Origin of the sequence: Rubritalea squalenifaciens DSM 18772 (assembly GCF_900141815.1) — a bacterium.
In the GTDB taxonomy this organism is placed as follows: Bacteria; Verrucomicrobiota; Verrucomicrobiia; order Verrucomicrobiales; family Akkermansiaceae; genus Rubritalea; species Rubritalea squalenifaciens.
Window position 1 is genome coordinate 170000 of record NZ_FQYR01000005.1, and the last position, 230686, is coordinate 400685.

206 protein-coding genes, 2 tRNA genes and 3 pseudogenes (2 of these 211 cut by a window edge) are annotated in these 230686 nt (G+C 51.1%); 113 read left to right on the forward strand and 98 right to left on the reverse strand.

Annotation, left to right across the window (positions count from 1 at the left end; genetic code table 11):
- From BUB27_RS14015 to BUB27_RS14050, 8 genes are all read right to left on the reverse strand, one after another.
- On the reverse strand, nt 1-1191 hold the 5' portion of the coding sequence (locus tag BUB27_RS14015) for a chondroitinase family polysaccharide lyase (protein ID WP_143184488.1). 1806 nt of this gene lie to the left of the window's left edge; only the first 1191 of its 2997 coding nucleotides appear in the window; it begins with the start codon at nt 1189-1191; the stop codon falls past the left edge of the window.
- A 147-nt stretch (nt 1192-1338) separates the two neighbouring features.
- Nucleotides 1339-4446: a PVC-type heme-binding CxxCH protein gene (locus tag BUB27_RS14020; protein WP_143184489.1), complete on the reverse strand. Its 3108-nt coding sequence runs from the start codon at nt 4444-4446 to the stop codon at nt 1339-1341.
- Between the two features lie 28 nt (nt 4447-4474).
- On the reverse strand, nt 4475-5113 hold the full coding sequence (locus BUB27_RS14025) for a 3-keto-disaccharide hydrolase (protein WP_143184490.1): 639 nt from the start codon (nt 5111-5113) through the stop codon (nt 4475-4477).
- An 18-nt stretch (nt 5114-5131) separates the two neighbouring features.
- Nucleotides 5132-6355 (reverse strand): FG-GAP repeat domain-containing protein, encoded by a 1224-nt coding sequence (locus tag BUB27_RS14030; protein ID WP_143184491.1) that lies wholly within the window; start codon nt 6353-6355, stop codon nt 5132-5134.
- A 14-nt stretch (nt 6356-6369) separates the two neighbouring features.
- Nucleotides 6370-6666: a Dabb family protein gene (locus BUB27_RS14035; protein WP_143184492.1), complete on the reverse strand. Its 297-nt coding sequence runs from the start codon at nt 6664-6666 to the stop codon at nt 6370-6372.
- Between the two features lie 20 nt (nt 6667-6686).
- On the reverse strand, nt 6687-7052 hold the full coding sequence (locus tag BUB27_RS14040) for a Dabb family protein (protein ID WP_143184493.1): 366 nt from the start codon (nt 7050-7052) through the stop codon (nt 6687-6689).
- A 4-nt stretch (nt 7053-7056) separates the two neighbouring features.
- The gene (locus tag BUB27_RS14045; RefSeq protein WP_200797132.1) at nt 7057-8289 is read right to left on the reverse strand and encodes a Tm-1-like ATP-binding domain-containing protein; all 1233 of its coding nucleotides are present in this window, start codon (nt 8287-8289) and stop codon (nt 7057-7059) included.
- A gap of 2 nt (nt 8290-8291) precedes the next feature.
- Nucleotides 8292-9164, reverse strand: coding sequence for a phosphoenolpyruvate hydrolase family protein (locus tag BUB27_RS14050; RefSeq protein WP_143184494.1), 873 nt, complete (start codon nt 9162-9164; stop codon nt 8292-8294).
- 143 nt (nt 9165-9307) lie between these two features.
- On the opposite strand from BUB27_RS14050, the gene BUB27_RS14055 reads away from it, so the two are divergent.
- Both BUB27_RS14055 and BUB27_RS14060 read left to right on the forward strand, forming a co-directional pair.
- On the forward strand, nt 9308-10168 hold the full coding sequence (locus BUB27_RS14055) for a helix-turn-helix transcriptional regulator (RefSeq protein WP_143184495.1): 861 nt from the start codon (nt 9308-9310) through the stop codon (nt 10166-10168).
- 126 nt (nt 10169-10294) lie between these two features.
- The gene (locus BUB27_RS14060) at nt 10295-10963 is read left to right on the forward strand and encodes a PEP-CTERM sorting domain-containing protein (RefSeq protein ID WP_143184496.1); all 669 of its coding nucleotides are present in this window, start codon (nt 10295-10297) and stop codon (nt 10961-10963) included.
- Between the two features lie 85 nt (nt 10964-11048).
- On the opposite strand, the gene BUB27_RS14065 is transcribed toward BUB27_RS14060, so the two are convergent.
- From BUB27_RS14065 to BUB27_RS14080, 5 genes are all read right to left on the reverse strand, one after another.
- Nucleotides 11049-11444 (reverse strand): hypothetical protein, encoded by a 396-nt coding sequence (locus BUB27_RS14065; protein WP_159434974.1) that lies wholly within the window; start codon nt 11442-11444, stop codon nt 11049-11051.
- A 287-nt stretch (nt 11445-11731) separates the two neighbouring features.
- Complete coding sequence (locus BUB27_RS14070) at nt 11732-12928, reverse strand: L,D-transpeptidase family protein (RefSeq protein ID WP_143184498.1); 1197 nt, start codon at nt 12926-12928, stop codon at nt 11732-11734.
- Nucleotides 12929-13002: 74 nt separating this feature from the next.
- Entirely contained in the window at nt 13003-13245 is a 243-nt protein-coding gene (locus tag BUB27_RS19280; RefSeq protein WP_425500478.1) for a DUF6868 family protein, read from the reverse strand.
- Between the two features lie 47 nt (nt 13246-13292).
- Nucleotides 13293-14582, reverse strand: coding sequence for a GTPase HflX (gene hflX / locus BUB27_RS14075; RefSeq protein WP_143184499.1), 1290 nt, complete (start codon nt 14580-14582; stop codon nt 13293-13295).
- Nucleotides 14583-14718: 136 nt separating this feature from the next.
- Nucleotides 14719-15639 (reverse strand): transporter, encoded by a 921-nt coding sequence (locus tag BUB27_RS14080; protein ID WP_143184500.1) that lies wholly within the window; start codon nt 15637-15639, stop codon nt 14719-14721.
- A gap of 280 nt (nt 15640-15919) precedes the next feature.
- Here BUB27_RS14080 and BUB27_RS14085 point away from each other — a divergent pair, with 280 nt between their 5' ends.
- Both BUB27_RS14085 and BUB27_RS14090 read left to right on the forward strand, forming a co-directional pair.
- Complete coding sequence (locus tag BUB27_RS14085; protein WP_143184501.1) at nt 15920-16636, forward strand: CBM96 family carbohydrate-binding protein; 717 nt, start codon at nt 15920-15922, stop codon at nt 16634-16636.
- A gap of 45 nt (nt 16637-16681) precedes the next feature.
- Nucleotides 16682-18118 (forward strand): tetratricopeptide repeat-containing sulfotransferase family protein, encoded by a 1437-nt coding sequence (locus tag BUB27_RS14090; protein ID WP_143184502.1) that lies wholly within the window; start codon nt 16682-16684, stop codon nt 18116-18118.
- On the opposite strand, the gene hemH is transcribed toward BUB27_RS14090, so the two are convergent.
- From hemH to BUB27_RS14120, 6 genes are all read right to left on the reverse strand, one after another.
- A complete protein-coding gene (hemH, locus tag BUB27_RS14095; RefSeq protein ID WP_234991760.1) occupies nt 18115-19134 on the reverse strand; it encodes a ferrochelatase in 1020 nt (339 codons plus the stop codon). The two genes, BUB27_RS14090 and hemH, sit on opposite strands and share 4 nt — an antisense overlap.
- Before the next feature lie 69 nt (nt 19135-19203).
- Nucleotides 19204-20616: a protoporphyrinogen oxidase gene (gene hemG / locus BUB27_RS14100; protein ID WP_143184504.1), complete on the reverse strand. Its 1413-nt coding sequence runs from the start codon at nt 20614-20616 to the stop codon at nt 19204-19206.
- 176 nt (nt 20617-20792) lie between these two features.
- Nucleotides 20793-21377, reverse strand: a complete 585-nt coding sequence (locus BUB27_RS14105; protein ID WP_143184505.1) for an FKBP-type peptidyl-prolyl cis-trans isomerase — start codon at nt 21375-21377, stop codon at nt 20793-20795.
- 61 nt (nt 21378-21438) lie between these two features.
- Entirely contained in the window at nt 21439-21633 is a 195-nt protein-coding gene (locus tag BUB27_RS14110) for a hypothetical protein (protein WP_143184506.1), read from the reverse strand.
- A gap of 72 nt (nt 21634-21705) precedes the next feature.
- Nucleotides 21706-22446 carry a polyamine aminopropyltransferase gene (locus tag BUB27_RS14115; RefSeq protein ID WP_143184507.1) on the reverse strand — a complete coding sequence of 247 codons (741 nt, stop codon included), beginning with the start codon at nt 22444-22446 and terminating at the stop codon, nt 21706-21708.
- An 83-nt stretch (nt 22447-22529) separates the two neighbouring features.
- On the reverse strand, nt 22530-23294 hold the full coding sequence (locus BUB27_RS14120) for a hypothetical protein (protein ID WP_143184508.1): 765 nt from the start codon (nt 23292-23294) through the stop codon (nt 22530-22532).
- An 83-nt stretch (nt 23295-23377) separates the two neighbouring features.
- On the opposite strand from BUB27_RS14120, the gene BUB27_RS14125 reads away from it, so the two are divergent.
- The 6 genes from BUB27_RS14125 (at nt 23378) to BUB27_RS14150 (ending at nt 26340) form a co-directional block, all read left to right on the forward strand.
- On the forward strand, nt 23378-24040 hold the full coding sequence (locus tag BUB27_RS14125; RefSeq protein WP_143184509.1) for a pseudouridine synthase: 663 nt from the start codon (nt 23378-23380) through the stop codon (nt 24038-24040).
- 44 nt (nt 24041-24084) lie between these two features.
- Complete coding sequence (locus tag BUB27_RS14130) at nt 24085-24819, forward strand: DUF4328 domain-containing protein (RefSeq protein ID WP_143184510.1); 735 nt, start codon at nt 24085-24087, stop codon at nt 24817-24819.
- Nucleotides 24820-24872: 53 nt separating this feature from the next.
- Entirely contained in the window at nt 24873-25184 is a 312-nt protein-coding gene (gene ppnP, locus BUB27_RS14135; RefSeq protein ID WP_143184511.1) for a pyrimidine/purine nucleoside phosphorylase, read from the forward strand.
- A 5-nt stretch (nt 25185-25189) separates the two neighbouring features.
- Complete coding sequence (locus BUB27_RS14140) at nt 25190-25402, forward strand: DUF1653 domain-containing protein (protein WP_143184512.1); 213 nt, start codon at nt 25190-25192, stop codon at nt 25400-25402.
- A gap of 2 nt (nt 25403-25404) precedes the next feature.
- On the forward strand, nt 25405-25659 hold the full coding sequence (locus BUB27_RS14145; RefSeq protein ID WP_200797133.1) for a hypothetical protein: 255 nt from the start codon (nt 25405-25407) through the stop codon (nt 25657-25659).
- Nucleotides 25660-25746: 87 nt separating this feature from the next.
- Nucleotides 25747-26340 (forward strand): DUF4202 domain-containing protein, encoded by a 594-nt coding sequence (locus BUB27_RS14150; RefSeq protein ID WP_143184513.1) that lies wholly within the window; start codon nt 25747-25749, stop codon nt 26338-26340.
- Nucleotides 26341-26404: 64 nt separating this feature from the next.
- Here BUB27_RS14150 and BUB27_RS14155 read toward each other — a convergent pair whose 3' ends face one another.
- The gene (locus BUB27_RS14155) at nt 26405-27124 is read right to left on the reverse strand and encodes an alpha/beta hydrolase (RefSeq protein ID WP_143184514.1); all 720 of its coding nucleotides are present in this window, start codon (nt 27122-27124) and stop codon (nt 26405-26407) included.
- 54 nt (nt 27125-27178) lie between these two features.
- Between BUB27_RS14155 and BUB27_RS14160 the strand changes: the two genes are divergently transcribed.
- Nucleotides 27179-28213, forward strand: coding sequence for a M42 family metallopeptidase (locus BUB27_RS14160; protein WP_200797134.1), 1035 nt, complete (start codon nt 27179-27181; stop codon nt 28211-28213).
- On the opposite strand, the gene BUB27_RS14165 is transcribed toward BUB27_RS14160, so the two are convergent.
- On the reverse strand, nt 28210-29622 hold the full coding sequence (locus BUB27_RS14165) for a DUF481 domain-containing protein (protein WP_143184515.1): 1413 nt from the start codon (nt 29620-29622) through the stop codon (nt 28210-28212). The two genes, BUB27_RS14160 and BUB27_RS14165, sit on opposite strands and share 4 nt — an antisense overlap.
- 81 nt (nt 29623-29703) lie before the next feature.
- Here BUB27_RS14165 and BUB27_RS14170 point away from each other — a divergent pair, with 81 nt between their 5' ends.
- Nucleotides 29704-31191 (forward strand): hypothetical protein, encoded by a 1488-nt coding sequence (locus BUB27_RS14170; protein ID WP_143184516.1) that lies wholly within the window; start codon nt 29704-29706, stop codon nt 31189-31191.
- 1 nt (nt 31192) lies between these two features.
- Here the strand turns inward: BUB27_RS14170 and BUB27_RS14175 are convergent, their stop codons facing one another.
- The gene (locus BUB27_RS14175) at nt 31193-32050 is read right to left on the reverse strand and encodes a DUF1853 family protein (RefSeq protein WP_143184517.1); all 858 of its coding nucleotides are present in this window, start codon (nt 32048-32050) and stop codon (nt 31193-31195) included.
- A gap of 140 nt (nt 32051-32190) precedes the next feature.
- Here BUB27_RS14175 and yaaA point away from each other — a divergent pair, with 140 nt between their 5' ends.
- Nucleotides 32191-32967 carry a peroxide stress protein YaaA gene (gene yaaA / locus BUB27_RS14180; protein ID WP_143184518.1) on the forward strand — a complete coding sequence of 259 codons (777 nt, stop codon included), beginning with the start codon at nt 32191-32193 and terminating at the stop codon, nt 32965-32967.
- Nucleotides 32968-33046: 79 nt separating this feature from the next.
- Here the strand turns inward: yaaA and BUB27_RS14185 are convergent, their stop codons facing one another.
- Nucleotides 33047-33520, reverse strand: coding sequence for a hypothetical protein (locus tag BUB27_RS14185; protein ID WP_143184519.1), 474 nt, complete (start codon nt 33518-33520; stop codon nt 33047-33049).
- Nucleotides 33521-33601: 81 nt separating this feature from the next.
- On the opposite strand from BUB27_RS14185, the gene BUB27_RS14190 reads away from it, so the two are divergent.
- On the forward strand, nt 33602-34384 hold the full coding sequence (locus BUB27_RS14190) for a dienelactone hydrolase family protein (protein WP_143184520.1): 783 nt from the start codon (nt 33602-33604) through the stop codon (nt 34382-34384).
- Between the two features lie 6 nt (nt 34385-34390).
- Entirely contained in the window at nt 34391-35257 is an 867-nt protein-coding gene (locus BUB27_RS14195; protein WP_143184521.1) for a YihY/virulence factor BrkB family protein, read from the forward strand.
- On the opposite strand, the gene BUB27_RS14200 is transcribed toward BUB27_RS14195, so the two are convergent.
- The 5 genes from BUB27_RS14200 to BUB27_RS14220 all read right to left on the reverse strand — a co-directional run bounded on the left by BUB27_RS14200 (nt 35243) and on the right by BUB27_RS14220 (nt 42761).
- Entirely contained in the window at nt 35243-37321 is a 2079-nt protein-coding gene (locus tag BUB27_RS14200; RefSeq protein WP_143184522.1) for a beta-N-acetylhexosaminidase, read from the reverse strand. The genes BUB27_RS14195 and BUB27_RS14200 overlap by 15 nt on opposite strands.
- A 166-nt stretch (nt 37322-37487) precedes the next feature.
- Nucleotides 37488-37820, reverse strand: a complete 333-nt coding sequence (gene nirD, locus BUB27_RS14205; RefSeq protein WP_143184523.1) for a nitrite reductase small subunit NirD — start codon at nt 37818-37820, stop codon at nt 37488-37490.
- Nucleotides 37821-37829: 9 nt separating this feature from the next.
- Nucleotides 37830-40364 carry a nitrite reductase large subunit NirB gene (gene nirB, locus BUB27_RS14210; protein WP_143184524.1) on the reverse strand — a complete coding sequence of 845 codons (2535 nt, stop codon included), beginning with the start codon at nt 40362-40364 and terminating at the stop codon, nt 37830-37832.
- Nucleotides 40365-40525: 161 nt separating this feature from the next.
- Nucleotides 40526-41767 carry an alginate export family protein gene (locus tag BUB27_RS14215; RefSeq protein ID WP_143184525.1) on the reverse strand — a complete coding sequence of 414 codons (1242 nt, stop codon included), beginning with the start codon at nt 41765-41767 and terminating at the stop codon, nt 40526-40528.
- An 82-nt stretch (nt 41768-41849) separates the two neighbouring features.
- Entirely contained in the window at nt 41850-42761 is a 912-nt protein-coding gene (locus BUB27_RS14220; RefSeq protein ID WP_143184526.1) for a LysR family transcriptional regulator, read from the reverse strand.
- A 253-nt stretch (nt 42762-43014) separates the two neighbouring features.
- Between BUB27_RS14220 and BUB27_RS14225 the strand changes: the two genes are divergently transcribed.
- The 7 genes from BUB27_RS14225 (at nt 43015) to BUB27_RS14255 (ending at nt 54966) form a co-directional block, all read left to right on the forward strand.
- Nucleotides 43015-44487, forward strand: a complete 1473-nt coding sequence (locus BUB27_RS14225) for a NarK family nitrate/nitrite MFS transporter (protein WP_143184527.1) — start codon at nt 43015-43017, stop codon at nt 44485-44487.
- Nucleotides 44488-44547: 60 nt separating this feature from the next.
- Nucleotides 44548-46296 carry a bifunctional protein-serine/threonine kinase/phosphatase gene (locus BUB27_RS14230; protein ID WP_143184528.1) on the forward strand — a complete coding sequence of 583 codons (1749 nt, stop codon included), beginning with the start codon at nt 44548-44550 and terminating at the stop codon, nt 46294-46296.
- An 80-nt stretch (nt 46297-46376) separates the two neighbouring features.
- Nucleotides 46377-48068, forward strand: a complete 1692-nt coding sequence (locus BUB27_RS14235; RefSeq protein ID WP_143184529.1) for a DmsC/YnfH family molybdoenzyme membrane anchor subunit — start codon at nt 46377-46379, stop codon at nt 48066-48068.
- Between the two features lie 24 nt (nt 48069-48092).
- Nucleotides 48093-50315, forward strand: a complete 2223-nt coding sequence (locus tag BUB27_RS14240) for a molybdopterin oxidoreductase family protein (protein ID WP_143184530.1) — start codon at nt 48093-48095, stop codon at nt 50313-50315.
- 118 nt (nt 50316-50433) lie between these two features.
- Nucleotides 50434-52947, forward strand: a complete 2514-nt coding sequence (locus BUB27_RS14245) for a sulfatase-like hydrolase/transferase (protein WP_143184531.1) — start codon at nt 50434-50436, stop codon at nt 52945-52947.
- Between the two features lie 50 nt (nt 52948-52997).
- Nucleotides 52998-53540 (forward strand): carbohydrate binding domain-containing protein, encoded by a 543-nt coding sequence (locus tag BUB27_RS14250; protein ID WP_143184532.1) that lies wholly within the window; start codon nt 52998-53000, stop codon nt 53538-53540.
- A 112-nt stretch (nt 53541-53652) separates the two neighbouring features.
- Nucleotides 53653-54966, forward strand: coding sequence for an MFS transporter (locus tag BUB27_RS14255; RefSeq protein WP_143184533.1), 1314 nt, complete (start codon nt 53653-53655; stop codon nt 54964-54966).
- Here the strand turns inward: BUB27_RS14255 and BUB27_RS14260 are convergent.
- A complete protein-coding gene (locus BUB27_RS14260) occupies nt 54926-56518 on the reverse strand; it encodes a Na+/H+ antiporter NhaC family protein (RefSeq protein ID WP_143184534.1) in 1593 nt (530 codons plus the stop codon). The genes BUB27_RS14255 and BUB27_RS14260 overlap by 41 nt on opposite strands.
- Before the next feature lie 119 nt (nt 56519-56637).
- Here BUB27_RS14260 and BUB27_RS19285 point away from each other — a divergent pair.
- The 3 genes and pseudogenes from BUB27_RS19285 to BUB27_RS14275 all read left to right on the forward strand — a co-directional run.
- Nucleotides 56638-56805, forward strand: a pseudogene (locus BUB27_RS19285) (redoxin domain-containing protein); the annotation flags it as partial.
- A gap of 60 nt (nt 56806-56865) precedes the next feature.
- Entirely contained in the window at nt 56866-57126 is a 261-nt protein-coding gene (locus BUB27_RS14270) for a hypothetical protein (RefSeq protein WP_143184535.1), read from the forward strand.
- A gap of 117 nt (nt 57127-57243) precedes the next feature.
- Complete coding sequence (locus BUB27_RS14275; protein ID WP_143184536.1) at nt 57244-57981, forward strand: copper homeostasis protein CutC; 738 nt, start codon at nt 57244-57246, stop codon at nt 57979-57981.
- Here BUB27_RS14275 and BUB27_RS14280 read toward each other — a convergent pair whose 3' ends face one another.
- On the reverse strand, nt 57982-58776 hold the full coding sequence (locus BUB27_RS14280) for an MlaE family ABC transporter permease (RefSeq protein WP_234991761.1): 795 nt from the start codon (nt 58774-58776) through the stop codon (nt 57982-57984). It abuts the gene before it with no gap.
- Between the two features lie 168 nt (nt 58777-58944).
- Between BUB27_RS14280 and leuC the strand changes: the two genes are divergently transcribed.
- Nucleotides 58945-60345: a 3-isopropylmalate dehydratase large subunit gene (gene leuC / locus BUB27_RS14285; RefSeq protein WP_143184537.1), complete on the forward strand. Its 1401-nt coding sequence runs from the start codon at nt 58945-58947 to the stop codon at nt 60343-60345.
- 69 nt (nt 60346-60414) lie between these two features.
- On the opposite strand, the gene BUB27_RS14290 is transcribed toward leuC, so the two are convergent.
- The 3 genes from BUB27_RS14290 to ychF all read right to left on the reverse strand — a co-directional run bounded on the left by BUB27_RS14290 (nt 60415) and on the right by ychF (nt 63232).
- Nucleotides 60415-60909: a lactoylglutathione lyase family protein gene (locus BUB27_RS14290; RefSeq protein WP_143184538.1), complete on the reverse strand. Its 495-nt coding sequence runs from the start codon at nt 60907-60909 to the stop codon at nt 60415-60417.
- Between the two features lie 123 nt (nt 60910-61032).
- On the reverse strand, nt 61033-61995 hold the full coding sequence (locus tag BUB27_RS14295) for a glycoside hydrolase family 5 protein (protein ID WP_143184539.1): 963 nt from the start codon (nt 61993-61995) through the stop codon (nt 61033-61035).
- Nucleotides 61996-62116: 121 nt separating this feature from the next.
- A complete protein-coding gene (gene ychF, locus BUB27_RS14300; RefSeq protein WP_143184540.1) occupies nt 62117-63232 on the reverse strand; it encodes a redox-regulated ATPase YchF in 1116 nt (371 codons plus the stop codon).
- 316 nt (nt 63233-63548) lie between these two features.
- On the opposite strand from ychF, the gene BUB27_RS14305 reads away from it, so the two are divergent.
- The 7 genes from BUB27_RS14305 (at nt 63549) to BUB27_RS14335 (ending at nt 74133) form a co-directional block, all read left to right on the forward strand.
- Nucleotides 63549-64343: a PEP-CTERM sorting domain-containing protein gene (locus BUB27_RS14305; RefSeq protein WP_143184541.1), complete on the forward strand. Its 795-nt coding sequence runs from the start codon at nt 63549-63551 to the stop codon at nt 64341-64343.
- Nucleotides 64344-64429: 86 nt separating this feature from the next.
- Nucleotides 64430-65953: a tetratricopeptide repeat-containing sulfotransferase family protein gene (locus BUB27_RS14310; protein WP_159434975.1), complete on the forward strand. Its 1524-nt coding sequence runs from the start codon at nt 64430-64432 to the stop codon at nt 65951-65953.
- A 107-nt stretch (nt 65954-66060) separates the two neighbouring features.
- Nucleotides 66061-66642 carry a sigma-70 family RNA polymerase sigma factor gene (locus tag BUB27_RS14315; protein ID WP_143184543.1) on the forward strand — a complete coding sequence of 194 codons (582 nt, stop codon included), beginning with the start codon at nt 66061-66063 and terminating at the stop codon, nt 66640-66642.
- Between the two features lie 15 nt (nt 66643-66657).
- Entirely contained in the window at nt 66658-68205 is a 1548-nt protein-coding gene (locus tag BUB27_RS14320) for a FecR domain-containing protein (RefSeq protein WP_143184544.1), read from the forward strand.
- 95 nt (nt 68206-68300) lie between these two features.
- Complete coding sequence (locus BUB27_RS14325) at nt 68301-68954, forward strand: PEP-CTERM sorting domain-containing protein (RefSeq protein WP_159434976.1); 654 nt, start codon at nt 68301-68303, stop codon at nt 68952-68954.
- Nucleotides 68955-69164: 210 nt separating this feature from the next.
- Entirely contained in the window at nt 69165-71147 is a 1983-nt protein-coding gene (locus tag BUB27_RS14330; protein ID WP_143184546.1) for a c-type cytochrome, read from the forward strand.
- Nucleotides 71148-71175: 28 nt separating this feature from the next.
- Nucleotides 71176-74133: a 3-keto-disaccharide hydrolase gene (locus tag BUB27_RS14335; RefSeq protein ID WP_143184547.1), complete on the forward strand. Its 2958-nt coding sequence runs from the start codon at nt 71176-71178 to the stop codon at nt 74131-74133.
- Nucleotides 74134-74138: 5 nt separating this feature from the next.
- Here the strand turns inward: BUB27_RS14335 and BUB27_RS14340 are convergent, their stop codons facing one another.
- Nucleotides 74139-75461 (reverse strand): CCA tRNA nucleotidyltransferase, encoded by a 1323-nt coding sequence (locus tag BUB27_RS14340; RefSeq protein WP_143184548.1) that lies wholly within the window; start codon nt 75459-75461, stop codon nt 74139-74141.
- A 73-nt stretch (nt 75462-75534) separates the two neighbouring features.
- On the opposite strand from BUB27_RS14340, the gene BUB27_RS14345 reads away from it, so the two are divergent.
- A complete protein-coding gene (locus BUB27_RS14345; RefSeq protein WP_143184549.1) occupies nt 75535-76641 on the forward strand; it encodes a prepilin peptidase in 1107 nt (368 codons plus the stop codon).
- 76 nt (nt 76642-76717) lie between these two features.
- Here the strand turns inward: BUB27_RS14345 and BUB27_RS14350 are convergent, their stop codons facing one another.
- The 8 genes from BUB27_RS14350 to BUB27_RS14385 all read right to left on the reverse strand — a co-directional run bounded on the left by BUB27_RS14350 (nt 76718) and on the right by BUB27_RS14385 (nt 83208).
- On the reverse strand, nt 76718-77461 hold the full coding sequence (locus BUB27_RS14350) for a histone (protein WP_143184550.1): 744 nt from the start codon (nt 77459-77461) through the stop codon (nt 76718-76720).
- Between the two features lie 346 nt (nt 77462-77807).
- Entirely contained in the window at nt 77808-78716 is a 909-nt protein-coding gene (locus BUB27_RS14355) for a TlpA family protein disulfide reductase (RefSeq protein WP_143184551.1), read from the reverse strand.
- Nucleotides 78717-78839: 123 nt separating this feature from the next.
- Complete coding sequence (locus BUB27_RS14360) at nt 78840-79310, reverse strand: LysM peptidoglycan-binding domain-containing protein (protein WP_143184552.1); 471 nt, start codon at nt 79308-79310, stop codon at nt 78840-78842.
- Between the two features lie 62 nt (nt 79311-79372).
- A complete protein-coding gene (locus tag BUB27_RS14365; RefSeq protein ID WP_143184553.1) occupies nt 79373-80176 on the reverse strand; it encodes a TatD family hydrolase in 804 nt (267 codons plus the stop codon).
- A 14-nt stretch (nt 80177-80190) separates the two neighbouring features.
- Nucleotides 80191-80607: a SufE family protein gene (locus BUB27_RS14370; RefSeq protein WP_143184554.1), complete on the reverse strand. Its 417-nt coding sequence runs from the start codon at nt 80605-80607 to the stop codon at nt 80191-80193.
- A 15-nt stretch (nt 80608-80622) separates the two neighbouring features.
- Nucleotides 80623-81453 carry a CAF17-like 4Fe-4S cluster assembly/insertion protein YgfZ gene (gene ygfZ, locus BUB27_RS14375; protein ID WP_143184555.1) on the reverse strand — a complete coding sequence of 277 codons (831 nt, stop codon included), beginning with the start codon at nt 81451-81453 and terminating at the stop codon, nt 80623-80625.
- Nucleotides 81450-82280 (reverse strand): NAD(P)-dependent oxidoreductase, encoded by an 831-nt coding sequence (locus tag BUB27_RS14380; RefSeq protein ID WP_143184556.1) that lies wholly within the window; start codon nt 82278-82280, stop codon nt 81450-81452. Before BUB27_RS14380 ends, ygfZ begins: the two co-directional genes overlap by 4 nt.
- Nucleotides 82281-82362: 82 nt before the next feature.
- Nucleotides 82363-83208 carry a hypothetical protein gene (locus BUB27_RS14385; protein WP_143184557.1) on the reverse strand — a complete coding sequence of 282 codons (846 nt, stop codon included), beginning with the start codon at nt 83206-83208 and terminating at the stop codon, nt 82363-82365.
- Nucleotides 83209-83470: 262 nt separating this feature from the next.
- Between BUB27_RS14385 and BUB27_RS14390 the strand changes: the two genes are divergently transcribed.
- The 8 genes from BUB27_RS14390 (at nt 83471) to BUB27_RS14425 (ending at nt 89627) form a co-directional block, all read left to right on the forward strand.
- Nucleotides 83471-84904, forward strand: a complete 1434-nt coding sequence (locus BUB27_RS14390) for a cellulose synthase family protein (RefSeq protein ID WP_234991763.1) — start codon at nt 83471-83473, stop codon at nt 84902-84904.
- 24 nt (nt 84905-84928) lie between these two features.
- Nucleotides 84929-85627, forward strand: coding sequence for a L,D-transpeptidase family protein (locus BUB27_RS14395; protein ID WP_143184559.1), 699 nt, complete (start codon nt 84929-84931; stop codon nt 85625-85627).
- A gap of 168 nt (nt 85628-85795) precedes the next feature.
- On the forward strand, nt 85796-86062 hold the full coding sequence (gene rpsT / locus BUB27_RS14400) for a 30S ribosomal protein S20 (protein WP_143184560.1): 267 nt from the start codon (nt 85796-85798) through the stop codon (nt 86060-86062).
- Between the two features lie 182 nt (nt 86063-86244).
- Nucleotides 86245-86475, forward strand: a complete 231-nt coding sequence (locus tag BUB27_RS14405) for a hypothetical protein (protein WP_143184561.1) — start codon at nt 86245-86247, stop codon at nt 86473-86475.
- Between the two features lie 9 nt (nt 86476-86484).
- A complete protein-coding gene (gene pdxA / locus BUB27_RS14410; protein WP_143184562.1) occupies nt 86485-87348 on the forward strand; it encodes a 4-hydroxythreonine-4-phosphate dehydrogenase PdxA in 864 nt (287 codons plus the stop codon).
- Between the two features lie 57 nt (nt 87349-87405).
- The gene (locus BUB27_RS14415; protein WP_143184563.1) at nt 87406-87753 is read left to right on the forward strand and encodes an aspartate 1-decarboxylase; all 348 of its coding nucleotides are present in this window, start codon (nt 87406-87408) and stop codon (nt 87751-87753) included.
- Between the two features lie 103 nt (nt 87754-87856).
- On the forward strand, nt 87857-88417 hold the full coding sequence (gene secG / locus BUB27_RS14420) for a preprotein translocase subunit SecG (RefSeq protein WP_143184564.1): 561 nt from the start codon (nt 87857-87859) through the stop codon (nt 88415-88417).
- A gap of 19 nt (nt 88418-88436) precedes the next feature.
- Nucleotides 88437-89627, forward strand: a complete 1191-nt coding sequence (locus BUB27_RS14425) for a rhomboid family intramembrane serine protease (RefSeq protein WP_143184565.1) — start codon at nt 88437-88439, stop codon at nt 89625-89627.
- Here BUB27_RS14425 and BUB27_RS14430 read toward each other — a convergent pair.
- The 3 genes from BUB27_RS14430 to BUB27_RS14440 form a co-directional block, all read right to left on the reverse strand.
- Nucleotides 89624-90496, reverse strand: a complete 873-nt coding sequence (locus BUB27_RS14430; RefSeq protein ID WP_143184566.1) for an alpha/beta fold hydrolase — start codon at nt 90494-90496, stop codon at nt 89624-89626. The two genes, BUB27_RS14425 and BUB27_RS14430, sit on opposite strands and share 4 nt — an antisense overlap.
- Nucleotides 90497-90506: 10 nt before the next feature.
- Nucleotides 90507-91343 carry a transglutaminase family protein gene (locus tag BUB27_RS14435; protein WP_143184567.1) on the reverse strand — a complete coding sequence of 279 codons (837 nt, stop codon included), beginning with the start codon at nt 91341-91343 and terminating at the stop codon, nt 90507-90509.
- A 134-nt stretch (nt 91344-91477) separates the two neighbouring features.
- Nucleotides 91478-92674 carry an acyltransferase family protein gene (locus BUB27_RS14440; RefSeq protein ID WP_143184568.1) on the reverse strand — a complete coding sequence of 399 codons (1197 nt, stop codon included), beginning with the start codon at nt 92672-92674 and terminating at the stop codon, nt 91478-91480.
- A gap of 312 nt (nt 92675-92986) precedes the next feature.
- Here BUB27_RS14440 and BUB27_RS14445 point away from each other — a divergent pair, with 312 nt between their 5' ends.
- The gene (locus BUB27_RS14445) at nt 92987-94228 is read left to right on the forward strand and encodes a hypothetical protein (protein WP_143184569.1); all 1242 of its coding nucleotides are present in this window, start codon (nt 92987-92989) and stop codon (nt 94226-94228) included.
- Between the two features lie 33 nt (nt 94229-94261).
- On the forward strand, nt 94262-95629 hold the full coding sequence (locus BUB27_RS14450; protein ID WP_143184570.1) for a retropepsin-like aspartic protease: 1368 nt from the start codon (nt 94262-94264) through the stop codon (nt 95627-95629).
- Nucleotides 95630-95706: 77 nt separating this feature from the next.
- Here BUB27_RS14450 and BUB27_RS14455 read toward each other — a convergent pair whose 3' ends face one another.
- From BUB27_RS14455 to BUB27_RS18945, 10 genes are all read right to left on the reverse strand, one after another.
- Nucleotides 95707-96168, reverse strand: coding sequence for a GNAT family N-acetyltransferase (locus BUB27_RS14455; RefSeq protein WP_143184571.1), 462 nt, complete (start codon nt 96166-96168; stop codon nt 95707-95709).
- 81 nt (nt 96169-96249) lie between these two features.
- On the reverse strand, nt 96250-99969 hold the full coding sequence (locus tag BUB27_RS14460; protein ID WP_143184572.1) for a hypothetical protein: 3720 nt from the start codon (nt 99967-99969) through the stop codon (nt 96250-96252).
- Nucleotides 99970-100134: 165 nt separating this feature from the next.
- Nucleotides 100135-100716, reverse strand: coding sequence for an outer membrane protein assembly factor BamD (locus BUB27_RS14465; RefSeq protein WP_143184573.1), 582 nt, complete (start codon nt 100714-100716; stop codon nt 100135-100137).
- Between the two features lie 18 nt (nt 100717-100734).
- Nucleotides 100735-101727 (reverse strand): vWA domain-containing protein, encoded by a 993-nt coding sequence (locus BUB27_RS14470; protein WP_143184574.1) that lies wholly within the window; start codon nt 101725-101727, stop codon nt 100735-100737.
- Nucleotides 101727-102644 (reverse strand): vWA domain-containing protein, encoded by a 918-nt coding sequence (locus tag BUB27_RS14475; protein ID WP_143184575.1) that lies wholly within the window; start codon nt 102642-102644, stop codon nt 101727-101729. Before BUB27_RS14475 ends, BUB27_RS14470 begins: the two co-directional genes overlap by 1 nt.
- Before the next feature lie 7 nt (nt 102645-102651).
- Nucleotides 102652-103464 carry a hypothetical protein gene (locus BUB27_RS14480; protein WP_143184576.1) on the reverse strand — a complete coding sequence of 271 codons (813 nt, stop codon included), beginning with the start codon at nt 103462-103464 and terminating at the stop codon, nt 102652-102654.
- Between the two features lie 9 nt (nt 103465-103473).
- On the reverse strand, nt 103474-104322 hold the full coding sequence (locus BUB27_RS14485) for a DUF58 domain-containing protein (protein WP_143184577.1): 849 nt from the start codon (nt 104320-104322) through the stop codon (nt 103474-103476).
- A gap of 33 nt (nt 104323-104355) precedes the next feature.
- Nucleotides 104356-105339: an AAA family ATPase gene (locus tag BUB27_RS14490; RefSeq protein ID WP_143184578.1), complete on the reverse strand. Its 984-nt coding sequence runs from the start codon at nt 105337-105339 to the stop codon at nt 104356-104358.
- 235 nt (nt 105340-105574) lie between these two features.
- Nucleotides 105575-108472, reverse strand: a complete 2898-nt coding sequence (locus tag BUB27_RS14495; RefSeq protein ID WP_143184579.1) for a plastocyanin/azurin family copper-binding protein — start codon at nt 108470-108472, stop codon at nt 105575-105577.
- A gap of 376 nt (nt 108473-108848) precedes the next feature.
- Nucleotides 108849-108986: a hypothetical protein gene (locus tag BUB27_RS18945; protein ID WP_159434977.1), complete on the reverse strand. Its 138-nt coding sequence runs from the start codon at nt 108984-108986 to the stop codon at nt 108849-108851.
- Between the two features lie 301 nt (nt 108987-109287).
- Here BUB27_RS18945 and BUB27_RS14500 point away from each other — a divergent pair, with 301 nt between their 5' ends.
- The 3 genes from BUB27_RS14500 to BUB27_RS14510 all read left to right on the forward strand — a co-directional run bounded on the left by BUB27_RS14500 (nt 109288) and on the right by BUB27_RS14510 (nt 111448).
- Nucleotides 109288-109737, forward strand: coding sequence for an HAD domain-containing protein (locus tag BUB27_RS14500; protein ID WP_143184580.1), 450 nt, complete (start codon nt 109288-109290; stop codon nt 109735-109737).
- 629 nt (nt 109738-110366) lie between these two features.
- Complete coding sequence (locus BUB27_RS14505) at nt 110367-110810, forward strand: hypothetical protein (protein WP_143184581.1); 444 nt, start codon at nt 110367-110369, stop codon at nt 110808-110810.
- Between the two features lie 83 nt (nt 110811-110893).
- The gene (locus BUB27_RS14510) at nt 110894-111448 is read left to right on the forward strand and encodes a hypothetical protein (RefSeq protein ID WP_143184582.1); all 555 of its coding nucleotides are present in this window, start codon (nt 110894-110896) and stop codon (nt 111446-111448) included.
- Between the two features lie 568 nt (nt 111449-112016).
- On the opposite strand, the gene BUB27_RS14515 is transcribed toward BUB27_RS14510, so the two are convergent.
- Both BUB27_RS14515 and serA read right to left on the reverse strand, forming a co-directional pair.
- Nucleotides 112017-112091: transfer RNA gene (locus BUB27_RS14515), tRNA-Val, on the reverse strand.
- Between the two features lie 75 nt (nt 112092-112166).
- Nucleotides 112167-113771, reverse strand: coding sequence for a phosphoglycerate dehydrogenase (serA, locus tag BUB27_RS14520; RefSeq protein ID WP_143184583.1), 1605 nt, complete (start codon nt 113769-113771; stop codon nt 112167-112169).
- Between the two features lie 222 nt (nt 113772-113993).
- On the opposite strand from serA, the gene BUB27_RS14525 reads away from it, so the two are divergent.
- The 5 genes from BUB27_RS14525 (at nt 113994) to BUB27_RS18955 (ending at nt 117261) form a co-directional block, all read left to right on the forward strand.
- Nucleotides 113994-114731 (forward strand): YwaF family protein, encoded by a 738-nt coding sequence (locus tag BUB27_RS14525; RefSeq protein ID WP_143184584.1) that lies wholly within the window; start codon nt 113994-113996, stop codon nt 114729-114731.
- Between the two features lie 106 nt (nt 114732-114837).
- On the forward strand, nt 114838-116547 hold the full coding sequence (gene ilvD, locus BUB27_RS14530) for a dihydroxy-acid dehydratase (RefSeq protein ID WP_143184585.1): 1710 nt from the start codon (nt 114838-114840) through the stop codon (nt 116545-116547).
- Nucleotides 116548-116673: 126 nt separating this feature from the next.
- Nucleotides 116674-116841, forward strand: coding sequence for a hypothetical protein (locus BUB27_RS18950; RefSeq protein WP_159434978.1), 168 nt, complete (start codon nt 116674-116676; stop codon nt 116839-116841).
- A 27-nt stretch (nt 116842-116868) separates the two neighbouring features.
- Nucleotides 116869-117069, forward strand: coding sequence for a hypothetical protein (locus tag BUB27_RS14535; protein ID WP_143184586.1), 201 nt, complete (start codon nt 116869-116871; stop codon nt 117067-117069).
- 39 nt (nt 117070-117108) lie between these two features.
- Nucleotides 117109-117261 (forward strand): hypothetical protein, encoded by a 153-nt coding sequence (locus BUB27_RS18955; RefSeq protein ID WP_159434979.1) that lies wholly within the window; start codon nt 117109-117111, stop codon nt 117259-117261.
- Between the two features lie 94 nt (nt 117262-117355).
- Here the strand turns inward: BUB27_RS18955 and BUB27_RS14540 are convergent, their stop codons facing one another.
- Both BUB27_RS14540 and BUB27_RS14545 read right to left on the reverse strand, forming a co-directional pair.
- The gene (locus BUB27_RS14540; RefSeq protein ID WP_143184587.1) at nt 117356-118834 is read right to left on the reverse strand and encodes a sulfatase-like hydrolase/transferase; all 1479 of its coding nucleotides are present in this window, start codon (nt 118832-118834) and stop codon (nt 117356-117358) included.
- Nucleotides 118835-118998: 164 nt separating this feature from the next.
- On the reverse strand, nt 118999-119751 hold the full coding sequence (locus BUB27_RS14545) for an MBL fold metallo-hydrolase (RefSeq protein ID WP_143184588.1): 753 nt from the start codon (nt 119749-119751) through the stop codon (nt 118999-119001).
- 115 nt (nt 119752-119866) lie between these two features.
- Between BUB27_RS14545 and BUB27_RS14550 the strand changes: the two genes are divergently transcribed.
- On the forward strand, nt 119867-120337 hold the full coding sequence (locus BUB27_RS14550) for a hypothetical protein (RefSeq protein ID WP_200797135.1): 471 nt from the start codon (nt 119867-119869) through the stop codon (nt 120335-120337).
- A gap of 93 nt (nt 120338-120430) precedes the next feature.
- Here the strand turns inward: BUB27_RS14550 and BUB27_RS14555 are convergent, their stop codons facing one another.
- From BUB27_RS14555 to ruvX, 5 genes are all read right to left on the reverse strand, one after another.
- The gene (locus tag BUB27_RS14555; RefSeq protein WP_143184589.1) at nt 120431-121132 is read right to left on the reverse strand and encodes a PEP-CTERM sorting domain-containing protein; all 702 of its coding nucleotides are present in this window, start codon (nt 121130-121132) and stop codon (nt 120431-120433) included.
- A gap of 102 nt (nt 121133-121234) precedes the next feature.
- Nucleotides 121235-123709: a U32 family peptidase gene (locus BUB27_RS14560; RefSeq protein ID WP_143184590.1), complete on the reverse strand. Its 2475-nt coding sequence runs from the start codon at nt 123707-123709 to the stop codon at nt 121235-121237.
- Between the two features lie 140 nt (nt 123710-123849).
- Nucleotides 123850-124146 carry a hypothetical protein gene (locus BUB27_RS14565; RefSeq protein ID WP_143184591.1) on the reverse strand — a complete coding sequence of 99 codons (297 nt, stop codon included), beginning with the start codon at nt 124144-124146 and terminating at the stop codon, nt 123850-123852.
- Nucleotides 124147-124222: 76 nt separating this feature from the next.
- Complete coding sequence (gene truA / locus BUB27_RS14570; RefSeq protein ID WP_143184592.1) at nt 124223-124984, reverse strand: tRNA pseudouridine(38-40) synthase TruA; 762 nt, start codon at nt 124982-124984, stop codon at nt 124223-124225.
- A gap of 12 nt (nt 124985-124996) precedes the next feature.
- A complete protein-coding gene (gene ruvX, locus BUB27_RS14575; protein ID WP_143184593.1) occupies nt 124997-125440 on the reverse strand; it encodes a Holliday junction resolvase RuvX in 444 nt (147 codons plus the stop codon).
- Nucleotides 125441-125570: 130 nt separating this feature from the next.
- Between ruvX and BUB27_RS14580 the strand changes: the two genes are divergently transcribed.
- The 8 genes and pseudogenes from BUB27_RS14580 (at nt 125571) to BUB27_RS14605 (ending at nt 132947) form a co-directional block, all read left to right on the forward strand.
- A complete protein-coding gene (locus BUB27_RS14580) occupies nt 125571-126017 on the forward strand; it encodes a universal stress protein (protein WP_159434980.1) in 447 nt (148 codons plus the stop codon).
- 327 nt (nt 126018-126344) lie between these two features.
- Nucleotides 126345-129950 (forward strand): hypothetical protein, encoded by a 3606-nt coding sequence (locus tag BUB27_RS14585; RefSeq protein WP_143184595.1) that lies wholly within the window; start codon nt 126345-126347, stop codon nt 129948-129950.
- A gap of 99 nt (nt 129951-130049) precedes the next feature.
- A complete protein-coding gene (locus BUB27_RS14590; RefSeq protein ID WP_143184596.1) occupies nt 130050-130736 on the forward strand; it encodes a hypothetical protein in 687 nt (228 codons plus the stop codon).
- Nucleotides 130737-130834: 98 nt separating this feature from the next.
- Nucleotides 130835-131221: pseudogene (locus BUB27_RS19290) on the forward strand (FKBP-type peptidyl-prolyl cis-trans isomerase); the annotation flags it as partial.
- A gap of 75 nt (nt 131222-131296) precedes the next feature.
- Nucleotides 131297-131611: pseudogene (locus BUB27_RS19295) on the forward strand (FKBP-type peptidyl-prolyl cis-trans isomerase); the annotation flags it as partial.
- A gap of 81 nt (nt 131612-131692) precedes the next feature.
- Nucleotides 131693-131995 (forward strand): FKBP-type peptidyl-prolyl cis-trans isomerase, encoded by a 303-nt coding sequence (locus BUB27_RS19300; protein ID WP_425500485.1) that lies wholly within the window; start codon nt 131693-131695, stop codon nt 131993-131995.
- Between the two features lie 95 nt (nt 131996-132090).
- Nucleotides 132091-132423 (forward strand): putative signal transducing protein, encoded by a 333-nt coding sequence (locus BUB27_RS14600; protein WP_143184597.1) that lies wholly within the window; start codon nt 132091-132093, stop codon nt 132421-132423.
- Nucleotides 132420-132947: a hypothetical protein gene (locus BUB27_RS14605; RefSeq protein WP_143184598.1), complete on the forward strand. Its 528-nt coding sequence runs from the start codon at nt 132420-132422 to the stop codon at nt 132945-132947. The genes BUB27_RS14600 and BUB27_RS14605 overlap by 4 nt, the downstream gene beginning before the upstream one ends.
- 55 nt (nt 132948-133002) lie before the next feature.
- Here BUB27_RS14605 and BUB27_RS14610 read toward each other — a convergent pair whose 3' ends face one another.
- The 3 genes from BUB27_RS14610 to BUB27_RS14620 form a co-directional block, all read right to left on the reverse strand.
- Entirely contained in the window at nt 133003-135756 is a 2754-nt protein-coding gene (locus tag BUB27_RS14610; protein WP_143184599.1) for a phosphoenolpyruvate carboxylase, read from the reverse strand.
- A 147-nt stretch (nt 135757-135903) separates the two neighbouring features.
- Entirely contained in the window at nt 135904-136275 is a 372-nt protein-coding gene (locus BUB27_RS14615; protein WP_143184600.1) for an NADH-quinone oxidoreductase subunit A, read from the reverse strand.
- A 132-nt stretch (nt 136276-136407) separates the two neighbouring features.
- A complete protein-coding gene (locus tag BUB27_RS14620) occupies nt 136408-136704 on the reverse strand; it encodes a hypothetical protein (protein WP_234991765.1) in 297 nt (98 codons plus the stop codon).
- 278 nt (nt 136705-136982) lie between these two features.
- On the opposite strand from BUB27_RS14620, the gene ruvA reads away from it, so the two are divergent.
- Both ruvA and BUB27_RS14630 read left to right on the forward strand, forming a co-directional pair.
- The gene (gene ruvA, locus BUB27_RS14625) at nt 136983-137579 is read left to right on the forward strand and encodes a Holliday junction branch migration protein RuvA (RefSeq protein WP_143184601.1); all 597 of its coding nucleotides are present in this window, start codon (nt 136983-136985) and stop codon (nt 137577-137579) included.
- 41 nt (nt 137580-137620) lie between these two features.
- The gene (locus BUB27_RS14630) at nt 137621-139132 is read left to right on the forward strand and encodes a cryptochrome/photolyase family protein (RefSeq protein WP_143184602.1); all 1512 of its coding nucleotides are present in this window, start codon (nt 137621-137623) and stop codon (nt 139130-139132) included.
- Here the strand turns inward: BUB27_RS14630 and BUB27_RS14635 are convergent.
- From BUB27_RS14635 to BUB27_RS14645, 3 genes are all read right to left on the reverse strand, one after another.
- Nucleotides 139129-139803: an SDR family NAD(P)-dependent oxidoreductase gene (locus BUB27_RS14635; RefSeq protein WP_143184603.1), complete on the reverse strand. Its 675-nt coding sequence runs from the start codon at nt 139801-139803 to the stop codon at nt 139129-139131. The genes BUB27_RS14630 and BUB27_RS14635 overlap by 4 nt on opposite strands.
- The gene (locus BUB27_RS14640; RefSeq protein ID WP_143184604.1) at nt 139800-141356 is read right to left on the reverse strand and encodes an SDR family oxidoreductase; all 1557 of its coding nucleotides are present in this window, start codon (nt 141354-141356) and stop codon (nt 139800-139802) included. The genes BUB27_RS14635 and BUB27_RS14640 overlap by 4 nt, the downstream gene beginning before the upstream one ends.
- Before the next feature lie 109 nt (nt 141357-141465).
- Nucleotides 141466-142278, reverse strand: coding sequence for a CHAD domain-containing protein (locus BUB27_RS14645; protein WP_143184605.1), 813 nt, complete (start codon nt 142276-142278; stop codon nt 141466-141468).
- Nucleotides 142279-142389: 111 nt separating this feature from the next.
- Between BUB27_RS14645 and uvrA the strand changes: the two genes are divergently transcribed.
- From uvrA to BUB27_RS14665, 4 genes are all read left to right on the forward strand, one after another.
- Entirely contained in the window at nt 142390-145239 is a 2850-nt protein-coding gene (gene uvrA / locus BUB27_RS14650) for an excinuclease ABC subunit UvrA (protein ID WP_143184606.1), read from the forward strand.
- A gap of 132 nt (nt 145240-145371) precedes the next feature.
- Entirely contained in the window at nt 145372-145971 is a 600-nt protein-coding gene (locus BUB27_RS14655; protein ID WP_143184607.1) for an RNA polymerase sigma factor, read from the forward strand.
- A 13-nt stretch (nt 145972-145984) separates the two neighbouring features.
- Nucleotides 145985-146545, forward strand: a complete 561-nt coding sequence (locus BUB27_RS14660) for a hypothetical protein (RefSeq protein WP_143184608.1) — start codon at nt 145985-145987, stop codon at nt 146543-146545.
- Nucleotides 146546-146676: 131 nt separating this feature from the next.
- Nucleotides 146677-147657, forward strand: coding sequence for a S1C family serine protease (locus tag BUB27_RS14665; RefSeq protein WP_143184609.1), 981 nt, complete (start codon nt 146677-146679; stop codon nt 147655-147657).
- Between the two features lie 65 nt (nt 147658-147722).
- Here the strand turns inward: BUB27_RS14665 and BUB27_RS14670 are convergent, their stop codons facing one another.
- Both BUB27_RS14670 and BUB27_RS14675 read right to left on the reverse strand, forming a co-directional pair.
- Nucleotides 147723-148625, reverse strand: coding sequence for a hypothetical protein (locus tag BUB27_RS14670; protein ID WP_143184610.1), 903 nt, complete (start codon nt 148623-148625; stop codon nt 147723-147725).
- 27 nt (nt 148626-148652) lie between these two features.
- Entirely contained in the window at nt 148653-149399 is a 747-nt protein-coding gene (locus BUB27_RS14675) for a VC0807 family protein (protein ID WP_143184611.1), read from the reverse strand.
- Nucleotides 149400-149951: 552 nt separating this feature from the next.
- Between BUB27_RS14675 and BUB27_RS14680 the strand changes: the two genes are divergently transcribed.
- The gene (locus tag BUB27_RS14680; RefSeq protein ID WP_159434981.1) at nt 149952-150722 is read left to right on the forward strand and encodes a response regulator transcription factor; all 771 of its coding nucleotides are present in this window, start codon (nt 149952-149954) and stop codon (nt 150720-150722) included.
- A gap of 70 nt (nt 150723-150792) precedes the next feature.
- Here the strand turns inward: BUB27_RS14680 and fbaA are convergent, their stop codons facing one another.
- The 4 genes from fbaA to BUB27_RS14700 are packed head-to-tail and all read right to left on the reverse strand — an operon-like array spanning nt 150793 to nt 155718.
- Nucleotides 150793-151821, reverse strand: coding sequence for a class II fructose-bisphosphate aldolase (gene fbaA, locus BUB27_RS14685; protein ID WP_143184613.1), 1029 nt, complete (start codon nt 151819-151821; stop codon nt 150793-150795).
- 39 nt (nt 151822-151860) lie between these two features.
- Nucleotides 151861-153057, reverse strand: coding sequence for a BaiN/RdsA family NAD(P)/FAD-dependent oxidoreductase (locus tag BUB27_RS14690; RefSeq protein ID WP_143184614.1), 1197 nt, complete (start codon nt 153055-153057; stop codon nt 151861-151863).
- Nucleotides 153058-153059: 2 nt separating this feature from the next.
- Entirely contained in the window at nt 153060-154472 is a 1413-nt protein-coding gene (locus BUB27_RS14695; RefSeq protein ID WP_159434982.1) for an ATP-binding protein, read from the reverse strand.
- Nucleotides 154465-155718 carry a tetratricopeptide repeat protein gene (locus BUB27_RS14700; protein WP_159434983.1) on the reverse strand — a complete coding sequence of 418 codons (1254 nt, stop codon included), beginning with the start codon at nt 155716-155718 and terminating at the stop codon, nt 154465-154467. The genes BUB27_RS14695 and BUB27_RS14700 overlap by 8 nt, the downstream gene beginning before the upstream one ends.
- Nucleotides 155719-155785: 67 nt before the next feature.
- Here BUB27_RS14700 and BUB27_RS14705 point away from each other — a divergent pair, with 67 nt between their 5' ends.
- The 3 genes from BUB27_RS14705 (at nt 155786) to BUB27_RS14715 (ending at nt 159939) form a co-directional block, all read left to right on the forward strand.
- A complete protein-coding gene (locus BUB27_RS14705) occupies nt 155786-157147 on the forward strand; it encodes a HEAT repeat domain-containing protein (RefSeq protein WP_159434984.1) in 1362 nt (453 codons plus the stop codon).
- 128 nt (nt 157148-157275) lie between these two features.
- Nucleotides 157276-158292: an aldo/keto reductase gene (locus tag BUB27_RS14710; protein WP_143184618.1), complete on the forward strand. Its 1017-nt coding sequence runs from the start codon at nt 157276-157278 to the stop codon at nt 158290-158292.
- A gap of 51 nt (nt 158293-158343) precedes the next feature.
- On the forward strand, nt 158344-159939 hold the full coding sequence (locus BUB27_RS14715) for a bifunctional GNAT family N-acetyltransferase/carbon-nitrogen hydrolase family protein (RefSeq protein ID WP_159434985.1): 1596 nt from the start codon (nt 158344-158346) through the stop codon (nt 159937-159939).
- On the opposite strand, the gene BUB27_RS14720 is transcribed toward BUB27_RS14715, so the two are convergent.
- Complete coding sequence (locus BUB27_RS14720; protein ID WP_143184620.1) at nt 159936-160868, reverse strand: MerR family transcriptional regulator; 933 nt, start codon at nt 160866-160868, stop codon at nt 159936-159938. The two genes, BUB27_RS14715 and BUB27_RS14720, sit on opposite strands and share 4 nt — an antisense overlap.
- Before the next feature lie 148 nt (nt 160869-161016).
- On the opposite strand from BUB27_RS14720, the gene BUB27_RS14725 reads away from it, so the two are divergent.
- Nucleotides 161017-161154 carry an entericidin A/B family lipoprotein gene (locus tag BUB27_RS14725; RefSeq protein WP_143184621.1) on the forward strand — a complete coding sequence of 46 codons (138 nt, stop codon included), beginning with the start codon at nt 161017-161019 and terminating at the stop codon, nt 161152-161154.
- A 263-nt stretch (nt 161155-161417) separates the two neighbouring features.
- Nucleotides 161418-161951: a plasmid pRiA4b ORF-3 family protein gene (locus BUB27_RS14730; protein WP_143184622.1), complete on the forward strand. Its 534-nt coding sequence runs from the start codon at nt 161418-161420 to the stop codon at nt 161949-161951.
- 6 nt (nt 161952-161957) lie between these two features.
- Here the strand turns inward: BUB27_RS14730 and BUB27_RS14735 are convergent, their stop codons facing one another.
- Both BUB27_RS14735 and BUB27_RS14740 read right to left on the reverse strand, forming a co-directional pair.
- Nucleotides 161958-162974, reverse strand: coding sequence for an A/G-specific adenine glycosylase (locus tag BUB27_RS14735; protein ID WP_143184623.1), 1017 nt, complete (start codon nt 162972-162974; stop codon nt 161958-161960).
- A 6-nt stretch (nt 162975-162980) separates the two neighbouring features.
- Nucleotides 162981-163880, reverse strand: a complete 900-nt coding sequence (locus BUB27_RS14740; protein WP_143184624.1) for a D-hexose-6-phosphate mutarotase — start codon at nt 163878-163880, stop codon at nt 162981-162983.
- Nucleotides 163881-163994: 114 nt separating this feature from the next.
- Here BUB27_RS14740 and BUB27_RS14745 point away from each other — a divergent pair, with 114 nt between their 5' ends.
- Together BUB27_RS14745 and BUB27_RS14750 are read left to right on the forward strand one after the other, a co-directional pair.
- A complete protein-coding gene (locus BUB27_RS14745) occupies nt 163995-164729 on the forward strand; it encodes a M14 family metallopeptidase (protein WP_159434986.1) in 735 nt (244 codons plus the stop codon).
- An 85-nt stretch (nt 164730-164814) separates the two neighbouring features.
- On the forward strand, nt 164815-165699 hold the full coding sequence (locus tag BUB27_RS14750; protein WP_143184626.1) for a DUF4339 domain-containing protein: 885 nt from the start codon (nt 164815-164817) through the stop codon (nt 165697-165699).
- Nucleotides 165700-165735: 36 nt separating this feature from the next.
- On the opposite strand, the gene BUB27_RS14755 is transcribed toward BUB27_RS14750, so the two are convergent.
- A complete protein-coding gene (locus BUB27_RS14755; protein ID WP_143184627.1) occupies nt 165736-166029 on the reverse strand; it encodes a hypothetical protein in 294 nt (97 codons plus the stop codon).
- A 109-nt stretch (nt 166030-166138) separates the two neighbouring features.
- Between BUB27_RS14755 and BUB27_RS14760 the strand changes: the two genes are divergently transcribed.
- Entirely contained in the window at nt 166139-166483 is a 345-nt protein-coding gene (locus tag BUB27_RS14760; RefSeq protein WP_143184628.1) for a hypothetical protein, read from the forward strand.
- On the opposite strand, the gene pyrB is transcribed toward BUB27_RS14760, so the two are convergent.
- Nucleotides 166472-167371, reverse strand: coding sequence for an aspartate carbamoyltransferase (pyrB, locus tag BUB27_RS14765; protein ID WP_143184629.1), 900 nt, complete (start codon nt 167369-167371; stop codon nt 166472-166474). The two genes, BUB27_RS14760 and pyrB, sit on opposite strands and share 12 nt — an antisense overlap.
- A gap of 133 nt (nt 167372-167504) precedes the next feature.
- Between pyrB and BUB27_RS14770 the strand changes: the two genes are divergently transcribed.
- Both BUB27_RS14770 and BUB27_RS14775 read left to right on the forward strand, forming a co-directional pair.
- Nucleotides 167505-168563 carry a M42 family metallopeptidase gene (locus BUB27_RS14770; RefSeq protein ID WP_143184630.1) on the forward strand — a complete coding sequence of 353 codons (1059 nt, stop codon included), beginning with the start codon at nt 167505-167507 and terminating at the stop codon, nt 168561-168563.
- 82 nt (nt 168564-168645) lie between these two features.
- Nucleotides 168646-169578: a 2-dehydropantoate 2-reductase gene (locus tag BUB27_RS14775; protein ID WP_143184631.1), complete on the forward strand. Its 933-nt coding sequence runs from the start codon at nt 168646-168648 to the stop codon at nt 169576-169578.
- Here BUB27_RS14775 and BUB27_RS14780 read toward each other — a convergent pair.
- The 3 genes from BUB27_RS14780 to BUB27_RS14790 form a co-directional block, all read right to left on the reverse strand.
- A complete protein-coding gene (locus BUB27_RS14780) occupies nt 169575-170267 on the reverse strand; it encodes a Fe2+-dependent dioxygenase (protein WP_143184632.1) in 693 nt (230 codons plus the stop codon). The two genes, BUB27_RS14775 and BUB27_RS14780, sit on opposite strands and share 4 nt — an antisense overlap.
- 100 nt (nt 170268-170367) lie before the next feature.
- Nucleotides 170368-172506, reverse strand: a complete 2139-nt coding sequence (locus BUB27_RS14785) for a TonB-dependent receptor (protein ID WP_143184633.1) — start codon at nt 172504-172506, stop codon at nt 170368-170370.
- Nucleotides 172507-172538: 32 nt separating this feature from the next.
- A complete protein-coding gene (locus BUB27_RS14790; RefSeq protein ID WP_143184634.1) occupies nt 172539-173615 on the reverse strand; it encodes an alpha-hydroxy acid oxidase in 1077 nt (358 codons plus the stop codon).
- A gap of 289 nt (nt 173616-173904) precedes the next feature.
- Between BUB27_RS14790 and BUB27_RS14795 the strand changes: the two genes are divergently transcribed.
- The 16 genes from BUB27_RS14795 to BUB27_RS14870 all read left to right on the forward strand — a co-directional run bounded on the left by BUB27_RS14795 (nt 173905) and on the right by BUB27_RS14870 (nt 191565).
- A complete protein-coding gene (locus tag BUB27_RS14795; RefSeq protein WP_143184635.1) occupies nt 173905-174663 on the forward strand; it encodes a cytochrome c3 family protein in 759 nt (252 codons plus the stop codon).
- Nucleotides 174664-174705: 42 nt separating this feature from the next.
- Nucleotides 174706-178203 (forward strand): TAT-variant-translocated molybdopterin oxidoreductase, encoded by a 3498-nt coding sequence (locus tag BUB27_RS14800; protein WP_143184636.1) that lies wholly within the window; start codon nt 174706-174708, stop codon nt 178201-178203.
- A gap of 48 nt (nt 178204-178251) precedes the next feature.
- Nucleotides 178252-179751 (forward strand): NrfD/PsrC family molybdoenzyme membrane anchor subunit, encoded by a 1500-nt coding sequence (nrfD, locus tag BUB27_RS14805; protein ID WP_143184637.1) that lies wholly within the window; start codon nt 178252-178254, stop codon nt 179749-179751.
- A 41-nt stretch (nt 179752-179792) separates the two neighbouring features.
- On the forward strand, nt 179793-180347 hold the full coding sequence (locus tag BUB27_RS14810) for a DUF3341 domain-containing protein (protein WP_143184638.1): 555 nt from the start codon (nt 179793-179795) through the stop codon (nt 180345-180347).
- A gap of 37 nt (nt 180348-180384) precedes the next feature.
- Nucleotides 180385-181047 carry a c-type cytochrome gene (locus BUB27_RS14815; RefSeq protein WP_143184639.1) on the forward strand — a complete coding sequence of 221 codons (663 nt, stop codon included), beginning with the start codon at nt 180385-180387 and terminating at the stop codon, nt 181045-181047.
- 40 nt (nt 181048-181087) lie between these two features.
- The gene (locus tag BUB27_RS14820) at nt 181088-182536 is read left to right on the forward strand and encodes a hypothetical protein (RefSeq protein WP_143184640.1); all 1449 of its coding nucleotides are present in this window, start codon (nt 181088-181090) and stop codon (nt 182534-182536) included.
- Between the two features lie 39 nt (nt 182537-182575).
- The gene (locus tag BUB27_RS14825; RefSeq protein ID WP_143184641.1) at nt 182576-182908 is read left to right on the forward strand and encodes a hypothetical protein; all 333 of its coding nucleotides are present in this window, start codon (nt 182576-182578) and stop codon (nt 182906-182908) included.
- Nucleotides 182909-182974: 66 nt separating this feature from the next.
- Nucleotides 182975-184480, forward strand: coding sequence for a cbb3-type cytochrome c oxidase subunit I (locus BUB27_RS14830; RefSeq protein WP_143184642.1), 1506 nt, complete (start codon nt 182975-182977; stop codon nt 184478-184480).
- Nucleotides 184481-184523: 43 nt separating this feature from the next.
- Complete coding sequence (locus tag BUB27_RS14835; RefSeq protein ID WP_143184643.1) at nt 184524-185300, forward strand: cytochrome c family protein; 777 nt, start codon at nt 184524-184526, stop codon at nt 185298-185300.
- 63 nt (nt 185301-185363) lie between these two features.
- On the forward strand, nt 185364-186143 hold the full coding sequence (locus BUB27_RS14840) for a c-type cytochrome (RefSeq protein ID WP_143184644.1): 780 nt from the start codon (nt 185364-185366) through the stop codon (nt 186141-186143).
- A gap of 38 nt (nt 186144-186181) precedes the next feature.
- Complete coding sequence (locus tag BUB27_RS14845; RefSeq protein WP_143184645.1) at nt 186182-188047, forward strand: cytochrome c oxidase subunit I; 1866 nt, start codon at nt 186182-186184, stop codon at nt 188045-188047.
- A gap of 52 nt (nt 188048-188099) precedes the next feature.
- Nucleotides 188100-189821 (forward strand): cytochrome c oxidase subunit 3, encoded by a 1722-nt coding sequence (locus BUB27_RS14850; RefSeq protein WP_143184646.1) that lies wholly within the window; start codon nt 188100-188102, stop codon nt 189819-189821.
- 51 nt (nt 189822-189872) lie between these two features.
- Complete coding sequence (locus tag BUB27_RS14855) at nt 189873-190229, forward strand: cytochrome C oxidase subunit IV family protein (protein WP_143184647.1); 357 nt, start codon at nt 189873-189875, stop codon at nt 190227-190229.
- A gap of 22 nt (nt 190230-190251) precedes the next feature.
- Nucleotides 190252-190458 (forward strand): hypothetical protein, encoded by a 207-nt coding sequence (locus BUB27_RS14860; RefSeq protein ID WP_143184648.1) that lies wholly within the window; start codon nt 190252-190254, stop codon nt 190456-190458.
- A 6-nt stretch (nt 190459-190464) separates the two neighbouring features.
- Nucleotides 190465-190680, forward strand: a complete 216-nt coding sequence (locus tag BUB27_RS14865; RefSeq protein WP_143184649.1) for a hypothetical protein — start codon at nt 190465-190467, stop codon at nt 190678-190680.
- A gap of 15 nt (nt 190681-190695) precedes the next feature.
- The gene (locus tag BUB27_RS14870) at nt 190696-191565 is read left to right on the forward strand and encodes a cytochrome c oxidase subunit II (RefSeq protein WP_143184650.1); all 870 of its coding nucleotides are present in this window, start codon (nt 190696-190698) and stop codon (nt 191563-191565) included.
- A 110-nt stretch (nt 191566-191675) separates the two neighbouring features.
- On the opposite strand, the gene holA is transcribed toward BUB27_RS14870, so the two are convergent.
- From holA to clpS, 3 genes are read right to left on the reverse strand one after another with little or no spacing between them, the layout of a single operon-like run.
- Nucleotides 191676-192776 (reverse strand): DNA polymerase III subunit delta, encoded by a 1101-nt coding sequence (holA, locus tag BUB27_RS14875; RefSeq protein ID WP_143184651.1) that lies wholly within the window; start codon nt 192774-192776, stop codon nt 191676-191678.
- A 51-nt stretch (nt 192777-192827) separates the two neighbouring features.
- Nucleotides 192828-193295: a DUF2017 family protein gene (locus BUB27_RS14880; protein ID WP_143184652.1), complete on the reverse strand. Its 468-nt coding sequence runs from the start codon at nt 193293-193295 to the stop codon at nt 192828-192830.
- A 22-nt stretch (nt 193296-193317) separates the two neighbouring features.
- On the reverse strand, nt 193318-193599 hold the full coding sequence (clpS, locus tag BUB27_RS14885) for an ATP-dependent Clp protease adapter ClpS (RefSeq protein WP_143184653.1): 282 nt from the start codon (nt 193597-193599) through the stop codon (nt 193318-193320).
- 133 nt (nt 193600-193732) lie between these two features.
- Between clpS and BUB27_RS14890 the strand changes: the two genes are divergently transcribed.
- From BUB27_RS14890 to BUB27_RS14905, 4 genes are all read left to right on the forward strand, one after another.
- Nucleotides 193733-195319 (forward strand): M60 family metallopeptidase, encoded by a 1587-nt coding sequence (locus BUB27_RS14890; RefSeq protein WP_159434987.1) that lies wholly within the window; start codon nt 193733-193735, stop codon nt 195317-195319.
- Between the two features lie 74 nt (nt 195320-195393).
- Entirely contained in the window at nt 195394-196641 is a 1248-nt protein-coding gene (locus BUB27_RS14895; protein WP_143184655.1) for an NAD(P)/FAD-dependent oxidoreductase, read from the forward strand.
- Nucleotides 196642-196712: 71 nt separating this feature from the next.
- Nucleotides 196713-199400 (forward strand): MGH1-like glycoside hydrolase domain-containing protein, encoded by a 2688-nt coding sequence (locus BUB27_RS14900; RefSeq protein WP_143184656.1) that lies wholly within the window; start codon nt 196713-196715, stop codon nt 199398-199400.
- A gap of 36 nt (nt 199401-199436) precedes the next feature.
- Entirely contained in the window at nt 199437-200015 is a 579-nt protein-coding gene (locus BUB27_RS14905) for a hypothetical protein (RefSeq protein WP_143184657.1), read from the forward strand.
- Here BUB27_RS14905 and BUB27_RS14910 read toward each other — a convergent pair.
- Nucleotides 200007-200906 (reverse strand): helix-turn-helix domain-containing protein, encoded by a 900-nt coding sequence (locus BUB27_RS14910; RefSeq protein ID WP_143184658.1) that lies wholly within the window; start codon nt 200904-200906, stop codon nt 200007-200009. The genes BUB27_RS14905 and BUB27_RS14910 overlap by 9 nt on opposite strands.
- 15 nt (nt 200907-200921) lie before the next feature.
- The gene (locus BUB27_RS14915) at nt 200922-201311 is read right to left on the reverse strand and encodes a hypothetical protein (protein ID WP_143184659.1); all 390 of its coding nucleotides are present in this window, start codon (nt 201309-201311) and stop codon (nt 200922-200924) included.
- Nucleotides 201312-201796: 485 nt separating this feature from the next.
- Between BUB27_RS14915 and BUB27_RS14920 the strand changes: the two genes are divergently transcribed.
- Nucleotides 201797-204835 (forward strand): choice-of-anchor Q domain-containing protein, encoded by a 3039-nt coding sequence (locus BUB27_RS14920; RefSeq protein WP_159434988.1) that lies wholly within the window; start codon nt 201797-201799, stop codon nt 204833-204835.
- Between the two features lie 73 nt (nt 204836-204908).
- Here BUB27_RS14920 and BUB27_RS14925 read toward each other — a convergent pair whose 3' ends face one another.
- Complete coding sequence (locus BUB27_RS14925) at nt 204909-205205, reverse strand: EF-hand domain-containing protein (protein WP_143184661.1); 297 nt, start codon at nt 205203-205205, stop codon at nt 204909-204911.
- Between the two features lie 146 nt (nt 205206-205351).
- Entirely contained in the window at nt 205352-205828 is a 477-nt protein-coding gene (locus BUB27_RS14930) for an EF-hand domain-containing protein (RefSeq protein ID WP_143184662.1), read from the reverse strand.
- Nucleotides 205829-206020: 192 nt separating this feature from the next.
- Between BUB27_RS14930 and BUB27_RS14935 the strand changes: the two genes are divergently transcribed.
- Complete coding sequence (locus tag BUB27_RS14935) at nt 206021-207841, forward strand: Hsp70 family protein (RefSeq protein ID WP_143184663.1); 1821 nt, start codon at nt 206021-206023, stop codon at nt 207839-207841.
- Between the two features lie 15 nt (nt 207842-207856).
- Here the strand turns inward: BUB27_RS14935 and hisH are convergent, their stop codons facing one another.
- From hisH to BUB27_RS14960, 5 genes are all read right to left on the reverse strand, one after another.
- Complete coding sequence (gene hisH / locus BUB27_RS14940; RefSeq protein ID WP_143184664.1) at nt 207857-208474, reverse strand: imidazole glycerol phosphate synthase subunit HisH; 618 nt, start codon at nt 208472-208474, stop codon at nt 207857-207859.
- A 15-nt stretch (nt 208475-208489) separates the two neighbouring features.
- Nucleotides 208490-209074, reverse strand: a complete 585-nt coding sequence (gene hisB / locus BUB27_RS14945) for an imidazoleglycerol-phosphate dehydratase HisB (RefSeq protein WP_143184665.1) — start codon at nt 209072-209074, stop codon at nt 208490-208492.
- A 65-nt stretch (nt 209075-209139) separates the two neighbouring features.
- Nucleotides 209140-210348, reverse strand: coding sequence for a PTPDL family protein (locus tag BUB27_RS14950; protein WP_143184666.1), 1209 nt, complete (start codon nt 210346-210348; stop codon nt 209140-209142).
- A gap of 142 nt (nt 210349-210490) precedes the next feature.
- Nucleotides 210491-213388: a M16 family metallopeptidase gene (locus BUB27_RS14955; protein WP_143184667.1), complete on the reverse strand. Its 2898-nt coding sequence runs from the start codon at nt 213386-213388 to the stop codon at nt 210491-210493.
- 180 nt (nt 213389-213568) lie between these two features.
- Nucleotides 213569-214180, reverse strand: coding sequence for a prepilin-type N-terminal cleavage/methylation domain-containing protein (locus BUB27_RS14960; protein ID WP_143184668.1), 612 nt, complete (start codon nt 214178-214180; stop codon nt 213569-213571).
- A gap of 361 nt (nt 214181-214541) precedes the next feature.
- On the opposite strand from BUB27_RS14960, the gene rnr reads away from it, so the two are divergent.
- From rnr to BUB27_RS14995, 7 genes are all read left to right on the forward strand, one after another.
- On the forward strand, nt 214542-216725 hold the full coding sequence (gene rnr, locus BUB27_RS14965) for a ribonuclease R (RefSeq protein ID WP_159434989.1): 2184 nt from the start codon (nt 214542-214544) through the stop codon (nt 216723-216725).
- A 36-nt stretch (nt 216726-216761) separates the two neighbouring features.
- A complete protein-coding gene (locus tag BUB27_RS14970) occupies nt 216762-217202 on the forward strand; it encodes a hypothetical protein (protein ID WP_143184670.1) in 441 nt (146 codons plus the stop codon).
- A 189-nt stretch (nt 217203-217391) separates the two neighbouring features.
- On the forward strand, nt 217392-218924 hold the full coding sequence (zwf, locus tag BUB27_RS14975; protein ID WP_143184671.1) for a glucose-6-phosphate dehydrogenase: 1533 nt from the start codon (nt 217392-217394) through the stop codon (nt 218922-218924).
- Between the two features lie 18 nt (nt 218925-218942).
- Nucleotides 218943-220007, forward strand: a complete 1065-nt coding sequence (locus BUB27_RS14980) for a glucose-6-phosphate dehydrogenase assembly protein OpcA (protein WP_143184672.1) — start codon at nt 218943-218945, stop codon at nt 220005-220007.
- Nucleotides 220008-220209: 202 nt separating this feature from the next.
- Complete coding sequence (locus BUB27_RS14985; RefSeq protein WP_143184673.1) at nt 220210-220959, forward strand: hypothetical protein; 750 nt, start codon at nt 220210-220212, stop codon at nt 220957-220959.
- A 205-nt stretch (nt 220960-221164) separates the two neighbouring features.
- Nucleotides 221165-221482 (forward strand): thioredoxin, encoded by a 318-nt coding sequence (trxA, locus tag BUB27_RS14990; protein WP_143184674.1) that lies wholly within the window; start codon nt 221165-221167, stop codon nt 221480-221482.
- Nucleotides 221483-221599: 117 nt separating this feature from the next.
- Nucleotides 221600-222382 carry a GDSL-type esterase/lipase family protein gene (locus BUB27_RS14995; RefSeq protein WP_143184675.1) on the forward strand — a complete coding sequence of 261 codons (783 nt, stop codon included), beginning with the start codon at nt 221600-221602 and terminating at the stop codon, nt 222380-222382.
- Between the two features lie 7 nt (nt 222383-222389).
- Here the strand turns inward: BUB27_RS14995 and BUB27_RS15000 are convergent, their stop codons facing one another.
- Nucleotides 222390-223139: a LamG-like jellyroll fold domain-containing protein gene (locus BUB27_RS15000; protein ID WP_143184892.1), complete on the reverse strand. Its 750-nt coding sequence runs from the start codon at nt 223137-223139 to the stop codon at nt 222390-222392.
- 258 nt (nt 223140-223397) lie between these two features.
- Here BUB27_RS15000 and BUB27_RS15005 point away from each other — a divergent pair.
- Both BUB27_RS15005 and BUB27_RS18960 read left to right on the forward strand, forming a co-directional pair.
- Nucleotides 223398-223479: transfer RNA gene (locus BUB27_RS15005), tRNA-Leu, on the forward strand.
- A 28-nt stretch (nt 223480-223507) separates the two neighbouring features.
- A complete protein-coding gene (locus BUB27_RS18960; RefSeq protein ID WP_159434990.1) occupies nt 223508-223711 on the forward strand; it encodes a DUF2267 domain-containing protein in 204 nt (67 codons plus the stop codon).
- A 221-nt stretch (nt 223712-223932) separates the two neighbouring features.
- On the opposite strand, the gene BUB27_RS15010 is transcribed toward BUB27_RS18960, so the two are convergent.
- Nucleotides 223933-225000: a class I SAM-dependent methyltransferase gene (locus BUB27_RS15010; RefSeq protein ID WP_159434991.1), complete on the reverse strand. Its 1068-nt coding sequence runs from the start codon at nt 224998-225000 to the stop codon at nt 223933-223935.
- 142 nt (nt 225001-225142) lie between these two features.
- On the opposite strand from BUB27_RS15010, the gene BUB27_RS15015 reads away from it, so the two are divergent.
- From BUB27_RS15015 to BUB27_RS15030, 4 genes are all read left to right on the forward strand, one after another.
- The gene (locus BUB27_RS15015) at nt 225143-227575 is read left to right on the forward strand and encodes a transglycosylase domain-containing protein (RefSeq protein ID WP_143184677.1); all 2433 of its coding nucleotides are present in this window, start codon (nt 225143-225145) and stop codon (nt 227573-227575) included.
- Nucleotides 227576-227645: 70 nt separating this feature from the next.
- A complete protein-coding gene (locus BUB27_RS15020) occupies nt 227646-228788 on the forward strand; it encodes a hypothetical protein (RefSeq protein WP_159434992.1) in 1143 nt (380 codons plus the stop codon).
- 2 nt (nt 228789-228790) lie between these two features.
- Nucleotides 228791-230179 (forward strand): TonB-dependent receptor, encoded by a 1389-nt coding sequence (locus BUB27_RS15025; RefSeq protein WP_143184679.1) that lies wholly within the window; start codon nt 228791-228793, stop codon nt 230177-230179.
- A 3-nt stretch (nt 230180-230182) separates the two neighbouring features.
- Nucleotides 230183-230686, forward strand: the 5' end (the start) of a protein-coding gene (locus tag BUB27_RS15030; RefSeq protein ID WP_143184680.1) for a GNAT family N-acetyltransferase. The gene runs 564 nt beyond the window's last position; 504 of the gene's 1068 nt are visible here — the first part of the coding sequence; its start codon is at nt 230183-230185; its stop codon lies beyond the right edge, outside the window.

Here is a 230686-nt window from a genome sequence, read left to right on the forward strand (position 1 = left end):
TGGAACCCAGGATCGGGTGCGGTAACCAAAGTGATGCATCGTGCCCAATGAACTGCCTGCCGTGAACCCTTGATCTAGCATGTGCTCGGTGAGCAGGCAGAACATTTCTGCTACACGTAATGCCTTGGCTTCCGCCCGATCATTCTGTGGAACCCGGTTGTAAGTACGCGCAAGATTGAGTAGGAAGTCACAAGTTTGTTGAAGTGTATGCGCCTGGAACTGCTCCAAGTTTTCTGGAGCTCCCACCTGCTGATGCTCCATGTAGATATGCTTACCCCGGATGCCATGTTCATCTTTGATGATTCCATAGGTGGCAAATTGCTTCTCTAGGCTGACGAGTATCTTGTCATTAAGTGGCTGAGATTTCTCTTTCATCTCGAGCCGCTTGGCAATGGTGGCTAGGGCCTTCATTTCTTGCCCGGTAATGGGGTTGTCTGCTCTCTGGTTTTGACCAAGCTCGTAAAGGTGCATGATTGGATCCCAGTGCCCTGCCTTTTTGGTGTCGGCACCATGGACAAAGGGGACTTGTGGATCACCGTGCTGATGGCGGGCATCGATGAATTTGTGAATCATGGTGTCGCCAATCCAGAGCGTTCCCTTAGGGATGTTGGCTGGAGCTTGGATGGTGACATAATCCATGGGAGCACTTGGTTTTTCTCCCAGCATGTCTCGGTCATAGGAAACCCAGGCAGTGCGCCAGCCTGTGAAGTTCAGACTAAAGTAAAAATGGCAGATCTCTTTTTCGTCCGCGCCAAAGGAGAAGCGCAGCTTAGCGTCCTTGTGTGGTGTTTTGTTGTAGATCCATACGGTGAAGCAGTTCTGCACTGGGTGTGGGAACTTGTATTTTCCTCGGGCTTGCTTGGGGGGCATCCAGGGGATGGGGCGGTGGAGGGTGAGGCTTGACTGATTTTTCCAGTCCCAGCGTAGGGAATAGTCGCTCCAGACATGGTGCGTGTTGTCAGTGTTTACCGAGGAGTTTTGCCAGCTAAGCCCTGTAGGAAGTTCTGCTGAGGGAATGAGCAATTCGCTCGGGTTCTTTTCTTGGCCGGGTGCAAAAGCATCGGTATTTCCAGACGTGTAGCTGAGGCTCTCTTCTGTAGGATGCTGTGGTTCTGTGGCGCTTTTCTGACTCCGGTGACAGGAGCTAAGGAGGAATGATACCGCGAACAATGGGTAAAAATAGGAATGCATGTGAGCTTATAGAGTGGCGTAATATATTCTTTATCTATAATACAGGTAGGAGGTGTGCAAGGGAATAACGAGTCAGTAATTTGGTGGAAATAAAAAGCCCCAAGCAGAGAGAGTCACTGCTTGGGGAAGAAATAAGTGAGGAACAGGCTATTTAAGTGTTTTGATGTAGGAGAGTAGATCCAGGATAGTTTGATCCGGCAGTTTATCGAAGGTTCCCGACGGCATGAATGATTTGGAACCGACGTGCTCTTGTTTGGCAATGGTACGGTGAGGTATGAAGGTGGTAAGGCCTCCTTGGATTGCCAACATCGTGCCTCGTTCGCTTTGCTTCAGCTTGTAGCCCTCAAAGATGTGACCAGCGGAGTCAGTGACCCGGTAAAGGACGTAGGCGCCCTCTGCGGCCTCATCAGGAAGCAGGATGGCAGTCAGCAGGTGTTCCAAGTCCCGATTGGCTGAACCGTCAAGAGCGGGTGCGATTCCAACGCCGTCTTCACCCACTACATGGCAAGTAAGGCACATGCCAGTGAAGACCGCTTTGCCTGTGGTGGTATTGCCTGGTTTTTCCGCATAGAGTCGTGTGAGTTCAGGGATACGTTTAGTGACAGCATTTTTAATTGCTGCTGCTTCTTTGTCTAAGTGTTTGCTGAGCTGATCTTTGATCTCACCCTTGGGTAAGGTGTCCACGGTACGTTGGATGATAGCGCTAGGAATGTCAGTAACGAGGAGTTCATTATTATCGATGAGTGAGGCGAGGAGTTTGCAGCCCTGCACGGTGGAGCCCATCGCGCTGATAAGGGCGTGTTTGTTATTTTCGTTCTTCTTCAGGAAAGCCGTCACTTCAGGAAGAGAGTTTATACCTTTAGCCTGAGTGTAGGCAGTCAGTGCCTCGATCCGCAGGTCGCTAGATTTGCTAGTATCGTTTGCGATCTGCAGCAGGGTATTGGTGTGTGCAGCTGGAAGGTGTGAGAGGAATTTGATAACTTCTCGTTGCAGTTTGGGATCTTTTGAATTATCTAACAATCTAGAAACGTCCTGATGGATATGAGTGATCCTGTAAGCCGAGGCTAGTTGTGTGCCCATTATCTGATCCTCGACATCATTTGATTTGATGAGGGTGAGGCAGGTGGCGGCTAGAGGGAATCCTACTTGGGTGGTATAAGTGTCTTGAATATGGTCCAAGGCGAGTTGAGCAATGTGCTGCGCATGCTCTCTGTTTGCAAAATATGGCGTAACAGCATTGGAGATCTGCTTGTTCTTACAGAGGTCAGCGATGATGGTAAGTGTCTCCTTGTCCAATGGTTGCTTCTGGATGCTGGTCCACTGCTTGAGGAATGAGGCTGTGCTCTGGTGGTCGAGGGCTTGCTGGGCCCACAGGATCTTTTCTGAGGGTTGCGCTTTGGCGAGTGTGCTCTCCAAATATTCTTTGAGTTGCTCAGGATAGCGCTCAAGGGCTCTTCGTGCCAGATAGCGTTCGAAGTTTTGTTCGTAATGGCCGCCGAGAGTATTATCGGGTGCTGGAGCATGGCAGAATGAAACCAAAAGATTGATGGTGTCTGCATTTGCCGATCCCAGATTCTCAAGCGTACGGATCACTTGGGAGCGTACCATCACATGGGGATCCTTGGCCAGAGGTGACAGGAGTTGGTACGCTACTTGTGCCGTCACCTTGAGGTTCGCCAGAGAACGTACAGTTTCACGGCGAAGGTTGGCATCCTCGTCCTTGAGGAGCTGCGACCAAGTGTCTTGGTCGAATACCTGGAGGCCTTCAAGTGCCCAGAGCGCGTGAATACGGGTAGTGCTCAGTTGAGTAGTGTCAGTAGCGACCTGGATCAGCTGAGGGGTGCAGTCCTTGGCCTGTCTGTCGATGATTTCAAAGGCTGCGTAGCGTTTAATGTGCAGGGAGGGAGACTGGAGGAAAGACAGCAGCTGATCGTTAGAAGCTGCATGGAGATTAGGAATTTCGCGTGGAGTTTGTGACTGGTGGCGGATGCGCCAGATGCGGCCGTGTGATTTGTCTCGGTCAGGATGAGTGGTGGCGACTTCATTGTGCGATACGATCTTGTTGTACCAGTCTGCGATGTAGAGGCAGCCGTCTGGTCCGAACTCGATGTTTACCGGGCGGAACCAATCGTCTTCTGACTTAAGTAGGTCTGGAAGGTGCTCGGCGGTCACTGTGCCGTCTGCATTACGCACGATACGCACGCAGTTGATGGTGGAGGTGATGGGGTTAGCCAGAAATGCGACGTCTTTGTATTCTTCCGGGAAGGTATTGGTCGTGTCGTCAGCAAAGGCCAGACCAGAGATACCGGTACCACCCACGCGGAATTTATGAAGTGCAGGAAAGAAGGGTTGATACTCGCGGAGCTTTTCGTTGCCGATACCTTTATAGGCGGTGTAAGGCTCTGCGGGGGTGACGGAGAGACCCATGTCATTGGCCTCCGTCATGTACCACTGACCGTTACTGCGAAGCTGAAATCCCCAGATGTTGTTAAGGCCTGCATTGACGAGTTCGACTTTGTTGCCATCGAGTGAGAATCGCGCAATTTTGGAGTAGTCGATGCGAGTAGAGCTTCCAGACTTAGTGGCAGTGATGTTCCCTTTGTTCAGGGCTCCCTGGGAAAAATTGATCCATCCTCCAGGTGCACGCACGAGTGTGTGAGCCATGGTGTGGGTGTCGGTGAAGCCGAAACCCGTCAGGACTGGTGTGCGCTTGTCAGCTGAGCCATTCTGGTCGGTGTCTTCGAGATAGAATAATTCTGATCCTTGGGCTACGAAGGCACCGTTCTTGTAGGGGAGAATGGACTGAGGGATTGTCAGGCCGCTTGCCCATTTGGTGACCGTGGGCTGCTTGTTCTCATAAAAGTTAGATAGGATGATGATGTCATCCTGACCTTTGGTTTTTCCCTGATAAAGGTCTTTGATTCGCTTGAATTCGGGGTTCTTGTCTTGCTCCTCAGGGTTATCCATCAGGCGAAGCAAGTCATTCCATTTAATGTCTTTGACGGGGTCGAGTGGATACATCCGAGCTGTCTGAGTCCAGAGTCGACCAGAGGCGTCAAAAGTGAGGTCAATGGGGTTGACGATGCCGTCCTTTTCCGAGGCCACGAGTTCAACCACGAAGCCCTCCGGTACGGTGAAGCCGGCCAGTTCTTGCTCCGGAGTGTAGGCTTCGGTGCGTCCTGATTGCGTCTTCTTCGCCGATGTGATACTAGTGCTTGCAATGAGAGCAAGTGTAATAGCTTGTTGTGAGTTCATGCGAGTAGTGAGGTGTGTGTTAGAGAGACTAGAGTTCAGTGATGGTGAGGTCTTGGAACTCTACCTTGGCTGCTCCTCCTGAGTGGATTTGAACAGCAATCACGCCTTTGCGTGGGATGTTCTTATCCTTCTCTACGTAGTCCGCGGTTTTGACGCCGTTGATGTAGATCTCATGGTGATCGCCTTTGCAGCGGATGATGTAGGAGTTCCAGCCAGTGGGGTTGAGTACTTTCTTGAGAACAGATAGGTCAGCCTTCACGAGTGCTTTATTGCGGCGGTGTTCATCATAGATGTCACCCCAGTACCCATTGCCTATATCCGCCTGATAACCGATGATTTTCGTGCCCTTGATGATGGAACGGTATTGGATGCCTGAATTGATCAAGCCGGTTTTTGGGTCACCTTGGATACGGAAGAGACAGCGGAATTCGAAGTCTTCGTATTCCTTCGTGGTAGCCAAGTATGTGTTAGTTGGGATTTTATCCTGAAGGTTACCGGATGTAATAATGCCATCGACTACTGACCATTGTGAAGTGAACTTAGGATTGACGGTTTGCCAGCCAGTGAGGTCTTTACCGTTAAATAGAGATGTCGTTTTGGCTGGCTCTGCTGGTGTAGCGATGGTGAGGAAACTGCAAAGGAGTAGGCTAGTTGCTAAGGAGTTCATAAAGTAATACGTCTTGGATTAGTTTTGGATGAAAATAAATACGCCCTTCTTACTTGATGTGATGATGTCCATTTTACCATCTGCATTCACATCAGCGCAGGTAATTTGGCGACCAACGCCTGAGTTGGAATCAATCAAGTACGGGAGGAAGAGAACGCTTCCGTCAGGGTTGCGAGTTGTGCGAAACCAATACAGGACGGCTGGATCATGCGCTCCAGGGTCTTTGCCATTGTGAGCGAAATAGCACTTGCCTGTTACGATATCCTTGATGCCGTCTCCATCGATATCAGCGCATCCCATGGCGTGGAGTTGAGAGAAGCATACATAGAATGGGCTGCCGCTGGCCTTATCAGTCATGATGGTGTGCGCTTTAAAATCGATCTGGTCTTGTTGGTTGCGGGTTTGTTCATACCAAGAGAGGCCATATCCATGCGCATCCAGCGCGGTGACGACGTCATTGTCTCCGTCGCCGTCTATATCGTATGCATACATTTGAGAGCCTCCTTTGCCGGGGGCGAACGGGTATGGGTGGAACGTCCATGGAGTTTTCTTGTCCCAGTTCTTCGGCTGTTCCCACCAGCCGGATTTTTCTAAAATGTCGGGCAAGCTGTCTCCATTGATGTCACCACAGCCTAGACCGTGGGAATACTTGGCGAGCCTATTGTGGGGTGGAGATATCTTGAGAATATTCCAATCCGATGATTGGTGAGTGGATGGAGTCGCGAGAGAAATGGAGTTTTGATGATAAGAGAGTAATTGTGGTTTCTCAGCTTTGAGCACATTTTGAAGTTGGGGGGACTCGTTGCAGACATGAGACTGGACCGTTTCATGACTGCAGGTTTTATCTTCATTACAATGACTAAATGGTGCTCTGCCTGGATTGATATATAGTTTGGCTTCGCTTCCCGGTAATCCTACATGGAGAATTTCCGGCCATTGATCTTCGGTGATGTGAGCGGGGAAGCAGAAGAAGTTTGTGGAGTAACCCTCCAGTCCTGGACCTTCAATAGGGAAGTCCTTGATAGGGGCGTAGGAGTAGGATTGGTCAAATTGAGGGCCTTTCCACCACAGGTGTCCTGCAATGATGTCTGTATGACCGTCTGCGTCAATGTCTGCTGCGGATGCGCCCTCGCTTACATACTTGTTAGAAAGGGTGATTTTTGTAAATGTAACGCTAGTTGGAGGTAGTTCCGCAGCTTGTAAAGATGCTGAAAGCGTAATGTATGTGAGTAAGAGGCGCATCTTTTTTGCTAGGATTAAACGTCAAAATCGAAGACGACGAGGCGCTCAAGGCGAGGTTGGACTAGGTCGACTACTTTCAGATGGTCTGGGTGGGGGAGGTAAGCATCTCTGGCCTCTGGTGTTTCAAAAGTCATGATGAAGCCGTGAGTGAAGCCATCATTGAGACCTTCATCGGATTTGTAGGGGCCGTGCTCTACACTGAGCAGGCCGGGAATTTTGTTAGCTAGATCTGCAAGCGCGATGAAGGACTCATTGATCTGCTCTTGAGTGATCTCTGACTTGAATTGGAAGACTCCGAAGTGGCGTGTCATTAGGCTAAAGGGTTCTTGATTTATTTTTCCGGGACGAAGTCGACCACAGTTGCTCTATCGAGTATGGGCAGGAGTTTCTCCACGAATGCTTTGTGGGCGGGATCGACCAGATACGCTTCAAGGTCTTTCTTGTTCTTGAAAGTGACTACAAAGCAGTGTGTCAGACCCTGATTGAGATTTTCGGGGCTCACGTTTTTACCCCATTCGAAGCCGATGATGGTTTTGACTTTGCTGGGAAGAGCTGCGAAGTCTTTCTCGATTTCGGTGATTTGCTCGGCTTTGGCGGAGTCCTTGAATTTGAAGAGGACGATGTGTCTGTACATAGTTTTGTCTTGGGCGAGAGCTAGTGGTGATAGTAGCAGGGTTAAGAGAAGTAATAGGCGCATGGCGTTAGTTTGGTTGTTTGTTGATTTTGATCAGCTCAAGGAGCTTATGTGCAGCAGCCTTGGCAAATGCCGGGGAGTTGATTTTCTCATCAAAGGTAAGTACCTCGCGTCTAGCATGCTGGTTGATTGATTCAAAGAGAGCTCTGTCTGCAACGGGGTCATGGAAAGACTGTCCTTTGGCTGAGATTACTGAGATTGCTTTGCTTGGTATGAGGATGGCTGTGGGAGCAGGATTGGCGTTGGCTTTCTCAGCAATAATTTTTCCTAGCTCAGCGCATTCCTCGGCATTGGTCCGCATCAGGGTGACCTGGGGATTGTGGATATAGAAAAGGCGGTTGCTGTATTTTCCCGGAACTGTCTCTCGCTCACCAAAGTTCGCCATGTCTAGGCAGCCCGGAGCAATGACAGCAGGTACTTGTGCTCTGGTCATGGCATCCATCCGCTCAGGTCCGGCAGTCAGTGTGGCCCCTGTCAGCTCGTCGGCCCACTCAGTAGTGGTGATATCCAGAACACCTTGGACCATTCCAGAGTCGATAAGTGCTTCCATGCTTCTGCCACCAGCTCCAGTGGAATGGAATACGAGAACTTCGTAGCCAGCTTCTTCTAACACACCCTTTGCAATATTGATGCAATCTGTGGTGTTACCAAACATGGAGGCGGCAATAAGCGGCTTGTCTGTAGAGGTGTCGACCTCACTTTCAACCATGCCACAGATCGCACCAGCTGCGCGTGTGAAGATCGTTTTTGATATAGAGTTGAGTCCAGCTACATCGACAATGGCTGGAATCATGGTGATGTCCTTGGTGCCGAGATAATGAGCGGTGTTGCCACTAGCCAAGGTGGAGACCATGACTTTAGGGAAGCCGATAGGAAGTGCGCGCATGGCTGATGTGGCAAGTGAGGTGCCACCGCCTCCGCCTAGTGAGATCACGCCGTCAATTTCTCCTCTCTCTTGAAGCTGCTTGAGGAGAACGGGAGCGGCTTTTGACATGGCGACAACGCATTCGCCTCGATCCTGATTCTCAAGCAAGGGTTGAAGATCTAACCCCGCAGCTTCTGCAACTTCGTGACGGGTGATATCTGGTTTCACCTGAGGCTCTGCGCCAGTGCCGACATCTATCATCACTACGTTATGGCCTTGTTGTTTGATGAGTTCCGCTACAAAAGCATGCTCGTGCCCTTTGGTGTCAAGAGTTCCCAGGATAGCTATAGTTTTAATGTTAGGTGTAGAGGCCATGGCTATTTGATGCGCTTTACGGGAATGGATTTAAATTCGCGCGTGAGCTCAGTGATCGAGTCTTCCACGGCGAGACGTTCGATGCTTGATGCTCCAACGAACCCAACCGTATCAGTGTGCTCATTGATGTATGCAGCATCGGATGGAGTGGCGATGGGACCGCCGTGTGAGAGAATGATAATGTCTTTATTGATCGAGTGTGCAGCTTCGCAGATGGCTTGTGTGGCTTTTGCTGCGGCATCTAGTCCGATGGCGGCGTCGCTGACTCCGATTGAACCACCAACGGTGCAGCCGACATGGGCGATGATGACATCGGCGCCAGCTTTCGCCATTTTCACGGCTTCTTCTGGTGTAGCCACGTAGACGATGGAGAAGAGATCCATTTTGGAGGTCGCGAGTTGAACACAGTCGATTTCCTTCTGAACTCCCATGTTAGTCTCTTCCAGTGATTGTCGGAAATGGCCGTCGATGATGGTGTGTGTGGGGAAATTGTTGATGCCGGAGAAGCCCATGTTTTTCACTTGGAGAAGCCAGTGCCACATGCGGCGGCGGGGGTCAGAGGCATGAACCCCGCAGATGACCGGAATTTCCTGGACTACAGGGAGTACTTCATACTCACCAATTTCCATGGCGATGGCATTGGCGTCCCCATAGGCCATCATGCCTGCAATGGATCCATGGCCCATCATGCGGAAGCGACCAGAGGCATAGATGATAATGAGGTCGGCGCCGCCTTGCTCGATGAACTTCGCGGAAATCCCTGAGCCTGCTCCTGCGACAATGATCGGCTCTCCTTTGGACAAGGTGTCTCTCAGTCGCTCGTTGACTTCTGATCGGGTGTAGGGATTTCCAATTCCTGTATATGGGTTCGGCATGGTGTGTTAGTGTAACAAGGTTGTCCTCATCTGTATCGCATTAAACGAGCAAGTTGAATGTAGTCTATCCACTTGTATCTATTCAAAGTCCACATTCGTTTCATTATTTCTGGAAGGAGGTTTGCTGTTCTGGTGTACTGTTGATGGTGAAATTTAATCAGGATGCACATGTTTATGGGGCTCGGAGCACTTGGTTCTCTATCGTGGCCAAGCCAGGGAGTGAGCGTCGGCTGTTGAAAGATGCCGCCGTGTGCACTTGGTTTTCCCAGCATAGGATCATGCATGCTGGTGTGATGGATGCCTGCTATCCCTACGCTGTGATGAGAGTGAATCCCGCAGGTACTTTCTTCATGGCTTGTACTAGTGGTGAAGGTGAGGTGCTTGTGGACGGGGTGTGGAAGACTTTGAAAAAAGGTCATGCCTGTTTGCTTCCGCCCTATGTGGCCAACGCTTTTCGATGCATAGAAGGCAAGCGCTGGACATTCGCCTGGGTACGCTACGATGAAGTGAAGGGTGAAAAAACGGTGGCGACACATCAGGCTCCTGTGATCGGAAAGTATCCTGTCGAGAATATCGAACGAGTTGTGCGTGGTATCCAGAGTGAGTGTCTTCTGGACGGTCGGGAAGATTTACTGGCTCTCTGGTCTGACCTTTTACATCGGCATGTACTAGGTTTTGCTGCGCCCAAGATGGTGGATGCTAGACTGGTGCGGATATGGGCATGTGTTGGCCAGGATATATCGCATAAGTGGACTCTGGATGAGTTGGCAGATTTGGGATATTTGAGTGGTGAGCACCTACGTCGCTTGTGTAAGCGTGACCTTGGAAGAAGTCCGCTTCAGCATTTGATTTACATGCGCTTGATGAGAGCCCGTAAGTTGCTTCTTGAGACGGATGATACAGTGGAGGCTATCTCTGAACAGGTAGGCTATGAAAGCGGTTTTAGTTTTTCTAACACCTTCAAAAAATGGATGGGCTGCCGTCCAAGTGACCTCCGCTCCTGAGGTGCGTTTCGAATATATATTAGTGTGTGTGGCTTATTCCTGAAGTTTACAGGATTGACTAATACTGAATTAGTCGAGAGCTGAGTTTCTAGCAGCTCTCGTTTAATCAACTAAATAAGCAATCCCATGTATACTCTAGCTACTCGCAAGGTCTATGGCTTGACCTTCATACTCCTGTTAAGTTCTCTCGATGGTCATTCTGCCATTGTCGCCGGACAAACAATCGGTGTCGATTTCGGCACGACTGCGGCTACCAACAACTTTAATTCTACCAATGCCACGGGCTCATTTGTAATGAGTAGTTTGATTGATACAGATGGTTCCACAGTATCTGGAGTTGAACTCTCGGTGGCCGGCATCGACTTCAGTAACGCAGACCCAAACATCGGCGCGCCCAGTGGTGCTGAGCCTGTAGTCTTTAATGAGAGTAATCTCTTGGATTTTTCTGGCGGTTTTGGGTCACCAGTGAACACGCTTACCCTGAATTTTACAGGACTGGATGATGGATTGATGTACGAATTGGATCTGGTGTCGGCTTTTGATGGGCGCAATCTGGCGGTGACTGTGAGCGCAGGAGGTGATTCCATTATCATTGATACGACATCGGTCAATCCCACTGCCCGCTTTGCTGAGTTGACTTCATCTGGCGGTGAATTGCTGATGACTGTTCAGTCTAGCGATGCGGTCGTCATCAATGCTCTGGCTCTCACGGCAGCCTCTGTGCCAGAGCCAGGTTCAGTATCTTTGCTTGGACTTGGTTCTCTCCTCTTTCTTCTCAAGAGGAGAAGGAACTAACGATCTCTACAAAAAAACACTGCCGTTGCGAAGCGGCAGTGTCTCTAGACATCCTAAATAAGGTGTATGTGTGTGGTATGAAATCTTAGGAATTCTTCTCACCAAACTCTCGGCACCAGTGGCAAACGAGGAATTTCTTGGAGTTGTGTGTTTCCTCTACAAGAGGCGAGTTGCAGCAACCGCAGTGGTGAGTGACTTTCTTAGGTGTATTCACCTTCTTGTCTTTGCGGGCCAGAATGATACCTGTCACCATCAGCGCGGAGGAGGAAAAGGCGCTGATGTATGGAGGATCGATAGAAAAGATATAAGCGATGAATGCTGCAAGTGTAATCACAGAGAGTACCACGAACAGCTTGGGCAAGCTGTTGCTCTTGGCTTCGGTCTCTTGCTCGGTAACTTGAGCGACCAAGCTGGAGATCGTGCGGTTTTCTGTGTAGGTATTATCCGGGTAATTCGTTGAATTTGTCATGTGCGTGGCCATGGTTAGTTCTAGAATTGGGGCAGTGATGAAATATCTAGCCCACGATCATGGCCGTGAAAAGATAAAAATTACACAATTGTAATAAAGGTGTAATGATTGCGTAAGTCCTTTACTTTAAGTGTTTGGGTTTTCCGAGGTGTGCTTAACTTTGTTTAATTAAATATTTTTTCAGATTCACCGAGTGGGGGAGTTTCCTGTGGAATCAAGGAAAAAGGTAGGAGGGTCTTAAGCTTCTATGCTTCACGCGCTCTTTTGGGTGAACAAGAAGTCATTTTTAGCTGCGTGGCTTATTTGATAAAAACCGTGGCTCCAGGACGAATGTAGTTGGGTAGCTCAATGGCATCCCAATTGGTGAGGCGGACACATCCAGCGCTACGAGATCGGCCGATGGTCTCCGGCGAATCAGTGCCATGGATGCCAATTCCTCGACGGCTGAGGCCCATCCAGATGACGCCCACCGGGTTATTGGGGCCCGAAGGAATGGTGAGTGCGCTGTTGCTGCGCTGTCCTGTCTTAAGAAGTGAGGCATCATAGCGCCAGGTAGGAAACTCGATTGCATTCATCATCTTCCATTGGCCTCTCCGGATGAACTGAGGCTGGCCAGGTGTGATGGGGAAGGCGGCCACGATGAGAGCTCGGTGCTCGTCCCATGGGGTGAGTTTAGGCTTGGCTGAGCTATCTTCCTCGATGATGAGGGCTCTGGGCGGAGCGCCAGATTTTAGGGCTTCTCCATCAACCTGAGTCTTTACTAATGGCTGAGACTCCAGTTGTTCTGGAGGACTTGAGTCCAGGCTGCCCAGTTCATCATTCTCAGCGAGTGCATCGCTGGTTTGTTCCTCGTATGGCGGGGCGCCTTCCAGAGGCTCGTAGATGCGTATCTGGTGTTTCGTGGTGTCAATGACAGCCCAGCGCTGGCTGAGTATGGGATCTTTCTTGTGGGTGCGACCGTCTGCTACCAATTCAATACGAAAGGGAGCCACATTGGGCACGATGAGCGGGGTGCGGGTGGTCGCCTGCTTGACTTTTTCTTTGCCATTCACGATTTCCAAGAAATCCACCGTGGTATGATAACGTTCTGCCATGAACTCGGCGATGGATCGGTATGGCATGCTCTTACGTCTGGCTTGGCTTGAGCGATTCTTGTTGTTGGCAAAGCCGGGATCGACCATCTTCGTGGCAAGATCCGGTACGATTGCAACGGCGTAGATGTCTTGAACTTCCTGCACAGCCAGTTTTTGGACCGCGTCCCAATCTCCTTCGGCAAGGCCGTTGCGCTTGTTATAGGCTTCGACCGCCATTTTGGTATAGGTGCCCATTTTGCCGTCGATCACGCCGGGCCCGAAGTGGTTTTGATCAAGAAAGATCTGTAGCCTGACTACTTCCTGGCGCTCTTCCGGAACTCCTTCAGAGCCGTTCTGAGCGAAGGTCTGAGTACAGAGAGCCAGCGTGCAAAATACCGTGATGAAGTGTAGGAAATTTAGCATATAACAATGAGAGACGACTACGCTCCGAATGTTCCCATTATTTCGGGAATTTCTCAACAGGTATCTGAGGTGCCTTAGGACATTATTCTTAATGCGATATAGGGTACGAGGTTGAATACTATGACCAGTAGCTTGAACGCAGCAACATATTGCATGTAGAGCAGGGGCATAGCCTGCTCATCCACTCCGAAGAGTTTCGCGTGCAGTTTGATGATGGAGTTTTTCAGCCCAAGTACAGCCAGTGTGCTAAACACCAACAGGCCTATGTTGATTAAAGTACACCAACCCAGTAGTTCGCGTAATTCTATCATTGTCATGATAAAATATCGTACTGGATCGGTGGGGGGTCAATGGAGTGGAGTCCTTATTCTGCGGCAAATTCTTCCAAACGACCGGCAATCTTTGCTGGCACGATGGCCGTGGTCAGTACGTCATTGCCCTCATAATCAGTCGAGATGACTTTGCACTCGTTATGAAGCAGGGCTACGAGATCACCGCGGTATTGTGGAATGCGGTAGGTGCGGCGGCGTACGCGATCACCCAGCATTTCAGAGCACTTTTGCTGCAGTTCTTCAATGCCTGTGCCAACTCTGGCTGACAGGAGGATGGTGTTCGGGAAGCGGTCTTGCAGACTGGCTAGAACGGACTGGTCCTCTATTTTATCGATTTTGTTCAGGACTGTGATCGAGGGTTTGTCCTCGGCACCCAATTCGCTTAGTACTTTGACCGTGGTATTATAAAACTCTATGGCTCTCGGGTCTGAAGCGTCCAGTACGTGGATCAAGAAATCAGCGAGAACCGCTTCTTCGAGAGTTGCCTTGAAGGCCTCCACCAAACGGTGGGGGAGATTTCTGACGAAACCTACGGTGTCTGTCAAAAGCAGGGTCTGGCCATCAGGAAGTTCGATGGAGCGCGTTGTTGTGTCCAGAGTGGCAAAGAGCATGTCTTTCGCCATGATGTCGGCCCCTGAGAGAATGTTCAGCAGAGTGGATTTACCTGCGTTTGTGTAGCCAACGATAGCTGCTTGCGGGGTTTCGTTCTTCTCGCGGTCTTTACGTCTAGTGGCACGCTGGCTGCGTACGGCCTCCAGTTCACGCTTTGTCCGGTCGATACGCTTGCGGGCTAGTCGGCGGTCAACTTCGATCTGCTGTTCACCCATACCACGAGCAGCGCCACCACCGCCAGAGCCACCGCCACCTTCACGGTCGAGGTGTCCCCACATCCTGGCCATACGTGGCAAGGCATACTGCATGCGGGCAAGGTCTACCTGGAGGCGGGCTTCTTTGGTCTGAGCTCGCTGAGCAAAAATATCCAAGATGACTTCCTCTCGGTCGATTACGCAGATTCCAGCGAGTTCTTCCCACTCTCGTTGCTGTGAGGGTGCAAGCTGATTGTCAAACACAATGCAGTCGCATTCGTGGGCGCGTGCATACTCCACAACTTCAGCAGCTTTGCCGGTACCACAGAGGTATTTCTTATGCATCGAGCGGGAATGGGCGAGCATGAGATCGGCAATGCCAATCCCCAAGGTGGTGACCAACTCCTCAAGCTCGTTGAGTAGACTGATATCTTCCTCTTCTTCGCGACGGTTGAATGACATGCGCACGAGGAGTGCGCGCTCTACCATTTGTGGTTTTTCCCGGACTTCGAACATCTGCTGCGTATTGAAGCGCAGACCTCTTACGTTGACGAATCTTTTTCAAGACTATTGTTCGCCTTGCTTCCGAGTGGAAAAAGAGGTGGGGCCCGTCAACTCGACGGACCCCTGTTATTATGCGTGTGAATGGGAGTTAAAACTCCCAGACAATGTCTAAAGTGAAGCGGTCTCTCATCAAGTTATCCTCCTCATCGGTGAGGGGGATTTCATAGGCTGCGCCGATGTTGACGGAGTCGCTGATGATATAGCGTGCGCCCAAGGCGAGAGTGACGATGTCTTCGTTCACTTTGGCATTGCTTGAGCCGAGGTTGATGAGATCTCCACCTTCAAAGTCGGTCACAGAGATCGGGGTTTCGGTGCCATCCCCTTCCTCAAAGGTGTGGAACCAGTTGATCTCCGCCAAAGGAATGAATTTTTCAGTAAGGCGATAGCTGACGTGTGCAGAGGCAAAGCCTGTGAGTGATTCAGCGTCACTGTCGAAAGGGACGTGTGTCCCGATTGAGCCAGAGAACTGCCAGTTGTCATGTAACTTGAGGCCGTTGACGATCAGGTTTACTGCTCCATCTCCATAGCCTTGGAATACGTCCCGGTTACCAGTGGGTACCTCTACCACGGCGGTGCCGCTCATCGCAAACTGGTTCACAGTATCATAGATGAACGCATACTTTACGCCTGCTGCGAGGTTGGCAAAGCCTTCTTGGTCCTCGAGAGTCTTGTCAGGATTAAAATCGATATAACCGTCTTTTGTTGCGACGATGGAGAAACGCTCGTTGAAGGCGTACTCCAACTGGACGGCCAGAAGGTTGAGGTCTCCACCGAGTTCGACATCGCCTCCAGCAAGACTGATCTCGTTAGGTAGACGATGGTGCATGAACATGGCATGGATGTTCGTGCGGGGGAGTGCCAAGTCTGCCAGTGTCGGGTTGGAGATCGGATTGATTGCCTTTGCGAATGGATTGGTAGGCTCCTGCTGCGTTTCCATGACAGGTTCCCCTGCGATGGCGAGAACTGCGGTGAGCGGGAGGAGTGCTGTAGTTGCAAGTTGTGACTTCATAATTCTGTCTGTTGCTGGTGAAGGGGTTCATTTCTTCACCTGATGAGGCCAATCTAGCAGTAGCTGGAGTGTTCTACTTCGCACGCTTAGGACAAAAGTTATGCATATTTTGATCTGATAAGATAGGGGCTAGATGTGTATTATTATAAGTTCGATGTGTGTATAGGTGTAGTGTTACTCATTAATAGTTATTTATTTGTTGTGTGGTTGTGGCTATTTTGCTATGTTGATAGATAGCACAATGTCCGTTTTTTGTGCTCTAACTATTGAAAGCCTCAAAATGCAAACTAAGAAAATTATACCCTTGATTACGCTGTGTGCAGGCACGTTAAATGCTGCAACAGTTGCCGTTACTGAAGATGGTTGGATTGATAATAATGATAATGCTGTGAAAGACGGTGGCACTGGTGTTAGGCTAAATATAGCTACGCCAAACACATCAAACATTCAGCAGTATACTCGTGTAGCATATTTCGGCTTTGATGTATCAAGCATCAATCTAGCTACCGTGACATCGGCGACGTTCAGAGTGACTGGTGCTCCTGATATATCGGGGTCGTACAATGGTCAGAATGTCATAAGGTTTTATCTCGTTGATAATAACATAAATGATCTATTTGATGAAACGACGTTGACTGATACCAACGCGCCCGGTCACAGCCTAGGTGATCGCTTGTCAGAGCAGCGTACAGCAGGTGTAATTATCGGTGATGTGGCCGTCGGTGATCCTGCGTCTAACCAAGCTTTTGAAGTAAACTTTTCAGCTTCGGCCATTGCTGATTTGGCAAATGATTCAAATAGCTTTCTAACGATTGTAGCTGAGTACAGAGGTCAGAATAACACCGGATATAATCCTCCGAATATTACAGGATTAGGATTTGTCTCAAAAGAAGGAGGAACTGGTTCTGCAACGCTGGAACTCATACCTGAACCATCAACTTCCGTGATGGGATCATTAACAGCTCTGGGTTTTCTTCTAAGGCGTAAGAGAAAATAGCCTCGTCATAGTTCATTCGCTCATCAATAGTATGATGTCGGAAGAATGAATGATCAGAAATTTTTAGAACAAACAGTTAACATGGCACGGGCAGGTGAATATGCTCGTGCCATTCCTCGTTTCGAGAGGCTGATTAAATCGTACCCAGACAATGTGCCACTTCGCTTGTTGTGGGCAAAGTCGTTGGTGCTAAATTTTCAATTTGATGAAGCTGAGTTAGTGTTAGAGCATATTCTTGAGGGGACGTCTAGAGATGCTTCTGTGATGATTGAAGTGGCAAAGTGTCGAGAGCAGGTAGATCAGTATGAGGCTGCGCTCAATATCTGGCGAGAAATTGCAGAAGGTGGTAGTTCTTATTCTCAGAAAGCATGGGTTGAAGTTTCTCGGTTGAGTGAGAGGTTGAATAGGGTGGAGGAGGCTCAGGAGGCTATCTTTAAGGCAGAAGTTTCGGGAGTGAGTAGTCCGCAGTATATATATGTGCGCTCACTGATTAATGAGAGATTGGGCAATTATGACGAAGCAATTGAAGGCTATCTTAAAATAGCGCAAAAAGCGCAGAGTCTGGAGATGCGTCAGTCTGCGTTGTGCCGGTTAGGCAAAATACATGAAGCAAGAGAAGATGTGGATAGGGCTGTGAAAGTTGTTCTTGAAGCAAAGTCTCTAGGCTGTCTTGAGGCGGTGAAAATGCGCAAAACGAGTCCAGTCTATGGTCCTGAAAAGTTCAGTGCGTGTGTATCCAACCCGAGTGGGGGCAGAGAGGATCACATTATGATGCTAGGCTTCCCTCGTTCTGGAACTACTTTGGTATCCAGGAGGCTTGCTTCACATTGTCAAATTCAGCTAATGGACGAATCACTGGTGGCAAGTCATGTTTTGAACAAGTATAATGCTCACAGAGGAAAGATAAGCGCCATTAAGTCGAAGGAGGCTTCATCAGAATATTGGAGCTGTGTGAGAAGGCTCATGCGAGATACTTGCGATGACGTTATTCTAGTCGACAAGAACCCTGCTTTATCACTTTGGGTGCCATGGTTTACCTCAGTATTCCCCAAGGCAAAAACACTATGGGTGGATCGTGATCCTCGGGATATTTTCGTAAGTTGCTTTTTTACTTATTTCCCGCTGAATGGTCTGACCAGCTATTTCTGGAATGCAGATTCTCTTGTTGATGTAATTGAGAAGGCCTGGAGGCATCGCAAGTATCTCAAGGACAATTGCGATCCGCATCTCGTTAAATTCATTTCATACGAGGCATTACTGGAAAATGATGGAAAGCTAGGCGCAGATATTTGGAAGTTTTTGGGCCTTGAATGCCCAGTGGAAGACACCAGAGAGAAAGCGGGCAAATTAATCAACTCACCTACATATGCTGATTCCATTAAGCCCATCTATCGCACTAGCATTTCTCGCTGGAGGAAATACGAAAATCATTTCTCCAAGCAGTTCGAACGCTTGAATAGGCTGCGTGAAGAAATGGGCTAGGCGTTTTGCCAGGTCTCGATACGTTTGGCGAGCCAGTTGATCCATGCCGGGTGGGTATTGAGGCAAGGGATCAATTCAAAGTCTTCGCCTCCGTGCTCAAGGAATTCCTCTTTGCCTTCCATGGCAATTTCTTCGAGTGTTTCTAGGCAGTCGGTGATGAAGGCTGGGCAGATAACGCGTAGCTTCTTCACGCCTTCTTTGGCGAGGCGCTCGATCTCAAAGTCGGTGTATGGCTTGAGCCATGGATCTTTGAGTAGACGGGACTGGAAGGAAATCGTGACATCATCGTGGTGGATGCCAGCCTTGGCCATGAGGGCGTAGGAAGTGGCAAAGCACTGATGGCGGTAGCAGGTGGCGTGCGCCGGGTGAGGCGTGTCACAGCACTTGTTGGTTGTAAGGCAGTGAGCGTGAGAGGGGTCACTCTTTTTCACCTGGCGCTCAGGAATGCCGTGGTAGGACATCATGAGGTGAGCACCTGTACCCTCATAATGCGGGCGGATGGACTCCCAGAGAGCTTCGATGTAGTCGTCGTCCTTGTAGAACGGCTGGACGAGGGTAGTCTTGATCTTGGCCATGCCATGCTTGTCGAGTTGCTCCATGAGTTCCACGACAGCGGACTCATAGGAGGACATGGCATAGTGAGGGTAGAGGGGGATGATGAGAAGGTCATCGATCCCGTCTTTCTTCATCTCGGATACGATGGAGGCGGTAGAAGGATTGCCGTAGCGCATGGCCAGGTAGATCGGGAGATCAACCTTTTCCTTAACCAGTTCCTGCTGCTGGTATGAAGTCACGATCAATGGGGATCCCTCTCCAGTCCAGACTTTGGAGTAGGCTTCGGCGGATTGCTTGGGGCGAGTAGGCAGAATGAAGAGTTTGAGGATGATCGTACGTACGATTGGATTAATATCCAAGACGCGCGGGTCGGAAAGAAACTCGTCAAGATAGGTGCGAACGTCCTTGGGGTCGGTGCTGTCCGGGGAGCCTAGATTGAGTAAGATGACGCCTTTAGCCATGATAATAAAAAAGAAGTGTTAGTTGGTGATCTGTTGGGTGGGCTGGGTCCTTGGGGAATGTTTGCACGCTTATGGAGTTTGGAAAGTGATTTTTTCACTTAGTGCCATGCCATTGAGAATGCAGTCACCTACAGAGATGCCTCCCCGGTAATTTCCTGTCAGATGGAGGCCTGGATAGTCTCTTTCTGTTTGTTCAATCTGCTTGAGGATCGTGCCATAGCCTAGGTTGAGCTGAGGGATGGCTTTTTCCCAGCGGATGAAGTTAGAGAATACCGGGTTCCCCTCGATCCCTAGCAGCCTGCGCAACTCGTCCATGACGGAGGCCTGCATGGCGCTGTCACTCATGTTGGCGTGTTCCGGAGTACGGGCTCCGCCTAGCATGACATTGATGGAAACACAGTCCTGCGGTGCTCGGTCTGGGAAGATGGTGCTGGAGAAGATGGCACCGAGCATTTTAGACTTCTCGCTCAGGGAGTTGAGCATACCAAATCCATCCAGAGGGTGCTTGATCTGATCCTTCTTGAAGCCGAGCAACATGCTGGTGACCGGTGGATAGTGAATCTGAGTCACCTTGGAAATGGCGTCCTGGAGCTGGTCGCTTAGTTCCAATTCATCGAGCTTGTGAGACGGGGCAGAGATGATCAGATGGTCGAAGGTGCCCATGCCAGTGGCTCCCGCTGAGGTGCGCCAATTCAAGCTCCATCTTTTTGTTTCAGGATTCTGGGAGATACTGCCGAACTCGCATCCGTATTTGATGGTGTCTTCTTCCAGAGCCTCTTTTAAGGCGTCGGGCAAGGACTGCATGCCGTTTCTGAAGCTGCAGAGTATAGGCTTGGGTAGCCTATTTGGATCTCCCTTCCCTTGTTTCTGCAGCTTTTTCTTTTTGAGCATGCCTTTGACTAGAGAGCCATGTTCTTGCTCCAGGGCCCAGAGGCGAGGGAAAGCATAGCGGGTAGCAAGTCGGTTTGGATCACCAGCATAAATACCACTGACAAAAGGACCTGCTGCCTTTTCCAGAAATTCCGGTCCGAGCCGACGGCGAACGAAGTCGGCAAAACTCTCCGTGCCTCCCTTGGGGTCACGCTTGGAGGTAAAAGGCTCACGCAAAAGGCGCAGCTTGGCTTTGAGCGAGAAGAGTGGGTTGACGATGGCGTTGAGCGGAGACGTGGGCAGGGCTTGGAGTTTTCCTCCCTTGATAATGAATCGCTTGTTCGCTGCCGGGTTGGCGTGAACGATCTCCGAATCAATGCCTACCTCCTGGATCAGGTCCAAGAGACGCTGGTCAGAGATCATTAGGGAGTTTGGGCCGTGCTCGATCAGGTAGCCTTCTGAGGTAGAAGTTTGAATGGCTCCTCCGCATCGCTGAGATGTTTCCAATAGGAGGACAGAGTGGCCCGCTTTCTGTAAATGGTAGGCAGCACTCAGGCCTGAGATGCCTGCGCCAAGGATCGCAATTTGTTTTCTCTCCTGAGTTTGGGACATAATGGGGAGTGGTCGGGTAACCAGTGAATGGGCGATCAGAGCCTATTAGGCAAGTCAGATATGCTTATATTTTTTGAACTTAGCAGTACGCTGAGAGTTAAACCTCTGCGTTCACTGTTTCCAGAGGCTGGTTTAGAGGTTCAAGTTTCTGAGGCTTAATGATCTGTTATCAAGGCTTATGGGATGCTGAGGAGTTCCACTTCGATGATGAGTGTCGAGTAGGGTGGAATCTTAGGGTCTAAGCCGCGTTCTCCATAGGCCAGCTCATGAGGGATATAGAAACAGAAGGTAGAGCCGGGGTTCATGAGTAGTACTCCCTCACACCAGCCTTTGATCACTTTGGATAAAGAGAAGGTGGATTCTTTGCCTCTCTGATGGCTGCTGTCGAATTCGGTGCCATCAATAAGCGTCCCTCGATAATGGACAGTCACCTGGCCATCTGGCGTGGGTTTCTCTCCCTGACCTTGAGTAAGGACGTGAAACTGTAAGCCTGAGGGAGTAGTTTGAATACTTGCCTTGGTAGCATTGTCAGCCAGGAAATCCTCGTTCTCTTTTTTATAGAGAAGACTGCGGTGTTCGCGGACCAGTTTGGTGGCTAGGATGTAATCTTTAGCGCTGATACTGCGTGCATTCCCCTCGGCTTGATCGAGGATCGCTTGCTGAATAGTTTCAGGAAGTAAGACTTTATCAGCCAAAGCCTCTTCTCCTTTTTTGAGGGCTGTCTTGTAACTCACGATTTCCAGTGCCTCCTGCAGTTCCATGGCCGAGGTTAAATCACACTACTCCGGAAAAAGATAGCCCCGGATAGCCTAAAGGGATGGATTAGATCTTTTTGAGTGAGTTAACGGAGACGCCTGAGGAGGACCTGGCGACAACGGTGCTGATACCGTAGAAGTCCCGGGCACCTGAGGTGAAGGAAATATCGTTGTTTAGATCCCTTGAGTCGTAGGCTCCATTGAGTGAGTTGCCGTCGTGACCATCATTCACGTAGTGGGTTTCTTCACTGAATGGAGGCATGGAGGCCTTAAAGGGGTAAGCTGGCGCTCATGTACTATCATCGGAGCGTTGTTGCATCCAATTGTGTCGCTGCTAGCAACGGGCCAAGTAAACAGTGCCCGTGGAGTGGGTGCCATGGATGGGATTGGGGAAATCGATGACGTGGGTCTCCACATCAGGAAAGACTTGTTTGAGGTTGTTCGTGAAGTCATCTGTGGGATGGCCGTCAGCCCACATGGCAAAAATGCCGCCAGAGTGAATTTTATTCAGCATGTGACGTAAGCCATCGGGTTGGTAGAAGCCGCCGTGAGAGTCATGCAAGAGAAACTCAGGGGTGTGGTCGATATCCAAGAGGATGGCGTGGTATTTGCGATTCGGGGCTTCAGGGTCAAAAGAGGTTTCTCCAGAGGCGGCGCGAGCGGTCTTGAAGAAGTCTGCATGGATGAGGCGGCAACGCGGGTCTTCGCTGATCCCTTTGCCGAGAGGAACAAGCCCTTGCTGATGCCATTCTATGACTGGCTTGAGATAGTCTACGATGAGGAGGGATTGGATGCAGTCGTGGTCCAAAGCCGCACGTGCGGTGTAGCCAAGGCCAAGTCCGCCGATGACGATGTCGAGTGGTTGCTCTTTCCCAAAGGACTTCTGGGCCGCAGCGAGGCCGAGTTTGGAGAGTTGTTCCTCGACCTCAGTGAAAAGGGAAGACATGAGGAACTCGGTGCCAAGAATGATCTCGTAGATTTCGAGGTTGTCTAGCGTCGCCATCGTGCGGCGGCGCAGGATGAGATCCCCTAGCGGGGTGGGGCGGAAGTCGAGTTCCTGGAAGAATGGGTGCATGGTTTGTGGTGGGGAAAGTAAAAGGCCTCAAGTGGAGGAAACCACGTGAGGCCCTTTTTACTAGATTATTCATAGCCGGAAGATTATTCCTTAGTTCCAAATACAGGTAGAGGCTGGAAAATTTTAGCGACGTCTTGCTCGACGGATTTGCCAATTTTTCCGTCGTTAGCCCATACGACCTTACTAGTTTGGGGATCAATGATGGCTACTTGAACGAAGGAAATATCTGGCTCCCACATCACGAAAGTGCCCATGGTCGCGACGGCGACGATGGCAGCCTGTCCCAACTGCTTGCCTGTGTTGACGTTTCTGGAGAAACCGTGGATCAGCAATATGTACTGGTTTTGTGGTAGTCCTAGATTTTTGATTTCAGGATAATCTACATCCTTGAGTTTCTTGGACTTTGTATCATGGGAGAATACTCGGCTAAAGAGTCTGTCTGCGGTGAGCTGACGGACTTTGGTAGGTGTGGCGCCATTCTTTTTTACATAATAGGGAGTAGAGAGGAGGTCGCCTTCATACTGGCTGGGATTGTTACTAACAAAGACCTGCGTTGTGTCTGGTAGTGTGAGGCCGATGCTTTGGTAGCCGGATTGTGGGGCATAACCTTTCTCTCTAAGTTGGAGCTTAGCCGAGTTATGAACTTGATTCATTAGCTTGTGGGATTGGTCAGAGAGTAGGTTTTCCACTCTTCCTTTACCGTCCTGTAGAGCTGAAGCGTCAGCATTTACGCTGACTGATTTGTATTGCTGATTAGCATAGAAATCTGTGTAGATTTTTTGCGGAGTTGCACAGGAGGCACAGAGAAGGGCAACGGCAGCTGCCGCGAGATAAGATAGCTTTGACATACGGAGAGATAGAATTTCCATCGGCAGTCGCCTGACAAGTTTTTTATTGTTGCTTTGGATGCCTCGGGGCTTGATGGGGGCGCATGAGCGAGAAGCTGGAGATTCTGTACCGTGATGAATGGATGTGTGTGGTGGATAAGCCTGCGGGCTGGCTAGTACATCCTGCGGATGAGCCTCAAGAGGGGGACTTGGTGGCGATGAAGGTATTGCGTGACCAGATCGGAGAACGAGTGAATAGCGTCCACCGTCTGGACAGGCCGACCTGTGGGGTCTTGCTTTTTGGTATCGAGAAGGAAGCGACCCGTAAGTTACATAAGGCGCTGGAGCGGCATGAATTTGAGAAAACCTACCGTGCGATTGTCAGTGGGGTCCCTGAACAGCAGGAGTGGGAGTGCCGTGAGCCGATTCAAAAGAAAGAGGGCGCTCCAGTGCGGGATGCTTGGACGAGTTTTAGGGTGTTAGAAATCAGGGTGGTTGATGGGGAGCATTTTTCTCTGATAGAAGCTGTGCCGCACACAGGGCGCTTCCATCAGATACGCAGGCACCTGCTCCATGCCGGATTACCTATTGTAGGGGACTATCGTTACGCTGGCATGGAAAGAAGCGATCACTTATGTGATTTGTTAGGAGTCGGGACCCGGATGCTCCTGCAGGCATCTAGGTTGGAGCTGGCGCATCCTATGAATGGGAAGGTTCTTAGTATTAAAGTAAAAGGGGTCATGGGTTTTGGCTCTCTTCCTGCCTGATAGGTCTTGCTCAGTCGTCCTGAATTCAATAAGAGATCTGATAGATGGAAAACCCTTATCAAGCACCAACGGCCTCTGCTGAACCGACCTTTGTTCTGAATAATCCTACTCAGGCTAATTCACCCTATGGTCCAATGAAGGATCATACCGGAATATCTAGGGTCTGTATGGTGTTGCTAGGCTTGTTTGTATTATTAGGTGTCACTTATTGTGTTTACTCCCTCAAGTTGGCAGGTGATATGGATGCTGGAATTAATCCATTTCTTACTCCTGCAGGAATGCTGGATGAACAGGTTTATGATACTTATATGGCGATGAGTAGAGGGATCTCCCTGATGTTTATTCTTATTGTTGTCTTTTTTTGTATTTGGACAAACCGTTCGATGAAGAATGCTTGGGCTGTACCAGGGTTGTTGACTAAACCTACCGTGACACCCGGCTGGGCTGTGGGATGGTACTTCATCCCTATTATGATGCTTTTTAAACCACTGAGCGGGATGCAAGAGATATGGTCACGTACTTTCAGCGGTGCCAGTCACAAGGGCTTGCTAAATGTATGGTGGTTGACTTGGATCATTGGCGGAATTGTACAGCGCATGAATCGAGCCACCGAGAATGATAGTCTTAGTGAGATTTCAAGTGCAACATACGCAGAGGTAGTTGGCCTCATACTTGTTATAATAGCTGGGGTATGTCTGATGGCGATTGTGTATAAGGTGACCAACAAACAAGCCGAGCTTTGTCGTAGTTATGTGGGCGATGCCACGAACAGTCTTTAGCCGCTGTCAGCAATGTTCCTTGTGTATTCGTGGATTGGCTGGAGAATAGCGCCATGGATTTTAACAATGTAACAGCTCACGCCGTAGGTAATGTGTATTTCGATGGTAAAGTCGTCTCTCACAAGATCACGATGGAAGATGGATCTGCCAAGACTATGGGAGTGATTCAGCCTGGTAGCTATCACTTTGATACTGTTGCCGCAGAGCGTATGGATATTACTGCCGGTGAATGCAAGGTGACCTTGGATGGTTCTGAGGAAAGCTCTGTCTACAAAGCAGGCGAGTACTTCAATGTGGATGCAAACTCAGGCTTCACCATCGAGGTGGCCGAGGGCAATGGACAGTACGTCTGTAGCTATCTCTAATTCCTATGGATCTTAAGCCGGGTAAATATCGCCATTTCAAGGGCATGGAGTACTTGGTGCTCCATGTCGCGCGCTGTAGTGAGACCATGGAGGAATACGTGGTCTATCAGGCTCTCTATGGTGACCAGGGAATCTGGATCCGACCATTGAAGATGTTTACCGAGACTGTGGAGCGTGATGGCAAAGTGACGCCCCGTTTCGCATTCCTTGAGGAGTAGCGATGATTCCAGGTAACTGCCAGATGAACGGTTCATGTCAACCTCTCGCCCTGATTGAGCAAGTAAGTGGGATTGAACTGATTTTTTTGACAGGAACTAGTGTGATCTTGGTTATTCCACTTTGGTTTATCTGTAAGAAAGCTGGTTATTCTCCTTTGATCTCATTATTGGCATTTTTCCCGCCATTAGGGCACTTTGGATTGCTGGTTTTTCTAGCGCTTACCAAGTGGCCAATACTAAGAGGAGAGGAAGATTAAGCGGCTTTGATTGTTTATAAAAATAATAACCAGAAAGTTAGGATATAAGTTGTGGAAGATGTAAGTCAGTATTATGATAGTCAGACCATGGACGGACGAAAGTTAGCGGCCGCGTTTTGCAAGTTTGACGCAGCCAATGATCAAGACCCCCGCAAGATCACCGTGGATGGCGAAGAACAGTCTCACGAGACCTGGTATGCCCGCAGACTCACTGATTGGGTGATGCGTCTCGATCCTGACCCTTCCGAGTCACTGCTGCTTGCGTCGCGTTGCCAGCACATCTGTCGCTGGCAAATCCCAAGGAGTAACTATCCAGAGGGTCGCGCCGGTTATTTAAAATGGCGTGAAGAGCTGAAGAAATTTCATGCAGAAAAGGCGGAGGAAATCCTGCGCGAAGTAGGCTATGACGATGAGACTCTTGCTCAAGTCAGAGAGCTGAACCTGAAGAAAAATCTGAAGAACAACCCGGATTGCCAGACTCTGGAGGATTCCCTCTGCCTGATTTTCCTGATTCACCAATTCGATGCTCTCATCATGAGTACCGACGAGGAGAAGATGATCAAGATTGTCCAGAAAACCTGGGCGAAAATGAGTGAGAGAGGTCAGCAGGAAGCACTCAAGCTATCCTATTCAAGCCAAGCTAAGGATATGATTGAGAAAGCACTCGCTGCCCCCCATTAGAGGTCGATCAAACTGTGCAATTTCTCCCCCGTCTGGAATTCCGGGCGGGGGATTTTTTCTTCCCTTATTTTACTGGAAAGGTTTTTTGAGCTTCTTTGAAGCACGCTTCGGCCATCTCCAGACAGGCTTTGACCTGACGGTGTTTAGCGTTTGGAATGACTTGGGTGGTGAGATTGCTGAAGCGTTTCTTTTTCAGCTCCTCTCTGAATAGTTGAAACCACTCAAGACGTGTCATGGGAGCTTGAGGGAATGACTTCACTGTATCTTTTTCTCCACAGGACAGAGCGAATGGAATATCTTTGGCTCTGCGGTTGATTTCAGCCCATGGACCACCAGTTGCCCAAGAGCCAGCGGAATGGGCGGAGAGCCCACCTACCAATGTGGGTTCCTGAAAGGTGAAGCGGTGGGCAAATTGTGCACCAGCGGAGTATCCGTGCACGAAAATCTTGTCGTGTAGCTTGTACTGTGTGGAGAGTTCTTTGTGGAGTTGGACCACTTTACGGGCGTGCTCCCCATTTCCAGCTTGATAGCCTTTGTCAAAGGTGGGGCCGATGACGATGCAGTCGAGCCTTTTCGCCCACGAGCTTACCCCGCATGCCCTTTTACCGTTTCCATTGAGGGCATGCACTCCCACTACCAGCCAATAGGTCTTATCGGCTTTGATGGTTTCCGGCGTATAGATGTAGCAATCCTTGCCGTCAGAGTCTTTGATGATTTCTTCACCAGATAAGGCGAAGAGCGTGCTGAGGTAGAGCAGGGTCAGAGAAAATGCGAATTTCTTCATGAATATGGATGTAGGTTAAGATCGGGCTATTACCAGAATCCGTGCTTGGCGTGAATGAAAATAGCTGGCATTGCTCTGGACATGCCTGATTACACGACGCTCAAGGAACTGGTGAATATCGATTCTCCCTCTGGTTTCACCCATGATGCATGCGACTACATTTTCGACCTGCTGAAAGGAATGGGATATGCCCCAGAGATGACCAATAAAGGCGCCGTGCGTTGTGCATTTGGCAAGGAGCCTAAGCTTTCCATAGCAGCTCACGTGGATACTCTTGGGGCCATCGTGTCAGGAATCAAAGGAGATGGCACGTTGGCTTTCTCGACCATCGGAGGCTTGTCCCTCACGGGGGCAGAAGGTGAGTATGTGCGTATCTGCACCTTGGATGGGAAGGTGCATACGGGAACCATTCTCTTGAATGATCCGTCCTCTCACACCAACAGGGAAAAAGACTCTACCAAGCGTTCTTTGGAGACGATGCATATCCGCCTGGATGAGATCGTCTTTAGCAAGCAGGATGTGAAGGATCTCGGTATTAGTGTGGGTGATCTTATTTGTCTCTACCCACGTTACGAGGAGCTTGAGAATGGCTACATCAAGTCCAGATTTCTGGATAATAAGGCTGGCTGTTTTGTGCTCTTTGAACTGGCGAAACGTTTTCAAGGCAAGGATGTACCGGTAGAGATTTTCTTCTCCAACTTTGAGGAGGTTGGTCACGGTGGTACCGTGGGATACTCCGAGGGTATAGAGGAGTTGTTAGTGATTGATATGGGGGTGCTAGGCGCCGCCTGTGAAGGTACGGAGCTGAGCTGTTCTATTTGTGCGAAAGACTCTACGGGGCCTTACGACTTTGAAATGCGTCGCAAGCTAGTTGGCTTGGCGAAGGAAAAGAACATCCCATACACTCAGGATGTCTATCCTTACTATGGTTCCGATGGTTCGGCAGCATTGCGAGCTGGCCTCGATTTCCGTGTAGGACTTATCGGTCCAGGTGTCGCCGCCTCACACAGTACGGAGCGTGCCCACAAGAAAGGTATCGAAGCTACGATCGATCTCTGCGAGGCCTATATCGAGCAATTTACCGCTTAGAGTTTAAACTCAAGGCCGGTGATGAAGAGGATATCGTTGCTATCACGGCCTTCAGCCGGGGTGTTGTCATAGGTGTCAGTCAGAACGGCCTTGAGGCTGACACTGTGGTTGAGGGCGTGGTCGAGCCCGATCTTGGAGGTCAGGATGTAGTTGGAGGGGTCTTTGGCTTCACCACGCCAGCTGACTCTGGCGAACAAGCGGGTGTCCTCCGTGAAATGCTTGTCTGCCTTGAAGCTGATGTAGGGGGCGAAATAGGTATTAGTCTCATCTTCTTGCTTCTCGTAAACAACGGATGGACCGATCTCTAGAGAGGCAAAGTCCTTATCATTCTCGAACAGGTATCTGCCTAAGTAAGGTGTGAGAGCGATCCGGTAATCCAGGTCTGCCAGGTCATCATGATCTACATCGAGCCGGACACCGGCGAACCATGGCTTGTCGAAACTGTACTGGCTGTGAGCGTCGAGACCAGCTGTCTGGGCAGTAGTTTCACCCTCGGTCTGGCTGAAGTTGGCACTGAGGCCAAGAGATGTTTCCGCGAATTCAGTCTTCCGCTTGGCCAGGATGCCAGTGGCGAGAGATTTGGAGTTGGTATTCCCCGAAGCATAGGAACCACCAATGAGACCGGTGATGATCCAGTTGTCACTGTCGAAGCCCTTGTTTTTGTGTTTGGAATTCAGATTCTTGATTCCCTTGCCATCCGGGTCAAAGGAATAGCCCAGGCCTAGGATGATGAGTTGATCGTCCGATTTGGAATCCGTCTCTCCATAGTGGATGGACTTGGCGGCCAGGCGGACTGACCATGGGCCGTAGAGAGCGGACTCGACCCCGGCTTCGGCGGTGTAGATGGAGTTCGAGAAATCGCCGAGCTCACCGGTCATTTTAAGGGATTGGAAGAGACGGGTTCCTTCGTTGATTTGCCAGCTGAAGTATTGGGCGGCTTTAAAGGCGGCGTAGGAGCTGGAATCACCATCACGTTTTTCAAAGATCACACCGGGACCTACCTCGACACGAAACTTGAAGCGCTCATTGTCGATGAAATGATAGCCCAGCAGAAGGTTGGTGCCATTACGGTAATCGATTCCCGCCATAGGGTCGTAGAGAAAGTCGTTGGAGATAGCGGCATACCAAGGAGAGTTTCTGAAGTCACGGGAAGCAGTGAAGGTGTTTGTGATGGACTCATGGGATTTTACTCCTTCATCCTCGCCGTAGATGGCGTCGAACTCGTTTCTCAGCTCACAAAGTTCGAATTCGTAGGAACTATCCAGACCTAGGCTGAACCGTAGAGTGTCTGAGTTCCCCGAGCTCAAGCTGATGCCGAAGTCTCCATCATGAGTCCATGACTTTTCTGCTGCGAGAAGTGGTCCACAGGAGAGGCAGAGGCTGGTGGCTGAGAGGTAAAGCGCGCGCATGGCTTGTGAATGGAGGGTAGAGCGCTGAGATTCAAGTGGAAACAGGCTGGAATTTTTCTGTGGCTCTTGTTCACTGGCGACATGAAGTGGATGGACTCCGTGAAATGTGTGCTGCTGGGCCTGTGTGTGCTGGCGAGTTCCTGTGCACCTGTAAGGCTACAGCAATACCGTACAGATCACGATGTCCAGGAAGTAACGAGAATCTCGGATGCTCCGCGCAAAGAGTTTGCCAAGAAGTCTCAGTTTGTCCGCAAACCGCAGCAGCAAGGTAGTTTGTATTTCGGTGTGGTGGAGTATGATGACAAGGGCTTTCTGCATGACCGAGCCCAGGCGGATGCTGTGCTGGAGAGAATTCGTAAGGTGCATCAAGATATGCGCAGGAATGGAGATCAGCGGAATCATCTCATCGTGCTGTATGTGCACGGCTGGCAGCACAATGCCAAGTATGAGAATGGCAACCTACGAAGCTATGCGGAAACCATGGAGAAGTGGGTGGCGGACCACATCGCTAAGGGGCAGCATGTGACGGCTATCTACGTAGCCTGGCGAGGGAAATCGAGTGTGTCGCCTCTCGGTACGGAGTATTTGACCAGCTTTTGGAACAGGAAGTCAGCCAGTGTCAATGTGGGTATCGGCCAGCTACCTGAGTTTCTATCCAGAGTGGAGTACTTGGCGGATCGTTACAACCGCTCCACATCCAAGGTGCAAGGGAATGGCTCTGCTACAGTATTACCTAACAAGAAACAAGGGGTGAGGCTGGTTTCCATTGGCCATAGCTTTGGGGCTTCGGTGCTGCTGAATGCCATCTACCCGGTGACCATGCGCCGACTCTCAGAGGCCATGGAGAAAGACCGTGGACTCGTGAAAGCCTACGGTGACCTGGTGGTGCTCATTAATCCAGCGGTGGAGGCGAACCGCTTGGCTCCGCTGCGAATGCTGTCTGATCTCTATGGCAGAGAGAAAGGTTATCTGGGGGGAAGGAGCCCACAGCCTCCTAACATCGTCATCCTCTCGGCTAAGAATGACTGGCCAAACTTTCTGGCATTTCCGGCGGGACGCTGGATCGGAGAATTTAACATAGCCTCGAGCAACCTTACGATGAAGCGAGGCCTGAAAGACGCGCCATACTACGATCAACTCAAGATGGACCGCATCACCGCTGGCCGTTATCCACCCTTTGCCACGCATCGCTTGAGCAATCCAGAGGCGCTCCCTGGAAAGCTGGTGAAGTTTGGAGAACCAAACTGGATCAAAGCCCAACCAGGCTGGAGCCATCGTTTCACCACATCATCACGCATGACGCTGACTCATCTGGGGAATGAGCATGTGCCGGCCTATGATCCGATCTGGTTGGTGAAGGTGGATGACTACCGGATAATCAATGGGCATAATGATTTCTGGAGCGGCAACTTGTCCGCCTTTGTTGGGGATGTACTTACCTATCGTGTGGGCGGCAGTAAGAAGGGCAGCTTCATTGCTCCTACGATTACGGATACGAGAAAGGTGCCTTTGTTCTTGGATCCGTTCAGGATTCTCTTCCCTCGACCTGAGAAGCAGCGTGAGCGATAAGCTAAGGCTGAGGCCACAGGTCAGGTGCTACGAATAGCGGGCTCTCTATGCTTGGAGAGTATATCATCGTGCAGCGTTTCTGGGAGATCTCGATAATCTCTGTCAGGCTGATGTCAGGCAAGGTGTCCAACCATGTTAGGTCAGGCTCGCAGAGCCAGAGAGGTTTTGGAATCACTCTGGCGGTTGTTTCTTGAGGAAGGTAATCCTCTAGTTCTTTGCAATAAATCCATGGGCGGATACGGCAATCACTGGATGTAAACTCGGGCAAGGTTCTTTGTTCGGCATGCACATGGAAAAAGAAGATGCCATGGACGATTTGCTTAGTCGTGAAAGACTTGATGCCGAAGCGTGTAGACAAAAGCTCACGAGCTGATTCGGACTTGCCAAGTGACAATTGGTGACTGCGGAGGCGGTCCAGTTTCCGGTGGAAATTGTCACGGGCGTTTGGGCCAGGATAGGTCAGTTGACCGTTTTGTTCGAGGGCGAGGTAGAATTTGATGGCGAGTTCCAGATGAATGTTTTCCTGGGTGAGTGTATCAGTGAGAAGATAGTCCAGCTCTCCAAGGGTGATGTTCTCTGGCGATTGTATTTGGATGCTGCTAGACAGAAGTTCATAGCGCTGACTCGACTGAAGGAGTTGGCTGAGAGCGTCTTCATAGAGGTGCCCTAGTTTTTGCCGGAAGTTGAGTGAAGTCACCTGTTCGGGAACTGACAGCGTGTGGCTTGGAAATCGTGCGGCCTCGGGGAGGTCGGTCAGCATCAGAGGGCTCTCGACCAGACTGCGGAGTATATGGGCAGAGTAGAGCGACTCATGGTCACTCTGAATTTTTTCTGCGTGATGAAAGTTCTCCGGCTTCATGTGCTTGGGCAGCTTGGCACAGGAGACATGAAATGTATATAACGGTGCTTAAACAAATCCATGGGCATCCAGCTGAGATAGTTGCTTTCTTGCTACGCAGGGAGGGTTGAAATTTTTCAAAGCGCCTCTAGAGTCGACACATGATCATTCTCCTCTCACCAGCTAAGTCTCTCGATTACGATTCTCCACTGCTGACCAAGAAGTCCACCAAGCCACGTCTGCTGGATGATTCTGAGGAGCTGGTACTGCAACTCCGCAAGTTGTCTCCGGCTCAGATCGGTAAGTTGATGAGTATTTCTGACAAACTGGCCGAGTTGAATGCTGAACGCTATGCGAGTTGGGAAAAGGATTTCTCCAAGGATAACGCCCGTCAGGCAATCCTCGCGTTCACAGGTGATGTTTATCAGGGTATGGAGTTGAGCGATTGGAGTGCTGATGACTTTGCTGCTGCACAGAAACAGATCCGCATTCTATCCGGCTTGTATGGTGTATTGCGTCCACTGGACCTCATGCAGGCCTATCGTCTGGAAATGGGAACCAAGCTGGAGAACAAGAGAGGAAAGAACCTTTACGAGTTCTGGGGTAGCAAGATCACTGAGATGCTGAACAAAGATCTCAAAGCCAGCGGGTCAGACCTCGTGGTGAATCTTGCTTCTAACGAATACTTTAGTTCCGTCAAAAAGAAGGAGCTAATCGGTGAGTTGATCACTCCTGTCTTCAAGGACGAGAAGAACGGAACCTATAAGATCATTTCATTCTACGCCAAGAAAGCACGTGGAATGATGGCAGATTTTATTGTCAGGGAAGGTGTTTCTGATGTCGCCGGTCTCAAAAAATTCAAGACCGCTGGATACAAATACAGTGCGAAAGATTCCAAGGGTAATGAGCTGGTCTTCCTGCGCAAGGAGCAGAAATAGTCTTGTTCCCTCAAGAAGTCTTACCAAGAAAAAAGCGCACCTCCAACAAGGTGCGCTTTTTTACGAATGGGAACGAAGGTTATCTCGCCAAGCCGGAAGCTCCAAGCCCAATAAAAAACAAGATCATCATCAGATATACCGAAATGATGATGATCGCCATGATACTAACAAACTTCCAAAAACCTCTTTGTTTGTCCAAGGCGGTTTCCAGATCGATGCTCTCGCGCGATTGCATCAACTTGTTAATCGAAGAACCATATTGCCAGAGTAGTACACATGGGTAGATGTAGAGGGCTGACATGGCGAGATAGATCACGCCGATGCCAACACCGAATCCACCTCCGATGGTGTTTCCCATACTAAAGATGCCGATGGCTCCCAGGATCATGAAGCCAGAACCGATGAAGCCGAGTATGGAGAGGAATTTTACCCAGCCTTTGGTGCGGCGAAGCATGTCGATGGCCAGATCACTCACTCTCGTATTCTGAGTTGCAGCGGGGTCTGCGCTTGGAGTTCCGTATGGGCTGGGGCTGTAGGGCATAGTTTGATTCATGCTAGAGTTCTAGGGTGGTGAGTGCTGAGGGTCAATGTGATTTGATTTGAGGTTTCTTTGAAGAATGTGATAGAGTGCGGCATGTTTTTGTTTAAGCGTGTTCATGTGTTGTTGGGTAGCTTGTTGCTAAGCTTCAGTTTCTTGCAGGCTGGGGAGGATGTCGTCTACAAGGATGGTGATACAGAGTTGCAGGGCTATGTGGCTGTGCCGGACAAAGTAGAGGGCAAGGTCCCTCTGGTGGTGATTGTGCATCAGTGGATGGGTTTGACGGATTACGAGAAAAGCCGGGCAGAGCAGTTAGCCAAGTTAGGCTATGTCGCCTTTGCTGTAGACATCTACGGGAAGGGCGTGCGCCCCGCAAACCGAGCTGAAGCTGGTAAACAAGCAGGCTCTTATAAAGAGGATCGAGCCTTGTATCGCCAGAGATTGAACGCTGGGCTTACGGTGGCTCTCAAGCAGCCGAATGTGGATGCTAGCAGGGTGGTCGCTATCGGTTATTGTTTCGGCGGTACGGGAGTGATCGAGCTAGCCCGAAGTGGGGCAAACATTGCCGGAGTGGTTAGTTTTCACGGTGGCTTGGATTCTCCTGTGCCTGCGGATGGAGGAAATATTAAATGCAAGGTGCTGGCTTGCCACGGGGCTGACGATCCCTTCGTGAAGCCTGAGGATCTGGCTGCCTTTGAAAAAGAAATGCGTGATCATCAGGTAGACTGGCAGCTCATCAAGTATGGTGGTGCCGTGCATTCATTTACCCAGAAAATGGCGGGCGATGATCCTAGCAAAGGGGCTGCCTACAATGCGCAGGCGGATGAGAGAAGTTGGACACACATGCTGGACTTTTTTAAGGTGGCTATGGGTAAATAGAGAGACATGCACCGCTTCTATCAGATTGCTAAAGACGCTTGGATCTCATGCCGCATGGTGTGGCATGAGTTCAAGAATGAGCGTGTCAATTTCATAGCAGCTGGTGTGGCGTTCTATCTATTGGTGGCTTTGGTTCCTGGCTTGGGGGCGATCATGGCCATTTATGGATTGGTGGCTGACCCAGTGGATGTCGAGCGCCAGATACTCTCTATGCATACAGTGTTACCTGAAGATGTGATGTCTATTCTAAATAAAGAGTTGAAGAGCATCACGGGTGACAACAAAGCTGCGGGATGGGGTGTACTCGTAGGTATAGCACTGGCATTATACGGAGGTAGCAAGGCGATGTTGGCAATAATTACTGCAATGAATGTTGTCTTTCACCGTCCAGATGGGCGCAAGTTTTTTAAGAAACGCTTGGTTGCTATTGTGCTTACCATTTGTGGTATAGCCTTTTTCTCCTTGATGGTAGGTTTATTGGTTGGGGTGCCAGCAGTCGTTGCTTATCTAGATCCTGGCTGGGGGACGAAGTTTATGATCGCGGTGATGAGGTGGATGGTACTGCTAGGAGTGATGATGCTCTGGATGTCCGTGATTTTCCGTTTCGCACCCTATCAGCGAAGCGTGAAATGGAAGTGGATCAGCTGGGGGACATTTACGGGGACGATGATGTGGATGATCGCCTCCGCCGGGCTCACTTGGTACGCCGCGGCATTCAGTAATTTTAACAAGACCTACGGCTCACTAGGGGCGATTGTGCTACTCCTTTTCTGGTTTTACATGACAGGCTTCTCCCTCATGGTAGGTGCCAGAGTGGACGCGGTGAGGGAGACGGTGACAGATGCTGAGGAAGATGAATTAGGGAGTATCTGAGATATCTACAGATTCATCAATGACCCAGTGTGAACCATGGCGTTTTACAGGTGTGCAGGTGGCTTTCAGGGACTGGAACTTGTGGGTGTATGGAACGCGGATGAGGATGAGGTTTTTGCCTTTTTTGAGTTCAGCGCTCACTGGATCAGTCGTCCAGTAGAACTCCTCGTCGGTGAATGGGATTTCTTGCGGTGGCTTGTGCCAGGTTTTGTAGGTGTAGCGTTGGGTGTTAGGAGCATTCCACTTGGGAGGTGTAATCTCTTTGCCGTTGATCCATACCATTCCGCCGTTGCTATCCCACTTGCCTTGAGGAGGGATGCCACTCGACCTACGCTGCGAGCGTGCTGGAGTGTCAAATCCGATGCGTAGGTGTACCGTGCGGTCACTATCTACCTTGAAATAGGTTTTCATGTACATGGTGCTAGAAACCGGGCAATGCCAGTAGGGGAGGCCTGGTGTAGTTCCTCCGAGCGGTTTCCAGTTGAGAGTCTTGCCTGAGGTCTCATATTTTTCAGCTTCAGGTTGTGTCTCTGGTGCAAAGCTCTGGTCCCACGGAGTGTCTTTGGCGTGTGGGAAAGGACCGACTACTTGCCATTGTATGGCGGTTTGTTTTACCCATGGGAAGGGAGAGTTTGCGAAGAATCTAGACCGATGGTCAGCCATACGGTTTTCGAATTCGTGCAGGTAGTTCCACGCGCTTGTGCCACGCAGGGGAGTAGTATTCATGAACTGTTTGGCCTCTTGCTTTCTTCCTAGCCAGAGACTTTCCGAGAAAGCCAGTAGAGTCGGCCATACCGGGCTGTGCCTGAAGATATTCTTTTTATCATCGACTCTAACATCTGGCCACATGCAGAGCTCACCACCGATGTTTCGCTCTGATCCTGCGGCTACTCCGCAAGCTTGCCAGAAGAAGTATTTCTGAGGCAGCCATTGGGCGTCTCCAGAGTTCAAATAGCCAGCACCTGAATCGAGGATTGGGTTTGGAATGGCCTTCATGTCACCTTTGTAGGCGTTGTCACCCCAAGGCTGGAGAATGGTGGATGTGTCCGCAGGAGTGAGACCTGGTTTCCAGAGGATGGGGATACGCTTATGTGAGCGCACTCGGTCAGTCATGCGTTTGATGAAGCCTTTCGGATCCTTGATGTGCACTTCGTCTGCGCCAAGGTGAAGGTGCGGGCAATCTTCTGCAGGAATCTCTAAGCACCACTCATCGATGAGCTTCTCAAGGATAGGAAGGCTCTCGGGTGTGCCCATTTTGAAACCGAAGGCCTTGGTGAAGTACTCTGAGTGGCCAGGCATATCCAGTTCAGGGATGATGGTGATGTGACGTTCCTTGGCGTAGGCAATCACGTCACAGATTTGATCGTAGCTGTAAGTTGCCTCAGGATCCCTGCCCGGTCTGCGGAACTGAGGATCGTTTAGCTGAGGGTAGGATTTGCATTCAATGCGCCAGGCTGGATTGTCTGTGAGATGCCAGTGAAAGTGATTCAGCTTATATTGGGCAAAACGATCTAATTGTTCCTTGAGTGATTCCACTGTCTGGAAGTTACGGCCAGTATCATGCATGAAGGATCGGATCTTGAAGGCCGGGTAATCGGTCACCTCACATGCAGGTAGACTTAGCTTACCATTCTGATTATGCAGCATCTGGCGGAGTGTTTGTACTGCATAGAATGCCCCTGCGGCATCATGGCCAATAATGGAGCATGAGCTTGAAGTCACCTTGAGTTGGTAGCCTTCAGGCTGGGTGACGGACTTCGGATCGATTGTGATGGTGAAGTCTGCATCTGAGTTCACAGAGGGCTTGGCGCTGACTGCGAATGCTTTCAGAGCTTTCTGTAAATCCATGGAAGCTGACTGAGCGGAGACATGGCAGGCGATAGTTGGCGATGCTGGTAGATCAAATGACTGGCCATTTTCCCACGAGACTGAGACGGGATGGGGAATGAGTGAGACTGGTGCTGCTTCTAGTTGTTCCAATGTATGTGGGGAACCAGCCCACTCTTGGGCTTCGAGAGTGGGAGTAACGAGAAACAGGCTCAGAATGAGTGATAGCGATTTCATGAGTGGAGTGTAAACAGGTCTGTGCTGTGGAACTATACTTGGAGTATTTAATCTGTATTACAAGGATTGGGTTTCCCGTTGTGTCATATTGGTGTTGATGGGGGTAAAAAAAAGCCCGCCTAGTTGGCGGGCTTTTTCAGGGTTGGTGGTATGAATAAAAGGATGCTTAAGCTTCCAAATAAATGAGGCCGCCCTCTTCTTTCACCACAAAAGTCTGTAGTGAAATGGAGGGATCTGAGAGGCATTCACCTGATTCCAGGTTATAGCGGTGTTTGTGCAGCGGGCAGGCTACAAATGGAGTGCCATTTTCGTCTCCGGTGATGCCGCGTGATAGCACCATGCGCTGGTTTTGCGGGTTCAGGTTCTGGACCGCATACCAGGTCTGTAGAGTGGGCAGGCGGAAGATGGCGATCTGTTGTTCGCCAATCTTGACGCAGGTACCTAGGTGGAGAGGAAAGTCTTCGACACTACCAACTTTAATCAATGTGCTTGTCGTCATGGTTTGGAATTAAGCGTTAACAGGTTCTTGTTCGGTGGCCTCGTTGAGACGGGCAGGGCAGATCTGGCCGCGAACGTCTACGAATTTGACTGTCTCGTCTGTGTCTTCGGTATTCGAGAAGGCCTTGAAGCGTTTGAGTTTCTCTGGGTCATCGATGGCATTTTTCCATTCACACTCGTAAGTATTGATGAGGTGCTGCATCTGGGATTCAAGTTCCGTTGCGATACCCAGTGAGTCATGGATGACGACGTCCTGCAAATGCTGGAGACCACCCTCGAGCTTGGTCATCCAAGTGGACGTGCGCTCAAGTTTATCAGCCGTCTTGATATAGTACATGAGGAAGCGGTCTATGTATTTGATCAAAGTTTCACGGTCGATATCGGTAGCGAAAAGGTCAGCGTGGCGTGGGTTCATGCCGCCGTTACCGCAGACGTAGAGGTTCCAGCCTTTCTCGGTTGCGATGATCCCGAAATCTTTCGAACGGGCTTCGGCGCATTCACGGGCACAGCCGGAGACCGCCGACTTGATTTTGTGAGGAGAGCGTATGCCGCGGTAGCGTTTTTCGATATCGATGGCCAGGGTTGTGGAGTCTTGAACTCCAAATCGGCACCAGGTGGAGCCAACACAGGACTTTACTGTGCGAAGCGCCTTGCCATAGGCGTGGCCGGATTCAAAGCCAGCATCCACCAGCTCTTTCCAGATGAGTGGGAGCTGATGTACGCGTGCCCCTAACAGATCGATTCTCTGGCCACCTGTGAGCTTCATGTAAAGCTTGTACTTCTGGGCGACTTGTCCAATGACGATCAGTTTCTCCGGTGTGATCTCACCACCCGGGATTCGGGGAATGATGGAGTAGGTTCCATCCTGCTGAATGTTCGCAAGAAATGCATCGTTGGTGTCCTGAAGAGGTGTATGATTGAGTATGGGGTCATTGTGGACGGAAGCTAGTATGGATCCTACTGCTGGTTTGCAGGTCTCACAGCCAAGCTTGCCATTGCCATGCTTGGAGATCAGTTCGTCAAATGTTGTGATGCCTGTAGCGCGGACGATCTGGTAAAGGTCGGTCCGGGAATGAGCGAAGTGCTCGCAGAGATTGTTAGAAACTTCTACGCCAGACTCTTTCATTTTGGCTTTGAAAAGGTCGGTCAGCAGAGGGACACAGCCACCACAGCCTGTGCCTGCTTTCGTGCAAGCTTTCAGCTCTCCTACAGAGGAACAGCCCCCTTCTATAGCAGAGCAGATCTGACCTTTGGTGACAGCCTCACAGGAGCAGATTTGGGCTGAGTCAGGAAGGTCTGTTGGCCCCATGCCGACTGGGGCGCCATCACTTGCTGGAAGAATGAGTTGGATGGGCTCAGGCGGGAGCACGATCTCGTTCTGATACATCTGCAACAGGGAACCATAGGCTGAGGCGTCGCCTACGAGAATACCGCCGAGGAGTTTTTTGCCGTCGTTAGAAATGACGAGCTTCTTGTATAGCTTGGCGTGTGGGTCGTTGATCACGATATCACGCGCACCGGAGCCTTCTGGAGCTTCAATGCTTCCGAAGGAGGCAACGTCCGTACCGATAAGCTTGAGCTTGGTGGACATGTCAGCACCTTCAAAGCTGGCATCTTTTCCAGTCAGGAGATCGGAGACCGCATCTGCCATCTGGTATCCTGGTGCAACTAGGCCATAAATCATGCCGCCGTAGAGAGCGCATTCACCGATAGCAAAGATATTAGGATCACTTGTGAGGAGGTAGGAGTCGACCTCGATGCCGCCTCGCTCGCCCACTTTGAGTCCAGCTTCTCGCGCCAGTTCGTCTCTGGGGCGGATACCGGCGGAGACGATGATCATGTCAACGCCGAGAGAAGAATCGTCGGCAAACTCCATTTCGCGAACCCGATCTTTACCTGCGATGTTCTTAGTAGCTTTGGAAAGGTGAACCTCAATGCCGCGGTCTTCAATGATGTCCTTTAGTAGATTGCCTCCTGCGTTGTCCAGTTGGCGTGGCATGAGTCGAGGAGCAAACTCGACGACGTGCGTTTTTAAACCAAGATCCTGGGCAGCTTTGGCCGCTTCCAGTCCGAGTAGTCCTCCCCCGATCACTGCACAGGTCTTGCTTTTTTCAGCGTAGGCCTTGATGGCATCGAGGTCTTCGATCGTTCGGTAGACAAAGACGCCTTCCTTATCGATGCCTGGCACAGGGGGAACGAAAGCAGATGAGCCGGTAGCGAGCACGAGTTTATCGTAAGTAACTACTTTGCCGGTGGCTGTGATGACGCGCTTGCCTTCCCGGTCGATGTGCGTGGCTTGCTCACCGATATAGAGTTCGATTTCGTTTTGCTGATACCACTCCAGCTTGGCCATGGAGAGGTCTTCTGCTGTCTTGCCCGCAAAGTACTCGGAAAGATGGACCCTGTCATAAGCTGGACGAGGCTCCTCGCAGAAGGTGACGATTTGGAAGCGCTTGTTTGTGTCTTTGCTGATTAGACGTTCGCAGAACTTGTAGCCCACCATGCCATTGCCAATGACGACGATTCTTTCTTTCGCTTCACTCATAACTCGTTTTCCTTTCGTTGGTTCAGTGGATGTTGAGCATGCGCCGTGCCATCTCAGTAGTTCCTTGATGAATGGGATTCATGATTTTCATCGCTTGGGTTGTGATTGAGCGGCATGGAGTGCAAAAGCCCGCCAGTAGAAGCGGGCTGAGATATTTGTATTTAGAATGAATAGTCTAGCTGGATAGAGAACTGAGACACGTCATTGCTGAAGTTGCCATCAGCAGAATCATCGCCAAAGAAATAGGCCCACTTGGCGACCAGTTTAGTAGAGTCGCAAAGTTTCTTGGCAGCAACAGCATCAAGCTCCCAGCCATAGAACTGGTCGAGAGAGTCATCATAGAATGCATGGGCAGTGGTGGAGACAGCAATGTCACCAGGAGCTTTTGTGGATACTCCCAGGTAGAGGTCAGTGAGGCCATCCCATTGGCTTGGCCCTGAGGTGAGGCCCAGACGGTCATTGATGAAGACATCCGCAAAGCCATTGAAGGCGTGTACGGTGGCAAGCGGCGTGACGAAGTCCTCTGTTAGGTGCTCGGTGCCTGCGGTGATAGTGAGGCTGGAAATTTTCTTTTTGAAATTTAGGTGGCCGTAAAGGGCTGTGAAATCCTCCTGTGAACCTGCTTCCGTCTGGTAAGCAAACTCTGCGTGGTAACTGCCGTGTTTAAACTTTAGGTCAGTAAATGATCCGAATGTGTTGCTGCTGGCTCTGGCAAATTGCCTTTCAGAGAAATCCATCAGGTAGACGTATCCATGCAGTGAATGTTCCCCCAATTTGTAGCTGCCATTGAAGAGGTGAGCGTCTCCCTCAAGAGCTTCGACAGCACCTTTGCCATCGAGGCCGAAGATGCGGTTAACCCGATTCAGGTAGGCGTATTTGAACTCCAGTGAATCGAGGGAATAGCTTGCGAATGCTGCGTCGAAGCTCTGCTCATTCTGGCGCCATCCTACGTTGCCGATAAATGCGGCGTTGTCGAAAATAATACGCTGGCGACCTGCGCGAATCAGGTAATCCTCTGTCTTATACTGGAGGTAGAGCTGGTTCAGTTCGTGGTTCTCAGGGTCACCAATGGGAGTGTTTCCCGGGACATAGGGGTCAAACAGGGCTGACTGGGGGGTGCCAACTTGATAGTCCTCGATAAAGGCGAGTGTGTGCTCGGACTGCACGAAGGCCGCAAGCCCAATGTCTCGGCCTAGTTGTATACCCGGGCGTAGACGCAATGTCCCAGCGTAGGAGTTGTCGAGACCTTGTTGATTCCGTTGTTCGATGCGGGCACGGGCTTCCAGAGAGAAGGTGAACCAGTCGTGGTTCTCACTAGTTACTGGGTCTTCAGCTGTGCCAGCAAAGCAGGAGCTGGTACCCAGTAGGCTGAGGAGGAGAGGCTTATAGTTCAGGTTGGTCATGCTAGTGCATCAGCAGAGGATATGCCACTGCGTTCGCATGCATTGCATGATCATTATGAAATCTAGTCATGCCAATGTCAGCCTAGGCCTCAACAGTGGCAGTAAGGTGTTCTCTGCAGAAGTCGATGAACTCTTCCTCGGCGAGGGAGAATGTTTTATTCCCTCCGGAGAAGACGCCCCACTGGCGTTGAGGCGGCGGAGACGAAATAGCGTGCTCGATCAGGCTACCATCCTCGAGCTCTTTTTTAACCACCCAGCGAGGGATGATGCCAACGCCGAGACCTTGCTTGGTCATTTCTTTGATGGCCTCCATATTGCCAAGAGCCATTGGCTGGAAGTGTTGAACGACGTGTTCACTGAAGTGGCGGGTAATGAGGCGTTGTGTCTCGCTGCTTGCGGAGTAGGAGATGAGACGAACTTTCGAGAGGTCTTTTTTCTCCGTTGGGTCCAACTTTGTCCATGGGTGGTCTGGCGCTGTGATGAAGCAAAGGGTGTCGGCTGCCAGTGGCGTAAAGGTAAATTGAGGATCGTTCGGGGCGAGATGGATGCCAAATGCTAGATCCATTTCTCCATTCTTGATCATGCGCTGGACCTCAGCCGTGTCGCCAAGATGGATAGAGACTTCACACTTCGGATACTTTTCCCTGAAGTCTTTGATCACTTGAGGAAGAACATGCTGGCAAATGGAATCCGGCGCACCGATGCGTAACGAGGAATAACCCCAGCGCTTGAGGGTATCGAGCTTGGTGAGGCATTCTTCCAGTTCTCGGATGACTCTCTTAGCGTGATGTAGAAAGACTTCGCCATAGGGCGTGAGGATCACTCGTTTGCCCATGCGTTCGATGAGCGGGCTGCCGAGTTGTTTCTCTAGGCTCTTGAGTGAGTGGCTGACAGCAGACTGGGTGATGAAACAGCGCTTGGCTGCCGTCGTGAATGAGCGGGTTTCCTCCAGAGCGATGAAAATTTTCAGCTGTCTGATTTCAGGTAAATTCATGGAACTATCTTGTCGTGTACAGGTAGAGAGAAGCTGTGGCTGGAAGTTTGTATAGGTAGATATGAATCAAGAAGCAGTTGGCGTACCACGTTTATTCATATTACGGAGAAAAGGTTTCAGCTCCTGCTGGACTCAGGATGCAAGGCGGCACAGGGCTTTGACGGTGGTATTAGCGGGACTCATAGTTGAAATGAGCGTCATGAGGGGTGTGGTGTGCCAGGTTGGCATGTGTGGTGCTGAGAGGGGTGGTGAAATGAACAATCCTAAACTCAACCTCCTCAACGTGAAGGAGCCCAATATACGCACATTGCATATCACCTGGGTAGCCTTCTTTATTACCTTTGTGGTGTGGTTTAATCACGCCCCGATGGCGAAAGCGATTAGCGAGACATTCAATCTCACCAAAGCCCAGTGGAAGGCCCTTCTGATCCTTAACGTGGCACTGACGATTCCTGCTCGTGTGGTGATAGGCATGCTCGTGGACAAGCTGGGGCCGCGGAAGACCTACAGTTCACTCTTGGTGATTTCTGGTGTACTCTGTGCCTGGTTTGCCTCGGCGCAAAGCTACGAGCAACTGGCCATTGCCCGATTTGCCATGGGCTTTGTGGGAGCCGGTTTTGTGATTGGTATTCGCATGGTAGGTGAATGGTTTCCGGCACGTCAGGTTGGACTTGCCGAGGGGATTTATGGAGGCTGGGGAAACTTTGGTTCTGCGGCTGCGGCCCTGAGCTTACCTTCCCTGGCTTTGCTTTACGGTGGAGATAACGGCTGGCGCTACGCACTCTACACTACAGCGGTTATCGCAACCCTCTATGGTATCTACTACTACATGGTGGCTCGCGATACCCCGAAGGGCTCCACCTATTTTAAACCGAAGAAAAGTGGTGGTATGGAGGTGAGTACCCCGCGTGATTTCTACTTCCTGCTGATCATGACCGTACCAATGTACGCTGCCTTGGCCGTTTTGGCTTGGAAACTTTCCCCATCGGGAGTGGCTCTACTTGGACAATCTGCAGTGAATATCATCTACGGATCTTTGGTTGCTCTCTTCGTCTTTCAGGTTTCCCAGATTTACCGCGTCAACAAAGACATGCTGAAGAATGGGGGAGTGGAGGAAATGTTCCGCTTCAAATTCAAGCAGGTGGCGATTCTTGATGTGAACTACTTCGTCACCTTCGGCTCAGAGCTCGCCGTGGTATCCATGCTACCGATGTTTTTCATGGAGACTTTCGGACTGGATGCGGTGAAGGCTGGTATGCTGGCCTCTGGATTTGCCTTCATGAATTTGTTGGCCCGTCCAGCTGGGGGGCTGATTTCCGACAAGTTTGGCCGCCGTAAGAGCATGCTGATCTTCATGGTTGGTCTGGCAACTGGGTACTTCATGATGAGCCAGATAGACGGTACCTGGGCTCTTCCGCTGGCTGTGCTAGTGACCATGGCTTGCTCCTTCTTTGTGCAGTCAGGTGAGGGAGCCGTGTTCGCCATCGTGCCTTTGGTGCAGCGGCGCATGACCGGTCAGATTGCTGGCATGGCTGGAGCCTATGGAAATGTGGGGGCAGTCGTCTTCCTGACTATCTTCTCTTTTGTGAGCGCTCCAACATTCTTCCTCATCATTGCCTGCTCCAGTGTACTTGGATTCGTGGCTACCATGTTCCTGGAGGAGCCTGCTGGACACACTGCCGAGGTTCTTCCTGACGGGTCAGTGGAAATGATTGAGGTGGCTTAATTCAAAAAATGCTTTCTCACAGGTTTGTGAGATGGGTGAAACTATGAAAGGATTGCTGTCATGAATCCTTCTAACACTGCCTCATCGAGACTCCGGGTCACGGTGGGGCAGTCTTGTCTTGCTGGTACTAAAGACCAGAATGAGGATTGCACCGGTGTGAGAATCGGTGCGGGGGAAGATTTGTGCACTAAAGGGGTGGCTGCGGTGGTGGCGGATGGAGTTGGAGCGGCCAGTGGCAGCAAGGTGGCCTCGGAGACCTGTGTGCAGGGATTTCTCTCGGATTATTTTAGTACGCCGGATAGCTGGACGGTCAAGACATCCGCCCAGCGAGTCATGGATGGTTTGAACCGTTGGCTCTACGGACAGGGACATGCCGAAGGGTTGAGTGACGAGAAGGGTTATGTCTCTACACTCAGTGCGATGGTGCTGAGATCGCGCACGGCATTTATTTTTCATATAGGAGATACCCGTGTCTATCGCATGCGCGATGGAGTTATGGAGCAGCTCACACGTGACCATCGCTCAGTCGTTTCACGGCAGACAAGCTACTTGAACCGAGCCATGGGCTTGAATCTCAGCCTCCAAGTAGACTACAAGGAGGTGGTTCTAGAGGTGGGTGATTGCTTCCTGCTCTGTTCGGATGGTGTCCATGATTGGATGACAGATGACTTGATCAGTGAGGTTTTACTGTCGAGTAAGGGCTTGGAGCATACGGCCGCAGAGCTCACGGAGAGAGCGCTAGCGGCAGGGAGTGATGATAATGTGACGAGTCTGCTGCTCCGGGTAGATGAACTGCCTGAGAGTGACATGGAAGAGGCGGCTCGTATTTTGGGGGAGCGCCCATTTCCTCCTTTGTTAGATCCGGGGATGAAACTGGATGGTCTGGAGGTGGAAGAGATCCTGGTGGAGAGTACTCGCAGTCAGCTCTATCGGGTGACCGACTTAGAGAATGGCAGGGAGCTGGTGATGAAAACGCCATCACCAAACTATCGCGACGACAAGGACTATATTGCTCGTTTCGTGGCAGAAGAATGGATTGGCAAGCGGGTGTCTCACAAAAACCTTGTGCAAGTTGTGCAGCGTGACCGCAAGCCGACATTCTTGTACTACTTGATGGAGTCTCTGGATGGCAAGAATCTCGCGCAATGGCTTGAAGAGAAGAAAGGAAAACCGGCAGTGGAAGAGGTGGTGGGGATTGTGAAGCAGATTGTTGATGCAGTACGAGCCCTCCACCGGAAAGAAACGCTCCACCAAGATCTCAAACTGGAGAATGTCATCATCAGTGATCAGGGTAAGGTATGCGTGATTGATTATGGTTCCTGCTCTGTGGCCGGTCTGAAGGAATCTCCATCAGATAAGGATGAGGAAGTGCTGGGGACATTGGATTTCTCCGCGCCTGAGTATCGGATGCCAGACTCGGAAAAGGCGAATACACGTGCGGATCAGTTTTCCATCGCGATGATTGCTTACCATCTGCTCACCGGAGGGAAATGCCCCTATGGGGATAAATGGGAGAAGGCGGATAGTTTGCGTGATTTTCATGCGCTGGAGTACATCCCTTCGTACCGTTACCAGGCGATGGTGCCTGTCTGGATGGATGGGGCGCTGAAGAAGGCGCTTAGGGTTTCTCCATCCAGTCGCTATCCAAGTATGAGCGAATGGATGCACGATATGGGCCACCCTAATCCTGAATTTATGGAGTCGAGGCACCTTCCCATGATGGAGCGAGATCCTGTAAAGTTCTGGAAACTTATCTCAGCTCTGCTGTTTGTTCTGGTAGTTATTCTAATGGTTCTTGGGGATTTTTGATGACCCGAGATCATAGAGATTATGTGAGGTGTTCATGGTGGGAGTGTGTGCTGGCACGCTGTGTGCTGAGTGGAAGGTGAATGGCTCCTACCAACACTCTTGAGAAGAGGTCAGCTAACGCGGAAAATGCTGCGTTAGTCGGTCGGGGTGTAGAGCAGGTGAATCTGATTGATCAGCTTTTGAGGGAGCAGCAGGAGTTGAGTGCAGTGGAGCGTTTCAGCCAAAAGCATGAACAGACCGTTGGGCATCTTCAGCAGCCACACTATGAGGACCTGATTCCCATCCGTAAACCATCCACAGGTGAGCAGTATGCCTTTGAGGTGGATCTGGACAAGTGTACAGGCTGCAAGGCTTGCGTGGTGGCCTGCCATAGTATGAACGGTCTTCACGACAACGAAAGTTGGCGGGATGTCGGGTCGATTACAGGGATGATTGACGGTACACCAGTGAAACAAACAGTCACCTCAGCTTGTCATCACTGTGCTGATCCGGGTTGTTTGAGTGGCTGTCCCGTGGGTGCCTATGAAAAGGAGGATAACGGCATCGTCCGCCATCTGGACGACCAATGTATTGGTTGCCAGTATTGCTCACTAAAGTGCCCTTATGATGTGCCGAAGTACGACAAGTCTCTGGGGATCGTCAGGAAGTGCGACATGTGCCATGACCGGCTGGAAGAGGGAGAAGCTCCTGCCTGTGTGCAGTCTTGTCCAAACGGCGCGATCAAGATCCGCTTGGTGGAATTAGGTGAGATCCGTGAAGGCGCCCAAGGTGGGAGAAGTATGATTCCGGGGGCTTACCGCTCTGACTACACGCTGCCATCTACAAAATTTATTAGCCGTCGTCGCGTGTTGAACGAGCGCATGAAGGCAAGCGACGAACATGACCTGCAGCCAGCGCACGCGCACACACCTCTGGTATGGATGCTCATGCTAACCCAAGTGGCTGTGGGACTTTCCTTGGTAGATCTCATGGGACGTTTTCTTGCTCCAGAGCAGTTTGCAGGGATTCATATGCTGCTACTGATTGCTGCCGTGGTGCTGGGAAAAGTTGGTCTGGTGGCGAGTTTTCTCCACTTGGGGAGTCCGCTGGGAGCTTGGCGGTCCTTCCTTGGTCTTAAGACATCCTGGCTGAGTCGGGAGGTGGTGATGTTTGGCGTGTGGATGCCAGCCTTGATGCTGGCGACTGTTTGCTCGGCTTGGCCCAACATCGGTAAGTGGGTTCCGTTTGCTTTGCCCGAATGGGCTGGAGTTTCCAGTGCTGGGATGACGGTTTTGTTAGGTCTGGCGAGTGTCCTTTGCTCCGTCATGGTCTATGTGGATACAAAGCGTGATTTCTGGGTGATGTGGAAAACGCTCTCACGATTTGGTGGCACTCTATTAGTAGGTGGCTTTGGTGGCCTCTTCGCTGTGGAACTGATAGTGATAGGCTCAGCAGGAGCTTTTGCTGTCACCGGGTTTATCTTGTCTTTGGCTCTTAAACTGGGAGCAGAACTCAGGCTGCTGGCTCCAGCTTGGCAGAAGGAATGGAGCTATGCGAAGAAAAGTGCTTTGCTTCAGCTGAAGCCACTGAAGACTCTGTTGACCCTGCGCTGGTGTGCGCTCGTGGCCGCGATTAGTGTGGGAGTGGTTGCGTCGATGTCTCCGCTCTATTCTGGAGCATTTGGAGTGACCGCCTTCATGTTATTGCTGGTAGGCGAATGGCTGGAGCGTAGGCTATTTTTCCAGGCGGTAGTCACCCTGAAGATGCCGGGCGAAATCAATCGTGCTCACTAAACTCAACTCTTGTACTCTGAACCGATGGCAGATAAGCGCAAGTCCCTAAAAGAACTGATCCCGCCGCTGAGGCAGTGGGAGGGTGCGAAGACGGACAGACTGGTGCGCTCACCAGGGAAGTTTGGTCTGGGCCAGACCCCAAAAGACCTGATTCCAGATGCCACCACGAGCATGGTCTGCGGCTTTTGCTCTACGGGCTGCGGACTGAACATCCATTTAAAGAATGGCGAAGCTGTTAGCCTGACGCCTGATACGGAGTATCCGGTGAACATTGGCATGGCATGCCCGAAGGGCTGGGAGGCGTTGACGCCATTGCAGGCAGATGATCGTGCGACTAGTCCAATGATTCGGGATCAGCGTGGAGGTGTGCTGAGAAAGACAACCTGGCAGGAGGCGATGAATTTGTTCTGTAATAAGTTCAAAGCCATCCAGAAAAAGCACGGTAATGAGTCGGTCGCTTTTCTGAGCACGGGGCAGATTGTGGCGGAAGAGATGGCCTTTCTCGGGGCGCTCGCCAAGTTTGGTATGGGGATGAAGCATGGAGACGGTAATACCCGCCAGTGCATGGCAACGGCTGTGGTTTCTTACAAGCAGAGCTTTGGATTCGATGCTCCTCCCTATACTTATCAAGATTTCGAGGAATCTGATGTCATTGTGCTGATCGGTTCCAATCTGTGTATCGCCCATCCCATCATGTGGCAGCGGATAGAGAGAAATCCACATCAGCCGGAGATTGTCGTGATCGATCCTCGAAAGACGGAAACCGCTGTGGCGGCAACCCAGCACTATCCCATTATGCCGAAGTCTGATCTGCTGTTCTTCTATGGCATCGCGAAATTATTAATCGAGAAAGGCTATGTGGATCCAGAATTTATATCCAAGCATACCGAAGGCTATGATGCCTTCCGCGCACATCTGAGCAAGTTTAGCCTGGAAGAGGTGTGCCTTGTCAGTGGAGTTGCTCTCACCGAAATAGAAAAGTTGGTAGATACCATAGGTCAGGGGAAACGCGTTTCCTTTTGGTGGACGATGGGAGTCAATCAGGGTCATGAAGCAGTGCGAACCTCACAGGCGATTATCAACTTGGCATTGATCACTGGGAATATTGGTCGCCCGGGTACCGGAGCAAACTCGATTACTGGTCAGTGTAATGCTATGGGGTCGCGCCTTTTCAGTAATACAACAAATCTGTTAGGTGGTCATGAATTTTCGAATCCAGAGCACCGAGCCAAGGTGGCTGCTGTGTTGGGAATGGATGAGGCTCTTATACCTGAAGAGACGGGCTGGGCCTATGATCAGATCATTGAGGGTATTCACGAGGGTAAGATCAAGGGACTGTGGGTGATAGCGACCAATGGCGCGCATTCCTGGATCCATCAGGACAAGTACCGCGAGGCCATGGAGAAACTGGAGTTCCTGGTTGTTCAGGACATGTATACCACTACCGAGACTGCAGAGTGTGCGGATCTGATATTGCCTGTCGCGGCCTGGGCTGAGAAGGACGGCGTGTTCATCAACTCGGAGCGCAGGATTGGACTGGTGAAGAAAGTTTCGAAAGCGCCTGGAGAGGCACTTTCTGATTTTAGTATCTTTAGGCTTATTGCGCATCATTGGGGATGCGGGGAATTGTTCTCTCAGTGGTCGAGTCCTGAGGAAGTTTTCCGTATCCTCACAAAGCTTAGTCAGGGGCAACCTTGTGATATTTCTGGTATCGAGGGCTATCAGCTGCTCGATGAGTTGGGTGGCATCCAATGGCCTTGCAGGAAAGAGGATGTATCCATGTTGAAATTGGATAATCAGAGAAGGCTGTTTGATGACGGAAAGTTCTATCATCAAAATGGAAAAGCGAAGTTCATCTTCTCTGATCCAGTCGAGGTTGCTGAGCAGACGGATGAGAAGTTTCCGCATATTCTCCTTACTGGTCGTGGAAGTTCAGCCCAGTGGCACACCCAGACCCGAACGAAGAAGTCTGCTGTACTGAGAAAGCTTTATCCGCAGAATATCTACGTGGAGATCCATCCCGAAGATGCCGCCAAGCTGGGGATTGAGGGGGAGGAGAATGTTCTGATTTCATCCCGTCGTGCAAGAGTGGAGGCCTCCGCCTATGTAACCCCTACCGTACAGCCCGGACAGCTGTTTATGCCGATGCACTATGCCAAGGCAAACAAGCTCACTTACGCATCGTTTGATCCCTATTCTCGGCAGCCAAGTTACAAGTACTGTGCGGTGAAGGTGGAGAGACTATGAATGGTATTCGCGGAATGGATGAGGCGCATTTGCAATTGAATGGTGAGATTTTTCACTGTGGAGACGGGTTGTGAAGATGGAGTGGTGGTCTTAGTTTGCAAAACCACCATTAAAAACCATGCTATCACAAAACCTCACTATCAAAGGGAAATTCAAGGCTACGGTCGCATGCCTGGTTCCTCTGCTTTTTACGTCTGCAGCAATAGCTGCTGAGAAGCCTAATGTTCTCTTTATTTGTGTCGATGATCTTGTGCCAACACTTGGCTGTTACGGCGATACGACTGCAGTCAGCCCAGAGATTGATGCACTGGCGAACAAGGGCACTACCTTCTTAAATCATCACTGTACCTGGGCGGTATGTGGGCCCTCCAGAGCCTCTCTCTCTACAGGTCTGATGCCTGAGGCCACGGGGGTGATGGGTTTTCGCCCGATTAGAGCACAACTACCGGATGTGATTACCCTGCCACAGCATTTCCGCAACCATGGTTATGAAACAGCAGCAGTGGGGAAGTTTCATGACCCGCGTACTGTGGGAACTATTGTGGATGCGAATAGTCCGACTGAGAATGGTAGTAATACCGATGATGTCCCATCCTGGTCGATCGCGTATTCGAAGTATAGCTCGGGCTATGATCCGGCAGGCAAGCCTGCGGTAGATAACTCTGATCTGCCAGATTCCGACTACACGGACCATAAGATACTCACTGATGGCAGAACGCTGCTTGCTACGATGGCCGGAGGAAGCAAACCTTTCTTTTTGGCGGTGGGTTTCAAGAAACCGCACCTTCCCTTTGTGGCGCCAAAGACTTACTGGGATCTCTACAATCGTGAGAATATGCCGCTCGCTACTTTTACCGCCTTGCCTCTCAATTCCAGTGAGAAGACGGATCTTACGCTGACTAACAATAATGAGATTCTTGGCTACGAACCCTTTGATATAAGCGGGCTACCCACTACTGATCAGCAAAAAGATCTATTACATGGTTATTATGCCTGTGTCTCCTTTGTTGATAATCTGGTTGGCCAGTTGATGGATGACCTGGAAGCCACTGATGATCCTCTGCAACCAGGAAAGAAGCTTTCAGAGACGACGGTCGTAGTCTTATGGGGTGACCATGGTTTCCACTTGGGTGACCACGGAAAGTGGGCGAAGCACACGAACATGGAGCGTTCTACATCCTGCCCTTTGATCATCTACGACCCAAGGATCCATACGACTGGTTCAAAGACCAAGTCTCCGGTGAGCACTTTGGATATTTATCCTACCTTGTGTGAGTTGGCTGAGCTGCCGATTCCTAGCCAGCCCATTAGTGATACGGTCACGACAGGTCGTCCACTTGCTGGTCGTAGTCTTGTGCCTGTATTGAAAGATCCAGAGGTTTCCGTGAACCAGGGGGCTATCACAGTCTTTAAAACCAACGGAAGTCATGGCTATGCCTATCGCACGAAGAGGTTCCGCTATGTGGAGTGGGTGAATGGAAGTAATCAAGTCATTGAGCGAGATCTCTATGATTACGAGGCCGATCCACTTGAGACCACAAACGTGGCTGATGACCCTGACTATGCCGCGATTGTCTATCAGCTCTCACGATCTATGAGAGTGGAAGTAAGTTCGGTGGACGCGGAGCGTTTGACGAATTCCTCCTCTATTGCCACGGGCGGTGATGCTGACATGCCTTTTGTGACGATCGAGCAGCTGGTTGGTGATGATCTCGGACTCAAATGGCCAGGCGCATTCGGAGTATCCTACCGTTTATTTTCTAGTGTGAATCCTTCTGGAGACTGGAGTGAGTACTCCACGGCGACGGATGAGATTGGAATCAACTCTGTCGAAGTAACAGGAGGTAATGGAAGCGAGTTTTTCAAAGTATCTTTCGGGGAAAATGTACCTCCAGCTTGGAGTGAGGACCCGTTGGTGAAAACCGATGCAGCTGTGGGCGCTGCTTACACCGGTAGCTTGGCCAGTGATGTCTTTGATCCCATTGCAGGAGGTACATTTACTTTCTCCAAGATTTCAGGACCTGATTGGTTGCTAGTAGGGAGTGATGGCTCTTTGTCTGGAACTCCGTCTGCATCTGACGAGGGGGCGGCCTACTTTATGGTGAGAGTGGTCGATGAGTTTGGAGCTGCTGCTACTGCTACTCTTCAAGTAACGGTAGGTACGAATGCCTCTACAGTGAGTACCTTCGAAGCAACAGACGATGCCTACGTTAAAGAGGCTGATGAATTTACCAACTTTGGTAGCGCTAATACCATGCAGTTGCGCCAACTCGATGCCTCAAACTTTGAGCGTCTAGGATACTTAAAGTTTACCGTGGAAAATGTCGGGACGGTGCAGAGCGTGAAGCTCTATCTGCACAGCTCTTCTGAAACAGATCAGGTGGAGGCATTAGCTGTAGAAAATAACAACTGGACTGAAGCCGATGTCGTCTGGAACCAAAAACCTGCCGTAGGGGATCCTATAGAGACAGGGAACGCGACCGCAGGCGCATGGTTCAGCATCGATATCACAACATACATTTCCGGCAATGGTACCTATTCCATTGCGATCAATGAATTGGGAAACACTGCTGGAAATATCGACACCAAAGAAGGGGGGGTTGCTCCTTATATTGAAGTGACGCATCAGTAGAAATCGAGTATTCTATCTGATCTGTGTAATCTAAAACTCTATCACAAATTATGAAAAACTATCTGAGGTTAATAGCAGTAGGCTTGTCGCTCTTGCCTCTTGGTGTGTGTGCCAAGGAGAATCAAGAGACGGCAAAATTGAACTACATCGTTAATGGTGACTTTAAGAAAAAGGGGATATCCCCCTGGAAGATTTTCTCGATCAATGAGGTCTCAAAGCCAGAGTATTCTGTGAGTGACGGGGTGCTCACGATTAAAGTAACGGAGCCCTCGGAAAAGTATTCCAACAGACAGATGGTGCAACCCTTGGAAGCTCTAAAAAGTGGCGAAACCTATCTATTGAAGTTCGAAGCCATGGCTTCGACGAATAATTCAACTTTGGTAGGGATGCTGTCGCGCAGCAAGGATTTCGGTAAAGGCCACTATGGATTCCGTAAGAATTTCGTGCTTGGTAAAGAATGGGGCGAGTATAAGGCGAGGTTTACGACTAAATCTTTTGATGAGGGCAACCCTCCTCAGCTCAAGTTCTTGTTTGGGTTCATGGGGGGTACGATTCAATTTAAGAATATTCGTCTGATGAAGGTTGAAAATTAAGTTCTGTAGAGAGTCAAAAGACGCGCATTGTGACGAGCGGCACCAAGGAAACTTGGTGCCGTTTATTTTTAGGTCTATAACATTATGTCAGGCTATGCGATAGTATGCGTGCATGGATCACCAACCTGATAGAGAGTCACTGCTGCGCAATGTGAAGATTTTTGTCTGGTTCCGGGTGTTGTTTAACGCCCGGTTTTACTATCCTATATTCGCGATTTTCTTTACTGATCTTGGATTGAGTGTGGGACAGTTTCTCTGGCTGAATGCTATTTGGGCGATCACGATTGTTCTGTTTGAGGTGCCCAGTGGGGTGCTGGCTGATTTGGTGGGTAGACGCAAGCTGGTGCTGTTTGCGGCGGCGAGCATGATGATTGAAATGGCCTTGCTGATCGTGGCTCCTCAGAATGGTGGCTGGGTGTTGTTTGGCGTTTGTGCCCTGAACCGCTTTCTCAGTGGCTTGGCTGAGGCTGCTGCGAGTGGTGCAGATGAGGCCTTGGCTTATGACTCCCTGAGTATGGCGGAAGAGACTGGTGAAGAGGTTGAGGAAAAATGGGACCGGGTGTTAGTCTCGGCGATGCGCTGGCGATCGGCGGGTATGCTGGTGGCCATGCCCGTTGGAGCTTTGGTGTTCGACCATGCGATGATGATTAAAGTCTTTGGTGATTATCCTGCCGTGATTAGTCTCAAAATGCCGGTGATCCTGTGCTTTGTGACCGCGTGTATTTGTTTCGTCTTGGCCTGTAGACTGGTTGATCTAGGAATCCGCAAGCGTCCTCCGGGGGCCAGAGCCCGGGTGGGGGATATCAGTGAAGGGATCTTGGATGCTGGTAAATGGGTCTTGAGAGCCAGATGGATCGCTGGGCTGATTGCTGCAGCCTTAATGATCGACGCGGTTTCCAGAACCTTCGTGACTTTACTCAGTGAGTATTACCGGAGCATCTCACTACCTGAGTATAGTTATGGTTTCATTGGGGCATTGATGTCTGTAGGGGGGTGGGTTGTGCCCATGTATGTCAGACCTCTGGTGAAGCTTTATTCGCCACGAACGAATATGCTTATGGCTGGTGCGATTGCAGTATTGGGCTTGTTAGGTGCATCGGTAGCTCATTCGTGGTGGGGTGTCCTCCCTTGCTTTGTCGTGATGATTTCACTGGTGCACGTGGGTTTCCTGATGAGCCGCTACATCAATAAGGAAGCTCCGAGCGAGATGCGTGCATCGATCCTCAGTGTAAACAATCTGACCCTCAATCTGGGCTATGGAGTTTTCTCGGCTTTGTTTGCCGTGAGAATGAAACAGACTGCTGGAGATTTAGGTGATATGGGGGCCTTCGATGAGGCTCTGAGCCTGACCCCCTGGGTACTTCTAGTTTATTTGGTTCTCTGGTTTATGACGAGCGCTTCTTGGAGCAGAAATTCACTAAAATAATAAGAAATGCGGCACCAGCTAAGAGGGCTGTATAGGATGAGAATCCGATGGCGATTCCTGTGTATCCAAGAGCGAGAGCGGTGCCAGCTGCGATCAGAGCGTATGGTAGCTGCGTAAGTACGTGCTCACGTGGACTGACCCCGCAAGCAAAGGAGCTTACAATGGTGGTGTCACTAAATGGGCTACAGTGGTCACCAAAGACAGCACCGCTGAAGACGGCGCCAATGACTGCTGGTAGCAGTGGATAGCTTTCAGGCGTCAGGGTTAGGTAGGCCGGAATAGCGATGGGCATGAGCAGTGCCATGGTGCCCCATGAACTCCCGGTGGTGAAACTCACCAGTGCGCCAGTGATAAATATGGCTGCCGGGAAATACTGGACCGAAAAGGTGGAGCCTATCGTGTCTGCTAACCACTGGGCTGTACCAAGCTCTTTCATCACACTGCCGAATGTCCAGGCCATGATGAGGATGAGTAGAGGAGAAAGCATGCTGGAGGCCCCTTGGGAGACGATCGAGGGTAGCTCGATTTTGCTCTTGTTAGGAAAGAGGATGCAAGCTGCTGCAAGTCCGATGACGCTGCCCAGTGTCAGGGCGTAAGGGGCGGCATTGCTGCTGAAGGCTGTGGTGAGTTTGTCCGCGGTAACGGGGAACAGAGGAGAGGTCTCCCAAAGGTAGAACAATGAGAGTATCGCACAGGCTAATACAATAATGGGAATGATTGCGGTGTGGATACTTGAACCAGTTTGTGAGCTTTGATGGGAAGTGGCTGGCTCATTAGCGGCAGCATTTTTCATCGGGCCGATATTCCATTGCCTCCAAATGACCAAGGCTAACAAAATTAGTGTGAAGGTGCAGTAGTAGTTCGCCGGGATAGATTGGAAAAACAGTGTGTATGCGGATTCTGTGACAGCGGTCCCCTCGGTGGATTGCTGGATGAGTGAAAGCTGGGTGGCTATCCAGGTGGAGATGAATGCGACGCAGGCTACTGAGCTGGAAGTGGAATCGACTAGATAGGCCATTCGGGCTCGCGGTACTCCTACACGGTCTGCGAGTGGCTGGGTCACTTTTCCTAGCAGAAGAGAGTTGGCTAGGCCGTCAAAGAAGCAAAGCAGCCCCATAAGCATGGTAGTGCCTTCTAGCTTGCGGGAGGGGTTTCCTGATTTTTTCTCAAGTAGTCTGAGGGCCAGTGATTCAAATCCGCCACCTTTCTCCAGTACCATGGCGAAGGATCCCAATACGAGCGTGAAGAGAATGGCTCCGATTCTCCAGCTCCCCTGCATGGAGGCAAAGAAATGGCTCTCAGTAAGGCTGATGAAGGATTGTCCGAGGTTTCCATGCGTGAGGAAGAGGCAGCCAGAGAGAGCCCCGGCGAAGAGACCTGCCACCGCTTGGCGTGATGCGATGATCGTGGCCAGTGCAACAAATGCGGGCCAGAGCGCAGCGATTGAAGTGGACTGGGTCGTCGCTGAAAGCACCCAGCTGATCAAAAGCAGCAGGCAGAGGGTAATGGCTGGTTGATACTTTCTAACCAAAGGCATGACGGGGCTTAGCATGGGCTAAAGCTTGTGCTGCTGCAACCATGAAGCTGACCGAGATAGTGGGAATACATGCTGGCGGTCATGACTCGTACCAGCATATGAAGACGATAGTGAAACAGATGCAGAGGGTCTTAATGCTTGGGTTGTTCAGTTTGTTGAGCGCAGCCTCTCAAGCTGGAGAAGTGAAGGTGGGTGAAGTAGCACCTGACTTTGAGTTGAAAAATCAGGACGGTAAAGTGGTCAAGTTAAGCGACTACAAAGGCAAAAAGAAAGTTGTTCTCGTTTTCAGCAGAGGTCACTGGTGACCGTTCTGTCTAAAGCAGCTGGTCGAGCTGCGTCGCGAGTATGACACCATCAAAGGGATGGATGCTGAGGTGATTTCAGTCTTCCGGGAGGAGAAGGAGGGGGTGGAAGGTCTTCAGAAGACAGCCAAGCGAACCAAGGCTTCCTTTCAGTTGCTTGATGACCTAGGTGCAACCCAAACTAAGGTTTATAGTCAAGAGGGGTTTGATTCTTACATTATCGGTATAGATGGCCGTGTGGAAGCCAAGCTGGACGGGGTGAAAAAAGTACGTCCAGCCGCAAAAAAATTAGTTGAAGAACTGTTAAAGCTGAGCGAGTAGTACCGCGTTAGTGAAAAGCACAAAGGTAGGTTCTTAGTGCGATAGTATCAGACCGTCGTCCTTTACTGGGCGACGGTTTTTCTTTGGGGCTATGATGTCTTGTGGTAAGCCTCGCGCATGAAAGTAGAGATATGTATCGATAGTGTGGGTAGTGCCTTGGCTGCGCAGGCTGGAGGAGCCGACCGGGTGGAGCTTTGTGCCAATCTGGTGGAGGGTGGAACCACTCCTTCATACGGAATGATCAAGCAGGTGAAGGAGAAGTGTGGTCTGGGACTCATGGTGATCATCCGTCCTCGTGGAGGGGATTTCCTCTATGATGAGGATGAAAAACAGGTCTGCCTTGAGGAGATTGAGGCGGCGCGTGCATTAGGAGTCGACGGGGTCGTGATTGGTGCGCTTAACAAGGATGCGACGATCGATAAAGAGTTTACCAAGCTCATGCTGGAGCGAGCTCAGGGCTTGGAAGTCACTTTCCACCGGGCCTTTGATATGACTGTGGATCTGAGTATCGCTCTGGAGGAGCTGATTGATCTGGGTATTACCCGCGTGCTGACTTCAGGAGGGAAGGCTGATGTTCATGCAGGAGCTGAAGTGATTGCTGATTTGGTGAAGCAAGCAGATGGGCGAATTTCCATCATGCCGGGTGGCGGTGTCTCCAAAGGAGATGTGGCGGCCTTGGTGAAAAAAACGGGTGTGATGGAAGTGCATACGACTGCCAGCCAAGAGATTTTCAGCAAAATGGAAGTACGCAATGACGGCTGTTCCATGGGGGCGGCGTCCGAGGGGCGCGAGTATGTGATCAAGGTGACCGATGAAGCCACCGTGAGAAACATCGTAGAGCAGGCCAAAAGTTGATTATTTGGCGAAGCCGAGCGGGAACATGATGTTCAGCAGCATCGTCAGGAAGAAGTTGAAGATTAGGATGGCCAGAGAGGAGAGCACCATCGCACTGGTGGTGCCCTTACCCACGCCGACAGCTCCGTTGCTCGCCTTGAGGCCCTGGTGACAGGAGATCAGCACGATCAACTGTCCGAAGACGAGACCTTTGACCATGGCGACAAGGACATCGACCAAGGCGGTGTGCCCATTCATGTGGTGAATCCAGTGAGCGATGGAAACATCAAAAATCTGGGTGCCGACGAAGGTGGCCGCCAGGATGCCGAAGGCTGAGGATTCGGCGATTAGCAGGGGAATGGAGATTGCCATGGCTCCGAAGCGGGGAGTGACGAGATAGTCGATCGGGTGGACTCCCATGGAGCGCAGGGCATCGACCTGCTCGGTCACTTTCATGGTGCCGATCTCCGCAGCCATCGCGGCGCCGACTCGGCCAGCCAGCATCAGGCCCGTAATGGTGGGACCCAATTCCCTGAGCATTCCCACGGCTACCAAGGCTCCGCCCAGTGTTTCCATCTTCATCTGGGTGAGCTGGAATAGCGCCTGGGCTGCCAGAACGGAGCCCGTGAAGGCGCCCGTGACAATGACCACCGGCTGGGAGCGGTAACCGATCTCTGCCACCTGCCGCATGTATTGCTGCCAGCGGTGCCTGCCACGCATGGCGGAGACAGCGACCTCCTTGGCGAGCGCGGTGAGCTCTCCCAGATAATTGAGAAAGGCAAGGACTGGAGTGCCAATGGTGCTGAGTAAGGTCACGCCATTTTTATAGGCCTGAATTTAAGGAATCCCAAGTATTTTGTTGAATTTCACCCCACTCGGGCAAGGCTTGTTGCATTATTGGAAACTCTGTCACTATCGGATTTTGACTTTGTCAGCAAACTTGTGCATGTTCCCGCACCGCTCGCGGGAAGAGCGGATATCATTATGGGTAAGACTCTTTACGAAAAGACTTGGGATGCGCACACCGTCGCCACGATGGACGATGGACGTACGCAGTTGTTCATTGGCACTCATTTGATCCATGAGGTGACATCACCTCAGGCATTTGGAATGATCCGTGACCTAGGTCTCACCGTCAAATACCCACAGCGAACCTTTGCGACCGTGGACCACATTGTGCCTACGGACAACCAGATCCAGCCCTTTGCCGATCCTCTTGCTGAGGCCATGATCAATGAGCTGAAGAAGAACGTGGAGCAGTACGGCATCAAGTATTTCTCACTTTCCACAGGGATGCAGGGCATCGTCCACATGGTCGGACCAGAGCAGGGGATCACTCAGCCGGGTACCACCATCGTCTGTGGTGACTCCCACACTGCGACCCACGGTGCCTTTGGCGCTATCGCTTTCGGTATTGGTACCACTCAGGTGCGCGACGTTCTTGCCACCCAGACTCTGGCCATGGCCAAACTGAAGGTGCGCCGCATCAATGTGAACGGCGAGCTTAAGCAAGGAGTCTATGCGAAGGATGTGGTTCTGCACATCATCCGCCTGCTCGGTGCCAAGGGCGGTATCGGCTTTGCCTACGAATACGGTGGCGATGTCTTTGACCGCATGACCATGGAAGAGCGTATGACCGTGTGTAACATGTCCATCGAAGGTGGTGCACGCTGCGGATACGTGAATCCTGATGAAACGACTTTCGAGTACCTTAAAGGTCGTCCATATGCTCCGAAGGAAGACGAGTGGGATGCTGCTATCGAACGCTGGAAGAGCTTCGCCTCTGACGCAGACGCTGAGTACGACGATGTGGTGAACATCAATGCCGCAGACATTGAGCCGACTGTGACCTGGGGTATTTCTCCGGACCACGGTGTAGGTGTTTCCGAGCTGATTCCAGATCCAGAAAAAGCAGAGACTCCTGAGCAGCGCGCAAGCATTCAGGAGGCGCTGGACTACATGAAGCTTCCGGCTGGTACTCCAGTGATAGAGATTCCAGTCGATGTGGCTTTCCTCGGTAGCTGCACAAACGGCCGTCTTTCTGACTTCCGCGAGGCCGCCAAGATCCTCAAAGGCCGCAAGGTGGCCGAGGGTGTGAAGGCCATTGCCGTTCCCGGTTCCCAGATCACTGCACACCAGTGTGAGCAAGAGGGCATCGCCGATGTATTCCGCGAGGCTGGTTTCGAGTGGCGCGCAGCAGGTTGCTCCATGTGTCTGGCCATGAACCCGGACAAGCTAGTTGGTGACCAGATCTGTGCCAGCTCTTCAAACAGGAACTACAAAGGCCGTCAGGGTAGCCCGACTGGCCGTACCATCCTGATGAGCCCAGCCATGGTCGTGGCCGCCGCCGTTACAGGCAAGGTCAGCGACGTGCGCGACTTCTAATCAACGGATAGATTTTTAAATGAGAAAGCCGGAGGGAAGCCTCCGGCTTTTTTTGTGGGTGTGACACTGCTAATAAGCGCCCTGTGAGTAGGTGAGCTCGTAGCTGTGGGTGTAAATCTCGAAAATGACTCCGAAGGGATCCTCTACGTAGACCATTTTATAGGGTTTTTCGTCGGGATAGTATTCCCTGATAGGCATACGTTGTTTTCCGCCATGCTCGACGATCTTCTTGACCAGTCCTTCAATGTCTGGGTCTTGTACGCAGAAGTGGAAAGTGCCGGTCTTCCAGTAATCGAATTCCTTGGGTCTTTCGTTCTTTTTGAAGGCGAAAAGCTCGATGCCGATTTTGTCACCCGTAGACATGTGCGCGATCTTGAAGGATTCCCACCCGGTGCCTAGCACGTCGATACACATCTGACCTATGGCGGTGTCCTTATCTTCAATGATCTCGGTAGGTTTCATGATCAGATACCATCCCATCACCTCGGAGTAGAATGAGACAGCCTGGTCGATATCGGGAACGGAGAGCCCGATGTGGGAAAAGGTTCTGGGGAATTTTTTCATGATGGCTTTGAACAGAGAACCCCAGAATATACTTATATTTAACTCTCCATCAAATAGTTGTTGGTTCTAATTAGAAGACTCTAGAAGTTGTAGGCTTCTAGCTGATGTGACAGTTTGGTACGGTTATTTCTCAGAGCAGTCATGAAAATTCTTCCGGTAGAATCTTCCAGCGGGGGTGAGCTGGTTCTTGAGAAGTCCCTCAAGGCCTGCCTTGTGGAGGACTGAAGCAGAATCTTCTTTCAGGTCGGCGATGGACCAGTGGCAGTGGCTGATACCATTCTGTCTCAGGAATTTCATCCATCGTCTGGCTTCCTCAGCGTAGACACCTCCATCACCATCAGCCTTGGTTATTCCCCATTCGGTAACAAACAGTGGAGCACCCAGTTCCATGGCCTGGAGCGCGGTATCGCGAAGTTTCTGTTGATGGGTGCCAGTATAGAAATGGAGCGTATAGGCGAGATTCTTGTCCAGGAGAGGAGACTTGGCGGCGTCTACTACGCGCTGGGAATAGAATGGGGTGCCGACAATAATCAGGTTGTCCGGGTCATGCATGCGGATGGCCTGAATGATTGGCTCCGCATAGGCCTTCACTTCAGCCCAATCTTGTTGGATGGGCTCATTGAAAATTTCATAAATGACGTGAGGATGGTGACCATACTTTTTGGCCGTACGGCTGAAGAATTCCTCTGCCTGTTGGGGGTATTTTTCTGCCTTGTGGGTATGCCAGTCGATGATCACATAGATGTCCTCAGTGACTGCGGTCTGAATCACGCTGTCGAGTAGCTTGAGTTGTTCACTTGGCTTGTTGATATAGCCCGTTTTTTTCTCCACGGCTATCGCGGCACGTACGATGCTGGCATTCCATTGTTGGGCAAGATGGGACACGGCTGACTGGTTGTAGAATTTGGAGCCAGCACTCCAATGACTCCAGTAGAGAGAGCTGCCTCCTAATGAGACTTTCTCTCCTTTCTCATTGGTGACATGGCTACCATTGACTTGTAGACGGCCGTGCTTGGAGACGACTCCGGCTTGTGAGGATGAGAAACAGAGGAGCTTGCAGAAGAGTAGAGAGAGGAGGCGGAGCATGGGATTATGTTATCGTTCTGATCGTGGCAACTGGTTACGCACGCTTACTCCTTTACATACACGAAAAAGCCACGCTCCTTGCAGAGCGTGGCTTGTTGAAATCGTTCTTTAGCTTGTGTGCTTACGCACCAGTCAGGAAGTTGATGACGTCGCCGTCCTTTACTTCGTATTCCTTGCCTTCAGCGCGGAGTACGCCTGCTTCTCTGGCTGCACCGATGGTCTTGTGCTTCACGTAGTCGTCGTAGTGAACAACTTCTGCGCGGATGAACTGCTTCTCGAAGTCGGTGTGGATCACGCCAGCTGCACGAGGTGCTTTGTCGCCAGCGATGATAGTCCAAGCGCGGGTTTCCTGAACACCTGTGGTGAGGAACGTGCGCAGACCGAGCAGGTGGTATACTCCTTTGATGAGGGTGGAGACACCGGAATCAGTCACGCCCATGTCAGCGAGGAAGTCCTTGGCTTCTTCTGGATCGAGATCCATCAGCTCTTCTTCGATACGGGCGGAGATCACGATAGCTTCGGCACCGTGCATTTCGGCAGCGTACTTGCGTACCTTGGCCACCATTGGGTGAGAGTCTGGATCGGCGACGGCGTCGGCAAGCTCGTCCTCGGAAACATTGCAGGCAAAGATGGAGCGCTTGTTGGTGAGAAGGAAGAAGTCCTTGAGGAGCTTCTTCTCTTCGTCGGAAAGTTCGAGAGTGATGGCTGGGTTGCCTTCGTTGAGGTGTGGGAGAAGCTTGTCGATAAGCTCCACTTCGGCCTTGGCTTCCTTGTCGCCACCTTTGGCTTTCTTGGCACGGGAGTCACGGCGCTTATCCATGGCTGCGATGTCCGCGAGAATCAGCTCAGAGTTGATGATCTCGATGTCGCGGACAGGATCCACGGAACCAAGTTCGTGAATGATGTCATCGTTCTCAAAGCAGCGGATGACCTGAACGATGGCGTCTACCTCACGGATGTTTGCGAGGAACTTGTTGCCGAGACCAGCTCCCTTGGAAGCTCCTTCTACGAGACCGGCAATGTCCACGAATTCAATAGCCGTAGGAACCAGCTTCTTGGAGCCTGAAAGATCACTGAGAACCTGGAGACGCTCGTCCGGTACTGTTACGACGCCGACGTTCGGGTCGATGGTACAGAACGGGTAGTTCGCTGCCTCCGCCTTGCGGGTGCGCGTAACTGCATTAAATAGAGTTGATTTGCCGACGTTTGGTAAGCCTACGATTCCTGCCTGGAGCATGGCGCGGGAGGCTAGATTGACCTACGGAACTTGCAAGTTCTAAATGACATGTGAGAGCTAATGTGAAGCATTTGTCCCATTAGTGCCCGCCCAGGGGGTAATCCAATTTGAAGAGCTCAGAATCATGGAGGTCGTTGTTCGGGGGGAGATTGTTATCTTTAGTAAGTGGGTGATGATAAATGTGTTGTCGGGGTTTGGATTATGCGAGCTGGTTGCTCATAAAGCTATAGTAACGATCTTTGGGTAACAGGCATGGTGTGTTCAGCTAAAAGCGGCAAGTTCATGAGCTTGCCCGTATGTAACAACACTTAGAAAAATGACTAAAACAACACCCTCACTAGGCTTGGCTGCAATGCTAAGTGCGACGTCGTTTGTGGGCATTGCGAGCGCTGCAAACGTCATCGTTAACTCCGACTTCGATAATGATAGCGGATCAGCATTGGGAACAAACGGAGGCACCGTGGATATTTCCGGCTGGGGCTCCATGCATCTCTACAAGCATTCCTACAATGGTACTCAAGGCCCTAAATTATCTGAAGTGGGCGATCAGAATTATGGTATCAATGATGACATCGTCCTAGGAGATGATGCTCTGACAGATACTTTCAAAGGTCTGGGTAATGCATCTCAAACCGTCAATCTGACCACGGCGCTGGACGGGGCGACCCTGACTGCGTTGGCAAATGGAACTGTTGAATTTGCCTTCAGTTCATGGATGGCAGGCTGGTCTGGAGACAATAATACCGTAGCTACCCGCCTTCGTTTCTTCGATACCACGGATGGTACAGGGACAGCTCTTGCTACTTACACTTTGGACCGGGGTGTAACCACCAATCAGGTTACTACCGCAGATTTCCTCGTGAACGGCAGCACGGGTACGGCTGAGTCGGATCCAGACTACTGGGCACTTTACGAAATCCAGGCGATTGTGCCGACGACTGCGCAATCTGTGATTGTGGATTTTGTTGCTGGTACAGGGCATGCGGGAGGCGGTTCGAACGATTGGTACGTAGACCAAGTAGTGGTGGATATCGCAGCAGTACCGGAGCCGAGTAGTACGGCTCTCTTGGGCCTCGGAGCAGTTGGTTTCCTTCTGAGAAGACGCCGTTAAATCGAAGACTTCCACTATGCGTGATGTAGGGGCCATCCTTGTTGTAGGGTGGCTCCTTTTCTTCTATAGATAGACTTATGCCGCCTGTGAATCGCCGAACTGCTCATTGGACTGAAGCTGACCTACCCGAGCTTCAGCAGGCGCGTTATCTCTGGGAAAACGATGAGCCAGCAAAGGCACTTGAGTTTTTTGAGCGTGCGGCAAAGCGCCATCCACGTAATCTCATGGCCTTGCTGGATGCTGCAAGAGCTCTGGGAAATGCCCACCGTCTTCCAGAGGCTTCCGCTTTGCTTACGCGTGCGAGCAGAGTACTGGAAAAATCTCCTCAGGGGCTGGAGCGACTGGGCCAGAGTTACCGTATGGCTTATATGCCGGACTTAGCTGCTGAGTGTTTTGCCAAGGCGGTCCAGCATCCTGAATGCCTGGAGTCGGTGATTGAGCTGACGATATACCACGAGAGACGTCACCAGCTGGATAGGGCTGAGAGTGTCTTGGCTCCGGCTCTTGCCCGGCATCCGGATGTAGCACCCTTGAAACTCTTGCATGCTCGCTTACAGTACAGGAGAGGTGAGTGGGAAACGGCCAAGAGTCTCTATGCGGCAGTCAGTGAAGATGGTCAGGCTCATCCCTATCATCGAGCACAGGCCTACTACGAGCTAGCTAATCTGGCAGATAAAGAGGAGGACTATCGTGGTGCCTACCAGTATGCTCTATACGCTAAAGATCAGTTGCGCCCTATCGCGAAAGGATTGGATGGGCAAAATGCATTATGGCGTGAGCGACATAAGACTCTGGTGAGAGCTTTGAGTCCTGAGCTTGTCAGTAGCTGGCAAAGCGAAGTGCAAGCGACTGATAAAACGCCAGTTTTTCTAACAGGTTGCCCGAGGTCTGGAACTACTTTGTTAGAGAGGGTTTTGGGGGCGCACCCGCAAATTCAATCTTTTGATGAACTGGATATCTTCCCAAGGTTTCTCTGTGGAGCCTATTTCAAAGATGCAGCTCCAGATTGTACCGGAGAGGAAGCTCTGGAATCATGCCCGGAGAGAAGACTTTCTGAATTGAGGGCGAGCTATTGGAGCTTGTTTGGAAATCACCAGAAATTAGGCCACGAAACTCAAGTGCTGCTGGATAAGAACCCCTCTGCATCAGGGAGTGTACCTGTATTTCTAAAGCTATTTCCGCACGCCAAGGTGCTGTTTGCCACCAGAGATCCGAGGGATATTTCAGTCAGTTGTTTTCTGCGATTTCTTCCCATGAATGCTGTAAGTGTATCTTTCCTGGATGCAGCTAGGACAGTGGACTATGTGAACGCGGAACTTTCGATGGGGGCTGATTTGAGGGATCGCATGCCTGCAGAGCAAGCAGTAGAAGTGCGCTACGAGTCCGTGATTGATGATCTTGAGGGGACTTCTAAGAATGCTCTGAACGCCATGCAGCTCGACTGGAGTCATGAGGTGGCTGCGTACCGCGAACTGAATTCACCCACTTATTTGGAGGTTACCCAGCCTATTCATCGCAAGTCCGCGGAGCGCTGGAAAAATTATGCCTTCGCTTTCGAGTCCCACTGGGATGAAATGTCGGACTTGTTAGGGCGATTGGATTATGCATAGGGCAGAGTGCTGTTTGGAGTCGATGACAGAGCGCTATTGACATAGACTGGTCCTAAAGGGCGTAGTGTCTTTGGGCTTATCATCCGGTGATGAGCTAGTCGCATATCATGAGCCAGGGTAATCACAGAGACTCGAAGTACTCTTCAGCATCAGAGCTGAAGTATGACCGGCTTGTGGCTGACCATCAGGAGAAACTCTATTACTTTATTCGCTCCATGGTTTTTAATCCAGAGGATGCTAGGGATGTACTCCAGGACGTGAATATGGTCTTGTTCCGGAAGCGTGCCTATTACGTGCAAGGGACGAATTTCAAGGCTTGGGCTTTTACCGTGGCCCGCTTTGAATGCCTCAATTATCTGAAGCAGTACAAGAAGGTGAAGTGGGATGCTCTGGAGTCTGCGTTGATTGAAAATATCGCGGACCATGCTGAAACCAAGGCGGATGACATGGAGCATTACCTGCGCGCGCTGGAGGACTGTCTTCCGCATTTGCCGGAGGAGGCTCGATCATTGGTCGATGCTCGATATCAGGAGCGTCGCTCTCTACAAGACGTGGCAGAAGATTGGTCGACTACGGTGGGAGCGCTGAAACAGAAGCTTTTCAGGGCGCGAGCGAATTTGAAAAAGTGCATCAGCGGCCGTATTCATGAGCTGTTGAAAAAAGGCGAAGATTTAGGCGGAACCAAATAAGAATCTGGCTGTAAGATGAGTGAAGACATGGACAGGGACTGGCAAGAATGGATCGACCGCATCGAGCGTGAAGATGTCACGGAGGAGGAACTTCGTGAATTTCGTGCTGCGCTCGAGAGTTCTCCGGAACAGATGGAGCATTATCTCGAGGCCTTGATGGTGGAGTCGTCGCTTGATCTGAAAGCGGGCTTGTCAATGCCAGCACCTACAGAAGCAGCCGGCAAAGTGACTTTCTTGCAAAGGTGCAAGCTGCCCTTGGCGGTGGCTGCGGCTGTCGCCTTTTCCGTCGGGACTATCATGTTCCTCACCAATCAAGAGGCGTCTGTTCCTGTGTCTGGTGAAAGTTATCTAGCCACGGTTTCCGATAGTAATCCTATCGCAGATGAGGCGGGCTTAAGAATTGGGGCTCCTTTACAAGCCGGTGAGATTAGCCTCCCTGAGGGAGCACGTGTGGGAATAGCGATGAGGAAGGGCGCTAGTTTGGAGGTGAATGGCCCGGCGCGCTTCAGGATCGATGATGCCATGAGAATCTATCTCTACGAAGGGAGGGTTCAGACCTACGCGCCTGAGTATGCTCATGGGTTTACCATTGAGACCGACGAAGGCAAAGTGATCGACCTAGGTACACGCTTTGTGACGACTTCAGGCACAGAGCTGGGTACAGAGATTCATGTGAACGAGGGCCTAGTGGAGGCTGATGTGAATGATCAGGTGACTCAGCTGGCCGAAGGTCAGGCAGGTATTCTCAAGGACGGGAAGCTGTCCAGCACGGACTATCTGGCCAACAGACTCAATGTGCCCCTGGATCCAACATTGAAAGATAGTGATGGAGATGGGGTGAGTGATGTGGTGGAGAGATTCTATGGGAATGACCCGAATGATTCCAGTGATCACCCGAGAATGTTGAGGCTGGAGGAGAGCTTTGTTGGCTACAAGGATGGTGAAAGAGAGGATGAGCCATTCATGGGTACGGGTAGTGCCGAGCGTTGGAAAGGCCGTGGTATATATTTGGGACAAGGTCTGGAATACCGCAATCATGGGAAGCAATTGCTGAGCAAAGGAGGAGGGTTCTCAACCGTTGGAATTGGACACATTGGAAACAGTCTTTATTTCAAGGAGGGGGACTTGCCTGACCAAGGAGTCATCTACATGAGTTTTCTGATGAAGGTGCCCGAGGTGAAAAGCGGTCACTCGTTTGGAGGGTTTCTGCTCTACAATGATACTTATAACGAAAAGCTGTTTGTTGGAGATTTGAGCCCAGTGACACAATTTGGCTCACGCTACGAGGAATCATCCGTACAGACGCGCTATCCGCAAGAAGTGGATACTGATGTTCACTTGTTTGTGATCAGGATTGATAGGACCAGACAGGTGACGGATATTTTCATGGATCCCCCCTTGGATGCTCTGGAGCATGATTTAAAACCCACTCATCGGCATCAAGGATCTCCTGATTTTGATAGCCTGATGCTACGTTCTGGAGGAGCAAAGGGCTATGTCACGCTCTTTGATGAGCTGAGGGTGGCTCTCTCGTGGGGGGCTGTTCTGCCGTTGGCGGACTAAATCTTTTTTTAGAAAGAAGCGTAACCGAATGGTGAAGCGTCTGTATGAGTGTGTCGGTGCGTATAGGCAGCGGCGAAAACCAAACACAAAATACCATGATGCAGAACAAAACCACCAAAGGTGTGTCAGCTCTCTTCGCCGTAGCTATGATGGGAGTGACACATGGAGCAGTAATCAATTTATCTGACTCGCTCGATAATATTGGGGCGTACAACGTAAGCCAAGATCTCGGAGTGACTATTACTGGAGACTCTGCCGTTTATGTGGTGGCTACGATGACCTTTGACGCCCCACTGACGAGCTCCGATTCATTTAATATCATCGAATTTGGCTCAACTGCGGGAGACACTGGGCATGCTGGAGCTGGACAAGGATTTGGGAATACCGAGTTTGTGATTTCAGGAGCAGGAAAGACACTGTCAGGTGTAACCATCACACCGGGTGTTGCTCACTTGGTTGTGCTAAAGGTTGACCAAACAACGGACCTGGCGACCTTATGGATTGATCCAAATCTCTCACTTGCTGAGGTGGGCGCTCTGCAAGATGCTACACGAACTACAGGGGGCTACTCCGATGATATTTCATTCGTGAAAGCTCGTGGAGGTAACTCAAATAATAACACGGTCGATTACACAGGCATCTCCGTATACTATGGGGGAGATACTCCTTTTGCTGCTATTCCAGAGCCTTCAAGTAGCTTGATGCTGGGCCTGTGTGGAATAGGTCTTGTCTTAAAGCGTCGTAGGTAACGCTCCATTCCCTCAGAGCTTAAGGATCTGGTGGATGTGGCTATGGGCCAATGGTTGCATCCACCTTGTTTTATTTTTTACTGTGCAAAATCACTAGAATGCAGGCTGTATGTGCTCCTTGATCTCTAGCCTGAAAGATTGGGTTGCAGTCTGCGTATCGGTTTGTTCAGATAATTTATCGCACTCTAAAGTATCTGCATACTCAAACACATGAAGAATTCTATTTACCCTATCGCGCTTTCCTTGTTTTTAGGAGGCCAGGCAATCGCTCAGGTTGCTGCTGATGATGCATCCGGGCTCAAGCTAACCATGCAGCAAGGAGCAGCCAGTGATGTGCGCGTGAGCCGTCAAGCCGCGCTTACTGTCCAGAAAGGGGAGTCAGTAAGTGCTCTGCTCCCTGCTGGCCAGTACGAGGCCGTGTGGGAGGGCCATTTGAAAATCGACAAACGCAGCCGGGTTTATTTCTCGTTTGAAGGTAATGGTTCAGCCGAGCTCTTCGTGGACGGAGAGAGTGTGCTGAAGGAAGAGGGGAAGTTAGGCAATGAGGAGACCAAGCGCTTGCGTCTGAGCAGTGGAGAGGTGCCCGTTAAGATTGTCTACAAGAGTGGTGCCGAGGGAGCTGGTAGCTTCCGCCTGATGTGGAGGGGGAGAGATTTTGCCAAGGAGCCTGTGCCACACGCGCTGTTAGGCTACAAAGCGGATGAGAAGGTGGCGCAGTCGCAGCTCATTCGCATGGGACGCGGCTTGTTCGCCGAAATGAAGTGTGCGGCCTGTCATGAGGGAGGTAAGGGAATGCCTGAAGCCTCCGAGATGGGGCCTTCGCTTGCGGGTGTTGGCAGTAGACTGGATGAACATTGGTTGGCCGAGTGGGTAATGGATCCGAGTGCTCTGCGCCATCACGCTCGTATGCCCAAGCTTGTGGAGAATAAGGAAGATGCTGCTCTTGTGGCAGCCTATCTGGGTACCTTGAAGACTGATAGTCAGGCCAAGCTGCCGAAAGGTGATGCTGCTACTGGAGGTAAGGTGTTTCATCAGCTGGGCTGTATCTCCTGCCACCAGACAGAGCAGGGGCAGGACCTAGCGAAGTGGGGTGATGGCAAGCCGATTGAGCTTTTTAACGCCGGAAGAAAATATCAACCGGGTGCCTTGGCTGCTTTCCTGAAAGAGCCGGGCAAGCATCATGCCTCGACACGTATGCCCGACTTTAACCTCAGCGACAAGGAGGCCTCAGATCTGGCTGCCTTTGTTAGGGGGCTGGATAAGGCTGAGAACAAACCAACTGGATCAGCAGATGTCGCCAAGGGTAAGGAGCTGGTCAAAGCTGCGCATTGTGCAAGCTGCCATGACGGGCTTCCTGAGGATGCTGTCTCAAAGACAGGTTTCACGGCGCTCGCTGAGTTGGCCAAGAATGGAGTCAAAGGCTGCCTCAGTGGAGAAGGCAAAGGACCGAAGTATAAGCTGACAGATACAGAAAAGAAGGCCTTGGCTGCTTTCATGAATAGCGAGCAGGCGGTCCGCTCACTGATCAACAACAACCGGGCTGAATACGCTTCCAGGCAATTTGAGAACCTCAACTGCGCTGCCTGCCACACCAAGGATGGTGAGTCTGCTAGACTAGGACATGTGCACCCTCTCTCGGCAGCCTATGCAGCTGGAGAGCATAAGCAGGGTGGCCACGGGACAACACCGCCAGATCTCACCTTCGTTGGTGAGAAGCTGCGGGCGGATTGGATGGAAAAACTATTCAAGGGAGAGTTGGAGTACCGTACCCGTCCTTGGCTTAAACAGCGTATGCCGGAGTATCATAGCCGGGCCAAAGGCCTGGCAGAAGGCTTGGCTGCGCAGTATGGAGTGACGCCAGAGACAGTAGAGGTGTCTGCGAAGGATGAGCCGGGTAAGACGCTTTTCGGGATGCAGGGTGGTTTTGGTTGTGCCGCCTGTCACGGTGCAGCGGAGGCGAAACCTGTGGCGGTTTTTGAAGCGCCGGGAGTAAATCTTCTCTATGCTGGTCAGCGTCTTAGAACTGACTATTATCATCGCTGGATGAAAGATCCGCGTCGTATCGATCCGCTGACGATCATGCCAAAATATTTTGTGGAGGATAATACCACCACCCTTGCCCAGCCGCTGGACGGTGACGGGCAGAAGCAAATGGAGGCCATCCTGCAATGGATGAAGTCTCTCGATCAATAATTTCTAAACACATTACTAGACTCAATACATGAACAATATGACTCAGACGATGATGTTAGCCATGACCGGGCTAACACTCAGCACAACATCCATGCTGCTAGCGAAACAGCCGGTTCCCCTAACTGAAGAGGAGCAGGTGCAGGGATGGAAGTTACTCTTTAATGGCGAAAACTTACAGGGAGTCAAAAGTTGGAAAACAAAGGGGGATCTCAAAGAGGGGGCATGGAAGGCCGTCAATGGTGAACTTCAACTGGTGAAGCCGGCTGGTGAGGATATTTACTTTGCTCCCGCCTATGAAAATTACGAGCTTGAGCTTGAATGGAAGTCTGAGGGGAATAGTGGGATTCTGCTCCGAGTGAACCCGGGTTCCAAGGGGGCAATCTGGCAAGGAGCTCTGGAGATGCAGGTGATGAATGATACGGCCGATGATACGGGCAAGCATTCGGCCGCGGCTCTGTATGATATGATCGCTCCTCCCAAAGGAAAGAAGGTCATGAACAAGGACGGATGGAATAAAGTGAAGATCGTCTGCGAGAACGGCACCTTCACCCACTGGTTCAACGGCCAGAAGCTCTATACCTACACGGTGGGTGACGAAACCTGGAACGACACCCTGCTCGCTAACAGCAAGTTTAAGAATAACAAGGCATTCGGTACCTTCAAAAAAGGTGTCATTGGTCTACAGGATCACGGTGACAAGGTCGCCTACCGTAATATCAAGATCCGCCCGATCACAGCCAAAGCTTCCTTTAGCAAAGAGGAGAAGTTCAGGAATGACATCTACAAGAGCAATGGCCCGGTAGTGGCGACTGTGCTCTCTGCCAAGAACGGAGCTTACGATGTGAACCGTGGTTACGTAGTGGCTCTGGACAGTGGAGATACAGGAGTGGTATTCAATGCAGATACCATGCAGCTTTCCGGTGCTTGGCTTAATGGTGGAGGTGTAGCCTTCAAAGGCCTGCCATTCCAGTCCGGTCATGGTGCAACACCTGTGTGGGATGAGACCCAAGCGCTTTTCTCCTCCAAGAACGCTCCGGGCTGGCTATCTCCTGACGGCAAATGGGATGACCCTCGTGCAGGTGGTGGCACGCCTCCATTGGGAACGCTTCCGAAGGATTGGGCGAAGTTCAAGGGCTACTATGTGTGCGGGAAAGATGTTGTTTTTTCCTATAGTGTGGATGAGGCAGACGTGTTGGATCACGCGGCCAAGTTGGATGTGGGGTCAGCAGTAGCTTTGGTTAGAGAACTGAAGTTCAGCGGGCTGAAGAAGGCAAAGACACTAGTCCTGGCAGACGCGACAGATGTGAGTCTCGGTGAGGGTGGGAAAACTGCCAAAGTGGGTGATGTCTTTTTCACAGTGAGTGGCAGTGCTACCCTTGAGAATAAAGGGGGTAAGCTTCTGCTCAGCGTACCAGCGGATAACGCTGAGAAGCTGGTGCAAGTGGTGGTGAATAAGGGTGAAGCTGCGCCAGAAGGTTTGGCGAAGGTGCTGGCTGGACTCAAGCCACTGGATTCCATGCTCAAAGGTGGACCTCAGCGCTACAAGACAGACCAACCGATCATCACCAAAGGTCAAATCTCTGACAAGAAGGACTCTTATGTGGTGGATCGCCTGACACTGCCTAACAAAAATCCCTTCGGCAAGAAGCTGCGTGTGGGTGGTTTCGATTTCTTCTCCGATGGGAAGAGCCTCGCTTTCTGCACTTGGGACGGAGATCTCTGGAAGGCGACTGGCATTGATCAGGATCTCGGCGAACTCAAGTACCAGCTCATTGCCACAGGCCTACATGAGTCACTCGGTTTGACGATTGTGAATGATGAAATCTACACTCTCGGCAATGACCAGATCACCAAGCACGTCGATTTGAACGGAGACGGCGAGACTGATTTTTTTCAGTGCTTCAACAATGACTGGCCGATTAACAAGGGCTTCCACATCTTCAGCTTCGACCTGAAGAACGACAAGGACGGTAACTTCTGGTTCGTACAAGGCTCCCCAGTCCGCTCCGGTGGTCGTGGCTTCGAGCGTATCGCTGCCATGAATGGTAGTATCCTGAAAATCAGCAAGGATGGATCCAAGCTGGAGCAGTTTGCCTCCGGTCTGCGTGCACCCAATGGTATGGGGGTAGGTCCTAACGGAGAGATTACTGCTGGTGACAACGAAGGAACTTTTGTTCCCCGTTGCCCAATCCACTGGATCACCCCAGGTTACTTTGGTGGTGTGGTAAACACCTACAATAAGAAAGAGGAGCTCAAGACTGTGGTTTGGGAAGACAAGAGTCACAAGCACGACCCAAGTGAGATGCCCAAGCCTCTGGCCTGGCTTCCTCGTGACGTGGACAATTCCAATGGCTGCCAGATCTGGGTTCCGAATGACAAGTGGGGCATGCCGAAAGGCCAGATGCTGCACTGCTCCTACGGAACGAGCTCTATCTACACCGTTTATCATGAGACGGTGGATGGTCAGATTCAAGGAGGGGTAGTGAAGATTCCAGTGCGACTGACTTCCTCTGCGATGCGTGCCCGTTTCAATCCTGCAGATGGCCAACTCTATGTGGGCGGCTTACGCGGCTGGCAGACCAATGCTGCAGAGCTAGGTGGAATCGACCGTATTCGCTACACAGGTAAGAAGTTTAATACACTGACTTCAGTCGAGGCTAAGGAAGGTGGTTTGAAGTTAAATTTCAACTTCAAGCTCGATGATGAGCTAGCCGCAGATCCTGAAAGCTACGCAATCAAGGCGGCTAACATAATCTGGGGGCGTGAGTACGGTACCAAAGAATATAAGATCGATGGCAGCGGCGAGGGTTGGTCCAAGATGGAGGTGACCGATGCTAAACTGTCAGACGACGGAATGTCCGTCTTCATCAAAGTGAAGGATCTCAAGCCGGTGCACGAGCTTAAGCTCGACATCGATGTAGAAACCGAGGAGGGCGATGAAGTCTTCTTCCCGACTTGGATGACGATTCACAAGCTTGGCAAGTAGCCAGCCTATTCCGCTTCATAGTTCTCGCGGACATAGGCTAAGCCTTGTTCGCGGGATGTGAGACTGCCCTCGAGTTGCTCTGTCTGGATGGCCTCGAGGATTTCTTTGAAGCGAGGACCTGGCTTGAAGCCCATGTCGATGAGGTCCTTACCTTTGACCAATGGCTCAGGAATGAGGGGTTCGTTATCGAACTCCTCTTCTTTTTGCCGGAGAAACTCGTAGTTCTCAGTGAAGCCATTACTGCTGGCGCAGTCTACGCGGTGAAGTTCCATCTCGTCCTGGTAGTTAGGGCGGGCCATGAAGCGTTTGAGCTTGGACTTCTTCATCTGCTGGACGTGCATGAAGTTCATGTGGTTGTCCACCATAGCGCTCACGGCTTCGATAGTGTCGTTCGGGTATTTCAGCCGATGAAGAATCTCTTCGGACATCTGGGATCCTACACGATCATGGCCATTGAAGCGGATGCGCTCATCTTCTTCATCATAGGTGTAGGTAGCAGGTTTGCCGATGTCATGGAGGAGCACGGAGAGGCAGAGATCAAGGCTAGGGGTGCCATGTAGCATCTCCAGCATGATCATGGTGTGGGTGTAGACGTCTCCCTCCGGGTGCCATTGTGGCGGTTGCTCACAACCAATCAGATCGAGAACTTCTGGCAGGAAATGCTTTATGAGTCCGCTGTCCACCAGCATGCGAACACCTTCTGCGCGGTTCGGTGACAGGATGATCTTATTGAACTCTTCCCGGATGCGCTCGACAGCGATCTTCTTTAGAAGCTCATTGCAGTCGCAGATGGCTTGCCAAGTAGCAGCCTCAATTTCAAAACCGAGTACGGTGGCGAAGCGGACTGCACGCATCAGTCGGAGTGCGTCTTCAGAAAAGCGTGCTTTTGGGTCTCCGATGGCGCGCAGAGTTTGCTTTGCCAGGTCTGCTTGGCCTCCAACAAAGTCGATGATCTCGTCTTTCTCTGGATCTTTGAAGAGTCCATTCACGGTGAAGTCCCTGCGTTGCGCATCTTCTTCTGGCGTAGAGAAGGTGACAGAGTCAGGACGGCGGCCATCAGAGTAGGAGCCGTCGTTTCTAAAGGTGGCTATCTCGAAGTGTGCACCACCACGGCGAACGAGAATTACTCCAAAGTGAGCCCCGATCGCGTCGGAACCAGGGAAAAGCTCCATGACTTCCTGAGGGGTAGCGGAGGTGGCGATGTCATAATCTTTGGGATCCTTGCCGAGGAGTGCATCACGTACACAACCTCCTGCGAAGTAGGCTGTGTGACCTGCTTCACGGAGTTCTGCTGCTATACTTTTAGCGGTGTCTTCTAGTGGTGTCATGTCTCGCTTAAATTTGCGTGGAGGAAACTTTGGGGTTTCTAATCGGTGAGTGTCGAGCTTGAATGTCTGCACTATGCCATTCATCTTACCATGGAGTCACCCCCTGTACGCCATATCAGCATTCTTACTGGGAGCCTGTGTGGGTTCGTTTTTGAACGTAGTAATCTATCGTCTACCGAGAGGGTTGTCGGTCAATGAACCCAAACGATCTTTCTGCCCGAAGTGCAAGTACCAGATTCCGATGTCGCAAAACATTCCGCTCGTCACGTGGCTCATACAGAGAGGAAAATGCGCGTCTTGTAAAGGGAGTATCCCTGTGAGGTATTTTTTGGTGGAGCTTCTTACGGCGCTCGTCTGGGTAGGTTGTTGGTATTGGTTTGATCATCCAGGTGTCGCCTTCTTTTGGATGGTCATCTCATCCATACTCATTGTGATCACGGCAGTTGATGCTGAACTCATGGTCATTCCGCGTGAACTCACGATCACGGGTACGGCTATCGCTCTACTGGGAGCGGCTCTGATGCCGACCGAACTTATGGGGGAGGCCATTTGGTGGAGAGGTTTGTTGAAGGCAGGCTTTGGTCTGGCGCTTGGATGGTGTGGCCTATGGGCGATTGTCCTATTGGGTAAGGTGATGTTTGGCTCCCGCAAGTTCGAGTTTACAGAAGAGGTGGAGTGGATGCTGAAGGAGCCAGTGGAAGATGATGAGGAGCTTTGCTACGTAATCAACGGTGAGTCTATCGGTTGGTCAGATATCTTCTTTCGCAAAACTGATAAGCTCATAATGAGCGAAGTCGGTGTGATCCGTGTGGATGGGGTAGAGCGCAAGGTTAAGGAGGTTGTGATTCACGAGAATTATGTCTTAGCAGACGGTGAGCGCCTGGATATTGAAAGACTCAAGTCGCTCGATGGTACGGTTAAGAAGGCGGTCATCCCGCGGGAGGCTATGGGAATGGGGGATGTTGATTTGCTGGGTATGTTGGGAGCTTGCTTAGGTGCGACGGCTCTTTTGCCAGTCATCTTTATCGCCTGTATCTTTAGTCTATTGTTAGCGCTTGTTGCTCGAGTCGGACTAGGGAAGCACATGCCCTTCGGTCCAAGTATTATTTTCGGAGCCGTTGTGTGGCTGCTTTACGGTGAGCCGTTGGCGAATTGGTATAAGTCTGTAATGGGGCTCTGAAGTAAAGAGTCTGAAAAAGAAAAAGAGCGCCGAGGGTGAACCCAGGCGCTCTTTGAAACTTAGATGAAGTCAGCTATTACTTCTTCTTGGCTGCTTTTTTAGGAGCGGCTTTTTTCTTCGCTGGCTTTTTTGGAGCTGCGGCTTTTTTCGCAGGCTTTGCAGCGGCTTTCGTGGCTGTCTTCTTAGGGGCTGCCTTTTTTGGTGAAGCTTTCTTGGTGGCCTTCTTCGTAGCTTTCTTTACTGCCTTCTTCTTGGCTGCTTTTTTAGGAGCGGCTTTCTTTGCAGTTTTCTTCGCTACTTTTTTGGCGACCTTCTTCTTAGCTGCTTTTTTTGCAGGCTTCTTGGCGACCTTCTTTGCAGTTTTCTTAGCGACCTTTTTCTTGGCAGTCTTTTTAGCTGCTTTTTTGGTCACTTTCTTTTTCGCTGCCTTCTTAGCTTTCTTAGTCACCTTGGTGGTAGACTTGCTCTTCTTGGCTGCGCTCTTGACTGCTTTTTTCTTGGTAGCTTTCTTGGCTGTCTTCTTAGCCGCCTTCTTGGTGGCTTTCTTTACAGTCTTCTTGGCTACTTTCTTAGCTGCCTTCTTCTTAGTAGCAGTTTTCTTGGCGGCTTTTTTAGGAGCTGCTTTCTTAGCTACTTTCTTTTTAGCTGCCTTCTTGGCTGGCTTTTTAGCAACCTTCTTGGCTGCTTTTTTGGTGGTCGGCTTTTTAGCTGCTTTTTTAGGGGCGGCTTTTTTAGCTACCTTTGCGGCGGGCTTTTTAGCGACCTTCTTAGCTGCTTTTTTAGCGACTGTTTTGCGCTTGGTTGTCTTCTTTGCTGCCATGGCTTATCGTGTTAACGTTTCATCCAGTGGAAAGCTGGATGGGGGTGTTCCTGACGCTAGTCTCAGCGTTTTGGAAAATAGTAGTGTCAGATATTTATTTCTCTGACTGGGGTATTGTTAGTTTAGATTAGTTTTGCTGGTTAGGCGTGAATCACTTCTCATGAAATTCATCACTAAATGTACACACTTAGTTAACCCTTAATATGTGCATCTTAGTCAAGATGAAAGTTAAGAACTTTAAACAAAAACACTGATAAATGGGCTAAATATGCCGTTTTGAAGGATGTTAGAAACTGTTAGAAAAGTTTCTGGTGAGTTTGTGCTGAACTGCGGTTTGCACTAAAAGCTACTCTTTTGAGTCGGGACGATTTAGTTCAGGAGAGATTTTTTGAAGGGCTTTCCAAAATTCTTTTTCGGCTGGATGACCGTTGAAAAGAACTTTGCCTTCTTTGTTGATGAGAACCATGGTGGGGGCATCTTGAATACGAAGAGTTCTTGCAAGCGGTTGATCCTTGTCATCAAGAGTCCATAGGCATGTAACGTTCTTAGCAGACTCTTCAATAGTTTTGGTCGCGTCCTCAATGAGTTCAGGAGATGATTCAGCAAGCACTGATACCACACGAATGTCATGTTTGTTTAATTCATTCGCTGTAAGGACGAAGTCTTCGTTAAGCGTTTCCTGAGCCCATGGCGACCAGAAGTGGAGCAGGACAGCTTTGTTCTTTGCCAGAGCATCCTTGAAAGTGACTTGTTTACCGTTGCGGATATTGGTGAAGGGTTGATCAGGTTTGATGGTGACTGATGCCATGGCCTCATTAAGGTGAAGCTTTTCAATATGGGGGGCGTAGGCTGGTGCTTGGGCTGGGCTTAACCAAAACGCTTCGGTAATATGCTTCTTGAAATTGGCCTTATCGTTTTTTTGAAGAGCGGCGATTGCCTGAGTGTAATGCACCACTGCGAGCCAGTCCTCTGTGACTGAGAAAATTTCCGACTGAGCAGGATCAAACTTATCTTTGAGTTTGAGGAACTCATCAGAGAGTTTGGCGATAGCATTGTTGTCCTTGTGGTCAATGTAATAGAGGAAGCGAGCTTCGAGTCTAACTTGGTCGGGTATTCCTGCTTTCTCTGCCTCTTGGATAGCCGTGCTAAATTCAGCAGGATCACGCAGTGTGAATATTTTCTCAAGGACGACTTGTTTGTCCTGCGCTTGGCAGGGAATCAGTCCGATGCAGAGTAGAGCGAGAAGCAACTTCATACTCAATCGAATAGATCAAAAATGCAGCGCTTGCAAGTGAGCTGCTTGATACTGGTGTGTAAAAACAAAAAAAGCCGCAGTCGGAAACTGCGGCCTAGAAAATGTGTATCCAGTAAGTGGTATTTAGTTGCTAGGAATCTGGATCGTTTGGCCCAGCTGCACGATAGTGTTGGTCATGCCATTGGCTCGCTGAATAGCTTCTACGCTGGTGTTGTATTTGCGAGCGAGTCCCCAGAGAGTATCGCCGGCTACTATGGTGTGCGGAGTTGTAGCACCGGCAGGCACTGCTGCGCCAGGTGAAGGGATGTAGTTACCTCCAGCAGGTTCCACAGAAGGAGCTGCACTCGGGATAGGCTGATAAGGTGCAGCGTTTGGACCTGAGTTTGGAAGGTAGTTCGGATTGTTATTGGCGTAGGCATTTGTCTCACCATTTGGCATCGGTGCTGCATATGGATTAGACGCGTTTGCATATCCCGCATTGTTCGGTGCTGCTGCAGGAGCTCCATAAGGATTGCTGGCATTGCCACCGAATTTCTCACAGGATGTGAAGAGGAGGCCTGCGGCTGTGGAAAGAATGAGTAATTGGATCTTCATTGCTGGTATTTTAGCACTTGGTTTCTCTATGTAAACGCTACACTCGTGGAATTCTTTCTAAATCAGGCGGGAAATTTGAAAAACTCTTGGGCTGTCGCATTCGTATGCTGGTTAAGCTCATGCAGGGTTTCACCACGGGATGCGGCAATGGCTTCAGCTGTGTGAAGTGTGTAGGCTGGTTCGTTGCGCTTGCCCCGGTATGGAGTGGGGGCGAGGTAGGGTGAGTCAGTCTCTACCATGAAGCGGCCAGCTGGTGCATCGACTGCAGCTTGTATGCAATCTTTGGCGCTCTTGAAAGTAGCGATGCCTGTGAAGGAGATATAGCCGCCGAGTTCAAAAATTTCACTGGCGTTCTCCAGTGGCCCGAGGAAGCAATGGAAGACCGCTTTCACGTCATGCGCGAACTCACGGTAGATGGCTATGGCATCATCCATGGATTGTTTGCCGGAACGATCACGTGTGTGGATGACGACATTTTTGCCGAGCTCCTTGGCGAGTTCAAAATGCTGTCTGAGGAAGTCTCTTTGACGCTGATGATAGTCATCAGCTGACCAGCCGTCTGGAGCAGGGTGATAGTAGTCCAGTCCGGTCTCGCCGATGGCTACACATTTTTGGTGCGAAGCTAATGTGTGTAATTCGACGAGGTAGTTATCCGGAGTTTCATGGACATCACATGGGTGAATGCCGATGGCGGTAAAAACCTGCGGAAATTTTTCTGAGATGGCGATGTTGGTCTTCGCGTCTTCCAGGCAAGTGGCCAAGGTAACCATGCGAGTGACGCCATTAGCCTCTGCTCTCGCGATGATATCTGGTAATTCCTCGTTGCTGAATTTATGGGAGGCCAAGTGGCAGTGCGAGTCGATCATGTGCAGTAGCGTGCTTACTTGCTGGAGAGCTCGAGTGCGTGCTTCTTCATCTGAGTGGCCATCAGGTTAAGAGCATTCGCGCGTGTTGGGGCGAGATGCTCTTTAAGGCCAGTTTGTTCGATGAAGCTCATGTCGGCAGTAAGAATATCATCGGCCTTCTCTCCATCAAGCACGCGGACAAAGAGTGCAATCATTCCCTTGGTGATGAGGGAATCAGAGTCCGCATGATAGCGGATAGTTTCACCTTCAGCCGTAGCGTCCAGCCAGACTTGTGATTGGCAGCCTTTGATCAGCTTTTCACCCGTCTTCATTTCGGCAGGCATAGCCGGAAGCTTTTTACCAAGCCCGATCACGTACTCATAACGCTCGGTCCAATCTTGGAAGAGGTTTAGTTCGTCGAGAAGTTCTTGCTGTTTATCTTGGATGCTCATGTCAGGATGTGCGGTTCAGGATGAAATCACTTCAGCGTTTGCTTCGCCGCAAGTGAATGTGTTGCTGTCTTGGTATTTTCTCTTGCGGTATGCAAGGGCTATATGTGTTCCGTCTATTTCACAGACGCTGGTGATGACACCGGCTGGTTTGTCTGTGCTGGCATTGCCGGTGATGAGTGGTGTGCCTTCATGGACCTTCGCATCGATCTTGAGTAGCACAAGATGCCGGTTTGTTTTGCCGGCAGACTTCATGCGTGAGATGACTTCCTGGCCCGTGTAGCATCCTTTGGTGTATGAGATAGCCCGCTCTTCTAGGCCCGCTTCAGGGGGAAGGGTTTCATTGTCGAGTTCGTGGCCCCACTTGGGGATCATGTGGGTGATGCGGGCACGTTCAGCATCAGCTTCGCATATTGGTGTGGCTTCCAACTCAGGTACGCAGTCTCGGATTACATCCACACCGTACTGGCCGAGACGAGTGCATGACCAGCTGCCTGGGATTTCACGGCTAGGCTCGATGATGTGAGTGAACTGGATCTCATCGCTGACATCGCTAAGCTCTGCATCATCGGCGATGATGTAACGGTCGAGACGTGTAAAGAGTTCCTCTCGCAATGATGGGTCGCAGTCGATGAGGAGATCCTCACCATGCTGGCGAACATAGAGGTCCCCGTCCATCTTGCCTTTGAAGTTGGCTACGATGGCATATGGGGCCTTGCTCTCGGTAGCTAGAGAGACGTCTTGGGAGATTTGGCCATTGAGGTACTGCCGTGCGTCTGGGCCAGAGAGTTTGAAGACAGCCCTCTCAATGGGGAACTGGGAATCTGCAGTGAGAGTGAACGGCTTCATACGTCGAACTGTTTATAGAGTGCTGAATAGTCGAGATCCGCCAAACCTTGGTCGCAAAGTTTGGTCATCATCTCGGAGGTGGCGTCGATGCCCGGTGTGTTCAGCTTGGCTTCTTTGGCAAGCTCGCGTGCGAAGACGGAGTCCTTGCGCATGTTATCCAGCGAGAAGTGGGTGTCATAGTCACCGCTGGCCATGGTCGGCAGTTTCATGGCCGCGAGAGGTGAACCGCAAGCATTCGATGTTACGGCGGGGATAAAGGTTTCTGGTGAGACGCCGTGAGCTGAGGCGATAGCCATGGCTTCGGATAGCGCCTGTACGGTGGATGCTGAGATTAGGTTGGTGGCGATCTTTACCACGGTGGCGTCACCCACTTTCCCCAGAGGGATGATTTCTTTGGAGGTGACTTCCAGTACTGGACGGAATTTTTCTAACACCTCGGTGTTGCCGCCGAAGTAATACACGAGTTCACCATTGTGAGCGGCTACTTTGGAGCCGGTGAATGGGCAGTCGAGATAATCGATCCCTAGTTTCTCGCACTCAGTAGCCAGCCATTTGGTTGTGTCCAGATCGATGGTCGAGTGGTTGATGATTGTATGTGCAGAGGTGAGAGCGGGACGGATGCTTTCGAAAGTTTCCCGGCAGGCCTTACCGTCTTTCAGGTAGAAGGCGAGTACTTCAGAGGCCTTGGCGGCAGCAGCTGCGTCAGCCACAGAGTCGTCACGATCCTTGGGGGTGCGGTTCCAGGTGGTGACGGAGTGACCTGCCTTGGCGAGGTTGTCCGCGCAGCGGGAACCGATGATGCCTAATCCGAAAATAGAGATGTTCATATGCTTGAAGGTTGGTGGGTGAAATAAAATTGGCGCGCCCAGAGAGAGGGAGCGCCAAATGAAGGGGGAAGAAAAGTCTAAATTATTCTCCGCGGCTAAGAGCTACCTTGGACATGAGAGCTGACTTTTCTTTGATCTCTTTTACTTTAGCTTCAGTTGGCTCCTGGTCGGCGGCGAGGGTCATCGTTGTTTTGAGGCCAGAGCACAGTTTGCGGAGTTCCTGGATGTGCTTGCGCTTGGAAACCCGGGGATCCAGCTGGCCGAGGATGACTTCATAGTAGTCGGCTACATCTTCACGAAAGACTTGATTGGCACGTTCTTCGGTGAAGTCGCGGTCTACGGCTAGTGCAGCACAGCTCAATGCGCGGATCCAACCGCCCAGTGAAATCAGGTGGGCCAGATCGGCATCACGGAGCTGGACGAGCTCAATCTCGACGTCTTTCTGGGTGGCAGCCAACTCTTCCTTGAGCTTTTCGGATTCGCGCTTCTTGGCGTGGTCGAGCAGTCTGGCTGCATGGCGGTTGACACGCTCTCCTGCACCCAAGGCTTTGCCGTAGCGGGACAGGTCCTTGGCGATGCCCTCGATGTCATCAAGGGTATTATTTTCCACTGCGAGGAAACCTTCTGCAATCAGGAAGCCAATTTCAATCGCCAGATCAGAGCGGTCGAGGGGCATTTTCTCTGGTAGCTTAGGGCGTGTTTCCTTGGCTGGTAGCGGTGTGAGTTGGGAGAGATCTTCAAAGATAAGCTTGATGGAGGGGGCCGTAAATTCATTGATGCCTAGTTCTTCGCGAACATGGGGGTCATCGATGAGATCTGCAGGGATAGGCTTGGCACCGTTGTTTTCCCCCTCTTCCTGCGCGACCGAGATCGTTGGGAGGAAGAGGCTGAAGCTCATACAAACGATGGCAGAATGTTTAAATCTCATAGGTTTAAATAAGCATGATTTGGTCGATTCTTGCAAATCAAACCTAGCGATTTGAGGATGATTTACTGGTTAGACAGGGAGACTATGGGTTGACAACCCGGTGATTATCAGGCAAGTGGGAGGCGCCAGCAGGTGGGGTTATTCCTATCTGTTAATAATTTACCCCGATTAAATCATCATGGAGTGGACCTGGTACATCTTATATTTCTTAGTCCTAATCTGCCTCGCAGGTTATGGATTCCATAGGCTTACGATCATATATTTGTATCTGAAGCACTCCAAAGACGTCCCTCAGCCAAGGAAGCATTTCGAGGAGCTGCCCATCATTACGGTCCAGTTACCTGTCTTCAATGAAATGCACGTGGTTGAGCGCTTGCTGGAGAAGGTGTCCCAGCTGGACTACCCCAAGGATAAGCTTCACATTCAGTTGCTGGATGACTCTACTGATGAAACGACCGAGATTTGCGCTCGCGAGATCAAAAAGCTTCAAGATAAGGGCTTTGATGCCGATTATATCCACCGTACAGACCGTACTGGCTTCAAGGCGGGTGCTCTGGAGAACGGCATGAAATATGCCAAGGGCGAGTACCTTTTCATTTTGGACGCAGACTTCGTGCCGAATCCTGATGTACTGCAGAAGACCATTCATTACTTTGCGGACGAAAAGATCGGCATGATCCAGACCCGCTGGGGTCACTTGAACCGCAACTACAACATGCTCACTCGAATCCAGGCGATGTTCCTTGATGGTCACTTGGAGCTTGAGCAGACTGCCCGCAACCGTTCCGGCCGTTTCTTTACCTTCAATGGTACTGGCGGTATGTGGCGTAAGTCCTGTATCCAGGATGCTGGCGGTTGGGAGCATGATACGCTCACTGAAGACATGGACCTCAGCTACCGTGCGCAGCTCAAGGGGTGGAGATTCATCTTCCTTAAGGAAGTGGAAACTCCTGCTGAGCTTCCTGTGGACATGGATGGTTTCAAGAGTCAGCAGCACCGCTGGACCAAGGGCTCTATCCAGTGCTGTAAGAAGTGTCTGCTTAACATCTGGAGGAGCGATTATCCTCTTAATGTGAAATTGGAGGCCACCGCTCACCTGACATCCAATTTCGCCTACCTTGCACTGATTCTTCTCTGCTTCCTCATTTATCCTAAGGAAGAATTCAGACCGCAGTGGGAATTGCTTCAAAACTACCCTTGGATTGAGCATTTCCTGAATATCCCGATTTTCTTCTTTGGCTCCGTATCCGTGGCTCTTTTCTACTTGGTTGCTCAAAAGGCGCTTCGCCCAGGTCAGTGGTATAAGGAAATTTTCTATCTGCCATGCTTGCTGGCTCTTGGGATTGGTATGTCAGTTAACAATGCTAAAGCGGTTCTCGAGGCGATCTTTAATCACCAGACAGGATTTGTGCGTACACCTAAGTACGGTATTGATAAGGACAAGAAGGATAAAAAGCAGGCGAGCAGCAGTCGCTACAAGGCGATCAAATCGCTCACACCTTTTCTTGAGCTTGCCTTCGCATTCTTCTTTAGTGTTGTGGTGATTTCTAATATAATCGACGAGAAGTGGCTGACAGCAGTTCTACTCAGTCCGTTCCCTGTTGGTTTCTTCTACACATCATTACCTTCGCTGATGCGCATGTTGCCTAGTCGCGGAAAGAATGAGGCAGATGCCATCGTAGATGAGGGTAAGTAAATATTTACCCACTACGAATCTTCTATGTTACCAAGACGCCTGTTCGCAATTTGCGGGCTCGCCCTCACGAGCCTGTTGTTCCTCCCACTGTCGAGCTGTACCAATATCCCGGACAGCCGTAGTAAAATGGTGGTTAGTGTAAAAGATCAGACAATGGTGCTGACTCAGGATGGTCAGCCTGTAAAGGCCTACAAGGTGTCGACATCCAAGTATGGTTTGGGTGATATTCACCGCAGCTGCCGTACGCCGCTGGGTAAAATGCAAGTGGTGCGCAAGATTGGTGGAGGTGCTCCATCGGGTGCCGTGTTCAAATCTCGCCGTCGTACTGGTGAGGTGATCAGGCCAAACGCTCCTGGGAGAGATCCCATTGTTACCCGCATCATGTGGTTGAAAGGCTTGGAGAGATGTAATCGCCATGCCTATGAGCGTTACATTTACATTCACGGTACTCCTGAGGAAAGGAATATTGGCAGGCCGGTCAGCTACGGATGTATTCGTATGACCTCGTCGGATGTCATTGATCTCTACAGTCGCATTGGGGTTGGGGCTCAGGTGGAGGTGGTACGCGGTAGTTTGAGTTCGACTCGTGAAGGTCGTGAGTACGCCAAGGCGATTGACCGTCAACGCGAAGCTCAGGAGGCTGCTGTAAAGGGAGCCGCAGATGTGCCTGCGAAGTCCGAGCATGCTACAGTGGCTCTGGAGGATGATCCTGACGAAGCTTAAGCCGCTTAGTCTCTGTGATTATAGTGCGTCAAAGCAGATCGCTAGTGCCCTTGGATTGCAAAAAATCTCGAAGGAGGGTTCAAAAATCTTGACAAGGCCATTGGTGTGACTAGTTTCTCCGCCCCGGCCTGCATAGCCGCAAAACGCAATTAAGATTTTTCATAAACCATGGCTAATACTAAATCAGCACTCAAGCGCGTACGCCAGAACGAGAAGCGTAACCGTATCAACACAGCCCTTAAGAGCCGTGTTAAGTCCCTCCGTAAGCGTTCCATCGAAGCTGCGGAAAGAGGAGAGAAAGAAGCTTCTCAGAAGGCTTACTCCCAGTTTTCTTCCGCTGTAGACAAGTGCGCGAAGAAGAAGATCATTCATTCGAACAAGGCTGCAAACCTCAAGAGCAAGACCGCGAAAGCTATCGTGGCTGCTACTGCTTAATTAAGCAGGCGTTGAGCCTATGCAGCGCAGGGCGCTGACTCTGCGAAATGAAAATCAATTTTTGAATGGGGGTGTTTCCAAATGGACGCCCCCGTTTTTTGTCCGTGTCGAATTGTCACAGGACGCATTTTTAAATAGACCGACGCAACGAGCTCGCTACCATAGCGAGACGATAACAAATTATGAATCAAGCACCCAATAACGACCGCATGAAGAAGGCTCAGGAGATTGTTTCCAATCCCTCCTCTTACAAAGTATGCGAAGGTTGTGACTCTATTGTGGGTCATGGTGCTATCACGTGCCCAAATTGTCATGGGTACAGATTTGATGACGAAGCTTCACGAGTGATCGATCAGGCGATCTATCTCGGGGCGCGTAAAAAAACTTCCGTGACTGCGGAAGATCTTGGATAGGAGTATCCCATGTCCGCTAAACGCATCGGCATTACGCTGGGTGACCAAGCCGGTATCGGCCCGGAGATCGTGGATGCTGCACTGAAAGCCGGTGAATGGCCGGCCGATGTCCAGTTTGAGATCATCGGCAAGCGTATTCAGGCGACCCCTGGTGAGCCCACTTGGGAAACGGCTAAGGCTGCTCTAGAGGCTTTGGAGGAGGGGGCAAGTAAGCTCCAAAATGGAGAAATCGATGCGATTGTCACTGCGCCTGTAGCTAAGGAGGGCTTGCATACGGTGGGCTTTGAGTTTCCGGGGCAGACGGAATTTTTTGCAGACCGCTTGGGGACGGAAAACTACGCCATGTGTCTCGCTGGTGAGCATTTGACTGTAGCTCTGGTGACGATCCACGTATCGCTGGCCGAGGTGCCGCAGCTCCTGACGGAGAGAGAGATTATCAGGGTAGGGAAGCTACTTGAGGAGTTTTGCCTTAGAAAGGGAGTGGAGCAGCCTCGAATCGCTGTGTGTGGACTGAATCCTCATGCGGGAGAGAATGGCGCCTTTGGGCTTGAGGATCTCGAAATAGTAACACCTGCTATCAAGAAGCTCAACGAAGGCCATAAGGTGCCAGTATTTACGGGACCGCACTCAGCGGATACCATTTTTCGCCCGGCCGCCAATGGGGAATATGATGCGGTTCTTTGTATGTACCACGATCAAGGTTTGATCCCGCTTAAACTATTGGATTTTGATACAGGTGTGAATACGACTTTGGGGCTACCGAGGCCTCGTACCAGTCCGGATCATGGGACTGCCTTTCAGATTGCAGGTCAGGGAGTTGCGAGTCATTCCTCGATGCTGCATGCGATTAAGCTAGCAGTGGAGCTGGCTTGAGTGTTTTTGTGAGTCTATATTGCTTGACCTTTATCTAGTTTCGGGCATTGGTTCGGCATGTTTCGCATATTACTGAAGTCGAAGATTCACCGTGCAATGTGCACGATGGCAGATGTTGAGTATGAAGGAAGTATCGAGATTCCTTCAGACCTCATGGATGCTGCGGGTATCATTGGTGGGGAAAAAGTCCTGGTGACATCTGCGACTGCTGGCGGACGCCTTGAGACCTATGCCCAGCCTGGTGAACCTGGTACGGGTAAAATCATCATGAACGGCGGCGCAGCTCACGTGATCAAAGCTGGTGAGCGTATCACCATCATGGCTTTTGCGCTCTCTCAGGAGCCTGTCGAGGCCAAGAAAATTGTCTGCAACGACAAGAATGAAATTATCCGTAAAGGAAAGTAAGGCTTTCGATTTACTTAACTAAACTTAAAGGCATGGTGAAATGCCATGCTGCGGCAAATCATGACTTTACAATGGTAGGATTGCCGCACATATTTCGCGTCCCATGATTCTCGCAGAAACAACAACTTGGATTACGGTTACCACAAACGTCCTTCTCGTGATTGACGTAATGGTCTGTCTGCTGCTTTGCCTCGTAGTGCTGATGCAGCGTCCTAAGCAGGAAGGTCTCGGAGCCGCTTTTGGTGGTGGTATGACCGATCAGGCTTTTGGTGCCCGTACGACTGACGTGCTGCAAAAAGGTACGGTGTACCTCGGATCCGCATTTTTCGTAATTACTTTCATTCTCTCCATCCTGACAAGTGCCCCAACCTACGCTGATCAAAAGATTCAGAAGGACAAAGAGGAGGCCGCCAAAGTTGAGGAAGAAAAGCAAAAGGTACTAGCTAACAAAGAGACTCAAGACGAAGTCAACGCCGGTATCGAAGCTGCAGAAGAGGCTACACCAGCTGAGCCTGCAGCTAGTGAGACACCAGCAGAGCCAGCTCCAGCCGAAGACGCCCAGCCTGCCGCTGAGGAGACACCAGCTGAAGGCGCTAGCGCCGCAGAGACACCATCCTCTGAGGAGCCTGCTCCACAAGAAGAGCCAAAGAAAGACGGCGAATAATTTCTAATCACGCACACTCGTGCAAGATTCACAAGACGCACCGGTTTGGGCGCAGTCGGAATCCTTTCCGGCAAAGCCTGATACCGGTGTTTTTGGTTTTGTGGATGTGAAGGGCAATGCGTCCCCTTGTGAGAATCTGGATGATCTGAGCAAGGCTATCGAGAGCTCCAAGCTAGGGATTGAATATGTCTGGACTCCTGAGCATGTTCATCTTTTGGTGCCAGAGGAGCTAGATGAGCTGCGCCCGGTTTTGGTGAAACGCCAGCAAAGCTGGGCCAGACAAGATATCCAGGATGGCCAGCGTATGACTGTCCTGTTTGGGGCGGTGCTTGTATGGGCGGGCTATTCCGCGTTCACGAATGGTCATGGACACTGGAGGGCTGTTTGGGAAAACCCGACTCTAGGAATCAGTGCCATTCTTTTACTAATCTTTGGCCTTATCCCTTGGTATGAGGGCTGGAAAGTTTTGCGTAAAAAGCCGGGTTCGGATCCCGAGTACTGGAGCAAAGAGATTGGAGAAGCTCGTTTCGATAGCTGGATTAGCCGTCAAAAAGCTCCCGTATGTTATGGCTTGCTAGCCATCATGCTGCTGACAGGTGTCGTGCAGTACTTTATTGAGGGCGGTTTGACTTGGGGTGGAAAATCGCTGCGTGGTGCCGGATTACTTAAGGGGGAGAATATCGAGTGGTGGCGTTACTTCACCGCACCGTTGTTGCACGGGCATCTGGTGCACTGGGTGATGAATTTTGCGGCGCTTAAATATCTGGCGCGTCGGGCAGAAGTTCTCTCTGGCTGGCCACATGTGGTGATTGTTTTCTTGCTGTCTTCCTTGGTAGGTGGAGTGGCGTCGGCTACCTTCTTGCCAGAAGCTCCCAGCGTTGGCGCCTCAGGTGGTATTCTGGGGATACTGGGCTTCTTGTTGGTCTTTGAGACATTGCATTTCAAACTGGTGCCTCGTACATCCCGTCGTCGCTTGCTCGCTGGTGTGGGCTTGGTTGCACTGATGGGGATCTTGGGCTTTAGCTTCGTAGATAATGCTGCTCATGCGGGCGGTTTGTTTGCCGGCATGGTTTATGCTGGCTTGGTGTTTCCGCCCACAAAATCTCCTGACCGTCCGCGAGTACTATTACGCGATAAGCTTGTCGGGTTGCTAGCTGCGGCTATCCTCGTAGCCTCAGCAGCGCTTTGTATCCTAAAAATCAGCGCTTAGGCGATTGAGTGAAGCTCTGGCAGAGCGATAGCGTCTATCCATTTGGCCAGAGTCTGAAATAGACGGTCACGGTTCGGTTCAGCGAAGGTTTCGTGTCTCATGTCTGCAAACTCGTGATAGTGGCGATTGCTTAGCTTGAGTTGATCGAAAAACTTCCTGGCAAAGGCAGCGGGGCAGACTTCATCACTCCCTCCTTGGGTGAAAAGAAAAGGGAGGTCATCTGTAAAATTGGGTAGATAGGTGTGCACATGCTCTTCCATCTTGAGGAGATCTATTCCCCAACCGAGCGAGACTCGCTGGTGGCCGAGTTGGGCTGGATCCTTGGGCATCTTGCCTTTAGGTTCCTCACCGTGTCGGCACATGTCTGGAGTGACTCCCGTATGAATCGTGAAACGGGGAATCATCTGAGATAGTTTGCCGACAAAACTGATGAAGGTATCTGAATGCTTGTTGCCAGGCCGTAGCAATGGCGCGTTTACCCAGCAGAATTCAGGTCTCTGCAGCTTGTCCTGCAGGGCGAGGGTGAGATGCCTCAGGGTGAGTAGTCCCCCCATGGAGTGGCCTGCTATGCCATAGGGGAGACCATCAGTGGCTTCTATATTTGAGCGGATCACAGCATCCATGTGGGGGATGCTGCCCGTGTGTCCCCGCTTTCCGGGGCTGCGTCCATGTCCCAGTAGGTCGGTTACAATGCAGCGTATGCCTCTTTCCGTGAATGGATGGAGGACATCAAGATAACGCTCACCATAGTCGCCTTGACCATGGTTGAAGATGCAGGCAGCCCGCAGGGGAGTACCCGGATTCGGATGCATGATGATCCTGTGCATCAGGTGACCATCTATTTCCGTATACAGGTACTCAGGGTTCATCCTCGTTCAGCTATTGGAGGCTGTCATGGAGCTTCCTGAACAGGAGGGCTTCCCCCATTTGTTTGTCCTTGCGGAAGGAGTGTTCCAGATTGCGCAGAATACGGCTGAGCATATGGCCAAGGTGGCATTCAGTCAGGATCGCTATTTTAGCTGTCTGTGAAATGTTCTTGTTGTTGCTCAGCAGTTCATGCACTGGGATCAGTCTGCCGCGATGGAAGCAGTCCACGAGCAGGGCCTTGCCATCGATGTGGATTCGGGCCAGGAAGTGGCCTGGATAGTTGCAACCAGAGACTTCTAATTCCAGACGGTGGGCTACCAGGATGAACAGTGTGGCCAGGCTGATCGGGCTCCCAAAGCCTGTATCAGCTACCCAGCACAGGTCATTGTTCTGCGGGATGTAATAATTCTCCCGGTTGCCGATGAATTTACCGGATTCAAACATCCATAGTCTGAGCTGATTAGCTGAGAGATTTTCAATTTCATCGGCGGCCTCCATGGCGAGCATGTCGATCATGTCCGGCAATGAGGGTCTGAGAGTGACTCCATCGTGAAGGAAGTCAGAGACTAGGCGGAGGAGGGATTCAAAAGTATCCCAATCTTCGGCAAGTGCATCGGCTCCACCATGGGGAACCTGCCACTCATGCTCCAGTGTCTCCCGGCGTCCGGGTAGGAGGAGATGGGATAATTTCATACGGTCACGAACGGGCAGATCGATAGCGAGTGCTGCGATTTCGTGGCTGAGGTCGCCGTTAGTCTCAGCGAACTCATGTTGAAGTGCCGACTGTATTGCAGGCTCCTCGTCATCAAGGAGCTTGAGCAGATATGGCAACTGTTCTTCCGTAACCATTGCTTTGTTTCTACATTTAGGGGTTATTGACGCAAAGCACTAAAAAAGTACTTTGCATCTGTTAGTGTACCACCATAGTCAACAAATTGCAGTGTATTTTTGAGGAAGATTTGTAAAATTTTATAACCTTCTGATTACGAGTTGTTCCTGTTCTTCTTGAAGAGCCTTCCTTGGGCGAAGGGTTTTTCGATAACCAGAAAAATAATGCTACAAAAAGCGATGGTAATGCCTCCCAAGATAAACATCGTGAGGTAATTGAATGGCCATTCACCTGGAGTGATGGGAATCAGGCGGTCGATGATGTGAGGTCGAACCAGTTGGTAGAAGAGGAAGCTGTGGAAGAGGTAGATCGTGTAGCACATAGCTCCGATAGCCGTGATCCAGGGGATCGAGAAAAGTTTGCGTAGATAGTGGCCTCGAAGTACTGCGGTGAAGCCGACAAGTAGGGCAAAAGGCTTCCACTCGATCCATGGGGAATACTCAATGAGGATGAATGCGAGAGGCCACACCAAGAGTCCTACCGCGTCCCATATCTTCGCATAAGCTGAGGTGGTGTCTTGCCAATACGAGATGTAGAGATCAGCCAACAGAAGGCCGATGATGAAATAGCTGAATTGGCCAATCAGACTGTGGCCCCAGAATCCAGAAGAATACAGGGCATTGCACCAGCCCGAGAAATACGAGGAGACGAGGGCGAGAGCCATGAAACAAAGACGGCGGATGATGGCTGGTTTGATGGCAAAAAGCGAGCAGAGCAGTGGGGCCAAGAGGTAGAATTGAACCTCAATTTCCAATGTCCAAGAAACGGTCAGTACTGGGTTCAGCGCCCCATCATAGAACAAGGTGTGTGCATAGATTAATCCTGCACCGTAATGAGGGAGGTTGTTGATAAAATAATCTCCACCATTCATCAGCGTGTAGTAGAGAAAGAAGAGAGTGAGAGTAAGTAGATAGGGAGCCTCGATGCGAATCAGGCGCCTGCGGAAGTATCGCTTGAGTTGGGGCTTGCGGCTTCCCGTGAGATAGTGGGAAGCATAGGGGAGGGCGAGAACCATGCCGGATATCACAAAGAATATCTGCACGCCAAACCAACCTTTCGCGATGATGAAATTGATGAGGTGCAGCCCCCGGTTATCCAGCGCATCCGCGGCATTCATCTTCTCAGAGCCATCCAGGAAGAAGTAGTGGCAGTGGAAAAGAACGACGAGCACGATGGCGAGACAGCGCAATCCGTCGATCTCTGGCACATAGCGTCCGGAGGACGTAGTTCTCCCGAAGAGGGAGAGAAAGCGCTTCATCAGAGATGCTGGTGGTGGAGCTTGGTCAGTCACGCCATGATAAAAGTTGCCAGCGTGTATAAGCTCAAGCCTTCAAGGTAAAGGGTTTTTGTGTTGGTGGAGGGGGCATCAAGCAATTGTACGAATGCCCAAATCAGTGACGCTTAGTGGCCGATCTTCACATCGTTTGATACACGGCGGGTGCCAATGGCGGCTGATTATCAGAGGCACAGTTGATTCCAACTCCCTTGACAAGAGACTTGGCAACTGTGTTTAGTATATAAACTTACTAAATCGCTTATCATTTGTACTCGCATGTGAATCAATTTGATATGACCTAAGATTCCGCAAGCAAACCTATATTCTATGAAAAAGAACATACTCACATTGAGCTTAAGCCTTCTCGGTCTCGTGACGGCTCAAGCGGCAGAATTTCGTATTTGGACCTCTCTCAAAGGTACCAACGTTGAAGCGCAGTTTGTCAAGATGACTGACAAGGAAGTGGTGCTGACAACCAAGGCGCCTAAAGAAATAAGACTGAAACCTACTGATTTGAGCCTGGCTGACCGCCAGTACCTTGTTGAGTATGCTGATGCAGACAAAGACATCGTCCTGCAAGGCAAGCTGAATGTCCCTGAGAAGGAAATCAAGTTGCCTAACGACTTCTTGCGTGAGCTTGAACAGACGATGACTTTTGGTACAGACAGCGAAGCTATCTACAATCTATGGGAAACTGAGCATTTCATTTTTGCCGCTCAAGGTCGTATTCGCGTGAAGGGGATTGCTGAGACAGCAGAGGCGTGCTGGCACGGGATGGCATTCCAGCATTATGAATTTCGTGAGAACTGGGGTAAGCAGAAGTATCTCGTTGTTATCCCAGAAAGTTCTGAATCCTATACGGCCCTTAAGCCCTATCAGGTTAAACGCCTCAAAGATATGGGCGAAGAAAAGTATGCTGTTCATGTGGAGAACACGTGGGATCAAGTAGGCTCCACTCGAATCTTAGTTCCGAAAGATCAGGTGAAGCCACTGAACCTGATGGAGATGGGGCTCGTTTTTCACACGAGAGATGACAAAGACTTCCGTGATGATTTTGTACCTTTCCAGACTCACTGCTTGGCCTCAGCGATGTACAACTTCCAGATCGGCGGAATCTCTCAGGTAAGTGGAAAAGGCTACTTCGCACTCTCTACCGGCCATGCTTACTACAAAGAAATTCTTCTGACCGGTAAGACTGAGACAAACATGCTCAGTGCTGAGACTGATGGGGAGATCTCCAGTAAGAGTGGTTTCAAGGATGGCCGTTCCTGGGCGAGAACATTAAGTTCACTGGTTAGAAAGAACAAGGTGACTCCGAAGCTGGATGACATGCTGCAGCTGGATGTTACTCAGTTGGATCCTGAGAAGCTCGTACTGATGTACTCATTCTCTGCCTACATGCAGAGTACTCCGAAGCGTATCGCAGCATATTCTAAACTGACTCGCCGTATTCATACTTCTAACCAGATTCCTGACCCTAGTGAGATGGCTAGAATCTTTGGTTTTGAGACTGTCGAGGCCTTCCAGAAGGACTGGGCGGAATTCATTATGAGCAAAGATTTCCGATAATTGAATCAAGTGGTTTCTAACAAATTTAAGAAGATGAAAAGAATTACTAAACTTGTACGCCTGGGTCTGGCTACTATTGCCTTGTCCTCACCAGTGTTGGCGGACGATGATATTAACTACAGGCAGTTTACCTCATCAGATGGCAAAACAATCAGTGCAGTCGTAGTGGATAAAGATGATGAGTCTGTGACTTTGCTCTTGGAGAATGGCAAGCGTGCCAAAGTCCCTAATGACCGGCTCAGCGCGGATGACCAGGAATATGTCAAAGGCTGGAACAAGGCCAAAGCAATCTTCCTGCAGCAATGCCGTGGTTTGACCATTGGTGAGCTTCTCACTCTGAGGGGCTATGAAGGCATCCCAATCAAGTTCATGGGGAATTCAATGCTGATCAAGGCTGAGCTGAATGGAAAGCCTGCCAAGTTTATCTTGGACACAGGAGCAGGCACGAGTCTGATCCATACGGGGACGTGCGAACGTACTGGTTGTGCATTGGGGCCATTTGACCAAAAGGTCTATGGTGTATCCGGTGAAGCCCCGGCTGCATGGTCAGACGTGGATGAAATCAAGATTGGTGAGTCTGTGTTTAAGAATCGCAAGATTCTGGCCACAGATATGCTGCGTGATAAGCCCAAGGGGTCACCTCTTAGAGATGACGGCCTGTTTGGAGCTGACTTTCTTTCTCAGCTAGATGCTGTTATCTCCTACCGTGAGCGCAAGGTTTTCATACGTCCAGATAAGTCCGATGAGAGTACACTCAATGGTGAATCTGATGAGGAAGCTCTGACTTTCCGGATTTTTAAGACCAAACGAAATCAGGCGTACCGCGGTAACATCGTGAAGAAGACGGCGTCTGTAGTGACCATCAAGCTGCACCAGCAGGATAAAGAAGTCCAGGTGCCTATCTCCCAGCTGTCTGAGGATGATGCTCTGTATACGATTAACTGGTCCGAGGCGAAGGCGATGTTCTTGAGGCACTGCCGTAGTCTTACGATTAGAGAATTGCTTGAGCTGAGAGAGTATCAGGATTTCGAGTACGACCGTAAGGGGAACCACATCTTTGTGGATGGAAAGCTAAACCAAAAGGATGTGACCTGGATGATCGATACAGGAGCGGACAATTCCCTGCTGCACATTGATGCCGCCAAAGAGGCTGGTGTTGAAGTTGGCCCTATGGACAAGAAGGTCTACGGGGTTGGGGGCGAGGCTCCTGCTGCAGCCTGCAGTGTGGAGTCAGTCGAACTTGGCAAGGCTATCTTCCGTAAACGCAAAGTCTTGGCGACAGATCTGGACCGTTTTGATCAGAATATCTCCTATGTCGGTCTCTTTGGGGCTGACTTCATGAGGGAGTGTAATGCGGTGATCACCTACAGTGAGAAACGTATTTTCCTGAAGCAGAACTGATGTCCATTCTCATTTAACTCATTGTTGAGTGCCGGGGTCTATACTCCGGCACTTTTTTTGTGGGGCAGTATGAAGGTTTAAACTAGCCTGACAGACATGGTTGTAACGGGTGTATCGTGGTAGCTCTCATCCGCAATGGCGCGCCACCCCAGCTTCCGATAGAAATTGGCTTGGTCAGGGGTGTAGAGGTAGAGGGTGCTTATGTCGTTGTGCCGGGCTCTCTCCATCACTGACTCCACCAGAATTCGGCCGATCCCCTGACGTCTTTCATTTGGGGAAACATAGACACTGGCGAGCCAAGGCCGGAGCTCGGTGTGAGTGTCCATATCTGATTCGATGATCGCTGCGGAACCGCAGAGCTTCCCATCCCTCAGGTAGATGAATGTAGAGGGAATGAAATCCGGCTTCAGGTAGTCTTGCATCTTGAAGATACGCTGTTCGAGTGTCTGTCCAGGGTTCAGGTGAGCCCACTCTTTCTGATGCCAGCTGGCTAGGGTATCCAAATGATGCGGGTAGTCTCTGAGGTCGTGAACAGGCATGTTGTATGTGTGAATAATAAAAACGGCTTACAGTTTCCTGTAAGCCGTACGCTTGTAAATCTGAAAATACTGCCCCTAAGACTAGATGGCCTTTTGCCAGTTCTGCGCAATGGACTTCAGCTGCTCCTGCTCAGGAGTGATGCACTCAGGACCGAAATAGGTGGTCTGAAGTTGCTTGATTTCCTGGTCCAGTTTGGCCTTTTGGTCTGCGTTAAGCTTCTGGCTTTCCCTGATCTTATTCAGGTAGGAAAGCAGGGTAACAGGTGTTAGGTCGGATGGGAGAGCTATCACGTTGTGTTTGATTTGCTCTGGAGCGGGCTTGCGTGACTTGACGAAGAAGAAGCCAAGTAGGGCCAAGATGGCAGCACCGGCGGAGTACAGCCAGATATTGACTGAGGCAGCTTCCGCTTTGTTTAGCTCTACGCTTTGTCCTACCGCGAGCAGATCGACATCATCATAGCGCTGCCTGAGTAGACCATCTTCTTTCGCAAGAGGAAGGAGTGGTTCAGGGAAGCTGAAGCTGGCGGGGAGAGAGTCTCCAATAGGTTTGAGACTAATGACCCACTCGTGAGAAGAGATGGGGGCCAAGTCATCGGATTCCGCGTCGAGCTCTACGATTTGAAGTTCACGGTCTTCAATGTTAGAGACTTCAAAGCCCTCAAAGGATTGTTGAATCAGCTTATCCAGCGGCGGAATGATGCCGTGCCCCGTGGCTTTGACTTCCAGTAGTAGGTTGCCGTCCTTTTCGAGCTTACGCTCGTCAAGTACCATGGTGAGCTTGAGATCCCGGTGTGGGCGCTCGGTATCAGGTGCATTGGCGCTGATAGGGATGGCGGGAGAGGTGATCGGGAGTACGACGTAGCCTGAGGTGTCCAAGAAGTCGAGGTCGATTTTGAGCGGTGGGATGGTGTCCACTTGTGGACCCTTCGGCTTCAGAAGGATGTAGGCATAAGGCGTGACCGTCCAGCCTGGCTTGGAGTCAGAGCGTGACTGTACCTTGGAAGAATGGAAGGTGAGGGAGACGATCTCAAAGTTCTCAGCGAGCGCAGAGCGGACGGATTCTTCGAATTTGTCACGGTAGTCTTCAGGCGGTCTCCCATAGTTGTATCCACTACGCGTATTGCTCTGGTTGACCAAGTAGCGCTGGAAACCGTTAGATTCCCTTTCGATCTCCTGAGTGTGCTTCAGGTTGATATACAAACCAAATGGCTTGTCTGCATCAATGTTGGTGCTGCCATCCACATAGGCGTCTAACTTCACCTCAGTCACCAGATCTTCGTAGTACTGGTAGAGCAAGTTGCCGTCTGAGAATTTCGGGTGGTCGCCGACAATGCTGATCGCAGCTTTGAGATAGCGGAACTTGAGATCAGGGGCGACACTGGCCAAGCTCTTGTTGAGAGCATCTGCGAACATAGCCATGTGGCGTTCGCCAGCAGCTTCATCTACAGCGGTGATGTAATCGAGAGCTTCCTTGATTTTTGCATACTCGCTAGGGATCGGCTGATGATGGTTTTTAAGCGCTTGTAAGATAGGGGATCCCAGAGCTCCAAAGAACCATTGCGTATATGGGGTGATGCTTTCATCGCTCGTTTTATCCAGAGGTAGCTTGGACGCGTACTTGGCTGCACCGGCGGCAAAGAGCTCCATGGCTTTTTGCTTGTTGATCGTGTGGCTTGAGTGGGAGCTGATACTGGAGAGGTAATTGGATTCCTCCTCCACCAGTGCGGCATGGTTTACCTGTAGCTTCCAATTGTCTGGGTACTTCTCCAGGCTAGATTCACAGAGCTGCTTGGCCATGGCGTAGCCTTTGATGATTTGCTGCTGCAGCTCTTTGTCCGTACGTTTGGTTTTGGCCTCAATCTGAAGTTTAGGGTCCGGCCATAGTCCAGCAAGATTGGTTCTCATCTGGCTGAGCAGGGAGTTAACGACCTCTGGATTCATAGTTTCCATGGGGCCAAACACGGCCTCCAGAGTCTCAAGTCTCCATACCTCCGCTGTTGAGTGAGCCGCCACAAATGCGGAGGCAAACTCACGTTGGAATGTGTCACCCAGATTCAGTGAGGCTACTTTCTTGATGAGTTGAGCTAATTGCTTGAGGTTGCGCTCTTGCTTGGAGCGGGTGAGCGGGATGGCTTCAGCTTTTTGGTTCATCCCGTACATGTAGAAGTAGCTGGAGCGGTAGCGGTTGTTCTGGGTGTTGGGGTTGTGGTTTTCAGCCCATACGTTGATCATTTCTCGCACAAGCCCCTTCGCTTGATCGGGGCGGTACTGAGCAATTTTTTCCAGCAGAGGGAATGCCTTCTCTTCCTCTTTCACTTTGAGGTAGAGTTTGGAGGCATCCACTAGATAGTTCAGGCGAACTTCATCATCTACAAGGGAAAGCCACTTTTCAGATGGAGCAAAGGAGAGGAGATCGCCAGAGCGGATGGGGAGGACCTTGATGTGGTTCGTCTGAGAGCGCTGGCGAGACATGTAGAAAATATTTCCGTAGCTGTCTGCCTGCATCTCGGGTCTGAGACTGGTTGAGGTGTCGTAGCGATAAGAGTGTTCCGCTTCCTGGTTCCAATTGCGCAGGTAGAGAGTAAGTAGCTCTGACCATTCATTAGGAGAGACTTTGGTGTTCTCTAACAGCGTGTTGACGGCCGCAGATTGAATCTTCAATTGCTCGAGGCGGAAGTCCGCATCTCTATTCTCTCTGGTTTGGGATGAGAGAATGCCAACCGCGGATAGGATTTCATACCCAACAGCGTCCGTGGTTGCGAAGGATTCCTTGAGCCATTTGCTGCTGGTGTCTTCCTGTAGATCAGGAAGCAGGGAGAGCGCACGGTAGAGTGCGCTGACTCTCTTGTCATAGGGAGCCTCTTTCTCAGAGAGTAGCAGGGTGGAAGTGCTCCAAGCCAAAGCGAGATGCTCTTTGCCTTTACGTGCTTGGTGCGCGGCTGTGTGGTATTGGGAAATAAGGTCGGTAGCTTTGAAGTTGTTGGACTTCTTAGCTTCATCGGGTGTTGGGAGGTAGCCAGCTACGTGATCTAGCAACCCCGCGGAGATTAAAAGCTCAGCGGTATTGAGAGCTGTTTCGGGAGTGGTTTTCCCAAGGGCCTTATTGCCTTTGTCTAGTTGTTCATAGAAGTCAGGAAGGAGCTCTGTGTCTCCACTGATGAGTCTAGCGAGTAACTTGATCGTGCCGGAGTCCAAGGCCTTGGGCGAGGCAGCAGCTAGAGGAAGGACTTCATTTGCCGGGAAATACTGTGCTTGAGTATGGGGGCGAGCTCCGGTAGCCGATATCTCCGGGCTGGGTGTGACTTTGGCTGGTTGAGTCAGCTGTTGCAGGACATGGCTGTAGATTTGGCTGGCCTCGTTTTCAGGAAGGCTCGCTAGTGTCTTGGAAAAGCGCTCCCAGTTGCTCAGGGTGACATCCACGCGGATTTGTTTGAGGATTGCTTGGAAGCGTTCGGTTTGCTGGCGGGAAGGTAGCTTCTTGATTTCTTCCTCACTGAGCTCAGGGACAACTGTTGGCTTATGTTTTTCCGCGAGTCTGGTCTCGATGATACCCGAAGTCGAACGGTCAATCTGCAGCTGCCTGAGCAGCTTCATCTTGCCCTGTTGGGAAGCGTTGGATGGTGGTCTGCCAGCAGCTGCTTGTTGCTGCTGCATCATCATCTTGACTTCTTCAGGTGACAGAGCGCGAGTCTGGCCGTTACCAGGGCTTTGAATGATCTGGATCTGGGCAGGACTATTCTGGGCCCAAGCTGGAAGAGCGCAGAGAGAGAGGCAGGTGAGGAAAAAGGTGTTTTTCTTCATGAGAGAATAACTGGAATTGGAAAGTGTAGGTGTACTTGAAAGTGAGATTTAGGAACCTGAGCCATCTGCCGGTGGAGCTTGTCCCGCTCCTCGTGAGTCTGTTGGCTTATTGCTAGGCTTGCCTGGTTTGTTGCTCGGACGACCGTTCGAGCTGCCGCAGCCCTCTCATTGTGAAGGGAGTGGGAGACCGTACAGTTCGCGTGGGGTAGCACGGGCAAGACGGATGCTGGCTTCCAGATCAAGTAGGTGCTTGTCTGCGGTAGAGGAGTTTTGAGCGAGTAGCTTGTACTCCTGACGGGCGGCTTCGATCTCTGGCTCCCAGTCGCTATCAGGGCGACCTTCTAGCTTCATGAGGTAAGTCATGTAATAGCGCGCATTGGCTAGGGAGGAGAGGGCATCTTCCTTGAGCTGCTCAGAGGCAGTAGGGTTGTCATTGATTTCCTGGACGAGTGCTGCGAGGTCTGCCCTCGCTTCCGGAAGCTTGGCATCCATCATTTTCGCTTTAGCGATCTGTAGCTTGATTTGCTGAGCGGCCTCGGTTTCATCCTTGGGGAGCTTGGCTAAGGCATCGTTGAGCAGTTCAATCGCTTCGGACCAGTTTTCTTCTTCAAGTTGCTGATCGGATTGCTCTAGCAGGTCATCGACTTTATCCAGTGCCAGAAGCTTCTGGCCCGGCCCATAATGGTAGGCCACTCCCAGCAGTGGGAGGATCAGCCAGAGGGTGGCTATGGTGATTCTTTTCTTCATGGTTCTTTTTGGTTATAGTTAGGCTCCCTCCTGAGCTTGAGGGCCGGGTGAAAAACGAGCGGTAAAATAATGCATGATCATCGGTAGGAAGGCGAGAAGGAAGGTCGATACCCCAAGGGTGATCAGGGCATACTCGCGAATGGTAAGCTGCAACTTGTCTTCCTCGATTTTCAAGGTCCCCAAACCTTTGAGTACGTCGGTAGGAACATGCGTGCTGTTGCCGTCGTGATAGGCGCCGCCAAGACGAGTGGCGATCTGTGAGAGTGTGCTGACGTCCTGTCTGGACTGTGTGCCGTCAATGAAAGTGCCTTGTTTAGGATCGCCAACACCCAGTACGAGGGTGGAGCCAACGGAGGCCGGAAGTTTAGGCATGCCGCTCGCTGGTACCGTATCGCCGTCTGAAGCGATGACGAGTGTCGCCGAGCCCGCTGGCCAGTCTTTGGCTATCTCAGCGACTTCTTGAATGCCGTCGAAGAGTCGGGTTTTGCCGGGAGGGAAGACGCTGGATAGAGGCAGGCCATCGAGGAAGTTCAGTATGACTTCGACATCGCGGCTTTCTTTGACGACGGGTTTGGCGCCGTTGTACACAGCCACCATGCTGAAGTGAAGTTTGTCGTCTGTGGTACGTTGCAGAATCGATTGCAGGAGGGCTGAGGCGCGCTCAGTACGAGAAGTCTTAGAGCTGCTTTGACCTGCATCCTGGAGGCGCATGGAGGGGGAGACGTCCAAGAGAAGGACGAGATGTCTTCTCTCCACAGCAGGAACTTCTTCCACGACCTGATTGCGGTGAACCTTTGGTTTGCCAAGGAAAAGGGTGGCTGCAGCCCAGGCCATGGCTGCTAGAGCGAGAACTCTGAGGATGGGGACAATGTAGACGATGGCTGGAATGGAGGCGTCTGTGCCGAAGGCGAGGTGGCGTACCCGCATGACGCGGCGTGAGTGCACGAGTTCGGCGCCAGCGGTGAGGATGGCGGCTGCGATAGCAATCAGTATGGCTGGTGAAAATGGCATTACCAAGGAGTGTAGCGGAGTCCGAAAAGGGTGAGAATATAGGTGCCGGCTACGGCAAACAGAGCGATCACGTAAGGCGTGTAGTGATCCACGGGATCAGGAGTCAGCCGCTTGAAAGGAGCTTTCTGCATCTGATCAATATGAGCAAAAACTTCTGTGAGGGCCTGAGGGTCGCCTGCGGTGAAGGTGCTACCTCCTGTAGCTTGAGCAATCATGGTCACCTCTGCCGGAGCTTCCCCTTGACCGATATGGATACCGTAGAGAGTGATGTTGTTGTCTTGCAGACTTTTGGCGATTTTCTGGTCGTTTCCGTTGCTAAGGTCGTAGCTATAACCATCAGAGATGAGGATGATCACTCGGTCTCCACCGTCAGACTGTAGCAGGAAACGCTCAGACTGCTTGAGCGCGCTGCCAATCGCAGTGCCTCCGCGGAACCAGTTAGGAAGATTACTCGGGTGGAGGAAAGGAGGGGCACAAGAGAATGAGGACGGGTCCGTGGTGAGTGGAACCCAGCGCAAGTTGTCATCACCGAAGACAATCAGTGAGAAGGCATCCCCTTTGCGGTGGGTGAGAAATTCATTCAAGGAATCCATCGCTACTCCGTAGGCGTCTTTATTGCCAAACTTGGCAGTCATAGAGCCTGAGACGTCGAGGCAGAACTGGATGTTAGTCAGTTCCCGCTCAGACTTGGGGCGCTCAAAGCGGCGTGGACCGGCAAGGATGACCACCACCAGGGCGAGGATGACTGCTGGCAGACTGTTGGCGAGATTCAGAAGCCGTGATGTCCAGCGAGCACTTGGAGTATCCTTGTGGTCGAATGGTAAGGCCAGGGCGCGTGTGTGCTTTCTCCACGTGTAGATGACGAGAAGCACAGGAATGATGAGGGCGATGAGAACCGTTGGGTGTGCGAAAGACATTAGGTGATTACTGATTCTCCTTCTTGAAAGTGGTGAGTAGAGGCTCGATCTCCTTCTGGGTCACGGAGGCTGATGGGGCATGCAGCCAGTGTTCGATCTTGAGGACGAGTGGTGAGGCCTCTGTATGGGTGCGAAGCTGAGTGATTGCATCAGCCGTTGGCATGAACTCGAGCCCTGGCACTTGTTTCTTCCAGTGACCAATGATGAGGCGCTCCAGTTCAGCTTGCTGATTATGGCTTAGGTCACCATGAGCAGTGGCGAGAACGAGTTCTTGGATTTTCTCATAGGTGCTCAGTTTGATTTCTTCAGCTCCAGATGCGTCTTTGTTCTTCTTACGGTAGAAAAGAATCAGCAGAAAAATGAGAATCCAGACTGAAGCCAGAGTCCAAAGCATCACCCGGTAGTTGCTAAGGTTGGAGGGCGTGGAGTAGCTTAGCTTCTGTGGCTTGGGGAGAGTGTCTGCCGGGTGTTGAACGGTGACCTCAAGTGCCGTGTCCAGCTCGCTGACAGGCTCTTTGCTGTCGGCATAATGTAGGTACTTGCTTAGCTGGTGCGTGCCAGGATCTAGTCCGTACACCTCCATGTCATAGCGGAAGCCTTCAGAGGCAGGTTTGATCTCTAGGATGCGGATCACCAATGAAGAAGAAAGGTTCTTGCGTGGAATCGGCTCTACCTGACTGCCTGGAATGTAGACGTCCGTTACTTTGACTGGCATCCCTAGAGGGCTGCTTTTATCCTCAGCGTGGATATGCTGCATGGGCAGCAAAGCTAGGAGCGCTGGTAGCAGGAGGAATAGGTAGATGTGCTTGAATAGTCTCATCGGGTTTATCTAGTGACCTAACAGATGGCGTGACTGGAGGAAGAGCCTCAGGCGGGCGAGAATGGGTTTATTCGTGTAAATCGGTAAGTGATCCACGGCAGCTTTCTTGAGAGCGGTGGATATTTCCTCCAAGTCTGAGAACTCTTTTTTGGCTGAGATGGTAAAGCTGTGCCCGGATTCCACTTCCTTACCGCGGATGAATCCAGCGCCGCTCAGGTTGTCTTCGGCCGGATCGCGCAAAATAAGACCGATCACATCGTGTTTCTGATTGAGCCGCTTGATGGCTCGCATTGCTTCAGAGTCGTGAAAATCCGAGATGACGAAAATCAAGGTGTTGTCTCCCAGCGTGGGGCTGAGTGAGAGAAGTTTTTGACCGAGATGGGTGCTCTCGTGGAAATCATAGTGCCTAAGCTCGTGCAGCCAGCGCATCACGGTATCTCTGGAGAGTGATGGCTTGATATTCAAGTCTCGGGATCCGGCTCCCATCACGCCGACAGGAGAAACCTGATCCAAGCAGGTGAGCGCCAATCCTCCTGCTAGCTGGACTGCCAGCTGGTACTTGGAAATCGGGGTCGAGGACAGTGTCATGGAGGACGAGGTGTCCACGATGAACCAGACTGGTAGGCACTTTGGGGTCTCGTATTCTTTGACGTGAACCACTCCAGTGCGTGCACTGATTCGCCAGTCGATGGTTTTGACCGGGTCTCCCTGAATATAAGGACGTGACTGCACGTACTCAATGCCCTGACCTAACATTTGTGAGCGATCCGTCCCATAGGAAAGCGAGTCCGCCAGTCGCTTGACGGCGATGAAGAACTGGCGGGAGTCCAGAGGGTCTGAATGTTCTAACAGAGGCATTGGCTGTGAAGCTAGTTGGCTTAAATAAGAGGATTAGGAAATGGATTCCTCGATGATTTCCTGAAGGACACCGTGTGGTGTCTTGCCTTCAGCTAGAGCCTCGTAGTTCAAGCGGATACGGTGCAGGCAGACATCGTCAGCAAGCGCGAAAAGGTCTTCTGGGATCACGTAGTCACGAGCATGAATGAGGGCGCGTGCGCGGGATGCTTTCAATAGAGAAATACCAGCACGTGGGGAGCAGCCGACTTCAAGATCTTTGTGATGGCGAGTACGCTCGATGATGTTGACCGTGTGCTTGAGGAAGACATCACTGACGTGCACGTTGTAGACGGCTTCCATGGCTTTGACCAAATCATCGGAGGAGCCGACGGTGTCATCGGTGATCATGTCGAACTCGGAGCGAGCTACGGCGCCACTACCTTCACGTTTGACGCCGAGCTTGAGGTTACGGCGGAGGATTTCCTCCTCGTCCTCTGGTGTCGGGTAAGACAGGCGGTGACAGAGCATGAAGCGGTCAAGCTGGGCTTCGGGCAGTTCGAAAGTACCTGATTGCTCAATCGGGTTCTGAGTCGCAATGACGAGGAATGGGGTCGGAAGAGCAAAGGATTGGTTGCCGAGAGTCACCTTGCGTTCCTGCATGGCTTCCAGCAGGGCGCCCTGCACTTTTGGGGCTGCACGGTTGATCTCATCCGCCAGCAGCAGGTTGGTGAAGATCGGGCCTTTGTGAGTACGGAAGCTTGAGGTCTTTTCATCGAAGATCTCCGTTCCAAGAATATCTGAGGGAAGAAGGTCGATCGTGAACTGGACGCGGCGGAAATCGAGGTGCAGCGACTGGGAAATCGTGTTTACCAGAAGAGTTTTGGCCAGTCCGGGCATGCCCTCGAGGAGAAGGTGACCTGATGTCAGTAGGGCGATCAAGGTGCGCTCCACTACAGTATCTTGGCCGACGATGATTTGTCCCACGCGATTGCGGATGTTATCAAGATAAGCGGCGGTGGAGTCGATATTGGTGGTCATAGGTGATTTGCTGGATAAAGCGGGTTAGTGTGGAAAGCGGAGACGACTGCGATTTGGGCAAAAGGCAGCGGAATTTAGCTATAAACGCTACATTTTTGGCATTTTGTTTAAAAAACTACGCGAAAAGTGAATCCTGGTTTCATTGGGCGATGAGCTTTTGTCTTATTCTGGAGACAAAAATGGCCCACAGAGTCTGTGGGCCATTGGTGTACAGAGTAAGAAGTAATCTGGTGCTTTATTCCACGATCATGACGCCCTGCATGACCTGCCAGTGGCCAGGGAAGGTACAGATGAATGGGTACTTGCCCTTTTCCTTGGGAGCGACGAAGTAGGTGGTGTGCGTGCCTTTCGGGTCGACTACCTTGGTGAAGGCTACGACGTCAGCTTTGTCGTCAGGGACGTAGCTCTTCTCGAGAGCTTTCGGGTCATTCATCATCTTGAAGGCGGCTTCGCCGACTTTCTGTTTCGCGCCGGGCTTTACGATAACCAGATTGTGCGGCATGGAGTCCTCATTGTGGAGCACCAGGGCGACTGATTCACCGGCCTTCACCTTGAAGTCCTTCAAGTTGTACTTGAGCCCCATGATGGTCTTCACCTTGACCTGGCGGGCGTGCTCGTCGACTTTACCTGACTGAGTATTGAGGTCGTCCTCTTTGCTATTGTTAGAATCACGGTCGCTCATCAAGTGGAACTCACGGTCTTTGGTTTCGTTCTTAGGCTGGGCACCAGCGAAGTTGATGAACTTGCCGAGATGGACGATGGTCGGGAAGATGTCTGACTGGAATTTCACGCCCTCCTTGGATTTGAGGTGCATGCGCAGCTGCATCTGCATGGCCGGTTGCAGGTCTGGGATTTCCACGAAGAGTGACTTGCCGTCCTCGGAAAGCATGGCACTGGTGACGGGCAGTGGATCATGGCCGAGAGATTCCGGGTTCTTGACGGAGTATTCTGGAGAACCGTACTGGCGGGAATTCTTGTAGTTCCACATCTGGGCAAAGTGGTTGGCTTTGTTAGAGGCGAACTTTGCATCCAGGGCTTCCGGGAAATTTACTTTGATGCCGTTGTCAAAGACCTCATAGCCTACCGGCTGGTGTATATCCTTGCCAGTGTATCTGAGGCGGTGGAGGCAGCCGTCATGGATGGCGTAGTCGCCCCAGCCATCGAGGCCGACCAGATAGACCTGGCCGTCGGCTGGATTGACCGCTCCGCGGGTCACGCCAGAGAGGAACTCTCCGGGCATCGGAACGGAGGCGATCTGTCTGTGGCCTGTCGTTTTGGCATTCTCATCGAAGAGAATCTGGTACCAGGAACCATAACCGTAACAAATACCGATGAGGGTCTTGTTCTTGCCAAGAGGGCCCCAGCGCTCGCTGTCGACTTCAAGGAAGCCTCCGGTGGAGTTGTCCACGCCACGCGGTACATAGCCCAGAGGAATGCTCAGCGCGTCCTTGTTTTTAAATCCGTGGTTGTCTCCCTTCTTGAGTTCAATGACGGTGGAGGTCGGAGTATTGGTGCCTTCCTGTGGGCCCACGAGGATGGTGTCGTCAGACATTTTTCCAAATCCCATGCAGTTACGCAGACCTTTGGTCAGTTCCTCGCTCGTCTGGCCGTCTGGTGAAATTCGGTAGGCCGCCCATTGGGCCACTAGGTAGGTGTATCCCTTGGAATCACGCTCCATGCCAAAGGTGTGAGTGTGGCTGCCGGGAAGACCTTGAAAGGCATTGGAGAAGTTGCCATAGAAGTCAGCTTCGCCGTCGCCATTGAGGTCTTCCACAGTCGTGATCTGCTCACGCTCGAGAACGTGGAGCTTGCCGTCCCAGATTTTCATACCGAAGGGCTGGTTCAGACCAGTGGCGAATTTATCCCAGGTGACTTTGCCATCCTTTGAAGTGAGGCCGGTCACCTTCCAGATTTCACCCATAAGTGTGGAGATGTAGGCAGTGCCTGACTGATCAAAGACGATGTCCGTGAAGAACATCAGCGACTTGTTTTCATTCTTGAAGGGAAGAGGAATGGTGTCCACCACGTAGGCGGCATCATCGGCTCCGCGCTTGATGTCCACGGTATAGGTGTCGCTCCACTTGCTCTTGCGCTCATGAGCCAACTGGGAAAGAGCTGGCTGAGATGCCTTGGTGCCGGAAGAGGCGAGCCCTTTGGAGGCAGCGGACTCGTCGGCACTGAAGTAGATCTCCACAGAGCTTCCTTTGGCCATGCCCTTGAAATGTACGAGGAGCATGCCATTGGTGACTTCCAGACGACAGTGCTCCTTGTCTGAAACGAGAGCGGACCAGGTCTGCTTGCCGGCAGATCCTGTCAGAGTACCATCGCTCAGAGTTTTGGCGTCCCCCTTGGCTTCAAACAGGGCAAGGGTGGCATTCTTCAGGCCATTGGTGAATTCTAGCCTGCGGCAGAGGACCTTGTTGTCCAGTTCTGAGACGTGATCCAATACGGTGGAGCCACCAAGCTGGTACTCAAAGACGGGGCCGCAGTCGGCATCGTACATGCCGATGTATTTCTGCTCCTTCTTGTCTACCTGCCAGCCGATAGAGCTCGCATTGGCCTTCTGCTGACCACGGGACTTTCTGACCTTGCCGTCGGCAAAGCCTAGGATGGTCTTGCCTGCTGGTGCGGCACCACTGGAAGTACCCCAGCGGTAAGGATTAAAGTGAACAAAGTTCCCGTCCCAGAAGCGGGCGAAGGTGAGATTGGACTTGGCGGAGAAAACGGTGTGCAGGTGATTGGGGCCACCTAGCTGGATAGCAATGCTATCCGGAGATACTGGCCCCTGCTGGCCGACGAAGGATGACTGACCCATCTCATTCCAGCGGCCGTCCTTGTAGCCGTTCTGGTTGTGCTTGCCCCAGTGACCGTGCTCACCACCGTCCAGACCAGGATAGCTGGGAATGATGGCTGGGATCGGATTCTTGGGATCCATGTAGTAATCGGCCTGGCGCTGGTAGAAGTCGTAGAGGCGCTTCTCATTAGCGGTTTCATTGGCCAGTTGGTAGCCATCGCGGCCTTTGCTAGTGTCGGCATAAGGGTGCTTGCTCCCCTTGGCCACGTTGAGTTCAGCGGCGCCAGCCTGGGTGGCCAGCAGCGCGCCGAGGATCAAATGGGTATAGTGCTTTTTCATGATGCAGAGTTGAGTCAGAAGAAAGGATGTCGGCTGATGGTCCGGACTCAAGTGAGCAGCCTTCACCGCTGCTCGCTTCAGTACAGAAGCCAGTCTTCTGTTTTAATAATGTCTCGGAGGGATTGGGTATTAGACGTATGACAAACCTATGCAGAGATCAGAGACATCCTGAATGTCTTGCTGGATACGTTCCCCGGCAGGGCAAACTATCCTAAAAGGGAGCCAAAGCTTGTCATGCGCAAATTGTAAAGAAAAGCCCTAGGAGCTCCTAAGTAATAAGTTGGGGTTCTTCGAAGAAAGTGATGTTTTAAAACAAAAAAAGTGCGGCCCGGGATGGGCGCGCACTTTGGGAAAATTGATGATTGAGTCTGGAAGACTAGTCGACTTTCTCGGTCTTGTCGCCTTTCTTGCCTTTGCAACCGCCGCCTTTGCAGCCGCCGTCGGATTCAGCCATGGCGAAGCCAGTGAGAGCGAGGAAGCCAGTTGCAGCGATGATGGTATTCTTGATAGTCATAGGTTTCTTTTTTAGTTCGTTGTTTTTTGGCACGTGCCACTTGCACGCTTCTACTCAGAGGCGGGGAGTAGCTGGCTTATTCCGGGCAAAGGGAAATTTTTTTAAGACCCTCCTGGTGATAGCCGACTCGCCGACACAAAGTATCGTCAGGTGAAACTCCCGGGAGCTGGGAAAGTTGCGCGCTCGCTAAAAATTTTTCCCAGCTCTGAAAAGGAGAGTACAGGAGAGATCTGTCACAGGGGTCACAGGAAAGGTGTCGACCATCCCTGTGCTGCTGTGCTATGAGCTGGGGCAGTGTGCTATGAAAGTGGTTTTCCTAGATATTGACGGGGTGCTGGTAAACGGGCGCCAGATTACACCCTCATTTGATCACGGGGCGGTCAAGAGGCTGCATCATCTGGTGACCAGCCATGAGGCCAAGGTGGTACTCTCCTCAGACTGGAGGCATACCTGGGCGCCAGAGAGACTCTCCAAGGAGATTCTCTATCAGACGGGAGTGGAAATCCACATTGATGACGCCACACCCTCCAAGGTGAAGGATGAGGAAACCGGACTGTACCTGGCTGATATCCGTGGTGCGGAGATCCAAGCCTGGCTGGATGATAACGAGGTTAGTGCCTACGTGATCCTGGATGACATGGAACCGCGCAACTTTCTCCAGCATCAGTTAGGCAAGCACGTCTGGACGAATTTCCATACTGGCTTCACTCAGGAAAAGCTGCAGGAGGCGGATAGCGTGCTTTGTGGTTGAGATCATTTGATAGCTAGGATCAACCAGAGACTTAGAAGTAGTTTTGGGAGGTTGCCGAGATCTGGAAAGCGTACGCCGCGCTAGGGATTTCTCCCCGCTACTGTTACGAGGCGTTCATCGCAGCCAAGCATCTCCGCTTCGATAGGTTCAAGCAGTTGCTCTGGGAGGCGTGTGTGACGTTTCAAAAGCCGAGCCAGTGGCAGGATGTAAAACGGAAGCCAATCTCACGCGGGAAGAAGTACCGTTTACGTTGTCAGTTGCTGACTATCTCTCAGATTGTGTAGCAAACGAAATGCACAATCAATCCAGCTGCTTTACGTTACCGTCTGGAAAAGGGGGGGCCTGTTGAGAAGGCGGTAAGTATGGATCTCATGAGGGCTGAGATGACTAATGGAAGAAGGTGATGTTGCCCTTGATGGGCAAAAATTGAGTGAATATCAGATGTGACATTTTTCCAAAAGATCAAGTGATCTGAACTAAAATAGTCAGCAACAAAGTCATCGACACATCTCGACTTATCCTTTATTCCATGATATGTGAAACGTCTTTACTGCTCCATCCCCGCCGCCCGCAAGCCCCTGCTGAATATCAGCGGGAAGTAGACTAATTGTACTGTTCGGCCAATAATTATGAAGACACTAGCAACACTCACGGCCATACCGATTCTGCTCGGAACTACACTTGCTGAAGTTCATGACCGCATTGGATCATCTGGAGGCCCTAAGCACATTCATATAGAGACATACGACAGCACATCAAATGTTGTCCGCAAGGAGGTATTCGTTTTCAAGGCACACGTCATCTCAATCGAGGTCATTCCAGAATACAATGATCCCGCAAAGAACAAGGAAGAAGGGGGCCAATATTTCGTCAAAATCAACATCTCACGCATCCATCCGCAAACGCAGAATTCTGGAACTATAGGAGGCGCTTCCAGCGCATCATACTTCATTCCTCACAAGTCGAGGGCGGCCGCAATGGCCGCAGCCCGCAAGCTTGTTTCCGAAGTAACAAATGCCGAACAAGGCAGCGCACACCAATCCACTACCCGCCCCGAGTCGAAATCTAAATGATCATCTTTCCAACCCTTATCCCCGAAGTCTTAGCGCGCCCCCGGTAGTGAATGGGTGGCTTATGACGTTGTGCCAAAAACAAGATGCGCCTCTCCTCGATTCTGATTCTCACCATGGTGGCACTTGTAGGCTGCACTGAGAAGGAAGCCCTGATACCTGAATCCCAATCCCAAGACAACGCAGATCAGAAGATGACCACACCGGACGCTATGCCAACCGCCAAAGAAGATGCCCAAGCCTTAGTTGATGAGTTCATGCCGTTTGCCGAGCTGATGCTGACCAAGCACCGAGAGTTCTTTCCATTTGGTGGTCGGATGTCAGTTGGGGGTGAGATCACGCACGAGGGCGCTTCCGACGGAACTGAGCAGCCTCCATCGCAGACGTTGATTGATTTGCTGCGGCAGGCTCACAAGCAACAGGCGGCAAAGAAGGAGATCAGGGCCGCGTGCATCGTTTACGACATTCGCACCATCCCTCCTGGCAAGGCTGAGAAGCAGGATGTGATCGCCTTCGAGTTGGATCACCGCGATGACTATTCAGTGGTGGTAGTTTTCCCGTATTCGTTCGCCGGAGGTGGCGAGTTGCAGATTGAAGCGCCGTTTGCGTCACCGGGTGACGGAGCAATCTTCGCGAACTAATCGACAACGCACAACAAGATATGATGAGAAGGCAGCCAGAGGAGTGACTCTTCTAGTAGAATAGCCTTCCTTATGAATACGAAGATCCCTGAATACACTGTTTGAATCGACCTTGGAGATCAGAAGCATTTTATCTGTGTGCTGGACGATGAAGGCGTGCAATTGGAGTCGCGATTACTGGCGAATACGAAGGAAGCTTTCAAGCGGCTCTCGAATAAATATCCTAGTGAGTTGATCGTGATGGAGGTGGGGGCATTCCTCGTTGTAGATGGTCATCCAGTCGTGGACCATTTCCTCAGATCCCTCGGGTGCAGAGTACAAAAGCCTTCTGCGGGTCAAGCTTCAGCTGTAGCTGGAGTTCGAGTTGAATCCAATTTCCTCAGGCTGTTTGGTAACATAGCGCAGAGCGCATGAGGAGAGATGCTGCGTGGCTGAGCTACCGGCTACGGGTCATCGCCCAATGCGGATAAACTAACAAACAATGAATCACAAAATGCCCTGTCCCCAAACTTTGGTGTAGACCCAAGAAAAAGGACTTACAATCACTTGTAAGTCCTTTTAAGAAAGATGGTGCGCAATACTGGATTTGAACCAGTGACCTCTACCATGTCAAGGTATTGCTCTACCACTGAGCTAATCGCGCTTTTTGAAAGCTGTTATCCCTTGCGGGACTGGGGATGGGATAGTCCCGCAGGGATGGGCTTGCAAGAATTTTTTTCTAAATTTCGACAGCAACGGCGGAGATGACGCCTGGAGCAGCATTGAGAGCCTCGATGAGATCCGCTGCTGGAGTGGAGTCGAGCTCGATGATGCTGAGGGCATTACCTTCGGATTTGTTGCGTGCGAGGGAGAGGTTGGCGATGTTGAGATCGTTCTCGGCGAGCTTGGTGCCGACGAGGCCAACGATGCCCGGGCGGTCGTCGTTGCGGACGATGAGGAACTTGCCCTGGATGTTGGTGTCCACGTAGAGGTGGTCGATCTCGACGAGGCGTGGGGACTGGCCGATGATGGTGCCAGCCACGCGGAAGCGCTTCCCGTCCTTCTTGAGCTCGGCAACGATGAGTTCGGAGAACTCGGTCTGGGCGTTGATGGTGGACTCGATGAGCTCGAGACCCATTTCCTTGGCCACTGCCGGGGCGTTGACGATGTTTACCTGGCCGTCTGGGCGGGCTGCCTCGAGGTAGCCGTTAAGGACGGTGCGGGTGATGAGGGCGTAGTCCTTCTCAGCCACTGGGCCGTGGTAGGAGACGCGGAGTGCGTCCGGGTTGACCGGGCCAAGCTTGGCTAGGAATTTACCGAGGGACTTGCCGAGGCTGAGGTAGCCACCGACTTCTGCCAGAGCGGCTGCGTCGAGTGATGGCATGTTGATGGCGTTGCGGATCTCACCAGTGGTGAGGAAGTCGCGAAGCTGCTCGGCTACCTGGATACCTACGTTTTCCTGGGCTTCGTTGGTGGAAGCACCGAGGTGTGGAGTGAAGGCGACGTGTTTCGGTAGGTCGAAAAGAATGTGGTCGGCTGCAGGTGGCTCGTCTTCGTAGACGTCGAGACCGCAACCTGCGATGTGACCGGAGTCGATGGCTGCGCGGAGTGCTGGCTCATCGATGAGGCCACCACGGGCACAGTTGACGACGATGGCACCCTGGTTCATGAGGGCCAGGCGCTCAGCGTTGATGATGTGCTTGGTGTCGTCTGTGAGTGGTACGTGGAGAGTGACGAAGTCTGCGCCAGTGAGAGCCTCGTCCGGAGTGGCGGCGAGCTTGACCTTGAGCTGGTCAGCGCGGGCCTGGGTGAGGAATGGATCGTAAGCGACGACGTTCATGCCGAAGGCTTGAGCGCGCTTGGCGAACTCGGAACCGATGCGGCCCATGCCGAGAACGGCGAGGGTCTTCTCATTGATTTCGATACCTTTGAAGGCTTTACGGGCAGCCGGGAAGTCGCCGGAAAGAACTCCCTGGTGAGCCGGGCCGATGTTACGGGCGGCAGAGAGCATGAGGGTGAAGGCGAGCTCCGCAGTGGAAATGGTGTTTCCTGTAGGGGTGTTCATGACAATCACGCCGTGGTCGGTAGCGGCTTCGCGGTCTACGTTGTCCACACCGACGCCGGCGCGGCCAATAACCTTGAGGTTGGTAGCTGCTTCCAATACCTCGCGAGTGACCTTGGTTTGGGAGCGGATGACGAGGCCGTCGTAATCTCCGATGATGGAGATGAGTTCCTCTGGGGAGAGGCCAGTGTTTACGTCGACTTGAAGGTCAGGGTTAGAAGCCATGGCTTCTACGCCTTTTTCAGAGATGGGGTCGGAGACGAGGATACGTTTTGTTGCCATAATATTGTGAACGTGAAGAGAGTTGGGAGTGTGCGTGGAAACTAGGGAGAGCTATCGGATCTGTCAAAGGTGGGTCGTGTATTATGCCGCTTTTTTCAGAAAATATGACACTACTGTGGGCAAATAAACCTAAATGACAGGTGAAAGAGCTACTGGAACAAATGCGTAACTGAATTTATGGTGTAGGAGCAGACTTGTGACCCTACGCTGACCCTCCAAGTCATGACTCTGGCACTCCATAGCCGGGACTTCGAGCCATTCGGCTTGTCCCACCTGGTCGCCTTGGCCGTCACCATCCTGATTGGTTACGGTTTATGTAGGCTGATGCGCTCTGATGTGGCGGAGAAATGGAAGGACCGCTCACGCTTGATTCTTGCGATTGTCCTGTTCGGTAGTGTGTTGGCGGATCCACTGCTGGCGTGGTGGCGCTATGCGTACGATCCAGAGATGGCCCTGAAATTCATTGTCGGTTACTCCCTGCCTTTCTACTTGTGTGATGTGGTGGCTGTTATCCTCGGGGTGGCTCTCTTGCAAAAGAATCAACGGCTGGCCGAAATAGGCTACCTGTGGGGGATCGCCGGCACCTTGCAGGGACTGATCACGCCTACGCTCTACTTTGACTGGACCACGCCTGAGTACTACGCCTTTTTTGCCCAGCACGGCGGGGTGCCAGTTGCTGCCATGGTCCTGGTGATCGGCATGGGGCTGAAGCCTGAACCGGGGGTCTTCAAGCGGGCGCTATTCTCCAGCTGGGCCTACATGGCTATCATCTACGCGCTGAATGGAATGCTGCAGACGAATTATGGTTTCCTGAATGCCAAGCCCTCGGTCTCGACCTTGTTTGATTATATGGGGCCATGGCCTTACTACTTGATCACGTTGCAGGTGATCGCCTTCGGACTGTATGCGCTCTTGTTACTGCCTTTCCGGGGTGGGGATACCCGCCAGATCTCTGAATAAGGGGTGATGACGTAAAATACCCCGAAATTGACGAATGCTGTGACTTCCACAGGCTTGACGCGTGGGATGGTTGTGAAACACTGCCTAACACTAAGTTTTTAAAGGTATGAACGAGTACGAAAACAACAAGCGCCCCTATTCCTCCAAGGTAGTAGACGGCGATGACCGCGCTCCAAGCCGCGCGATGCTCTATGCAGTAGGCTTTGAAAAAGAAGATTTTGAAAAACCACAGGTCGCGATTGCGTCTCTCTGGAGTGAAGTGACTCCGTGTAACATCCACCTCGATAAGCTCGCCACTGAGGCTGCCAAGGGTGCGGATGCTGCCGGTGGTAAGTCCCTGACCTTCGGTGCTCCTACCGTTTCCGACGGTATCTCCATGGGTACCGAGGGGATGAAGTACTCTCTGGTCAGCCGCGAGGTGATCGCAGATTCCATCGAAACCGTAGTCGGTGCCGAGGGAATGGATGGTCTGGTCGCCATTGGTGGTTGTGACAAGAACATGCCTGGCTGCATGATCGCGATTGCTCGCCTTAACCGTCCGGCTGTCTTCATATACGGTGGTACAATTCTGCCAGGCTGCGCCATGGTGAAGGGTGAGAAGAAGGATCTGGATGTGGTTTCTGTTTTCGAGGCAGTTGGTAAGCACGCTGGCGGTGAGTTCAATGACTCCGAGCTTCATACGGTGGAGAGCTGCGCGATCCCAGGTGCAGGTTCCTGTGGTGGTATGTATACTGCGAACACGATGGCCAGTGCCATCGAAGCTCTCGGTATGTCCCTGCCAAACAGCTCCGCTCAGGCGGCTGTGGGTGACGATAAGCTGATGGACTGTTTTGACGCTGGTGCTGCGGTGATGAACATGATCGAGAAGGGCATCCGCCCAAGCGACATCCTCACGCGCAAAGCTTTCGAGAACGCGATTACCGTGGTGATTGCCCTTGGTGGTTCCACCAATGCAGTGCTTCACCTTCTGGCCATGGCACATGCTGCCAACGTAGAGCTGAGCATCGACGACTTCACAGAAATCGGTAAGCGCGTTCCTGTGGTTGCCGACCTCAAGCCTAGTGGTAAGTACGTGATGGCTGACCTCGTAAGAATCGGCGGTACCATCCCGCTGATGCGCATGCTTCTCGAGGCAGGTCTCCTGCACGGTGACTGCATGACTGTGACTGGCAAGACCATGGCTGAGAACCTGGCGAATTCCCCGCTTTACTACCCGGAGGACCAGAAAGTCATTCTCCCACTCGACAAGCCGAAGAAGAAGGACAGCCACCTGCGCATCCTGTACGGTAACCTCGCCTCTGAAGGTTCCGTGGCCAAGATTTCCGGCAATGAAGGTCTCAGCTTTACGGGTAGAGCCCGCTGCTTTGACAGTGAGGAAGAGTCCATGAAGGCGATTCTTGATGGTCAGATCGAAGCTGGCGACGTGATCGTTGTCCGCATGGAAGGGCCAAAAGGCGGCCCTGGTATGCGCGAGATGCTTGGCCCAACTGCTGCCGTCATGGGCCGCGGACTTGGCGATAAGGTTGCTCTTATCACGGACGGGCGTTTCTCCGGTGGCAGCCACGGCTTCGTGGTAGGCCACATTACTCCAGAGGCATTCGTCGGTGGTACCATCGGTCTGCTGAAGGATGGTGATACGATCACCATCGATGCCGAGAACAACGAGATCAACGTGGACCTAAGTGAGGAAGAGTTGGCCGAGCGCCGTGCTGCCTGGACTCAGCCTGAGCCACGCTACCGCCGCGGTGTGCTGGCTAAGTACGCCAAGCTTTGTGAATCCGCCTCCAAGGGCGCAGTGAGCGACGCTGGTCTCTAATAATCAGGGCACAAAGCCGATTTTTGGATGCCGGGAATGATCTTATGTCATTCCCGGTATTTCTTTTTGGAATAATTGTGGCATGGTATACGTCTAGTATTAAGGCGTATGACGTTTACCAAAACAATGAAACTGAAATCACTTGTTACCATGTTGGCAACAGGTGCTGCTCTTAGCGGACTGGCTATTGCCGAGTCCGGTGCGGATGCTCCGGCGTCCAAGACAGAAGCGGCAGCTGTTGAAGGGAACGAGACCATCAAGGTCTACGTTGTAAACTCTAGCGGCGGCGGTTGAGGCGCTGCTAACAAGGTCCGTGCGGCCTTGACGAGTCAGGACGGTGTTAAAGCTGTCATGCTCTCTGGTACCAGAGCGTCTGTCATCATGAATGACGACAAGACCCTGGATGAAGAGAGTGTCAAAAAAGCGATCACAGGCAAAGGCCTCAAGTTCGAATCCTTCGAAGCGAAGGAGATGGCTGTGCCTAAAGCTGAGTACGTGCTCGCTGTAACAGGTGCTACCTGAGCCATCACTAATGGTAAGGCCCGTGCGGCCTTAGAAGAGATGGACGGTGTAGCAGCTGCTTACGTTGACAAACAAATCAAGATTCACCTTGCTGAAGACAAGGCTCTGGATGAGGAGGCTGTGAAGGCCAAACTCAAGGAGTTCAAAATCGCAACCAAGGAAATCACCAAGTCTGACAAAGTCCCATTCTAAGACTTTTAACTTAAACAGATCATTCGCCTAAATACGATCACCCGCTTGGTTCTCAAGCGGGTGATTTCTTTTTCAGATGATGTAAAGCGAGCTGCTAATTGGTGATGTGCTCCTTGAGGGAGTCAAAGCTCCAGAAGTCTCTCTCATCGTCCTTCTCAGGCTGAATGAGCATGAACTTACGCTCGTTGAGCTTCTTATTGTACTTGTACCAAGTAGGTGCGGAGATCCAGTGAGGGTTAGACTCCAGGCTGCCTTCCCAGGTGACCAGCTTTGAGCGCAGCTCTGCTAGTTTGGTAGGATTGGAGGCTGCTAGATTGTTTAGCTCAGATGGGTCGTCCTTGAGGTTGTAGAGTTGTGGCTCTCCGTGTGCAGGGTCGAGTAGCTTCCAGTCACCGGAGCGCACAGACTTGGCACGCAGTGTCATGCGCCAGAACAGGTTCTCATGAGGAGGCTCTGTCTTTTCACCTTTGAGATAGGGGAGGAGGTTGACGCCGTCAGTAGCGGTAGCGATTTCTTTGGCTTTTTTGTAGGAGGTTCCCAGTGGCTGGGCTTCTGGTGCGGGGGCTCCTGCTGCGGCGAGGAAAGTAGGGAGGATATCCAGCGAGATGATAGGTTGGCTATAAGTAGTGCCCTTTGGAAGGGTGCCTGGCCAGCTGTAGATGGTGGGAATGCGCAGACCTCCCTCGAGGTTGGATCCTTTTCCTCCTCGGCATGGGGCGTTGATGGCATGGGAGACTTCCACGGAGCCTCCGTTGTCAGAGAGGAAGACAATGAGGGTATTCTCTAACTGACCTAGTTCTTCAAGCTTGCTGACAATGGTGCCAATGTTGGTATCCATGTTGTGCTGCATGGCGCAGTAGATACGGCGTGTCTTGTCCTTGATGTGAGAGAACTTGGCGAGATCCTCATCCTTGGCCTGCATTGGTGAATGCGGGGTATTGTAGGAGAGGTAGAGGAACCATGGCTTCTCAGCCTTGCTGTTTCGCTCAATGAAGTCATTGGCTTCCAGCGTGAACCAGTCGGTGAGGTAAGGGGTGCGAACTTCTTTGATTTTCTCACCATTGAGGGTGAGCTTATTTTTCTCTACTGTAGGCCAGTAGCTATGGCCACCGCCAAGCATGCCGAAGAAGTAGTCGAATCCTCGCTGGTTCGGGTGGAACTCAGGAATGGCTTCTCCTAAGTGCCACTTGCCAATGATGCCTGTGGTGTAACCCGCGTCCTTGAGTTTGTTGGAAATGAGTGGCTGCTTGAGATCAATGCCTACATGCTCATCCTTCATGTACTTCGGGTGAGAAAGGTTATGCTCGAAACCAAAGCGGTTCTGGTAGCGGCCAGTCAGTAGCCCTGCTCGGGATGGGGCACAGACGGAGGCGGAGACGTAACCGTCAGTACAGCGTACGCCATTAGCTGCCAGTTTATCCAAGTTGGGGGTAGGGACTTGCTTGGATCCATAGCAGGACAGGTCTCCATATCCCATGTCATCGGCAAGGATGAGTAGCAGGTTCGGCTTGTCGGCGGCTGTCAGAAATGCCGATAAGCTCAAGAAGAGCGTCAGGAGTGATCTGAAAAACATAATGATTATCTGTAATATAGATTGAGCGAGGTAGGGAGGATTATTTTGGTCATCTTGATGCAGTAAGCACAAGCTGGCCACAACTTAGTGTCATCAATGACGGTGGATCTTTCGAAAATATATCAAATACCCACAGGTGGACTATGTCTTAAAAGTGCGTAGTCCTAGGAGGCAAAGAAGGGATTATGGGCTAATTCCTGGGTAACCGTTGTCATGGGACCATGACCAGGGCATAAGATGGTATCGCCTGGAAGTCTGAGAATATGGTTCCGGATATTGGAGAGAGCCGTTGTGTAGGCGCTAGTGGATGGGCAGCCACCAATCGAGCCAGCAAAAATAGCGTCCCCTACAATGCAGACATCTTTCTCAAGGCCTTTGATGAGATAGGCAAAGGCTGGCGAAGCGTGGCCGGCAACATCGAGAATGTGGATGCTGAGGTCAGCGATACGCATCTGGTCCCCGTGCTGGAGTTGTGCCGGGCGGTGTATTTCGGCCGTGGTGAATGAATTCAACTCAGCAACATGGTCGGGGTGCTCATGGGTAATAAACACATGCTGGGCATCAGGGGCCAGAAGTTGGAGGTCTGAAGCATCTGTGCCGGTATCGAAAATAAGATTCAAATCACCCGAGGTGATGACATAGGCATTGACGCCGAGATGGCCAAAGGGGGAAGTGACCTGGGTCAGACCGGGCACGATAGGCGTGTGAGGCCGGTAGTTCTTGAGGTTGAGAAGACGCTCAGCGCTGAGCTGCAAGTGAGGGGCGATGGAGCGGATCGCCGAAGGATTTTCGTTGCCCTGTAAGCAATCGGTGATCGATCGCTCGGGGATGCCAGCTAGCTTGGCCAGGGAGACAATGGGGCAGCCATGGCCTCGGATGGCTTTTGAAATACAGTCGTTGAAATCGTCTTCCAGCATAGATTAACCTTAGTGAATGAGACTGGTATTATGCACCTATCTAGTGTGAATGATCAAGTAAGTAGCGATCAAGATCATCCCTTGACCGATGCTAGCCATGCCTAAATAGTAAGGTATGGTTAATAAAATCAATCGAAGGGAATTGTTAAAGAAAGCAGCCTTTGCTGTACCGGGCGTATTCGCACTCAACTCATGCGGTACGCTGCTCTATCCTGAACGTAAGGGCAGAAGGGGCGGGCGTGTAGATCCAGCAGTGATCGTGATGGACGGTCTACTTTGCCTTGTTTTCCTACTGCCAGGTGTCGTGGCCTTTGCTGTCGATTTCTCGACTGGAGCTATCTACACAGGCGGACATGCCAGCTTGCAGAAGCACGATGTCCAGGGAACCAGTGAGGATGACTACAATGCGGTTCTCGCCAAGGCGACAGGCAGAGACATCAAACTTAGCGACTCAACGCTTCGTGTCTCCCAAAAAGAAGGTGTGCTCACAGCAAGTGATCTTCATGTGGCCAAGAATGGGGTAGGGAAGATCCCACGACTCGTCAAAGATAGCGACGGTCACATCATTCGCTGCGAAGCAGTCTAAGTAAGCCAAGATTCCCTCAAATGATTCTCAATGAAAAGAGCCGCATTCGTGCGGCTCTTTTCAATTTTTAAAGTAAATCGTTATAAGCGTCGCTTATCGGCGCCTGCGGATGATGAAGCCGAGGCCAGCCAAGCCGAGTAAGGCTGTGCTGGATGGTTCAGGTACTGACTCGATGATAAGACCGCTGATCGCGGAGCGACCACCACTTCCTGTAGCGCCGCCGACAATCGTGAGATCATCCAGGGTCAGGTTATCGAACACGACATAGTCCTCGCCTTCGACAAAGGTCCCTGTGAAGGAGCCACTGTCGGTGATCAGCTTAGTGACACTGTCGATCGTGTAGTTCATGAAGCGCTCATTACCAGGCTCACCGGAATTCGAATCACCATAAATCGTGACTCTGTAGGCACCAGTGAAAGCGCTGCTTAGGTTATTGATGGTGAGTGATTCGGAGGCATTGAACCCGTACCATCCATCCATCATGACATAGTCATCGTTCGTGCTGCCTCCATTGAAATAGGAGTAGCCTGAATTGACGTCGAGGGTGACACCGGTGACTGTGGAGCCGTCTGCGTAGTTTAGGGCTTTACCTGTGAAGCTAAGCCCGTCGCCGCCGTTGTTTTGTACGTGGTTCCAGGTGTCGCTGCCATTAGTGCCAGCGGAAATGACTGTTCCATCTGGAGAGGAATTCAGGTTGGAGACCGTAACGCCTCCATTGTGGAACATGATGTTTATGGACGCCGCATAGCTGGGGACAGCTAGGGCTAGGCTGGTTGCTAGAGTTAGGAGTTTCATATGTGTGATGTGTTACAAGTGCATGATAAAGTTCATGCCACCACACAGGAATCTTGCCCGGGATTGAAACGTTAACTAAAAAAAGATATTTTTTGTGGAGAGTTATTTCGGGCTGTGCGGAGTCTTTGCCTCAAGAGTCCCTTCTGTGACTCCGAGTTTCTCCAGCGCGCCAAGATCCTGCCAGAGCATATGGCCGTCTCGCTTCTGCTCGATGAGCTGCTGGTAGGCCTGCAGGGTGCGGGCGGTAGTGGTTTTGTCCTCATCGAGGAAGTCGATGCGGTAGCGGTGCAGGCCAGTGGATCTGACGGAGTCGTAGAAACGGGCTCCAGTCTGAGCGCGGCCGTTGAAGAGGGTATTCCGGCAGCCGACGTCAGCAGCCAGAGTGTGGAGCTGGCCTACACGGTCACGCAGCTGAACCTTATGTGTTTCACAGGGGCGACCGCAGTCTTTGTAGGTGGTGCCTTCGGAGAGGAACGTGCAGAAGACGCAGTGCTCCATATGAAACATCGGCATGTGCTGATGCAGTGTCTGCTCGAACCAATTTGCAGGCGCTGCCTGAAGAAGGTCCATGAGCTGATTGATATTCAGGTCATAGGAGAGGGTGAGGTGGTCGAGTCCTGCTTCTTCAATCAAGATCTTGGCTGTCGCCGGGTTGGCGCAGTTCAGTGAGAAGTCGCCTGTCTTGTAGAGTTCATCACGATCCTTGAAGTAAGTGACTGCACCGAGGTTACGGATGAGAATGCCGTCTGGAGCAGAGCGGTCGATAAACTTGAAATAGCCTGTCTCGTTTGGTTTCTGAATGCGAGGTGTCGCCAGATGAATGGTGGCGTCTCCGCCGTGAGCACGCACAATTTCCACCGCTTCTTTGTAGCGGCGAATGTCCTCGAAGTCCGCATAGATGCGTTTGATGCCATTTTCCAGGGCGGCTTCGATCTGGTGTGGGTGGCGAGTGAGCGCGGACAATTCTGCGGCCTGCTCCGAGACTTGGGAGAGTTGTTCGGCGGAGGGTAGTATGTCTCCTAGGGTTCCGGTGGCTGGTTTAGGAGTGGCTTTTACCTCTGCGGCCGCTTGCTGGTCGAGCTTTTCAACGAGTGCTCTTCGCAGGCGGTTGAGAGCTGAGAGTGGTAGAATGAGGTCGCCTTCCAATTGGTTGTCGAGTGAACCAAGCTCGTAGGCGGTGTTTCCGAGGCGGCCGATTTTATCGACTAGGGTCTCGGTGTTGAGTGGTCGGTTCTGGGCCTGTTCCAGCTTCTCAGCGGAACTCACGGAAATGCCGTTACAGCTGAGGATGAGCGCTTCGCCGACGCAGCCTGTGACGGTGATGTTGAGACCTGAGCGGAGAGGCTCCAGCTTGACATTCTTCCACATGGCTCGGACCTCGGAGTTCAGCTTCGGATCATCTGTCTTGTAGATGACGATGCCGGGCTTGATGCGATCCCAGTTGATTTTGGAATGCTTGTGGTGGAAGGAAAGGCAGTTGCCTTCGACCTTCCAGACGCGGGAGCCTTGCTCCAGGTTGCGGTTCTCGCCTGCATCGAAGACGATGCCGTCTCCGGGGGCAAGTCCGACCGGTCCTTCTTGGTTGAGGATAATCCAACCGCGGCCACAGTTTTCTACCGTACCTACGCGGACGCCACGTTTTTTGCCAAAGCGGCCATGGGTCAGGTAGGGGTGATTGGTTCCAGCGAGCCATCCGGTGGAAAGGCCGCGGGAGAAGGTCATTTCCAGAGAGTAGCGGTCACGCTCGGTGACGGTGGACTCACGCTGAGCGACGGCATCATCAATTGCCTTGCGGTAGACGCGAGTCACCGCGGCTACGTATTCAGGAGACTTGAGGCGGCCTTCGATCTTATAGGAAACCACGCCTTGGTTGACGAGATCGGGGATGAGGTCAACGGCGGCGAGGTCCTGCGGTGAGAGAAGGTAGCGCTGCTCTCCCATGTCTTTCGTTTCACCATCGACCACGAGTTCGTAAGGCATGCGGCAGGCTTGGGCACATTCGCCTCGGTTGGCGGAACGCTGGCCCAGGGACTCGGAGGTGAGGCATTGGCCGGAATAGGCCACACAGAGGGCTCCATGGACGAAGACTTCCAGTGGTACGCATTCCTTGGGAGAGAACTTTTCAATTTCCTTGAGTGAGAGTTCTCGTGAGAGGACGGCGCGCTCCAGGTGGTAAAGGGAATCGATGAATTCCAGACCTTCAGGAGAAGTGATGGTCATTTGGGTAGAGGCATGGATCTCCAGTGAGGGGGCCACGGTGCGAGCCAGGCGGGCGAGGCCTAGGTCTTGCACGATAATGGCATCTACTCCGGATTTCTCGAGATGGCGTAGCTGGGCTTCCGCAGCTGCCAGCTCGCTTGTGAAAATCAGGGTATTCATGGTGACGAAGCCTTTCACGCCATGTGCGTGCAGAAACTCCATGAGCTCTGGCAGGTCTTCGTCGGTAAAATTGTCGGCACGCAGGCGGGCATTGAACTTGGAAAGGCCGAAAAAGATGGCGTCCGCACCATTGGCTACAGCGGCGCGTGCGCAGTCCCAGTTTCCGGCTGGTGAGAGAAGTTCAGGTTCGCGTTGCATGATCTTGAATGAGTTGTCCTTGGCTGACCCCTTGCCAGCGCAGGCGCGTCTTGGGGTATTCTAGTCCAAATTTCGAGAAAATAAAAAACCCGGAACGAAGATGGTTCCGGGTTGGGTGGTGAAATCTGTAAGAATCAGCCTTATTCGCCATCAGGGCTAGTGTCTGGATCAAGGGCCTCAGCGGCTTTTTTCCGGGCTTCGTCCATCTTCTCTTTGGCTTCTTCAGCAGCGTTTTCCATGCTTTCTTTGACAGAATCACTGGCCTTCTCAGCTTCTTCAGTAGCTTTCTTGGCTGCATCTTCCATCTCCTCAGCGGCTTTTTCCATTTTCTCGCTCGCTGCATCCATTTTTTTCTCGGCCTCTTTTTTATCGGCCTGGTCACAGGACACGAGTACGGTTGCGAGGGATGCGATGATTAATGTAGGTTTTAGTTTCATAGCAGGATTTTTTTTGGTTTTTGCGGAACGGGGAAATAATCGCCGAACCAATCCTACCTGTAACATGGCAAGCAACTTATGTCATGTAATTAACCTGAAAAAGTGTTAGGCCGTCTGCTGGGGCGCAGTAGGGGGATTTGCCGTAGGGGAGATCATCTGGCTGGTCGAGCAAGGCTAGATGGTCATCGAGTCTCAGGCGCCCTTGTGCGGCCTGTACGGCGGCACCCGTAAGCAGGCGAACCATTTTGTAAAGGAATCCATTGCCTGAGTAGATGATGCGGTACCCACCATCGATTGTAGTGAGTTTGGCTTCTGTAATGGTTCTGGAGTAGTCGGTAGACTCAGTTTCATTGCCACGATTGGCCGCGAAGGCCTTGAAGCAATGAGTGCCTATGTAATGGGTGAGGGCCTGCTCCAGGGTAGCTGGATCCAATTGACGTGGTAAATGCCAAGCCAGTCCCGCCTGGAGAGGGGGCATGACGGGCTGCATGCAGAGCTCGTAATGATAGGTTTTGCCTGTTGCTGAGTAGCGGGCGTGGAAATCATCGGCGACTTGTTCGCAGTCCATAACCCGGATGGTAGCTGGCAGTTTGGTGTTCAGAGCCGGAACCCAGTTGTAGGGGTTCATATCCACGGTGTTTGGTGCGTCAAAGTGCGCGATCTGGGCATTGGCATGGACACCGGTGTCCGTGCGACCGGAGGAATGGATGCGTACCTGCTGTTTAGTCACAGCCTCGATGGCCTGTTCAATGATATCCTGGATAGTGTTTCCGCCCGGTTGCGATTGCCAGCCTGAGTATGGGCGGCCGTCATAGGCTATGGTGAGTTTGAGGCGCACGAGAAATGGTGGTTAAAATGCTGGAGGAAGTTGCTGGTCGAGCCAATCGCTGAGAATTTCTACCGCAGCGGCTTGGTCGATGATTTGTTTCTGCTTCTTGGTGTTCTTGCCTGCGGAGCGAAGCTTTTCTGAGGCTGCCACCGTGGTCAATCTCTCATCGATGAAATGCAAGGGCAGTGGTGCCGGCAGCGCTTCACGCAGCTCCTCGGCGAAGGTGCGGATTTTCTCTGCCGCAGTCCCTTCCGAGCCATCCATGCGCAAGGGCAACCCGATGACGATCTGCTTGATGGAGCGTTGACGGATCAGTTCGATGATACGCGGTATGGCTGGTGTTGTCTGGCACTGGATCGTTTCTAGCGGATGGGCTAAAATTCCCAGTGAATCTGTAATGGCTAGGCCGATGCGGGCCTCGCCGTGATCAATGCCGAGCACGGGATGCTGGTCTTCTGCATGCATGGCCGGAGGCTAGCCTAGAATTCCCAGATGCTCCATACAGGAGTTTGAGGATTTTTGAGACGGTAACTGGGCATATTGTGTTGTGAAATCTTCTAGTGGTGTGGAGATTTATATGTTAGGTTTAATCGTTATGAAATCGATCATTGCCGCGTTGGACTTTTCAGAAGGTATGCATGAAGTGTTGAAGCAAGCTGGGGAAATCGCCCTGGCATTCAAAGCGCGCCTGTATCTTGTGCATGTGGTAGAGACGACTCCGCTCTATACGATGTATGGGATGCATCCGGAAGAGTTACCGACTCTGGGCGAGTACCGTGATGCTGCGAAACAGCGCGGTGCGAAGAAACTGGCAGAAGCCCGCCAAGAACTGGACCCACAGGTTGCCGATGTTCATGGGGAGCTCTTGGAGGGAGATGCCATTGATGAGATTTTAGAGTTTTCTAAGAAAGTAAGCGGGGATCTAGTAATTTGTGCCACCCATGGACACACGGCTTTGGGCAGCGTCTTGATGGGTAGTGTACCAAGTGGCCTGGTCAGGAAGGCCAAGGTTCCCGTGCTGGTGATTCCTGTTCATAAGTAGACCGGATATCGGTGAAGTAGCCGGGCGGATTGCTTGGTGGTATTCTTGTCCTTAGCTCAGTGGCTAGCTGATGTGGCATTCAGGATGACGTGGTGTGATGTGGAAAGTGAGAAGAAAATAGAGAATTCCGGCTTACCTACTTGGGCTGAGTGCCTGTTGATACATAGGAGGCTTTCCGCTAGAAGGTTTAAATTAATGTTAACATTGTACGGTCAATGGTCGTTCCTTAGTGATCGTGACTGACTTTGAGGGCATTATGATACATTTTGTGGTGTGAAAGTCTGTGCACGTATCATACAGTGCAAACTACTCACACTCACATATTCTATGAAAAAAACTACTCTGAACCATGGAGTCTACTCACCTCCGCTTGGTTTTGCATTAGTATCCGCAATCGCCATCATGATATTGCTGGCTGTGGTTTGCTTGGGAATCATTTCCTTAAGTGCTCGTGAATCCAAGAGCACTAACTGGGAGCGTTCGCAAGCCATTGCAAAATCAAATGCCCGAATGGCACTGATGATCGCCCTCTCGACCCTTCAAGAAGAGATGGGGCCGGACCGTAGGGTGAGTGCCGAGGCGGCGATTTTTGATACGAACAAAGACACCGTAGAGATTGATGGGGTGGCTCAGTCAAGGTGGTTGGCGAGCTACAATGCCTGGGGGAACTGGCTCAATGCTGAATATACACCACCTTCGGCAGATGGTTCACTGCGTATTCAGGATACTTATGTCGAACGGCGAGCCCCAATGTTCAGAAGGTGGCTGCTCTCGCTGCCAGAGGGGAGTGAGAGGGATTCAGCGGCAGCATTAGCCGCAGGATTTCTTGATGCGAAAAACTCAGTAGTGATGGTTGGGAAAGGATCGCTGGGCGACGTCCCAGAATCTGGTAAGAGCCAGATCACGAAGGCGTATTTGAAAGATGTCAAAGATGGGGGGAGATATGCGTGGTGGGTCGGTGGTGAAAATCAGCGTGCTAAATCGAATCTTGGGAAGGAGAAGAGAACTTTATCTGCTGATGAATATGAACTGGCCGGTGGCAATACCCCTATTTCAGGCTTTGATCAGATTGAGGGATTTGAAGGGCTTCGTAATAATGAAGAGAGTGTGGCAAAGCTACTCTCTCTGAGAACGCATGAAGTGGCTGGTGTCTCACAAGAGATAGCCAAGAAGCATTTCTTTGATCTAACGACTTACGCAAAAGGTTTCCCAGTCAGTGTGAGAACTGGAGCCCTAAAGAAGGATTTGAGTTTGCTGTTTGAAGGGGACTATCTACCCTCAAAATACACCTATGAGCCAGGCTCGGATTATGAGCCTTCCATTAGGCCAATGAGCCCTGACCTGTGGGCCTATCAACCCAAGGTGACGAGCCGGGGATTTGCCTCTTGGGAGAACATGAGACGATTTTTCAGGTTTTATCGTTCAGAAAATACAGATGGTAAACCTCCGTTGGAGTGGAATGGAAAGATGGGGCGTACCTTGATTGAAGGAGATCTTGCGCCTGAGGAATGGAAGCAATCTCCGTCCGAGAGGTATAGCAGGATCCCTCTCTTGGCAAAGCTGACCATTATCTACAGTACCAAGACAACCAAGGTGAGTGATGGTAAGTATCATTGTGACCTCTATTACTCGCCCATCTTTGTGTTTTGGAATCCCTACAATGTAGAAATGAGAGTTCCCTATGGTACTCTGGGAGCCTTGACCTTGGCCTACAAGATTCAGCCCATGGCTTTCAAGTTATACAAGGGGAGTGTCCCCCAAGGTGACTGGCAGAGTCTATCTATCAGCAAAGGCTCGGACTATGGTTCCCTTTTTGAATTTGATGGTGGCGACTTGGTGCTCAAGCCGGGTGAGCTGAAGATATTCTCTAACCGAAAAGGAGGAGCTTATAATCGGCTTTACGAAGGCTTTGATCCACAAGCTTACGATGGTCGCAGATTTCGATTGTTTTCGAACATTTCCCGAGCAGACAATCCAGGAATTCGCTTGAAGTTTGATTACCCGGCTAACCAGAGTGGTAACGTGTGGTTTGGGAATACGCCGGGTTCTCTTAATATCCCATTGATGAGACCTCCGGCCGCAGGAAATGCGGCATGGATGCCTAACATGTATCCGCATGATTGGCTGAATAAAGAGCAGAGCAATCAAACGGAGCTTACTGAGAGCAGTAGCGCGGGAGTCGCTCGTTGGTTTTTTGATGATAATATCTCACCGGTGGCTTTTGTGAGCCTTTCGATGAAGAATTCGTCTCCGCTAGACTACGAGTCCATAGGATGGGCAAGGGATTGGCGTAGCAGGAACTGGATTCAGGCTCCGGCCCAGTACTTTGGTGGAGCTCTTTATATCTCGGAGGATGAAACCATCGCCAATACTCAGCGGATGGATGATCCGTACCAGTTTCATTTTGGGCCGCTCAGTCCGGCAGAGATACCAAAGATTGTTCCGCAAGAGGGGGCAAATGCATGGCTTGGTTCAGGCAGTGAGCCGCGTGAGCAGATCACGGCTCTTTCTTTGCTAGAGTTGCCTACGGTTCCAGTCACGAGCATGGCTGGATTTTCAGGGATGCGGATCAATCCCGGTTGGCATTCACTCTCTGGCTACAATACTGGATCGGGGGCTTGGAATTCACTCGCCGCCATGGGTAAGAGGAATAATTATCAAAGCGGTATTACCGGGCCTGCGATTGGGAATTCTTTCGCGCATCCCATGATTGCAGGGGATCGTGTTTACCGTTATCTGGATAATTCAAAGAGTCAGGATATCACCAGTTATCGTGGCCAGTTTGTAGAGCGTGATTCACAGGCATTTAATGATTATTGGGATCACACCTTGTTGATCAATGATGGCTTGTGGGATGATTACTTCCTCTCATCCATTAGTGACCAGGCTCGGCCCGGAGCCAGTCAGCCAATGAGCGCGAGTGAACTGGTGGAGCAATTTTACAAGGGAGAGAGCAAGCTCCCAAACACCCGTCTAGTGGCGCATGCGGCCGGCCGCAAGACAGATGAGTTGATTGCTGAAATTCTGGGTGATGAGGGTTATAAGAAGGTGGCCGCTCATCTGATGATAGATGGCGCCTTTAATGTGAATTCGACTTCTGTGGAGGCGTGGGCTTCATTGTTTCATAGTATCCGCGAAAATTTGCCGACTTACCGGAGGTCAGACCAACATGAGGTGATTAAGCCAAGCTCTGAGGATGCCGTAGTCGTGAGCCGGATGATTACGGCGAATACTGATAAGGAGTATACTGATGTAGAAGCAGGGATAGTTCGCGATGATGGCCTCAGAACCTGGTCAGGGGTGAGAGAAATCACGGATGATCAGATTCAGCGCCTGGCTCAGGAGTGCGTGAAACAAGTGAAGCTCAGAGGTCCGTTTTTGAGTTATTCTGAATTCATCAACCGTAGGCTTTCAACAGGCAGTCTCGGGCTCACAGGAGCATTGCAAGCTGCCATTGATTATGACGATGCAAATCCAGACCCCAGTTCAATCAATTACCGCTTTAAGAGTGCGCCGGAAGATTTGATCAAAGAGAGTGACCTCGATGATGGAGGGAATAGTCCCCATGTGTTTGATAACCCTAAGGCCGCGACCGGCTCACGCTTTGCCGGAGTGCCTGGCTATGTAATTCAGTCAGACGTTCTCAAGCCGATTGGGAACACTCTAACTGTGAGGGATGATACCTTTCGTATCAGGGCTTACGGAGAACATAAGAGTGAGGATGGCAAGGTGCTCGCACGCGTCTGGTGTGAAGCCATTGTGCAACGTATGCCGGAGTATGTAGATTCTTCTGATCCCGCTTGGGAGTCCTACGGGCAGATAGATGAAGACGGCAGGATCGTGGAGTCGGGTGAGTTGAGTCAGCTAAACAAGAAGTTCGGCCGTAGGTTCAAGGTGACGCAATTCCGCTGGTTGAATGAGGATGAAGTATGATAAGTCATTATGATCGCGTTCAAACTCTGGAAAGCACTCTAACTATAGGATAAATTTATCGTGATGCCATTTCGTCATATAGTCCATGTATTGATAGCCATGTGTACCCTAAGCCTGAGCTTGAAAGCCCAGGACGGGGAGCCCGTACGCGAGCCCAAAGGCAAGTTTGCATACCTCATTTGCACCAAGATACCCAAGGGGGTTGAAAATCCGGTGAAACTGCTCAGGGGAACGAAGACCGAAGAGGTGTCCCTGTCATTGCGGAGTGCTTCACTGCGGGTGAAATTGCCAACCAATGGCAAATTTCAATTGGTGAAGACAGCGCCCGAAGGTGTGGGGGAACTAGTCGAGGGTATGCAGGTGATTGCCGAGACTCAGATTCCCAAAGAAGTACGTGAGGCACTGATCATTTTGACGCCCACGGTGGATGCCGAGGCGAAGAAAGCAGGCTTGGTCTTTGACGCTCATGTCCAGGATCTTGCCAAATTCAAGGGTGGGGACTCCCTTTATGTTAACTTCACCAAGGAGCTTATCGGGGTACACCTGGGGGAGAGCAAGAAGATGCTCAAGCCGAACTCCTCACTGATTATCGAGACAGGGGCTACTGATCAGCCTTTGAACACAGCGGTGAGCTACTGGAGGCGTAAAGCACAGGGGGAAGCATGGGACCGTATCAGCTCCTCGACCATTGCCTTTTACCCGACCAGACGTGAGATTTGTTTCTTCTATCCACGCTCAAATGGGCGGATTGGCTATCGTGGTGTGACCTGCCCGGTGGAGGAATAGCCTGTGCTCACTACTTGACATGGCCCTGTGCATGGCGAAAGGTTCACTTCGTGAAGAAAACCCGTAGTTCTAAATTAATAGCAGCAGGTCTAGGAGCCATGCTGCTCAGTGGATCTTTGAATCTTGTGAATGCACAAACAGTAGAAACGCCAGCCGATGTGGCAGCAGCCCCGGCGGACGCGCAAAAGACGGCTTCGGGCCTTGCCTCGAAGGTTTTGAAAAAGGGAACAGGAACTGAGCACCCAAGTGCTGCTGATAAGGTGACCGTTCATTACAGCGGTTGGACAACTGATGGTAAATTATTTGATAGTTCTGTACAGCGAGGTGAACCAACGACTTTCCCTCTGAATCGTGTGATTCCAGGCTGGACTGAAGGTGTCCAGCTGATGGTGGAAGGTGAGAAGCGTCGCTTCTGGATTCCTGCTGAGCTTGCCTATGGTGAGAACCCACAAGGTGGTGCTCCCGGGGGAATGCTCTGCTTTGATGTAGAGTTGCTCAAGATTGATGCTGCTCCAAAAGCTCCAGCCGATGTGGCTGAGGCTCCAGCTGATGCAGAGAAGACTGATTCTGGCTTGGCCTCCAAAGTATTGACTAAAGGAACAGGCACTGAGCATCCAAGTGCGGAAGACAAAGTGACTGTCCACTACACAGGCTGGACTACAGACGGTCAGATGTTTGATAGCTCTGTCATGCGTGGTCAGCCGGCTACATTTGGTCTGAATCAAGTGATCAAGGGCTGGACCGAAGGTGTACAGCTCATGGTAGAGGGCGAGAAGCGCCGCTTCTGGATCCCTGCTGAGCTGGCCTATGGCGAAAACCCTGGTGGCGGCCGTCCTGGGGGCATGCTTTGCTTTGAAGTGGAACTTCTTAAGATTAACAAAGCTCCTAAGGTGCCAGCTGATGTGGCAGCGCCGCCAGCTGATGCTGAGATAACCGCTTCAGGTCTTGCATCCAAGGTGATCACCAAGGGCTCGGGAACAGATAAACCAAGTGCCTCTTCCATGGTGGAAGTTCACTACAGTGGGTGGACGACTGATGGGCAGCTTTTCGATAGTTCAGTACAGCGTGGTGAAACGGCTAAATTCCCATTGAATCGCGTGATCCCTGGCTGGACCGAGGGCCTGCAGCTGATGGTGGAGGGCGAGAAGCGCCGCTTCTGGATCCCTGCCGAACTCGCTTATGGAAAGAATCCTCCTGCAGGAGCTCCCGCAGGCATGCTCTGCTTCGACGTGGAGCTTGTGAAGATCCTCTCCAAGTAGAGACATCGTTAAGTTTTACGCTAATCCCTGCCAGTTCTTCTGGCGGGGATTTTTTTGTGTATAAAATATGGCGAGGGCTCTGTAAGAAAAGAGTCATGAAGGAGATATTCAGACATCTCGACCTGTCCACTGTGTCGTACTACGGTAATTTGTTAGAATCTGAGGGCATACCGGTGATTCTTCGCAATGAGCACACCACGACCTCTGGCATCACAAGCATCCCGATCCCAGAGTTCTACCCTAATATCTGTGTGCTCTACGATGAGGATTATCCCAAAGCGTGGGATATCCTGAATAAAGCGATGCATGCCGATAAGGAGAGGGCAGGTCAGGAAATTGTCTGCCCTAAATGTGGTGAAGTGAATCCCGCTAACTTCGACTTTTGCTTTTCCTGTGAAGAGAATTTGGTGTTTGAGAATAAGTCATGAAGTTGTCGGTTTCATGTATTGGCATACTGGCTAGTTTGTGTTTGACGTGCTGCGATTCTGATCGCCCCTCTATTGGATCACAAACCGAGGAGGAGTATGGGGTACGCTCAGGATTTCAGGGTGATGAAGGTGATGCCTTGGATGACGGAAGGGTAGTCTTTCATGTCTTTGAAACCGTGAAGGATGATCCGACTGTTAGGGTGCCTGTCTTTTTGGAGGAGGACTATGGGATGATTGTTTTCAATGTGGGCTCTTATGAGGAACCTGCGCTGCAGGTGAAATTTATGGAGAAATCCTCTAGGGAGATCATTGCGGCCAATGGGATGGAAGAAGTATTGCTGTATATCGGTAAGATGAAGCGAGGTTGCTCCATCGGTCATTACGATACCTGCTCGGTGCCTACCTTTTATGGTTTGGACTATGGTATGATAGAACGTATCGACTCGGCATTAGAAAGACAGGGGCTTAAGCTGCCTTCTGGTGAGCGGCATGTAACATGTATTTGCCCTGAGACGGGTGGGTAAAAAAATCCCCGCGAACGTTTGCTCGCGGGGATTGCTAAAAGGGTTGTTAGTTGGCCTAGCCGGTGGTGCGGAGACCACTGGAGATGGCGTTGATAGACAGGAGGATTTTCGGGAAGAGGGCATCTGCCTGTTCTTCTTTTTCCTCTGCCTTCAGCTGACGCCAATCTTTGATGAGCTTCACTTGTTGCTTGTGAAGCACGCGAAGTGGTTCTTCGCGGATCTCGAGAGTCTTGTGCATTCTCGGGCGACGCTCGGTGAAAGCGCCGTCGAAGACCTCGGTGAGTAGCTCGTGGGTGAGTTCGAACTCGGTCAGGATAATATCCATGAATTTCTGACGCAGTGCCTCATCGGTAACGAGACTGGCGTAGGCTTCCATGAGTTCCTTGTTCGCACTGGCGAGGTTGGTTTCTACGTTGGTGAGAACGTACTGGAGGAAGATGGATTTCTTGAGGTTCTGCTTCAGAGTGGCGAAATCTTCAGGAGATTCATCTTTGATACTCTTGAGCGCGCTGCCGGTGCCGAACCAACCCGGGAGATAAAAGCGAGCCTGTGTCCATGAGAATACCCATGGAATGGCACGCAGGTCATCCAGTGAGAAGGATGTCTTGCCTGTACGGCGGGACGGGCGGGATCCGATGCGGGAGTTTTCCAGAGCGTCGATGACGGTAGCCTCGCGATAGAATGGGATGAATCCCTCGGTGCGAAGGAGTTTCTGGTAAGCTGCTTCGGAACCCTTGGATAGTCTGTCCATGAACTGAATACATGGATCTTCAGTGGGTTCACCGTACTTGTGCTTAGCCGCCGTGGCAGCCGTACAAGCTGCGAGCAACTCCACGTTGTAGGTGGCGTTGGCGAGGTTAGCGTACTTCTGGGCGATGGTTTCACCCTGCTCAGTCATACGGAAGTGACCGGAGAGGGAGCCGTGTGGAAGAGCTGCCATGAACCACTGAGTTGGGCCTGCACCGCGGGAAATGGTGCCGCCACGGCCGTGGAAGTAGCGGAGCTTGATATCGCGCTTGGCTGCGATTTCCACCATGGCTTTCTCTGCGCGGTAGAGTGCCCACTGGGCGGTCAGGATGCCACAGTCTTTGTTGGAGTCTGAGTATCCAAGCATGACCTGCTGGACCACATTGCCGTCCATGAAGCGGAGCTTGTAACTGCGCTGGGTGACCTCGTGGTCAAGGAAGCCTGCAAGGAGGTCCTGGGAGGAATCCAAATCGTCCTTGGTCTCATAAAGTGGTACGACCTCGATCGGAGAGGCGAGACCCTCTTCGGTATTCACCATGAGGCCAGCCTCACGCATGAGAACGTAGACGACCAGGAGGTCGGATACGGAGCGGGTCATGGAGACGATGAAGGAACCGATGCCGTGATTGCCATGGTTGCGGATCTGCTCAGCAATGACTCGATAGCTGTTGAGTACGGAATCTGCCTCAGGGCCAGCGGTGGAGTTGTTGTGAATGAACGGGCGGGTGGAAAGAAGTTCCTTGGAGAGGAATTCGAGTCTCTTCTCTTCTGGCCAGCTGCCGAAGTTTTCGCCGTCCTCGACTTTCGCACGGACTAAAAGCTGGCTGAGTGCCTTGTCATGGTACTCGGAGTTCTGGCGGATATCGATGGTGGCCAGATGGAAGCCGAAGGTTTTGACCTTGTGGCGGATTGGGGAAACGTGCTGCTCGATGAGGTGGGAGCAACCAGTTTCCTGCAGAGTGCTCTCTAAGATGGCGAGATCCGCATCAAGTTGCTCAGGGCCTCCGTAGCCTCCACGGCCTTCTGCGGTGTCGTAGAGTTTGCCACGCATGAGGTAGACGAGTTGTCTCCATGGCTCGTCCCTGTTCTGCTCGACGACTTTTTCGGCCCAAGCTGTGTCGGAAAGCTCGAGCTTCATCAGGTCGATGCGCTTTTGCAGCGTCTGCGGAATTTCCTGGAACTGGCTGGAAATAGTGAGGTGGAACGCGATCTCCTTGAGCTCCTTGCGGAGGAGAACGAGTGAGTGATAGCGGAGGTCGGCTAGAGTTTTCTTGGTGACTTCCGGGGTGACCAGCGGGTGGCCGTCGCGGTCTCCGCCGATCCAGGTGCCGAAGGTGATTTTAGGGTAGCACTCGGAGTTACGCAGCTTCTTCACGGAGAAACCAGCATCGCGCCATGCTTCCGTGAAGTGACCGTCCAGGCGGTTGAGCACTGCCGGGAACATCTCGCGCAGGTAGTAGAGTGCGTTACGCAGTTCCTGATTGAGGTCAGGGCGTGTCATGTGAATCTCACCGGTACGCCAGAGTGTTTCCATGGCGGCAGTGATCTTCGTGTTGATGCGGCGCTTCTCGCGCTCGGTGAATTTGGGATACTCGCTGGTGACGAGGTTTTGGTAGATTTCGCGGTGGCGCTCACGGACAGTGGCGCGTTTGGCTTCGGTCGGGTGAGCGGTCAGGACTGGCTCCACATGTACATCACGAAGGACGGAAAGGATCTGGTCTTCATCAAGGCCGAGTTTCTTCATGTCCTTAATGGCACGGGCCCAGAGGCCACGGATGGAATCGGCACCGAGTGATTTCTCTCGCTCACGGCGGATGGCGGCGGAGACTCGCTCTTCAACCATGTTGAGAAGCTGGAAGCCGATGGAGTAAAGCTGCTGGATTCCCTCCGGTGGATCGGATTTTGGGGTGTCGCCACGCCAAGGCAGGAAAGGAAGAAGGTCGTCTTCACCGAGGCTGGTCAGTGCTTCTGAGAGACAGTCAACTAGCAGGCTGAGCGTGGAATCGATTTGCTCGAAGCCTTGGAGTCGGAGATCGTCGCGGATTTGGTCTTTGTCAGTCACGGGGGTAGTATGAACGAGAGACAAGTTAGGCGAAACCCTGTTTTTACAAACTTGTGCAGGAATCCTGTCATCTAATTAAGTTTTGGGCACAAAAAAGGCGTACCGATCAGGGTACGCCGTGAATGATTTCGTATTCGGGGGTGGCTTTTACTCGTTCCAGCTGAGGGCGCCTTTCTTGAGAGCATAGACGTAAGCGACGGCAAGAACGCCCACAAACCCGAGTGCACTCCATAGTGGGACGGTGCTCACTGCGATGAGTTCCTTGAACTGGAGAGCGAAGGGATACATGAAAACGACCTCGATGTCGAAGAGGACGAAGAGCATGGCCACCATGTAGAACTTGACGCTGAAGCGTGCGGAGCTGTCACTTAGCGGAAGCATCCCGCACTCGTAGACTGTATCCTTGTACTGGCTCTTACGGCCTTTTTTGCCAAGAAGCACGCTCAGTCCAAGTGAAATGGCCGCGAATCCGATCGCGGTCAGAGCCTGGAGGACAACAGGAAAGTAATCTTGCAGCATGATATGAATCTGGTGGAAGCTGGTGGCTAAAAAGAAATTAGCCCGTGCAGATCTTCTGCACGGGCCAAGGTTTAAAGTTCATTCTGAATTAATGCCAGCAGAAATTCAGACTTCGGGGTGGGATAAGTGTTTTTAGTCAGCTTCAAAGCTGCTGTGTGCTTCTGGAAGGCGGGAGAGTCCCTTGTATTCTTTGCCCTGCTTCTCCACCATACCTCTGGTGACGAGGTTCTGGAGTTTCTCATAGGCGCGGAGACGGAGCATTTCTTCGCCGCCACTCACAGCGTTACGTTCCTTGAGGCGGTCGAATACGGATTCGAAAAGTTCATTGAAGCCAAAGAAACGATCCTCAGCCCCGAGGACATGAACGATCTCATCTGTCACGTGATCTGGTACGCGACGAGAGAAGCGTGTTCGTTTAGTAGTTGCCATAACGGGGACGAATATAACATATTCCCATGCTAAACGCGAATGCAAATTACCACAAATATGAAAATTTGTTGAGGGCTGCCAAGAAAATAAGCATGATTTTTTCGAAAAATCTCTGAGAACATGCTGAATTTACCTGCTTCTTTTTCAGCATTAAGGAGCGACGTCAAATAGAGGAATGGTGATTATTTTACTTAAGATAACTTAATCAAACAGAGAAATCCGCCTGAAATGGTTGCTTAGAGCTGGCAAAATAAAGGCAATCATGTAGCCCTAATGGCATGATCGCAAGACTACGAGGAGAGGTTCTGGAAGCGCTGCCAAACCGTTTGGTGGTGGATGTAAATGGAGTGGGATATCTTGTGCATGTTCCCCTCTCTACCTACGACAAGCTGAACCCTTTGGTTGGTGATGCGATTGATCTGCGTACTCATCTGCATATCCGAGAGAATGCTCAGACCTTGTATGGATTTGCAACGGACTCGGAGCGGGACATGTTTCTGCTCTTGATCGACCGTGTGAGTGGGATTGGCCCTGCGATCGCGATGGCGGTGCTGAGCGGGATGCCGGTAGAGCATTTTAAAACTTGCGTGGTGAATAGTGAGGTAGCTGCGCTTTCCAAGATCAAAGGACTGGGCAAGAAGACGGCTGAACGGATCGTGCTAGAACTGAAGGATAAGGTGGGTGTGGCTGAAAGCTGGAAGGCGGCGAGTGAGAGTGAAGTGCCTAGTGCGGGTACTGATGCCGAGATGGCTCTGATCGGACTTGGTTATAAGCAAGTAGAGGCGCGTAAGGCGGTGAAGAAGATTCTGGATGAGGACGCATCCGCCAGTGTGGAGGAAGTGTTGCGTGGTGCTCTGAGGCTGCTTAATAGTTAGAAGATATTTTGCAAAATGCGGAATGAGGGTAAGCTGGGAATGTGGAAGGCACACTCATTTATCCTCATCAGCTTTTTGATCAACACCCGGCCCTGGCGAAAGGGCGGAAAGTGTACTTTATTGAGGAGCCGCTGCTCTACGGAAAGGATAAGCATTGGCCGCTCAAGCACCATGCCCGTAGACAGGCTCTCATTAAAGAGGCGGGTGATCGGTACCTAGAGGTACTGCTGGGTGAGGGGTATGAGCTTGAGGTTATCTCTCTGGGGGTTGAGCTGTCTACCAGCCGGGAGATGCTGGATCAGCTGCCGGGTGGTTTAGAGAAGGTCGTGCTTTGTAAGGTAGTCGATGACTTGCTGGAGCGTCGGCTTGAGCAATGGGCCGAGGACAAGGGAGTGACTCTGGATTGGGTGGATTCACCAAATTTCCTGACTCCCGAGGCCTGGTGGCGCAACTATTTTCAAGGCAAGGTGAAGCCCTTCATGGCACATTTTTACAAGGCGCAGCGCAAGCGACTGGGGATTTTGCTGGATGATGAGGGGGAGCCAGCGGGCGGGCGCTGGAGTTTTGACGAGGAGAATAGGAAGAAGCTTCCGAAAGATTATCAGCAGCCTGAGCTGCCGGAGCAAAAGCCTTTCGATCAGTCGACGAAGAGCTGGGTGGCCAGATTGTTTCCTGATGCCTGGGGGACGGCGAATGGTAATCAGGGTCTGCCTCGTACTCATCATGAGGCTGAAGCTTGGCTGGAGGTCTTCCTGCAGGAGAGGTTTGAGACCTTCGGGGATTACGAGGATGCCATTTCTAGCCGCTTTGCGACTCAGCAGCATAGTGTGCTGACCCCAATGTTGAATATCGGATTATTAGACCCCGTGAAGGTGGTGGATCGCGCCTTGGAGTATGGTGAAGCTTATCAGGTGCCGCTTAATTCCGTAGAAGGTTTTGTAAGACAAGTGATCGGGTGGCGAGAGTTCATGCGCTGTATGTATGAGTTGTATGGCCGCAAGATGCGTATGGAGAATTTCTGGGGGTTCGAGCATGAGATGCCTCGCTGTTTCTACACGGGACGGAGTGGCTTACCTCCGGTGGACAATGCTGTGCGGCGAGTTTTGGAGACTGGTTACGCCCATCACATCGAGCGACTGATGGTCTTTGGGGTCATCTTTCAGCTCTGTCACGTGAAGCCGACATCAGTCTACCAGTGGTTCATGGAGTTGTTTGTTGATGCCTATGACTGGGTCATGGTGCCCAATGTCTATGGGATGAGTCAGTTTGCCGATGGTGGGAAATTTGTCACCAAGCCCTATGTCTGTGGTTCCAACTATATTCGCAAGATGAGTGACTATCCCAAAGGGGGATGGTGTGAGATATGGGATGCTCTATTTTGGGACTACATCGCGGCTAACAGGAGTTTCTATGCCGAGCAGCCAAGGCTAGGTATGATGGTGCGCCAACTGGATAGGATGGGGGAAGTAAAGCTAGAGGGCCATCGTAAGCTTGCACGCGAATATCGCGAACGGATCCATCGCGGCTGGGAATGTGAAGAGGAGCTCTTCTAGAGAGGTCTCAGGCTAGAGAGGCCTCCGTCAGCATGGAGGATTTGCCCTGTGATCCACTTGGCTTGAGGTGAGAGCAGGAAGGTGGCTAATGCTGCGGTGTCTGCGGGATCTCCTATTGCTTTGAGTGGGTGGCGTTCGCTGGCAGCTTTTTGCTTGGCTTCATTATTCACCAGGGCCGAGGCAAGCGGGGTATGGTTTAATGAGGGAGCAATGGCGTTCACGCGGATGTGGGGAGCGAATTCAGCAGCCAAGGAGCGAGTCAGTCCTTCGATGGCGCCTTTAGCCATGGCGATGGATGCATGAAAGTTCATGCCTGTCTGGACGGCTACCGTGGAGAACAGGAGGATGGATGCTTGGCCTGATTTTTTTAGAGAAGGTAATGCCTGCTGGATCGTAGTGGCTGCACCGAGAGCATTCAGGCGGAATTCATCGACCAAATCAGCTTCGCTAAGCCGATGAAAGGGTTTCAAGGTGATGGAGCCTGGACAGTAGACAAGGCTGTCCAGGGTTTCGGGAAGTTCAAGCTGAGTAGGGTTCAGCGCGTCGTATGTCTGGTGTTGATAATCGGTAGGATTCCGGCAAGCGGTCAGAATGTCGTGTCCTTGTTGGGAGAGTTGGGCGGCGATTTCTTTTCCTATTCCTGAATTTCCTCCGATTATTAAGTGGGTCATGGCGTAGATTCCTGGGTGTTCGTGGGTATGACTGTATCACTCAGAGGTTTATCGATGGTGTTTTTCTGTGCCCAACCTGCCGCTAACTTCTTCGCCATACTGGGGAAGATGAGGTAGTGGAAGGGTAGGGTACTCCACCAGTAGAGGCGCCCCATGACGCCGCGTGGTCTGAATGTAGCAGTCTGGTATAAGGTGTCCCCTAACACAGAAAATTCAAGCCAGGCTTCGCCGGGAAGTTTCATTTCGGCGTACAGGATCAGCCTGCCGGCAAGCGGGTCGGCTAGAATAACGCGCCAGAAGTCGAGAGCGTCACCGGGTTTAAGTTGGGTTGGCGAGCGTCTGCCTCTACGGACACCGATTCCTCCCACGAGCTTGTCTAGGAAACCTCTGAGACTCCAAGCCCAGTTCATGGATGGCCAGCCCCGTTTGCCGCCCAGTGACCACAGTGCATGGACCACGTCATCCTTGCTAGCTGTTAGTTTGCAGCTCTGCTGGTCCGTGATCACACCATACTCCGGAACTTGGATGTTTTTGATCTGGCGAAGGGAGAGCCTGCCTGAGGACAGAGCGCCATACCAGGTAGAGGGGACTCGGTTTTGAGCAATCAGTGAGAAAGCTCGATTGATGGCTTCATCGTAGTCGATCAGGTCGATAGGAAGGATAGATCGGATATTTTCTTCCTGACAGACTGTTTCCATGTGCAATGACCCCACCAAGGCTTTGGCCAGCTGGTAGTTGGTGGCCGTCATGATAGAGAGCCAGTAGGATGATAGCTTTGATGACAGGACGGGCACAGGGATGATGAGCCTTGTTAGGTGTCTATCACGCGCATACCGGCGGAGCATGTCCTCATAGGTGAGTACTTCCGGGCCGCCGATGTCGAAGGATTTGCCAATGCAATTCTCGTTGTCCATGACTCCTGTCAGGTACTCGATAACATTGCGAATCGCGATCGGCTGACAGCGAGTACGTACCCACTTGGGAGTGATCATCACCGGAAGCTTTTCTGCCAGGTCTCGAATGATCTCGAATGAGGCTGAACCCGAGCCGACAATGATGGACGCCCTCAGGGTAGTGAGGGGAGCATAGGCTGTACTCAGGATGTCATGCACGCGTTTGCGGGACTCAAGGTGCTGGGAGAGCTTGCCCTCTTGCGGTAGCAACCCTGATAGATAGATGATCTGTTCACAATCCGTCTCGTCAATCCAGCGTGTGAAATGATCGGCACAGGTGCTTTCACGTTTATCAAAGCCTGGTCCCGTACCCATGGAGTGGATGAGGTAGTAGGCCGCATGAATGTCCTTTGGACACTGGGGCTGCTCTTCGATTGGGCGTTGGAAATCGACTTCAATGATGGTGAGCCGATTTTCGAGCATTTCGGTGATCTCGTTAGGAAGCCGTTCCTTATTACGCACGGCAGCAACGATGTGATGGCCGGATGTGGCCAGGGCTGATATGAGGCGCATGCCTATATAGCCATTGGCACCTGTAATGAGAATTTTTAAGGGTCTTTTCAGGTGCCGAATATGAGGGATAACATCAAATTCAGGCATTCTTCATTGAAACACATTAACGCACTGATAGACAAGAATATTTGTGCTACAGGAGGAAAAGAAATTTGGTCGGTTTTTGATAAAAATTTGAGCGAGCAAACGTATCTATTTATTCGAGTATTTTTCTCGCGAGGGCTGTGGCTTTTTGGTTGAGCTCTGCATCGTTTTGAGTCGCTCGATTCCTTAATAAATCTAGCTTTTGATGACCAGACAGAGACAGGCCAGTAGGGGATGCCATGGTCAGCAAATTGTGCAGGTCATGGCGTTTGCCGAGGACTCTGCCGAGTTCACGTAGGCGTTCGATAGACTTGCCAGGCTGTTTGCTTTCCATTTCAGCGAGAATTTCTTTTTGATAGTAAAAATATTTTAGCCATTTGCGGCACTGGTGCCATTGTTTCATGGAGCCGCTTTTCAGCGCTTGAGTGAGTTTGTGGCGTAGCTTCTTACGGGTCTGTTTGAGGCCTGGTCTGAGCAGCTGGATATCGTTCAGCAAATCACGGCATGATTGCCAGTGAGAGAGATTGCTCTGGATGAGTTCACGCGGGGATTCATCCAAGTTTGTCTGATGGGTGCAGGACTGTGTGAAAAACTGCTCTCTCAGTTCGTTCTCCCATTCTGCGGTGTTGTCTTGGCTGGTAGAATTCAAAAGTGAGCTGACGAGTTGGGATTGAACTGTGCTATCACGATTGGCCGCGAAATGATCGGCTAGTTGTTTCATCTCTTGGCAGGCCAGATGACAACGAGTCTCGCCAATGAGTGGCAGGGTGAGTAGCCAGGCGGCTCTGAGTTTTTTGGCGGTCAAGCGGATGGAGTGAGTCTCTTCCTCATCAAGTGGCAGTTTTGAGTGGAGTCGTTCCAGCCAGAAGTTCAATTCAGTCATGGCCCAGTCAGCCAAGTTCTCATGATGAAGGGGCAGAGCCATAGAGCATATTAGTACAAATCTTGCCTGGAGCAAAAGATTCTGTCGTCTTGCTACGCCACTTTTTGTGTGGCGATTTTTGATTGGCTGTTAGGGGGGCTGAGATGCTAGTAGATGGGAGTGGACGCAATCAGGATAAGGGGTGCGAGGCAGCACAATCTGAAGAATGTGGATGTAGACATCCCCAGAAGGAAGCTTGTGGTCATCACAGGGCCCAGTGGTTGTGGTAAAAGTAGCCTCGCCTTTCACACCCTGTATGCGGAGGGGCAGCGTCGCTATGTCGAGAGCTTGAGCGCCTATGCGCGACAGTTTTTGGAGCAGCTGGAGAAACCCGATGTCGACCGTATTGAGGGATTGAGTCCGGCAATCGCTATCGAGCAGAAAGCCGGAGGGGTGAACCCGCGCTCTACGATTTCCACGGTGACGGAAATCTACGATTTTTTGCGGATCCTCTATGCCGCGGCAGGGGTGCCTCATGATCCTGAGACAGGTGAGAAACTGCAGAAGATGACTTCCTCAGATATTGTGGGGAGCCTGATGAAGCAGGCAGAGGGAACCAAGGTGATTTTGCTGGCACCAGTACCCATCGAGGAGGTTGGAGATGTTTCAAGATTGCTGGGTGATATGCAGCGCCAGGGATTTGTCAGGATACGTGTGAATGGGGAGATCCTGGATGCGGAAGATGCTTTGTCCCAGTGGCCGGAATATGCCGAGAGTGTGGAAATCGTAATCGACCGTCTGGTGATTCGTGAGGGAGTTGAGAGCCGGATGGCGGATAGTGTGGAGACGGCTCTGCGCATCTGTGGCCAGGAGGCACGGGCTCTGGTGATGGGCAGGGAGGATGAGGATTGGCGGGATCTGCATTTCCTGACGAGTTACAGGAATCCGAGGACCGGTTTTGAAATCGGTGCGCTGACGCCGAAACACTTTTCATTCAATTCTCATACCGGGGCGTGTGCCGTCTGTCATGGCTTGGGGACTGAGCTTTTCTGTGACAAGAATCTCTTGGTGCCGGACTGGAGCAAAAGTCTCAATCAAGGATGCCTGAAGATTTGGGGCGGTAGCAAAAAAAAGAAAGGATGGGTTGAGAGGCAGGTGGATGCTCTTGCGGAGTATTTCAAAGTCGATAGAGATGCACCTTTCTCTGAACTGTCCCAAGAGTTTCACAAGGCCTTGTTTTACGGATTAGGAGAAGAGAAGGTGACTGTGCTCTGGGAGAGGGATGGTCAGGAAATTCCTTGGCAGAAAGAGTTTGAGGGGCTGTGTCGCAATGTGGAGCGTCTCTACCGCGAGACGACTAGCGATGGTGTAAAGAAAAGCATGGGTAAGTACATGACCTCTCGTGAGTGCAAAGTCTGCGGAGGAAGGCGCCTGAAGCCAGAAGTGCTGGCCGTGAAGCTCGATTCCCAAAGCGGGAGTCTGGGGATTCAGGAGTTTTGTGCGCTGGCGGTAGAAGAGGCTGTGGAATGGATGGCTGGTGTTCTTTTGCCGGAAGATAAGCGCGAGGTCTGTGATGGTCTGGCCAAAGAAGTCCTGAAGCGTCTGAGTTTCCTGCAGGAGGTTGGATTGGGTTATCTGACACTGGACAGGCGAAGTGGCACTTTAAGCGGAGGAGAGGCTCAGCGCATTCGTCTCGCCACGCAGATTGGTGCTGGTCTGGCAGGTGTCATCTATGTGCTGGATGAGCCGAGTATTGGACTTCACCAGGAAGACAATGCGAGGCTGATCAAGGCCCTGAAGCATTTGAGGGATGTGGGGAACACTGTCGTAGTCGTGGAGCATGATGAGGAAACCATCCGGGAGGCGGACTGGTTGATCGATATGGGCCCTCATGCCGGTGAGCGTGGCGGGAGAATTCTCGCAGAGGGCACCCCTGAAGAGGTGATGCAGGTCTCTGAGAGTGCCACTGGTCGCTGGTTGAGTGGCGTGCATCACCCTGAGCAGAATAGCATGCAGCCCAATCCCAGAGATGGGGAGCTTGTCGTCAGAGGGGCCAGTGAGAATAATTTGCAGGGCATTGATGTGATTTTCCCTCTGAAGCGCATGGTTTGTGTCACTGGTCCGAGTGGCAGCGGGAAATCGACCTTGGTTGATAGTATACTTCGGAGAGCATTGGCCCGGCATTTTACACATGCCAAAGCTGTGCCGGGTAAGCATGTGGCGATCGAGGGAATGGACCTCACTGAGAAAATGGTCGTCGTGGATCAGAGTCCACTGGGCAAAAGCCCCCGGAGCAACGCTGCCACTTACACCGGTGCTCTGGATATTATCAGAAACTTATTTGCGCAGCTGCCGCTTTCACGTCAACGAGGCTACAAGGCCGGTCGCTTCAGTTTCAATGTGCGTGGAGGCCGTTGTGAAAAGTGTCTCGGTGACGGCTCGATCAAAATCGACATGCATTTTCTCACGGACGCCTATGTGCGCTGCGATGCCTGCCACGGCAAGCGCTATAATCGTGAAACCCTGGAAGTAACTTATAAAGGGCGAAACATGGCAGATGTCTTGGAGATGACTGCTGAAGAGGCTCAGGAGTTTTTCTCAGCTGTCCCCAAGCTGGATGCCATACTAGTCGCTATGTGTGATGTCGGGCTGGGATATTTGCAACTCGGGCAGGCTGCCAATACCTTGAGTGGGGGAGAAGCGCAGAGAGTCAAACTCGCAGCCGAACTGGCCAAGCCGAGCCTGGGGAACACACTGTATCTTTTGGATGAGCCTACCACTGGTCTGCATTTCGAGGATGTTCTGGTCTTGCTCAGGGCACTCAGAAAATTGAGAGATGTGGGTAACTCCCTAGTCATTGTTGAGCATAACTTGGATGTGATTCGCGCTGCCGACTGGGTCATCGACCTGGGGCCAGGTGGAGGTAGGCACGGTGGTCAGCTAGTCGCCGAGGGGAGTCCTGAGCAGCTGGCAGGCATTGAGAAATCAGCAACTGGACGCTGGCTCAGAGATATGTTGAAATGAGTAGGTTGCATTTTCCCGAGATGCATCCATGATGTTTTCATGAGTATTTTTTCATGGTTATCCCATTCTGGTGGAAGACTTCATGGAAAATTTTTCATGAGTTAAACAAAAACTCCCCAACATGCCGCTCATATGAGTGAGAACGAACCGTTTATGACTAGCGCGACAGCGACAGCCCAGAATACAGCAAATGAGCTGTCCTGGGGAGCCTGGCTTACTGAGCATGGCTCCAAGTTGCTGCTGTTTGCTCGTCAGCAGACGCGTTCGCTCGCAGATGCGGAGGACGTGCTCCAAGACTCGCTTGTGAAACTGGCCGGTAAAGTAGCTGATGGCACTTTCGACGGCGGGCAGGCAGCCTGGCTTCCTTATCTCTATACCACCATCCGCCGTTGTGCGATTGACCTAGGACGGAAAGACGACAGGCGATCCAAACGTGAGGAAAAGGTGGAGATCGAAAAGCACCGGGAAACCGGTGGAAAAACAGACCCCTGGTTCGAGAGTGACGCAGCAGATGATGAAATGCGCGGTTACCTTGAGATGGGTCTCAAAGAATTACCTCAGAAATTTGCAGAAGTGATCGTGATGAAAGTTTGGGGCGACAGGACATTCGCTGAAATCGGCGAAGCCCTTGACATTTCTCAGAACACAGCAGCATCAAGATACAGATATGGTCTGGAGGCATTGCGTAAGCATTTGGCCGGTGCCCGCAGATCAGGAGACATTTCCATATAAGAAAGGCAATACCGTGAATAACGACACAATGGACAACGAACTACGTGATCTGGAGAACCAGCTAGGCAGGTTATCCCCGATGGCAATGCCAGAGGACATGTTGGCTCGCATGGAGCAAGCTATGGATCGCTGGCGTGAGCATACTCCTGTGGAGGAAAAAATCGTGCAGTTCCAGAGTCAGAGCGCAGATCAGAAATCCAGTAAGTTTTACATCTGGGCGTCTGCAGCAGCTATCGCTCTGATTGGTGCCGTAAGTACTGTGCTAATGGCTCCTGATAATGCGAACCCTGGGGCTTCTGCCGTGGCGCAGAATACCGCTGGTGAGGTAGAGCAAAGTGTTACTCCGCTTAGCCAACAAGCAAACATTGTACCGGTAGCGAATACGCCTCAGTTTGACACCAAGATTACGGATGAGCCGAGCTATTCGATCACCTATGATGCGGAAGGTAGGCCTCACAGACTCGTTAAAGTACGCTTCGAAGATGAAATTACTCTCTATGATGACAAGGGTCGTCCTGTGAAGGTGAAGAAGCCTCGTATAGAGTACTATCTTGTTCCGGTTCAGGTTCGATAAGCTTTTCTACTTATTAGAGTTGCGATTTTATTTTCTGTGAAAAAATAGACAAAGTAAATACTCTAACACGCTATGTGTATGAAGTCTGAAAGATATGTAAATGGCTTCGCTAAGTTTAAGTTAATAGTTGTATGAAACAAATACTCACACTTACAGGAATGACAGGACTGGCGCTGTCTTCATCGCTGTTTGCGATTGAAAGGCCTACTCCTGTGGAAGCCCCCAAAGAGAGTGGGGTTCAAGTTGAAGCGCCTGGTCAGAAAGAGGCTATTGAAATGCCTAAGGCCAAGGAGCAGCAGGCTGCTGCCTGGCTAGGTATCGCCGGTAGTCCGGTTTCTGAGACACTTGCGTCCCATATTGGCACCAAACTCGGTGTTGGCATTACGCTGGATATCGTATCCCCTGAGAGTCCTGCGGCTAAAGCGGGTCTGAAAGCACATGATGTGATTACCAAGTTGGGTGGTGATGAGATCAAGGGCATGGATGATCTTCGCGCTGCTATCGCCAAGCATAAAGCTGGCGAAGAGGTGGATGTGGATATTATCAGTGGCGGCAAGGTGAATCAGGTCAAGGTGACTCTTGGCGAAAGGCCAGCCAATCTACCGATGATACAGCCAAGAGCTGGTTTCGGAGCGCCTAGGGGCCGTTTTATTGATCCTAATAATTTGCCTCAAGGAATGTTCCAAGGTCTGGAGGATGCTGAGGCCAAGAGGCTGCAAGATTTGATGCGTAATCAAATGCAGCAGATGCGCCAGCAAATGCAGATGCTAGAGCTCGATGTGCAGCCCGGTCAACAAGGGGCTGACGTGAAGCGCTTCCATCTGAACCTGCAAGATCTCATGAAGAATGGTAATGCCAAGTTTGGAGGGTCTATCACCATGGCTGATGAGCAAGGTAGTGTATCTCTCAAAATGACTGATGACGGCAAGGAAGTCGAAGTGAAGGACAAAAATGGCAAGCTACTCTATGCCGGCCCTTACGAGACTGATATCGATAAAGAAGCCGTGCCTGATGAGATTCGCGAACGCATCGACCGTCTTGGCGTGGAGAATAACTTCAAGGGAGGTCTTCGTATGCGTCTGAATGGCAAAGAGCTTTTCGAAGACGAGTAATTTCTCTTCCTTTGGTTTGTGTATAAAAAATCCTCGATCTGGTAGATCGAGGATTTTTTTTGATCTTATTGAGCGGAGATAACGATGACTTTCTGCTTACGCCCGATGTTGGAGTCACCCAGTTTGGTCGGATAGCTGCCGTCCTCAGGAGTGGTTACTTCCTCATTCTCCTGAATGGTTTGGTTGTTGCGCACCACCTGGAGGCTGAGTGCGCTGAGAATGCTGTATGCCTTGGTGCGGTCAAGTTGGGAGTTTTGGATCTCCATCTCACGGAAACCAAGGACCCTGAGACCATCGGTATAGGCACTGACAGTACCGTCTTTGTGCTTTTCCAAGAGAATGCCGACCCAGAGATCCGCAGGAATGTTCTTATTGTCGGCACGGAGCTCCTGTTTTGATAATTTGATAAAGGTTTCCGGGCTATGGACAATGGAGGCATCCCCCCAATAGATGCCCAGTGGATGATGCGTTTCCGCCAGCGCTGAGATGGCTTTACTCAGAGCGAGTGAAGTCATCCATTTTTTGGGATAAATGCTGGTGCAAGTCACCGTGTAGTGGGCCTGCTGCTGGAGAAGCTCTTTTTCTGCATCAGGCCAGTGTAGGGAATTGTTGCTGGCGTACTGAAGGTCTGGCGCTGGGATGGAGTACTCGGCGAGAGCGGCTACGAAGCGCGCCTTACCAATCGTGAAGCTTAAGGTGCCCTTCTGGGGATCTTGCTTGTATCGGACGATCTCGGACTCGTCCTTGAGCTGAAACCAGCGCATCAGAGCGGCCTTGATATTGGCGTCCTTCGCCATCTCTTTGTCTTTGAGGCAGAGAAAGGCGAAGTGGGTGGTTTGCTTAGGTGCCAGAGGAACAAGTCCTTCAGGGATGTCGCTCTTGGTAGGAGGAGCGGCAGCTTTTTCCTCTGCTGAGAGGAATGCGACCGAGCTTAGGAGTAGAGTAGCGGTAAGATGGGATAATTTCATAGGAATCCAAGTGTGTCTGCTGACCATTTACCGGGGGACCATGAGGCGGTCTGTATCCAGCCCTGTGAGCTTTTTCAGCCCGCCAATCATGGTAAAGAGAATGTAGCCGCCCACGAGCATGAGAGGAGCACCGATGACGAGGAAGCCCCAGCCCGTGATTTGGGCGACTTTGGAATTGTAGACTTCCTTCCAATCAGGGGTACTTGGAGTCAGGTCACCGAGGAAATAATAGGCGAGCCCCATGTTAAGGATGGCTGATATACAGAAGGAACCAAAGAAAAGCAGTGTGGACTTCCAAATCAGGGCTTCGTAGTCAGGGTGAGATTCCTTCTCAGCAATGACTTTCTCGATGTTACGAATGTCAAAAATCGACTCATTGTAGATGAAGGTTCGGAACAGAGGCGATGGAGTGCGGTGGGTAATGAGGAAGAGCGAGCCAAGCAAGAGGGGCTGGATGGCTTCTTTGAGACCGAAGATGAGTGCTACATGGGGTTTCGCAGCTTCGCTACTCCAGAGATAAATGGTGATGAGCCCGGTTAAAAGGATGGCACCCAGGCCGACACAGGAGAAAATGTTCAGTTTCTTGTGATTGATGAAGTGCCAGATGCCGTAGCCCAAGGGTAAGGCCAGAGCTGCAGTCATCGCCCAGACGGGGCCGATGTGGTAAAACTTGCCTACTTCCTTGCTGCAGTGACTGAGGATCAGAACTGGAGCGAGAACGTTAATCAGGATGTTCAGCAGTGGGTTTTCTTGGTCTTTTTGAGCTTGGGCCATGATGTTATGGGTATTAACTAGGGGTTTCGCACGGGAGAGTGAAGTTTCAAGTTCTAAAATCTGCCTCAGAGATGATTACTGAAGGCGCTAATGTGCAGAGTGCGTGGAGATTATGGATTTTTATCGACACGGCGCACTCTAGATGACAGCTATGTATGTCACTGTCTTGATTAAGTGTACGTTTGAATTTATCCACTATTTAGACGGGTTGTCTGTTTCTGTTTTTTTGGGCACTATACACATGCCTGCAGGAAAATATCGTTTCGCTCAGGCCATGTGCGGTGGTTGCTTTTAGGAGTTGAGGTCTCCAGGGTTGGTGATCACCGCACACCTAAAATTTTCAGTGTGTGTCGTGTTCATTCTTTCGGATAGTCAAGCTGACCTCAAAGTTGACTCCGGTGGATTCAGGTTGGCTATCCGAAAGGTGAGCGCTTAAAGGCAGCTGTTTAGATTTACTTGAAAAATGTTAGATATCTGCCATTGATTGGTGTGATGAACCCGAAACCTCACCATTCAGGTCCGTGTATTTGTGCAAATGATGTCGAGCAAATCGTGCAGTTGTGGCATGATCTACACAAGTTTACAGCGTTACAGGCGGATGAGGCGATGGAGATGTTTTTGGGGAGGATGGGGGAGATTCTTCACTCATGCTGCGGCTATTGGGTGGCCGCGGCTAGTGGGAAGGAGTTGGCAAGTTCCATGAAGACGGATCTCTATGATGGCTATGAAGCCGTGGATTTCATAGCCATGCCTGGAGGGCTTAGTCATCAAGAAGTTGATGATCGCCAGGCTATGTATTCTCAGTTGTCCATTAAGCATGGGGTTTGCCCGATAGCTGTTGCTTCCGTAGCAAGTAGAGGGGAGACTCGCGCTATCCTCAGGCATGACCTCATGAATGATGAAGAGTGGGAGCGAGAGTGGGTCTACCAAAAGTTCTACCAAGTGAATGATATCGGTGATCGTCTGGTGGCACTCTATCCCGTGGATAGCCAGAGTGAATCCTGTGTGGTGTTTGATAGGAAAGTCGATCAAGACTACTATGAAGCCCGTGACCGGGAGTTGCTCAAGCTAGCGATGGCGGGTGTAGGCCAACTACACCGTGAGTTGATGCTGCTTCGTGGTGGTGTGGATAATACGAGTAGACTCCTGACTCCGAGGGAGAGGGATGTGCTCAAACTCATACTGACAGGCGATACGGAGAAAGAGATAGCTGAGCACTTGGGAATGGGGCGTAGTACTCTGCACCATCATGTGATAGCTATCTACCGTAAATACAATGTCCGTAACCGGGCAGGCCTTCAGGCTCTCTGGGGGCGCTATTAGAAGCTAAAAAAATGCCCGCGAGAGCAAGTGCTCAAGCGGGCAAGTCTGTGATAGAGCCAGGGGTATTTGCTTACTTCTTGTAAATGGTCTTCCCTGTGGAGAGGAGGTCGTCGCAAGCGACTTTGAGACGGTCGCAAACGCCTTGCTCACCCTTCTTGATGTAGGAACGTGGATCGTACTGGCCTTTTACGCCAACTTCACCGTCGATCTTAAGAACACCTTCGATGTTCTGGCAGATGTGAGTCACCACTGGGCGAGTGAATGCGTACTGGGTGTCGGTATCGATGTTCATCTTGACCACACCGTATTCGAGTGTTTCGCGGATTTCCTCGAGAGTAGAACCGGAACCACCGTGGAACACGAGATCCATTTCTGCTTCTGCACCGTACTTGTCGGTAACAGCCTTCTGGCCGTCACGTAGGATGGTAGGCTTGAGCTTAACAGCACCTGGCTTGTACGCACCGTGTACGTTACCGAAGGTTGCTGCGAAGAGGAAACGACCGAGGCCATTGAGGCTCTCGTATACAGTGATCATGTCCTCAGTGGTGGTGTAGAGTTTGTCGTCAGGAAGACCGGAGTTGTCTACGCCGTCTTCTTCACCGCCAACAACACCAGCTTCAACTTCGAGGATGATGTCGAGCTCAGCACACTCCTTGAGGAGTTCCTGGGAAAGCTTCATGTTCTCTTCAAGTGGAAGAGTGGAAGCGTCGAGCATGTGGGATTGGAAAAGAACGTTCTTACCTTCGGCCTTACGCTTGCGGGAAGCTTCGAGGAGAGGCTTGAGGAAGGAATCAACCTTCTCAGGGTGGCAGTGGTCAGTGTGGAGAGCTACGAGGATGTCGTATTTCTCGGCAAGTAGGTGTGTAGCCTCGGCAAGGACGATTGCGCCGTAGGCTTCGTCACCGACATGGAGACCGGAAGCGAACTTACCGCCGCCGGTAGAAACTTGGATGATACCATCGGAACCTGCTTCAGCAAAGGCTTTGAGAGCTCCGTTGATAGTGGCGAGAGAGGTGATATTAACAGCTGGGTATGCGTAGCCGCCCTTCTGGGCAGCGTCGAGCATTGCAGCGTATTGTTCAGGTGTTGCAACTGGCATGGCCGGGGTGTAATCAAAGGATTTCTGATATGCAAGGACTTAGACTGTCTGTATTGCGGCATTTCCGGCACAAGTACCTGTGGCAAAGCTTGCTTGGAGCAGATATCCACCAGTGGGTGCCTCCCAGTCGAGCATTTCACCGCAGAGATAGATTCCGGGGTAGTCCTTTAGCATGAGTTCCTTGGTGAGGGTGCTCCATTGCACCCCGCCGGCTGAGGAAATAGCCTCATCGACTGGACGTGGCTGGGTGAGGGGGATTTTGCAGTGCTTTACAGCCATCGCCAGTGACTGGGCATCTGGAAAAGAGGTGTAGAGGTGCTCCACAATTGCCGAGGCCGCAGGGCTGAGTTTCCAGCGGATTATTGCTTCTTCGAGGAAATTGCGTTTGGCCGATTCCATTTTTGCCACCAGTTGCTCGACTGAGAAGGTGGGTTTGAAATCGACCGTAATGTGCGGCTCCGCTAAACGGCGAATGGCTGGACCCAGGCGGTAGATGGGGCCGCCTTCTAGACCGTAACGGGTGATCACGAGTTCACCATGGCGTGATACTTCGCCGGCAGAGACAACGATATTTTTCAAAGGAAAACCCTCAGCTTGTTCCAGTAGAGCTGCTGACCAATTGGTTTCCCATCCGGAATTTGCTGAACTTAGGGGAGTGACGGGTATTCCAAGCTTTTCAAGCATGCTGACCCACTTGCCGTCTGAGCCCGTGCTTGGCCATGAGGCACCACCAAGTGCTAGAATTACAGAGTCATGCTCTGCCTTGACGGTTTTGCCTTCATGATCAAATACGAGCTTAGGCGAATCGGTCGGGATGATCTCGGTCAGCCTGTGCCTGACTTTGAATTCTACGCCCAGTCCACGGAGCTTCTCGATCCAGCGGCGTAGTAAAGGTGCTGCCTTCATGCCAATGGGGAAGACTTTACCGCTGCTAGCTGCATAGGTTTCTATGCCAAGGCTTCCAGCCCATGCTCTGAGCTGAGTGTTGTCAAAATGGCTGATGATTGCCCCGAACCAATCAGGAAGGTCCTTGCCTTGGTAATTCTCAAGGAAATCAGGGAATGTTTGGTCATTGGTTAGATTGAGCCCGCTTTTACCCGCGACGAGAAATTTCCTGCCAGTCGATGGCTTGGCGTCGTACAAAGTTACTCTCGCACCTGACTCTGCTGCTACTTCAGCAGCGCGCAGTCCTGCTGGTCCTCCGCCGACAACGGCTATGGATTTTCTATGAGGCACGTTTAAATGGAGCGGATATATTCTGCCAAATCGTCATAAAGGCCTGACTGATTGGCGTAGCTGGCATAGTTTGAAGCCTGCTCGATCCACTCCAGAGTCGTAGGACGCGTTGTTTTAGCCGCCTGGAGTAAGTGTTTCTGGTTGAGTTTGATTTCTTTGCCAGACTTCATGATTTCTTGAATCACCGATTCGGTGGCGCGGTCTACAACGGCACTGAGATCTGCTCCAGAGAATTTATCTGTAATCTTGGCTAGTTTACGGATATCGATTTTGTCCTGAGGAATATCGCTGAGGAGTATTTTAAGAATCGCCTCCCTGGCCTCTAGGTCAGGTGGCGGAACAAAGAGTACATGGTCGAACCGACCGGGACGGCGGAATGCGCTATCCACGCGCCAAGGAGTGTTTGTGGCACCAATTATAAGGAGCTCCTCATTGTCTGACTGGCTGCCATCCATTTCTGTGAGGAGGGTATTCACCAGACTTGCTGTGTAGCCGGCATCGCTACGCTTCACTCCGAGAGCATCTACTTCATCAATAAAGATGATGGTTGGTGCCTTTCGGCGGGCTACCTCGAATAATGAGTGCATGCGTTGCTCGCTTTCGCCAAGCCACTTGGACAAGATGTCATGCACCGAGATGTTGATGAAATGAGCTCCGCATTCACCCGCAGTGGCTCGGGAAATCAAGGTTTTGCCACATCCGGGAGGGCCGTAGAATAAAAGGCCGCCGCCAGAGCGTTTTTTGAACTTCTTGAATAAATCTTTGTTTTTGAATGGGTAGATGATGCTCATGCGGATGCGCTCCTTGAGCTGCTCCATGCCGCCGATATCGCTGAAATCGATAAGTTGCCGAGTCGAGTTGAGCAGCGCATCAAGCGAGCTGTCAGTCTCGATGAATTCATCTTCTTCAAGATTACTCTCATCGCTAGAGGTGTAGTATGGCAAATGGCTGTTTGTGTTTGCCATTGGTATGGGGGGAGGAGTTTCTAGTTTCGGCGAAGTTGGAGATTGGGGAGGAGTAGAGTCTGTATCTAACCAAGCTTCAAATTCTGGATCCTCCATTGATTCGTCGATGACAGCAGCCACGTTGTATTGTTTTCTGGCCTCATCTTTCATTCCGCGTTCGCGGTAAATGTCTGCCTTTTGCCTGTAGGCTTTGGAGCAGGCTTTATTGCTGGAAATGATTGAGTCCAAGATCTGTAAGGCCTCTTGCCAGTCATGATTCGCCAGGAGCTCTGCGATTACTAATAGTTTGTCCTCAGTCTCTGGTAGGGATTGAGGAGCTTTGAGTATGTCCGCAGCACGACTGTGGTCGCCCTCAGCAGTCAGTAGTTCAGCAACATGGAGACGGATATCCCAGTTAGAGGGGTCTTGTGAGAGTGAGTTTAAAAGTAGCTCGATTGTTCTGCTATTCATTGTCGATGACGGGTTGTTTTTTGTTTCTGCGTTCTCTCGTTTTCTTGGAATTAGCATCTATGAGGATTCCAACACAGCTAGCTAGAACTGTAAGGATGACGGCTCCTATGCACACTGTGAGAAATGCTGCGATCGTGCCGCCACGATACTGGTCACTAGTAAAAAGGAAGTAAACAACGGACCAGAAACACACCAAGAAGACCAGAAATAGGAAAAATCGGGTGTAGAAGCTCCATTTGTGTAGCTTTCGGAAGGGGCCTTTATAGATGGCAATTTTTCCCATTTTCTTGTGAATGTCTACGATGGTGAGGTATTCGTAAACTTTAGTCAGTGGCCAGAAGAAGGTGAAGAAGGCCACTGCACTGACGATGCCAAAGAGGATGATGTATTTGCCAATCAATAGTAATGGTAGTGCTAACAGGAATCCAAATAGATGTTTCCATTTCAGGTTCCCATCTGGAATCAACTCTATCAGTTTAATTACAAGCTTTGTGGGTAAGAAGGGGAGCCACAGCAATCGGAGGATTGGATCTCTTTTTCTCAGGCAACGAATGAGGTCGCTCTGGTGGCTTTTGCTCTCAGGATCAATGAAGAGGGCTTTTCGGTAGTATTCTTCAGCTACTTTGTACTTCTTGAGTTTTTCGCAATAGACGTCTCCAATACGGGAGTAGGCTAAGGCATTATCTGGCTCGAGCGAGAGTATTTCCTCATATTGGTTGATGAGGTCCTGAGGAGCAACCTTATGATCGGGTAGCTCATCGAGTGCCCTGGCTTTCAGATCTAGAGCGCTGACATCATCTGGACATAGGTTTAATGCCTTCTCTGCGCACTGAAGAGCCTGTTGCGGATTGTCAAAATGCAGTGATAGGTTTCCGAGGAGGCACCAGGAAGTCTCATCATTTGGCTCCAAACTCAATGCTTTGCGGACGTTGTCCTCAGCAGTGCCGGCACGATTCATGGACAGGTAGAGGAACCCAAGCAACCTGTAGCCATTCGCATAGTCTGGTTGCAGCCTGACGCTTTCTTTCAAATGGTTCTCTGCATGCTTAAAGTCGTTTAGCTGATAGAGAATAAACCCCATTTGACAGTGCAGCCAAGATGACTCGGGGCTGGTGGAAAGTAGCTGGCCAGCTACCTCCCTGGCTCGGAACCACTGGCCAGAACTCGTATAATTCTTCAATTGAGTATGTAGGGACTCTTCTGGATCACTCTCGTAATTGCTAATATTGTCAGTAAACGAACTCATACACAGATTGGACTGGGTCTGAGGACAGCGCATTTTTTTCGAACAATCCAGTTTATTTGAGTTATTCATGCGTACGTCGTTTCGTCTTGGTTTATTGAGAAAAAAAGAGCAGGCTGACTGCATTATGGCATTCAGTGGAATATTCGTAGTGTTCTTTATGTTGTTTGGTGGTCTCGGAGGCAACGAGGCTTTGGATTACGTGGACACGAAAAGTTATTGGAAAGAGCAAGGTGAGCAACCTGCTGAGGAAGCTTTGATTCAGGAGGTAAGTAAGCCTCAGGTCAAAGAAGGTGCATCGGCAAAGGCCAGTGAGATCCGTAAACTTATGGTGATCAGGACACTCGGTGAGATGAAGTCAAAGGGTGCTGTCAAAGCTCTTGAGCAAGCGACGAAATCTGAAGAGCGTTTTGTGGCTGGCTATGCCAAGGAGGCACTCGCGGCAATCAATGGCGAGAAAGCCGACTACCCGAAAGTGGACGGGGGAGATAAGAAAGATATGCTGATTATGCCCAAGGATACAGGGGTCTTTGTCCATGCGACTATGAAAAGTGGGCCAGCCCAGGATATCGCTAAAGAGCTCAAGAAAGCTCTCCCTGAACAGCAACAGGCAGGGGCTGAAATGATGTTGAGCGGTATGCAGAAGGGCTTGATCACTTTTCTGGAAAAGAGTGGAAACATTCGCATTGATACGGCGAGTGTAGGAGTGGCTCAGAATGTAGGAGACGAGGCAGGCTGGGCTGTATTGAGTTTACGTGGTGAGTACGATCACGCCGCTCTCCGGGCAACGATTCTAGAGATGGCAGGAGGTGATTTTAATCAGGTGAAGATCGGTGGTGTGGACTATTTGTCTCCAGAGGATGAAGTGTTTTTTGCTCCCCTGAGTGATGAGCATTTTATTCTCATGACTGGGCCGGGCAAAGAGCAGCTGCCGCTGGAGTCGATGGGTAAAGCGTTAGCCGGAGAGGTCAAGGAGGTTGCTATGCCCAAAGATCTCCAAGATCTCATTGCGAAAACTGAGAAGAAAGGAAATCTCTGGGCGGCCGCACTTGTATCAGGAGAGATGAAGAAGGTGCCCCATTTGAAAGAGTTTAAGAATCTTCGAATGGAGACTGCAAAAGGTGGTGAGTTTACTGAAGTTCTTGTCATTGGCGAGGGAGAGCAGGCTAACAAGGTTCAGCAGGCGCTGACTGCTATTGAAGAATTACATGCAGAGTTTGTTGATAAAGAGGTAGCCCAAATGAAAGAGCATATGCCTCCGGGGATGAAACCTATGGCTGATTTTATCGAGGGTATCGAATTCAGAGGAAGAGGCGATTTGGCCATTGTGTCGGGGAAGCTAAAAGATATCAACCCTCTGAACATGTTAACTGGCATGTTCTTGTTTCAGGCGCCGATGCATCATGAACATGGTGATTTAGAAGTAGAGTAGGAGTTGCGAGTTTAGAGGCCTTTCAGGGCCATTTGTGCAGGAGAGCTTAGGCTCTCCTGTTTTTGTATAGGCGGGAATTATTCGGTAAATGATTTGCGTGGGTAGGAGGTAGGGCACATTGTGGCGGCATGGAAAAAAGACGTTTAGGTAAGAGTGGAATGGTGGTGAGCGTGATTGGTCTGGGCACCATGACTTTCGGTACCCAGGCAGATAAGGAAGAGAGTTTTAAAATCATGGATGCGGCGGTCGATGCAGGCATTGATTTTTTTGACACTGCTGAGGTCTATCCTGTGCCGCCGACCAAGGAGTTGGCTGGTTTGACGGAAGAGTGGGTGGGTGATTGGATGAAGGATAAACCCAGAGAGTCAGTGATTATTGCTACCAAGGTGGCCGGGCCGGCTCATGGCTGGTTTAATCCGCCAGTTAGGCACGATAAGGCGGCCATTGACGGTTTCATGATCAGACGTGCGGTGGAAGGAAGTCTAAGAAGATTGAAAACCGATTACATTGATCTCTACCAAGTGCACTGGCCGGATGCTGGAATGCGCCCACTGGATGCGATCGAGGTGCTCGATGATCTAGTACGTGAAGGAAAGATCCGTGCTTATGGAGTTTCTAACGAAACATGCTATGGCATGATGAAGTGGCTGAGCGAGGCGGATGCCGCTGGAATGCGCAGGTTGGATACGATCCAGAACAATTTCTCGGTGAATAACCGACGGTTTGAGGATGAGCTTGGGCAGTGCTGCTTGGGTGAGGGTGTGAGCTGTCTTCCCTATTCGCCACTCGCTGGTGGAGTGCTGGCAGGTAAATACCAGAAGGGTGCCAAGCCTGCAGGAGCTCGTTTTTCAGCCTATCTTGATGGGGCTGAGAGGCAAAGAAAGATGGCCGAGCGATTCGTAAATGAGAAGTCTCTGGCGAATACTGCGGCCATTCATGAGATTGCCAAGCGGGAGGGGATTGATCCTGTGACTTTTGCCATTGCTTGGAGTAAACAGCATGACTTTGTGGCCTCCACTTTGATGGGGGTGAGCTCTCTAGATCAGTTGCAGCCACATATTGACGCCGCCGAGGTGACTATTAGGCCTGAGGTCATGGTGGAAATTGATGCGCTGACATCCGCCAATCTTTATCCAATGGGTTAGCGTGAATGTCTGCATGACATTTCGCCTGAGTTGTGTAGGATAATGACACCTATGGATGAATCGTTGTTCGAAACCCCTGCCGGAACACTTAAAGTTAGAAATGCACGCGAGGATGATATCCCGCGCTTGATCGAGGTTTATGCGAGGGCTTTTCCGGGCTTGATAGAGACGGATGAGCTCTGGCAACCGGATCAACTCCAAAGTCACATCGAGATCTTTCCTGAGGGCCAGTTCGTAGCCGAACTGGATGGGAACATTGTAGGGGCTGCCTCCAGCTTGATTGTCAACCTGGGGAAGGATCCTCTGAGACCACATACCTACTACGGTATCACGGATGATGGCTACTTCTATAATCACGACTATCAGGGAGATACCCTGTATGGGGCGGACGTGTATGTTGATCCAAAGGTTCAGCGCGCAGGTATAGGAAATGCTCTGTATTCCAGAAGGCGAGATCTTTGCAGAAAGCTGAATCTTCGGCGTATTCTCTCCGGAGGAAGATTGTGGAATTACGAGAAATATGCAGCAGAGTTTTCCCCGCAAGAGTACGTTGCGAGGGTGCAGGCAGGGGAGATACACGACCAAGTTCTCACTTTTCAGTTAAATCAAGGCTTTGTGGTTAGAGCCGTCATGCCGAATTACATTCGAGATAAGAGGAGTCAGGATCACGCCTCCTTGATCGAGTGGTTGAACCCGGATTATCAGTCTAACAGAGACGAGGATTCCAAGGTCAGGGTTTCCTGCGTGCAGTACCAGATGCGACGCTTGACTTCGTTTGAGGACTTCGAGGCACAAGTAAAATACTTTGTTTCCACGGCTGCCGATTATAAGAGTGAGTTTGTCTTATTCCCAGAGTTCTTCTCCGTGCAATTGCTTTCTCAGATGGATCCCGCGACTTCTCAGGAAGGGATTCGCAAATTAGCTGAGTGCACAGACCGTTTCATCAATTTGATCAGTGGCTTGGCCAGGGAGTTTGGTCTCTACGTGATCGCAGGATCTCACCCGGTGATGGAGGGAGACAAATTGTACAATAAGGCGATGTTATTCCGCCCTGATGGCAGTTACGTGGCCCAACCCAAGCTACATATTACGCCATCAGAGAGAATTGCATGGGGTATTACTGGTGGTAACGAGTTGATGCTCATTCAGACTCCTAAAGCAAAGGTGGGAATTCTGATCTGCTATGACATCGAGTTCCCTGAAGCTGCCAGGTATTTGGCGGAAAAGGGGGCGGAGATCATTTTCGTTCCTTACTGCACGGATAACCGACAAGGTTTCCTGAGGGTGAGTCTATGCGCTCACGCACGTGCGATTGAAAATCAAATCTATGTGGTGACTGCTGGTGTGGTAGGAAACCTGCCCGATGTTCCGGTGATGGATATTCACTATGGTCGGGCGACGGTGTACACGCCCTCTGATTTCGAATTTGCGCGAGATGGAATCCAGGCCCAGTCGGATGCTAATGTGGAAACGATGTTGGTAACGGATCTGGATATTTCGGATCTCTATCGTTCACGCGAATCGGGAAGTGTGACCCCTGTTAGTGATCGCCGGAGGGACTTGTTTGAGTTCAAGAGCTACTTGCGCAATTCTTTTGAAAAGCGTGGCGTGGAGCGCAGTGTCGTCACAGACTCAGAAGAGAGTTAAAAAGAGCAGGAGCGAATTTTACAAAGGCAGGTATTGAACTCTCTGATGGAGCTTAGGTGCTTCATCTTGAACTCGCTCAGTTGTGGGGCTAAGGCGGCTGCGCCTTGGCCTCCCACAATAATCGGAGTATTTGGCAGGTGGCGTCGGAGTCGACCAAGCTCCCCCAAAAGGTGCGGGTCATCGACCGGGTAGACAATGCTCAAGGCGACCGCCTTGGCCTGTCTCTTGATGGCGGCACTGGCGATTTCTTCAGCAGGGAGCGAGGCCCCAAGATAGGTTACGTTCCATCCAGCTTTACGCGCCAGACTAGCGGCAATGACGGCTCCGATCTCATGCAGTTGACCTGAAGGGGTGGTGACGATCAGTGAGGGAGACGAGGTGCTGCTGGTAAAGGGTCGTGTGGTGTGAGCGAGGTATTCCCTGATGGCACAGCTGGCAGCATGCTCATCTGAGCTGGAGATGTGACCTTCTTGCCAGAGTTGGCCTACCAGTTTGATGAAAGGCACCATGACTCTCTCAAGCAGTCCTGAGTAACCAAAGGCAATGCTGGCTTCATCAAAGATTGTTTCCAACTTTGCCTGATCCATTTCTTTGGTGGCTTGAATAGCTCGGCTGATGAAACCTTTCTCTTGCTCATCGCCTAGATCTGTCGCCGGAGCTTCCGATCGATCATTGATCGAGTTGTCGTGTTTACGGAGAAGAACCTGAAGCTCGGAGCAGCTGAGTCTGGCAATTTGGCCGATCGCATATCCCAGGCCTGTCAAGATAGCCAGAGCCTTGAGTCTCTGAAGTTCGGAATCTGTATACAGACGTCTGTTGGTGTCTGTGCGCATTGGGGTGACGGCTTGATAGCGTTTTTCCCACACCCTGAGGACATGGGGGCTCAGGCCAGTTTGCTGCGTTACTATTTTGATTCCATGCTTAGGCATATCTCTTACGAAAAGTTAATCAGAATTGACCTCTGATCAAATTGAATTTCTTTATTCTCTTATGCTTGCTCGCGGCGAGAGGAGGTTGATTTCTGCCGTGTAGAAAATATTTGGCAAGGTTGAAGAATGTGCTTATTCTAACACGACTATGAAAAACTGTACTAAAATGATTCTCGCAGTTGTCGGCCTCGCAGCATTGGCGCTGAGCTCTTGCAATACTTTCCGTGGTATGGGGCAAGACATTCGTGCCGGAGGTGACGCGATTTCCGATGCGGCTTCTCGCTAAGCAGAACCAACTGAAAGATGATAAAAAAGCCGCGCATTCGCGCGGCTTTTTCATTGTTATGTATTCGGTTGATATGAATAAGAGACGTTCTGATAGCAGCTTGTGCGGAAAGAGGACTGGTGAATCGTGTCGGTTTTGACAACTTTGCTCATTGCCCCAAACTAGGGAATGTAGCGTGATGCCATGCAGGCGGGGACAGGCGAATCGCTGCAAATTTGGCTTAATAGGTTGAAGCGTCCCAGGAATGCGTTTATGAAGGCGACATGTCTGAACACTACGAACTGAAAGTTATTCTCTACGGAATCGAGCCGCTCATCTGGCGTGAGATCTCCGTCCCTGCTGAGACGACCTTTGGGAAGCTTCACAAGCTGTTACAAGCTGCGATGGGGTGGGAAGACAAGCACTCTCACGAGTTTCGTCACGGCAAGGGCAGGAATCTGACCAGTGTGGTAGCTGATGGGAGTGATGTGGCGGTGATCAAGGGTGAGGATTTCAAGGATGAGAATGATCTTACCTTGAAGCAGTTGATCGGGAGGAAGCATTTCCCATTCCGCATGCTATACCGTTACGACTTCAGCGATGATTGGATTCATGAGCTGAATTTTCAACGTAAGAGTGAAGGATCAGGTAAGTGTGTTCTCATTGATGGAGAGAGGAATTGTCCACCTGAGGACTGCGGTGGATCTCACGGGTACCAGAATTGTGCGGATGGGGTTCTTGAGTGGATGGATGATGACTATGATCCGTCTAGCTTCGATAAGAAGGCTGCGGAAAAGCGCATCTCCAAGCTCAAATAAGGTAGATTAAAATAAGTCGGCTAACAGCGTGTCCAGAACCTTTCTGAAAGGAGAGGGCATGGGGAGGTTAGGGAGCTCTTCCAGCTGGTGCCATTTCTCTTGCTCTGGATTTTCGGAATTCGGAATGCTTATATTTCTGGTATCATAGATACGCAGGGTCACGCGGTGGTGGGTGATCCCATACGTGGATTTAGAGAGTAGGGGGCAGGCTTCCAGTTGGTGGTGAGCGCGTTCGGGGAGTTTCCACATGCCAGACCTTCGGGCGCTTGCCTTCTCTTGGTGTAGTAGGATTTTTCCGTCTTGGATGGCGAGTATGCAGTGCTCATCAACAAGCACAGTCTTTTTGGCCGAGCCTTTTTTGGGGAGGCTTGTAGGGTCTTTTGTGCTGCAGAATTTATTAAGGATGCAAGTCTCGCATTTAGGAGCCTTGTTGGTACAGACCTGCTGCCCAAGTTCCATCAGGGCAGAGTTGTATGCCCGTGCGTTCTTCGCGGGCACGAGTTGCTCAGCCCATGACCAGAGTTGCTTCTGCCCCGCTGTGGTGTCGACTCGCTCTTGGTAATCGAAGACTCGAGAAAAGACTCGGGCGACATTGGCGTCGACGATGGGTTGAGACTGGTTATAGGCGAATGAGGCTACAGCGCCTGCTGTGTAGCGGCCGATTCCTGGAAGGGCTCTTATTTGCTCATACTGCTTGGGAAAAATTCCTTCGTGATAATCGCAGATGGCTTTAGCTGCTTTTTGGAGATTTCTTACACGTCTGTAATAGCCTAGGCCTTCCCAGGCTGAGAGGATGGTCTGTTCATCGGCGCGCGCCAGATCTGCCGGAGTGGGGAACTGTGAGATGAAGTGTACGAAAAAGCCTTTGTTGAGTACTGTGGCTACTTGTGTCTGTTGAAGCATAACCTCGGAAATGAGGATATGCCATGGATCCGTAGTTTGCCTCCATGGGTAATCCTCGCCTTCCTTGCTGAACCACTGGATGAGTGATTTTTGGAATGATGCTGGTTGTTGCAGCGGCATGGTTGCTTAGGATAGGGAGGTGTTTACGGTAATGGTTGTACCCAGGGTGTGAATGGCTCCAGGCTCAAGGGTGTAAACATCGTCAAAGGCATTCGCGGTCTCTACACAGACGAAACTGAGATAGTCCTCATTACCCAAGTCGCCCATGCCGGCGGATTTTTCGATCCATGGGTTCCAGACGACTGTTGAGCGGCTGCCATTTTTGGCGACGTGAATTTGACGTGAGTTGCCGCGGTCATCAATGGTGGTTGTCGCCATGGTCTTTTCAAAGACGAGGTCCGTCTCTTTGGTGAAGCTGAGTGCTCCTGACTGGGTACCGTGTTTATTCGTCACTTTGTCGGCGAAGGTGACTCCATCAAGGCCAATCACGGAGACATCTGAAATGTGCGCGATGTCGAAGTAGGTGTGAAGAGCACCGCCGATGGTGATGCTGGAATCGCTTCGGTTGCAGCTAGTGAGCTGGACATCGAGGGCTTGACCTATTCTAAAAGTGATTTCAGCAGTTGTATGCTGGGGCCATAATTCGTTGGCTACTTGGCGGGTGTCAAACTCCAGAGTCACTTCGGTGTAGTCCTCGTGTTTGGTGGTGCTTTTGAGTTCCCAGAAACGGTCGCGTGCAAAGCCGTGATTAGGTTTTGAGTTGTCACTCGGGTGTGGGCCAAACCATGGCCAGCAGACAGGGATGCCACCGCGGATGGCCTTGCCTTCTTGGAATATGGCTTTCGAGCTGGTGAAAATGATGGGTTGGCTGCCAGTGGGAGTATACTCAATCAGAGTGGCTCCAAGTAGGGCGATTGTGGCTTTTGCGTGACGGTTGTCTATTTTGATCACCGGATAGCCCGGGCTGAGTTCTTCAAACCAAAGTTCTTGTGGTATGCTGAATGAGTCGCTTGGAACCGTTGCCATGCGGCTAGGTTGCACACGAATCGGGCATGATCAATGCGAGAGAACGTCAAAACGTCTGGAATTTCTCATAAAAGGGCGTTGAAGGTAGTGGGGGGCACCGTTAGTTTTCCTCTGATGGATGTACGAAAACTGATTGAGCAGATGGATAGTGAATTGCGCGCCCTTGGGGCGAGTGGTGAGCTGATCTGTGAGGTAGGAGGCTATCCTGTTTATGCGTACCGGATTGAGAAGGATGGAGGGAAGAAGGTTTATCTCTCGTCCGGAATCCACGGTGATGAGCCTGCTGGTCCACTAGCTTTGCTTGAGCTAATTCAGCGGGGAGGGCTTGATGAGAGCTGCAGTTGGTGCGTTTGCCCGATCTTGAATCCTACTGGCTTAGCTGCGGGCACCCGAGAAAATGCAGAGGGATATGACTTAAATCGTGATTATCTGAGATTCAAAACAGAGGAGGTAAGGGCGCATGCCAAGTGGTTGGAAGGGGTGCAGGCTGATCTAGCCGTATCATTGCATGAAGACTGGGAGAGTACGGGCTTTTACTACTATGAGATCAATCAGCTGGAAGATCGACCTGAGCGGTATGAACGCATTGTGGAGGCGGTGACTCCGCATCTGCCGATGGAGCCGATGAACTTGATTGATGATCACGATGTACGGAAGCCAGGATGGATCTATCACCATTGTGATGCTGACGAGCCCGAAAACTGGCCTGAGGCCATCTATTTGGCTAAGAGGGGCTGCCCTCTGTCCTTTACTTTTGAAACGCCTTCTAGTGAGGAACTTGGGAAGAGAGTCGAGTGCCATGTCGCTGCCGTGAACTCATTAATGCAGCTTTATCATAGCCAAAGATGAATTTTTTGTTATAAAGTTCTGCGAGGAACTATATAGACCCAAGTGTATGGTTCTGTTTCACGTAACGAAGCTATTGACTAGGTAGATGAATAACGGAAAGAAACAGTGGTTTTATCTTAATTTGGGTCAGCGAAGAGGCCCGGTAAGTAAGGAGAAACTTTGTGAGCTCATTGAGCGCAAGGAGATCTATTACTCCGATGTCCAGGTCTGGAAAGAGGGGATGAAAGAGTGGCTTCCTGTCTCAAAAGTGCGCAGCTTTGCTGGCAGTATCAAAAAGGTAAGTACTCCAAGTTCTAGTACAGTAGACACAAGAGAGGCTAAGGAAAGGGAGTTGCGAGAGCAAGATTCGCATTTGGGGGGATTGGGCCGATTTGGTTATAATCTATATTTCTATATTGGTTGGCCAATCGTCTACATGCTGGGTTTTATAGCGTGTAAAGAGTTACAGCTGTATGGGGTTTTAGATTCCAGTGACCCTGTCCAGTTAGCATGGGTACCCTATATCATTTGGGGATTTGTTGGTTTAGTCACTCTGATAGCCACCGCATCTCGCATGAGAAATGCAGGTTATGCTGGATCATGGTGTATGGGGCTGTTGGTTCCATTACTGAATCTGTGGATTCTGCTGATTAGTTTGTGTGGTCCTACAAACTACAGGAGGAGAAAGCGATTGGGAATGGGGGGGCTAGTGTTTTTTATGATCTTTGTTGGGGTTACTTTAGGAGCTACATTCGTGAATATGGGGGGTTATCACATCAATGTCGATGGGATGAAGCGTAGTGTATTTGCTCGTTATTCTAAGCTGACAAATATAGAGTCACGCCAAAGCAGTGCGCTTAATGAGCGCGCTAAGGATAATCATGAGAAAGAGGTCAGGGAGCGAGAGCTTGAGGAGACTGGGCGAGAAGGTCGAGAGATGACCGAGAGAGAGCGCGAAATCGATGCGGCAACTTCAGGGGGGAGCCAGTAAGTCTTATCTCCGGCTGGGAGTCATAGTCCGAGGGGGTTATTCCCTCGCAAATTGCCGGGCTAGATTCATCCATTCTTCATCCAGGCTGCATGTAGGCATGTCTTTTCCGGCGCGGTGATACCAGTAGCTGGCGTTTCCCAGATCACCTTCCACACGGTGGAGGTAGGCGTGTATCCAGGCTCCACTCGGGTCTGGAATCTCGTTGCAGAGGTCATGTGAGGCATGCCAGTCTCCGGATTTTTCTAGCCAAAGAGCTTTCAGGGTTGAACTGAGTCCTTCTGGCATGGATGAGCCAGAGGTGGCGGAGTTGAGAAGTTCTTGGGCTGTCATGATGCGATAGGCATAGCGCTGATGAGTAAGCTTGAGAAGTTGGAATTCATTCTATTCCAGCAAATCCTTGCGCCCAAGAAGTCAGAGCGCTACTGCTTTCCATGTAATTATGGCCAGTATACCGGAGAGAAGAAGGGATCAGGATGAAATCGCTCAGCTGCGCATGCGTAATGCGATGCAGATGCGGCCTCCGGTGCAGCATTATCAACGAAAGCTAGCGTCGCCTCTCATCTTGTGGCCTTGTTATCTCTTCTCTTTGTTAGGCCTAGGGGTTGTTATCGGGCCGTTGCTTTTTATCAGGAAGCCGCTTTCACGGCATCATGCAGCACTGATGATTATTGTATCAGTGATTGTCCTGCTGAGCGTGTCTTTGTGGTCACTGAATTACCTCAAAAAGGCAGACGGGGATCTGCCTTCCTGGGTGCCCGAGTGGGTGGTCGACCTAGATCTCTAGAGCCTCGGCAATGAGGGCCATACGAACGGGTACGCCGTTCAGTGCCTGCTCGAAATATTTAGCTTGAGGGAGCTTGTCCACCGCTTGCTGAATTTCATTCACGCGTGGCAGTGGGTGCATCAGGATAGCATCGGCTTTCATCTTTCCGACCATTTCAGGCGTGAAGATAAAGGCGTTTCTGACGCGGTTGAATGTTTCTACATCCTCGAAACGCTCCTTTTGCATGCGGGTATCGTAAATGACATCGGCTTTTTGGAGGATCTCATCATTGAGTTCGGTGTGGATGCTGTCGCCATCTTTGAGGTATTCCTCGGGCATCTGGATTTCCTCTGGAGCCACATACTGGATGTTTACACCGTCGTACTGGCGGAGAATTTTTGCCAGTGAGTGGACAGTGCGGCCGTATTTGAGATCGCCGACGAATGTCACATTGAGGGGCTTCTCACCAATCTTATGATGTTTGAAGATAGTGTAGAGGTCTAACAGTGATTGGGTGGGGTGTTCGCCGGATCCGTCGCCCCCGTTGAGGACGGGAACAGGTGAATAGTGAGCGGCTAGTTTGGCTTCGCCTTTCTGTTTGGTACGGATGGCAATGATATCCGCATAGCCGCCGACGATGCGGATCGTGTCCTCGATGACTTCACCTTTGGTTTGTGAGGAGAAGGTGACATCCGTTTCAGAGATAACCTTGCCGCCGAGTCGCATCATGGCCGTCTCAAAGGATAGCCGAGTACGGGTGGAAGGTTCGTAAAACAGAGCTCCAAGGATCTTCCCGTCGCAAAGTTTCGAGCCGCCGAGGGCCAAGATGTCTGCCATCTCAGCACTGCGTTTCATGATGTGGTCGAGATCGGAACGGCTAAATTGGTCGGCGGAGAGGACGTGTTTCATGGACAAATGAGGTTCTAATCAATGCGGGCTTGGCTGGCAATGCTGATGTGTTGGGCGAGGTGCACAAATGCTTCATCAGTAGTCAAAACAGTTTTGTACTGGTCAATCCTTACAGGATCGCTAATTTCCGCCCATGGCTATCGATGTTGATTTACTAGCAAAGATTTGTGAAGCGCCGGGTGCTCCGGGCTTTGAGATCAAGATCCGCGAGTTGGTTCTTAAAGAACTTAAGGGTCTTGCAGATGAAGTGAGAATTGACCGCATGGGCAATGTAGTTGCTCTCAAGAAGGGTAAGGATTCTTCAAAGAAGGCTATGGCCGCAGCTCACATGGACGAGATTGGTTTCATTGTGACTCATATCGATGACAACGGTTTCGTTCGTTTCAATCCACTTGGAGGTTTCGATCCAAAGACGCTGACAGCCCAGCGTGTTTTGATTCATGGTAAGAAGGATGTTCTCGGTGTGATGGGCTGCAAGCCGATTCACATCATGACTCCTGAAGAGCGTGGAGCTAAACTGAACCTGGATGACTACTTCATTGATACAGGTCTTACAAAGAAGCAGCTTGAGAAGATTATCGAAATAGGTAGCCCGATCACTCGTGAGCGTCACTTGGTTGAGCTTGGTGATTGCGTGAATGTAAAATCACTCGATAACCGTGCATCTGTATTCCTGCTTCTCGAGACGCTTCGCACACTGAAGAAGTCTCGCCGTAAGCCGGCATATGATTTCTATGCAGTCTTCACTGTTCAGGAGGAGATTGGTATCCGTGGCGCTAATGTGTCTGCGCTCGAAATTCAGCCTGACTTTGGTTTTGGTCTCGATACGACGATTGCTTGTGATACCCCAGGTGTTCCTGCTCAGAAGAAGATTACATCTCTCGGTGAGGGTACTGCGATTAAGATCATGGATAGCTCCGTGGTCTGTGACTACCGCATGGTAGAATTCATGAAGAAGACTGCCAAGGAGAAGAAGATCAAGTGGCAGCCTGAGATCCTGCATGCAGGTGGTACAGACACCGCTGGTCTCCAGCGCATGAGTCCTGGTGGATCTATCGCTGGTGCGATTTCTATCCCGACACGTTATGTTCACCAGGTGATTGAAACCTGTCACAAGGACGATATCGAAAATGGTATCAAGCTTCTGGCCGCCTGTGTTTGCGATCTTGATAAGCACGATTGGAAGTTCTAATCGTTAATCTCTGATTTCTGTAGGAAGCCCTTGCTTTTTTTGAGCAAGGGCTTCTTCTTTTCTGGTAGAATTAAGTACGACTATGGGGAAGTTAGGTAAGATCGCGATTGTTGGTGCAGGAGCTGTTGGCAGCTACTATGGGGCACGTCTGGCCCAAGCCGGTGAAGATGTGACCTTCCTTCTGAGGTCGGACTACGATCATGTTAAGGAGCATGGCTTGGAGGTCCAGAGTGTTGCCGGGGATTTCCATCTGGAAAATGTCCAGTGTGAGAGAGATTCAGCAGCCATAGGGCCGGTAGACTTGGTGATCGTGGCTTGGAAGACGACTGCGAACTCCTGTGCTGAAAAGGTGATCGCACCTTTAATAGGTGAAAATACAGCTATCCTTACACTGCAGAATGGTCTCGCAAATTGTGAGTTTCTGGCTGGCTTGTTCGGGGGAGAGCGTATCATGGCTGGACTTTGTTTTGTCTGTATCAATAGGCTTGAGTCCGGAGTGATTTCTCACACGGCTTCAGGTTTGATCAGGATTGGTGAATATGGTCGTCCGGTGACTCCGCGGCTTGAGCTGATCAATGAGGTTTTCAATGGAGCTAACTTTCCTTGCGAAATGGTGGACGTGTTAGAGAAAGCCCAATGGATGAAGCTGGTCTGGAATATCCCTTTCAATGGCTTGGCCATTGCGGAAGGGGGCGTCGATACTGATGTCCTGCTCAATGAGCTTAAGCTAGAGCATAAGGTTCGTGCTCTTATGGGAGAGGTTGTGCAGTGTGCTGCTGCCTTGGGTCATGAGATTCCAAACTCCTTCATAGATCGGCAGATTAAAATCACTTATCCGATGGGGAAGTACAAACCATCGAGTATGATAGACTTCGTGGATGGAAAACCTATCGAGGTAGAATCAATTTGGGAGATTCCCGTGCATAAAGCAAAGGCACTGGGAGTGCCAGTGCCTGAAATGGAGGAATTGTTGGGAAGAATTCAGCAGCGTATCGCTGAACGAGATGCCTGTTAGACTTCTGCCCACTGGCGAATCAGATTGTGATAGATGCCAGTGAGTTGGACGGCGGATTGCTCTGCGGCTGCATGCTCTCCCAGTTCTTGGCTGATCCGTTGGATCGAGCAGTCTAGGTCGAAAAGTAGGCCGCGCTGTGTATCATCTCTGACCATGCTTTGAATCCAGAAGAATGAGCTCACGCGTGCTCCGCTGGTCACCGGGGTGACGCGGTGGAGGCTTGTGGCGGGGTAAAGGATCATGTGGCCGGCTGGGAGTTTGACTTCTTGGGTTCCGTAAGTGTCCTCGATGGTGAGAACGCCGCCTTCATATTCATCAGGGTCAGAAAAGAAGAGGGTGGCGCTGAGATCGGTGCGCATTTTCTGGCCGGTTCCAGGAATGTAGCGAATAGCGTTGTCTACATGGGTGCCGAATGTTCCGCCGCCCGTGTATTTATTAAACATGGGGGGGAGCACTCGAAGGGGGAGTGCGGCGGATACAAACAGTGGATTGGTGGAGAGTGCTTGTGTAATCAGATTGCCTAGCTCTATGGCGGTGGGGTTGCTTGTATCGAGTTGTAGGTTGTCCTTGGTTTTGATTGCTTGGCCGCCAGCGGTTGCTTTGCCGTCGATCCATTCAGCGGTATCCAGCCTTTTGCGGAAATCGGCGACTTGTTCAGGTGTGAGGACGTTCGGAATTTGAAGGATCATGGCTGTTGTCTGTTAGTTGGTGGAGATACCCCTGCGGCGCCATCAAATCGCGCCGCAGGGGTATTTGTTATGAGGTCGGTGGTATGAAAAAACTGATCTGCTAGAACGAGTAGTTCAGTGAAATGGAGGCTGATCTTCCTGGGCCGGGAATGAAGTGGCCGCCGCCTACCTGGTCGACGTAGCGTTCGTCGGCGATGTTGAGTAGGTTCAGTTGGGCGCTGAGTGAGTCGTTGATCTGATAGGTCGCGGCTGCATCAAAGGTAATGTAGTCGTCAGCGATGCGGCCTCGGCCGTTGTCTCTCTCTCCGACGTAGCGAACGCCGCCTGCTAGGGCGAGTTTGTCAGTCACATCGAAGGTGTTCCAGATGGAGACACTATGTTCTGGTGTATTACCGAGGCCATTGCCTTCACCGCCAGCGAGGTCTTTCTTGATCTCGCTGTCCATGTAGGTATAGCCGGCAAAGATGGACCAGGTGTCTGTGATTTCCCCTGCTAGGCCGAACTCTACGCCTTGTACTTGAAGGTCGCCTTCGAGTTCATAGGGGTCAGAATTGCTTGCGCGGGTTCTGGCATTCGTCTTGTTCGTTCTGAAGAGTGCGGCAGAGAGGTGAAGACGCTCATTTAGTAGGTCCCACTTGGTTCCTAGTTCAAATGTCTCGGTTTCCTCTGGGTCTACGCCGGCCAAGGCATCGCTCCTCCCGAAGGAGAGTGATTCGGCTGATGGGTTGGAAGAGGTGCCGTAGGCGAAATAGATGCTTCCGTTTTCTGTTGGCTTGTAGGTGATGCTGGCGCGCCAGTTGAAGAGGTTGTCGTCCTGGGTCAGATCTCCAACTTCGGCATCGAAGTTCTCAAAGCGTACTCCGCCGTTGAGGATCCACTGATCGTTCAGCTCAATGGTGTCATAGACGAAGATGCCTATGGTGTCTGCGCGGCCAACTGTGGTTCCGGTGTATGAGTAGATGGAGTTATCTGTGCCGTGTGGATTCGGATTGTAGAGGTCTGTATCTGGAGCTCCTGAGTCGTCAGATGTACGGTTTACATTCTTATCGCGCTCTCTGGAGTAATCGGCTCCCGTCACTAGCGTGTGTTTCCAGTCCCCGGTTTCAAAGCGGATGTTCGCGTCCACAGCAATGGAGGCGATGCTGTTAGTCTGTTTGCGGAATTTCTCGTCTGTGCGTCTGATCGTGTCGTCTGTCCCGCCGACTAGGCGAGGTGCTGTGATGATGGAGTCGCGGTAATTGCGTCCATAGCGGGCGATTCCGCGCAGGTCGAAGTTTTCATTCACGCGGTGCTTGATCTCGGCGGTGAAGATGTCTGTGTCGACGTGTTCGTAATCGCGGCTGAGCAGGCCGTACCAGTTGTCAAAGTCTACGCCGGAGGGGACTTCGTCGTTTACCCATGGGATACCGTAGTCAGGGACATTGTCTTGTGACATGTGCATGTAGGACAGCGTGGTCACTGTGTCAGTGCCTAGGCCAAAGGCCAATGAAGGAGCGAATCCCCAGCGCTGCTGCTTCACATAGTCGCGGCCTGGTACATAGGCTGTGTGCCCCATAAGGTTTAGGCGGAAAGCGGCTCCTTCGAGGCTCAGTGGTTGATTGTAGTCTAGTGTGGCGCGGGCGAAGCTATCTGTGCCCAGGCTAATGCTGGCATCGGTAGCGCCATCAAGTTTGGGTGTCTTGGTGGCAAGGTTGATAGATCCGCCTGTGCCGCCGCGTCCGCTATCGGTGGAGGATGGGCCTTTGGAGACTTCGATCTGCTCGTAGTTGAATGGGTCACGTGTGTAACCGCCGATGTCTCTCACGCCGTCGACGAAGAAATCGGTACGTGCACTGAATCCGCGTATGCTAAGTTGGTCGCCAGCAGGGGTGCCGCCTTCTCCGGCTTGGAGTGAGATGCCGGGGACATTACGCAGGGCGTCCTGCACAGTAGTGGCGTTCTGCTGTTTGATCAGGGCTTCAGGGACAACGGTTACGGTGCGCGGGATGTCGCGCAGTGGGGCTGTATAGCGAGAAGATGAGAGCTGCCCAGGCTTGAGTTTGGCATTCTCGTCTGCCGTAAGAACCGACGGGTCGAGGGTCTCGGTCTTCTGTGGCTCGCTTTGGTTCTGTCCTTGTGGAGCAGCCTGAGTGGTTAGTTGCCCCGCGATGAGCATGGCGCCAGCCACGCTTGTAGCGGCTGTGCGGTTAGAAAGGAGTGCTGCGTGGCGCAGGTTGTTGGTCGGTGCTTGTTCAAGCATTTGCTTTTGTTGTTTCACAGATTTAATCAGTGTTAATTAGGTGTGTTGATCACGGAGGAGGCCTCCGTCAGGGATCTGCAGCCAGTGAGAAGCATGGCTACTTCGAGTTCGTGCTGTAGCAGGCGTAAAACGTGGGCCACTCCTGTAGCTCCGGCTACGCTTAGTCCGTGAAGGATGGGGCGTCCCAGAAGAACGGCATCTGCCCCCAGCGCGATGGCCTGGAGTACATCCGTTCCTCTGCGAATCCCTCCATCCACGAGGATGGGGATTTGTTTGTCGATCGCTTGGGCGACCAGGGGTAAAGCTGTTTTGGTGGGCGGGAGGAGATCCAGTGTCCGGCCTCCGTGATTGGAGACGATAATGGCATCGCCTCCATGCTCCACGGCGAGACGGGCATCTTGAGGGTGAAGAATCCCTTTGATGATGACAGGTAGTCCAGAAAGCTTCTTGAGCCATGCGATGTCTTTCCAGTTGGGGAGGCTGGATAAGAAACGGGGATCCAGCGCGTGGCTCATGTTTGGTGTCGGGCGCATGCCATGCAGGTTCACGGCGGAAATGCCAGGGGGTAATTGGAATCCGGCACGCTGTTCTTGGTTTCGGATTCCGTTGATCGGCGCGTCTACAGTTAGGACCAGAGCTTGGTAGCCTGCACGCTTGGCTCTCAGAACCAAGTCGGCTGTGAATTCCCGGTCGTGCTGGATATAGAGCTGGAACCAGAGGGGGGATCCCGCTGCTTGAGCGGCTATCTCCTCAAGGGGGGTGCTGGCTTGGGTGCTGACTATATATGGGGTATTCAGAGCGCTGGCAGCTGTGGCCGTAGCCAGCTCGCCCTGTTCGTGAAAGAGTCGATGATAAGCGGTGGGGGCGATCATTAAGGGGCTGTCAAGCTTCATCCCGAGTAGGGTGGTCTGCGTGGAGGCGCCCTGGGCTTGTGTCATAACACGTGGCCAGATAGTGGCGTTCGCCCAAGCCGTGATATTCGCCTCTAAACTGTGCTGATCCCCGGCACCACCTTCCAGATAGGCGAGGGTAGTGCGGTCTAGCTGTTCGTTAGCTAGTTGCTGGTAATCAATGAGCGATACCGCTGTTGGTGGAATTTGATCAGCCATGGTTAGATATTTATCAGAGGCAGATGTGGTATAGCTCTGCTGCTCTGGTTCTGCTTGCGGCTGTTTGTCAAAGATTAGCGGTAGGATGACATTCCCCTAGTCATAGGGCTTGCAGGAGTATGGCCAAGCGGGGTGATAAGATCTGGTCGAGAGATGGTTACAGAAAATGTCAAAAATTCCCATTTTTCGGATTGCCAGAGGGGGATTCATTCCCATACTCGCCCCGCCAAAATAGACCCTAAAAAAGGCTTGTGAAAATTTTCACAAGCGATACAAGCACCGAAACGTCATGGCTAATTACTTTCCTCGCTGGACCAATCTCCTGCCACTCAAGATAGCGATCTGTGTAGGATCTGTTGTAGGTGGCCTCGTGTTGGCCTTTACCTACTACGCGACTCCTAAGACTCAACGTGTTGGGTATCAGCCTTCGCAGCCGATCCCGTACGATCACGAATTGCACGTTAAGCAATTAGGTCTGGATTGTCGTCATTGTCACAGCTTCGTTGAAGAATCTGGTCACGCAAACGTGCCTTCCGCGAATACCTGCTGGAACTGTCACCGTCACGTGAAGACCGATAGCGAGCGTCTTGTTCCTCTGCGTCGTGCTATTGATCCTACATACGAGGGTTACACAGGTGAGCCAGTCAAGTGGGTGCGCGTTCATAGGTCTCCAGACTACGTTTTCTTTGATCACTCAGCACACCTTAGCCGCGGTATCTCCTGTGTGAGCTGTCACGGTCAGGTAAATGAAATGCCTGAGGTTTATCATGCCAAGTCCCTCTCAATGGATATGTGTATCACCTGTCACCGTAGTCCAGAAGAGCACATTCGTCCGCTTGAGGAAGTCACTAATCTTGACTTCATTGCCAAGGACTATATCTCCGCCCGTCCAGAGCTGGCAGAAGAGATCGAGAAGTTCAGCGCTGAGCACGATCTGAAGCTCAAGCCGCACGGTTCTCAGAAGGAGGCACAAGTTGCCCTCGGTTCCTTGCTCAAGCACAAATGGTCAGTACAGCCTAAAGAGAGCTGCTTCACTTGCCACCGTTAATATTTTTCCAACCTTTTCAAACACCGAACCAATTTCGCCAAAATGAGCAAACGCAAATGGCATCATCCTGAAGTTCCTGCTGGGGAGCGCGTCACTAAAGTATGGCGCAGTGCTGGTGAACTCGAAGATACACCTGCTCTTCGTCAGTGGGTAGATCGTGAGTTCCCTCGTGCAGCAGAGTCCATGCGTGACGAAGACGACCGTGAGTCTACACGTCGTGACTTCCTTAAGGTAATGGGGGCATCCACCGCATTGGCCGGTTTCGGCTTGGCAGCTTGCCGCCGTCCGGTTGATCTGATTGTTCCTTTCGTAGATGCTCCAGAGTGGGTGATTCCAGGTAAGCCACTCTACTACGCATCTTCCATGCCAAGTGCTGGTGGTGCTACACCACTGATGGTGACTACCTACGAAGGTCGTCCTACCAAGCTTGAGCCAAACCGCATCCACGCTGAGGGTGGTGGTACAGACTCATTTGTTCAGGCATCCGTGCTCGATCTTTATGATCCTGCTCGCTCTCGTGATTTCCTTTCCAAAGGTTCCAAGATCAGCCGCGATGAGGCGATCAAGAATCTCTCCGGTCTCGTGAAGAGCGGTAAAGTTGGTTTTGTCTTCGGTGAAGATGACTCCGCAACCCGCACACGTCTCCGCAAGGATCTGGCCGCTAAGTACACAGGTGCCAAGTTCTACAGCTACGAAGCACTCGCTGGTCAAGGCCGCAAAGCTTCCGTGGAAGCGACCTTCGGCTCCGGTGCTGAGGTTGTTACTGATTTCTCCAAGGCTAAGCGCATTCTCTCCGTAGACTGTGACTTCCTTGAGCTTGATCGTCAGGGTTCCGTGAAAGGGTTCTACGATCTCCGCCACGTCAACAAGCGTGACTACTCCGAGAAGGATGCCACCAAGAGTGTTGCTGGTATGAACCGTCTCTATATGGCGGAGCCTACCTACTCGCTCACTGGTGGTCTTGCTGATCACCGTGCGCCACTGGCTCCTAGCCAGGTTGGTCGCTTCCTCTCCCAAGTAGCACAAGAGCTTGGTGTTGCAGTCGATAACATCCCTGGTGGTAAGTTCGACGGTGACAAGGCCAAGTGGATCACTGAGTGTGTTAAGGATCTCAAGAGTTCAAGAGGTGAGGCGGTTGTCCTCCTCGGTAGCCGCTATGCGAAAGAGCTTCACGACCTTGCTTTCCTCATCAACCAGAAGCTTGGTGCTTATGGTAAGACTCTCAAGGCCGTCCAGACTGAGAAGGCTGGTCTTGGCGATGTAGCTGGCCTTGTCCGCGACATCGATGCAGGTAATCTCGATACCGTCATTCTTCTCACCCCTGCCAACCCACTCCTCGAGAATCCAACTGTCGAACTTAGCGACAGCAAGAAGGTTTCTCTTGCGGATGCCCTTGGCAAGGTGAAGGTGGTCCAGTGGGGTACAAGCCTCAATGCGACTGCTAATGCAGCTGATCTTCACATTCCAGCCGCTCACTATCTTGAGAGCTGGGGTGATACTTACTCATCCACTGGTGTCTACACCGTGGTTCAGCCAATGATTCTTCCACTCTATGGTGGTATCACTGAGCTTGAGCTTCTCAGCGGACTTCTTGCTGATCAGGTTGAGCTTCACGACTCCATGGCTGACGCCAAGGCGGTATCACCAGGTTACTACGCAGTGCGTAAGACCTTCAAAGGGATCAGCAAGGTTAGTGGTGAGCGTGCCGAAGTAGCTTCCTTCAAGAAGCTTCTCCGTGAAGGTTTCCTCGCTGACGCCAGCTACAGCGACATCACTGGCGGTGCCAAGCAGGTTTCCGTGCCAGCGCTCAAAGAGGTTTCTGCTCCTACCGAGAAGGGTCTCGACATCATTTTCCAAACTGACGCATCCCTCAAGGATGGTCGTTACATCAACAACGCCTGGCTTCAGGAAGCTCCGGATCCAGTATCCAAAGTTTGCTGGGATAACGCGCTCTACATGTCTCCAGAGACTGCCAAGAACCTTGGTATCTACGAGGAGCTTGTTAAGCTCGAGAAAGCAAGCCAAGCATGGTGGGGCTTCGGTCCTGACATTAAGAAGACCGATGTCCCTGAAGAGGGTGAGGGTCCTAGCCTCTACGCTCCAATGGCTTCCGTTACCGTCAACGGTAAGGAACTCGAAGCACCAGTTATCGTTTCCTTCGGTATGGCAGACAACGTGGTCGCAGTAGCACTCGGTTACGGTCAGGCCTACGACCAGCACTTCGGTGATCAGTTCAAGGGTGGCAACCCTTCCTTCTACGACGGTTCCGCCATCACTCCACAGAACGTTTCTTCCGTTGGTGTAAACACAGGTTTCGATGCTTACCCACTTCGTGGAACTAGCGATTACTTCACCACTGGTGCAGTAGTTTCCCGCAGTAAGTCCGGTAACACCTACAAGATGGCACGTACTCAGGAGCACCACTCCATGTACGGCCGTGCGATCGCTCGTGAAATCTCCACCATGGATGATGAATACGGCGGGCACAAAACTGATTTCGCAGGTCAACTTAAGAAGGTGCAGAAGCAGGGGATGGATTCCCACGCTCCTGAGAATATCTCTCTCTACAAGCCAGAAGGTGCAAAAGATCCTAACGATCCAGACAAGCGCCTTCCACACCTTTCCGACAAGTCCCACCAGTGGGCGATGTCTATCGACCTCTCTGTCTGTAACGGCTGTAACGCCTGTCTCGTAGCCTGCCAGGCTGAGAACAACATCCCAGTTGTTGGTAAGACTCAGGTCGCCATGGGCCGTGAAATGCACTGGATCCGTATGGACCGCTACTTCGCAGCTCCAGACGAGAAGAAGGCAGAAGGCAAGGACGAGTGGTTGACCGCTCCTGAAATGATTCCTCAGCCAGTAGCTTGTGTGCAGTGTGAAAGCGCTCCATGTGAGACCGTTTGCCCGGTGAACGCCACCGTTCACACCGAGGACGGCCTTAACTCCATGGCATACAACCGCTGTATCGGTACTCGTTACTGCGCGAACAACTGCCCATACAAGGCACGTCGTTTCAATTTCTTCGATTACAACAAGCGCAACCCAGTTATTCACAAGAACCTTTACAAAGGTCCATTGGGTGAGAAGCAGGTTGGTGATTCCAAGCACCTTCAGCGTAACCCGAACGTTTCCGTTCGTATGCGTGGTGTCATGGAGAAGTGCACCTACTGTGTACAGCGTCTTCAGACCGCTAAGATCGAGGCCAAGCAGAACACCAAGAAGAAAGCACTCGCGGGTGCTGGTTCAGTCAATACCGAGGTTTCTCCTCAGGACCTCATGTCCAAGACTGACGCAGTGCGCGTAGCCTGTCAGGACGCATGTGAAGCGGGTGCCATCGTCTTCGGTAACCTCCTTGATCCGAAATCTACGATCCGCCGCATCAAGGACGAGAACAACAAGATCATCAATGATCGTGCCTACGATCTCCTCAACTACATCGGTACACGTCCTCGTACGAGCTACCTTGCTCGTGTGAAGAACCCGAACCAAGACATGCCTGGAGCAAAACTTGTCGGTCGTGCAACTATCCACATGCACTAAGAGGACCGTTTCTAACCATTCATCACTTAATTTCTAAATACTGAAATCATGGCTGACTCAGCAACAGCAACCAAGGGCGCGGAAGGCTCCGAGGACAAGAATTTCAAGCTTCCAGTACTGGAGCGTGAAAAGCTTATCCTGAACAACCGTTCCTATCACTGGATCACTGAACGTATCGCAGGCATCGTCGAGAAGCCTCAGCCACTGCTTTGGTGGTTGCTCTTCATCCCATCTGCATTGATCGCCCTGATCGGTGTTGGTGGTGGTCTGTCCTACCTCGTATCAACAGGTGTTGGTGTGTGGGGGAACACAAACCGCACCATGTGGGGCTGGCCGATCGTTAACTTCGTTTTCTGGATCGGTATCGGACACGCCGGTACATTGATTTCGGCGATTCTCTTCCTGACGCGTCAGAACTGGCGTACCTCGATTAACCGAGCGGCGGAAGCGATGACAATCTTCGCGGTATGTTGTGCGGGTATCTTCCCAGCCTTCCACGTGGGTCGTGTATGGATGGCTTGGTTCCTTGCCCCGATTCCTAACGCGAACGCCATCTGGCAGAACTTCAAGTCACCACTTCTTTGGGACGTATTCGCGGTATCGACTTACTTCACCATCTCTCTGATTTTCTGGTACCTCGGTATGGTTCCTGACCTTGCAACCATCCGTGACCGTGCCAAGCCAGGCATCCGCAAGCTTCTTTACGGAATCTTCTCTCTCGGATGGCGCGGCGGTAACCGTCAGTGGAGCCACTATGAAATGGCTTACCTGCTTCTCGCAGCACTCTCCACTCCACTCGTTCTTTCCGTTCACTCCATCGTTTCCTTCGACTTCGCGACATCTACAGTTCCAGGATGGCACACCACCATCTTCCCGCCATACTTCGTGGCAGGTGCGATCTTCGGTGGTTTCGCAATGGTGATCACCATCATGGTGCCAGCCCGTTCTATCTACGGCCTGCACGATGTGATCACAATGAAGCACATCGAGAACATGTCCAAGATCATCCTCGCGACAGGTACGATCGTTGGTTACGCCTACCTCATGGAGCTCTTCGTGGCTTACTACTCCGGTGCTAAGTACGAAATGGAAGCCTTCAAGATTCGTATCACTGGTCCTTACTGGTGGGCCTACGTTTCCATGATGTTCTGTAACGTGATTGCTCCACAGGCATTCTGGTTCAAGAAATGCCGTGAGAACCTCTGGGTCGTCATGACCATCTGTATGTTCGTGAACATCGGTATGTGGTTCGAACGTTTCGTGATTATCGTGACCACACTCCCACGTATGTGGCTGCCAGGTGACTGGAAGTACTACGAGGCATCCCCAGTGGACGTCATGACCTTCGTAGGAACCATCGGTATGTTCCTAACACTGTTCCTTCTCTTCCTGCGCTTCCTTCCATGTATCAACATCGCTGAGGTGAAATGGACACTCCTCGAGAGTGACGCTCACTTCGACGACAAGAAGGCACATCCAGACAAGGGTGTCGCTAGCGAGCCATCCTATCAGTACGAACTCAACGTGAATCCCAACGTCGAGTGCTAAGCCAAACCATCGGAATTTAACTTTAGACCAACTCCAATATCGTGAGCACAACAGTCAAAAGAGTCTACGGCTACCTCGCCGAATTCGAAAGCGCATCTGCCCTCTACAAGGCAGCTGAGAAAGTGCGCGACGCCGGATTCAAGAAATGGGATTGCTACTCATCTTACCCGATCCACGGAATGGATCAGGCCATGGGCATGCGTCGTTCCATCCTTCCATACTTCGTATTCTTCGGAGGTTCCACTGGTTTGCTGACCGGCTTCAGCTTGGCCTTCATTACTCAGGTTTTGATCTACCCAACCGTAGTTCAGTCCAAGCCTGCTAACATCTTCACCACAGCGGCGTTCTTCCCGATCATGTTTGAGCTTACGATCCTGTTCTCAGGTTTCACCGTGCTCTTCTGCTTGCTCGGCCTCATGGGGCTTCCTCGCCTCAACCACCCGCTGTTCGCCAGCCGCCAGTTCCACCGTGCTACTGATGATGGCTTCTTCATCGCCATCGAGGCTCGCGATCCGAATTTCTCCGCCGAAGAGACCAAGGCCCTCCTCGAAGAGGCAGGTGGCCGCAACATCGAACTCGTCGAAGAAGAGGACTAAGCAACTCACCAACCAACACTTCTAAAGATTTAAGCAAATGCGATACTTCTTTCTCATCTACGCCCTGGTAGTGGTGCTCGTAATCAGCATCTTCGGTTTCCGTGGCGAAAAGTTCAAGCAGTCTCCTATCCGTATTTTCCCAGATATGGATGAGCAAGACCGCGTGAACTACCAGGCCAAGTCCGACTTCTTCCACGACGGCATGGGTTCCCGCCAGCCAGTTGACAAGACTGTGCCACAGGGTCTCAAGCCAATCTCTGAAGCAGGTGAAGTTCAAGCTGATGGTTTCACTAACGATGTCACTTACTTCCAGACTGGAATGATCGACGAACAGTTCTTCGGTCAGGGTCTTCCTGTCAAGGAGCTCGATCTCACTGAGGAGACTGCTGAGGCTTTCCTCAAGCATGGAGCCACAACCTACGACGTTCATTGCTCACGTTGCCACGGTGAATCCGGTAACGGTAAGGGTGTGCTCCACGAGTACGGTCTCCCGGGTATTGCAAACTTGGTGACTACCAAGCTCAGCGATGGAGCCATCTTCAACATCATTACAAACGGCCGCGGTAACATGGGTCACTTCAAGCACAACTTGGATCTCCATGATCGCTGGGCAGCCGTTGCCTACATTCGTACGCTTCAGTACTCACGCAGTGTTCCTAAGGAACTCCTTGAGAACACAGACGCTACCGAAACCAAGTAATTTCTAAATTTTCCCAACACACTCAACATTTTAAAGTCCCATGGCACATCACGTCACATCCAAGGACATCCCGGCTAACGGTGAAAAAATCGCGAAGAGCAAGGTAGCTCTTCTCCAGATGATTTCACTGGGAGTATTCGTAGTCGGAGCCATTGCTAGTTACTGGTTTTTCACTAATGAAACATTTGGTAGCGGTTATGCATATTCCTGGCTCTTCGCTTTCATCTTCTTCATCACCTTGGCGCTGGGTGGTTGCTTTTGGACCACGCTTCACCATGTGACCAACTCCGGTTGGGGGGTGAGTGTCCGTCGTCTGATGGAAAACCTCGGTTTCGTTTTCCCATTCATGGCGATCATCGCCGTTCCTCTTCTCATTCCATCCGTTCAGGACGACCTTTACGAGTGGATGAACCGTTTGCGCTTCGTTGAACAGACCGTTGAAGCCAAGGCTGTAGTGGTTGACGGTGTCAAAGATGGTTACAAGGCTGTACCAGTTGCTGGCTCTGAGAACATCGATCAAAACAACCCTGGTGGTGGTTACACTTCACCAGCTAAAGAGCAGCTTAAGGCGACACATGATGCCCATGATCACCTTCTAATCAATAAGCTCTGGTACATGAATCTCGAGTTCTGGCTCGGTCGTGTGATCTTCTTCTTCGTGGCCCTCGGAGCAGGTATCTACTTCTTGCGTAAGATCTCTATCGCGCAGGATACCGATCCTAACCCGACAACTCGCCGACTGATTCTCGCCCGTAAGCTTTCCTGCGCAGTCATGCCTGTCTTCGCAGTTGTGGCTACCTTCATCGCCTTCGACTTCATGATGGGTACTGACTACAAGTGGTTCTCCACCATGTACGGTGTGTACTTCTTCGCAGGTTGCGCGCTGAACTCCATGGCAGTTCTGATTCTCGCTCTTACGTGGCTTCGCTCCAAGGGTTACCTTCAGACGGTTACCAGCCCTGAGCACTACCACATCATGGGTAAACTCATGCACGCCTTCGTGATCTTCTGGGCCTACGTTTCTTTCTCCCAGTTCATGCTGATCTGGTACGCCAACATCACCGAGGAAACATCCTACTTCCTCCTTCGTAATAGCTCTGACGGAAGCACAAACTGGAACCTCTGGAGTACTCTCCTCGTCTTCCTTCACTTCGCACTTCCATTTGCGATTCTCCTTCCTCACTACATGAAGAAGAAAATCAAGTTCATCGTGCCGATCTGCATCTACTTGCTCATCATGCACATCATGGATCTCTACATCGCGATCATCCCTGAGCGTGGACCATCACTCTCAGTCATGGACAAGCTTGCTGAGACCAATGGCGACATTCTTCTTACAGCTAACTATCCTGCTTACTTGGGGGACATCGTAGCCTTCATCACAGTGGGTGCCTTCTTCCTCTTCATCTTCGTGCGTAACATCGCAAGTGCAAACCTCTATCCGAACCGCGATCCACGCATCCTTGAATCAGCTAACCTGCACAACTAATTAGCCGATCAATCGAAACCATTAACGCAATACAATTTCATGGAGCCTAACTTAAGAGATACACCGCTTCGCCGTTTCAACACCTTCTGGTGGGGCTTGGCACTGTTCGTAGTTTTTGCCCTCGTTGCATTTATTCTTCGCGGAATCGACAGCGACGAAATGTCCACAGCAGAGACGGAGCGTGGTAAAGAGCGTACAGCGATCCTTGAAAAGGTAACTGCTGAGCAGCTAGCTGAGCGCGACACCTATAAGGAACTTGGCGACGGCAAAGTGCAGGTCAAGCCGACCCAAGTATTCGGTCTTGCCAAGGAAATGGGCCTTCTCGAGGAGCCAAAGGCTTCCGAGGCAAAACACAACATGAAGTTTAAATAAGTCTGGATTATTTCCAGGTTTTCTATCCTAGACATCTTTCTAACCGACCAACCAATCATCTGATTCATGTCAACTGAGTTCACAAGTCAACAAGTGGAAGACACGAAGTTGAGAGCGGAAATCGACCGCTCCCTCCGTCACCCAGTGATGTTCTTCTTCACCAGTGGAGCGGCCTGGCTGGCAGTATCCCTGCTTCTCGGCATCATTGCTTCCGCAAAGTCCCATTCTCCTGGTTTCTTGGGTGATTGTGCGATTTTCAACTATGGTCGTGTTATGCCGGCACACATGAGCACCTTCATCTACGGTTGGTGTGCTCAAGCAGCCTTCGGTACCATGATCTGGCTGATGGCCCGCCTTTCTCGTCAAGAGTCCCGCAAGGCAGGCTTCATCCTTGTTGCAGGTCACGTCTGGAACTTGGTCGTTGCTATTGGAACCATTGGTATCCTTCTCGGTGGAGGCACAGGTAAGCCTTGGATGGCTTTCCCAACTGGGGTCTGGCCAGTTCTTCTCGCTTGCTACGCAGCGATCGGTATCTGGTCTGTGATTGCATTCCGTGTTCGCCGCGGTGGTCACGTCTACATCTCTCAGTGGTACATCCTGGCAGCTCTCTTCTGGTTCCCATGGGTGTTCATCTCCGGTAACCTCTTCGTCAATACCTTCGTTGAGAGTGGTAACCCAGTAATGGCTGCAGCGATCAATGCCTGGTTCCGCTCCGGTCTTCTCTACCTCTTCTTCACCCCAATTGCTGTAGCAAGTGCTTACTACATCGCTCCTAAGGTAACTGGTCGTCCGGTATACTCCTATAAGCTCGCTCTTCTTGGGTTCTGGGCTCTCGCCATCATCGGCCCATGGGCTGGTATGCAGAGACTCATGGGTGCTCCAATCCCAGTCTTCCTCCAGTACGCAGGTGCTGGTGCAGCGATTCTTTTCATCATTCCTTCTCTTGCTGTGGGGGTTAACATCCTCAAGACAGCTGGTGGCAAGCAGAGTGCTATCGCTCACTCCCCATCCCTTCGTTTCACCATCGCAGGTATCGTAGGTTTCGTGGCTACTACAGTGACAGGTGCACTCCTCTCACTACCATCAGCACTCAAGTACACCCAGTTCTCCATCGCGAACTACGGTTTCGAGATCCTAGCACTCTATGGATTCTTCTCCATGTGCATGTTCGGTGCGATTTACTTCATCGTACCACGTGTGACCAACCGCGAGTGGCTTTCCAGCGGCCTGATCCGTCAGCACTTCTGGCTCTCCCTGTACGGTGTTGTCTTCATCGGCTTGTTCTGCTCCATCCTTGGTGGTTTCATGCACGGATATAGCTTGGAGCAAATAGGTGAGCCACTTAAGGCCGCTCACGACCGTCTCTTCCCATACGCAGTAGGTGTGACTACAGGCTGGGTGTTCGTCTGCATCGCCAGCGCATTCTTCTGCTGCCACCTTCTTCTCATGTGGCTCCGCCTTGGTCGCCGCAGCAACCATCCTACACTTCTTGTTCACGGTCCAGCTCACAGCCCACACGGTCCAGAGGGTGACATCGAGGAACTCGAAGCAGCAGGCAAAACCGTTTACTAATCATTTTTAAACTTTCTCAACATCCAACGCTTTACTGAAATCCATGACAGTTAAGACATTCTTCATCGGCCTCTTTGCTAGCTTTGGTATTCCATGGCTGGTTCTGGTTGCCATCCCATTCTCTAAAATGCGCTCCATCGAGCCTGTTGAGTATGATGAAATGGCGGACGGCAAGACCGGCTTCTACCAACACAAGACCAGTGGTCGTGCACAAAACGGATCCATCATCTACGGACAAGAAGGTTGTGCTACATGCCACAGTCAGGTAGCTCGTCCAACTTATGCTGGTAACGACGTTCATCAGAATGACCTCGCTGGTATCGCCAAAGATCCTGAGCGTGGTAACACACGCCGCGAGAGCAACCTCTGGGACTACTCCAATGAGCAGTACGCGTGGATCGGTGAGACTCGCATTGGTCCAGACCTTAGCAACTTCGGTCGCCGTGTGGAAATGCTCGCCCATGAGCATAACAAGGCTGCTGCAGAAGCTCTGGATGTCGAAGTGAATGCACTTCCTCAATCCAAGCGTTTCGATGCTCAGAAGTACGTTCTGACACGTCTGTTCAATCCTAGACTTGTACCACATCGTGACTGGTCCAACTGTCCGTCTAACCGCCAATTCTTCACTGAGAAGAAAGTCTACGGCCAAGGTTCAGCAAATGCGATTCCTGTAGAAGGTGAAGAAGAGGGAGTTGAGATTATCGCTGATGATGAAGCGATTGCTCTCGCTGACTACCTCCTTAGCCTCAAGCGTGACGGCGAGGTGCCATACAGCATCAACTACCGCCGCGATAAAGTTAAAGCCTCTGAGAAGAAGTAATTTTCCTGGGTCTCTGTGCCAAAGGTATAGAGGCCCGATCACACCCAACTGATAAGAATTCCAATGTCATCCGAACCATCACCAGTAGATCCTAAGAAGCCGGATCTTGAGGAAAGCACCAACGTACGCGAAGCACACGCTGACGTTCTCCGTACTGCTACTGCGGCAGCACGTGAGCAACACTTGCGTGAGAACGGCTTGGAGCCAGTTTCCGTTTGGATTATGATCGCCGGTTTCATCGTAGCACTCGTTGGCGGAAGCGTTTTGCTCTCCAGTGGCGAATTTTTCTCCTACGACTCACTCGTGAGAGAGGGCTATGTGCAATCAATCAATGAAGGGGGAGATCCAGAAGATCCAACTGCTCCAGTCATCGATGCCTACATGAAGAAGGGTGGATCTATCTACGCAACTCGCTGTGCATCCTGCCACACACCAGGTGGTACTGGTGACGGGGCTAACTTCCCACCACTTGCAGGTTCTGAGTGGGTCAATACTTCCGGCGCTGTTCCATCACTTGTTATTCTGCACGGTCTTGCTGGCCAAATTGAAGTTGCAGGGAAGACATACAACGGCAACATGCCTCCAATGGGGGACGGCCTCACAGACTTCGAACTCGCGGCTCTCCTTTACTTCATCCAGAACAGCTGGGGTAACGAAGTTGGCAAGATCTACGGCCCTGAGCAGATCGCTGAAATTCGCAAGATCGCTGACAGCGTAACTGGCGGACAGACTACTGCCGAAGAACTTAAGAAGCATCTCGATCAGGAACTCCCAGGTGAATACCTCACCGAGGACAAACAAATTAATCTCAAGACTGGAGAAGTCGTTGACGCAGCCCAGTAATCCATTTATCCGACCGCAACATTTAACCACGTGATCCTATGAGTGACCATCACGACGACCACCACAATCCAAACTTTATCCAGAAGTACATCTTCTCGACCGACCACAAGATGATCGGTATCCAGTACGGTATTACCGCACTCTTGTTCCTTCTGTTCGGTTTCTTCCTTATGATGGTAATGCGCTGGAGCATTGCCTATCCAAACGAGCCGCTTCCAGAATGGCTTGGTTGGGTATTCACTGACGAGTGGAAGGGCCGCTGGCTCATCGACGGTAAGGTGACAGGGGAGACCTACAACATGTTCGGTGCAATGCACGGAACCATCATGGTTTTCCTTGGTGTAGTTCCTCTTGGGTTCGGTGCCTTCGGTAACTACGTGACACCACTTCAGATTGGTGCTCCGGATATGGCCTTCCCGAAACTCAACATGATGTCCTACTGGCTATACCTTATCGGTGGTCTCATGATGTGCGGATCTTTCTTCCTCGAGTCTGGTACTGCAAAGTCCGGTTGGACTAACTACCCACCACTCTCTGCACTTGCTGACTCTCAGCATCCGAACCAGTTCTTCACTGGTCAGACCCAGTGGTTGCTCGGTCTGGTCATGCTGATCAGTTCCTCTCTTCTCGGTTCCGTCAACTTCATCACTACCATCATCAACCTTCGTGCGAAGGGGATGACCTGGATGCGTATGCCATTCTTCGTATGGGCGATGCTTGTGACTGGTTTCCTTCTTCTGCTTGCCTTCCCTCCACTTGAGGTAGCTGGCATCATGCAGGTGGTTGACCGTTTCTTCGGTTCCTCCTTCTTCCAGCCAACTGGTCTCTACACTTCTGCACAGGGTGTAGTCGAGCAAGCTGGTGGTGGTTCACCACTTCTCTTCCAGCACTTGTTCTGGTTCCTTGGTCACCCTGAGGTATACGTTCTCCTTCTTCCAGCGATTGCCTGTGTAGCGGAAATCATTCCTTGTAACACACGTAAGCCACTCTGGGGCTACAAGTCCATGGTGTACGCTGTGCTGGTACTTGGTTTCCTCTCCTTCATCGTGTGGGCTCACCACATGTACCTGACAGGCATGGGACCATCTGTTTCCACCTTCTTCCAGACCACGACGGTTCTGATCTCCGTCCCATCTGTGATTTTGATCACCTCCATGATCATTTCCCTATGGGGTGGTTCCATCCGCTTCACCATGCCAATGATCTGGGCCTGTGCCTTCTTGCCGATGTTCGGTATCGGTGGTCTGACCGGTCTTCCACTGGCATTCAACCTGGTGGACCTTCACCTTCACGATACCTACTACGTGATCGGTCACTTCCACTACGTGGTTGCTCCAGGTATTCTCTTCGGTCTCTTCGCAGGTATCTATCACTGGTACCCTAAGATGTTCGGTCGTCACATGAACAACTTCCTTGGCCATCTTCACTTCTGGCCATCACTGATCCTCATCAACTTCGTGTTCTTCCCGATGTTGATCCAAGGTATGGCTGGTTTCCACCGCCGCTGGTACAATGGTGGTGATGCCTATGTGCAGGACAAAGGTGGTGAGAACGTATACGGCCAGACAGTGGCTGAGTACATCGACCTCAACCAAGTCATGTCCGTAGCGGTATTCCTTCTCGCCCTCGCTCAGCTTCCGTTCATCATCAACCTCTTCACTGCTTGGTTCTCAGGCAAGAAAGTTACTAGTGATAACCCATGGGATGCGACAACTCTCGAGTGGGCGACACCAACGCCTCCAGGCCACGGTAACTTCACTTTCGACATCGCAACTTACCGCGGTCCTTACGAGTACAGCCGTCCAGACCGTGAGGAAGACTTCACACCACAGTGGGAGGCTCCTAAAAAGCCAAGTACTGAGCCATCAACTGAAGAACCAGTAGAGGCGAAAGACGCTCACTAATCATCCCTTCTAGCGAATTAGATCATTTAAACACTGACCATAGTTCTTTCCCATGGAAATTCCATACATCGTCAATGCCCGTAAAGATACAGGGTTGAATAACTCCAAGATCGCGATCTGGCTCTTCCTCGCTTCCGAGGTGATGCTCTTCGGTGGTCTGTTCTCCTCCTATATCTTCCTCCGTATCTTTGCGGATTATCCATGGCCTGAGCGTGCACTTCCGGTGCTTCCAGGTCTCCTGAACACCTTCATCCTGATTGCGTCTTCCGTTACGGTTGTTTTCGCATGGGCGGCTCTCAAGCTGCGTAAGTGGGGTATGTTCGTGGGTAACATGAGCTTCACTATTATCTGTGCGGCAGTGTTCATGGTGTTCAAGGCTTACGAGTACAGCGCTAAGTTCCACCACCACGCCATCCAGACTCAGGACTACGGCATCATTGAAGGTCACCTTCATGGCGAGAACAACTACGTGGTCAAGTCTCATGAGGAAGACGGCAAGGTCATTCCTTTTGAGGTAAATATTAGCCTTAGTAGCTACTATGACAAATACATCACTTCCATCACTGAGCAAGCTGGTGAAGGTGCTCTCAAACTCAACGCTCCGTTCAAGGTTAGCGTAGTTGAAAACGGTCAATACAGTGAGCAGGTTCTCAAGTTCAAGACACAGGACGGTAATGAAGTTGAAGCTGTAGCTGGGACGACTCTGAGCTTCGATCTCCTCCAGTCCGCCAAGGCTGAATATATCAAGGCTCGTACCCATAATCAGGAACTTCGTGCGAAACTTCTTCGTGATGCTTGGGCAAAGCTTCGTGAAGATGAAGCTTTCAAGAAGAGAAAAGCTTGGGAGTCTGAGGTGAAAGCAGAAGTAGCCCGCATCTTTGAGAAGGAACTCGTTGCTGACGCTAAGGAGCAGAACATGTTCCTTCTTGAAAACGGCAATATGACCTTCTCTGCTGAAGGTGAAATCAAGCTTGATTCCGGCTGGGGCCGCATGGAAGGCAAGAAAGAGGGTGGCGATACCAAGATCGCTCTTCTCGACAGTACTGTTCTCTCTGGTAAGGCAGGTGATGCCGGATTCCACATTGGAGTTGATGCCCTCGACTTCCGCCACCTCGTCATGAAGGCCGAGGAAAAAGGTCTCGATGCTGACGCTCTCATTGAAAAGTCTATCTATCTCAAGAACGACCAACTCAAACAAGCTTGGGAAGCTCACAAAAAGTACCGCGCGTTCTTTGCCGAGTACCTTGCTGAGGAAAGAGGTCGCGACGAAAACGGCAATGCCAAATACGTGCCTACCGCTGTTGATAATTACCGTGTGACTTGGAAGCAGCTCGTAGCTTACCACAAACTCGACTACGACATCAACGAAGACAACTGGCAGATGGCCAAAGGCGGTCCTGGTACTGGTGAGTACGCTAACAAAGAGCGTGTCTACCCGACCATGATCCAGGGCTTCACTGGCGCGAACCACAAACAAGATGATTTCGTGGCAGCCTTCCCTGAAATGCACATCCACCGTGAAGATGTTCGCTTTGATTCTGTCTTCTCACCGAAGATGAACAACTACTACGCGATCTACTTCACTATCACAGGTCTTCACGGTCTTCACGTGATCGGTGGTGCCATCGTACTCGGTTACTATCTCTTCTTTGGTCGCAAGATGTACCTCTCCAATCCAGAGTGGCTTGCTAACCGCGTTGAAGTAGGTGGTCTCTTCTGGCACTTCGTTGACTTGGTCTGGATCTTCGTATTCCCGATCTTCTACCTGATGTAAGCGCTGACGATCGATTCTCGAACATTCTCAAATTTAACTGAAACAACTCTTATGGCAGATACACCTGAAGAAATTAAGAAGCACTTCAAGATCTACAGTATTGTCGGTGGGCTTTTGTTTATCGGTACCGTCATCACCGTACTGGTAGCTTATGTTCCTGCGCTTGACTTTGGAGAGCACGGCTTCGACCACATCGATGCGATCATTGGTCTGGCCATTGCCGCGACCAAGGCGTCACTCGTGGCACTGATCTTCATGCACCTCAATCACGAGAAGAAAGCAGTCTACTGGATCTTCCTAGGATCCTTGTTCTTCGGAGCAGTGCTCATTCTCCTCTTTGCCTTCGGTTTCCTCGATCCAATCACTTTCGACGGTCTCCTTCCAACCAAGGTTGGTAACGTAAACTAAATCATCGACTGGCCTATCCAGAATGTCACTTCGCGGTTTCCATATCCTGTTCATTAGCCTGGCGACGCTCTTCTGTGCGTTCTTTGCCTACTGGGCTTTCTTCATGAATGGGGATCAGCGTGAAGTGATGATCGACGTGATCGGCTGGGTTTGTGCCATTGGCGTGATTGCATTCCCTGTCTATGGGGTGTATTTCTACAAAAAGGCAAAGAACATCCTAACCAAGTAAATAGCTATGAATCTGACCATTCTTAATCAACTTGCATGTTCTACATGTGCGACTGCTTTCGAGCACGCCAGTGGCGACCAAGATGCTGCGGGCTGGGCAATTCTTTTCATGCTGGTGGTCATCGTCCCGATGCTTACCGTCATTGGTTTCTTCATTTTCCGCATCGCTCGCCGCGAAAAAGCAGCGTTCGATCCACAGTATCAAGACAACTTCGAATCTTAATATTCCTCGGATATCATGTTTATTAATAACATACTCGCAGCTTCTCCGTTTTCTCCTGCAGAATGGTTCGGCCTTCCAGAGAACTACTCCGCTCACGGTGACCAAGTTGGTCACATGATCGACGTAATTACCTGGTTCATGCTCGCGCTCTTCGTAGGTTGGACGATTTTCTTCATCATCTGCTTGTTTAAGTTCTGGCACCGCCGTAATGCCAAGGCATCCTACCACGGTGTAAAGAACCATGCTTCTACTCACCTCGAGATTGGTGTAGTGATCATCGAGGCAGTTCTTCTTCTCGGTTTCGCTTTCCCACTCTGGGCTGAGCGTACTGATACCTACGACAAAGTTCTCAAGGACAACCCAGTGCGTGTTCGCGCTATCGGATTCCAGTTCGGTTGGAAGTACCACTATGCTGGTAACGACGGTAAGTTCGGTTTCATTGATCGTGCGCTCGTATCTGGTCAAGGTGATGCTTGCATCGACCCTAACGATCCAAACGGTTTTGATGATTTCATCAACGGTGACCTTAAGCTCCCAGTAAACCGTCCAGCGATCGTTCAGGTAACTTCTACCGACGTGATCCACAACTTCTCCATCATCCCGATGCGCATCCAGCAGGACGCGATTCCTGGTAAGGACATTCCAATGTGGTTCACTCCTACCAAGGAGCTCGAGACCTACGTTGTTTGTGGTCAGCTTTGTGGTTCCGGACACGGTGACATGAAAGGTACTCTCATTGTTCAGGATGAAAAATCCTTCAATGGCTGGGCTCAGGATATGAGCAAGAAGGCCTACGAAAAGAACAAGGCTGCTTACGATGAGCGCCAGGCTGCAGCCAAGGCCGCAGAAGCTGCTGGTGACAGCCACGACGATCACGGCCACTAATATCCAGATAGGATAAACGATTTCAAATTAAAGCCCGGTGGTTAATCCATCGGGCTTTTTTTGTGGCTGCTATCTTGAGCTTGAGAACGCGTTGGTGAGTAGAGAAGAGACTACTTTCGGCGTTTTGCGGAGCTGATTAGCTCAACAACCAGACGATGCAGGATCATGCGGTGGTCCAATCCTGTAGTCACCAGGGAGCGGTCTGCATCCAGGCAGGATTCCATGGCCTTCTTCAAAGCGGCGAGAGGGAAAGCTTTGGCATCACGAGCGGAGAGAAAGAGTGGGTAGACATTCACTCCACCGGCTTTTTTCTGCGGAAGCCAAGCCTTCTCAAGTTCGGGCAGGTTATTCAGGGCGGACTCGAACGAACGGTAGTTGTGTACGGGAGCATTGACGTTCTCCATCACGGCACGCGCCATAAAAAGGTTGCGCACGGTAGGAATGATGGAAGCCCGGAGAATACCGATTGCTGACTCGTTACGGGAAAGCTGCTGGTCGATGAGTTCGAGCGCGCGTACGCCGTCACGTTTCTGCAGAGCACGTCCGATTTCGAAGACGACCCCAGCTCTGGAGAGAGGGACCATGGCTCGGATATCTTCCAGCTCAACCTTGCGGCGATCCTTGCCGAGGTAGAGATCGAGCTTCTCGATTTCGACTTTAATCTGGCGGGTGTCCTCGCCGGCGAGCATGACAAAGAGTTCAAGAGCCTCCGGATCAAATTCGAGATTCAGTTCACTGGCTCGTTTCGTCACCATATGGGCAACTTGCTCTTCCCAGCCGTCTTGTGAGGTGTCGAGCTTGTTATGCTCGATGATTTTGGCGTTGTCCTTGAGCCATTTGTAGAACGCGCGGCGTTTGTCGATTCCTGTGGTAGAAAGGACGAAGTCGATATCATCAGTCAGACCTTGCTTGAGAGTTTCAAGCAGGGCTTCTACACCTGCCTTGGCGCGTTCAGCCTCTCCTGTGCGGTCAGAGCCCATGAAAGTGGCACGCTTGAGCCAGACGACTTTCTTGCCTCCGAAGAAAGGAAGGGTCTGAAGTGCCTGGATGGTAGAGGAGGATATTTCGTAGGCATGCTCCGCATTGTCAGCATTGCCGTCGATAATATCGTTGGCGAAGTCATCACCGTCTTCAGGTTTGATCTTGTTGAAGTGCTTGAGGGCGGCCTCGGCTACGGCGCCGTCGTCAGTACCAGTGAAAACGTGAAGCATGTTGGTGAGATTCTTAAGGCTAAAGTCTGATGATGCAAGGCTGCTACCTCATCATTTGATGAGATACTCCAGCAGGATGCTCTGCATGGAGCTGTAGAACTGGTTGCGCACGTAGGCTGCCAGAATGTGAGTGTCTTCCTCGTCGATTTCTTCCTCGTCGGTGTAGTTGCTGAGTCGGAATTGTGCTTCCAGTGAGAGGCGGGCCTGATTGATGGCTCCATACCAGGTCTCTGCGTCTGCCGCTTGGATGAAGAGAGAGCCTGTCAAATCATTCTCTTTTTCCGCAGAGCTGATGGCCTTGGAAACATGGACAATTTGGCTGGCAAACTGGTCGCGAAGCTCTGGGGTGACAAACTCATCCCAATCATCGTCTGTCTCCATGAACGCGGAGAGTCTGTCCGGGAGGCATTTTCCGGGCATGTTGGCAGCATCCGTACAGATCATTTCTAGAATGAGCCAGTCATGGGGATTGTCTGCATCGATTCTAAGACCGCCTTCGAGTGTAGGTGCTACGCGCATAATGAATAGGGGAGAGTAGGGCTTAATCGGCTTTCTCGAGTGAGGCCTGAAGCTGGTAGGAATGCAATTGCTGGACGTAGAGTTCGGCTTTTTCCTTTTCACCAGCCCAGACGATGGATTTACCCGCATTATGGATTTCCAGCATGAGTGTCTCGGCTTTGGATTTGTTGTAGCCGAAGATTTTGATCAGCACCATGGTCACGTAGGCCATGAGGTTGACTGGATCATCATAGACAATCACTGACCATGGAGTGGCTGTCCGGACTTTTTGTTTCTCTTGAGACTGGGTGGATGAAGACGTCATCTGGCGGCTATAGTGGTGTTGGGCTGATGAAGTTTCAAGTTTATAGCCTGAGATCAGGAAATCTCAGTTCATTGGAAAGAAAATATGCGCTGTGGCAGTACAGAGTTCCATGCGTCTAAGTTCTCTATACCGAATGAGTTTGATCGCTTCTGCGTGCCTGCTGACTTCCAGTGGGCTCAATGCGGGAGTGGCTGAGGATGTTACGAATTTCAAAAAACTTGATGCCAAGCAGAAGGAAGACTTGGTTGAGGGATTGTCTAGGAAGAGTCTGAAGAAGTTGAAGCCTGAGGAATTGCTCAAGGTTCAGAAGGCCTGCTTTGAACTCTCCAAGCAATTGATTGGCAGCAATGGTAAAGGTGGGCTGAAGACGGTGAAAGATCCTTCCGCCGCCGCGGTGCTCAAAGTGGCTGGCGATTATCTAGACAATATGCCTGTGGAGCAGACACCCGCTCATCCTGCAGCAGGCGCTATCTTCGGTGAAGTACCAGCCAAGGCTCCCAGAGTGACGCAATCTGTGGAAATCAATCCTTGGGTAGTTCGCTGGCATGCTACTGGTTTGTATGCGGCGCCGGGAGAAGTGGTCACACTGAAGTTTCCCAAGGAATGGGTGGGGAAAGGTCTCAAGGTTCAGCTCTCTGGTCATACCGACAAGATCAGTACCAAGAAAAAACTGCAGCGGCTTCCAGCAAGCCCGGCAAGAGCATTTGAAGTCAATGCCACTGAGGTCAAGATCAGCGGTGCCTTTGGAGGCGCAATCTACATCAATACGGGTAATGAGCGCCGCAAAGACGGTAAATTCCAGGTGGCAATTTCCAATGCGGTGAAAGCTCCTTACTATGTACTGGGCAGCACATCACTAGAGAAATGGAAGAACGAACTCAAAAACGCTCCTGCGCCTTATGCGGAGTTCGTGACTCCAAGGATTGCTCTCTCGTTTCCTTCTGCCTGGATTAGAGATCTGGAGGACCCCAAGGCTCTTTTGGAATATTGGGATGAAGTCGTGAAGTTGCATGATGAGCTGGGCGGGCTCGGCGGCGTTCGTTACGGCCCGGAGCGAGTCAATGTGGATGTCCAGATTTCAGTCGGCTTGTTCCATGCAGGTTATCCAACGCAGGGACCCCAAGCTCAATGTCGCGGCGTGGTGGATCTGGCCAAACTCAAAACCAAGGGAAATTGGGGCTGGTTCCATGAAATGGGTCATGAGTCCCAGCGCAGACCTGATAAGGCTTGGGGCTGGAATAATCCCTACACTTTTGATGGTTCGATTGAAGTGACCGTGAACCTTTTCAGCTCCCATGCAATGGATCGTCTGAAAATGAAGGATCGCGGTGGCTGGAGCTGGACTGCTTCAGCCTATGAGGTGGCCAAACGAGCAGACAAAGTGCTCAAAGAGGGCAAGAGCTACCCAGAGATGGGGGCGGGTGACAAACTAGCTATGTATCTGCAGCTGCGTGACGCCTTCGGCTGGGACCCGATTGGCAAGGTTCTGGCTTCATACTCTCAGGATCAAGACAAGCGTCCTGGTATTCTGCCTAAGCTGAATCAAGAGAAGCGTGATGTTTTCATGGTCAGAATGTCCAGACAAGTTGAGCGCAACCTAGCTCCTTTCATGGAGGAAGTCTGGGGCATCAAGCTAGGCAAGGACGCCAAGAATATGGTCAAAGACCTGCCAGTTTGGATTCCTGAAGGCTTTGAGAAATTCACGTCCACGGAGAACTAATCGGGAAGTATTTTTGCTGATTAGGAGGTGCTGGCTTGGGTTGTTCACTATACCCAGAGAGGTATGATTATGACGTGAGCGATTCTAAAACAGCTATCATTGTAGGCGGCGGTATCGTCGGCCTTTGTTCAGCCTATTATGCAGCGAAGCGCGGCATTGATGTCGTCGTGCTGGACAGAGATAAAGCTGATGAGGAAGGCTGCTCCTTTGGCAATGCCGGGATGGTGGTGCCTAGTCACTTCATCCCGCTGGCTGCTCCCGGAATGATTGCCAAGGGCATGCGATGGATGATGAATCCAGAGAGCCCGTTTTACGTAAAGCCTCGCCTCAATCTGGACCTCATGCGATGGGGCCTGCTTTTCTGGCAGCATGCTAATGAGGAGCACACCCAGCGCTGTAAGGATCTATTGGCCAAGATGAGCCTGGAGAGTCGTCAGCTTTTCGAGGATTTGAGTCAGGATATTGGTGATTTCGGGCTCGTGAAGAAAGGGCTGCTGATGCTTTGTAACACCCAGAAGGGGCTGGATGGTGAGGCTGAGGTGGCAAGGATGGCCAATGAGCTGGGTATCCGTGCCGAGGTATGCGATTCCAAGCGTATTGCAGAGTTGGATCCAGCAATCGACATGAATGTCGTTGGTGGTGTCTGGTTTGAGCAGGACTGCCATCTGGAGCCAGTCAAACTGATCAGCTTGCTCCGCAAAAAGCTTGCTGAAATGGGAGTCGAGATCCGCTATGAGACTGAGGTGACCGAATTGCTGCGTAAGGGCAAGAAAGTAGAAGCGGTGCAACTCAAGGGGGGAGAGCAACTCACTGCAGATAGTATTCTATTGGCCGGGGGAGCCTGGACTCCAGAGCTTTCCAAGCAGATCGGTGCCAAGATCCCGATGCAAGCAGGTAAAGGCTACTCGCTTACTTTGCCAAATCCTGTCCAGCTTCCGGAGCTATGCTCCATCTTTGTAGAGGGCAAGGTGGCGATTACCCCAATGGCGGATTCATTGCGGTTTGCTGGCACGATGGAAGTGGGAGGTAATGACCTAAGTGTTAATTCACGACGAGTCCAAGGCATCATCAAGACGGTGAAAGATTATTTCCCGAAATTCAAAGATGCAGACTTCGAGGGAGTTGAACCATGGGCTGGATTGCGTCCATGCTCTCCTGATGGTCTGCCTTATATTGGCACCGTTGAGGGTGCCGAGAATGTCGTTGTGGCAACTGGCCATGCGATGATGGGGCTGAGCCTCGGTCCAATTACTGGCTCTATGGTCGCCGACCTGATGGAAGGTAAGCAGGTGGACCAGCGCCTCAGTCTCTCCAGATTCTAAATGATTCATCGCTAACAAATGGCGTAGACTTTTCGGGACAATATCCGGATTGTTTGCTATGGGTTAAGCGAATGAAAGAGACAGGTACTATCAGCGCTGAGCGCAAACGATTGGTCGAGGACGGCAAACGATCCAAAAACTGGAAGCGTTGGGGGCCTTACCTAGCCGAGCGCCAGTGGGGTACGGTACGCGAGGACTACTCCGATTCCGGTGATGTCTGGCATCATTTCACTCATGACCATGCGAGGTCTCGTACTTATCGCTGGGGAGAAGATGGCTTGTTAGGGTGGTCTGACCGAAAGCAACGCATCAACTTTGCTCCGATCGTCTGGAATGGTAAGGACCCGATTCTCAAAGAGCGCCTCTTTGGCTTGAGCGGTCCTCAGGGGAACCACGGTGAGGATGTCAAAGAGTGTTATTACTATCTGAATAATACGCCGACGCACTCATACAGTCGGGCTCTCTACAAGTACCCGATGGAGCGCTTCCCCTACAGTAAGATCGTAGAGGAGAACGCTTCACGTTCAGCCAAAGAACCTGAGTACGGTTTGATTGATACAGGGGTGTTTGACGAAGGTGAATACTGGGATGTTGAAACGATAGTGGCCAAGGCGGGGCCACAAGACATGTGCTGGACGATGCGCGTGACGAACCGCAGTGACCATGATGAAGAAATTCATATTCTGCCGAGTGTCTGGTTCCGTAATTCCTGGGGATGGAGTGGTGATCATTTTGAAGGAGAGTGGGGCAAGCCGGAGATGTATCTCGATGGAGACAAGGTCATTGTGGATCATCCGGAGATTGGTAAATTCCATTTCTACCTGAACTCAAAGGTTGAGGGATTTCAGGATTGGCTTTTCACTGAGAATGAAACGAACATGAGCCGCCTCTATGGCGGAGCCAGCAAGACACCTTACACGAAAGATGGGTTTCACGAATACTTGATCCGCGGTAAAGAGGATGCAGTAAACCCCGAGAAAAAGGGAACCAAAGTAGCTGCCTGGGTGACTCTGAAAGTGCCTGCAGGTGAAACCAAAGAGGTTCAGTGTCGACTAATCGGTGTTGAAGAGGATAAGGGGCAGGGCTTCAAAGATTTTGATAAGGTACTCAAACTTCGTGCTAAGGAGGAAGTGGAGTTTTATGATGAAATTCTTCCTGAAAATCTAACTAAAGAGGAAAGAAGAGTTGCGATACAGGGCTATGCTGGCCTGCTCTGGTCCAAACAGTTCTACTACTACATCGTAGATGAGTGGAGAACTGGTGATAATGGCGCTGAGAATGCCTCACCCTACCGGATGAATGGTAGAAACAAGGATTGGGAGCATCTCTTCGCACGCGATGTGCTCTCTATGCCTGACAAGTGGGAATATCCCTGGTTTGCTTCTTGGGACAGTGCTTTCCACATGGTGGCGTTTGCGAGAGTCGATCCTCACTTTGCCAAGAAGCAATTGTTGCTCTTCATGCGTGAGTGGTATCTTCACCCGAACGGACAGATCCCTGCTTATGAGTGGAACTTTTCTGATGTGAATCCACCTGTGCATGCTTGGGCTGTTTGGCAGACCTATCAGATTCTCCAAGACATGGGGCAGCCGGATTTGGAATTTCTGGAGAAGGCAGTACAGAAGCTGTTCTTGAATTTCACCTGGTGGGTGAACCAGAAAGATGTTGATGGGGTTCATTTGTTCTCCGGAGGATTCTTGGGGCTTGATAACATTGGTGTCTTTGACCGTTCTCAGGAGCTGGGTGATGGGGCACGATTAATTCAGGCGGATGGTACAGCCTGGATGGGGGCCTTCTGTGCCAAGATGCTGGTCATGACACTGGAACTGGCCAAGACCAGACCGGTGTACGAAGATATGGCTTCCAAGTTTTTCGAGCATTTTGTGCGCATCGCCAGGGCTGCCAATGAGGAAGGTGGTGATGGTCTCTGGGATGATGAAGATTGCTTCTACTACGACCATCTGATGCTGAAGTCTGGTGACAAGGAGCCTCTCAAAGTGCGCTCCATGGTCGGTCTTCTTCCTCTAACTGGTGTGGCGGTTCTTGATCTCGAAGAGGTGAAGAAACTGCCTGGTTTCGAGAAGCGATTGAATTGGTTTATGGAGAACCAGAGTGATCTGGCTGAGTATGCTAGCTACTGTGATAAGGAACGTAGTCATGCTGCTGAGAGATTGCTGGCGCTGCCAACACGCGAGAGATTTGAGGCGATGTTAGATCGTATGCTAGATCCTGAGGAGTTCCTCAGCGATCATGGTTTGAGGTCACTTTCCAAGTATCATGGAAAGCACCCTTACAGCATCTTCTGGGGGGGGGAGAAACATTCTGTTAGTTATGTTCCCGGTGAAAGTGATGGCTACATGTTTGGAGGAAACTCAAACTGGCGAGGGCCGGTATGGTTCCCTGTGAACTACATGGTGATCAGTGCTCTGAGGCAGTACCAATGTTACTATGGAGATGCATTTAAAGTGGAGTTTCCGAAAGGATCGGGAGATCTCCTTACTCTCAATCAGGTGGCGGATGCATTGACTGACCGCTTGGTTGGTCTATTCCTGCCTGATGAGGATGGCAAGAGACCGTGTTTCGGCGGTCTTGATCTCTACAAGCAAGGCGGGGAATGGCAGGATCTTGTTTATTTCTATGAGTATTTCCATGGAGAGAGTGGAATAGGTCTAGGGGCCTCACATCAGACTGGTTGGACGTCTCTGGTTGTGCCGCTGATGTGTGATCGTGCTAAACGGCTTCATCAGACACCTCTCTAAAGTGGAGCTAGGAGCAAGAATGTGGTATGTTTTCACATGCCCACGTATCATCCAGGCTTGCAGCAGTTTCTGATTCCCTTGTCGGCTGGAGAGATGACTCTCCAGTCGGCCTTGGATACCTTGCTGGAGATTGGAAACACCTCAGATGAGGTTCCTTGGATCGTTAAAATCATGGAGAATCCCTCTTTTGATTTTCCCCCATTCAGCATGTTCAAGGGCCGTGTGAGTCTCTTCCAACATGACTGTATTCATCTGGTGCTTGGTAGGGGCACGACGCTCATTGATGAAGCCTTTACGATCGGATTTACCATGGGGTCTTCCCATGAGATGAGCACGATGGCCGCGAAGCTTTTCGGCTACGTGGCCGGCCATTGGTATCCCAAAGCCTATCGATTCCCGTCAGCGGCTCAGCGTGTCTATAAAGATGCCATGCATCTGGGTATGGTGAGTAATAGTGTTCCGTTGGAAGAAGTGGATTATCGCCCGCTGCTCCATCTGACGCTGGCAGAAGTGAGATCCCATCTAGGTATCGAAACTGAATTGCTCAGGTCCTACTACCGCGTAGAAGCTGAGAGAAATCCGAGTGTCGAGGCGTGTCAGCGTCTGTTAAGCTAGATTTTGGCGATGTTCAGCGATAATGTCTGAGGGCTTTTGTCCCTTTTCCTCAATGAAAGCCTTTGTGAAGTGGGAGAGCGAATTGTAGCCTACTTCCATGGCAGCTTCAGTCACGTTATAGTCACCATCCCTGAGTAAGTTAGTGGCCTTGTCTATGCGCAGTTGCCTGAGCTTTTGTTTCAAGGTCATGCCTGTACTGCTGGAGAATTGCCTGCTGAGATAATGAGTCGCGCAGCCTATGCTCTGGGCGAGCGATTTGAGGTCAAGTGGTTCGTCTAGGTGGTCCTTGAGCCAGGCGATGCATTTCTCGATACGTTCTTTCTGGGTCTTTTTGATGCTGCTACAGAAAGGCAGGCTATCACTAGCCAGTGTTTGAGGCGTGAACAGATGAAGCGTAAAGATCTCAATGACTTTTGCCATGTACCAAAAGGGTGCCGCAGCGGTCTGAACAGGGGGGGAGACCAGCTCCTCAGCAAGTTCTCGCTCCGCCAGTGACATCGATCTTACCTGACTCAGGCTAGTCGTAGAGGCTTTGCCGCTATTGAGTATCTGAACTAAATTCGGGTGCAGTGCCTCCCGTTTAGAGCCGAAAGTTTGCTGAATCCATGATGTTTTAGCACTCAGTATCAGGTAATGGTGATTCTCATCGGGCTGGAGACGTGACGCAGAGAACATTCCGTCTGTAGAACGGTGAAAAACCGTCATCGTGCCTGCTGTCAGACTCAAGCGCAGTGACTGGCCAAAAATGATGGCCTGACCTTCTAGATTCAGGACAATATGGAGCGCATCTGTGCTGATATAGTCGACGAGGCGTCTGCCAGTTGTATGCTGGACAAGCGTCACACCATCGCGCTCTAGTTCACCATAGAGACGTCTGGAAGTTCCTGACATGAATGCAAGGGGCCGTTAAACTCTCTCGGCCCAGCAAAAGCCCATGAAGATGCGATTGGACTGCTTGTTCTGTAGGGCTGCCATCTTCATCTTTTCCTCGCAATAGAGTGACAGGTCGTGGTTGTTGCCCAGTGACAGACATGACCTGCTGCGGTGATTTGATTCTTCGACGACAATTTCAATCTGGATCCGATTTTCCAGCAAGGAACGTAATTCCTCCAGATCTTGGCGGTGCCAGCCTGAGAGCGTCTTGGTGAGCTTGAAGTACGCAGCGACACATTGCCCGGGCTCGCCGTGGCCCGTCATCGCCAAACGGATATCTAAAAGGGCATCCGCTTGAGCTGGAACCTTGGCGATCAGTCGGTCGATACAGGTGCATGCTTTGGTCTGTTGAGTAGTGCTCACAGGACTCAATTAATGAGAACGGGTCTCAATAGCAAGTGATTTTTTTGAGATTCCTGTGTCTAGGCGTGAAAAAACCTTGCGGAAGCAAGTGACCGCAAGGTTTTGAGTAGAAATGGGTAAGATTACTTTTCCTGGTGTTCACCGCACCAATCTTGAGAAGAGGTCACTGGGAACACCGTCGTGATTTTCTTTTCAGAGCTGATTTCAAAGACAACTGTCTGCGGGGAATTGCGTCTACAGCTGCCCTCGGAACCATTTGCGGAATCCCAAAAGGCGCAAGATGCGCAGGTCTTATTATCTGTTTTAGTAGCCGACATAGTAAGAGACTAACACTTGTATATGGGGGTCTCAATAAGAAAACGTATAAAACATTATGATACAATGTATGTGATTTATTAATGAGACTCAGTATCACTCTGATTGGTCGTGAGATAGACCATTGTAAACTTGACCAAGACCCCCCTTTTAAGCGATACTGCTACGCTATGAAAAATCCCCCCCTTCGTCTTACGGCGGGTCTTGCTACCGCCGTAATAGCAGTGTTTTTCGCTGCCATTTCACCTCTTTATGGCATCACCGTAACGGTGAGTGCCGATGAGGACAACACCTCCGCTGTCGGCGGAGTGTCACTACGGGAAGCTATCCAGGAGACAGCTGCAAGCGGTACCGTAGATTTTGATATCAGTCTGAATGGAGCGACCATCTTTCTGGTCAATGGTGATATCACCATCAATAAGAACCTGACGATCGATGCCAGTAACCTGACGAATGGTTTGATTGTCGTGCAGGGGAATGACCAGTTTGCCATCAGTGGTGCGAACACCGTAAATATTGAGGGCCTGTCGTTCACTGGAGCTTCGAATACAGCCAGTGGTGGCGCATTCATCATTAGTGGTGGAGCGATTGTCACCTTCACTGATTGCCGTCTGAGCAATCACACGACTACCGTCAATGGAGGTGCTATCTACAATTCATCCTCAACTCTGGTCATGAACAACTGCGAATTGAGCTGCAATGAAGCGCAGGGCGGCAGAGGCGGTGCTATCTATAGTGCTGATGGAGGAGCTGTCACTACATTGAATCAGACAGTTCTTAGGGGAAACTCTGCGAACAATGTGGGTGGAGCGATCCACTCAGGCGGAAACTCCACGATCACACTTACAGAATGCATGTTTTTGGATAACGAGTCCGGTTTTGGTGGGGCGATTAGTCAAAACGTCGGGAGCCTGACCATTGAGCAAAGTTGTTTTGCATACAATAAGGCCAACACCGCAGGGGGAGCCTTATATCTTTTTGGAAGCTTCACGTCCGCAGTGAAAAATACTTGTCTGGTTGGCAATCGTGCCGCTGGTGGAGGCGGGGCCATTGTCTTGGATGATGAGGCGTCGATGAATATTGAAAGCTCAACAGTTGTTAGGAATAAGACTGGAGGGAATGGCGGTGGCATCTTCGTGAATATGAACTGTACACTCAATACTTCTAACAGTGTTTTTGCTGATAATGAAGCTGATGGGAGTACTGATCTTCATAAGAACAGCGGAACAATCAACCGCAGTGAAGTGAACTTTGTTGGTTCAAACCTCGGTGTAGAAACTGAATTTCCTGATGGAGCCCCCAATGGCAATGGTGACTTAGTTGGTACTGAGTTTTCTTCGCTAGATCCGGAGCTGTCGCCACTGGGCTATTATGGTGGGTCTACGATGAGTGTTCATCCACTAGCCGGAAGCCCGCTCCTACAAGCTGGAGGTTCCACGTCATTGGTTAATGATCAACGTGGATATGCACGAGTGACGAATACTTTGTTAGATCTAGGGGCTGTGGAAGGTGGTCCTGTGCTGGTCGTGAGTACCAGTGATGATGAGAACGATGGTGGACTGGGAATTGGCGCCGGCAACTCTTTGCGGGAATGTATCAATGCGGTCAGTACGCCTGGAACGAGAATCGTTTTCAGTGCTGGCGTCAATGGAAGTACAATCCAGCTCACCAATGGGCTCATAAGTACGCAGGATCTTGAGATTGTGATTGATGCCTCTGCCATGTCCAATGGCATCACGATCGATGGAGATAACAACAGCCGGATCTTCACCGCCTCCCAAGTCAGTGCGGATACTACCCTGGCCTTAATCTCGCTGGAGCTGACTCAAGCGAATGCGGGAGCGGTTTCTTGCGGTGGTGGAGCGAAGTTTACAGCTGCTGACAGTACCTTTGGTAGCAATACTAACTTAACAGGTTCAGGTGGGGCGCTCAGCTTTACCTCGGGGAGTTCCGCGGTGATTGACTCATGTGTCTTTGACCAAAATACCTGTTCGCTTATAGGAGGTGGAGCTATTTACGCGAATTATGCGGACCTGCTGATCCTGGAATCCACCTTCAGTGGGAATACGGCTTCGATCACGGGAGAGGCACGAGGAGGAGCCATTTATTCTCTGGTCGCTCCCTTTTATCTGGAGGGATGTCTCTTTTCTAACAATACAGCAACAGGGACCAGTGGGAGCTATGGCGGTGCGGTCTACTACTCCAATGTTCTGAGCTACATTCCGCAAAAGACGTCATTAGTGAGCAGTACCTTTACTGGGAATTCTGCCGCTGCCGGAAGTGGAGGTGCCATCGCAATCAGAGAGACAATCGGTGAACTTGTCTGCAGGCATTTGACGGTAGTTAGCAACAATGCTGATGCTGGTGCGGGTCTCTACGTGGAGAAGAAAGGAACTGCTCTGGATAAGCTAAGTTTTGATCACTGTATTATCGGAGCCAATGTAGCCCCTTTGTTCTCAGATATCCAATATGTTGATGGAGGGGGCTCGGCACTGATTGATACGTCTGCACCCAATTTGGTAGGTGACAATACGACCGCAGAAAGCTTGTTCCCAGCGGGTCCTTTGGTGGGAACCATGATTTCCAAAGTAGATCCGCTCATGGGTAGCCTCGGAAATCATGGTGGAGCCACGCAAACCATTTATTTGGCCGCCGGATCGCCTGCGATTGATGCAGGAAACGAATCTGATGATACCCCGGAACATGACCAGAGAGGCTATGAACGTGTGGTCGGTAGTGCACCGGATCTGGGAGCTTACGAGAACGGACACCGGACAGGGTACACACTCTGGTCGCTGGAAACTATTCCTGTAGGAGAGGATGATGCCTTTAGCGGTAATGCAGAAGACGATACGAATGCAAATGGTGTAGAGTATGCCACTGGGCTATCTCCAACAGCAGTAGAGTCAGGTTCAGTACTCTCCGCCGAGCTGATTCCGGATGGTGGGGGCGGTTACAAAATGAAACTGACCTTTGCGTACGAACCAGATGTTACTGATATCAAGTACGTCATTGAGCGTAACGACTCCGACCTGATGAGCTTTACCTCACGCTACAGCCTGGATATGGACACTGGTCTAGAAGTCATTCCAGGCGGTGCAGATGTCACGGCGACTGTGGATTCCGAAGCCAAGACGATCACGGTCATTGATGGGGATCTCAGTTCCGACAAATACTTCTGGGAGCTTAAGATCGAGCAGCTTCCTTGATGCTTAGTAGCAAAAAATCCCTCAGCAAGAATCATGCTGAGGGATAGATTTATCTGAGGAAATGTGAGAAGAATTACTGCTTATCGTTCTTCGTTTTCTTCCCGCCGTGTTTCGGCTTTGAAGGAAGGTCGCCGGCCTGTTTGGCGGCCTTCTTCTCTTCCTTGCTTAACTTGCCATCGCCGTCAGCATCGTGTTTTTTGATGCAGGCTTGCATGGCAGCCTTGAACTCTTTCTTACAAACCTTGCCGTCACCATTGGTATCGAACTTGCACTTGTCTGGTTTGGTGTCCTTTTCGTTTTGGTCACCATCGGCAAAAGCCGGTACTGCGAGGATTGCTACAAGAGCAATGACTTTTGTTGCTGTTTTCATTTTGGTCTAGGATTTTGAAGACCTGGTATAGGTCCCCAAAAAATAGGGAAATTCCCGAGAAAGAATGGCGTTTCTCGGGAATTTATTACACTCGGGTTTGAAAGCTCATCGTCTGGCAGGCGAATTACTCTCTCATCGAGTTAATATTAGAGATCTTTTGGTTTGTCTCCACCGCGTGGCTTATCGCCTCCACGTCTTTTTCTGTCGTGGTCGCGATGACGGTCGCGGCGCATGAATGGTGCGTGCTCACCGCGTTCACGGAGTGTGGTGCGAGCTGTTTTAGCTTCCTCATCGCTGAGCTTTCCGTCGCCATCAGCGTCGAACTCGGTAAGGACCTTTTGGCGCCACGCTTTCATGGCGGCCTCACGCTCTTCTTTGCTGAGTTTACCGTCTTTGTCGGTATCGTACTTCTCAAGCATGGCTTTGTGCCTTTCTTCACGCTCGGCCTTGAGGGCATTGCGCTCTTCTTCGTTGAGTTTTCCGTCACCATCTTTGTCGAACTTTTTGAGGATGGCTTCAGGGATATCTCTGTGCTTGCGCTCTTTTTTCTTTCCGTCTTCAGCGTTGGAAAGCATTGGCAGGCAGGCAGCTGCGGCTGTGATAAGCAGTATAGATTTTTTCATATTGTTGGTTGGTTGTTTCTCCGGGTGGAGTACTTATAAAACCCCGCAAGATTCTGCCAGTTGCGGGATGCTGCAAAAAAAGTGCATTATTTCGCTGAACATGAAGATTGGATGAAGGCTCTTACTGAGAGTAAATCAGGAGGAATCCAATTTCTTCTTTGATATCCTCATAGTCAGTGGCTAGCTAGGGGCATGGCTGATGACATCATCGGAATTGACCTGGGTACGACAAACTCTGCCGTGGGTGTAGTAGAGAGCGGATTTCCTATTTTGCTGGCAGGAGAGGATGGTTCACGCATCGTACCCAGCGCAGTTTGGGTAGGACAAGATGGTGATGTCGAGGTGGGTAAATCTGCTCTACATAGGCGTGGCGCTGGCGCTCAGGTGGCGACAAGCATCAAGCGCTTCATGGGGAGAAGGTATGCAGAGGTGGCAGATGAAGACTTCTGTGTACCATTTAAGGAGCAACAAGACGGTGTGCCCGCTTTTGAGCTCAATGGTGGTGACTATACAGCTGTGCAAATCAGTGCAGAGATCTTGAAGCATCTCAAGCAGGTAGCTGAAACGCAATTGGAGAGAAGCGTCAGCAAGGCGGTGATTACCGTGCCTGCCTACTTCAATGATGCACAGCGGAATGCTACCAAGCAAGCCGGTGAATTAGCTGGGCTTGAGGTGATGCGAATCGTCAGTGAGCCAACTGCTGCAGCCTTAGCCTATGGCTTGGACAAATTGGGTGAGAAAAGCCGTGTAGCAGTTTATGACCTGGGAGGTGGCACCTTTGATATCTCTGTGCTCGAGTTGCATGAAGGTGTGTTTCAAGTCCTGGCTACTGCAGGTGATACCCGTCTTGGTGGGGATGATATTGATGAAGCTCTGGCTCAGTGGTGCTGGAGTCAGTTAGATACGGGTGAAAGTTTTGATAATCTCGCTAATCAAGAGAGACAGCGATTGTTAGATGAAGCGAAGCTTGTGAAAGAAAAGCTTACTGAGGCTGACAGGGTGGGACTCAGCATTCCATTTTTCAGGGAAAACTTTCATGTGAATTTGGAGATTACCAGGGACACACTGGAGCGAGTGATGAGACCTGTAATCGCAAAGACAGAGGGGCTATGTAGGAGAGTACTTGCCGACGCGGGCATTAAAGATGTTGAGGGAGATCTGAATGCTGTCGTTCTGGTTGGTGGTTCTACGCGTATTCCTGCTGTGAGAGATTTAGTGGGACGTGTTTTCAGGCGAGAGCCAGATTCAAGTCAGCATCCAGACGAGGCGGTGGCGATCGGTGCAGTGATTCAGGGGGGAGTCATGAGCGGAGCTCTGAGAGACATGGTTCTCTTGGATGTGACGCCACTCAGCCTGGGAATCGAAACCTTCGGTGGGCTGATGAATGTCCTGATACCGCGAAATACAACCATCCCGTGTAAGGCTGGTGAGATGTTTACCAATGCCATAGCCAATCAAGAGATGATGCGTGTCCGCGTGCTTCAAGGCGAGCGTGAGATGGCTCGGGATAACTGGGAACTTGGTAGTGTTGATGTGTCCTTTGATCCTGCTCCCAAAGGTCAAGCGCGCGTTGGTGTGCAGTTTTCCATCGATGAAAACGGAATCCTTGAGGTACTTGCTAGGGACGTGAGTACCGGCAAAGATACCGTCCTCGAGATCAATAGTGCTGCCGTCGATGTGGATGACTCAGACGTGGAAAAGATGGTCAGTGAGAGTGTGGATTATGCCTTTGAGGATATGGCAGAGCGTATTTTTACCGAAGCCAGACTGAAGGCCGAGGAACTATTGCCCGCCGTAGAAATGGGGCTGGCACAAGTACAGGATGTCATGGAACCAGCCGAACTGGAAGAAATCCGTTCAGCTGAAGCTGCCGTGAGAGCTGCGCTAGAAGGGGGGGAGCCGAATCCTCTAAAGGCTGCGGTGCAGCGCCTGGACAAGGCGACAGAGCACATGGCGGCCGTCTTGGTGGAGAAAGCCATGGAGGAAGCGCTGATGCGCAAACTCGGCGAATAAAAAGGGAAAAGCTCCCTAGCCCAAGGCTAGGAAGTTTTTCAGAAGTTGAAGGCCTGCGTGCTGGGACTTCTCAGGGTGGAACTGGGTCGCGATCAGTTTGCCGCGGGCCACTGCTCCATCAAAAATCTGGGAGCCGTATTCTGTTGTACAGGCGATCCATTCCTTTTCTTCTGCCTTGGGAAAGTAGGAATGCACGTAATAAAAGTAGGGAAGCTGATCGAGGCCGTTCCACATCGGGTGATCCGGATGAGTGGGTTTGACAGCGTTCCAGCCCATGTGAGGAATCTTAAGTCCAGGCTCCTGCTCAAAGCGTACGTTCTGGCCTTTAAAGATACCTAATCCAGGGGTCTCTGGAGATTCATCACTACCTTCAAAGAGGAGCTGATAGCCCACACAGATGCCAAGAAAGGGCTTGTCCGCAGTGATCCAGTCCTTGATAGATCCGGTCATACCTGAGGCTTCAAGCTTGCGCGCGCAGTCACCAAACTCTCCTTGTCCGGGAAGCACCAGATGGGTGATATCTGTTAGTTCCTCTGGACTGGTGATGAGAACGGCGTCTGCCTCAAGCGCATGAAAGGCATTGAGTACGCTCTGGAGATTGCCTGCTCCGTAATCGATGATACCGATTTTCATGTCAGCTCTGGGAGGCTAGAGAACTTCTTTGGTGGACGGGATGCCTGTCACGCGAGGGTCGTTTTCAGCCGCGTCACGCAGTGAGCGAGCCAATCCTTTGAACAGAGACTCAGCGATATGGTGTCCATCACGGCCATAGAGAACCTCGGCGTGAATATTGGCACGCAGGTTACAGGACACTGCACGGAAGAATTCCTCTACTAGAGAGAAGGGGAAGTTTTGTGCGTCTGGTGTGTTCTCAGGGAAACGAAATTCCAGATGTGGGCGGTTGGAGAGATCGATCACGACTCGGCTCAGGGTTTCGTCCATTGGCAAGTAGGCATGGCCATAACGGCGGATACCTTTTTTGTCTCCAAGGGCAGCCTTGATGCACTCACCAAGTACGATGCCTGTGTCTTCTACCGTGTGGTGGAAATCCACCTCGACGTCTCCATCCACATAAACATCCAAATCAATCAGACTGTGGCGAGAGAAGAGAGTAAGCATGTGATCGAAGAAAGGAATACCAGTTTCGATCTTAGATTCTCCTGTGCCATCTAGATTAAGGCTGAGCTTAATCTTGGTCTCTGCTGTGTCTCGCTGTTGGGATGCTTTGCGCATGATGTGTTGTTTTTACCAGCCGGTTGATTCCGGCTGGTGGTTAGTGGTGAGCGAGAAAGGAGAGACTATTTCTTGTCTTTGCCTTTCCCTTCTTTTTTGCCGCCCTTTTCAGCAGCCTTGGCTGCTTCCTCGGCGGCTTTGCGTGCTTCCTCCTCGGCTTTACGAGCCTCTTCTTCAGCTTCACGCCTTTTCTCCTCTTCGAGCTGCCTCATGGTTTCTTCGGCAGATTTGAGCTTCTCGACGAGGATGAGCTGGTAATCCTTCGGAGGACGAGCTCTTTTAAAGTCCTTAAAGCTGTCCTTGGCAAGCTCGAGTTCGTTCTTATCCAAGTGAGTCATGACAGCATGGAATGCGGCACCTGCGTCCTTTGTCTCTTCACTGCGAAGTTCGGAAATGCGGCCGATCTCCCGGACGAGGACTCTACGCGCGGATTCCATTTCTTTCTTGTGATAGCGGTTCACAGGAATCCAGCGTGTCTCGCTGGCCTTGGCCTCGGCCATGGCTTTTTGGTACTTGTCCTCCTCTGCGGCAAACATGCGCTCAGTACGAAGTCGATCACTATGATCCATGCGCTCGAGAGCGATGTCGCGCTGTTTGACTGCATCGTCAGCATTACTGATCATTTGCTCGAGCTGAGCCTTGTAGGCTGGAAGCATGGAGGCGGCGAGGTCTAGTGCTTTCTCGAAAGCTTTGGTGTGCCTGTATTGCTTTTCCAGGGTCTCGAACTCTCTCATCGCTGAGCTGAAAGCTCGGGACTTGGCGAGGCGGTTCATTTGCTCGTACTTGATGCTGGCATCAATGTTATAGAGATCCATCTGCCTCTCAGCGGGGCTGATGATTTTACCATTCATTTTGATGCCGCCTTCAGCGATGGCTTTCATTTCAGTCTCCAGCTCCGCTTTAATTTCTTGGGCTTTTGGCAGAAGCTTTGACTTAGGGTATTTCTCGATGAAAGGGTTGACGATGTTATCTAGCACTCGCTGATAATCGTCTGCTTCGACCAGATCTGGGGTCGGGGTCAGCTTCTTAAGCTCTTCAAAATCTTGGATAGAAGGGTCGGACTGGATGATATCACTGATATCGCTTTTCTTGACGGTCCTTTCGTCTCTGATGCCCTTGACGACTTCGACACTGAGTACGTATGAGTCACTTTTCTCAGAAATGATATCTGCTTCAAGTTTGGTGCCGTCTTTAAGGACGAACACATCAGCATGCATCGAGCTGATCAGAGAGGTGCTGGCAAGGACAGCAAGTGTGGTGATGGATTTTTTCATGCTAGGTTTTACTTTGTTGATGAAAGTAAGGGTTTATCATCAAAGAGCAACATTCCTAAGCAGGTGTGTAAAGCTAATACTGGCCAGCAGTTCAAGCTGCTGGCCAGTAATTAGTTAGGGGTGAATTTTGGTGGAGGCTATATTAGTTTTTTGGGGCGATTTTCACCCTCATGACTCTGTCTTTAGTCAGGAATTTCTTGGCCAAAGAGTTAATCTCCTCCAGCTTAATGTTTTGGTAATCATTGTCACGGCTGCGGGCCCACTCCAGTTTGTCAGGGTACTGCTGTGACTGATCCATCACGGAGCCCAGCCAATAGGAATTCTGGCGAAGTGTCTTGGCGAGCATGGAAAGGCGTGGCTTCAAGGCTCTTTCCAGTTCGTCCTGTGTGGCTCCCTTCTCAGCAAATTCAGCCCCGAGCTCAACAATCACGTCAGTGACTTTCTTGCTGTTGACTGGCTTGCCTGGGCTGTAGGCGAGCACGATACCCACATTCTTGAATGTGGTGGAAAGATCTGCCTGAGCACTCGGGCTGTAGGCTTCGCCTAGTTTTTCGCGAAGAGTTACACGTAGTCTATCAGACAAAATTTCCGAGAGGATGCCAGCGCGGCGAACTTTTTTGATGTCGCGGTCAGTGGCATCGTCAGCTTTCCAGAGAACGATGGAAACACCTGTGTCCAGTGTGCTGTCAAAGTTAAACTCTTTCTCCGCAGGTGTTTCTGGAGGGGTGATCACGTTTGCATCAGCAGTAAGTTCCTTGCCGCCCTTGCGCTCAGGAAGAGCTCCCAGGGTAGAGCAGAGGGCTTTCTCTAGAGTGGTCACATCAAAGTCCCCGACGATCGAAATTTCGAGAGGAGAGTTGTTGAGTTCTGGGGTAATCCAGTTTTTCACGTCCTCAGTGGTTAGGGCTTTGGCTTGTTCCATCTCAGGGAAGACGAAACGGCCGTCTTCACCGTGGAGCCAGCTGTTCATCTTGGCCATAGGGCCTGCCTGAGTGTGCTGGAGCTGGGCATAGATCTGTGGAAGTACCGCTTTGAACTGACGTTCAGCTTCCGGGCGGAACCCTGGATCCGTAAGATAAGCTGCCAAAAGCTGAAGCTGTAGCTCTAGGTCGTCTGGTGTCGTGCTACCGCCCAAGGTGAAGGAGTCATCGTCGATACCGAATCCTACGCCGCAATCCTTGCCTGCCAGGAGAGTCTTCAGATCTTCCGAGCTGTGCTTGCCGAGCCCGCCTGCGGTGAAGATAGAGCCAGCGAGAGTGTCCAGACCTGGTTTATCTTTTGGCATACCGAGCTTACCATTACCAAAGCGAGCGATCATGCTGATGCTGTGTTTGTCAAAGTCGGTCTTCTTGTAGTTGACCTTCACTCCATTGGAGAGAGTGAGTTGGTAAAGATCCAAGTCTTCAACATGCTTGGATTCTTTGATGGTGCCAGCCTTGCCAAAACTACTGTAGGCGAATTCGCCCAGCTCTTTTTCCTCAGGGGCATCCACTTTGTTTTCCTTGGCTTTAGCGTAGGTTTCCTTGAGAAGGTTTTCGGCGTTCTCGGGCGCGGACTTGCCGGAAAATACCAGAGTGACGTCATCGGTGCTCCAGAAGTCTTTGAATGCCTTGTGAACGGATTCCTTGGTCACCCCCTTGAGGTTTTCCTTGAGGATATCAAGGTCTGTTTCAGGGGTGGAGTAGACATAATCACCGTGAACGTGCTGTGCCAGGGAAGATGCGATGGCTGGTGATTTGCGGGTAGGGGCTGTCTCAACCTGTCGCTCGTAGGAATTGATCAAGTTTGCGACCACTTCGTCGATTTCTGACTGGGTGAAGCCGAACTCGTTGGCCTTGCGGAATTCGTTCTCCAGAACTGGCAAAGCTTTCTGCCAGTCGTCATTGGCGGCCGTTACCTCAATGGAGCCAAGCTCAAGTTCTCTGAAGAGCACGCTGCGGGAAGCTGAGCCAGAGACGATAGGTGAGTTCTCTTCCTTGGCAATCTTGCTGAAGCGGCGAGAGATGATGGAGTTAGCCACTGAGAGGGGCAGGTTGCCGGCTCTTTTCTCCTTGGTATCCACCTTGTAGTCATGCTTGGAGATACGGAGAAGGGAGACATCCGTACTGGTCAGTTCCTTGTCTGTAAATACTGCGGTCTGAAACCCTTTCTTTGTGGAAAGGTCGCCCAGTGATGGCTTAGGTCCTGGTTTCTCTGGGTTCTTGATGCCGCCAAAGATGTCTGTGATGCGCTGCTCTGCGGCGGCTACATCGATGTCACCCACGAGGATGAAGGTCATCTTTTCAGGGGTGTAGAAGCGTGTGTAGAAATCCACAAAGCGTTCACGAGGCGCATTGGCAATTACCTCATCGGTGCCGATAGGAAAACGTTTGGCTAACAGAGATTTCGGGAGAAGCTCACTGAATTGCTTCTCCATCATGCGCAGGCCGATTGAGTCACGAGACGTTTTTTCTGAAGCGATCACGCCGCGCTCTTCATCGATTTCCTGATTGGTCAGGAGGGCGCCGTCAGCGAAGTCTCCCATCACGCCGTAGGCGAGATCCAAGGTAGATTTCTCGTTGTTAGGAAGATCGAGCATGTAGACAGTCTCGTCAAAGGAGGTGTAGGCATTGGCGTGGGCACCAAAGGCGATTCCCAGGCGCTGCATCTGCGGAATGAGTTTGGTTGCATCTGGGAAGTTCTTGGTGCCGTTGAAGACCATGTGCTCGAGGAAGTGGGCAACTCCACGCTGATCCTCGGCTTCGTTCAAGGAACCTGCATCTACGTGGAGGCGCATGCTGACGCGGCCTGGAGGTAGCTGGTTTCTCTGGATGACATAGCGCATGCCGTTAGGGAGGGTGCCGTAGACGACTTTCTCATCCTGCTTGATGTCCGACATGTCATGAGCCCATTTGCGGGCTTTGCCTTCGGCCCGGCTGTCATCGGTCTTGGCCGATTCGAGGAGCTCAGTATTGGCTTGGCTCGTCTCTTTCTTGGCCAGAACCAGGCCGCCAACGGTGGCGATGCCCAGAGCGGCGATCAAGGGTGTAGATTTATTCATAGAATGCTAAAATTGGTTTTATTGGCGTGAACAGTTACGATGCTAGCGATAATCACCTGCGGTTTTATCTAAAAGAGAGCGAAGAGTGAACATTATTCAGTCCATTCAGCCTGAAATAAAAAAGCACGTGCATGGAAGCACGTGCTTTTGTGGATAAAGTAAATTCGGATAACTGGTACGTTACCAAGTAGTGATCGCGTGGTTTTCGTTCCAGTCAGAGTAGTTCCAGTCTTCGTTGGCACCTGGAGAGGCGGCGATGGCGCTTTCTCCACGGATCGTAAGGTTAGCACCGTTTCTGTCTTTGCTGATTTTCTGATGGATTTCCATTGGGCTCAGCTCTTTGTCATAATCATAGTCGATCAGGACTTCGAATGGGCTGCCAAATGGATCCCAGAGCGCGACAGGTTTGTCGCCGCTGTATTCAAGGCCGTTGGTCTTTTTGTCAGTTTGTCTGACGTTAAAATAGGCAGTGCTCTTGGTGTTTACCTCGTCTTCACCACCGACGAGAACATTGAGCAAGTCGCCGCCAAGGTTGAGGACATACTTGGTGTCGCTATCTGGGGCTGATTCGTTGGCTGGGTAAGGAAGGTAATCGTAATCTTTCTCAAAACTCTCAATCGAGAATACGAGGTCTTTAGCCATCTTTTGACCTTCGGTGACTCTGGCGTTTCTCATAATTGCGTTCACACCAGGAATGGAAATAGCTGCCAATGCGGCAATGATGGCAATAACGACGAGAAGCTCGACAAGTGTGAATCCCTTGCGGCTACGTGGATGGATTGGATTTTTCATGTTTTCTAGAAGACCGTAAGTCGGTGCTCTTACGGTATGATGGTTGTAGGTTTATGTATTTGATGAGCTTTTAATCTTTCTCAGGCAAGGCTGAAAGTGACTTGTCTGATCTTGATTGAGAGCTGCTTGATTGGGATTAGGCAGTATGAATGGCAGGAAATTTCTCAGGCTGCAATCTCACTTTCAGGGAAAATACCCCTGTTGAGGTGACATTGTGCATACAATAAATGTATCACGCTCAATACCTGGTGGCAATGTGAAAACTTCTATTGCCGAGACTCGTTAGACGAGTCAGCATGGGGATATGGAGAAACTGAGGAGTCGTATTATCAAGCTGATGCAATCCAAGAACTATCAGCCGATGAATAAGTCAGAATTGGCAAGAAAGTTACAGATTCCCAGTGATGAACGCTCGAAGATGCGCAGTGTGCTACGTAAGCTGGAGAGCGAGGGGGAGATTAGCATGGGTAAGAAAGCCCGTTTTGAGCTGCGTAAAAACAGGAAATCTCATTTAGTGGGTACACTGAAGTTTCATCCTAAAGGATTTGCCTGGGTCTACTTGGATAAGCGCAATCAAGGCAACATCGATAGTGGTTTTGAGATGGATAAGAACGATCGGGTCAAAGTCTCTCCGCGACATACGGGAGTGGCGATGGATGATGATCGTGTGGAGGTCAAAGTGGAGCGTACAGGCCCGCCGGAGTGGGTGCAGCATGTTAACCGACGTCGCGGAGGGAAGCATGTGAAGGGTAAAAAAGGCAAGGGAGCCCCGAAGCCTAAGGTCTCGGAGGACGAGTACCGCGATGAAGCCAGTGGTCGAGTGGTGAAAATCTTGGAGCGGCGGAATCCGATCTTCATCGGCACTTATCTGGAGAAACGTAAGTTCAAGTTTGTGCAACCGGAGAGCGAGAATCTTCCTGGTACCGTTGAGTTAAGTGAACCTACCGCTGCCAAAAGTGGTCAAGTAGTCGCCGTGGAGATGCTGGACTGGTCTAACCGTGATGCCATGCCTGTGGGGCGGGTGACCAAAGTGCTTGGTTGGCCCGATGATCCCGGTGTCGACATCATTTCCGTCATTCACAAACACGGACTTCAGACTGATTTCCCGGATGCTGTCCAGAAAGAGGCGGCATCGGTCCCTGAAGTGTTGCCCGAGGATGAAATTGCTCGCCGTGAGGATTGGAGAAAGGAGCTGATCGTGACTATCGACCCAGGTGACGCGAAGGATCATGATGATGCCGTGGTTGTCAGGCCTTTGAAGGATGGCTGGGAGCTGGCCGTGCACATTGCTGATGTGTCTCACTATGTGAAGCCGGGGTCGGCATTGGACCTGGAAGCGGAGAAGCGCGGGAATAGCACCTATCTCGTGGACCGGGTGATTCCCATGCTGCCGGAGAAACTCTCCAATAATATGTGCAGTTTGCGCCCGGAAGTGGATCGATTGACGAAATGTGCCGTGATGCGCTTTGATCAATCTGGCAAGCGTATCAAAGCGCGCTTTTGTGATGCGGTCATTCACAGTAAGGCCAAGCTCTCCTACGAAGAGGCCCAGGAGATGATGCAGGGGCGAGAGGATGGCGGCAAAATAGGCGCTAGCCTCCGCGAGGCTTGGAAGCTAGCGGCGGTCCTGCGTAAACGCCGCTTTGATCATGGCTCACTGGATCTCGACATGCCAGAGGTTAGGGTGGTGCTCGATGAGACCACCAAGAAGCCCGTTGGTATCCGAAAAGTGGATTATGACGAGAGTCACCAGATGATTGAAGAGTTCATGCTGGCAGCGAACGAGGCGGTGGCCGTGGAGCTGAAGATGCAGCGTAGGAATGCTATTTTCCGGGTGCATGAAGATCCGGATGCTGACAGGCTTTATGAGTTTGCTGAACTGGCGCGTATTCATGGTTTCCGGGCCGGGGATTTAACCAATAAGAAGCATGTCCAGGAATTGCTGAAAGCAGCCAAAGGTAGTCCTTTGGAGCAGTCGATCAAATTGGGTTTGCTAAAAAGCCTGAAGAGGGCGGCATACGGTACAGAGAGTCTGGGGCATTATGGTTTGGCTAAAATGGACTATTGTCACTTCACCAGTCCTATCCGCAGGTATGCTGACTTGATAGTACACCGGGCCTTGCAAGGGGTTCTTGTCAACAGGCCGGAGAAGCCGGATAGGGTGCCGAAAATGGCCATCCTGGAAGACGTGGCTCAGCACATATCGGATACAGAGCGTAAGAGTGCCGAAGCGGAGAATGAATCCAAGAAGATGAAGATGATGGAGTATTTGCTGAATCTCACCCGTGAGAGCAATCCTCCGGTCTTTGAGGGGATCATCACGGATGTGGTACGTATGGGGCTTTTCGTAGAGATTCTCGACATGCAAGTGAAAGGGCTCGTAAAAGTGATGGATTTCCCTCGTGGCGATTGGAGGCTGGAAATGCATGCCATGCGCTACTCAGGAGGTAAGGGGAAGGAATTGGCTATTGGTCAAAAGGTGCCTGTGCAGATCTCCCGGGTGGACATCGAGCAGCAGTTGGTTGACTTCAAAATTGTTGTCTAAGGGGATGTCCTTTGTAGCGTTTATGCTAGGAGAAGTATGAAGCAGATATTGAGACAGATAAGTTTGTTGGCGGCTTTCCTCATGCTCACCGCCTGTGGGAGCAAGGTGCAGCCTACTCAGCTAGCCGATCAGATTCTGGCAAAGTACGTCGACATGGCGGAGGCTTTGAGTTCGGTAAAAGATGCTGAGTCGGCTGGTGAGGCTGCGGTGGAAATCACCAAGATTGGAGATGATCTGCTACAGATAGCTGAACAGGCAGAAGACCTGGATGAAGTGACTGCAGAGCTCAGGCAGAGAAACCGTGCTGAATACATCAAAGTCATGGATAGGCTCTTGTACGCAAAGGATCAACTGGGGCGCCGTGTGGCGGATGATCGGGAGGCCATGCAAATCTTGGTGGCTGCCATGGAGGAGTTTGAAGCCAAGGAATCTAGCATGGAGCCCTTGTTTGCATTGCTAGGCTTGCGTGTCGATTAGGCCAAAAAGACACGGATCTGCAGAAATTGGTATAGCTTGGAAACCATGTCTATCTAGGTGCAAAGTGGGCCACGCTGTGTTAAATATATAGAGCGTGTGCGTGTTTTGTACGATGACAAAAAAAACTAGGTGAAAAGGCATAGTTCCCACTTGGCTAGTTGGGAGCGTTAGGCAATGGTGTCCGCAGCAATGAGCAATCCTTTCAGAGAAGACCTTGTATCCCGTTCCAGAGCGGAGGCATGTTCCGTAGTTATTTTTGGAGCTACTGGCGACCTTACGCACCGCAAGCTCGTGCCTGCGCTTTACAATCTAGCTGTGGACGGAGAATTGCCTCCAGGTGTGAAGATTATTGGTTTCGCGCGCCGTGATAAGAGTGATGCTGTATTCCGTGAGGGACTTGCAGAACTCAATCGTGAAGTTTCCCGCAATGGGCACGATGAAGCGATCTGGGCAGACTTCGAGCAGACCGTGCACTACCATCAGAGTGAATTTACTGATTTGGATGGCTACAAGCGTCTGGCCGAGAGACTGGATGAAATTGATCGTGATCGTGGTGGTAAAGGTAACCGCCTCTTTTACATTGCAAGTGCCCCTGAATTCTTTGACGAGATTCTTGAGAATCTCAAGGCTGCGGGCTTGAACCAAGCCGCTGACGGCTGCTGGGCGCGTGTGATCGTGGAGAAGCCATTTGGTACAGACCTGCCATCAGCCCAACATCTCAATCAGGTGGTAAATCACACCTTTGAGGAGAAAGATACCTACCGTATCGACCACTATCTCGGTAAAGAGACAGCCCAGAACATCATGGTGCTGCGCTTTGCTAATTCCATTTTTGAACCACTCTGGAACAATCAGCACATTGACCAGATCCAGATTACCTGTGCCGAGCACCTTGGTATGGAGGGTGGCCGTGGTGGCTACTATGACAAGGCTGGAGCCCTGCGTGATATGATTCAGAACCACCTCTTGCAGCTTCTCAGCCTAGTGGCCATGGAGCCGCCGACAGACCTGAGTGCCGACGGTGTTCGCGATGAAAAAGTAAAGGTCCTGCGTTCCATGAGACAGTGGGATACGCCTGAACTCGTGAATGAAAATGTGGTTCGCGGCCAATATGCTGCGGGGCATGTGGACGGCAAGTCTGTGGTTGGTTATCGTGAGGAAGATCGCGTGGACCCTGAGTCTATGACCGAGGCCTATGTGGCCCTGCGCGTGATGATTGATACTTGGCGTTGGAGTGGTGTGCCATTCTACGTGAGAATGGGTAAACGTCTTCCGAAGAAGGCCACGGAGATCTCCATACACTTCAAGTCTCCACCGAATGTACTTTTCAATGCCATCCCTGGTGCCGCTACCGGTGGTAACGTGCTGGTGATACGTATTCAGCCAGACGAGGGTATTTCCCTCCGTATGGTATCTAAACTGCCGGGGGCAAGTCTCCGCTTGGAGCCGGTGAAAATGGATTTCCATTATTCAACAAGCTTTGGCAAAGGCAGTCCAGAAGCCTACGAGCGCTTGCTGCTTGATGCGATGGCTGGTGATGCGACCCTCTTTGCTCGTCGTGACGAGGTGGAGGAAGCTTGGAAATTTATCGACCACATCGAGCGTGCCTGGCACGAATCCAGCAATGCGCCCGAAATGGCGGAGTACACAGCTGGTAGCTGGGGGCCGAAGGCGGCAGATGAACTTCTGGAGAAATCAGGTCACACCTGGAGAAGACTCTAACGCGGATAGACGATCACTATGGCAGATACTCTAAATACAGCTGACTTGGGCATGGAGGTATCCATCGGCTCCATTGACAAGGAGTTGAGAAAGCTCTGGGAAGCTGATGATGCGCGTACGAATGCGTCTCTGATTAACTTTGCGGTTTATTCTGAGGATGCGAACGCGCTGGCTGCGAATTCTGATATCGTTCGCGAGATTACTCGCGAGCATGCCTGCAGGGCCATCCTGATCGGGATTGATCGCAAGGCGGCAGATACTTCCATCCGTGCTTGGATCACGGCACATTGCCATCTGGCGCACGGCCGTAAGTCCATCTGCTGTGAGCAGCTGGCTTTTCATTTGACTGGCAAGGCGATCGGTCGTCTGCGAAATACCGTATTTTCACACCTGAATAGTGATCTGCCATTGGTGTTCTGGTGGCAGGGCGAGCTCTCCGAGCGCTTCAATGAGAGGCTCTATAGTCTGATTGACCGCCTCGTAGTCGACAGTTCTCAGTGGGAGGACCCTCAACAGCAGTTTGGCATGATTCAAGCTGCTATGAAGGATAGCCCGCTGGTGGTACAGGATCTATCCTGGACGCGTACCTACCATTTCCGTCTCGCCGTCGCAGCTTTGTATGATGATCCTGTTTTACAGGACACGCTTCTGGCTATCCAGAAGGTCAAAATTACCTGCCACCCTGACAATCAGGCCTCAGGTCTTCAGTTGCTTGCCTGGCTGGCCGTGCAGGCTGGCTGGAAACTTTCCAAGGATTTGGTCAGTGATGGATGTGCGAACAGCTTCCGTTTTGAGAAGTCCAATGGAGAACTGCTTGATGCATGCTTGATGCTGGATGAGCATTCAGCCCAAGTGGGTGAACTGGAGATCTTGTCTCCTGGAGTTCATGTCAAGGTCAGCAAGGAAAAGGGCTCCAGTCTGCTCAGTCAGTATCTGGAGGTGGAAGGGCACCGTGTGGAGGCTCATGCTCCGGCGGATAGCGAAAAGGTGGAGGAACTCGTGGCGGACCAATTGTCCCGTGGCGGCAAAAATTCCCTCTTCCGCAAAGTTCTTCCCCAGTTCCTAGAGTTGCTTGATAGTTAAGCTGGTCTTAAATTATCTCTCTGATTATCAATGGTCTGCGGGCTGTTGTGGTGTCTGGTCAAGAAGTGGGCAGGCTGCAGCCGTGAAAAAAATAGTTTGCAGGTTTGACATCAGGGGGAGGGACAAGGTTAATTGTTAATACCTTTTATGTGGGAAGATTCCATTCCTGCCAATCTACACACCTAACGAAACCCATCGAAGGATGAGCGAAGAAAATAAAGACGAAAAATCTCAACCAGTGAGGAAGACTTCCGCAGTACCTCTTCGTAAGGAGACTGTACGAGTGACTTTGAAGTCCAGCCCATCATCTGCAACTGGTCCACAGCCTACAACTCCGGCTGCTCCATCAGATGCTGCGCCAACTCCTCCGAAGCCGCCGGCACCATCCGCGCCGAAGCCTCCGTCACCGCCAAAGAGCCCAGATCTTCCAGACGTGACATCCGCCGTCCCTCTCAAGCAGGAGACCATGCGTGTGACTCTCAAGGCAGAAGATGCAGCGGAAGCGAAGAAAGATGGTCCAGCAGCTCCTCCGGCTCCAGCGCCAACAATTCCACTCGGTGGTGGAGTAGGTGCACCTAAGCCGCCTGCAGCAGCTCCAACCGTAAAGCTTAATACTGGTTCTGCTCCTACAGGCCCAGCGACTGTGCCTCTTGCAACTCAGCCACTTTCCAAGCCAGGTTCCAGCCAGCCTCTTCCTAAGGCTACTGTCCAGCTTGAGCAGACTCAGCAGCTTTCAGATGACGGACCTAGTGCTACACAAGCACCAACTATCCAGACAGTTGTTGATGAAGAGTCATCAGCAGGTCGTGGTGGGAATGCAGCAGCAGGTTTGGCTGTCGCAGCCTTCCTCGTTTCACTTTTCGTGCTCTTTGCCCAGTTCCAGCAGGCCAAGGTCTGGATGGACTCTAAGTACAACGGTGAATTCGGATCACTGTTCTCTGGCGACGAGTAAAACTAACTGAAAGGATTATAGATTATGTTACTACCAATTATTCTCGTAGTTCTCGCTGGTGGAGTACTTGCCATTGCTATCACATCTGGCAACCAAAGCGTGAAGTAATCGGAGTCACGAAGACCGATTTTTAATCAGAGCCGCCGAGTGTAAAAAAGCACACGGCGGCTCTTGACGTTTTAGAGAGGCGCGGCATATTCCGATCATGGCACTTGAATTGAACGAAGCAAATTTCGAAGCAGAGGTACTCCAGTCAGATAAACCTGTTCTGGTAGATTTTTGGGCAGAGTGGTGTGGTCCATGTAAGATGATCGCTCCAGTGATTGATGAGCTCGCAAACGACGTTGGTGATGCCGCTAAAGTAGGTAAGGTTGAGGTAGATAATGCCCGCGACCTTGCAGCCAAGTACGGTGTTCGCTCTATTCCATTCCTCCTGTTCTTTAAGGATGGGGAAGTGAAGGATCAAATCGTTGGTGCAAACGTCACCAAAGAGTCTCTCAAGGAGAAGCTTCTCTCCCTCTAGTTTGATTGTTCAATAGACTTATTTTATGCCTCAGGGATTCCCTGGGGCATTTTATTTTTAGGAGCCTAAGAGAAGTTCATCTGTAAGATAGATCGTCCAATTAAGGTAATAATAGTCATGAGAAATAGCTGTGCGAAAATGCTCGGTTTGATTCCAATTTTACTGAGTTTATCCATTGGGGGAGTTCACGCGGAAGAAGGCGTGGCTGTCACCCAGAATTCGGCGATAGAGCCCAAGCAGAAACTGGAGAATGATTTCTATGACTGGCACCAGCGGCACAAAGCCGTGCTTGAGCTGGTGAAGAAAAAGCAAAAGGTAGACCTGGTTTTCATAGGGGACTCAGTCACGCATATGTTTGGTGGTGAGCCCAAATCCTCTGTCGCCATTGGTCATAAGGTCTGGAGCCAGTATTACGGCCAACGCAATGCCATTAATCTGGGCTTTGGCTGGGATCGGACCCAGAATGTCCTATGGAGAATTCAGAATGGTGAGCTGGAAGGGATACACCCAAAGGTCGTTGTTCTGATGATTGGTACCAACAACCTCACTGGTACGAAGAATGCGAGGGCAAATACGCCGGAGGAGATTGTCGAGGCGATTCATTTGATCTGTGAAACGATACACGACCAGCTACCTGACAGCAAGGTGCTGCTTTTGAGTGTCCTGCCCAGGAAGAATCCCAAGCATCTGGAGCCTATTCGGGAGATTAATAAGCTGCTGTCTGAATTGCCTGAACGAGATTACCGGACGTTTTTGGACATGAGTTCAGAGTTCGCGGATCAGAACGGACACTTCGGTGACAAACTCAGACGGGATGACGTGCACCCAAACCAGGCAGGCTATGAAGTCTGGGCCAAGACTATGGAGCCTGTCTTGGAGAGGCTCTACAAGGCCGAGTAGAGTGGACTTACCTTCTGCGTCTGAGGAGCAGGGCAATACTACTCAGGCTGAATAAAAGGGATGTCGAGGGTTCAGGAATTAATTCAGGGCCTTCGGCTAGCAGGCTATCTATGCTCACGTCGTCGTCAGTATAGATTTTGACATTGGCCATATCCATCCTGAAGAGGCTATCAGTGTTGCGGTTTGCACCGAGCCGGAAATATTGAAGGCCTCCGGGACTACCCGCTACAGAGCTGGCAAGGTTGGCTGTACCCGCGCCTTGCTCGGTAATGTAGAGTTCAAGGTCTGTAGAGGTTTTACGGACTACGAAATGATACCAGCTGTCCGTATTCAGAGCTGCTGCACTGGTGGATGTAGAGGCACCTGTACCAGCGACACGGATGTCACCACCGCTGCTGTCCAATTGCCATGAGAAGCTTGCGGCTGAAGAAATGTTATTGGAGAAAATTCCTTGGAAGCTGCCTTGGGTCCAGTCATCTGTCTTTATCCAGAGTGATACCGTGAAGGTGGGTGAACCTCCAGGGCCTAGCGTCTCAAGATAGGCCTCATTGGTTCCATCATTTCCAGGGAAAAGTGCGCTGCCGTCAGGGTTTGTCGTGACGGCCCCAGAACCGTCGAAAAACTCACTAAGGGTGTAGTTTCCGTCTACTTCGTTATCGAGCAGATTTCCGTCAGCAAAATCGTAATGAGCAACCAAGGCTGCTTGAGAAGTGCTTATCAGTAGAGCGGGATAGATGTATTTGAGAAAGAAGGGCATAATAAAAAAACTACTCAATAATGTAACATGTTGGTATTTATTCTTCAATAGAGAGTTTTAGCCGCTGGATCCGCATGTGGCGGAGATGATGGTGTTGCATTTCTTCCCGAGAACGGACCGAGTCTCCGAGGTATTTTATCGCATGGGATAACGATTAATCTTGCCTCGCAGGTGGGGTAGCATTACTAGTAGCCCAGCTCTGACAGGGGATTTCAGTGACTAGACCACTTGAATGATCTTGTAAGAGAATCTAAAAATGCCGAGGTGGCGGAACTGGTAGACGCGCCTGACTTAGGATCAGGTATCTTCGGATGTGCAGGTTCGATTCCTGTCCTCGGTACTTTAATAACCCCATTGCTTTTAGTTTGATGAATATTGATGCCCTTAAGCAACAGCTCATGGATCGGTTCGGCTTGGATGAAGCCGCAGCTACTCAGGCCATTGAAATGGTCCTCGGTTTCGTAAAAGAGAAGTTGCCCGAAAACTTGCAAGGAACTGTTGATGCTATATCCAAAGGTGACACGCCTGACTTGGGTGGAGTCGTGGATGGGCTCAAGGGTTTCTTCCAGTAGATTCTGCAAAGATTTGTAAAGTCGCTTTGCTGAGTGGCGTCTATTAAACAGGAAAGCCCGCATCATATAGACTGCGAGCTTCCGGAGTTGATGAGATTTTACCACTTGGGGGGTGGACCGGATTACCGTGGCTGACTATCTAGTAGGGGTTTTCAAGCCAGCCAAAATGTAGGCTATCGTGATCGGGCTAGGTTTGCAAGGATAGAGATTTTGTCAGCTGTTTATGATGAGCTTGTTGTGTTGATCTCGCACAGGTCAATTGCGCGAGGTGCATCAGGGCATCCCTTTTTGCATTCGAGCACCAGAAACTGGCGGCCCATCATAGATGGGTGCGTGAGGGTTTGGAATTGGCGGATGAACTTTTGCTGCTTCTCCCAGGGGAGTTGTTCCAATCCCTGTAGCCAGCAGCTACCGTGACGAGTCAGGTAGCTGGCTTGAGGGGAGAAATCCGTGATGCCCAATCCAGCTTCTCTGAAGGCTAAGGCCAGCTGGGTAAAGTCTACATGAGCTGTGATATCTAGCCTGCCTGGCTCAATTAGGGGATCTTCACCTGCCTGGTGCTTGAAGTATGTCCGCAGTGTTCCTGTAGTACGGTGCTCGTCGTAATAGGCACTTCGGCTGTAACCGTAGTCAATGGTGATCACTAGACCTGTCTCGAGTATGCCAGCTACGGAATGGCAGAATTCCGCCAGACGTGGGCGATATTCCGTGGTGTAGCCCTCGCAGAGCTCTGGAGGAAGCTTTTGGGTGAATTGTTGAAGCTCGGTGTCTAGCTCGGCCGATTCAGTGTATGCGAATCCTTCTTCGTCGTTTGTGACCAGGAGTTCATGCCATTGCGCTTGATATTTTCTCACCAGCCTCACTGGCATGGCGTCTATAAGCTCATTACTGAGTGCAATGCCCGAGAGGGCCTGCTCGGATAGCTCCGCAGGGTCATTGTAGTGACTGAGAAGCTGGGAGAAGCTTTGCAGCTTATCAGCTTGGAGCTTTGCCATGACGGGCAGATGCTCGCAGATGTGATAGCGGACGGAGGCGAATAATTCCGGAAATGAGTCCCTGAGCTCGCTGAGGATGTCCAAGGCGAGCTGGCCGTCGTTCGCTGCCAGCTCCACCAGGTGAAATGAAGAGGGGCTACCACACTCCGTCCAGTAGTTGTAGATACGGTGAGCCAGAATGGTGCCGAATGTTTTGCCGATGCTGACACTGGTGATGAAGTCGCCTTCCTTGCCGATATTCTGTTTGCCTCTGGTGTAGTAGCCAAGAGAATCGTGGTACAGGGCTAGCTCCATGTAGCGTGCGAAAGAAATCGGACCGCGTTCACGTATCTCATTCTGAATGAGAGAATGTAACGCGGGGGTTGCCTCCGTGCCATAATGGGGGTAAGGATAACTGCCAACAGGACCGGCACAGTCTCGGGAATCATTCATACTCATGGGTCGCAAAAAGTTTAACTCACGCAGAAAGGTGCGCAAGAAGGCAATCTTCAAGCGCAAATGGTTTATCTTTCTTGCGTCTTTGTGCTTGGTGGGCTGTTTGGTAGCCTATCTTGGGTATTCCATCGGTACCAAGCCATATCGTGACCGGGCGGAAACTTACGATCTATCCAAGATCAATGAGATTGAGTTGCCCAGCATGATTTATGACCGTAACCAGCGGGAACTGGGGCGTATTTTCGTGGAAAACCGTCATGCGATCGGAATTGAGCAGATTCCCCAAAAAATGATCGATGCTCTGGTTGCTGGTGAGGATTCACGCTTTTTCGAGCACAATGGTGTGGATTACATGGGGATTGGACGTGCGGCCTATTTGAACTTTAAGTCAGGCAGTGAGGATTCCGGTGCAAGTACACTGACTCAGCAGCTGGCTCGTAATGCATTTCACTTAAAGGAGGAGGCTATCGAAAAAGGAGAGAGTGCCTATGAGCGAAAGCTGGTGGAAATATTCCTCTCTTTCCGGATCGAAGAGCGCTACTCGAAGCATGAGATTCTAGAGTTTTATCTCAACAGGGTGGCTTTTGGTAATGGCTACTATGGAGTACGCTCCGCAGCTCTGGGCTATTTTGGAAAGGAGCCGAAAGATCTGGAAACTCAGGAGTGTGCCTCACTCGTTGGCTGTATCAAGAACCCCTCTGTGTTCTCCCCTTCGCGGAGTAAGAAAAATAACAAGAAAGCCAGAGATCACGTCATTAGACGTATGGCGATTGAGGGCATGATTTCTGAAATGGAGAGGGACCGTCTAGTGGCTTTGCCTATCGAGCTCAACCCTCGGCCGATTCAGCGAGGAACTTCCCATCTCTACGACCGCGTGGCGGAGATTGTGAACAAGCATGTGGATCCTGATGAGCTCGCCAAAGGTGGTTTCCGGGTGTTTACATCGATCGATATTGAGGTTCAGGAAGCCTTGGAGAGCAAGCTGCGAGAGCAACTTAGCAAGGCTGAGCAGCACTCAGGATACAAGCATCCGAAATACCGCGATTACCGAATGACCGATACCAGCAAGCCTAAGTATCTCCAAGGGGCTGCTCTCATGATCGACAATACCAATGGTCAGGTAATTGCTTATGTGGGGGGGCGCGATTTTGTTCATTCTCAATACGATTTCATTGAGTCAGGAAGTAAGCCTTTGGGTACCGCTTTCTTCCCTGTGATCTACTCTTCCGCGCTGGAGACTGGTTTCAACCCTGCTTCTCGCCTGTTGGACGAGGCCATGGATAACAGACAGGTGATGATCGATGGAATGGAGGGCATTCTTGGAGAATGGGGCGGCGAAGTTATGGATCCTATCTACGAGGGAGATATCTCACTGCGTAGAGGCTTGGCTGCGAGCAAGATTGCTGCGACTGTTCGCCTTGGCCGTCTAGTTGGCCTGGATAAGGTGAAAGAGATGGCTACACGGATGGGGTTGAAAATGCCGGACGGTGAACTTCTGACACGTGTTCTTCTTGGTTCCGAGTCTGTCTCTCTCTCTCAGTTAGTACGTTCCTATTCAGCGTTTGCCGGAGGAGGTGAAGCTCCCAAGCAAATGGTCTGGGTGACCAGGATTGAGGATGCCAATGGCTCAGTGGTTTATGAAGCTCCCCAGGAAAGTTCGTTCAACAAGGTTCTACATCCTGCCACGGCCTACTTGATGCAGTCTATGCTTCAAGAGGTACTCAAAACTGGCAGTGGTCAGGGAGCACTGGATCAACTTGAGGGTATGCATGTAGCAGGCAAGACAGGTACAACCAGTGACTTCGCTGACAACTGGTTTGTGGGTTTCAATAGCCGGGTTACCTGCGGGGTTTGGGCCGGCTTCTGGGACGGTTCACGTGAGGCAATTTATCCAGCGGCTTTCAGTAGAGATACTGTGATGCCTGTCTGGGAGAGTGCGATGAGCAAATTAAAAGGAGATCTCAGAGGTTCCTCCTTCAGTAAGCCTGAGGACGTCGTCGAAGTTTCCATTTGTAAAGTCTCCGGTCTCAAGGCGACGCGTGATTGTGAAGAGTACGAGCACGATGTGATTACTGGGAAGCAAAAGACGATCAGTACTGCAGTCAATGAGGTGTTCTATGTGCGCAACCAGCCACGTGGTTACTGTGATCAGCATGGTAGTGGCATTTATGATGTGAATCCGGAGGCTTTTTCACTAGATGAGGGGATCAAGCCGGAGGATATCGTCAGTGTGATTCCTATTAAGCCAACCGCACCCACTTTATTGGGGGAGGATCCTTATGGTTCTGAGCAGCCATCATTTGTCCCTCTGGATTTAACCACGGAAACTGAAACCAGAGGGCTTGGAGCAGTGAATCTGGATCAGCTCAATCAGGAGGATTTGGCTGCCGCTATCAAAATAGCGAGACCTGGCCGTGCCGAAATCAAGGATTGATCGGATAGATATCGTGAAATTTTTTATTGGTGGCTTGCCTATTGAAGAGGCTGGTCATTAACTTTGGGGTGTGACAAATGATCAGCAAAATAAAGCAGAGCTTGGAGGCTACATCTGTCCTTCCTGCAGGCTTGTTTTTTCAGCCCACTCCAGCCAGCTAGGAGAGCAGGTGCAGTGCCCTGGCTGTAAGCATTTGTTGATAGTGCCGCTCAAAGGCGAGGAGGAGCAAGTCCTCTACCCGCGCAAGTCGAGATCTCACCCCCATGCCAGCGCAGCTCATTCAGGTGGGGAGGCCCATCAAGGTAGGGCTGACCGCCGTAAACCTGACTGGGATAGAGACGTCACACAGGCGCACAGCGAGCATTCTAGTGAGCACCACAGCCTGCCATGGGTTTGGATTGTTCCTGCTGGAATCATTGGTTTGGGGGCGTTTAGTGCTCTCCTCATGATGATCTTTAATTCCTCTCCTGTAGAGCCACCTGCAGAACGTGATGCTTCAGTAGCTGCTGTTCCGGACTATGCCGGTCAGCAACAAGAGCCTGAGGTCAAGAAGGTATCCGATGTCTACGAGCCGATGGAACATGATGATTTGCTCAAAGACTCAATTACCAAGTTCTTTGCAGCTGAGAGCATCGAGGATTTAAAAGGCGTTGTTAGGAGGACAAAAGGAATTGATGAGCGAATGAAGCTCTACTATTCCACACGCCCATTTAATAAAAAGAAATTTAAGTCTTTAGTGAGCTCGGCAGCTCTGCTGGATGATCCGAGTAAGATTGAATACTCAGTGAGACTCACAGACTATACCACCAAAGACGGTGTTGCTCAGATGGTAGATGGCAAGATCTACATCGACTGGGAAAGTGCCGTGGCATACTCCGAGAAGCCATGGAAGACCATTGCTGCCGAAAAATCTACCACGCCCGTCCTTGTTCGCGCGATCAGTCGCCCCAGTAGCTACTACAATCTTGGTTTTCAGGATGATAAGTGGTCGGCCTTTGAACTGACTTCACCAGTCGAGGATGCCTCCTTCGTAGGCTATGTGCCTAAGAACGGTGTGATGTACCACAGGCTCAACCCCATTGGTGGGAGTGGAACACTATTTGTGGTATTAAAAATCAAGTATCCTGAGGATGCGATAAGTACAGATCAAGTGATCATTGATGAAATCATTGATACCAAATGGGTGATCGAAGAGCTTGAACCCCAGAAATAATCATGGAAAACCAAGAGGTACTGAGTTCCTACAATAAAGCACTCAGAATTAATTTGGATGCAGCAAAGTATGGAACTTTTGCTGAAATCGGAGCAGGTCAGGAAGTAGCAAACTGGTTCTTCAGAGCTTCTGGTACGGCTGGTACGGTAGCGAAGACCATTTCGGCCTATGACATGACGATGAGTGATGCCATTTACGGCAAATGCCAGCGTTACGTGTCACGCGAGCGACTCTGTGCCATGCTAGATCATGAGTATGAGTTGCTCATTGAACGCCTGCGGGAGCAACGAGGTGAGAGCACAACCTTTTTTGCTTTCTGTAATACGGTTAGAGCCAGGGGCTACAACGATACTGGTGAGTGCCACGGCTGGCTCGGGGTGCGCATGCAATTGCGTCCCGGTGGCGAGCCATGTGACATCCTTTGCCATATTCGCCTTCTGGAAAAAGAAAATATGGAGCAGATGGAGGCTCTTGGAATTATCGGGCTCAATCTAATCTATGCTGCATTCTATCACCGGGATAACTTGGAGCGCTTTGTGGAATCCTTGGTGGATAATTTGACTGATGGGCGCGTAGAGGTAGATATGCTCAAGTTCTTGGGCGAGGATTTCCGGTTTGTAGATAATAGGCTTTGTTCACTGCAGTTGGTTCAGAGTGGTCTAACGGATGCGGCGATGTTCTTGCCTGATGGCGAGGTCGTGCAGCCAGCTGAAGCTTTGTACAAAAGGCCAGTGGCTTTGCTACGAGGAAGTTTCGATCCAGTGATGAAGTTGCACATGGATATGATGGCGCAGACCAAATCAAATTTTGAAGATGTCCTAGATGACCCTCAGAAGGAGCGCATGATGACACTCTGTGAGATTTCGATGAACAATCTACTGCGTGGAGGTGAGGTAGACCATGTGAAGTTTCTGGACAGAGCGGATGCCATGCAGGCTCTGGGGCAGACCGTATTGATCTCCCGCTGTCCGGAATTCCACCGTATCGCTTCCTATCTGAGCCGATATACCGCAGAACCCATCGCGATTATTTTGAGTATTGGATTGCTTAATGAACTTTTCAAAGAGAAGTGGTCTGAGAATCTAGCAGGTGGTATCTTGGAGTCCTTTGGTCGCTTGTTTAAGACAGAGCTGGCCTTGTACGTGTATCCTTGGAAGAACCGTTCGAATGGAGAATTGGTCACGGCCGAGAACTTCAAGGTGGTAGATCATCTCAAGCATCTCTATCAGCATTTCCTGGATAACAGGATGATTCTTGGAATCGAATGTGGAGATCAAAGCTTGCTAAGATACACAGGCCGTGACATTCAGCAGATGATTGCCGAAGGTACCGAGGAGTGGAAAGACTTGGTGCCAGAGGAGGCTCACAAGGCAGCCATGCATCTGCACTAAATCATGAACACATCCGCTACAGACTTAAGAGGCTTACTGCACTATGTCCCTCAGTTTCGGGGCAAGCTCTTCGTGATAGATCTGGACTGGTCATTGCTGAGTGAAACCGCGAAGGCTGAGGTCGTCATGGATATTTCTGCACTCCAATCAATTGGAGTGAAGCTGATGCTTGTATTGGATGAGCTGGAGCGGGAGGATTTTCTCGATTGGTCTGTGGATCTTGAGTTTCGTGCAGCTCACCAAGCTGGAGATCTTGAAAATCTGGAGGTGCTCAAGCAGGTGACAAATCGTGGTCAGGCTTTACTGATTGACCGTTGTGGAGGCTTGTTGTCAGACACTCTGATTCAACAGGCTGTCGCTATGGAGGCGGCCAAAGTCATTGTTCTTTCTGACTGTGAGCCTGTAAGCAAGCAAGGTGAAGTCGTGAAATTCCTCCGTGTAGTCGAAATTTCAGGCATTGGTGATGAGCTCAGGGAAAAAGATAAAGGTCTCTTACAGCAGGCTGCC

Excerpts from the sequence above, each read along its gene's own strand:
- fbaA (WP_143184613.1), bottom strand. The coding sequence starts at position 151,821 with ATGCCAGTTGCAACACCTGAACAATACGCTGCAATGCTCGACGCTGCC.
- BUB27_RS14345 (WP_143184549.1), top strand. The coding sequence starts at position 75,535 with ATGCCATTCATCTTACCATGGAGTCACCCCCTGTACGCCATATCAGCA.
- BUB27_RS14750 (WP_143184626.1), top strand. The coding sequence starts at position 164,815 with ATGAATAACGGAAAGAAACAGTGGTTTTATCTTAATTTGGGTCAGCGA.
- BUB27_RS14635 (WP_143184603.1), bottom strand. The coding sequence starts at position 139,803 with ATGACCCACTTAATAATCGGAGGAAATTCAGGAATAGGAAAAGAAATC.
- BUB27_RS15015 (WP_143184677.1), top strand. The coding sequence starts at position 225,143 with ATGGGTCGCAAAAAGTTTAACTCACGCAGAAAGGTGCGCAAGAAGGCA.
- BUB27_RS14275 (WP_143184536.1), top strand. The coding sequence starts at position 57,244 with ATGAAAGTAGAGATATGTATCGATAGTGTGGGTAGTGCCTTGGCTGCG.
- BUB27_RS14360 (WP_143184552.1), bottom strand. The coding sequence starts at position 79,310 with ATGAAGATCCAATTACTCATTCTTTCCACAGCCGCAGGCCTCCTCTTC.
- leuC (WP_143184537.1), top strand. The coding sequence starts at position 58,945 with ATGGGTAAGACTCTTTACGAAAAGACTTGGGATGCGCACACCGTCGCC.
- BUB27_RS14320 (WP_143184544.1), top strand. The coding sequence starts at position 66,658 with ATGAGTGAAGACATGGACAGGGACTGGCAAGAATGGATCGACCGCATC.
- BUB27_RS14670 (WP_143184610.1), bottom strand. The coding sequence starts at position 148,625 with ATGAAATTATCCCATCTTACCGCTACTCTACTCCTAAGCTCGGTCGCA.
- BUB27_RS14450 (WP_143184570.1), top strand. The coding sequence starts at position 94,262 with ATGAAAAGAATTACTAAACTTGTACGCCTGGGTCTGGCTACTATTGCC.
- BUB27_RS14240 (WP_143184530.1), top strand. The coding sequence starts at position 48,093 with ATGGCAGATAAGCGCAAGTCCCTAAAAGAACTGATCCCGCCGCTGAGG.
- BUB27_RS14755 (WP_143184627.1), bottom strand. The coding sequence starts at position 166,029 with ATGACAGCCCAAGAACTTCTCAACTCCGCCACCTCTGGCTCATCCATG.
- zwf (WP_143184671.1), top strand. The coding sequence starts at position 217,392 with ATGAGCAATCCTTTCAGAGAAGACCTTGTATCCCGTTCCAGAGCGGAG.
- BUB27_RS14620 (WP_234991765.1), bottom strand. The coding sequence starts at position 136,704 with ATGGCAACTACTAAACGAACACGCTTCTCTCGTCGCGTACCAGATCAC.
- BUB27_RS14560 (WP_143184590.1), bottom strand. The coding sequence starts at position 123,709 with ATGCAACGCGAACCTGAACTTCTCTCACCAGCCGGAAACTGGGACTGC.
- BUB27_RS14995 (WP_143184675.1), top strand. The coding sequence starts at position 221,600 with ATGAGAAATAGCTGTGCGAAAATGCTCGGTTTGATTCCAATTTTACTG.
- BUB27_RS14790 (WP_143184634.1), bottom strand. The coding sequence starts at position 173,615 with ATGGCTGATCAAATTCCACCAACAGCGGTATCGCTCATTGATTACCAG.
- BUB27_RS14485 (WP_143184577.1), bottom strand. The coding sequence starts at position 104,322 with ATGCCTCTGTTAGAACATTCAGACCCTCTGGACTCCCGCCAGTTCTTC.
- hflX (WP_143184499.1), bottom strand. The coding sequence starts at position 14,582 with ATGTTCGAAGTCCGGGAAAAACCACAAATGGTAGAGCGCGCACTCCTC.
- BUB27_RS14460 (WP_143184572.1), bottom strand. The coding sequence starts at position 99,969 with ATGAAGAAAAACACCTTTTTCCTCACCTGCCTCTCTCTCTGCGCTCTT.
- ruvA (WP_143184601.1), top strand. The coding sequence starts at position 136,983 with ATGATCGCAAGACTACGAGGAGAGGTTCTGGAAGCGCTGCCAAACCGT.
- BUB27_RS14020 (WP_143184489.1), bottom strand. The coding sequence starts at position 4,446 with ATGAACTCACAACAAGCTATTACACTTGCTCTCATTGCAAGCACTAGT.
- BUB27_RS14735 (WP_143184623.1), bottom strand. The coding sequence starts at position 162,974 with ATGCCGCTGCAACAACCAGCATCATTCCAAAAATCACTCATCCAGTGG.
- BUB27_RS14190 (WP_143184520.1), top strand. The coding sequence starts at position 33,602 with ATGTTTTTGTTTAAGCGTGTTCATGTGTTGTTGGGTAGCTTGTTGCTA.
- BUB27_RS14705 (WP_159434984.1), top strand. The coding sequence starts at position 155,786 with ATGCGTACGTCGTTTCGTCTTGGTTTATTGAGAAAAAAAGAGCAGGCT.
- BUB27_RS14710 (WP_143184618.1), top strand. The coding sequence starts at position 157,276 with ATGGAAAAAAGACGTTTAGGTAAGAGTGGAATGGTGGTGAGCGTGATT.
- BUB27_RS14545 (WP_143184588.1), bottom strand. The coding sequence starts at position 119,751 with ATGCTGGAAGACGATTTCAACGACTGTATTTCAAAAGCCATCCGAGGC.
- BUB27_RS14740 (WP_143184624.1), bottom strand. The coding sequence starts at position 163,880 with ATGGCAACGGTTCCAAGCGACTCATTCAGCATACCACAAGAACTTTGG.
- nirB (WP_143184524.1), bottom strand. The coding sequence starts at position 40,364 with ATGAGTGAAGCGAAAGAAAGAATCGTCGTCATTGGCAATGGCATGGTG.
- holA (WP_143184651.1), bottom strand. The coding sequence starts at position 192,776 with ATGCTTCACGTTTTCACTGGTACTGACGACGGCGCCGTAGCCGAGGCC.
- BUB27_RS14565 (WP_143184591.1), bottom strand. The coding sequence starts at position 124,146 with ATGAAACTAAAACCTACATTAATCATCGCATCCCTCGCAACCGTACTC.
- BUB27_RS14600 (WP_143184597.1), top strand. The coding sequence starts at position 132,091 with ATGAAGGAGATATTCAGACATCTCGACCTGTCCACTGTGTCGTACTAC.
- BUB27_RS14820 (WP_143184640.1), top strand. The coding sequence starts at position 181,088 with ATGGCACATCACGTCACATCCAAGGACATCCCGGCTAACGGTGAAAAA.
- BUB27_RS14315 (WP_143184543.1), top strand. The coding sequence starts at position 66,061 with ATGAGCCAGGGTAATCACAGAGACTCGAAGTACTCTTCAGCATCAGAG.
- nrfD (WP_143184637.1), top strand. The coding sequence starts at position 178,252 with ATGGCTGACTCAGCAACAGCAACCAAGGGCGCGGAAGGCTCCGAGGAC.
- rpsT (WP_143184560.1), top strand. The coding sequence starts at position 85,796 with ATGGCTAATACTAAATCAGCACTCAAGCGCGTACGCCAGAACGAGAAG.
- hemH (WP_234991760.1), bottom strand. The coding sequence starts at position 19,134 with ATGGCTAAAGGCGTCATCTTACTCAATCTAGGCTCCCCGGACAGCACC.
- BUB27_RS14335 (WP_143184547.1), top strand. The coding sequence starts at position 71,176 with ATGAACAATATGACTCAGACGATGATGTTAGCCATGACCGGGCTAACA.
- BUB27_RS14130 (WP_143184510.1), top strand. The coding sequence starts at position 24,085 with ATGGAAAACCCTTATCAAGCACCAACGGCCTCTGCTGAACCGACCTTT.
- BUB27_RS14380 (WP_143184556.1), bottom strand. The coding sequence starts at position 82,280 with ATGAACATCTCTATTTTCGGATTAGGCATCATCGGTTCCCGCTGCGCG.
- BUB27_RS14145 (WP_200797133.1), top strand. The coding sequence starts at position 25,405 with ATGATTCCAGGTAACTGCCAGATGAACGGTTCATGTCAACCTCTCGCC.
- BUB27_RS14025 (WP_143184490.1), bottom strand. The coding sequence starts at position 5,113 with ATGAACTCCTTAGCAACTAGCCTACTCCTTTGCAGTTTCCTCACCATC.
- BUB27_RS18950 (WP_159434978.1), top strand. The coding sequence starts at position 116,674 with ATGAAACTGAAATCACTTGTTACCATGTTGGCAACAGGTGCTGCTCTT.
- BUB27_RS14305 (WP_143184541.1), top strand. The coding sequence starts at position 63,549 with ATGACTAAAACAACACCCTCACTAGGCTTGGCTGCAATGCTAAGTGCG.
- BUB27_RS14090 (WP_143184502.1), top strand. The coding sequence starts at position 16,682 with ATGAATGATCAGAAATTTTTAGAACAAACAGTTAACATGGCACGGGCA.
- BUB27_RS14910 (WP_143184658.1), bottom strand. The coding sequence starts at position 200,906 with ATGTCAGGAACTTCCAGACGTCTCTATGGTGAACTAGAGCGCGATGGT.
- BUB27_RS14165 (WP_143184515.1), bottom strand. The coding sequence starts at position 29,622 with ATGCGCGCGCTTTACCTCTCAGCCACCAGCCTCTGCCTCTCCTGTGGA.
- BUB27_RS14250 (WP_143184532.1), top strand. The coding sequence starts at position 52,998 with ATGAAAAACTATCTGAGGTTAATAGCAGTAGGCTTGTCGCTCTTGCCT.
- BUB27_RS14665 (WP_143184609.1), top strand. The coding sequence starts at position 146,677 with ATGAAACAAATACTCACACTTACAGGAATGACAGGACTGGCGCTGTCT.
- BUB27_RS14290 (WP_143184538.1), bottom strand. The coding sequence starts at position 60,909 with ATGAAAAAATTCCCCAGAACCTTTTCCCACATCGGGCTCTCCGTTCCC.
- BUB27_RS14365 (WP_143184553.1), bottom strand. The coding sequence starts at position 80,176 with ATGATCGACTCGCACTGCCACTTGGCCTCCCATAAATTCAGCAACGAG.
- trxA (WP_143184674.1), top strand. The coding sequence starts at position 221,165 with ATGGCACTTGAATTGAACGAAGCAAATTTCGAAGCAGAGGTACTCCAG.
- BUB27_RS14260 (WP_143184534.1), bottom strand. The coding sequence starts at position 56,518 with ATGCTAAGCCCCGTCATGCCTTTGGTTAGAAAGTATCAACCAGCCATT.
- BUB27_RS14110 (WP_143184506.1), bottom strand. The coding sequence starts at position 21,633 with ATGCCTCCATTCAGTGAAGAAACCCACTACGTGAATGATGGTCACGAC.
- BUB27_RS14840 (WP_143184644.1), top strand. The coding sequence starts at position 185,364 with ATGTCATCCGAACCATCACCAGTAGATCCTAAGAAGCCGGATCTTGAG.
- BUB27_RS14905 (WP_143184657.1), top strand. The coding sequence starts at position 199,437 with ATGCCCACGTATCATCCAGGCTTGCAGCAGTTTCTGATTCCCTTGTCG.
- BUB27_RS14160 (WP_200797134.1), top strand. The coding sequence starts at position 27,179 with ATGAAAATAGCTGGCATTGCTCTGGACATGCCTGATTACACGACGCTC.
- BUB27_RS14985 (WP_143184673.1), top strand. The coding sequence starts at position 220,210 with ATGAGCGAAGAAAATAAAGACGAAAAATCTCAACCAGTGAGGAAGACT.
- BUB27_RS14435 (WP_143184567.1), bottom strand. The coding sequence starts at position 91,343 with ATGGTTACGGAAGAACAGTTGCCATATCTGCTCAAGCTCCTTGATGAC.
- ychF (WP_143184540.1), bottom strand. The coding sequence starts at position 63,232 with ATGCTCCAGGCAGGAATCGTAGGCTTACCAAACGTCGGCAAATCAACT.
- BUB27_RS14760 (WP_143184628.1), top strand. The coding sequence starts at position 166,139 with ATGGCCAGTATACCGGAGAGAAGAAGGGATCAGGATGAAATCGCTCAG.
- BUB27_RS14835 (WP_143184643.1), top strand. The coding sequence starts at position 184,524 with ATGACAGTTAAGACATTCTTCATCGGCCTCTTTGCTAGCTTTGGTATT.
- BUB27_RS14105 (WP_143184505.1), bottom strand. The coding sequence starts at position 21,377 with ATGGAACTGCAGGAGGCACTGGAAATCGTGAGTTACAAGACAGCCCTC.
- BUB27_RS19280 (WP_425500478.1), bottom strand. The coding sequence starts at position 13,245 with ATGACAATGATAGAATTACGCGAACTACTGGGTTGGTGTACTTTAATC.
- BUB27_RS15025 (WP_143184679.1), top strand. The coding sequence starts at position 228,791 with ATGGAAAACCAAGAGGTACTGAGTTCCTACAATAAAGCACTCAGAATT.
- BUB27_RS14780 (WP_143184632.1), bottom strand. The coding sequence starts at position 170,267 with ATGATCCTTCAAATTCCGAACGTCCTCACACCTGAACAAGTCGCCGAT.
- BUB27_RS14505 (WP_143184581.1), top strand. The coding sequence starts at position 110,367 with ATGAAGACACTAGCAACACTCACGGCCATACCGATTCTGCTCGGAACT.
- hisH (WP_143184664.1), bottom strand. The coding sequence starts at position 208,474 with ATGAAAATCGGTATCATCGATTACGGAGCAGGCAATCTCCAGAGCGTA.
- BUB27_RS14270 (WP_143184535.1), top strand. The coding sequence starts at position 56,866 with ATGGATGCTGAGGTGATTTCAGTCTTCCGGGAGGAGAAGGAGGGGGTG.
- BUB27_RS14815 (WP_143184639.1), top strand. The coding sequence starts at position 180,385 with ATGCGATACTTCTTTCTCATCTACGCCCTGGTAGTGGTGCTCGTAATC.
- BUB27_RS14395 (WP_143184559.1), top strand. The coding sequence starts at position 84,929 with ATGTTACCAAGACGCCTGTTCGCAATTTGCGGGCTCGCCCTCACGAGC.
- BUB27_RS14845 (WP_143184645.1), top strand. The coding sequence starts at position 186,182 with ATGAGTGACCATCACGACGACCACCACAATCCAAACTTTATCCAGAAG.
- BUB27_RS14415 (WP_143184563.1), top strand. The coding sequence starts at position 87,406 with ATGTTTCGCATATTACTGAAGTCGAAGATTCACCGTGCAATGTGCACG.
- BUB27_RS14330 (WP_143184546.1), top strand. The coding sequence starts at position 69,165 with ATGAAGAATTCTATTTACCCTATCGCGCTTTCCTTGTTTTTAGGAGGC.
- BUB27_RS14370 (WP_143184554.1), bottom strand. The coding sequence starts at position 80,607 with ATGAGCATCCAAGATAAACAGCAAGAACTTCTCGACGAACTAAACCTC.
- BUB27_RS14255 (WP_143184533.1), top strand. The coding sequence starts at position 53,653 with ATGGATCACCAACCTGATAGAGAGTCACTGCTGCGCAATGTGAAGATT.
- BUB27_RS14495 (WP_143184579.1), bottom strand. The coding sequence starts at position 108,472 with ATGAAAAAGCACTATACCCATTTGATCCTCGGCGCGCTGCTGGCCACC.
- BUB27_RS14055 (WP_143184495.1), top strand. The coding sequence starts at position 9,308 with ATGGTGAAATTTAATCAGGATGCACATGTTTATGGGGCTCGGAGCACT.
- BUB27_RS14800 (WP_143184636.1), top strand. The coding sequence starts at position 174,706 with ATGAGCAAACGCAAATGGCATCATCCTGAAGTTCCTGCTGGGGAGCGC.
- secG (WP_143184564.1), top strand. The coding sequence starts at position 87,857 with ATGATTCTCGCAGAAACAACAACTTGGATTACGGTTACCACAAACGTC.
- BUB27_RS14235 (WP_143184529.1), top strand. The coding sequence starts at position 46,377 with ATGGCTCCTACCAACACTCTTGAGAAGAGGTCAGCTAACGCGGAAAAT.
- BUB27_RS14065 (WP_159434974.1), bottom strand. The coding sequence starts at position 11,444 with ATGGCCACGCACATGACAAATTCAACGAATTACCCGGATAATACCTAC.
- BUB27_RS14115 (WP_143184507.1), bottom strand. The coding sequence starts at position 22,446 with ATGCACCCATTCTTCCAGGAACTCGACTTCCGCCCCACCCCGCTAGGG.
- BUB27_RS14720 (WP_143184620.1), bottom strand. The coding sequence starts at position 160,868 with ATGCCTAAGCATGGAATCAAAATAGTAACGCAGCAAACTGGCCTGAGC.
- ilvD (WP_143184585.1), top strand. The coding sequence starts at position 114,838 with ATGAACGAGTACGAAAACAACAAGCGCCCCTATTCCTCCAAGGTAGTA.
- hemG (WP_143184504.1), bottom strand. The coding sequence starts at position 20,616 with ATGTCCCAAACTCAGGAGAGAAAACAAATTGCGATCCTTGGCGCAGGC.
- BUB27_RS14510 (WP_143184582.1), top strand. The coding sequence starts at position 110,894 with ATGCGCCTCTCCTCGATTCTGATTCTCACCATGGTGGCACTTGTAGGC.
- BUB27_RS14950 (WP_143184666.1), bottom strand. The coding sequence starts at position 210,348 with ATGAAAAAATCCATCACCACACTTGCTGTCCTTGCCAGCACCTCTCTG.
- BUB27_RS14795 (WP_143184635.1), top strand. The coding sequence starts at position 173,905 with ATGGCTAATTACTTTCCTCGCTGGACCAATCTCCTGCCACTCAAGATA.
- BUB27_RS14960 (WP_143184668.1), bottom strand. The coding sequence starts at position 214,180 with ATGAAAAATCCAATCCATCCACGTAGCCGCAAGGGATTCACACTTGTC.
- BUB27_RS14700 (WP_159434983.1), bottom strand. The coding sequence starts at position 155,718 with ATGAGTTCGTTTACTGACAATATTAGCAATTACGAGAGTGATCCAGAA.
- BUB27_RS14295 (WP_143184539.1), bottom strand. The coding sequence starts at position 61,995 with ATGCTCCGCCTCCTCTCTCTACTCTTCTGCAAGCTCCTCTGTTTCTCA.
- BUB27_RS14080 (WP_143184500.1), bottom strand. The coding sequence starts at position 15,639 with ATGAAGTCACAACTTGCAACTACAGCACTCCTCCCGCTCACCGCAGTT.
- BUB27_RS14035 (WP_143184492.1), bottom strand. The coding sequence starts at position 6,666 with ATGACACGCCACTTCGGAGTCTTCCAATTCAAGTCAGAGATCACTCAA.
- BUB27_RS14550 (WP_200797135.1), top strand. The coding sequence starts at position 119,867 with ATGGTTAATAAAATCAATCGAAGGGAATTGTTAAAGAAAGCAGCCTTT.
- BUB27_RS14675 (WP_143184611.1), bottom strand. The coding sequence starts at position 149,399 with ATGGCCCAAGCTCAAAAAGACCAAGAAAACCCACTGCTGAACATCCTG.
- BUB27_RS14725 (WP_143184621.1), top strand. The coding sequence starts at position 161,017 with ATGAAAAACTGTACTAAAATGATTCTCGCAGTTGTCGGCCTCGCAGCA.
- BUB27_RS14715 (WP_159434985.1), top strand. The coding sequence starts at position 158,344 with ATGGATGAATCGTTGTTCGAAACCCCTGCCGGAACACTTAAAGTTAGA.
- BUB27_RS14855 (WP_143184647.1), top strand. The coding sequence starts at position 189,873 with ATGGCAGATACACCTGAAGAAATTAAGAAGCACTTCAAGATCTACAGT.
- BUB27_RS14225 (WP_143184527.1), top strand. The coding sequence starts at position 43,015 with ATGAACAATCCTAAACTCAACCTCCTCAACGTGAAGGAGCCCAATATA.
- BUB27_RS14850 (WP_143184646.1), top strand. The coding sequence starts at position 188,100 with ATGGAAATTCCATACATCGTCAATGCCCGTAAAGATACAGGGTTGAAT.
- BUB27_RS14825 (WP_143184641.1), top strand. The coding sequence starts at position 182,576 with ATGGAGCCTAACTTAAGAGATACACCGCTTCGCCGTTTCAACACCTTC.
- BUB27_RS14475 (WP_143184575.1), bottom strand. The coding sequence starts at position 102,644 with ATGTCTTTCGCACACCCAACGGTTCTCATCGCCCTCATCATTCCTGTG.
- BUB27_RS14540 (WP_143184587.1), bottom strand. The coding sequence starts at position 118,834 with ATGTTTTTCAGATCACTCCTGACGCTCTTCTTGAGCTTATCGGCATTT.
- BUB27_RS14350 (WP_143184550.1), bottom strand. The coding sequence starts at position 77,461 with ATGGCAGCAAAGAAGACAACCAAGCGCAAAACAGTCGCTAAAAAAGCA.
- BUB27_RS14860 (WP_143184648.1), top strand. The coding sequence starts at position 190,252 with ATGTCACTTCGCGGTTTCCATATCCTGTTCATTAGCCTGGCGACGCTC.
- BUB27_RS14040 (WP_143184493.1), bottom strand. The coding sequence starts at position 7,052 with ATGCGCCTATTACTTCTCTTAACCCTGCTACTATCACCACTAGCTCTC.
- BUB27_RS14170 (WP_143184516.1), top strand. The coding sequence starts at position 29,704 with ATGAAGTGGATGGACTCCGTGAAATGTGTGCTGCTGGGCCTGTGTGTG.
- BUB27_RS14120 (WP_143184508.1), bottom strand. The coding sequence starts at position 23,294 with ATGTCAAAGCTATCTTATCTCGCGGCAGCTGCCGTTGCCCTTCTCTGT.
- BUB27_RS14870 (WP_143184650.1), top strand. The coding sequence starts at position 190,696 with ATGTTTATTAATAACATACTCGCAGCTTCTCCGTTTTCTCCTGCAGAA.
- BUB27_RS14340 (WP_143184548.1), bottom strand. The coding sequence starts at position 75,461 with ATGACACCACTAGAAGACACCGCTAAAAGTATAGCAGCAGAACTCCGT.
- BUB27_RS14470 (WP_143184574.1), bottom strand. The coding sequence starts at position 101,727 with ATGCCATTTTCACCAGCCATACTGATTGCTATCGCAGCCGCCATCCTC.
- BUB27_RS14745 (WP_159434986.1), top strand. The coding sequence starts at position 163,995 with ATGGATGTACGAAAACTGATTGAGCAGATGGATAGTGAATTGCGCGCC.
- BUB27_RS14045 (WP_200797132.1), bottom strand. The coding sequence starts at position 8,289 with ATGGCCTCTACACCTAACATTAAAACTATAGCTATCCTGGGAACTCTT.
- BUB27_RS14580 (WP_159434980.1), top strand. The coding sequence starts at position 125,571 with ATGAAATCGATCATTGCCGCGTTGGACTTTTCAGAAGGTATGCATGAA.
- BUB27_RS14880 (WP_143184652.1), bottom strand. The coding sequence starts at position 193,295 with ATGCGCGTAGCACCTACACTCGAAGGCGGTCTTAGAATCGATGCAGAC.
- BUB27_RS14385 (WP_143184557.1), bottom strand. The coding sequence starts at position 83,208 with ATGAGATTTAAACATTCTGCCATCGTTTGTATGAGCTTCAGCCTCTTC.
- BUB27_RS14195 (WP_143184521.1), top strand. The coding sequence starts at position 34,391 with ATGCACCGCTTCTATCAGATTGCTAAAGACGCTTGGATCTCATGCCGC.
- BUB27_RS14640 (WP_143184604.1), bottom strand. The coding sequence starts at position 141,356 with ATGCCTGAATTTGATGTTATCCCTCATATTCGGCACCTGAAAAGACCC.
- BUB27_RS14590 (WP_143184596.1), top strand. The coding sequence starts at position 130,050 with ATGTGTACCCTAAGCCTGAGCTTGAAAGCCCAGGACGGGGAGCCCGTA.
- BUB27_RS14490 (WP_143184578.1), bottom strand. The coding sequence starts at position 105,339 with ATGACCACCAATATCGACTCCACCGCCGCTTATCTTGATAACATCCGC.
- BUB27_RS14125 (WP_143184509.1), top strand. The coding sequence starts at position 23,378 with ATGAGCGAGAAGCTGGAGATTCTGTACCGTGATGAATGGATGTGTGTG.
- BUB27_RS14430 (WP_143184566.1), bottom strand. The coding sequence starts at position 90,496 with ATGAACCCTGAGTACCTGTATACGGAAATAGATGGTCACCTGATGCAC.
- BUB27_RS14245 (WP_143184531.1), top strand. The coding sequence starts at position 50,434 with ATGCTATCACAAAACCTCACTATCAAAGGGAAATTCAAGGCTACGGTC.
- BUB27_RS14050 (WP_143184494.1), bottom strand. The coding sequence starts at position 9,164 with ATGCCGAACCCATATACAGGAATTGGAAATCCCTACACCCGATCAGAA.
- BUB27_RS14645 (WP_143184605.1), bottom strand. The coding sequence starts at position 142,278 with ATGGCTCTGCCCCTTCATCATGAGAACTTGGCTGACTGGGCCATGACT.
- BUB27_RS14465 (WP_143184573.1), bottom strand. The coding sequence starts at position 100,716 with ATGAAGAAAAGAATCACCATAGCCACCCTCTGGCTGATCCTCCCACTG.
- BUB27_RS14770 (WP_143184630.1), top strand. The coding sequence starts at position 167,505 with ATGGCTATCGATGTTGATTTACTAGCAAAGATTTGTGAAGCGCCGGGT.
- clpS (WP_143184653.1), bottom strand. The coding sequence starts at position 193,599 with ATGACGTCTTCATCCACCCAGTCTCAAGAGAAACAAAAAGTCCGGACA.
- BUB27_RS14695 (WP_159434982.1), bottom strand. The coding sequence starts at position 154,472 with ATGAATAGCAGAACAATCGAGCTACTTTTAAACTCACTCTCACAAGAC.
- BUB27_RS14215 (WP_143184525.1), bottom strand. The coding sequence starts at position 41,767 with ATGACCAACCTGAACTATAAGCCTCTCCTCCTCAGCCTACTGGGTACC.
- rnr (WP_159434989.1), top strand. The coding sequence starts at position 214,542 with ATGAATAAGTCAGAATTGGCAAGAAAGTTACAGATTCCCAGTGATGAA.
- BUB27_RS14615 (WP_143184600.1), bottom strand. The coding sequence starts at position 136,275 with ATGCTGCAAGATTACTTTCCTGTTGTCCTCCAGGCTCTGACCGCGATC.
- BUB27_RS14070 (WP_143184498.1), bottom strand. The coding sequence starts at position 12,928 with ATGCTAAATTTCCTACACTTCATCACGGTATTTTGCACGCTGGCTCTC.
- ppnP (WP_143184511.1), top strand. The coding sequence starts at position 24,873 with ATGGATTTTAACAATGTAACAGCTCACGCCGTAGGTAATGTGTATTTC.
- BUB27_RS14925 (WP_143184661.1), bottom strand. The coding sequence starts at position 205,205 with ATGAAAACAGCAACAAAAGTCATTGCTCTTGTAGCAATCCTCGCAGTA.
- nirD (WP_143184523.1), bottom strand. The coding sequence starts at position 37,820 with ATGACGACAAGCACATTGATTAAAGTTGGTAGTGTCGAAGACTTTCCT.
- BUB27_RS14920 (WP_159434988.1), top strand. The coding sequence starts at position 201,797 with ATGAAAAATCCCCCCCTTCGTCTTACGGCGGGTCTTGCTACCGCCGTA.
- BUB27_RS14970 (WP_143184670.1), top strand. The coding sequence starts at position 216,762 with ATGAAGCAGATATTGAGACAGATAAGTTTGTTGGCGGCTTTCCTCATG.
- BUB27_RS14200 (WP_143184522.1), bottom strand. The coding sequence starts at position 37,321 with ATGAAATCGCTATCACTCATTCTGAGCCTGTTTCTCGTTACTCCCACT.
- BUB27_RS18960 (WP_159434990.1), top strand. The coding sequence starts at position 223,508 with ATGAATATTGATGCCCTTAAGCAACAGCTCATGGATCGGTTCGGCTTG.
- BUB27_RS14175 (WP_143184517.1), bottom strand. The coding sequence starts at position 32,050 with ATGAAGCCGGAGAACTTTCATCACGCAGAAAAAATTCAGAGTGACCAT.
- BUB27_RS14155 (WP_143184514.1), bottom strand. The coding sequence starts at position 27,124 with ATGAAGAAATTCGCATTTTCTCTGACCCTGCTCTACCTCAGCACGCTC.
- BUB27_RS14230 (WP_143184528.1), top strand. The coding sequence starts at position 44,548 with ATGAATCCTTCTAACACTGCCTCATCGAGACTCCGGGTCACGGTGGGG.
- BUB27_RS18955 (WP_159434979.1), top strand. The coding sequence starts at position 117,109 with ATGGACGGTGTAGCAGCTGCTTACGTTGACAAACAAATCAAGATTCAC.
- BUB27_RS14060 (WP_143184496.1), top strand. The coding sequence starts at position 10,295 with ATGTATACTCTAGCTACTCGCAAGGTCTATGGCTTGACCTTCATACTC.
- BUB27_RS14325 (WP_159434976.1), top strand. The coding sequence starts at position 68,301 with ATGATGCAGAACAAAACCACCAAAGGTGTGTCAGCTCTCTTCGCCGTA.
- BUB27_RS14500 (WP_143184580.1), top strand. The coding sequence starts at position 109,288 with ATGAAAGTGGTTTTCCTAGATATTGACGGGGTGCTGGTAAACGGGCGC.
- BUB27_RS14605 (WP_143184598.1), top strand. The coding sequence starts at position 132,420 with ATGAAGTTGTCGGTTTCATGTATTGGCATACTGGCTAGTTTGTGTTTG.
- BUB27_RS14480 (WP_143184576.1), bottom strand. The coding sequence starts at position 103,464 with ATGAGACTATTCAAGCACATCTACCTATTCCTCCTGCTACCAGCGCTC.
- BUB27_RS15010 (WP_159434991.1), bottom strand. The coding sequence starts at position 225,000 with ATGGAGCTAGCCCTGTACCACGATTCTCTTGGCTACTACACCAGAGGC.
- BUB27_RS14930 (WP_143184662.1), bottom strand. The coding sequence starts at position 205,828 with ATGAAAAAATCTATACTGCTTATCACAGCCGCAGCTGCCTGCCTGCCA.
- hisB (WP_143184665.1), bottom strand. The coding sequence starts at position 209,074 with ATGCGCAAAGCATCCCAACAGCGAGACACAGCAGAGACCAAGATTAAG.
- BUB27_RS14900 (WP_143184656.1), top strand. The coding sequence starts at position 196,713 with ATGAAAGAGACAGGTACTATCAGCGCTGAGCGCAAACGATTGGTCGAG.
- BUB27_RS14555 (WP_143184589.1), bottom strand. The coding sequence starts at position 121,132 with ATGAAACTCCTAACTCTAGCAACCAGCCTAGCCCTAGCTGTCCCCAGC.
- BUB27_RS14525 (WP_143184584.1), top strand. The coding sequence starts at position 113,994 with ATGACTCTGGCACTCCATAGCCGGGACTTCGAGCCATTCGGCTTGTCC.
- BUB27_RS14405 (WP_143184561.1), top strand. The coding sequence starts at position 86,245 with ATGAATCAAGCACCCAATAACGACCGCATGAAGAAGGCTCAGGAGATT.
- BUB27_RS14775 (WP_143184631.1), top strand. The coding sequence starts at position 168,646 with ATGGGGAAGTTAGGTAAGATCGCGATTGTTGGTGCAGGAGCTGTTGGC.
- BUB27_RS14355 (WP_143184551.1), bottom strand. The coding sequence starts at position 78,716 with ATGAAGTTGCTTCTCGCTCTACTCTGCATCGGACTGATTCCCTGCCAA.
- BUB27_RS14655 (WP_143184607.1), top strand. The coding sequence starts at position 145,372 with ATGAGTGAGAACGAACCGTTTATGACTAGCGCGACAGCGACAGCCCAG.
- BUB27_RS18945 (WP_159434977.1), bottom strand. The coding sequence starts at position 108,986 with ATGACTATCAAGAATACCATCATCGCTGCAACTGGCTTCCTCGCTCTC.
- ruvX (WP_143184593.1), bottom strand. The coding sequence starts at position 125,440 with ATGCATGCAGAAGACCAGCATCCCGTGCTCGGCATTGATCACGGCGAG.
- BUB27_RS14865 (WP_143184649.1), top strand. The coding sequence starts at position 190,465 with ATGAATCTGACCATTCTTAATCAACTTGCATGTTCTACATGTGCGACT.
- BUB27_RS14220 (WP_143184526.1), bottom strand. The coding sequence starts at position 42,761 with ATGAATTTACCTGAAATCAGACAGCTGAAAATTTTCATCGCTCTGGAG.
- BUB27_RS14185 (WP_143184519.1), bottom strand. The coding sequence starts at position 33,520 with ATGAATCAAACTATGCCCTACAGCCCCAGCCCATACGGAACTCCAAGC.
- uvrA (WP_143184606.1), top strand. The coding sequence starts at position 142,390 with ATGGGAGTGGACGCAATCAGGATAAGGGGTGCGAGGCAGCACAATCTG.
- BUB27_RS15000 (WP_143184892.1), bottom strand. The coding sequence starts at position 223,139 with ATGCCCTTCTTTCTCAAATACATCTATCCCGCTCTACTGATAAGCACT.
- pdxA (WP_143184562.1), top strand. The coding sequence starts at position 86,485 with ATGTCCGCTAAACGCATCGGCATTACGCTGGGTGACCAAGCCGGTATC.
- BUB27_RS14140 (WP_143184512.1), top strand. The coding sequence starts at position 25,190 with ATGGATCTTAAGCCGGGTAAATATCGCCATTTCAAGGGCATGGAGTAC.
- BUB27_RS14030 (WP_143184491.1), bottom strand. The coding sequence starts at position 6,355 with ATGCGCCTCTTACTCACATACATTACGCTTTCAGCATCTTTACAAGCT.
- serA (WP_143184583.1), bottom strand. The coding sequence starts at position 113,771 with ATGGCAACAAAACGTATCCTCGTCTCCGACCCCATCTCTGAAAAAGGC.
- BUB27_RS14890 (WP_159434987.1), top strand. The coding sequence starts at position 193,733 with ATGAGTTTGATCGCTTCTGCGTGCCTGCTGACTTCCAGTGGGCTCAAT.
- BUB27_RS14830 (WP_143184642.1), top strand. The coding sequence starts at position 182,975 with ATGTCAACTGAGTTCACAAGTCAACAAGTGGAAGACACGAAGTTGAGA.
- BUB27_RS14585 (WP_143184595.1), top strand. The coding sequence starts at position 126,345 with ATGAAAAAAACTACTCTGAACCATGGAGTCTACTCACCTCCGCTTGGT.
- BUB27_RS14955 (WP_143184667.1), bottom strand. The coding sequence starts at position 213,388 with ATGAATAAATCTACACCCTTGATCGCCGCTCTGGGCATCGCCACCGTT.
- BUB27_RS14785 (WP_143184633.1), bottom strand. The coding sequence starts at position 172,506 with ATGCTTGAACAAGCACCGACCAACAACCTGCGCCACGCAGCACTCCTT.
- ygfZ (WP_143184555.1), bottom strand. The coding sequence starts at position 81,453 with ATGAAGCCGTTCACTCTCACTGCAGATTCCCAGTTCCCCATTGAGAGG.
- pyrB (WP_143184629.1), bottom strand. The coding sequence starts at position 167,371 with ATGAAACACGTCCTCTCCGCCGACCAATTTAGCCGTTCCGATCTCGAC.
- BUB27_RS14085 (WP_143184501.1), top strand. The coding sequence starts at position 15,920 with ATGCAAACTAAGAAAATTATACCCTTGATTACGCTGTGTGCAGGCACG.
- BUB27_RS14980 (WP_143184672.1), top strand. The coding sequence starts at position 218,943 with ATGGCAGATACTCTAAATACAGCTGACTTGGGCATGGAGGTATCCATC.
- BUB27_RS14730 (WP_143184622.1), top strand. The coding sequence starts at position 161,418 with ATGTCTGAACACTACGAACTGAAAGTTATTCTCTACGGAATCGAGCCG.
- BUB27_RS14445 (WP_143184569.1), top strand. The coding sequence starts at position 92,987 with ATGAAAAAGAACATACTCACATTGAGCTTAAGCCTTCTCGGTCTCGTG.
- yaaA (WP_143184518.1), top strand. The coding sequence starts at position 32,191 with ATGATCATTCTCCTCTCACCAGCTAAGTCTCTCGATTACGATTCTCCA.
- BUB27_RS14455 (WP_143184571.1), bottom strand. The coding sequence starts at position 96,168 with ATGCCTGTTCACGACCTCAGAGACTACCCGCATCATTTGGATACCCTA.
- BUB27_RS14150 (WP_143184513.1), top strand. The coding sequence starts at position 25,747 with ATGGACGGACGAAAGTTAGCGGCCGCGTTTTGCAAGTTTGACGCAGCC.
- BUB27_RS14935 (WP_143184663.1), top strand. The coding sequence starts at position 206,021 with ATGGCTGATGACATCATCGGAATTGACCTGGGTACGACAAACTCTGCC.